Here is a 184303-nt window from a genome sequence, read left to right on the forward strand (position 1 = left end):
ATACTCGCGCGCGTTTTCGCTGCCCATATAACGTGCAAGCGTTTTCTCAGGCACATCGCGTAAATCCACCATAATCAATCCATCCAGTGCGTTGTTAAACGCCGGATCGACGTTAAAACACACCAACTTACCATTCAAACTCAAATACTGGCGCAGTAATACCGGAACGCCTTTGCCTTCGTCAATTCGAGCGATCACGCGAGATAGCAACTGTAAATCTCCCAATGCGGTTAGCATGCTGGTATTCCAGTTTAAGTTGGTTTCTGGCAGTGGGTTTGACGGAGTGACGTATTCGGCGCAGTCGTTGTCGTAGTGGTGTAGGGTCATCGATTGTGCCAATAATTGACGCGCGGTATGGCTGTAATCGTTGCTGATGCTCACTGGGCCAAATAAGTGCGTGTATTCAGGATGTTGATGAACAAAAGTCGCTATGCCTTTCCAGAGTAAGAGTAGGGCACTCATGCTTTTTTGATATTGCTCGGCAATCACAGAACGACCCATTTCAATCGACTTGCCCATTTGATCGAGAAAGCGTTGGTCATAGTTGAACAAGGTGCGCGAATACAATCCTTCTACGCCATATTTCGCCAATAATTGATCAACTAATCCAAGACGGTAAGCACCTACCATGCATTGGTTCTCACGATCCCACACAAACAAGTGCAGGTAATCATGATCGAAATGATCGATGTCTATCGCTTGTCCGGTCCCTTCGCCAACTTGACGGAAATTATGTTCTCGCAAGCGGCCAATTTCATGCAGGAGAGATGGGATCTGCTGTGCGCTGGCGCAGTACACGTCGAACTCGCCATTTTGAAGCAATTGGGTTTCTGCCGGTAAGCTGTGCAGCTCTTCAAGCAATTGGCCTATGGGTAACCCTGCCGCAATAGGTAAGAGATCATTGTCTGAGACCGTTTGCTGAGTGGCACTTACATCGCGGTTAAGCAGGTAGGTGTTGAGCCTCAGATAATTGACGATCTGATCATCGTTGAGGTTATTGAGTTCTTTAAATTTGATTGCTTGCCCAAAGGACAACTCAATAGTTTTTGCGCTCTTGTTGAGCAGCTCTCTTCCTAACATCAAGGTGCGTAAAAGAGGGTGGATTTTACCTGCCATGTAGAAGCGTTTTGAGTTCTGCCCACAAATGAAGACAGGAACAGTGGCGGCTTTGTTCTTACGAATTAACGCGCTGACACTGCGGCTCCATTCTTTGTCTTCTAAACGCTGTTGTTTGGCATCCACCAACTGCGACACTTCACCCGCAGGGAAAACCAATAACAAGCCGTCATTCGCAAGGTGTTTATTGGCTGCTCTAAGTGCCTTCATGTTCGACTTGACCGCATCTTTGCCCTCGAATACGTCGACACCAATAAAAAGTTGGTCGAGCTCTGGCACGGTTTTCAGGTACTGATTCGCTAAAATTTGGATATCGTCTCGTACCATCAACAGTAGTTCGGCGAGAATCACGCCTTCAACACAGCCGAGAGGGTGATTCGCCACAATGACGGTTGCGCCTTGCTTTGGCACTGAGCCGAGCGAACCATGGGCAATGCGATAGTCGATACCCAAGATATCCAGTGTGAATCGCAAGAAAGTTTTGGTATCCGCATTCGCTGGGCGTTGGGCGTAGAATTTATCGAGCTGACTTAAACCCGTAGCCCATTCTGCAACGTTTTCACCAATGCCAAACGGCGTTTTACGAGGGAGACGAAAAGGGGTCGAACTATCCATATTTACCTCAGCGTACAAGTGGCTGATCGGATAGTAGAAATTACAGATGACAGTTCAGAGGCAAATCCATGAGCCTTTGGTGACAAACTGGTGAAGCTTTGTTGACCAAAGACGAAGGTGATAGGACAGCTTTAGCGTTACGTTTTATCGCCAGCAAACATCAGGATACTCAGAGAGTTGAGCGTTTCACCGAGACTTTCTAGTGAGCTCAAGATCTGTTTGGTCGGCTCATTATCTAGCAGAATTCGACCATCAAAGCTTTTCCCTTCGTATTGCTGTTCATTACGGGGTTCTTGTGTTGAGTTGTCATCCATAGCTAAGTCGTCAGCACTCAAACAGGCCGTTGAGACAAATAATCCGCCTAGAACCACCAACCATTTTGTTTTCAACATAATCTTAAAATTCACAATAAAACACTGTTCAATTTTAATTAATTCTATTCACCATTTCGAACGATATGACAAAAATTTAGCTTTAGGTCGCCATTTTCTGGCCATAGTTGAGCTATGTTATCGATACTACGAATTGTTACTTTTGGCGAAATTAGGAGGATGAATGGAGAAGATTTCCAATAAAGCGTCAATATGGCTCGGGCTGTGTCTGATAATTGGTTTAGGAGTATTGGGCTTTTTTATTCAGCAAACAGCAGTCAAATACAAAGCCTATGAGCGAGTGGTAACGGTGAAGGGATTGTCTGAGCGAGAATACCCGGCAGATACCGTCATTTGGCCAATCCAATTTACGGTAGCCAGCAATGATATGGGCGCGATGTTTGATGACATAGACCAACAAACGCGTTTGATTCTCGATTTTTTAACCGCAAAAGGCTTAACTGACAAAAACATCTCGCTGTCTTCGCCTTCAGTGATAGACCGTAAAGCGCAGCAATATGGTGGTGAGCAAGACATTGAGTATCGTTATTTAGCATCCCGAACGGTCACGGTTTACAGCCAAAATATCAATGTGGTTCGTGCGGCGATTAATGAGATTGGTGAACTTGGGAAACAAGGCGTGATTCTTAATCAAGATCCTTATGCAAACCGAATCGAATACAGTTTCACGAAACTTAATGACATCAAACCAGACATGATCGAAGAGGCGACCAAAAACGCCCGCGAGGTGGCACAAAAGTTTGCGAAAGACTCACAAAGCTCATTAGGAAAGATCAAGCGAGCGACGCAAGGTCAGTTCTCCATTTATGACCGCGATAGCAATACGCCTTACATTAAAAAAGTCCGAGTGGTATCGACGGTTCAATATTACCTTTCTGACTAAGTAAAAAGCCGCTCAGTACGAGCGGCTTTTTTAATATGGTGGCTTAAAGAATGGGATTAATGTCCTGAGTTGTCAGCTCTGTCTCGACAACTTCAACTGGCGTGTAGTGCTGGTAAATCAAGAAACCGTCTTCTGACGTTTCATGAGCGTCTGGCGTATCAATATACGCAGTACATGTGTAGCCAATGCTGTAAGTACCCGGGCCAATGTAACCAAACTCGTAGCTGTAGGTTGTATTGCCTTCTTCGTCTTGCGATTCATTCACATTAGCTACCGCAACTGGCGCGTAGAGTGGAGCTGTCGCGCCCATATCGCCCATGGTTGAGCGATCCATGGAACCCGCATACAGGTAAACAGAGTGAACGGCAGGCACATCATGAATCGCGTTCCATGCCGCACTGTCTGCTTCGCAAGCTTGGTATTGCACGTTACTTACCGTGCCAGCGATATGGCCTGAATCAGATGCGTTCACCAAACTTACGGCATTCGAATTCATGTTCATATGATCTTGGCCGACTGGATCCGCCAGACCTTTACGCAAATCAAACTCTACAACGTAGCTATTGTGCCCAGTATGAACTTTTACATACTGATCTTTTTGGGAAAACTTCAAGCGACCCTGATCGCTGGTATCGGGCTTAAAGCCAAAGCAGCTACCACGACTTGGAACAACAAGACCTTTTACTGAGCCATCAGTTTTTTCGACATACGATAGAGACGTATCATTCAACTGTCGGCCATCTTTCGCGTAAACGCACATGGCGTAATCACCCGGAGCAATTTGTTGTTCGCTAATGATGGTTTTAGCATTTTTCCCTTGGTATTCCATCAAATCAACTTGATGTAGCGCGCCGCTCTCGCTTGCGTCTAGCAGAATGTGATCGCCAGTTTGCTCGCCCGTTTCTGGGTCAAAGGGAATTAAAACCACGTCTTTAAATGCTAAGACCACTTTGTTGGCGTCATCCACAGGTGCATCTGAGACACCAAGAGAAAACGTAGCGGATTCTGTATTTGATGAAGAGTCGTCACCACCGCAGCCAGTTAGTAGTAGACCGCCTGAGATAGCAAGTAGAGGATAAGTGTATTTTTTCATATTGACCTCTTGTGTTTACACTGCCGATAAACATCGAAGATTAGTCTCAGAGTCGAGACCAAATGTCATTGCTTAGTAATGACGGGGTCAATGTAAAAAAGGGAAATTCATAATGTGATATGGATTCCTAAAAAGCTATTTTTAAATCTATTGCTCAAGTGTAGCAGCGAAGCAGTAACGCCATTAACTTCGGCTCTACTTAGCTAAACAAAGTGGTTGCTTGGTAACCACCTTTCCCATTTACACAAGCGCTTTTTTATAAAACTAAGTTCTTATTCGTAGTGAAATGAAGTTGATAATAATCAAAATAGATAGGTGATGAGGGGCGTAACGTAAGGTCGATTATTGCTAGAAGGAATTAGTATGATGGCATACAAATTTTTTATTCGAGAGCTACTAGGATTAGCGATCGTGGTTTCAGTTGTTTTTGGTGTGCTCGGCGTGATGCTCGATCTTTTCGCGCTTACGGCGTTGTGGGAACATCAAGATGCAATTGCTCAGATCTTTTTTCATGAGTCGTTTTACTTCATTGCATTCTTAATCCCGCCATTTTTCCTATGGAAGATCATCAATCGTTCTGATTTAGTTACCGCCGCACAAAACTATATCGCGCTAAAGTTAGAAGCAGAAAGTCGATAATCTAACTCCAAGTACGATTGATACCATTTGATACGATAGAGGCTCATGCTTTGTTTCATGAGCCTCTGTCGTATTGTCTCTCTAAGCAAGCAAGATAGCTTGCTCAAGGATTAATTCTTACTTAAAAGGCTGGTTCAATCGTTCCTTTGAAAGTGCTATCAAGGAAGTCGCGAATTTCTTGGGATTGGTAAATAGAGACGAACTTTTTGTAAGCCTCGTTGTTTTTGTCGGCTTCACGAGTCGCAATAACCATAACAGCGAGAGGTGCGTCTTTGGACTCTAGGAAAATACTTTGCTTCTTAGGGTCTAAGCCTGAAGACATCACGTAATTCATCGTAATAGCTGCGGCATCAACGTCATCCAGCGTTCTTGGCAGCTGCGCTGCATCTACCTCAACGAACTCCAGTTCTTTTTGATTACTCTTAATATCGGTTAACGCGGCTTTATGGCCAACACCTGGTTTAAGCTCAATCAAGCCCGCATCAGCGAGTAGTAACAGCCCTCGGCCTCCATTAGTTGGGTCGTTTGGAATGGCAATTCTGGCACGGTTTGGTAACTCTTCTAACGAACGGTATTTATTGGAATAAATCCCCATGCGCATCAAGATAGATTGGCCAATTGAAACGAGCTGAGAGTTATGACTGCTGTTGAAGTTATCCAAAAAAGGTTGGTGTTGGTAGCTGTTAATATCGATGCTACCGTCACTCAGCGCGGCGTTAGGTGTCACGTAATCAGAGAACTCGATGACTTCAACATTTAGCCCTTGCTTTGCCGCTTCTTTCGCTACCGCTTCAACTACTTGTGCATGTGGCCCAACCGTAGCTCCGACTTTGATTACTGAATTATCTCTTTCTCCGCAGGCACTTAAGCTGAGCGCAGCAGCGAGAACCCAAGATAACTTTTTGATGTGACCTTAACTTGTCATCGTAACTCCATTTCGCATTTAGACGTCCATACGGCTATCCTGTCAGGAATATATAAACGGTCAACGACTAAAACATTGAGGGATCATTTGAAGGTCACAAGGGTTGTATAGCACAAATGTTATTGAGCAGATGGTTAAGAAAGTTGATGGGGTTTAAGCAAGGGAATTTACAAGGGGGACAAGAAGATGAGCTCAGGTGCCAACGGTGTACCCACAGCAACACTTAAAACCATCAGATACAAAAAAGGCGTAGTAGGTAATAACCTGCTACGCCTTTCGAAATTTGGTGGCCCCTCCCAGACTTGAACTGGGGACCAATCGATTATGAGTCGACTGCTCTAACCACTGAGCTAAGGGGCCTTAATAGGTCAACGATTATAGGGGAAGCGTTGCAAGGTGTCTAGATAGCAACTAGGGCAATTGCGCTTAGTTTTTATCCACTTAGAACCAGTGATAATAAAAAAGGTGACCTAAGGTCACCTTTTTTGTCCAACGCTTTATTATTCGTCGAGGAAGCTGCGCAGAGTTTCTGAACGGCTAGGGTGACGAAGTTTACGTAGAGCTTTTGCTTCGATCTGACGAATACGTTCACGAGTAACGTCGAACTGTTTACCAACTTCTTCTAGAGTGTGGTCAGTGTTCATGTCGATACCAAAGCGCATACGAAGTACTTTCGCTTCACGTGGCGTTAGGCCTGCAAGTACATCTTTTGTAGCCATTTTCAGGCTTGTTGCTGTTGCAGAGTCTAGCGGTAGTTCTAGCGTTGTATCTTCGATGAAATCACCTAGATGCGAATCTTCGTCGTCACCGATTGGTGTCTCCATTGAGATTGGCTCTTTAGCGATCTTCAGTACTTTACGGATCTTGTCTTCTGGCATTTGCATACGCTCTGCCAGTTCTTCCGGTAGCGGCTCACGACCCATCTCTTGTAGCATTTGACGAGAGATACGGTTTAGCTTGTTGATCGTTTCGATCATATGTACCGGGATACGAATCGTACGTGCTTGGTCCGCGATTGAACGAGTGATTGCCTGACGGATCCACCACGTTGCGTAAGTCGAGAACTTGTAACCACGACGGTATTCAAACTTATCTACCGCTTTCATCAGACCGATGTTACCTTCTTGGATTAGATCCAAGAATTGTAGGCCACGGTTGGTGTATTTCTTCGCGATAGAAATTACAAGACGTAAGTTCGCTTCAACCATCTCTTTCTTCGCACGGCGTGCTTTCGCTTCACCGATAGACATGCGACGGCTGATGTCTTTAATGTTTTGTACGTTTAGAGATGTCTCTTCTTCAATCATTTTTAACTTAGCGATTGAACGACGGATCTCTTCTTCGTTACGTTTGATTTTCTCAGCGTATGGCTTGTCAGATGCTAGGATCTCGTCTAGCCATGCATCACTTGATTCGTTACCAGTGAATAGGGCAATAAACGATTTCTTCGGCATTTTGCCGTATTCAACCACAGACTTCATGATCAAACGTTCTTGAGTACGAACGCGATCCATTGCTGTGCGAAGTTCGTTCACTAGGTGGTCGAACTGTTTTGGTGTTAGACGGAATTCTTTGAATACGTCTAGCATCATTTCGTTAGCAACGGTTGCTTTCGGGCTGTCGTAGCCGTACTCATTGATCGCTAGCTGAAGATTTTGGTATGTGCTGCGTAGCTGGTTGAATTTCTCAAGCGCTAGCTCTGGATCAATACCTACATCTTCTTCTGAATCATCTGAATCGTCATCGCTTTCTTCATCATCTTCTAGGTCTTCTTCGTCTTCCTCTTCTAATTGAGTTTCAGACAGTTCAGAACCGATGTGAGTCGCGGTTGGCGCTGCTGTATCGTCAGCGTCAGGATCTACAAAGCCAGAGATTAAATCAGTCAGACGAAGTTCTTCTGCCTGAACCTTATCAAATTGCTCTAGGATGTAAGGAATAGTGCCAGGGTATTCAGCAACAGACGATTGAACTTGGTTAATACCTTCTTCAATGCGTTTTGCGATGTCGATTTCGCCTTCGCGAGTCAGCAGCTCTACAGTACCCATTTCACGCATGTACATGCGAACTGGGTCTGTTGTACGACCAATTTCACTTTCTACGCTAGAAAGTGCTGCTGCTGCAGCTTCAGCTGCATCTTCATCGGTAATGTTTGTGTCATCGTTCAGTGCTAGATCATCAGCATCAGGAGCAGTTTCTACTACCTTGATACCCATGTCGTTGATCATCTGAATGATGTCTTCTACCTGTTCTGAATCTACGATTTCAGCAGGTAGGTGGTCATTTACTTCGGCGTAGGTCAGATAGCCTTGCTCCTTGCCTTTAATAACAAGTAACTTTAGCTGTGACTGCGGATTTTGATCCATAGACGGTATCCAACTTCGTAATCTGGTGAAGGAATCAGTATGCGAAATGCAAACCACTTACTATAACAAATTAAATTGTTGCTGACTAATTAAACAGGGTTACGCTTTTAAATCTAGCATAAGTGCTAGCAGCTCCCTTTTCTCTTCGGCTGATAAACCGACACTTCTTGCTTTGGCCTGCAGGTTTTCAATTTGCTTTTCTACGCACTGGGCAATAATTTTATCCAGTGAGTCTAAAAATATTTCTTCTTGGTTGTCTTCGTCGAGCGGAATATCCCAGCTCGCAAGACGAGACAGAAGTGCCTCATTCTGGCTGTTGCGCCAGTGCTCTAATAATTGGCCTGTGTTGATATGGGGATGCGCCTGGCATTTATCAAGTACATCTGCAAATAAACTTAGGCCTGGTATGGATAAGTCTCTCACTGAGGAAAGGTCCGGTACCATTTGAGCATAGCTCGGATTTTGAATAAGTAGAGCTATAACCTCACGCATAGGAGTCCGTTTGATCTCTTTGTGCGGTTGAGGTCGAGTTTCACTTATCTTTTTACGAGGCTGACGTAGGCGGTTATCAAACCCCGTGCGCTCATCCAATAGTTTTTCGAGCAACTCCTGAAAGTATGGGTCAGGAATCTTGTCAATCAAGGCGCTAGCGTATGCTCTCAACGCAGACTTACCTTCGTTGTTACCCAAATTGATTTGGTGTAACTCAATCAAGTTGTCAAAAAGGTAGCTCGATAGTGGTGTCGCTTGTTCTATTTGTTGCTCGAACGCTGCTTTGCCGTATTTACGAACGTAGCTGTCTGGGTCTTCCCCATCAGGTAAGAATAAGAACTTCAATGTGTTCCCGGTTTTGAGGAACTGAAGTGCGTTTTCTAACGCTCGCCATGCCGCTTCTTTACCTGCTCGGTCGCCATCGTAACAACACACCACGGTATTGGTTTGGCGGAACAACATTTGAATATGATCGCCCGTTGTCGAGGTACCTAGCGACGCGACGGAATAATCTACGCCGTATTGAGCCAGAGCGACAACGTCCATATAGCCTTCAACCACCAAAATTTGTGCTGGTTCACGATGCGCTTGTAACACTTCGTACAGGCCATAAAGCTCTTTGCCTTTATGGAATATTGGCGTTTCCGGTGAGTTGAGATATTTTGGCGTGCCTTCACCAAGTACTCGACCACCAAAGCCAATTACGCGACCACGACGGTCACGAATTGGAAACATAATACGACCACGAAAGCGGTCATAACGGTTGCCTTTGTCGTTTTCAATCAGCATGCCACCAGTGACAAGCATGTCTTGATTGTCTTTATTCTGGCCGAAGTTTTTACGGACTAAATCCCATTCGTCAGCCACGTAACCAATGCCAAATTTCTGAACGATTTCACCAGATAGACCACGGTCTTTTAGGTATTCAATCGCGACCTTGCTCGAAGGTTGTTTGAGTTGGTTACGGTAAAACTGGGCAATGCTACCCATTAAATCGTATAGGCTGCGTTTTTCACTGCTACTTGCTTGCGGTCCAGATTTGAACTGACCACTGCCACCACTACGTTGTTCACGAGGAACGTCCAAACCTAGATAAGAGGCAAGTTCTTCAATCGCTTCAACGAACTCTAGGCGTTCAAACTCCATCATAAAGTCGATGGCGTTGCCATGTGCACCACAGCCAAAACAGTGATAGAACTGCTTCTCTTGGCTCACACTGAATGACGGTGTTTTCTCGTTGTGGAATGGGCAACAAGCGCCGTAGTTTTTGCCTTTTTTCTTAAGTTTCACGCGTGCGTCGATAATATCGACAATATCAAGCCGAGCTAGAAGGTCATCAATAAAACTGCGAGGGATGTGTCCAGCCATAAAACCTAACAAAAAAGAAAAATCATGATTGGTGCGAATGGGTTATAGAGAAAAGCATGTGCGAGACTTTGTTTTATTCCATTCTGCCAGATACAAACAAGCCGTGCGTTCCAAAGGATAGCACGGCTTGCTGCAATTGGGTGGGGTATTAAACCAATTTAGCGCGAACTAAACCGCTTACTTTACCCATATCTGCACGCCCTTGAATTTGTGGTTTCAGAACGCCCATTACTTTGCCCATGTCTTGCATGCCAGCTGCACCAGATTCTGCAATTGCTTTCTCGATAAGAGCAGCAACTTCTTCTTCTGTCAGTGGTTGAGGCATAAATTCCTCAAGAACTGTAATTTCTGCTTGTTCCACATCAGCAAGATCTTGACGACCAGCTGCTTCGTACTGCGTAACAGAGTCGCGACGCTGCTTAACCATTTTAGTCAACACAGCAAGAATGTCGTCATCGTTCAGAGTGATCTGCTCGTCAACTTCACGTTGCTTGATTGCTGCTAAGGCTAAACGAATAGTACCAAGGCGCAATTTGTCCTTGGCTTTCATCGCTAATTTTTGCTCTTCTTTGAGTTGATCAATGAGAGCCATAACTAAATTCCTTTTGGGAGCTCAGTTATTAGTACAGGCGAACGCGACGAGCGTTTTCGCGAGCTAGCTTCTTAGCGTGACGCTTTTGAGCTGCTGCTTTAGCGCGTTTGCGAACTGTAGTTGGTTTTTCGTAGTGCTCACGACGACGCACTTCAGAAAGGATACCTGCTTTTTCGCAAGAGCGCTTGAAACGACGTAGAGCAACGTCGAACGGTTCGTTTTCACGTACTTTAACTACTGGCATATGCCTTTCACCTCAGGGGTTATTCGTTAACGCTGGCATTCAACAGACCAAATCATAATTGTTTGGTCACTTACCAGCTTGATCAAAAATGGTGCGGAATTTTAATCCGATCACAACAGCTTTGTAAAGCCTTTTGTCGTTTATTGTCTGTACAAAATTTGTTTGAAGCACCAAGGCGAGGTAATATGACGCCCAAATTTCCTCTATACAGAAAGCATACTGAGAAAACCATGCGCATTATTGGTATCGAAACCTCTTGTGACGAGACAGGAATCGCGATTTACGACGATGAAAAAGGCCTGTTGGCGCACAAGCTTTACAGCCAAGTAAAACTTCACGCGGATTACGGCGGCGTGGTGCCAGAGTTGGCTTCACGTGACCATGTAAAGAAAACCATTCCTCTTATTAAAGAGGCACTAAAAGAAGCAAACTTAACATCCCAAGACATCGACGGCGTGGCTTACACGGCCGGTCCTGGTTTGGTTGGTGCTTTGCTAGTGGGTGCAACCATTGGTCGTAGTATTGCTTACGCATGGGGTGTGCCTGCTGTTCCTGTTCATCACATGGAAGGTCATTTACTTGCGCCAATGCTAGAAGACAACCCACCACCATTCCCATTTGTGGCGGTGCTGGTTTCTGGCGGTCACTCGATGATGGTGGAAGTAAAAGGCATTGGTGAATACAAGATTCTAGGCGAATCCATTGATGATGCAGCCGGTGAAGCATTTGATAAGACGGCTAAGCTGATGGGGCTAGATTACCCAGGCGGTCCTCTGTTATCTAAGCTAGCAGAGAAAGGTACTCCGGGTCGCTTTAAGTTCCCACGACCAATGACCAATGTGCCGGGTTTGGATATGAGTTTCTCGGGTTTGAAAACCTTCACGGCAAACACGATTGCAGCGAATGGCGATGACGAGCAGACTCGTGCTGATATTGCATACGCTTTTGAAGAAGCCGTTTGTGCAACGTTGGCAATCAAATGTAAGCGTGCATTAGAGCAAACCGGTATGAAGCGCATCGTTATTGCTGGTGGTGTAAGTGCGAATCGTCGCTTGCGTGCAGAGCTTGAGAAGCTTGCGAAGAAAATCGGTGGTGAAGTGTATTACCCACGTACCGAGTTCTGTACTGACAACGGTGCAATGATTGCGTATGCAGGTATGCAACGTTTGAAGAACGGTGAAGTTGCAGATATGTCGGTAGAAGCGCGTCCGCGCTGGCCAATTGACCAGCTAACGCCAATCGCGTAATCAAACCTTGTATATTGACTGGCCTCTATTTATAGAGGCCTTTGTTTTTGTGGTTTATTTTCCCAAGAAAAAGGCGCGAGATTTCCAGACTGATGTGAGCAGTTTTCTTTGTGTTCAGTGATAGGATGACGCGGAAGAATAATAAATGGATATAACAATGAAGAAGTTTGAAATTGAAGGTCAGCAACTTGCTTACCTAGACAAAGGCGAAGGGCCTGTGCTGCTGTTTGGACATAGCTATTTGTGGGATTGCCAAATGTGGGCGCCTCAAATTGAAGTTTTGAGTCAGTCCTATCGTTGTATTGTGCCTGACTTATGGGCGCATGGTGAATCGGACGCCGCTCCTGCTTCGACCACGTCTTTAGTTGATTATGCCCAACACATGCTGGCGCTAATGGATCATTTGGAAATCGACAAATTTTCCATTGTTGGCTTATCTGTTGGCGGTATGTGGGGTGCGGAACTGACCGCTCAAGCCCCACAACGAGTGAAGTCATTGGTGTTGATGGATACCTTTATTGGTTGGGAACCAGAAGTGACGCATAAAAAATACTTTGCGATGCTAGATACCATCAGCCAAGTTCAAGGTGTTCCTGGGCCTATTATCGAAGCCGTTGCACCACTGTTCTTTGCGAATAACGCGGATCAAGTTCACCCAGAATTGGTCGCTTCATTTAAACAAAGCCTTGAATCGCTAACAGGTGAGCGAGCTGTAGAAGTTGCTCGTATCGGTCGCATGGTGTTTGGGCGACGTGATGTGATTGAAGATGCAGAAAAAATTGCACTGCCAACATTGATCGCAGTTGGTCGAGAAGATAAGCCGCGTCCGGTATTTGAATCTTACCTAATGAATGACTGCATTACGGGCAGTGAATTGGTGGAGATTCCTGAAGCGGGTCATATCAGTTCGCTTGAACAGCCCGAGTTTGTGAATCAGATGCTGTTGAGCTTCCTAAACAAAGTTCACGCTTAAAATGCATTTAAAAACTCGGCGTTATGCCGAGTTTTTTTCTGTCAGTTTCTTTTCACCAATTTTAGGCTCTTCACCCGAAAGTAAACGACGAATGTTTTGATGATGTTTAAACACGATTAGACAACACAACATGGCAACGGGCAGGGTGTATTGCGGTTTGAACATCCAAGTATAAAACGGTGTGACTAACACAGTGACGAGTGCGGCAAGGGAAGAGTAGCGAAACAGGACTGCAACCGAGAGCCAAGTCAGCATTACTAGGCCTGTAAGGTCTAAGCCAATTGGAGCAATGGCACCAAGCGCGGTAGCGACGCCTTTACCCCCTTTAAAGTGGAAGAAAATTGGGTACATGTGACCAAGGCACGCCGCGATAGCAATAACGCCAAGAATGATAGGATCGATACCAAGAAAGTACCCCCCCCAAACTGGAATCGTCCCTTTGAGCATATCGCACAACAACACCGATACGGCCGCGCCTTTTCCGCCAATGCGCAATACATTGGTCGCGCCTGGATTGTTTGAGCCAACGTTACGAGGGTCTGGCAGTTTTAACAGGCGACAAATCAACACCGCACTGGAAACAGAACCCAGTAAGTAGGCGGCCATTGTCATTATTAGTGCCAGTGCGTCCATAGAAGTCCTTGATGGATTGGAAATTAATGCTCAGTTCCCGCGTAGTTGGTATCATAGCCTGATTCAGCGGTGAGCTGAAATACTCTCTGCGATAGAGCTTGCATTATGTGAGTTCTTGTATATAAAGATGCAGCGCAGTTTATACCTAAGTAACATTTCGATGACCTAGCCAAAGGTTACTTAGGTATAGAATATTACGATCAAATTACCCCTGACGGGTATCCGACCTCTGTAAAGAAGGACATAAGATGGCTCTGGATAAAGTATTTATTGAACAGTTAGAAGTAATCACCACGATTGGCGTGTATGACTGGGAACAACAAATTAAACAAAAGTTGGTTCTGGATATTGAAATGGCGCACGACAACAAGCCTGCGGGTAAAAGTGATGATGTTCAAGATGCCTTAGATTACTCACAGGTGAGTGAAGCAGTATTAAATCATATTGAAAATGGTCGCTTCTTGTTGGTAGAGCGCGTGGCGGAAGAAGTTGCAGAACTTATCATGCAACGCTTCAGCGTTCCTTGGGTGAAGATTCGTTTAGCGAAACCGGGCGCCGTTCCTCAGGCACGATCTGTTGGGGTTGTGATTGAACGAGGCCAAGCATGATCACCACTTATATCGGTGTGGGGACAAACATAGACAGAGAGCAACACGCTAAGGTTGCCTATCTCGAGTTGCAGAGGCTCGGCGAAGATCTCCTCGTCTCACCGATATACGAATGTGAACCTATCGGCTTTAGTAGCCAAAACTTCTACAACTTTGTGATTGCGATGCGCACAAAGTTGTCACTCGAAGAGTTGAGTCACCACTTACGTGAGATTGAATATAAGTGGGGGCGTGAGGAAAATGCGCAAAAGTATCAGGATCGAACACTGGATCTCGATATAGTACTCTTCGGTGAGTGCATCTCGACACAAAAACCGGAGCTACCTCGCAGTGATATCTACAAATATCCTTTTGTCACAAAGCCCTTGTATGATCTCGAACCTCACTTAGTGATCCCCGGCGATGGACGCACTGTAGCCGACATTTGGCATGCTATGCAGCCCGTTGATTCACTCAAACCAGTTTCTTTTTCACTTTAAATTTGAGTTGTTTACATGAGTTATTTTGAAGCCTTTATTTTGGCTCTGATTCAGGGTCTGACAGAGTTTTTGCCCATTTCCAGCTCTGCGCACTTGATCCTACCCTCTGCTATTTTCGGCTGGGCCGACCAAGGTCTAGCGTTTGATGTGGCAGTACACGTCGGCACATTGATGGCGGTTGTAATTTATTTCCGCCACGAAGTGATCACTTTATTCCAAGCATTGTTTGCTTCGATCTTCAAAGGTGATCGCAGTAAAGAAGCAAAACTGGCATGGATGATCGTGATCGCGACGATTCCGGCGTGTGTGTTCGGTTTGCTGATGAAAGACGTTATCGAAGTCTACCTGCGCAGTGCCTATGTGATTGCGACAACCACCATCGTGTTCGGTTTGTTGCTTTGGTGGGTGGATAAGAATGCCAAGCTTGTTGCCGATGAGTACCAAACTGGCTGGAAGAAAGCGGTGTTTATTGGTATTGCTCAAGCACTTGCGATGATCCCTGGAACTTCACGTTCTGGCGCAACGATCACAGCCGCTCTATATTTGGGCTTCACTCGTGAAGCGGCAGCGCGTTTTTCATTTTTGATGTCGATTCCTATCATCACATTAGCTGGTAGCTACTTGGGTATGAAGCTGGTTACCAGCGGTGAGCCTGTGCACGTTGGCTTTTTGCTGACTGGTATTCTGACTTCATTTATTAGCGCTTACATCTGTATTCACTTCTTCTTGAAAATGATTTCACGCATGGGCATGACGCCATTCGTGATTTACCGTCTGATTCTAGGTGTAGGCCTATTTGCATTCTTGCTTAGTGCTTAATCCTTGAAAATAAAAACGCCCGCTCAATTGAGCGGGCGTTTTTGTTTTGGCGTTACTTATTTAAAGCGACTTTGACCGCTTCAATACGTCGTTTTTCTTGTTCATCACGAATAGCTGGACCTTTGAAGCCATCCTGAATGATGGCTTGCACATCTACTGATGCCGCAGCTTGATAGGCCAGCATGAAAATATCCGCTTGTGGATACGGTAGATTTTCTAAACCTTCGCGGCCTGCGTGATCCGCTTGGCAGCAAATTAGAATGTCTTTTAGGCGCTCCGACTTGCGCCATACATCAAACTTGTTCAGGATTTTGATGATGGTTTGCGGCTTTAACTCTGCGGCGCGATGAATGTTGGAGTGTTGCTCGCAGACCATGAGCGCTAAATCTTTAAATTCATTCGGTACACGTACACGTTCGCACAGTTTTTTAATTAGCTTCAAACCGGTATGACAATGCATTTTATGGCTTGGCCATTCGCTCTCTGGTGTCACACCTTTCCCTAAGTCATGCACCTGTGCGGCAAATCTAACAGGGAGGGACGTGCTCAGCTTTGCGGCTTGCTCTGCTACCATCAACGTATGGATACCCGTATCGATCTCTGGATGCCATTTTTCAGGTTGAGGCACCCCAAACAACGCATCGATTTCTGGTAGCACGACGGCTAACGCGCCGCAATCTCGCAATACTGATAAAAACACATCGGGACGAGGCGTTGAAAGCGATTTATGCCACTCTTGCCACACGCGTTCTGGGGTTAGCGTATTGAGTTCACCAGAGTCTGCGATGTCGCGCATGAGTTGCATGGTTTCTTTTGCTACCGTAAATCCCAGCGAGGCAAGTTTTGCAGCAAAACGTGCGACCCGAAGTACTCTAAGGGGATCTTCCACAAAAGCATCCGATACATGACGCAATATGCGATTATTCAAATCGGCTTGGCCGCCATAAGGATCGTACAGCTGGCCGCTATCATCCATCGCCATGGCATTAATGGTTAAATCACGGCGAATCAAATCCTCTTCTAGCGTGACGCTTGGATCGAAGAAACAGTCAAAGCCCGTGTAACCTGAGCCTGATTTTCTTTCGGTTCGTGCAAGTGCGTGTTCTTCTTTATTTTTAGGATGAAGAAAAACAGGAAAGTCTTTTCCGACGGCAGTGTATCCTTGAGCAAGCATCATTTCTGGTGTGGCACCGACTACCACCCAATCGTTGTCATAACTGTCAATGCCGAGCAATTGATCTCGAACTGCGCCACCTACTAAATAAACTTGCACGAATTACCTCTGAATTTATGGATATGACGTTGGACATTGTAGCAAGCAATGGTACTTTTCTTTACTCCCAAGAACAGATGCAACTATGTTTACATCATATTTGATTCTTTTGGGATGGGTTTTTAGCTGGAGATCCTAATGTATAAGGACTTTTTTGGGTTTGTTGAACAGCCGTTTTCGATTGTTCCAAACTCACGTTATTTGTATTTAAGCCAACGTCATAAAGAAGCGATCACGCACCTCAATGCGGGATTGGGCGACGGCGGTGGTTTTGCCATGCTGACCGGTGAGGTAGGAACAGGCAAAACGACAGTGGCCAAAGCTATGCTCGCGAATTTAGATGAAAACACCAAAGCGGGGCTGATTCTCAATCCGACTTTTTCGAGCCGAGATCTGCTAGAAGCGATTTGCGATGAATTTAAGATCTCTTATCCGCAGGATGCGACGTTAAAACAGCTAAACCAAGTCATACATCATTATTTGCTGCGTAACCACAAGGTGGGTTGGCAGACGTTGCTCGTCATTGATGAGGCTCAACATCTTGCTGCCGATGTACTTGAGCAACTGCGCTTGTTAACGAACTTAGAAACCGATACCAGAAAGCTGCTTAAAGTGCTGTTGGTAGGGCAGCCAGAATTGCAACGCTTGTTACAGACTACGCAGTTGCGTCAGCTCGCACAGCGTATCACTGGCCGTTATCATCTGTTACCTCTTGATGAGAAAGAGACTGCGGATTACATCGCGTTTCGTTTGCACACGGCTGGTGGCGATCAGCAACTGTTTCATCGCAGTTCCAGTAAGTTGATTGCGAAGTATAGCCATGGCATTCCGCGTCTCATCAACCTGATTTGTGATAAAGCATTGAATATGAGTTATCACCAGGGCAGTGTCGTTGTCGATAAACAGACGGTGCAACAAGCCTGCGAAGAAGTCATGCAGTTTCAGGCGGACATTTACCAGCAAGATAAACCTCGTCAATCATTTACATGGCCAGCGTGGGGATCGGCTGCTATTGGTGTTATGGCTGCGGTTGGCGTCGGCTGGGCTGCAATAAATTACATGCCAGTGAAGCCTAAGACTCCGATGTCGGAAGTCCCCGTTGCTGCGTCTTCGTCTACTCCTGCTCCTCTTATGGCAAGTGAGCAGCTAACTGATGTACAGCGCGATATGCTGTTGGCGCAGAAACAATCCAATCTTGCCGTGAATGATCTTTACCGCCTTTGGGGATATCGAGCATCAGTGCGCGATAATCTTTGCTTGTCTGAGCCTCAATCCACCATGCGTTGTGAAAGAAAAATGGCAACCTGGCCCTTGCTGATGCAGCAAAATCGACCGGTTATTTTAGAGCTGAATTATCAAGGCGATGTTGGTTACGTGATTTTGTATGCGGTTGGCAACGACCAAGTAGAAGTGCTCAATGGCAAACAGCGTCTGCGTTTGCCTGTTTCGTGGCTGAAACCAATGTGGCAGGGCAACATCATTGAATTGTGGCAAGCGCCGCTTAAAGAGACGTTGCGTTTAGATATGGAAGGGCCGGCGATCGAAGTGCTTGACCAATTGCTTGCCAAAGCGGTCAGTGAATCACCATTGGAAACGTCCATTTTTGACGGTGCGTTAAAAGAGCGAGTGGAACTGTTCCAACGTTGGCAGGGCATCGGTGTGGATGGCATTGCGGGTCATCGCACGTTAGAGCGCTTACAACAAAGTGTGCAACCTAATGCGCCAACACTAGCAAGCATTAACAAGGAGGAGGCGTAATGTCAGTCATCAAACATGTTGGACTCTTTCTTGTGCCTATTAGCGTGTCAGCGATTGCGGTTGCGTGGCATTTAGATTTGCTTACGCCAGAGACTCAAGCGGTTACGCCAGAGGTAGTGGTGGCGGAAGCCGTACAACCATTTGAAGTTTTAGATTATCCAGAATCAACAGATCTTGCTCAACTGCCACGAGAATGGCCGAGTGCCGAGTTATCTCGCGACATTGGGACATTCTTGCAACCCTCCGAGTATGCCAACGAGGGTGAGGCTCTAGATCCGACAACGGCTACACCCGTAACGAGCACTGCATCTACGCATCGTCGTGACGACTTAGGTTTGTCATTGGATGATCTAGACTTGTCTTCCTTGTCTCCAGATCTCGCCAAAAAAGTGGAAAATGCGCTGTCTCAAAACGATGCGCCGACTTCTGCACCGTCACAGGTGAATGACTTGGAGCGCAATGCGCAGCAGTGGCAAGGACGTCTTCCAGCCCTTAATTTGCAAACGCACATGTATGCCAGTGATGCCAATCGTCGTTGGGTGAAAATCAATAACGTGGAGTATCACCAAGGGGATGTGGTGGATGGACAAGTCACGCTGAAAGAGATTCAGCCGCAGGCTGTCATTGTCGAATTCCAAGGTGAGCAAATCCGAATCCCTGCGCTTTACGAATGGGATGGTTAGTACTCTCGCGTGAAACCATTAGATAAGCAAAAGGCCACATGAATGTGGCCTTTTTCGTATCCGCTATGTGCAAACCGGTAGTTTGCGGGGCAGTTATGCCCAACCTGCAGGTGATTTCTTTCTGCGTGGAATGATATGAGGAAGAATCAAACCAAATAAAAGACCAAGGCCGGCTACACCGCCACCGTAAGTGAAGTACTTAAGCAGCATGTCATCTTTTTGTGTATCCAGCTTGGCGCGAAGTTCACGGTTTTCTGTTTCAACAGAAGTGAGCTGGTCGCTGATCTCAGAGTATTTTTTCTCTAGATCTGTAATTTGTTGGTTACGAGTTTCTAGTGATGTTACTAGACCCGCTTTCTCGGTATCAGAAGTTTGACGAGCATTTGCTAGCTGTTCTTTCACTTCTGACAGCTCTTTCTCAATACGAGGAAGGCGAATTGCCATGCTTTCTTGATTTGTCACAAACTTGCTTTGTACCCAACCAGTGCGGCCGCGGTCATCACGAACTTGCGTGTAGCCTGTATCTTTGTTGGCTTGTAAAAGCTGAACTTTAGAGCCAGCGTTAATGCTGCCAATGATACGGTAAGTGTTGTTTGGACCTGAGTGCATGAAAGTGAATAGGTCATCAGAAATATAACGGTTTGCTGCTAGTGCCGCTGGTGCTGCTAGCAAAGCAAACAAAACCGTGATGATTAGTTTTTTCACAGTAAATCCCTTAACGATTTTCTTGGATACAGCGTTGGCACCGAATGATTGGAGCCGGAAATAGACGAATAGTATGCAGTTTCAAAGTTCGGTGCAACAAAGAAGGGAGGCAAAGCCTCCCTTTCTGTGCGTTTGAGTCAATAATGACAAAGCGCTTACATTCTATTGACGGATGTATTAAGAGAACATCGCTTGAATGCCGTAGAAGAATACGACAGCCAATAGTGCACCTGCTGGTAGCGTAACAATCCATGAAGCCACGATGTTACGTACTACACCTAGGTTTAGCGCCGCGATACCACGTGCAAAACCTACACCTAGAACCGCACCAACCAGTGTTTGAGTGGTAGAGATTGGCAGACCAGTACCTGATGCCAATACAACCGTACATGCAGTTGCAAGCTGAGCAGCAAAACCACGGCTTGGTGTTAGTTCAGTGATGCCTGTACCAACGGTTGCCATTACTTTGTGGCCCATTGTTGCAAGACCGACAACAATACCGATACCGCCCAATGGAAGAATCCACCATGCGATAGTGCTTTTCGCTGTAACCTCACCCATATGTTCAACAGTCGATACTACTGCAGAAAGAGGACCAATCGCGTTTGCTACGTCGTTTGAGCCGTGAGCAAATGCCATCGCACAAGCTGTGATTACCATTAGAACGCTGAAGATACCTTCTACGCCAGCAAAGCTGCGGTCTTCTTCACGGTTAGCGAATTTTTTCTGGATGTAGAAGTAGCCGCCAGCCATAACAAGTGCAGATACCGCTACTGCCCACATCCACGCTTCGCCGTTAGTCAGGTGAAGACCAACGTGCTTCAGACCTTTTTTGATGGTTACAAGTGCAATCACCATTGTCGTGATGAACATGTAAACAGGAACGAAACGTTTTGCGTTGAATAGTGGATTCTCAGTATCAAAAATCAGACGCTGTGCGCTGACGAAAATGACGTAAGCAAAGAAGCCTGAGATAACCGGAGTAATGATCCAGCTACCGACAATCCCTTGAACGCTGCTCCAGTCAACCGCTTCAGTACCTACAGACACACACGCAAAACCGATGATTGCACCGATGATAGAGTGAGTCGTTGATACAGGCCAGCCCATGTAAGAAGCAAGCAGTAGCCATGTACCAGCAGCAAGAAGTGCTGACATCATACCGAAGACAAGAATGTCTGGTTGGCTAGCAAAGAGAGATGTTTCGATAACACCTTTACGGATAGTGTCGGTTACTTCACCGCCTGCAAGGTATGCACCCGCAAATTCGAAGATCATCGCAATGATGATAGCTTGTTTTACGGTTAGCGCTTTTGAACCTACTGATGTACCCATCGCATTAGCAACGTCGTTCGCGCCAATACCAATCGCCATCATGAAACCAAAAATCGCTGCAACAATAATCAGGACAGTGCCGTAGTTCGCAAGGATATCCATCGTAATACCTAGTTGTTTTATAACAAGCGGAGCAAAATTTTACGCGCGCCAAACCATAAGACGGTGAAAATAGTCATCGTCCATCTGACACGTGTTCATTATGCTCTTCGTTATGTCGTTAACTTATGTTTTAAGATCGAGATAGCATCACTTCCAAACGAGCACCTACGCGCTGCGCTTGGTCGGCAATACCACCTACCCATTCAAGAATCTTGTACAAGAACATGACATCGATAGGGTTCATTTCAGATTCAATCGCCATCAGTTGTTGGCGCAGTTCAATCTGCATGGCATCGGTATCATCTTCAATAACGTCCAACTGATGAATCATTTCAGCGACGAGCGTCACTTCGCGGCCTTTGAAGCCGGTTTCTAGCAGTTCATCAAGTTCATTGATTACTTTTTGCGCTTGGTTAGCAGCATCAAGACAACGTTGAACGTAAGCGAGGAAGTTTGGTTGGAGAGCCTCAGGAATGACAAGTTGTCGACCATATACACGGCCAGCAATGTCTTTTGCCAGGTTAGCAAGTTTGTCCTGTTGAGTCAGAAGCTCAAGCATGTCAGTACGATCGACTGGCATAAACAAACCGCGAGGCAGTTTTAGACGGATTTCACGTTTTAGCACGTCCGCTTCTTTCTCTAGATGAGAAATTTGTGCACGGATCTCAGATGCTTTTTCCCAGTCACCCTTTGAAGAAACTTCAAAGAACTTCACCAGGTGTGAACAACATTCGTTGACACACACAACGTGGCGTTGCAAAGGCTTAATTGGGGACTTTGCAAATAACCCCATAATTGTATTTACTGGCATGGTCATTCAACCTAATAACTATAACCTTAAAAAAACATACACCATTTCTTAGTTCTTGGCGAAATGTTGAACGATGGCTATAAAGGCGCGCATGTTAACGCATTAAATGGCTCATTAAAACTGTTTTAGATCATCATTCGGGTGATATTTCTTTCTTGCCGTGCGAGAAATTAGGCAATATCCTGTTTCTATCTGCTTTGAAAGGTATAGCTATGGAAACCGAGATAGAACTGAAGTTTTTTGTTTCTCCTGAATTTTCAGAAACTTTACGAGCAAAAATTTCTGAAACAAAAGTACTTCAGCATAGTTGTCGTGACTTGGGTAACACCTATTTTGATACAGCCGACAATTGGCTAAGACAGCACGACATTGGTTTAAGAATTCGCCGTTTTGATGACGTTTTCGTCCAAACCGTAAAAACCGCAGGACGCGTTGTCGCAGGCTTACATCAAAGACCAGAATACAATGCTGAGCACACAAATAATGAACCGGATCTTTCGCTTCATCCTTCCGATATCTGGCCGTCAGGTAAAGATGTCGAGACTCTACAATCCGAGTTAGTTCCGCTTTTTTCGACCAACTTCACGCGTGAGCAGTGGCTGATTGGTATGCCAGATGGCAGCCAAGTAGAGGTCGCGTTTGACCAAGGCATGGTTGTCGCGCAAGGGGAAGACGGAGAAGAGAGACAAGAACCAATTTGTGAAGTCGAACTTGAACTCAAATCTGGCCAGACCGATGCACTATTTACCTTGGCGCGCAGTTTCTGCGAACAAGGTGGGATGCGTCTGGGTAACTTGAGCAAAGCCGCAAAAGGCTATCGCTTAGCGACTGGTTACACTGGCGACGAAGTGAAGCCGCTTTCTCTAGTGGACAGTAACAAAACAGACACCGTTGAATACTGCTTAATCAATTCACTTGAACATGCTTTGTCGCATTGGCATTACCACGAACAAATTTACTCAGAGCGCGACAGTGTGGAAGCCTTGCGTGAAATCAGTAACGCCATTCGTTTTATTCGCCAAACATTGACCATTTTTGGTGGCGTAGTGCCTCGTCGTGCGAGCGCTATCTTGCGTCAAGAATTGAAGTGGTTAGAAGAAGAGCTCGTTTGGCTTGATGAACATGCTCACCTTGAAGAGTTGCTTGATGATAAAGGTAACGTATTGCGCAAACTTGACGCGCGTAAGTTCCTTGTCTCTGAGTTGACTCAACAGTTGGAAGAGTTGCCAAGTCGTGAAGAGATGCTGACATTGTTGAGTTCGGCGCGTTACACAGGATTACTGCTGGATCTTAGCCGCTGGATCTTAGCGCGTGGCTGGCAGCCATTCTTGGATGAGAAAGCGCGCGAGAAGATGGCAAGCAACATCATGCCGTTTTCTGTGACGCAATTGGATCGTACTTGGGCTGAGCTGATGGAAGCTTTCCCTGCAGAGCGTGATTTGTCTGCGCAAGAGTATGTGGATCAGCGTTACCGTCTGCTGCGTAACCTTTACACTGGAATTGGTTTTGCGAGCTTGTACAACTTCGACGAGCGTAATAGCTTCCGCCTTCCTTGGGCTGACTTAGTGCATGGCATTGATGATCTGTTGATGCTGAACCATCTGTTGCCTTTGGTCGATATGCTGGAAAATGAAGAGAAAGAACAGCTAGAGCGTTGGCTGCACCGCCAAGAGCGTTCGATTCTTCATGCAATGGATCAAACAAGAGCAATCAGCGTAGAGACTCAGCCGTACTGGCGTGAAAAATAAGATAAGCGAGTGTAAAGCTGCGTTATCTTCATTAATTTAAAGAGAAATAGGACCGATAGGTCCTATTTTTTTGTCTGAATTTTGCGTTGCTGCATTTCCTCTTCGATAAGAGTTAGTCGATCAAGGATTTGTTCTTGCTGTTCTAATAGCTGTTCTAACATCCGCTCTTTGTTCTTAGAACGGTGATCTTGCTGTTTAGTCGGAGCGGTTAAAATCGACGTAATTACACCAGAGATCATACCGAAGATTCCCACTCCACAGACGATGATGATGACGGCTAAAAACTTTCCTCCAGAGGTCACAGGATAATGATCGCCATAACCCACAGTGGAGATGGTCACAAAGACCCACCACAAAGCATCAGCTCCAGTACGGATGTTCGCAGCTGGGTTTTTGGCTTCGATAAACAGCATGGCGGTGGAGCCGAGCGTTATGAGGATCACCATCAACAGTAATATGGACGCGACAGTGGTTTCTCGGCGGTTTTCTTTGAGCTGATGCAGAATGAACTTTGAAGAGCGCAGCACCAACACCACGCGCAAAATATGAAAGATGCGAGCAAAGCGTAATGGCTCGATCATTGGGATGCTGGCCACAAAATCTATCCAATGCAGCTTAATAAATGAACGTCGATCTGTGGAGCGGATCAAATCAATAGTGAGCTGCAATAGAAAAATACTACAGATTATAAAATCCAGACCGATAAGAACTTGACGGGTTTCGTTATCGATTGGAAAAAACAACAGGCCAGAGATCACAAATAACGCCATAAAGGACAAGATTAGTGACAACAGGCCCATCGGTCGAGTGCTGTCTTTGATATCATTATTTTTCATACGAAGCTCGAAATAAATCGCGTGATAGAACCCAAGCGCAAACATAACTATAAGAGATGTAAAAACTATATAAGACTCAGTGGAGAACTGACAATGGAAAAGCTGGCATTCAAGCCATGGGAAAGGGTCATATCCGACATTCGACTTGTACCGAAAATGGTCATGTTGATGGTATTCAGTACCGTTCTGATCGTGGCAAAACAACTTTGGGACGCAAACACATTTTACGATTCACTTTTAGCAGCCACTCAAAATGCGCAAGTTGCTCAACAACATTATGAAGCGTATTTGACTCAAGTAGTGTGGCAGACCGCGCTACTTATCGTCGTTTTTGTGGCTTTACTATTAGCAGCCGCACGCGTAATGCTGCGCCAAACTCAGTATCTCAATGAAGCCATCAAATTAATGGCGAGCAAAAACTTGTCGGTACCGTTTGGTATGGACTGTAAAGATGAATACGGAGATGTGGCACGAGAGCTAGAGAAAACGCGTCGCCAACTGCATGATGTGATTCAAATGCAAATCAACGCATCCGACGAGCTAGCGACACTGACGGAAGTGATGACACTGAGCATGTCAGAAACTAAAGAGTCGGCGCAGGAAGAGTTCAACGAGATTGACCAACTGGCGACGGCCATGAGCGAGATGTCATCGACCGTACAAACGGTGGCCGATCATGCTCAAACGGCTTCTTCTTTGACGGAACAGGCGTCCACGCAAGCCGTAACGGGTCAACAGTTCTTGCAAAGCACAGTGGCGAAAATGAGCGAGCTATCTTCAGATATTGCGTCTTCTGCACAAGCCGTAAACCAAGTCGAAGAGCGTGTTGAGTCGATTGGTAGCGTAGTTGGTACGATTCAAGGCATCTCTGAGCAAACCAACTTGCTTGCTTTGAATGCGGCGATTGAAGCGGCGCGTGCTGGTGAAGCAGGGCGTGGTTTTGCTGTGGTGGCGGACGAAGTTCGTAACCTTGCGCAGCGCACGCAACAAGCGACGGTGGAAATTCAAGAAATGATCACTCAGCTACAGGCCAGCGCGACTTCTGCGGTTGATTTGATGGAGAAAAGTGTTGTCGAAGCGGCTGAAGGCGTGGAACTGGTTTCTAACGCAGGTAGTGAACTTGATGGCATTGTTGCTCAAGTAACACAAATCAACGACATGAACTTCCAAATTGCCACCGCTTCAGGACAACAAAGCAGTGTAGCGGAAGAAATGAGCCAGAACTTAACGAACGTTCGTGAGCTGGTTGAAGCATCGGTCGTGGTGGTCACAGAGTTACTGGAAACCTCTGAAATGATGCAAAGTAACGCCGAAGAGCTAGATAAGAAGATTAAGTCATTTAGCGTATAAAGCGAATTGGATTTGATAAAACGCCCACAAACCTTTTGTGGGCGTTTTTATTTGCTTTAAGTCTGGTATAAAGAATGAATCACCGTGCTTTTCACACAAGGAAGAAACATGCAGCTGCCTTCGTCACTGGTCTCTGTCGCCGAATCTGCCGTTCAAAATGCCCAAGAAGCGGGTTACCTTCAATCATGGCCAAATGAGGTCGTAGAGCAGTTTCATTACGTCTCGGCGTTGAGCCAATTTATTACGGAAACCATTCACCGTGACGAGGCTCTCGCGCAGCAGTTACCAACGATGTTAAGTGAGCTTAGCCGACACCAAGCTTATCGCACCAGTCTGGCCGCTTTATTGGCAGAATGCCCAGATGAAATGTCTGGTCATCGCGTTCTGCGTCAGTTCCGAAATCGAGAAATGGTCTACATCGCGTGGAAAGACTTCTTACATGCTTGGACACTTGAAGAGTCATTACGTCATTTGTCCCAATTGGCAGAGGCGATGATCTTTGAGACATACCAATGGCAATACAAAATTTGCTGCGCAGAGTGGGGAACGCCGACTAACGCCGAGGGCGAAGCGCAGCCGATGCTGATCATTGGGATGGGTAAGCTAGGCGGCGGCGAACTGAATTTCTCTTCCGATATCGACCTGATTTTTACTTACCCTGAAAACGGCGAAACCCAAGGTGCCCGCCGCAGTATCGCCAATGCGCAGTTCTTTACTCGTCTTGGTCAGCGGATCATCAAAGCACTCGATCAACAGACGTTTGATGGTTTTTGTTATCGCGTCGATATGCGGTTGCGTCCATTTGGAGAAAGCGGCCCGTTGGTAATGAGCTATGCTGCGTTGGAAGATTACTACCAAGAGCAAGGACGAGACTGGGAACGTTACGCGATGATCAAAGCGCGCGTGATGGGATGCGAAATGTATCCGCAATATCAAGAGCTACGCAAAATGTTGCGTCCGTTTGTGTTCCGTCGTTACATCGACTTTAGTGCGATTCAGTCGTTGCGCCGCATGAAATCAATGATCAGCAGTGAAGTGCGACGTCGCGGTTTAACCAACAACATCAAGCTGGGTGCTGGTGGTATTCGAGAAATTGAGTTTATCGCGCAAGTTTTCCAACTGATTCGTGGCGGGCGAGAGCCATCTTTGCGCAATCGTGGCTTGCTCGAAACCCTAAGTGGTATTGAAGAGCTTGCACTGTTAACCCCGCAAGAAGTCAGCAATCTGGAAGCGGCATATAAATATTTACGCCAGCTAGAAAATCTACTGCAAGCAATGGCAGACAAGCAGACTCAAACGCTGCCCGATTGCGACATTGAGCGTTTAAAACTGGCAACTGCGATGCAGCTAGAGTCGTGGGATCTGCTCATCGAACAAACTCAGCAGCACATGAATAAAGTGCATCAAGTATTTGAAACCTTGATTGGTGACGACGAAGAAGATGAGGGCAGCACGATTGCTCGTCATTTCCATGAATTATGGGATATGGCCAATAAACAAGATGTGCTAGAGCTGATTTTAGAGCAGGACATTCAAGTTGAAGAGCCCGCCATATTCTCTAAAGCTATCATCAACTTTAAAGCCGACTTGGCCAAGAAAACGCTCGGCCCCCGTGGGCGAGAGGTCTTAAACCGCTTGATGCCAAAAGTGTTTGATGCGGTGTTTGCCCACCCAGACGCTCAATTTGGTTTACCGCGAGTGTTGCATTTACTGCACAATATTTGCACGCGCACGACTTACTTAGAATTGTTGGATGAACACCCTGCCGCATTGGTGCAGTTAGTGCGCTTGTGTACCGCAAGTCCAATGATTTCCGAACAGTTGTCTCGTTATCCAATCCTTCTGGATGAGTTGATAGATCCTCAACAGCTGTACAACCCAATTCCACTCGATAGCTATCGCACTGAATTGCGCGATTTCCTTGCTCGTATTCCCGAAGATGATATGGAGCAGCAAATGGAAGCGCTGCGTCAGTTTAAGCAAATTTGTATTCTACGTATTGCCGCAGCGGATATCGCTGGCGTGCTTCCAGTCATGAAAGTAAGTGATCACTTAACTTATCTAGCAGAAGCCATTGTTGAAGCGGTGGTCAGCCAAGCGTGGCTTCAAGTGTCTGAAAAATACGGCGAGCCAACACACGTGAAAGACCGTGAAGGCAAAGGCTTTGCCGTGATCGGTTATGGTAAAGTCGGTGGATGGGAGTTGGGCTACAACTCAGACCTAGATATCGTCTTTATGCACGACTGCCCAGTTAATGTATACACCGATGGTAAGAAGGAAATTGACGGTCGTCAGTTCTACCTTCGCTTAGCACAGCGCATCATCCATATTTTCTCAACCCGCACCGCATCAGGCATTCTATACGAAGTGGACACTCGCTTACGTCCTTCTGGGGCGTCCGGCCTGTTGGTGAGTCCAACCGATGCGTTTGATGATTATCAACATCAAGATGCGTGGACTTGGGAGCATCAAGCTTTAGTACGCGCTCGCATGATTTATGGTGATGAACCATTGGCGATTGCTTTCCATAACACTCGTCATGATGTGTTGTGTAAACCGCGTGATGAGCAAACGTTGAAAAAAGAAGTCGTCGAGATGCGTGAAAAAATGCGCGATCATTTAGGCGGTAAGAAATCTGGTCGCTTCATGATCAAGCAAGACGTCGGTGGTATTACCGATATCGAATTTCTGGCTCAATATTTGGTGCTTAACTATAGTCACGAGAAACCTAAGCTTACGCGTTGGTGTGACAATGTCCGAATATATGAAACGCTAATTGCTCAAGGTGTCATGGAGGAAGACCAAGCGATGCAACTGATACGCGCGTATACGACGATGCGTAACGAAATACATCACAGAAACCTACTTAATTTGGATGCAGATGTGGTTGAAGATAAGTTTGTTGCAGAAAGAGAATGGGTGAAGCAAGCATGGAACCAGTGGTTCGCCTAAGTAGAAGTAGTGCTCAAGGTTCAGCCTAGAAAAAGGCTGTGCTAAACTCACCACGATTTAATTTTTGGAGACCAATAATGAAACCAATTCTACCTGATTACAACAGCGCTGGTGTGCTCATCATCGGTGATGTCATGCTAGACCGTTACTGGTATGGCCCAACTGGACGTATCTCGCCAGAAGCACCAGTACCTGTTGTAAAAGTAGAAAACAATGAAGAGCGTCCGGGTGGTGCTGCGAACGTTGCGATGAACATCGCGTCACTAGGTGGTCATGCTCACATTGTTGGTCTGACTGGTGAAGATGAGCCAGCAAAAGTGCTAACGGAAACACTCAGCGCATTGAACGTGAAGTGTGATTTTGTTGCGTTGCCTGATTATCCAACTATTACTAAATTACGCGTTATGAGCCGTGGCCAGCAACTTATCCGTCTTGACTTCGAAGATAAGTTTGAGAATACCGACGCTACCACGGTTCTGTCTCGTATGGATGCAGCGCTACCAAACGTGAAAGCGGTGATCATGTCTGACTACGCAAAAGGCTCTCTAGAGCACGTTCAAGCGTACATTCAGAAAGCGCGTGCAGCGAATATTCCTGTTTTCATTGATCCTAAAGGTGCGGACTTTGAACGTTACCGCGGTGCAACTCTACTGACACCAAACATGAAAGAGTTTGAAGATGTGGTCGGTAAAGTGAAATCGGATCAAGAGCTGGTAGAGAAAGCTCTGGCACTTGTTGAAGAGTTTGATTTTGAAGCGCTATTGGTAACACGTAGTGAGCACGGTATGACGTTGATTCGTCGTGGCCAAGAGCCATTCCATCTACCAACGCAAGCGAAAGAAGTCTACGACGTAACAGGTGCTGGTGACACGGTGATTTCTGTACTTGCAGCATCGGTTGCGGCAGGTAAATCCTTTGAAGAAGCGTGTGCACTTGCTAATGCAGCTGCTGGCGTTGTCGTGGGTAAACTGGGTACGTCGACGCTGTCTGAAATTGAATTGGCAGAAGCGGTTCATGGCAGTCAAGACACCGACTTTGGTGTCATCTCAGAAAAAGCACTGATTGAAGCGGTGAAAAAAGCACGTGCTCGTGGCGAGAAAGTCGTCATGACCAATGGCTGTTTTGATATTCTTCACGCTGGTCATGTGTCTTACCTTAACCATGCTGCTGAGCTAGGTGATCGCCTAATTGTCGCAGTAAATACCGATGAGTCTGTAAAGCGTTTGAAAGGCCCTGGTCGTCCAGTAAACCCAACCGATCGCCGTATGGCAGTATTGGCAGGTTTAGGTGCAGTTGACTGGGTTGTTCCGTTTAGTGAAGATACGCCACAGCGTCTGATCTCTGAAGTGCTGCCAAGCATGTTAGTTAAAGGCGGTGACTACAAACCAGAAGAGATTGCCGGTGGTAAAGAAGTGATTGCAGCAGGTGGTGAAGTTCGTGTTTTGAACTTTGAAGATGGTTGCTCAACCAGTGAAATCATCAATGCAATTAAAGGCGGCAAAGGCTAAGCCTTACTGCTTTGAACAATACTATCTGGAAGGTCGCTGCAAAGCGGCCTTTTTGTTTTTCTATGCTTGCTGTCCTACGTTCTGGTATAGCAATGCATTTGCGAGATAATCGCTAGGCGTACAATGTTAGGTACTTTGCATCGAATGATAGACAACAAAAAACGCCAGTTGAATCAACTGGCGTTTTAATTTCGTTGTATAACTGAACGTTATTTCGCTGGTTTCAAACCTGCATCCACATCCAAGATGTCTTGTTCGCTTAGTGTACCAACCGCTTGGCGAAGCTGAAGAACACTCAGGATGTAGTTGTAACGAGCGTCTGAAAGGTTTTTGTTCGCATCGTATAGGCGACGAGTTGCGTCTAGAACATCAACGATAGTACGAGTACCTACATCAAAACCTGCTTCCGTCGCTTCTAGCGCAGATCTCGCTGAAACTACCGATTGCTCATACGCTTTTAACGCACCAATAGAAGCGTTGATGTTGTTGTTTTGTGCACGAACATCTTTCACTACGCTACGGTATTGAGCTTCAAGATCTTCGCTTGCTGCAACGTACGCAAACTCAGCTTGTTTGGTTTGTGATGTCACGTTGCCGCCAGTGTAAAGTGGCACTGCTAGGTTAACGCCAATATTGAAGCCGTCGCTTGTACGGTCACTATTTGCATTACGGCCAAGACCACTGTTGTAGTTACTTTCTGTGCCTGAATAATCACCGTAGTTGTAACCACCATCTAGAGATAAAGTTGGTAGGTGACCAGAGCTAGCTAGTGAGATGTTGTCGCGCGCGATGTCTTGAGAAATACGAGCTGACAATAGGCTAAGGTTCTTCGTTTTCGCTTCTTCGATCAATGTTTCAGCAGGGCTGCTAGTACGAGTCGCAGAGAAACGGTTAGTATCAAGAACGTTTAAGTTTTTGTGTTCTTGACCTGTGATTTCACGTAGCGATTCGTAGCTGTTGATCAGATCATTTTCTGCCAACACTTCATCCGCTAGTACTGCATCGTACTGAGCTTGTGCGTCGTGAACGTCAGTAATTGCCGACAAACCAACTTCAAAGCGTTGTTTTGTTTGTTCTAGTTGGCGACCAACGGCTGCTTTTTCTGCACGAACGAAGACTAGGTTGTCTTGAGCGCGCAATACTTCGAAGTACGCTTGAGAGACACGAAGGATCAAACCTTGTTGGGTTGCTGCGTAAGTAGCGTCTGCTTGACGAGCGCTTTTCTCTGCTGTGTCTAGAGAAATCCAAGATGCACGGTTATAAAGTGTTTGAGAAAAGCTAACACCAGCGGTTAAGGCGTCTTGATCGTTTGATGATTTGCCTAAAGCGCTATCGTCGTAGTCGGTGTCGCCACGAGTTAGGTTGTAACCCGCAGTTAGGTTGATTTGTGGTAATAGAGCACTACGGCTAGAGGTGATTGCTTCAAAAGCTCGGTCACGCTGTGCTGCTACACTGAGCAATTGTGGATCATTTTGCTTTGCTAAGTCGTAGATTTCAGCTAAAGAATCTGCCCATGCAGAAGAACTTATGCCACCTAGCGCTGCACTGATAAATAGTGGAAGCAATTTTTTCATTTTCTATTCCCGCGGTCAATAGATTGGTTAATTCTCAGTAGTTTAACTCAATTTGAACGATATTTACTCTAAAGTTTGCACTTTTTTACACGTAACTATCCATTTGTGCAATAAATTTTTGGCTCAGACTTAAAATAAATTATAACTATTGTACAAAAAGTTGAGCCAAGTCCTTTGAGCAAGTGATTAACAATGAGTAAACTACAAGATTCACTCAGAGAGGTGTTGAATGCAACAGTGTGACAAACGACAAGATGAGTTTACTTCACGAGACGTAGAAATCATCTCGAAAGAATCTGTGTTTGAAGGCTTCTTTAAAATGGTGAAGTACCGTTTTAAGCATAAGCTATTCGCTGGCGGTTGGAGCGACGTGGTTGAACGAGAAATGTTCGAGCGTGGCCATGCCGCGGCAATGCTGCCCTACGATCCTAAAACGGATCAAGTGGTTATCATTGAGCAGATCCGCATTGGCGCATTGGAACATGAACACCCTTGGCAGCTAGAAATTGTCGCCGGTATGATCGATCGCGATGAATCCGCAGAAGAGGTGATTCGCCGTGAAGCCGAAGAAGAAGCCGGCATTACCGTAGGGCGAGTGGCATCAGTCACGTCTTATTATCCTTCTTCCGGTGGATGCTCTGAAAAACTGGATGTGTTTGTTGGTGAAGTTGATGCTTCTAAAGCGCACGGCATTCATGGTTTAGACTATGAAGATGAAGACATTCGAGTTCATGTGCTAAGTCGTGAGCAAGCGTACCAATGGGTGAAAGACGGAATATTTGAGAATGGTGCTTCTATTATTGCGTTGCAATGGTTGCAACTAAACCATCAAGAGTTGAGGTCACAATGGGGATATCCCCAAATAGTGGAGAGTAAGTAATGGCGCAGGTGGCTGAAAAACAGCGATATCATGTTGATTTAGCAGGTCTGATGAGAACCTATGAGACCAATTACGCTAAGTTAAATGCCTTACTGCCTGTCTCTGCTGAGGTTGGGGATGTACGTTGCTATCAAGCGGCGAACATGGTTTACCAACTGACCGTGAATGAAATCACAAAATACACCACAGTTGTTGAGATATGTCAGAGTGATGAAACGCCAGTGTTTCCTTTGCCGACGATGTCTGTCAGGCTTTATCACGATGCGAGAGTGGCTGAAGTATGCTCAAGCGGAGAGTTCTCACGCATTAAAGCTAAATATGATTATCCCAATGACCAGTTGATGCAGAGAGATGAAAAGCATCAACTTAATACGTTCCTTGGTGAATGGCTGACGTTTTGTTTACGAAGTGGCATTAGTAGAACGCCGCTTGCCTTCAATTGATCGTCACGTCATTCAAGGAAAATAACAAGAAACTATAGAGTGAACGAATCAGGTTTTCATTTTGCAATCATCGAATGACAGCATCAAACTTTTACAAATCACGGATACTCATCTGTTCGCTGCAGACGAGGGAAGTTTGCTGAGCGTAAAAACAGCCGACAGCTTTTCAGCTGTGGTTAACGAAGTTTTGCGCCGCAAAGTGGGGTTTGATTACATTTTAGCGACTGGCGATATTTCACAGGATCATAGCGCTGAGTCTTATCAACGATTTGCTGATGGCATTGCGCCGCTGCGAAAGGATTGTTATTGGCTGCCGGGAAATCACGATTACAAACCCAATATGGGAAGTGTGTTACCTTCACCACAAATTCAAGCGGCAGAACATGTGTTGCTGGGTGAAAAGTGGCAATTGATTTTGCTTGATTCTCAAGTAGTAGGCGTGCCTCATGGGCGCTTAAGCGATCAGCAGTTGACTCTTTTGGAAGAGAAATTAACGGAATTTCCTGAGCGCCATACACTGGTTTTATTGCATCACCATCCTTTGCTGGTGGGGAGTGCTTGGCTTGACCAGCATACGTTGAAAGACGCAGAAGCGTTTTGGCAAGTTGTGGATCGATTCGACAATGTAAAAGGCATTTTGTGTGGGCATGTTCATCAAGACATGAACGTAATACACAAAGGTATTCGAGTGATGGCAACACCATCAACGTGTGTCCAGTTTAAGCCGAATTCCGATGATTTCGCACTTGATACCACATCCCCAGGTTGGCGTGAGCTAGAACTGCACACCAACGGCGACATCACAACCCATGTCGACCGTTTACCAGAAGGCCAATTCCAGCCAGATTTCTCTTCCAACGGATATTAATGATGCCCGAGCTCTAAGTTCGGGCTCGCTTTTTCATGCGAGACTTCTATGAGTAAACCTTCACTTCTATTGTACATCCACGGTTTCAACAGCTCACCGCTCTCAATGAAAGCCAATTTAATGAGAGAATATTGCGCGCAGCATCGTCCGGACATCAAAGTCATCGTCCCACAATTGCCTTGCTTTCCTAAACAAGCCGCTCAATTGTTGTTGGATATTGCTGAGCAATACAAAGATGACTACAACATTGGCTTAGTGGGTAGCTCGCTTGGTGGTTACATGTCGACGTGGTTAAATGCGAAGTACGGTTTTAAAGCGGTTGTCGTGAACCCTGCAGTTAAACCTTATGAGTTGCTTGTTGATTATTTGGGAGAGCAAACCAACCCATACACGCATGAAACCTATACACTTGAAGCTTGTCATATTGACGAGTTAAAAGCTCTTGATGTACAAAGCATCGCGTCGCCACACTCTTTCTGGTTGTTGCAGCAAACCGAAGACGAGATTTTAGACTATCGCCAAGCGGTAGATAAGTTTGCAAAAGCTAAGCAAACAGTAGAACAAGGCGGTGATCACAGTTTTGTAGGCTTTGAGCGTTATCCTGCTAAGATTATCGAATTCCTTGAACTGTAATACTAATGAGACGATTGGAATAGGCTCATAGTTTTTATTGATATATCCAACTGTTTCTTGACATAGGCGGTATGCTTTCCGACTATGTTTTGCCTAAAGATCTTAAGGGTCATCGACCCTGGCTACGTTGTTATGCATCAGATTTATAAACACTTAACGATGCTGACAGGGTAGCTTTTTCGTTTCCTGAGTATGTGCTTACCGATAGGTAAGACTTGGGTAACAAGTAAACTTTGAGAACAATTCCGTATTATGACTGAACAATATAATGCTGGTGCCATTGAAGTACTGAATGGCCTTGAGCCAGTACGTCGCCGACCAGGGATGTATACGGATACAGCGCGCCCAAACCACTTGGGCCAAGAAGTTATCGATAACAGTGTCGATGAAGCGCTAGCCGGACATGCCTCAAAAGTACAAGTCATCCTACATGCTGACCAATCACTAGAAGTGATCGATGATGGTCGAGGCATGCCTGTTGATATCCACCCTGAAGAGAAAGTATCTGGTGTTGAGCTGATCTTATGTAAGCTCCATGCGGGTGGTAAATTCTCCAACAAAAACTACCAGTTTTCAGGTGGTTTGCACGGTGTAGGTATCTCAGTAGTAAACGCGCTGTCTAAGCGAGTTGAAGTGACGGTACGTCGTGATGGTCAAGTGTACGAAATTGCTTTTGAGCACGGTGACAAAGTATCAGACCTTACTGTAACGGGCACATGTGGTCGCCGCAATCGCGGTACTAGCGTGCACTTTTGGCCGGATGCGAAGTATTTCGATTCAGCTAACTTCTCTGTAACTCGTTTGGTGAACAACCTACGAGCGAAAGCGGTACTTTGCCCAGGTCTAGAAATTACGTTTACCGATAAAGTAAACAACAAAGACTACCAGTGGTACTACGAAGATGGTTTGAAAGACTATCTAGCCGAAGGCGTAAAAGGTTACCCAGTACTACCAGAAGAACCGTTTACTGGGGAGTTTTCTGCAGACACAGAAGCAGCAAACTGGGCAGTAATCTGGCAGCCAGAAGGCGGCGAGATGATCACCGAAAGTTACGTGAACCTTATCCCAACAGCTCAGGGTGGTACACACGTAAATGGCCTTCGCCAAGGTTTGTTGGATGCGATGCGTGAGTTCTGTGAATTCCGCAACTTGCTACCACGTGGTGTGAAGCTAACGGGCGATGATGTTTTCGACCGTTGTTCGTACGTGTTGTCGGTTAAGATCCAAGATCCACAGTTTGCTGGCCAGACTAAAGAGCGTCTTTCTTCTCGTCAAACTGCAGCGTTTGTTTCTGGTGTGGTAAAAGATGCATTCAGTCTGTGGCTAAACGAAAAGCCTCAACTTGCAGAGCAACTAGCGGAAGTGTGCATTGCTAACGCCCACCGTCGTATGCGCGCAAGCAAGAAAGTCGTACGTAAGAAAGTCGCATCGGGTCCTGCCTTGCCAGGTAAGCTAACAGACTGTTCCGTACAAGACTTAAATCGCACCGAAATCTTCTTCGTGGAGGGTGACTCGGCGGGTGGCAGCGCGAAGCAAGCCCGAGATCGCGAATTCCAAGCGGTGATGCCACTGCGTGGTAAGATCCTAAACACATGGGAAGTCTCTGCCGATCAAGTTCTGGCATCTCAAGAAGTGCATGACATCTCGGTTGCGTTGGGTATCGACCCAGACAGCGACAACCTTGACAGCCTACGCTATGGTAAAATTTGTATCCTTGCCGATGCGGACTCGGACGGTCTTCACATCGCAACGCTATTGTGTGCTTTGTTTACTCGTCACTTCCGCGCGCTCGTTGAAGCGGGTCATATCTATGTAGCAATGCCGCCTCTGTATCGAATCGACTGTGGTAAAGAAGTCTTCTACGCCCTCGATGACGATGAAAAAGATGGCATTCTAGAACGTTTGTCGAAGAAGAAAGCCAAAATCAACGTACAACGATTCAAAGGTCTGGGTGAGATGAACCCAATTCAGCTACGCGAGACCACAATGGATCCGAACACGCGTCGTTTGGTTCAGCTTACGATCGACGACTCTGAAGCCACTATGGAAATGATGGACATGCTGCTAGGTAAAAAACGCGCAGATGACCGTCGTTCTTGGCTACAAAACAACGGCGATTTGGCAGAGGTTTAACGGATGTCTACAGAAATTACCTACGATGGCGTTGAACAGTTGCCAATGCGCAAGTTCACTGAAGACGCTTATCTGAACTACTCGATGTACGTAATCATGGACCGTGCATTGCCATACATTGGCGATGGTTTAAAACCGGTTCAACGACGCATCATTTACGCGATGTCGGAGCTTGGTCTTTCGGCATCAGCAAAATACAAAAAGTCTGCACGTACCGTTGGTGACGTGTTAGGTAAATACCACCCGCACGGTGACTCTGCATGTTACGAAGCGATGGTATTAATGGCGCAACCATTCTCTTACCGTTACCCACTGGTTGATGGTCAGGGAAACTGGGGTGCTCCGGATGACCCGAAATCTTTCGCGGCAATGCGTTATACCGAAGCGAAACTGTCGAAGTTTGCAGAAGTATTGCTTGGTGAGTTAGGTCAGGGCACTGTGGAATGGCAACCAAACTTTGATGGCACGATGAAAGAGCCTCAAATGTTGCCAGCACGTCTACCTCATATCTTGTTGAATGGCGTAACGGGTATCGCGGTTGGTATGGCGACAGATATCCCACCTCACAACGTTCGTGAAGTGGCTGACGCAACTATCCATCTGATCGACAATCCGAAAGCAGAATTGCCTGAAGTTATGCAGTTTGTGAAAGGTCCAGATTACCCGACAGAAGCGGAGATCATTTCGCCTCAAGCGGAAATTGAAAAGATCTATCGCAACGGCCGTGGCAGCATCAAGATGCGTGCGGTATGGCATAAAGAAGGGTCAGACATCGTCATCACGTCGATTCCGCATCAAGTGTCTGGCTCGAAGCTGCTTGAGCAGATCGCAAACCAAATGCGTGCGAAGAAGCTACCAATGGTAGAAGATCTTCGTGACGAATCGGATCATGAGAACCCAACTCGCATCGTAATCGTGCCACGTTCGAATCGCGTTGATTGCGATTTGCTGATGAACCACTTGTTTGCATCTACTGATCTAGAGCGTAGCTACCGTGTTAACTTGAACATGATTGGCTTGGATAACCGTCCTCAAGTGAAAGGTCTCGTACAGATCCTATCTGAGTGGATTGAGTTCCGCCGCAGTACCGTGCGTCGTCGTTTACAATACCGTTTAGACAAGGTGATGGCTCGTCTACACATCTTAGAAGGTTTGTTAGTTGCTTACCTCAACCTAGATGAAGTGATTGAGATCATTCGTACCGAAGACGATCCAAAAGCGGTGTTGATGGAACGCTTTGGTATTACCGATATTCAAGCCGATGCGATTTTGGATACCAAACTTCGTCATCTAGCGAAGCTAGAAGAGATGAAGATCCGTGGTGAACAAGACGAACTCGAGAAAGAGCGTGAGAAGCTAGAGCAGCTGCTTGGTTCTGAGCGTCGTCTGAACACACTGCTTAAGAAAGAAATTAAAGCCGACGCAGAGAAATACGGCGATGACCGTCGTTCTCCTTTAGTTGAACGTGCTGAAGCAAAAGCACTGACTGAGCGTGACCTAGTTCCAAGTGAACCAATTACCGTTGTTCTGTCTGAAAAAGGTTGGGTTCGTCATGCGAAAGGACACGATGTTGATGCGGAAAGTTTGAACTACAAGTCTGGCGATAAATACTTGGCGCATGCGCGCGGTAAGAGCAGTCAGCCGGCGGTCTTCCTTGGCAGTGATGGTCGAAGTTACTCGCTTGAGTCGCACTCGTTGCCATCAGCACGTAGTCAAGGTGAGCCGATTACTGGTCGCTTGAATATCACGGCGGGTAGCAGTATTCGTCAGGTGATCATGAGCGAAGAAGATCAGCTATGGCTGGTGGGCTCCGATGCTGGTTACGGCTTTGTGTGTAAAGGCGCTGATTTGCTATCGAAGAACCGTAGCGGTAAAGCGTTGGTTACGTTGCCTGCAAATTCTGAAGTGATGACGCCAAAAGAAGTCGGCGATCTGGATTCGGATGAGATTCTAGCGATTACCAACCAAGGGCGTATGTTGTTGTTCCCAATTAAAGACTTGCCGCAATTAGCGAAAGGTAAAGGTAACAAAATCATCAATATCCCAGCAGCTAAAGCGAAAGAGCGTGAAGAAGTGTTGTCCCACTTAATCGCGTTGCCGCAAGGTGCTTCTTTAACCTTGTACGCTGGTAAGCGCAAGCTAGGTTTGAAACCTGCTGATCTTGAGAACTTCCGTGGTGAGCGTGGTCGCCGAGGTAGTCTGCTGCCAAGAGGCTTACAGAGAGTGACGCGAATCGACGTTGAGCTTGGTGAGTCGAGCAGTTCTGAAGAATCGAGCGAAAGCGAATAAAACGAATAGAAACAAAAATCCCAGCCATTGGCTGGGATTTTTTTATGCTTCTTGTTTGTCTTCGGCGATGGTGACTTTTAGAGTCATTTCCTTGCCTTTACGAATGATACCAACGTCGACAGAAGTGCCTGGGCGTAAATCCGTGACGATATCCATCACGCTTTGACGGCCCTGAACTTTATTGCCATCGATACTGATAATGATGTCTTGCTTTTCAAAGCCTGCGGCACTTGCTGGACCATTTGGGTCGATACCTAAAACAACGATACCGCCAATGTGCTCGTTTCCTAGTAAACGGGCCGTCACTGCATTGATGTCTTGCCCATCAATACCGATGTAGCCGCGAATCACACGACCATCAGCGATGATTTTCTGCATAATTTTGCTGGCGAGTGGGGCAGGGATTGCGAATGAGATACCGTAGGTTTCAAGATCGGTTGCCTGCTGAAAAGACGCGGTGTTGATGCCCACCAATTCACCTTGAGTATTCACCAATGCGCCGCCCGAGTTACCTTCATTGATTGCAGCATCAGTTTGGATGAAGGCTTGACGACCATCGCTAATAGAAGAGCGACCTGTCGCGGAAATAATGCCGAAGGTCGTGGTTTGCCCTAAGTTGTATGGGTTACCAATCGCTAAAACGACATCACCAACCTGAGGTTTGTATTCGGAATTCAATGGGATGACAGGTAGGTTAGAACCTTCAACTCGTAAAACGGCAATGTCCGTGCGTTTGTCGGTGCCAACAAGTTGAGCAGCAGCAGCTCGACCATCTTGCAATGCAACAACGACTTGGTCTGCTTGAGCTACCACGTGATAGTTGGTAATGATATAACCTTTTTCGCTGACGATAACCCCAGAACCCAGCCCTTGTGTCGAGAGTTTACTGCGATCGTTTTCAACGTATTTTCGGCTGTAGATGTTCACAACCGCTGGCGCAGCTCTTCTTACGGCTTGGTTAAACGACAACTCAAGAGATGCGATATTTTTCGGTTGTTGGTCGAGCGCGACAGGAATAACGTTATTGCGCAATGATGGAACTGCGAGCAGTACAACGGCAGCGGTTGCTAAGCCTAAAAAGACAGAACGTAATAAAAAGCTAAGCATATCCTCTCCATGCATGAGCGCCAAAATGGCATAGAAAGGTGAAGAATAGCATTACATTGAAAAATAACAAAAGGGCAGTGCGTGATCGCACTGCCCTTTTAATAATCAGATTGATAGTAAGATTAACTCTTCGAGCTTCATCACCAAGAGTGATGGTTCAATCGTCTGGGTTTGCCCTGATTTTAGATGCTAGAGACTATCGAATCACCAAGTAGATAGTGCGTTCCCCTCGTTGAATATTTAGTGCAAGCACACCTTTGTGTTTATCAACAATAGAGCGAAGCTCCGCAAGGTTTTTCACTCGTTGACGATTGACGCCAATAATGATGTCACCTTGTTTTAGCTGGTATTGCGCGGCAGGTGAATTCTCTGCAACACTGGAGACTTTTACCCCTTGGATTACATCACTCGGTGTAGTGTTACTTAACTCTGCTCCTTTTAGGCCTTCATGCAACGTTTCCGCTTTGGCTTTCATGTTGGTGGACTCGCCAAGAGTCACGTCAAACGATTTGCTCTTACCATCACGAATAACGCCTAGCGTGATCTTCTTACCTGCTCCTAATGTGGCGACTTTGGCGCGCAACTCAGAGAAAGTGTCGATTGACTTACCGTTCACTGATACAACCACATCACCGGCTTTTAGACCCGCTTTGTCCGCTGCGCTATCAGGCACGACTTGGCTGATGAATGCCCCTTTACTTGACTCGTAACCCAGTGCTTCTGCCAGCTCAGAGGTCACTTCACCACCTTGAACGCCCAACATGCCACGTTTTACTTCACCAAATTCTAAAATCTGCTCAGTGAGGTTTCTCATCATGTTCGATGGGATCGCAAAACCAATCCCGACGTTGCCGCCATTTGGTCCCAAAATGGCGGTGTTAATACCGATCAGCTCACCGTTAAGGTTCACCAATGCACCGCCAGAGTTACCACTATTGATTGCAGCATCGGTTTGGATGAAGTTTTCGAAGTTCTCCACGTTTAAACCACTACGACCCAGTGCAGAAACGATACCCGAGGTGACGGTTTGGCCGAGGCCAAATGGGTTGCCGATAGCAACAGTAAAGTCGCCGACGCGTAACTTGTCAGAGTCGGCAATCTTAATCTGAGTTAGATTTTTCGCTTTTTCTAATTTCAGCAATGCGACGTCTGCCATCTCATCACCACCAACGAGTTCTGCATCGTACTCGCGGCCGTCATAGAGGCGCACTCGAATTTCATCCGCACCTTTGATCACATGATAGTTAGTGACGATGTGCCCTTTTTGGGCATCAATAATGACGCCAGAGCCCAATCCGCGGAATGGACGCTCTCGAGTTTGCTCCATCGGGAAGTCAGGGCCGAAGAAGAACTGAAATTGTTCCGGAATACGACTGGTTTGAACTTGTTTACCCTCAACCGCAATACTCACGACTGCTGGGGTCACTTTTTCTAGCATCGGGGCTAGGCTTGGTAATTGCTGGCCATCGACACTTAGAGGCAGTGCTGCCGTGGCCGTTATCGGCGTGATAATGGAACTCAAACTTAAAGATAGAACGGTTAGCGCAAGCAATGGCTTTTTCATCCAGTAACTCCTCTTGAAACATGTCTGCCAAAAAGAAATATCCGCACTTTACACCAATAAGAATAAGCGTTTGGTCATCCATGACAGGGTACGTTTAGCCCAACCGAGAGCGCATGCCATTATTCAAAGGCCGCAATCGACTGAAACGAATTGCCTGCATAGGTTTATGAACATCAACTTATCTTGATTGATATTTTTAATATAAGGTCTAGTTTGGATATTCAAAGGGTGACGGCAGTTCACATGCAAGTTAGAGAGGGATTGCTGCAGAAAAGTTCAAAAAGGGTCGATACAAATTACGATTTATATCGACCCAAAAGAAAGGAAAAGAGCAGGTTAAGAGGCTTTAGCCGTCACCACGTCGGGAGCGTTGATGATCTCTTTTTCTTGATCTTTCAAAAGACCAGTCGCGCCGTTGGCGTAGTCTTTTGGTTGTTCGTTGACCTCTGGCTGGTCTTCTTTGATTTGCTCTGAAGACATCGCCGTTTTCTTATCAAACGGGTTATCTTGTTCTGGCAAGTTAGGCAGAAGTTCTGAAGAGGTCTTCGCCATATGTTGGTAGAGTTTAGTGTAATCCTTACCCAGGGTATCCAACATTTCTGCGGTTTGTGCAAAATGATCTACGAGCTCTTGACGTTGTTGCTCTAGTTCAAACTTAGCCGCTTCAAGTTCTTTTTGCACAGACTTTTGTTTCTTGTATTCAGGGGTGGTTAGTCTACTAATGACTACGCCTACGATTGTACCGACCAGCAAACCCACAATGGCATAAATCCAAGGCATAACTGCTCCTTATAGTTGTTTTAACAAGTCTTTTACTACTTAGTTACACGCGGTGCTTGTCCATGTTACTATGGCTTTCACAGCCGATAAAGAAAAATAGCAGTATGTCTTCGGGGACTGATAACTACTTCTCTCTATTCTCAAAGTTGACCCCGAGGTGACCATTTTCTCTGTACCTCTAATACGACTTAATCTGATGACACCACTAAAACGATATCAAAAAGATATAGCAGAACATGGATTCCAGCGCGATGAAGCCCAGCATCAAGCCGTTGTCGCTTTAGACAAACTCTACCATGATATTGTTGAGTTTCAGTCTGCGCCGATCCCTCAACTTTCTAAATGGCAAAAGCTCATGGGTAAGAAGGTCGAGATGCCTCAACCCCCAAAAGGTTTGTACTTTTGGGGTGGGGTAGGCCGAGGTAAAACCTATTTAATGGATGCCTTTTTTGATGCCTTACCTACTGACAGAAAAATGCGCGTGCACTTTCACCGCTTTATGTATCGGGTACATGACGAGTTAAAGCGCTTGGGGGAGGTAGAAAATCCTCTCTCCAAAGTTGCCGACTTATTTAAACAAGAAGCGGATATTGTTTGTTTTGACGAGTTCTTTGTCTCTGACATAACTGATGCCATGATTCTTGCCACATTGTTGCAAGAAATGTTTAAGCGTCAGATGGTGCTGGTGGCGACGTCAAACATCGAACCACAAAATTTGTATCGTAATGGCTTACAGCGAGCACGTTTTCTTCCTGCTATTGATATGATTTTGGCGCGTTGCCATGTACTAAATGTGGATAGTGGTGTCGATTATCGTCTGAGGACTTTGGAACAAGCCGAAATCTACCATTATCCATTGGATGAGCAGGCTTCTATTAATTTAAATACCTATTATCAGCAGCTTACGGCTGAGCGTAAAAGCGTTGCCCACAAAATCGACATTAATCATCGACAGATTAACGTGATTGAAGCCAGTGATGGGGTGTTACACGCTTCTTTTGAGCAGTTGTGCCAAACCGCTCGAAGTCAAAACGATTACATTGAACTCTCACGTATTTATCACACGGTTTTACTGGCCGATGTTCGTCAGATGAATCGTAAAATTGATGATGCTGCGAGGCGTTTTATTGCTTTAGTCGACGAGTTTTATGAGCGTAACGTAAAACTGATTATTTCAGCGGAAGTCGAGATGGATGCCTTATATAGCGAAGGACAACTGGAATTTGAGTTCAAGCGTTGTGTATCGCGTTTAACCGAGATGCAGAGTCATGAGTACCTTGCTCGCGAGCATTTGGCGTAAATTTGATTGCCTCTTTAAAAAGTGAAGAAAAAATTAGTGATTTGGCGCAAAAAAAGGTGATTTTTTCTTCGCTCTTCTCTATAATCCTGCGACCCACCGTTACTGCAGACCGGATTATCGAAGTTATTTCGAAATAGATGGTCGAGAGTACCAACGACTCGAAGGGGTGATGACTGGGCTCTTAGACAGTGTGGGAGCACCAAACGGGTGTTCCTTTAAAGTTTAAATTTTAATTAACGGGTTATTATTAGCATGAAAACTTTCGTTGCTAAACCAGAAACTGTAAAACGCGACTGGTACGTTGTAGACGCTGAAGGTAAAACTCTTGGCCGTCTAGCAAGTGAAATTGCATCTCGCCTACGTGGCAAACATAAAGCTGAATACACTCCTCACGTTGACGCTGGTGACTACATCATCGTTATCAACGCTGAGAAAGTTGCTGTAACTGGTAACAAAGCTAAAGACAAAGTGTACTACCGTCACTCTGAGTTCCCAGGTGGTCTAAAATCTATCACTTTTGAAAAGCTGATCGATCGTAAACCTGAGATGGTTCTTGAGCTAGCAGTTAAAGGCATGCTTCCACGTGGTCCTCTAGGCCGTGCTATGTACCGTAAGCTTAAAGTTTACGCAGGCGCTGAGCACAACCATGTTGCTCAACAACCACAAGTACTAGACATCTAATTGGGGATTTCGAAAATGGCAGAGAATCAATACTACGGCACTGGCCGTCGCAAAAGCTCAGCTGCACGTGTTTTTATTAAACCAGGCAGCGGCAACATTGTAGTAAACAAGCGTAGCCTTGATGAATACTTCGGTCGTCCAACTTCTCGCATGGTTGTTAAACAACCTCTAGAGCTAGTTGAACTAACTGAGAAGCTAGACCTTTACGTTACAGTTAAAGGCGGCGGTATTTCTGGTCAAGCTGGTGCTATCCGTCACGGTATCACTCGCGCGCTTATGGAATACGATGAGTCTCTACGTCCTGCTCTACGTGCAGCTGGTTACGTTACTCGTGACGCTCGTTGCGTTGAACGTAAGAAAGTTGGTCTACGTAAAGCACGTCGTCGTCCACAGTTCTCTAAGCGTTAATTTCCTTTTACCGGAGATTATGCTTTCCAGAATTATTCTGGGACTGTGCACCAAAAGCTCGGCTATATGCCGAGCTTTTTGTTTTTTATTGTCAGATAAAACATCCGTTCTCTCTGGTTACCTCAGAACACTCCCCCTTAATATCCACGCAACATTTTACGAAGGTTTTATCGCGATATTTATGCTTTCCTTGTGCTACAAAAGTTTAAATTTACGTGTTAGTGATTTTTGTCACTTATTGAAAGCTCATTCGGTGTAATTCTCTGAAAACAACCAAAATAAAAGGCATTTGAGGCTTAATTTTGTTGTTCTTCATTTCGCTTTCTTGTTACAAATCACATCAATTTTTTATAATTCTGCCGCTTTTGTGACGACGCGAGCGATTTGCCTCACAAATGTTACAAAAAGGTAGCTTTATCTTGTCAAAAAGTAGGGTTTTCTTTATCATTTCTCCCCAATAATTAGAACTAAATTCATTATTTGTTAGCCATGCTCTTATAAGCGGAATAATAACGATCCAAAGGGAGCAAATGGGAGAATGTTTGGATGAGCAACGCGCCTTTAAATAACGGTCGCAGGCGTTTTCTAACCGCTACAACGGCAGTTGTTGGTGGGTTAGGGGCAGTCGCCGTCGCCGTGCCTTTTATTAAATCATGGAATCCGAGTGCTAAAGCCAAAGCGGCGGGTGCACCGGTGGAAGTGGATATAAGTAAAATTGAACCAGGTCAGCTGGTACGTGTTGAGTGGCAGGGGAAACCTGTATGGATTGTTCGCCGTACTCAAAGCGTTCTGGATAACCTAAAAACGATCAGTGATAAGCTTCGTGATCCACAATCTGAAATGGAACAGCAGCCAGAGTACGCTCAGAATGAGTTTCGCTCGATTAAAGAAGAGTACTTTGTTGCCGTTGGTTTCTGTACTCACCTTGGTTGTTCACCTACCTACCTACCAGACTCTTTCTCAGAGCAGGTGCAGGGCGTAAGGTCTGGCTTCTTCTGCCCTTGTCATGGTTCTAAGTTCGATATGGCAGGCCGAGTATTCCAAGGGGTACCTGCTCCATTGAACCTTGTCGTTCCTAAACACATGTATTTGAGCGACACCAAGCTCATTGTGGGTGTTGATGAGGGGGATGCATAATGCAAGCACTATTAGATTGGGTAGAAAAGCGTATTCCAGCAATGAATGCTTATAAAAAGCATTTATCTGAATACCCAATGCCGAAGAACTTCAACTTTTGGTATCTTTTTGGTTCTCTGGCGATGCTGGTTCTTGTTAACCAAATCCTAACGGGTATTTGGCTAACGATGAACTACGTTCCTTCTGGTGAAGGTGCGTTTGCATCTATCGAATACATCATGCGTGACGTTGAGTACGGTTGGCTTCTGCGTTACATGCACTCAACTGGCGCATCAGCGTTTTTCGTTGTTGTATACCTGCACATGTTCCGTGGTCTGATCTACGGTTCGTACCAAAAGCCTCGTGAACTACTGTGGATCTTCGGTATGTTGATCTTCCTAGTTCTAATGGCTGAAGCATTCATGGGTTACCTACTACCATGGGGTCAGATGTCATACTGGGGCGCTCAGGTAATCATTTCTCTGTTTGGTGCAATCCCTGTTATCGGTGATGACTTAACGCTTTGGATTCGTGGTGACTACATCATCTCAGGTGCAACGTTGAACCGTTTCTTCGCACTACACGTAATTGCGCTGCCTATCGTACTACTTCTACTTATCGTGCTTCACGTATTGGCACTGCACGAAGTGGGCTCTAACAACCCTGACGGTATCGAAACTAAGTTACCAAAAGGTTCAATGGGCGATGATTACAAAACGCAGTTCAAGTTCCACGATTACTACACGAAGAAATACGATATTATTGACTCTATTCCTTTCCATCCATATGGCACGGTTAAGGATTTGGTTGGTGTCGCTGGCTTCTTGTTCTTCTTCTGTTATGTGTTGTTCTTTAACCCAGAAATGGGTGGATACTTCCTTGAGCCGCCTAACTTTGAAGCTGCAAACCCATTGAAGACGCCTGAACACATCGCTCCGGTATGGTACTTCACTCCGTTTTACGCAATCTTGCGTGCGGTTCCAGACAAGCTATTGGGTGTAATCCTAATGGGTGCGTCTATCGCTGTACTGTTTGTTCTACCTTGGTTGGATCGCTGTAAAGTACGTTCGTACCGTTACCGTAGCAAAATCCACCTATTGAATATTGTTCAGTTCACTATCGCCTTTATCGCTCTGGGCATCTTAGGTGCGTTGCCTGCAACACCGACGTACACACTACTATCTCAGATCTTTAGCTTGTGTTACTTCATGTTCTTTGTACTGCTGTTCTTCTACAGCAAAAATGAAGCAACCAAACCATTACCAGAGAGGGTGACATTCAAATGAAGAAGTGGATTGTAATTCTATTTGCTATGTTGCCATCTCTTGCGATGGCAGCAGGGGCCAACGTTCCGCTTGATAAAGCAAACGTGGACCTAACGGATAAAGCTTCGCTACAAAATGGCGCGAAGTTGTTCATGAACTACTGTTTTGCTTGTCACTCTACGCAATACCAGCGTTATGAGCGTGTAGCAACAGACTTAGATATTCCAGCTGACCTAATGAAGGAAAATCTGATTTTCAACCCTGAAGCGAAAATCGGTGACCTCATGGTTAATGCTATGCCACCGAAGCAGGCGGCAAACTGGTTTGGTGCTCCACCACCGGATCTAACTTTGGTAGCCCGAGTGCGTGGTGCGGATTGGTTGTACACATACTTACGCTCTTTCTATGTTGATCCATCTCGTCCATTTGGCGTGAACAACATCGTATTCCCAAGTGTTGGTATGCCGCACGTTCTTGAAGAACTGCAAGGTATTCCAACGCCAGTGTACGGCACTAAGATGGTTGATGGTGAAGAAGTCAAAGTGGTTGTTGGTACTGAGACAAACGGTACTGGCGAATTAAGCGAAGGCGAATATGACAAAGCGGTTGGTGACTTGGTGAACTTCTTGGTTTACGCCGGCGACCCAGTTCAACTTGAGCGTCATGCTTTGGGTTGGTGGGTAATGGGCTTCCTAGTTCTACTAACGATTGTTGTCGTGATGCTTAAGAAAGAGTATTGGCGTGATGTGCATTAATTGTGCTATCATACCGTGCTAATTCCCAATTTTAATTGATGGATAATGGAGGCTTAGCCTCCATTATTTTTATTTGTAAGTGTACTGGAGGGCTCCATGGCTGTAGCTGCCAATAAACGTTCTGTGATGACTCTTTTCTCAAGTGCATCAGATTTGTATAGCCATCAGGTTCGCATCGTACTAGCTGAAAAAGGCGTAAGTGTTGAAGTTGAGCTTGTTGATGAAGCTAATCTTCCTGCTGAGCTTGTTGAGCTAAACCCATATAAATCAGTGCCAACTCTTGTTGACCGTGAGCTAGCTCTTTACGATTCAAAAATCATCATGGAGTACTTGGACGAGCGTTTTCCTCATCCACCTCTAATGCCGGTTTACCCAGTTGCTCGTGGTAACAGCCGTTTGATGATGTACCGTATTGAACGTAACTGGTACTCACTAGCTGAAAAAATTGTTAAAGGTAATGCAGAAGAGTCAGAAAAAGCGCGTACGAAACTTCGTAACGATCTACTGACTCTAGCGCCAATTTTTGCTGAATACGAATACTTCATGAGTGAAGAATTCAGCCTAATCGATTGTTACCTAGCTCCACTATTGTGGCGCCTACCTCAACTTGGTATTGACCTAGTTGGCCCAGGCTCAAAAGAAATCAAGGTATACATGAACCGCGTATTTGAGCGTGATTCATTCCTTGCTTCTTTAACTGAAGCTGAACGTGAAATGCGTCTAGTTCGCTAAGCGATTTAGAGACGTTATGGATATTGCAAAAATGACTGCTCGCCGTCCGTATATGCTTCGCGCATTTTACGATTGGCTAGTAGACAATGACTTAACTCCCCACTTGGTTGTTGATGCAACTATGCCGGGTGTGCGTGTGCCTGTTGAGTTTGTTCAAGATGGTCAGATTATCTTGAATATTGCTCCTCGTGCCGTTGGTAACTTAGAGTTGGGTAATGATGCGATTACCTTCCATGCTCGTTTTAGTGGCCGACCACACTCAGTGATCGTGCCAGTGTATGCAGTTCAAGCGATTTATGCTCGTGAAAACGGTGCTGGAACAATGTTTGAACCAGAAGAAGCGTACACGCACATCGAAGAAGAAACGATTGAAGAAGAAGATTTGTCACCATCTTTTAAGGCGGTGACGGAAGAAACTTCTGAGGAGATTGGTGCAGAACCCCAAGAGGAAGAAGCTCCTCGTCCTAAAGGTCGACCAAGCTTAAGAGTGATTAAGTAAATAAAAAGCAGCGTTAACGCTGCTTTTTTTATACTTCGGTTTCAAGTTTTTCAATATCGTTTAGTCACTGATGGTAAACGTCTCGACATCTGGATCAGTATCATCTTGTGTCTGTGTCTGTGTCTGTGTCTGTGTTGTCACACCGTCGCTAGGTAAATCGACTTTAACTGGTTCTGCGTCTCCGTATTGGAACCCTTTGATCACCTGTTTTACGCCAGAGATATTCCGCGAAATCTCCGTCGCGCGTTCACCTTGCTGAGCGGTTACATAGCCAAACAAAAATACGTCACCATCCTCTGTAATGACTTTGACTTTAACGCCATTGAGGTCTGAGTCGGTTAATAGAGCCGATTTTACCTTGGTTGTGATCCAGCTGTCGTTGCTGATTTGCGTCACGCTCAATGGCTCTTTAGCCTTAATTTGATTATGAATGGTTTTGACGCCATCAATAGCTCTAGCTCGTTGCTCAATTTGATTAATCAAATCTTGAGTTGGAGCTTGGCCCATTAAAACAACCGTACCATTGTACGAGCTCGCAACAACTCGAACATGCCCTTTAAACGGTTCTTTATTACCGATCGCTGCGACTTCAAATTCAATATTGTTGTCTTGCCAGATCTGCTTCGTGGTGCGAGTATCTGTCACAATATTTGCCGTGGTGGCAGCTCCAGCAATGAACAGTCCCGCACATCCGCTCAAGCTTAAGATGGTACATAAAATGATAAGGCTACGTATCATAATGCTGATTCTCAAATCTGTTATTCTTCGTGAGCAGGGAAAAGTACTTGGTCAATCAAATCGCATAAGCAGTGAAGAGTGACCATATGCACTTCGTGAATGCGAGCCGTGCGATGGGATGGAATGCGAATTTCTACATCGTTTTCGCCCAATAATCCTGCCATCTCACCACCATCTTTACCTGTTAGGGCGATAATGGTCATGTCGCGAGTTACGGCCGCCTCCATCGCTTTGATGATGTTTTTGCTGTTGCCACTGGTAGAAAGCGCCAGAAGAATATCGCCTGGTTGGCCAAATGCACGAACTTGCTTAGAGAAAATCTCTTGGTAGTGGTAGTCGTTTGCAACTGCCGTTAGTGTGGTGTTGTCCGCAGTCAGCGCCATAGCGGGAAGGCTAGGGCGCTCGGTCTCAAAGCGATTTAAAAGACAAGAAACAAACTGTTGTGCATTTGAGGCGCTGCCACCGTTGCCGCAGCAAAGAATTTTGTTGCCATTCAGCAAGCTCGAAACCATGGCTTGAGCGGCGTGCGTGATCGCATCAGGCAGAGCTTCTGCGGCTGCGATTTGAATTTGAATACTTTCTGTAAAGCTATCTTTAATGCTGTCTAGCATCGCTTATCCTTCAGATATTGCATTTTGTATCCAGTTGATGTCGCGACCACTGTCATGAATGGCGATGACATCGAACCGATAATCTATGGTGTTCATTGTGCGTTGTTGGCTGAGCCAAACTTGTGCTGTTTTGATCAGTTTGCGCATTTTTGCGTTTGTGACCATTTCTGCCGCTGAGCCAAAATGATCGTTCTTACGATATTTGACTTCAACAAAGACGATAGTTTCATCTTGTTGGAAGATTAAATCAATCTCGCCGAACTTTGTCAGATAATTTTGATCTAAAAAACGCAAACCCTGACGCTGCAGATACTGCTTCGCCAGGGTCTCGTACTGATTACCTATTTGACGCTTACTAAAGAGCCCCACGCTCAGCCCAGCTCAATTCGCGTTGTACAACACAGTTGTTGTCAATGCTTAACGTACCAGTTTGGCCGCTTACTGAGTAACCTGGTACCACTTTCATTTGTGGCAATTCACCGATCAGTTTGTAGGCATCCATCCCTAGAGCTTTTAAGCGTTTTTCCATGTTGGATTGATCTGCCCATAGCTCATTCATTTCAGCGGTCACGATTGGGTCTGGGTTTACTAACAGCGGAATGTCACTGTAGATAATGCCTGTTAAGTCTTCGTACGTCGCACCACCGCTGTTGCTACGAGAGTTCGAGAACAATTTTGGTGGCTTCGCATCTGGGTTAATTGCGACCTCAATGAATGGTTTGATAAGTGTTAGTTCAGAGCTACGAGCGACAATGTAAACTGCGTCCACATCACGACGACTGCGTGGCTGTGTTTCCAACTTAATGCGCATGAGCGATTGCATCTGTGCGATACGCTGTTTGCTCTCTTGTAATCCAAAGACGTCGTTAATGTCTTTTTGTAGCTGGCGCTTATCACCAAAGTAGCTTGTTGCGACTTTGTTTGAGCTGTACTTGCTCCATTCTTCATTGAAAGCTTGCACAACACGCTCACCGTAGCTGCCTTTTGGCGCTAGGATCAGCGGGAAGCTATAGCCTTCACTAAACAAGTATTTTGCAGCTTGAGCCACTTCTTGCTCAGGTGACAACGCTAGGTAGCAAATGTCGGTACCTGGCTGAACATCTTCAGGAATATTCAACGCCAGTGCGGGAATGGCTGGACTGTTTGCTGAACCATCCATTGTGGTTTGCAATAGTTCGACGTTTTCTTTTTGCAGCGGGCCGACAACAAAATCGATGTTTTCGTTGATAAGACGTTGTTTCACTTCATCAGCGCTGTACGCATTCGTATCAATGACGGTAAGCGTTGCGCTTGGATCGCGGTTTCTATCATTCATCATCGCGAATACAAAACCATCGCGGATCAATTGTGCCTGAGGCGCAAACTTACCTGTTAATGGTAACAACAATGCTGTGTTATTTGGTTTTACGATATCAAGTGACAGAATGTTTTGAATTTCTTCTGGCGTATAGATTGCCGCTGGGTGTGACGGGTTCTCGTTCAACCAACGCTCAAGGGTATTTTTTAACTGAGACAGATTGCCGGAGAGCGTTTTTGCGTAAACTGCTAATTGCAACCATCCGTCTAACACGTCTTCGCTGGGTTCAGTTTGTAGCGAAGTCAGTTCATATTCAGAGTAACTGCCAAAGTTCATCCAAATTCGACTTGAGATTTCGCGTTGCTCTGCTGATGACGCGTATTGACTAAACGCTACCAGTTGGCGGTTGGCTTCAAACGGCTGATTTAGGCTTTGGTAAGCATCGGCACGTAGAGAGTAGTAATCTTTCCACTGCTCATTTGGTAGCTTCCACCAAGGCTTAAAGTTGAGAAGTTGCAACAACTGAGAGTAATCGCCTTGCTTTTGCTGTATGGTCGCACGCGCCAGTTGCCACTCCGCCTGTTGAACTTCCGTCAATTGTTGGCGAGCCAAACGTTTTATCAGAAGGTCTGCTTGATCCAATTGGTTCGCTTGGATTGCGGCTTTGGTTGCCATGATCAACCAGTCGTTTTGTAAGCTGCCTTCCGTGCTATCAGCTTGAATCATGTAGTTCTGTACCGACTGGGTAGGCTCAAGTGTGACATCTACGCCATCAGGCTGTCTCGGGCCTGAAGAACAGGCGGCGAGCGTAATTGCTAGTGCAACAGGAGTGAGTATGCGTGGTACACTGAGTCTCTTATGGTTAATCATTGCCGTGAGTTCTCTATAATTTTGTACAAAATTGTCTCTATATTAATCGTTGAAGTGATGGTAAACAAATGACAGATAAAAATAAGTTGCCGAATGAGGGGCCAACTCTCTACATCGTACCGACTCCAATCGGAAATTTAGCGGATATCACACAACGTGCTATCGAAGTTCTGTCGAACGTGGACATCATCGCAGCAGAGGATACCCGACATACGGGTAAATTACTGTCTCACTTCAATATCCAAACCAAAACTTTTGCGTTGCATGATCACAATGAGCAACAAAAAGCACAGGTTTTGGTCGAAAAGCTATTGTCAGGTCAGTCTATCGCCTTAGTGTCTGACGCTGGTACACCACTAATCAGCGATCCAGGATACCATCTGGTGACAAAATGTCGTCAAGCGGGCGTAAGAGTTGTGCCTCTTCCTGGTGCGTGTGCAGTTATCACTGCGTTAAGCGCGTCGGGATTGCCGTCAGATCGCTTTAGTTTTGAAGGCTTTCTACCGCCCAAAAGTAAAGGTCGTAAAGATAAATTCTTAGAGATCGCATCGGTAGAGCGCACATGCATTTTTTACGAGTCACCACACCGAATTTTAGACTCGTTACAAGATATGTTAGACGTTCTTGGCCCTGAGCGAGAAGTCGTTCTAGCAAGAGAACTCACTAAAACATTTGAAACCATCCAAGGCATGCCTTTGGGTGAACTCATTGAGTGGGTGAAAAGTGACGATAACCAGCAACGTGGTGAAATGGTGCTTTTGATCCATGGTCATCGTGAAACATCGGATGAGGCATTGCCCGATGAGGCTTTGCGTACTTTGGGTATTCTGACGAAAGAACTGCCTTTGAAGAAAGCGGCAGCGTTGGTGGCAGAAATCCACAACCTGAAGAAGAACGCTCTATACAAATGGGGTTTAGAAAACTTAGATTAAGGGCTGTTTAGATTGAATATTGCAAAGGGTTGATGTGAAAGCATCGACCCTTTTTTATTGTTTACCTTTTGCGTTTTGACTAAAAACTCATCACTCGGTGCATTCATTTCATCATATCTGTGATCTAACTAGACTCTGAAGTGAGAACTCTATACAATCCGCCCTCGGAGCTGACTGGGTAGTCGCTGCTTTGTTGATGTCCTTCGGGAGACTGACGTTGAGGTCCTTCGGGAAACTGACGTTGACGTCCTTCGGGAGACTGACAAAGGGGAGGAAAGTCCGGGCTTCATAGAGCAAGGTGCCAGGTAACGCCTGGGGGGCGCAAGCCTACGACAAGTGCAGCAGAGAGAAGACCGCCGATGGCCCGCAAGGGAACAGGTAAGGGTGAAAGGGTGCGGTAAGAGCGCACCGGACGACTAGTAATAGTTCGTAGCAGGGTAAACTCCACCTGAAGCAAGACCAAATAGGCCTCCACATTGCGTTGCTCGCGTAAGGAGGCGGGTAGGTTGCTCGAGCCAGTGAGTGATTGCTGGCCTAGACGAATGGCTACCGCCGCGCAAGCGGAACAGAACCCGGCTTATGTGTCGGCTCCACCTATTCGAGACCCATCTCTACTTCGGTAGCGATGGGTTTTTTGCATTTAATTGACGCAAACTATGTCATTACCAATAAACTTGGCGTAAATCACGTCTAACTCTAGACTTGTGGTGGCGATGATGTAGGAAATCAGTACACTAAAGAATCGCTTCAAGATCATTCAACGAGAAAGCTATGACCGAAACCTTCCAACATATTTCCGTGTTATTAAATGAATCCATTGATGGCTTGGCTATCAAACCAGATGGTATCTACATTGATGGAACATTTGGCCGAGGCGGTCACAGCCGTACAATTTTATCCAAACTTGGCCCAAATGGCCGACTGTACAGCATTGACCGTGACCCTCAAGCGATTGCGGAAGCAGGCAAAATTGACGACCCTCGTTTTACCATTATTCATGGCCCGTTTTCTGGCATGGCTCAATACGCAGAAGAGTATGACCTAGTTGGTAAAGTAGACGGTGTGTTATTGGATCTTGGTGTGTCTTCGCCTCAGCTGGATGACGCAGAGCGTGGTTTCAGCTTTATGAAAGATGGCCCGCTAGATATGCGCATGGACCCAACTTCAGGCATCCCGGTTTCTCAATGGTTGATGGAAGCGGATCTGGATGATATCACTTGGGTGATTCGTGAATTCGGTGAAGACAAACACGCTCGTCGTATTGCTCGTGCGATTGTGGAATACCGTGAAAACGAAGAGAACGAGCCAATGGTTCGTACTGGTCAGTTGGCAAAACTGATCTCTGAAGCAGCACCAAAAAGTTTTAAAGAGAAAAAGCACCCAGCGACGCGTGCTTTCCAAGCGTTCCGTATTTACATCAACAGTGAGCTAGAAGAAATTGATACTGCACTGAAAGGCGCGGCTCGTATTTTAGCTCCTGAAGGTCGTTTATCTGTCATCAGTTTCCATTCGTTGGAAGACCGCATGGTAAAACGCTTTATCCGCAAAGAAAGTAAAGGTCCTGAGGTACCACATGGCATTCCTTTGACGGAAGCGCAAATCAAAGAGCTTGGCAGCGCAAACATGAAAACTGTTGGCAAAGCGATAAAGCCGAGCAAACAAGAAATTGACATGAACCCTCGTTCGCGCAGTTCTGTGCTAAGAATTGCTGAAAAGCTTTAATTATTATGACGAAACCCACTCCCAACCTTGCTAAGTTGATCGCCACGGATTTAATTACCGTTGGTCGCTGGTCATTACTATTGTTGCTATTGATCATGGCATCAGCAATGGGAGTGGTATTTGCTACCCACCATGCGCGTCAAGCGATCACTGAAAAAGATCACACTCTGGTTGAGCGCGAGCGATTAGATAGCGAATGGCGCAACCTGATGTTGGAAGAAACCGCCTTAGCAGAACACAGTCGAGTGCAAGATCTTGCGAAAAAGGATCTTGAAATGAAACGACCTGACGGCGATAAAGAAGTGGTTATCACGCTAAAATGATAAGAAAGAAAACCAACGCTAAACAAGGAAATAAGCGTAAGTCTTCTGCGAAACCCAAAGCCGCAGTAAACGACACCAAAACCGCACCGAAAGCAGCGAAAGTAGAAGTAGAGCCATCATTTTTGATTCGCTGGCGCTTCCATTTATTGCTGTTTTTTGTTTTCTGCGCCTTTGCGCTTCTTGTCGCTCGTGTGGCCTATATTCAAATCATCGAGCCGGATAATCTCATTAAGCAGGGCGATCTACGTTCGATTCGTGTTAAGTCTATCCCGTCTGCACGAGGCATTATTTCTGATCGCAATGGTGAACCTTTAGCGGTGAGTGTGCCTGTTGAAGCGGTTTGGGCCGATCCAGCCACCATTTTTAAAGAAAATGCGCTAAGTCAGAAACAAAACTGGTATGCCTTAGCAGATGTGTTAGGTGTGGATCGCCAAGGCTTGATTGACAAAATCAAGCGCAACGAAAAGCGTCGCTTTATTTACCTGCAGCGCCAGGTGAGCCCAGCGATGGCAAACTACATTCGTGAACTGAAGCTACCAGGTATTGGTCTTAAGTCGGAGTCTCGTCGTTATTACCCGGCTGGTGAAGTCAGTGCGCACCTTGTCGGTGTGACAGGCATTGACGGTCATGGCCTAGAGGGGGTTGAGCGCAGTTACGATGAATGGCTAACCGGTGAAGAAGGTAAAAAGACCATTCGTAAAGACCGCTACGGCCGTGTCGTTGAAAACATCGCTTGGCAAGACAAACAAGAAGGCAAGTCGTTGCAGCTGACCATTGACCAGCGTTTGCAGGCTATCGCTTACCGAGCCATCAAACAGGCGGTTGCCGATCACCGTGCAACCTCTGGCTCCGTGGTGATGCTGGATGTAAAAACGGGTGCCGTTTTGGCGATGGTTAATGCTCCGTCATACAACCCAAATAACCGCACGGATTGGCAAAGTTATAAGATGCGTAACCGTGTGATTACGGACTCAATGGAGCCCGGCTCGACCATTAAGCCTTTCGTTATTTTAGCCGCCTTAGAAAATGGAGTGGCGGATAAAGATACTATCGTTGATACCGGTAATGGCGTGCTTCGATTGGGCGGTAGCCGAGTCAGGGACGTTTCGTGGGTAGGCAAAGCTAGTCTGTCTATGATTCTGAAAAAATCGAGTAACATCGGTGTGACCAAACTTGCGATGCAAATGCCTGTTGAGGCGCTGCTTGGCTTGTACAGTTCGGTGGGTTTTGGGGAACTTTCTGGTTTGAACTTAGTTGGCGAAGTGACTGGTATCTTCCCAACTCGAACGCGTTGGTCTCCCATTGAACGTGCAACCATTGCGTTTGGTTATGGTCTGTCTATCACGCCGATTCAGCTTGCACATGCGTATGCAACGTTAGGGAACCTTGGCAAGTACGAGCCGATTCATATTATCGAGAGTAATGACCGTGATATGTCACGTCAGGTAGTAAGCAAGGAAAATGCTCGTCTTGTGCTTGATATGCTTGAGACCGTAACTCAAAAAGGCGGTTCGGCTCGTCGTGCAGCCGTTCCGGGGTATCGAGTTGGTGCTAAAACGGGTACGTCTCGAAAAGCATCGGCGGGTGGCTATAGTGATGAATACATCACTTATACCGCAGGTCTAGCACCTGTGAGCGACCCACGAATTGCGTTGGTGGTAATTGTGAATGAGCCGCAAGGTGATGATTACTACGGTGGTTCGGTCGCGTCCCCTGTCTTTTCTGAAATTATGAAAGGTGCACTGCAAATCCTGAACGTCGCACCTGATGAAAACAAATTCCAGCAGTAGGCGATGTAGCCTGCTGCAAAGCACTTTAAGAAAACCTGAGCCAAAGCTCGGAGAACAATTATGACTAAAGCCATCAGTATGGACGCGCTGCTTTCCCCTTGGGTGGATTGCCCTAGTTTGGCGTCCGTTCTCGTTTCAGAACTAGAACTTGATAGTCGCAAAGTTCAACCAGGCACAACTTTTGTCGCTCTTGTCGGCCATGTGGTAGATGGACGTCAGTTCATTGCCTCTGCGATTGAAAAAGGTGCCAATGCGGTGATTGCCCAGGCTTGTGATGTGAAAGCGCATGGCACAATCGACATCATCGATGATATTCCGGTGGTTTATCTCGATGCGCTTGATAAATGTTTATCTGAAATTGCCGGCCAGTTGTACACCTATCCTGATATGAAGTTGATTGGTGTGACAGGTACAAACGGTAAAACTACCATCACCCAGCTTATCGCGCAGTGGATTGGATTAGTTGGCTCAAAAGCAGCAGTGATGGGCACCACAGGTAATGGTTTCTTAGATGATTTAAAAGAAGCGGCGAACACCACAGGAAACGCAGTGGAAATCCAGCATACGCTGGCTTCTTTGGCCGAACAACAAGCGCAATATACGGCGTTAGAAGTGTCTTCTCATGGCTTGATCCAAGGCCGCGTTAAATCCCTTTCCTTTGCTGCTGGCGTATTTACCAACTTGAGCCGAGACCATCTTGATTATCACGGTACGATGGAAGAGTACGCCAACGCCAAACTAACGCTGTTTACCCAGCATCAATGTGATCAAGCAATCATTAATGTTGATGACGAAGTTGGCGCTGCGTGGGCGAAACAACTGACCAATGCGATTGCCGTTTCTCTTGCTCCTACAACTGAGTTTGAACACGCGCTATGGGCGAGCCAAGTGGCTTATGCTGAATCCGGTATTACGATTCGTTTTGATGGTCAGTTTGGCGAAGGTACGCTGCATGCGCCGTTGATTGGTGAATTCAACGCAGCCAACTTAATGCTGGCATTTGCGACCTTATTGAGCCTTGGTTTTGATAAGAGCGATTTGCTAGCGACGGCTGCTCAATTGCAGCCGGTGTTAGGCCGAATGGAGCTATTCCAAGCTGAGAATCGCGCCAAAGTTGTGGTCGATTACGCTCACACGCCTGATGCGCTTGAAAAAGCATTACAAGCACTGCGCGTGCATTGTGACGGACAGCTTTGGGCTATTTTCGGTTGTGGTGGCGATCGCGATGCAGGTAAGCGTCCGATGATGGCAGAAATCGCTGAGCGTTTGGGTGACAAAGTCGTCTTGACCGATGATAACCCGCGCAGTGAAGACCCTGTATTAATCGTCAAAGATATGCTTGCTGGCCTATCCAAACCAGCAGAAGCGATTGTCCAGCATGATCGCTTTAAAGCGCTTTCTTACGCGTTAGAAAACGCTGCGCCTCAAGACATTATCTTGCTGGCAGGTAAGGGCCACGAAGACTACCAAATTCGTAATGGCGAAACGATTCATTATTCCGACCGCGAATCCGCAATGCAGCTTTTAGGATTATCTTCATGATCAAGGTTACTTTATCTCAAATTGCAGAAATCACTGGCGGAGCGTTATTTGGTAACGATCTGACTATCGACGCAGTGTCCACTGACACGCGAACGATTGACAATGGTGCGCTGTTTGTTGCGCTTGTCGGTGAACGATTCGATGCGCATAATTTTTGTCAACAAGCATTTGAAGCGGGGGCTGGTGCCTTATTGGTTGAAAAGCGTCTTGATGTGAATGTGCCACAAGTCGTGGTATCGGATACCAAAATCGCACTGGGCGAGTTAGCTTCTTGGGTGCACCATTCTTGCCAAACGCCTACCGTTGCGATAACTGGCAGTTGTGGAAAGACCACAGTGAAAGAGATGGTTGCCAGCATTCTTCAGCAAAAAGGCAACGTGTTGTTCACGGCAGGGAACTTCAATAATGATATTGGTGTTCCGCTGACCTTGCTGCGTTCTCAGCAAGATGACGATTACGCGGTGATTGAGCTAGGCGCAAACCATATTGGTGAAATTGCTTACACTACCCAGCTTGTGAAACCGGATATCGCGCTGGTAAACAATGTTGCGGCGGCGCATTTGGAAGGCTTTGGTTCTATTGAGGGTGTAAAGCAAGCCAAAGGTGAAATCTATCAAGGGATACAGGCTGGTGGCATTGCCATCGTCAATCTCGATAGTAACGGTGACGCGCTGTGGCAATCGGTTCTTGCAGATAAAAAAGTGATCACTTTCTCGCATAATAATTCGCAAGCGGACTTTTACGCATCGAACGTGACAATGAATGAGGAAGGTAAAGCGAGCTTTACTTTGCATATTTCATCAGATTCGCGAGAAATTGAACTGTCACTTGGTATTATTGGTCAACATAACGTTGCAAATGCCATTGCGGCCTCAATCATTGCGCTAAACATGGGAGCTACCGTTGAAGAGATTCAGTTTGGTCTTTTAAACCTTAACAAAGTAAAAGGCCGAGTGGATGTAGAGCAACTCAGCTCGACGATCAAGTTGATCGATGACAGCTACAATGCAAGCGTACCTGCGATGAAAGCGGCGGTTGATTTACTTGGGGCGTTTCGCGGTCAGCGCTGGTTGATTTTAGGCAATATGGCGGAATTGGGTGAGGAAAGTCTTGCACTTCACCGTCAAGTCGGGGAACATGCTGCCCCACAAAAATTTGAACATGTTCTCACATATGGTGCAGACGCAAAGATCATTAGCGAGCTTTGCCATGGCATTCACTTTGAGACACATCAAGAGATGATTGACTACATCAAGCAGCATCTAGACCAAACCGTTTCTGACCAACACACTATTTTGGTTAAAGGCGCGAACGGTGCACGTATGTTTGAAGTCGCTGCTGCTTTGAAGGAGTATTTTTAATGATTATTTGGCTTGCCGAGCTGCTACAGCCATACCTGTCTTTTTTCCGATTGTTTGAATACCTGTCTTTTCGAGCAATTCTCAGTGTACTTACTGCCCTAGGTCTTTCTCTTTGGATGGGACCTATCATGATCAAGCGTTTGCAAATGCTTCAAATTGGTCAGGTCGTGCGTAACGAAGGCCCTGAGTCTCACTTTAGCAAGCGTGGTACTCCTACTATGGGCGGTATCATGATTTTGGCGGCTATTTCGATCACGATTCTATTGTGGACTGATTTATCCAACCCTTATGTTTGGGCGGTACTGACGGTATTGCTAGGTTATGGCGCCGTTGGCTTTGTCGATGATTATCGTAAAGTGGTGCGTAAAAACACCGATGGTTTGATCGCGCGTTGGAAGTATTTCTGGCAGTCTTTGATCGCATTTGTTGTGGCATTTGCTCTATACGTTTATGGTAAAGACACAGCAGCGACGCAGCTTGTCGTACCATTCTTTAAAGACGTGATGCCACAGCTTGGTCTGATGTACATCATTCTGACTTACTTCGTGATTGTTGGCACCAGCAATGCGGTAAACCTCACTGATGGTTTAGATGGTTTGGCTATCATGCCGACGGTACTGGTTGCTGCAGGCTTTGCCGTTATCGCTTGGGCGACAGGTAACGTTAACTTTTCTGAATATCTGCACATCCCATATCTACCGCACGCCTCTGAGCTTGTTGTGGTATGTACGGCGATTGTGGGCGCGGGGCTTGGATTCTTATGGTTCAACACCTATCCAGCACAAGTATTTATGGGTGACGTAGGCTCTCTTGCGCTAGGTGGTGCACTAGGCACTATCGCTGTTTTGGTTCGTCAAGAATTGGTGCTGGTTATCATGGGCGGTGTGTTTGTTATGGAAACACTGTCTGTAATCCTCCAAGTCGGTTCATACAAGCTGCGCGGTCAACGCATTTTCCGCATGGCACCAATTCATCATCACTACGAATTAAAAGGTTGGCCAGAACCTCGTGTAATCGTGCGTTTCTGGATAATTTCTATGGTTCTTGTTCTGATTGGTCTTGCGACATTGAAAGTGCGTTAAACGCACTTTCCAAGAACAAGCAATACAGTGTGATCACATATGGAACGTTGGCAAAACATACATAACGTTGTCGTCGTAGGGCTCGGTATTACCGGGCTCTCTGTCGTTAAACACCTCCGAAAAACTCAGCCGCAATTGACGGTTAAAGTTATTGATACGCGTGACAATCCGCCAGGCGCCGAGCGTCTGCCTGAACAGGTTGAACTACACCGTGGTGGTTGGAATACCCAGTGGCTTGCAGAGGCGGACTTGGTGGTGACCAACCCTGGTATTGCGTTAGCGACACCAGATATACAAACGGTGCTAGCGAAAGGCACTCCTGTCGTGGGGGACATCGAGTTGTTTGCTTGGGCTGTGAATAAGCCAGTGGTGGCCATCACGGGTTCAAACGGCAAGAGCACGGTGACAGATTTAACTGGTGTGATGGCAAAAGCGGCAGGATTGACGGTGGGTGTCGGTGGTAACATTGGCGTGCCTGCACTGGAGCTGCTTGAGCAAGATGCGGATTTGTATGTACTGGAACTTTCAAGTTTTCAGTTGGAAACAACGTCGAGTTTGAAACTCAAAGCGGCGGCATTTCTTAACCTTTCCGAAGATCATATGGATCGCTACGAAGGTATGGCAGATTATCGCGCTGCTAAGCTGCGTATTTTTGATCATGCAGAGTTAGCTGTAGTTAACCGTGATGATCAAGAGACGTACCCAGAGGTTGAGATGCCCGTGGTTACGTTTGGCTGTGATGAGCAAGCTTACGGCCTTGAAGTCGATGGTTCTCGCACATGGTTACTTGATCATGGTCAGCGCGTCATCGCCAGCGATGAATTGAAACTTGTCGGCAAACATAACTTAGCAAACGCTCTCGTCGTGTTGGCTCTGCTCAAAGCTGCAGGTGTTGATTACCACAACGCTTTGAATGCACTTAAAAATTACACTGGACTGACACACCGATGCCAGGTGGTTGCGGATAATCGTGGCGTAAAATGGGTGAATGACTCTAAAGCAACTAATATCGCAAGCACTATGGCTGCGCTATCAGGTTTAGAGTCGACCGGTAAACTTTATCTGCTCGTCGGTGGTGTCGGTAAAGGCGCGGACTTCACGCCATTAAAACCGATCTTTGCAGCGCTTAACCTACAACTGTGCTGTTTTGGCCTAGATGGCGATGATTTTATGCCACTACATGAGTCAGCAATCCGTTTCAACACCATGGAAGATGTGATTCAACAAATATCTTCGCAGTTAAAATCTGGTGATATGGTGATGCTGTCTCCCGCATGTGCTAGCTTTGATCAATTCGACAATTTTATGGCAAGAGGCGATGCATTTGCTGTTCTTGCTCAGAAATATGCATAACTAAAGGTTACTCGTTTCGTGGGTTTAAGTAACGTTAAACACAACATTGGTAATTGGCTTAAGCATCCGGCGCCAGAAGCGTTGTTTGATCGCCAGTTGGTGTGGATTGCGTTGGGTTTGATGTTGACTGGTTTGATTATGGTGACCTCTGCGTCTTTCCCAATCAGCTCACGATTGACCGATCAGCCGTTCCACTTCATGTTCCGTCATGCCACCTTCTTAGTGTTGGCGATCGGGACCTCTGCGGTGATACTTCAAGTACCTTTAGAGCAATGGTTTAAGAAAAGTCATTACTTGCTTTGGGTCTCATTCGGCTTGCTGATTGTTGTACTTCTTGCAGGTAAGTCAGTAAATGGCGCTTCTCGTTGGATTCCGCTTGGTCTGTTCAACTTACAGCCTGCCGAAGTTGCGAAGTTATCGCTGTTCATCTTCATGTCTGGTTATTTAGTCCGTAAGCAAGATGAAGTGCGCCAGACCTTCTTTGGCGGCTTTATGAAGCCAATCATGGTGTTTGCTTTCTTCGCCGTCTTGTTACTTGGTCAGCCGGACTTGGGTACCGTCGTTGTAATGCTGGTTACTCTGTTTGGCATGTTATTTATCGCGGGCGCGAAGCTAACCCAGTTTCTGGCCCTGATGATTGCAGGCATTGGCGCTGTCGTCGGTTTGATCTTGGTAGAACCGTATCGTATGCGCCGTGTTACTTCGTTTCTTGACCCATGGGAAGACCCGTTCGGTAGCGGCTATCAGTTGACTCAATCTTTGATGGCGTTTGGTCGCGGAGAATGGTTTGGTCAAGGGTTAGGGAACTCAATTCAAAAACTGGAATACCTACCAGAAGCGCACACCGACTTTGTATTTGCGGTATTGGCTGAAGAGCTTGGTTTCGTCGGTGTCGTTTTGGTGCTGATGTTGATTTTTAGCTTGGTACTTAAAGCTGTGTATATCGGCAAACGCGCTTTTGAAGAAGGCGAGATGTTTGGTGGTTACTTAGCGTTTGGTATTGGTATTTGGTTTGCGTTTCAAACCATGGTCAATGTGGGCGCAGCCGCTGGTATTGTTCCAACCAAAGGTTTGACGCTTCCACTAATCAGTTATGGTGGTTCCAGTCTGATTATTATGTCCGTTGCAGTGTCCATATTGCTGCGTATCGATCACGAATGCCGCTTGAAACGCGCGCAACAACAATCAGAACAACAGACGAATGAAACAGAATAAACGTTTGATGGTGATGGCTGGTGGTACCGGCGGTCACGTATTCCCAGGTTTGGCGGTGGCAAAGCAGCTTCAAGAACAGGGTTGGGAGATCCGTTGGTTAGGCACAGCGGATCGAATGGAAGCCGATTTGGTGCCAAAGCATGGTATTGAGATCGACTTTATCAAAGTAAAAGGTCTGCGAGGCCAAGGCGTTAAACGTCTTTTAGCTGCCCCTTTTCAAATTATTAATGCCATCATGCAAGCGCGAGCGCACATGAAGCGCTGGCAGCCGGATGCCGTTTTAGGTATGGGCGGCTATGTGAGTGGTCCGGGTGGTATCGCGGCTTGGTTAAGCGGTATCCCGGTTGTTCTACACGAACAAAACGCGGTTGCAGGTTTAACAAATCAATGGCTATCAAAGATCGCGAAGAAAGTCTTTCAAGCGTTTCCCGGCGCATTTCCTTCTGCGGCGGTTGTCGGTAACCCAGTACGTGAAGACGTAACGCAGTTGGATGAGCCCGCTCAACGTATGCAAGAGAGAGAAGGACCAATTCGTATTCTTGTTATGGGCGGCAGCCAAGGGGCGCGTATTCTTAATCAAACATTGCCAGCGGTGATGGCAAACTTGGGCCAAGACTACTGTATTCGTCATCAAGCAGGTAAAGGCGCAGCGCAAGAAGTGCAAGCTGCTTATCAAGCGAACAATGTTGCTAATGCAGAAGTGACCGAGTTTATTGACGATGTTGCACAAGCGTATGCGTGGGCAGATCTGCTAGTGTGCCGTTCTGGTGCATTGACGGTATCTGAGGTCTCAGCAGCAGGTGTAGGCGCGATTTTTATCCCGTTCATGCATAAAGACCGTCAACAGGCACTGAATGCCGACCACTTAGTGGAATGCGGTGCTGCGAAGATGATTGAACAACCTGATTTAACCGTGGAGTCTTTGACTCAACAGATCCAACAATTGGATCGCCAAGCTTTACTTTCAATGGCTCAAAAGGCACGCAGTGCCGCAAAATTAGATGCTGACAAAGTTGTCGCACAAGCCATTGTCGCTTTGACCGAAAAGCGTTAACGAATTATTGAGAATCGAATTAATGACTATCCAACATACACAAGACCTAGCTCAGATTCGCGCGATGGTACCAGAAATGCGTCGCGTGAAATGCATCCACTTCATCGGTATCGGTGGTGCGGGCATGAGCGGCATTGCTGAAGTTCTTCTAAACGAAGGTTATGAAATTACGGGTTCAGACTTGTCTGAAAACCCAGTAACCGAGCGCTTAGTGTCGAAAGGGGCAACCGTATTTATTGGTCACCAAGCAAGTAATGTCGAAAAGGCTAGTGTGGTAGTCGTTTCCACCGCGATTAACGAAGAAAACCCTGAAGTCATGGCGGCTCGTGAATTGCGTATTCCTATTGTTCGCCGAGCAGAAATGTTGGCTGAACTGATGCGATTCCGTCATGGTATCGCTGTTGCGGGTACACATGGTAAAACCACCACCACAGCACTAGTCACACAAATCTATTCCGAAGCAGGCCTTGATCCAACGTTTGTAAACGGCGGTCTAGTAAAGAGCGCGGGCACAAATGCGCGCTTGGGCTCTAGCCGTATTCTGATTGCAGAAGCGGATGAGAGCGACGCCTCTTTCTTGCACCTGCAACCTATGGTGAGCATCGTTACCAACATCGAAGCTGACCACATGGATACCTACGGTGGTGACTTCGAAACGTTGAAACAAACCTTCATTGATTTTCTTCACAACCTGCCGTTTTATGGCCAAGCCATTGTCTGTATCGATGATCCAGTGATTCGTGAGTTGATTCCGCGTATTAGCCGTCAAGTGATCACCTACGGCTTTTCTGACGATGCGGACGTACGTATCGAAAATTATCATCAAGAAGGTCAGCAAGGTAAATTTACAGTAGTACGTAAAGGTCGAGCTAACCTCGATATCACGCTAAACATTCCAGGCCGTCACAATGCGTTGAACGCATCAGCAGCAATAGCGGTCGCAACGGAAGACGACATTGAAGATGACGCGATTCTAAAAGCGATGGCGGGCACTCAAGGTACTGGCCGTCGTTTTGATCACCTTGGTGAGTTTGATACAGGTAACGGTCATGCGATGTTAGTCGATGATTACGGTCATCACCCAACGGAAGTTGATGTAACCATTAATGCTGCACGCAGCGGTTGGCAAGATAAGCGATTGGTTATGATTTTCCAACCCCATCGTTACAGTCGCACTCGTGACCTTTACGATGATTTTGCAAACGTGCTTGAGCAGGTTGATGTATTGATCATGCTTGACGTGTATGCCGCGGGTGAAAAACCGATTGCCGGCGCGGATGGACGCTCTTTGTGCCGTACGATTCGCAGCCGAGGTAAAGTAGATCCGATTTTTGTTCCAGAAATCGAGCAATTACCATCAGTTTTGGCTAACGTTATACAAGACGGCGACCTAATTTTAACGCAAGGTGCTGGTGATGTTGGTAAAGTTGCCAAACAGCTGGCTAATCTTGAGTTAAATATAAACAAGATGCTTGGATAAGTCAGAGTGATGACGCAAAGGACAGATAAGACTCAGATCTCGATTTTGCGTCAAGATCGTTGTGATTTATTGTTATCAGTGTTTGATAGTTTACAAGAGCTCAGTATAATCCCAAGGTTAAAGTCAATACTTTTGCCGATACGATATTATGCGGTAAAAAGTACACGACAAAAGTCAGGAAACGAAGACGTTGTTGAATATTGCACTTAATGAAGAGCGACTAAACACGGACAATAACCGTGGTCGCCAAGATAAAATCTTGGGTGCGCTATTTTTCGTTGTGGTTGTGACCTTAATTAGTTCTGTTTTGTACTCGGCGATCAGTTGGATGTGGGATGACCAAAGGTTACCTCTCTCCAAAATAGTGCTTCAAGGTAAATTGGAGTACGTCAAAGCTGACGATGTTCAGGCTGCATTTAGTCGAATAGATCACATCGGTACATTCATGTCTCAGGATATTGATGTATTACAGCAAAGTGTTGAAGCATTGCCGTGGGTTGCTCATGCAGCGATTCGCAAGCAGTGGCCCGATACAGTAAAAGTTTTCTTAACAGAGCATCAACCCGAAGCCATTTGGAATGGCAACGAACTGTTAGATAAAAACGGTTTGGTTTTCGATGGTGATGTTGCTTTGTTAAAGGACGAGAAAGTTAAGTTGTATGGACCCAAAGACACTGGCCCGGAAGTGTTACAAACTTACCGCGAACTGAGTCCTAAGTTTCAACAATTGGGTTTAGCGATATCGTCTCTGGTGTTAAACGAGCGACGAGCTTGGCAAATCATCCTAGATAACGGTATTCGATTAGAGCTTGGTAAAGAGTCTCTTCTTGAGCGTATAGAGCGCTTTTTTTCGCTCTATAACAAGCTTGGCAGTGACACGCAACGAATCAGTTATATCGATCTCAGGTACGATACAGGAGCCGCAGTCGGTTGGTTTCCTGAAGAAGAGTTAGAAGAGAGTACAGATGACTAAGGCCGCAGATGACAACATTATTGTTGGTCTTGATATAGGCACTGCAACCGTATCAGCTCTAGTGGGTGAGATTCTACCTGATGGCCAAATTAATATTATTGGTGCGGGTAGTAGCCCTTCGCGTGGCATGGATAAAGGTGGCGTGAATGACTTGGAGTCGGTTGTAAAATCAGTACAACGTGCAATTGATCAAGCTGAGCTAATGGCCGAGTGCCAAATCAGCCGAGTCTTCATTTCGTTGTCTGGTAAGCATATCGCAAGCCGAATTGAAAAAGGCATGGGCACCATATCAGACGAGGAAGTTTCTCAAGAAGATATGGACAGAGCGATCCATACCGCGAAATCAATTAAAATCGGTGATGAACAGCGAATCCTTCACGTGATTCCTCAAGAGTTCACCATCGACTATCAAGAAGGGATCAAAAACCCTCTTGGTTTATCAGGGGTAAGAATGGAAGTCAGTGTCCATCTTATCTCGTGTCATAATGACATGGCACGCAATATTATTAAGGCAGTAGAGCGCTGCGGCCTTAAAGTAGAGCAACTTGTGTTTTCAGGGCTTGCTGCAAGTAATGCGGTAATCACCGAGGATGAAAGAGAGCTCGGAGTTTGTGTGGTAGATATTGGCGCCGGCACGATGGATGTGGCTATCTGGACTGGTGGTGCGTTACGTCACACAGAAGTATTTTCGTACGCAGGAAATGCTGTAACGAGCGATATTGCTTTTGCTTTTGGTACGCCAGTGAGCGATGCTGAAGAAATAAAAGTCAAATATGGCTGTGCTTTGAGTGAACTGGTCAGTAAGGATGACACGGTTAATGTCCCAAGCGTAGGAGGACGTCCTTCACGTAGTCTGCAGCGTCAGACTCTATCTGAAGTGATTGAGCCACGATACTCTGAGCTTATGGGATTAGTTAACCAAACTATCGACTCTGTACAAGCGAAACTGCGCGAAGAGGGCATTAAGCACCATCTTGCTGCGGGTGTAGTTCTAACCGGCGGTGCTGCGCAAATTGACGGAGTAGTAGAATGTGCGGAGCGCGTATTCCGCAATCAAGTAAGGGTCGGCAAACCGCTCGAAGTCAGCGGACTAACTGACTATGTAAAAGAGCCGTACCATTCTACGGCAGTTGGATTACTTCATTACGCAAGAGACATGCAGTCTAGCGACGATAGCGATTACAATGAACCTAAACGCTCATCTGTTACTGGCTTTTTCGATAAATTGCGTAATTGGATACAAAAAGAGTTTTAACCTGAGTTGCAGGATAAACGGAGACAACACATGTTTGAACCGATGATGGAAATGTCTGACGATGCAGTAATCAAGGTCGTTGGAGTTGGTGGCGGCGGTGGTAACGCCGTTGAACACATGGTGCGTGAATCCATCGAAGGTGTGGAATTCATCAGCGTCAACACTGATGCGCAAGCACTTCGTAAGACAAGCGTTGGCAATGTCATTCAGATTGGTGGTGATATCACTAAAGGTCTGGGTGCAGGTGCGAATCCACAAGTTGGCCGTGAGGCAGCTCTCGAAGACAGAGACAGAATTAAAGATTCCCTAACTGGTGCCGATATGGTGTTTATCGCAGCTGGTATGGGCGGTGGTACAGGTACTGGTGCAGCACCTGTTATTGCTGAAGTGGCGAAAGAGCTAGGTATTCTGACTGTAGCGGTTGTAACAAAACCGTTCAGCTTTGAAGGCAAAAAGCGTTTAGCGTTTGCTGAGCAAGGCATCGATGAGTTATCTAAGCACGTTGACTCGTTAATTACGATTCCAAACGAGAAGCTACTTAAAGTTCTTGGTCGTGGCGTAACGTTGCTTGAAGCATTTGCGAGTGCGAATGACGTTCTTAAGAATGCAGTTCAAGGTATCGCCGAGCTAATCACTCGCCCTGGTATGATCAACGTCGACTTTGCAGACGTACGTACAGTGATGTCTGAAATGGGTCACGCGATGATGGGTAGTGGTATTGCGAAAGGTGAAGACCGAGCTGAAGAAGCGGCTGAGATGGCAATTTCTAGCCCACTTCTAGAAGATATCGATCTTGCTGGTGCTCGCGGTGTTCTTGTTAACATCACTGCTGGTCTGGACATGCGTCTTGATGAGTTTGAGACAGTTGGTAACACAGTGAAGGCATTTGCATCTGACAATGCAACCGTGGTTATCGGTACTTCTCTAGACCCAGATATGACAGATGAAATCCGTGTGACTGTAGTTGCGACAGGTATTGGCAATGAAAGAAAGCCAGATATCACGCTAGTCGCTGGTGGTAAAGCAAAAGTAGCTTCGGCTCCTCAAGCTCAGCCACAACAAGTTGCGGCAACGCAAGCTGAAGAAAAGCCGGCACAAACTTTGCAAAATCAAGTGCAAGATAAGCCACAGGTAACTCCTCAGCCGACAAACACAGTTTCTTCTTCTCCTGCCGCGGGTCAAAGCTCAGCAGCACCAAAGCAAGAGAAAGAAAGCGGTTACTTAGATATCCCGGCATTTTTACGTCGTCAGGCTGATTAATCTTTAACCCATAAATTTGACATGGCTCAAAATTATGGTAGCATTCACGGTCGACGTTACAGACGACCGTGTTTTGTAGCATATTTTAGAGAGGCAAGCAGATGATCAGACAACGTACTCTGAAAGAAATAGTGAAAACTACTGGTGTGGGTCTCCACTCTGGTCGTAAAGTCACGCTTACTCTGCGCCCGGCTGCTGCAAACACAGGTATTATTTACCGTCGTACAGATGTAAATCCACCTGTGGATTTTCCAGCTGATCCAGCTTCTGTTCGTGACACTATGCTTTGTACTGCATTAGTGAACGACGAAGGTGTGCGTATTTCAACGGTTGAACACTTGAACGCTGCACTTGCAGGTATAGGCATCGACAACATTATTGTTGAAGTTGACGCACCTGAAATCCCAATTATGGATGGTAGCGCAAGCCCGTTCGTTTACCTGCTTCAGCAAGCTGGTATCGAAATGCAAAACGTTCCTAAGCGTTTTATCCGCATTAAAAAGCCAGTTCGTTTTGAAGATGGCGATAAGTGGGCAGAATTTGTCCCATTTAACGGCTTCCGTATGGACTTCGAAATTGACTTTAACCACCCTGCGATTGAATCAGACGAGCAGCGCCTGCTGTTTGATTTCTCATCTCAAGGTTTCGTTCGCGAAATTTCTCGTGCACGTACGTTTGGCTTTATGCGTGATATCGAGTACCTACAATCTCAAAACCTAGTTTTGGGTGGTAGTTTCGACAATGCTATCGTATTGGACGATTACCGAATTCTGAACGAAGAAGGTCTGCGCTTTGAGAATGAGTTTGTTACTCACAAGGTGTTAGATGCAATTGGCGACCTTTACATGTGTGGTCATCCAATTATTGGTGAATTCCGTGCTTATAAATCAGGTCACGGTTTAAACAACCAACTTCTACGCGCAGTCTTGGCGGATCAAGAAGCATGGGAATGGACAACTTTCGAAGAAGAAGTCGGTTCTCCAGTCGCTTTTGCAGAGCCAAACATGGTGCTAGCATAAGTTAGTCAAAGAATATTAAAAACCAGGTTTCGACCTGGTTTTTTTCTATCTAAATTTTACCGCACTTGATGATGGTCAATGGTTATTGGCTAGATTTTTCTGCCATATCTGCGAGCCTTTTTAGTCGCTCTTGGATTTTTGGTGGGGCCATATCAGCGATGGTCATCAGTGATTGAGCTGCTGACTCAGTGAGTGGCGGGCGTTTTGGCCTATCGTCTTTCTCGTATCGATTACGATAAAGTGAAGGGTTGATCCGAACGTCGACACTTATCAATTTTGCATAACCTTGTGTGCGCAGTTTGTTTAAGATCATTAGACGATCGTAGTCGATCTTCATTTTGATGGCCGCGCTAGATACGTCTATCAGAAGATGGCCATTGCGAATATTTGCAACTCGGCAATGATCTGCCGTCCCTTTTGGTAAAATTGTTTGTAGAGCTTGGTTAAGCTGCAAGATTTCTCCGGCATGTTCTTGAATTTGCTTAAATTGAGACTCAGCAATTACATCCTCTGTCGAGGTTGGTCGATGATCACGCATAGGTAAAATCTAATTTTGTTGAGATATGACTATTCTAGAGCAGCTTTCTCACTAGGTATAGTTTACATTAACGTCTTTAGCCTCAGTTTTACAATGGAGATGGATTGAACGTGGTAAAGTCCTGTTTTTGCCAAGTTTCGTCGTGTAGCTGCTAATAATATTGGCTAATCCATCACCACTTTAACTAAAAATTTCAGAGTGCTTCAAACAAATACGTCTATTTATGGTTGTATCGATGAAAAATCCTTACACTAAGCCGCATTGTTTCGAAACTTAGCCTTGAAATATGAATGTTTGAACTCAATATCTTTGATAAATGATTTATCTCAGTATTCTTAGTTCCAAACTGGCAGAGACTGAAGGCATTACGAGTAGATCGGGAACGGTCTGATTAAAGAGAGATTCACGAAAAATGATAACTAAGCTACTGACAAAAGTAATTGGCAGTCGCAACGACCGAACACTGCGCCGCCTTAGAAAAATTGTAAAAGAGATCAATAACTACGAACCAACATTTGAAGCACTTTCAGATGAAGAGCTTAAAGCGAAAACTGTTGAGTTCCGTGAGCGCCTAGAGCAAGGCGAAACTCTTGATAAGCTACTTCCAGAAGCTTTTGCTACTGTTCGTGAAGCGTCTAAACGTGTATACGGTATGCGTCACTTCGACGTGCAGCTCATCGGCGGTATGGTTCTAAATGCAGGCCAAATCGCAGAGATGCGCACGGGTGAAGGTAAAACTCTAACGGCAACTCTTCCTGCTTACCTAAATGCACTTCCTGGTAAAGGCGTACACGTTGTTACGGTCAACGACTACCTCGCTAAACGTGATGCGGAGACAAACCGTCCGCTATTTGAATTCTTAGGTATGACGGTGGGTGTTAACGTGCCGAACATGCCTCCTCAAGCGAAAAAAGAAGCGTACCAAGCTGATATTCTATACGGAACAAACAACGAGTTTGGTTTCGATTACTTGCGCGACAACATGGCTTTCCGCAATGAAGACCGTGTTCAGCGCGAACGTTTCTTTGCTGTGGTCGATGAGGTGGACTCAATCCTTATCGATGAAGCTCGTACTCCTTTGATCATCTCTGGTCCGGCAGAAGACAGTTCAGAACTTTACACTCGAATCAACCTGCTTATCCCACACCTACAGAAGCAAGATAAAGAAGATTCTGAAGAGTATCGTGGCGATGGTCACTACACTGTTGATGAAAAATCAAAACAAGTTCACTTGACTGAAACGGGTCAAGAATACGTAGAAGAGCTATTGGTTAAAAATGGTTTGATGGAAGAAGGTGATACATTGTACTCACCTGCGAACATCAGCTTGCTTCACCACGTAAATGCTGCTCTACGAGCACATGTGCTGTTTGAGCGTAATGTGGATTACATCGTTAACGATGACGGCGAAGTTGTGATCGTTGATGAACACACTGGTCGTACAATGCCAGGTCGTCGTTGGTCAGAAGGTCTTCACCAAGCTGTCGAAGCGAAAGAAGGCGTTAAGATCCAAAACGAAAACCAAACGCTAGCCTCTATCACATTCCAGAATTATTTCCGTCTATACGAGAAACTGTCTGGTATGACTGGTACAGCGGATACTGAAGCGTTTGAGTTCCAATCTATTTATGGCTTAGAAACTGTTGTTATTCCAACCAACAAACCAATGATTCGTAACGATATGCCGGATGTGGTGTACCGTACTGAAGCTGAGAAGTTTGCTGCAATCATTGAAGATATCAAAGAGCGCGTTGCGAAAGGTCAGCCAACATTGGTTGGTACAGTATCGATTGAAAAATCAGAACTACTCTCCAACGCCTTGAAGAAAGCGAAGATCAAACACAACGTTTTGAACGCTAAGTTCCATGAGAAAGAAGCGGAAATCGTTGCTGAAGCGGGTATGCCTGGTGCGGTAACTATCGCAACAAACATGGCGGGTCGTGGTACAGATATCGTGCTAGGTGGTAGCTGGCAAGCAAAAGTTGAATCACTACAAGATCCAACGAAAGAGCAAATCGACGCAATCAAAGCTGAGTGGAAAAAAGTTCACGATCAAGTTTTAGATGCTGGTGGTCTGCACATCATCGGTACTGAGCGTCATGAATCTCGTCGTATCGATAACCAGTTACGTGGCCGTTCTGGTCGTCAAGGTGATGCGGGTTCATCTCGTTTCTACCTATCGATGGAAGATTCACTACTGCGTATCTTCACTTCAGATCGTATGGCAAGCTTGATTCAAAGCGGTATGGAAGAAGGCGAAGCAATCGAATCTAAAATGTTGTCTCGTTCTATTGAAAAAGCACAACGCAAAGTGGAAGGTCGCAACTTCGACATCCGTAAACAGCTTCTTGAATACGATGACGTGGCGAACGATCAACGTAAAGTGGTTTACGAACTGCGTGATGAGCTCATGAACGTTGACGATATCAGCGACATGATTGAACAAAACCGTGAAGATGTGCTCACAGCGATCATCGACGAATACATTCCACCACAATCTCTAGAAGACATGTGGGATGTGGAAGGTCTTCAAGAACGTTTGAAAGCAGATTTCGATCTAGACGCGCCAATCAAGCAATGGCTTGAGGAAGACGACAAACTGTACGAAGAAGCGCTGCGCGAGAAGATTATCAGCCTAGCCGTTGAAGTATACAAAGCGAAAGAAGAAGTTGTGGGTGCACAAGTGCTTCGTAACTTCGAAAAATCAGTGATGCTTCAAACACTCGATACGCTTTGGAAAGAGCATCTGGCGGCGATGGATCATCTGCGTCAAGGTATCCACCTACGTGGCTACGCACAAAAGAACCCGAAACAAGAGTACAAACGTGAATCGTTTGAATTGTTTGAAGGTTTACTTGAAGCGCTAAAGACTGACGTTATTACTGTTCTGTCTCGTGTCCGCGTTCAACAGCAAGAAGAAGTTGAGCGTATGGAAGAGCAACGTCGTGCACAAGCAGAAGAAGCTGCTCGTCGTGCGCAGGCTCAGCATGCAGCTGCGGAAAATCAGTTGGCTGATGGTGAAGAGTCTGAGGGCTCAAATCAACCTGTTGTTCGTGATGAGCGTAAAGTAGGTCGAAACGAACCTTGTCCATGTGGTAGTGGCAAGAAATACAAGCAGTGTCACGGTCAGATCAATTAATCTAACTTGATAACTTAATAAGAAAGAGTCGCTTAGGCGGCTCTTTTTGTATCGATAGATCCTAGGTAAATATCCATGAAAAGAATTCACATTGTTGCAGCGATCATTTTCAATCAAGATAAGTCGCAAATCTTTATTACTAAACGTCCTGATGATAAACATAAAGGTGGTTTTTGGGAGTTTCCGGGCGGTAAAGTCGAGCTAGGAGAAACAGTTGAACAAGCGATGGTTCGTGAGCTTGAAGAGGAAGTGGGGATTCGAGTGATTGAACAAGCACCGTTTGAACACCTTGAATACGATTACCCAGATAAGTCACTAAAATTTGATTTTATTACCGTCTCTCAGTTCGAGAACGAACCTTATGGTCGAGAAGGTCAAGAAGGGCGCTGGGTCGCAGTTGGTGAATTAGGGGATTACACCTTCCCTGAAGCGAACGTGCCTATCTTACAACGTGTCGTAAAAGAGTTTGCTTAAGCCCAATGAACGTGCTTGTGGTTAACACAGTATGTTGTTAGTTTAAAAAGATTCAGCGAAACGAAAGAGAACGAGAAGCCTCGTTATCCAGAGAAGGAGAGAAAGCGCAATGGTTCGTATTGCAATCGCAGGAGCTGCTGGCCGTATGGGTCGCAACCTAGTCAAAGCCTCGCACATAAACCCAGATGCATCTGTAACGGCAGGTTCAGAACGTCCAGAATCTTCGCTCGTCGGTGTTGATATCGGTGAACTTTGTGGTGAAGGAAAGTTCGATGTTTTCCTGACCGATGACCTAGAGAAAGAGGTCGACAATTTTGATGTTGTTATCGACTTTACCGCTCCAGTAAGTACGTTAGCGAACTTAGAGTTATGTAAACAGCATGGGAAGTCTATCGTAATTGGTACCACTGGCTTTAGTGAAGAAGAGCGAGCACTGATTGATGCAGTTGCGAAGCACGTACCTGTTGTGATGGCGCCTAACTACTCTGTTGGTGTGAACCTAGTATTTAAGTTGCTTGAGAAAGCTGCAAAAGTAATGGGTGATTACTGCGATGTCGAGATTGTCGAAGCTCATCACCGCCATAAAGTTGATGCTCCGTCAGGTACTGCGATTGGTATGGGTGAGGCGATTGCTGGCGCTATGGGCAACAAGTTAAGTGATGTTGCGGTGTATGCGCGTGAAGGCATTACTGGTGAGCGTACTAAAGATGAAATCGGTTTTGCAACCATTCGTGCAGGTGACATTGTCGGCGAGCACACAGCAATGTTTGCTGATATTGGTGAGCGAGTCGAAATAACGCACAAAGCGACAGACCGCATGACTTTTGCTAATGGTGCCGTGAAGGCTGCTGTGTGGCTACATTCCAAGCCGGCGGGCTTTTATACCATGACCGATGTGCTTGGTTTGAATGAGCTTTAAATACATAATTATTCGCCGGCGTAAGCCGGCTTTTTTGTATTTGAAGAAAGTTATGTAAATAAAATGAGTATTGTAGAGCGTCAGTTTTGAACTTGTTTGTGTGTATTTTTGCTGGCTTGGTTGCTTTATTTGTCTTAACTGCTTAAAAGTTGATGTTGTTTTATTGTGATTAACGTTTGCGTGAAAATCTCATAAAAATTTGTGATCTATAAAAAGTTCAAATTTGTAAAATCTAAAAAAAGAACCATCTTCAAAGTTTGCAGGTGGTGGAAACTTGTGTTTTTGGGGCTTATTGCTAGTAAATGCTATTACTCTTTAGAAAAAGATAATTTATTTTTCATTGTGTGTTGACAGGTTTGCAGTCCATCTTTAGAATACCGCCAATTTGTCTGAAATACCTATTTATGTAAATTTTATAGGTAAAGGAAGGCATGATTGCAGTTTGATTTATTTTTTTTGCATTTTTATTCTGGAGGTTGTCTTGAGTAAATTAGCACTGTTAGTCCTAGAAGATGGGACAGTGTTCCGCGGAGTGTCCATTGGGGCAGATGGCGTTTCCGTCGGTGAAGTCGTTTTCAATACCTCGATGACGGGGTATCAAGAAATCCTCACTGATCCTTCCTATTCTCAGCAAATCGTTACTCTTACTTACCCTCACATTGGCAATACCGGAACCAATTCCGAAGACGAAGAATCCTCTTCCATTCATGCACAAGGCCTTGTGATTCGCGATCTCCCTCTTATCGCTTCTAACTTCCGTAATGAACAATCCCTTTCTGATTATCTTAAGTCGCAAAACATCGTCGGCATCGCAGACATCGACACGCGTAAGTTAACTCGTATCCTGCGTGAAAAAGGTGCTCAAAACGGTTGTATCGTAGCTGGTAACAATCTAGACGAAGCTTTGGCGCTAGCGAAAGCAAAAGAATTTCCTGGTTTGAAAGGTATGGATCTTGCGAAAGAGGTTACAACAAAAGAAGCGTATCAATGGAAACAAGGTTCGTGGACGCTTGAGAGTGGACTTCCAGAAGCGAAAGACGACAGCGAGTTGCCATACCACGTTGTTGCTTACGACTTCGGCGCAAAACGCAACATCTTACGAATGTTGGTTGACCGCGGCTGCCGCCTAACGGTTGTTCCTGCAGAAACTTCTGCTGAAGAAGTTTTGGCTCTGAATCCAGATGGCGTGTTCCTATCGAACGGGCCTGGTGATCCAGAACCATGTACCTACGCGATTGAAGCGACCAAAGTGTTCCTAGAAAAAGGCCTACCAATTTTTGGTATCTGTCTAGGTCACCAGATTCTGGCGCTAGCGTCGGGTGCGCAAACGGTGAAAATGAAGTTTGGTCACCACGGTGCGAACCACCCAGTAAAAGATTTAGAGCGTAACGTTGTGATGATCACTTCGCAAAACCACGGCTTTGCGGCAGATGAAGCAACATTACCGGAAAACTTACGTGCGACTCACGTATCACTATTTGACGGTTCTCTACAAGGTATTCACCGCACAGACAAGCCAGCATTTAGTTTCCAAGGTCACCCAGAAGCGAGCCCAGGTCCACACGACGCGGCACCGCTATTTGACCACTTTATCGAACTCATCAAAAAACACAGCGCTTAATTCGGAGTAGTAGATAATGCCAAAACGTACTGACATTCAAAGTATTCTAATTCTTGGTGCTGGTCCGATTGTTATCGGTCAGGCATGTGAGTTTGACTACTCTGGCGCACAAGCGTGTAAAGCTCTTCGTGAAGAAGGCTACCGAGTTATTCTAGTTAACTCTAACCCAGCAACCATCATGACAGACCCTGAAATGGCAGATGCAACATACATCGAGCCGATTCAATGGGAAGTTGTTCGCAAGATCATTGAGAAAGAACGCCCAGATGCAGTATTGCCAACAATGGGTGGTCAGACGGCGCTTAACTGTGCGCTAGATCTAGAGAAGCACGGCGTTCTTGCTGAATTCGGCGTAGAGATGATTGGCGCTACCGCTGATGCGATTGATAAAGCAGAAGACCGTTCTCGCTTCGATAAAGCAATGAAGTCTATCGGCCTTGAGTGTCCTCGTGCTGATACTGCGAAGACGATGGAAGAAGCTTACAAAGTTTTAGACATGGTTGGCTTCCCTTGTATCATCCGTCCATCGTTCACCATGGGTGGTACGGGTGGCGGTATCGCGTACAACAAAGAAGAGTTTGAAGAAATCTGTCGTCGTGGTCTGGATCTTTCTCCGACTAACGAACTTCTTATCGATGAATCGCTAATCGGCTGGAAAGAGTACGAAATGGAAGTGGTTCGCGACAAAGCGGACAACTGTATCATCGTATGTTCAATCGAAAACTTCGACCCAATGGGCATCCACACCGGTGACTCAATCACGGTTGCTCCAGCGCAAACTCTGACTGACAAAGAATACCAGCTAATGCGTAATGCATCGCTAGCGGTTCTGCGTGAAATCGGTGTTGAGACAGGTGGTTCAAACGTACAGTTTGGTATCAACCCGAAAGATGGCCGTATGGTTATCATCGAGATGAACCCACGTGTATCCCGTTCTTCTGCTCTGGCATCAAAAGCAACAGGTTTCCCAATCGCTAAGATTGCGGCGAAACTGGCTGTTGGCTTTACTCTAGACGAGCTGCAAAACGACATTACAGGTGGTGCAACTCCGGCATCATTCGAACCTACTATCGACTACGTAGTGACCAAGATTCCTCGTTTTAACTTCGAGAAATTTGCTGGCGCTAACGATCGACTGACGACTCAGATGAAGTCAGTTGGTGAGGTAATGGCGATTGGTCGTAACCAACAAGAATCTCTTCACAAAGCATTACGTGGCCTAGAAGTTGGCGCGACTGGTTTTGATGAGATGGTTGACCTAGATGCACCTGACGCATTGACTAAGATTCGTCACGAACTAAAAGAAGCTGGTGCAGAGCGTATCTGGTATATCGCAGATGCATTCCGTGCGGGCATGTCAGTGGATGGCGTGTTTAACCTGACGAACATTGATCGCTGGTTCCTAGTTCAAATTGAAGAGCTAGTTAAACTAGAAGAGCAAGTGAAAGCCGGTGGCTTTGCTGGTCTAACAGAAGAAGTTCTACGCCAGATGAAACGTAAAGGTTTCTCTGATGCGCGCCTATCTAAACTGTTAGGTGTGGCTGAAAGCGAAATCCGTCGTCTACGTGACCAGTTTGACATCCACCCTGTCTACAAGCGAGTGGATACGTGTGCGGCTGAGTTCTCTTCTGATACGGCTTACATGTACTCATCTTACGATGAAGAGTGTGAAGCAAACCCAACAGATAAAGACAAGATCATGGTACTGGGCGGTGGTCCAAACCGTATCGGTCAAGGTATCGAATTCGACTACTGTTGTGTACATGCATCACTAGCGCTTCGTGAAGATGGCTACGAAACCATTATGGTGAACTGTAACCCAGAAACAGTATCGACAGACTACGATACATCTGACCGTCTTTACTTCGAACCAGTAACTCTTGAAGATGTGTTGTCTATCGCCCGCGTTGAAAAGCCAAAAGGTGTGATTGTTCAATACGGTGGTCAAACGCCACTTAAACTGGCTCGCGCACTAGAAGCTGCAGGCGTGCCAATCATCGGTACTAGCCCAGATGCGATTGACCGCGCAGAAGACCGTGAGCGTTTCCAGGCTGCAGTTGAGCGTTTAGGTCTTCTACAACCACAAAACGCAACAGTAACGGCGATGGAGCAAGCGGTTGAGAAATCTCGTGAAATCGGCTTCCCACTCGTTGTTCGTCCATCTTACGTTTTGGGTGGTCGTGCGATGGAAATCGTCTACGATGAACAAGACTTGCGTCGTTACTTCAACGAAGCAGTAAGCGTATCGAATGAATCTCCAGTTCTACTAGACCGATTCCTAGATGATGCAACAGAAGTGGATATCGACGCTATCTGTGACGGTGAGCGCGTGGTTATCGGCGGCATCATGGAGCACATTGAGCAAGCGGGCGTTCACTCTGGTGACTCTGCATGTTCGCTTCCTGCTTACACACTAAGCCAAGAAATCCAAGACAAGATGCGTGAGCAAGTTGAGAAGCTGGCGTTCGAACTTGGTGTACGTGGCCTGATGAACACGCAGTTCGCAGTAAAAGACAACGAAGTTTACCTAATTGAAGTAAACCCTCGTGCTGCGCGTACGGTACCATTCGTATCGAAAGCGACAGGTGCACCACTAGCGAAAATCGCTGCACGTGTAATGGCGGGTCAATCTCTGGAATCACAAGGTTTCACTAAAGAGATTATTCCTCCTTACTACTCAGTCAAAGAAGTCGTTCTACCTTTCAATAAGTTCCCTGGCGTTGACCCTCTATTAGGTCCTGAAATGCGCTCAACAGGTGAAGTGATGGGTGTTGGTGCAACGTTTGCAGAAGCTTACGCAAAAGCAGAGCTTGGCTGTGGCAGTGTGTACCCTGAAGGTGGTCGTGCGCTACTTTCTGTTCGTGAAGGTGATAAGCAGCGTGTTGTTGACCTTGCGTCTAAGCTAGTAAAATTGGGTTACCAATTGGATGCGACTCACGGTACTGCTGTAATCCTTGGTGAAGCGGGTATTAACCCTCGCCTGGTAAACAAAGTACATGAAGGTCGTCCACACATTCTTGACCGCATCAAGAACAACGAATACACCTACATTGTGAACACGGCTGCAGGTCGTCAAGCTATTGAAGATTCGAAAGTTCTACGCCGCGGTGCTCTAGCAGAGAAAGTGAACTACACAACAACGCTAAACGCTGCGTTTGCAACGTGTATGTCTCACACTGCTGATGCAAAAGCGTCAGTAACTTCTGTTCAGGAGCTACACGCTAAAGTAAAAGCGAGTCTGGAAGCGTAATAGATAAAAATCAATAAGCCCGGTAAATAGGGCCTATATGACAACCTCATTGCCCGCTCATTTGAGCGGGCTTTTTTATTTTAGGCCTACCTAATTGAAGCGTGCTAAGAGCTTTTGATATCTAAGGCTTTGTACAGCGCTAAACTTGTTATGGAGAACCACTATTTTTTAATAAAATTGATACAACAAGTGAGAGGGGATTGATTTGGTGGTAATCCAGTGTATTTTCTCTGAAATGCGCCCCTCTTTTTTAAAGAATATTCGGAGGGGAAATGATAACTATGATTACGAATCATAATAGAAAGATATGCAATGAATTCTATTCATTGAATGAAATGGGCTTATTTATTTTAAATTATTATTTTATTTTCAGGTATGGTCTCAGTGTTAAATGTAAAAATATACTCTTGATATGTTAATTATTTTAATGGATTTTCTGCGTTATTTTAAATTTTCTTATGTGTGACTAAGTTTTATACCTTCCAAAAAGAAAAGTACTTTTTAATGTACCAAATGCTCTGGTTTGAAATATTGATACCAGTTACTTTTTAAAAATATAAACTCTATCTTGTAACCAAGACTTGTCTTCGTCAATCGAAAAAGAATAACCTTGTTTTATTAAGTGTTCTTTAGTAAGAAACATAAGTGCAGTTGGCGCTACAATTGTTATGATTGAAAAGGAAATTATAACCCTTACGAAAAGTGCTTCTTTTTTGTGTGATAACTTTCTTTTATTTAAAAATACAGTTATTAAAAAAATAAAACAAGATATAAATATCCAGCTTCCAAATAGTCCATAAAGTGCGCCCTGAGAAATGACTATAACTTCATCTTTGTTATATATATATTTTATATAGTTAATTACATCGTTGTAAAAGAAGTAAATGCACGATAAGCCTAATAAAAGAAATAACAATGATATCAAAAGTGTTGATGTTAAATCCAAGTCATCTTCTTGTTTCATAAAAATACCCCATTCTTTATGTAACTTCTACCTATCACATCGTTGATTCTCATTTCTTCTTGTTTTAGTGATTCATTCAATGTTTTCTCTAGTGCTAGTTTGAATTTTTGGGTTATCTCATATTTATTATCAATGTGGTTTAAAATGTTCCCGACAACCAAGCTTACACCTATAGCTAAAAATAATGGGCCAGAAGTTAGAGCAAAAATAGTAGTCGCTCCAGAAATTCCTTTTACAGCAATTGCTGCTATTGCGGATGAAATTCCCAGTTTTATGATGTCACCAGTTATTGTTCCAAACAGACTTAATAGTGTGGCTTTATTGTTTTCTGAAAAGAAATATTCTAGTGCTCTGAAAGAACTAACTAACACTACCGTAATAATTGTGCCACTTTTTATCGATTGAATTGCCTGTTTTGAACCAACAGCAAAGTTTGCGATTATTGGCGTTGGGGCACGAGAACCTAACACTCTTAGTTTTATTTTTAGTGCAGGAGTTCCTGTAAATACAAAATGTGCTTGGCCTGAATAATAATTGATATGGACGGGGTTTACAGCACCGGTTAGGTTATTAGCTAATCTCGATAAAAATACAAGGTCATCTGCTGTTGCATAGTAATTGGCAGTATTATCAAATTTATCTTTTAGAATTGTCCATTTTGATACTATATCTTTCCTCTTGATGTTAATGCTAATTAAAGAGTCGAGTGTATTAACTGATAATATATGTATTTCTTTGGCGTTGCTCGTTTTGTCTTGTTGTATTGCAGGATACATGTTTTTCTCCATGAATTCGTAATGATATTAGACCTGACTAGCATTTCATAGGCAATGAAAATACTATTTTTATGTATAATCTTGAGGCAAGCCTCCTTTTTTTATGAAAATATAAATGAAATTTTCGCAAAGGTGAAAATATGGAATAGGTTCATATCTCGACTTTCCTTTTTAGTTTGAGGTGTTAAGTGCTACCGTTTAGCTCTTTTCGTATTTTTGAACAAGGAAGTGTAAGTGGAGCTTACTTTAGAAGTATTAACCGCGTTGTTTTTGGTTGCATCTGTGGCTGGTTTTATCGATGCAATGGCTGGTGGTGGAGGGCTCCTCACGCTTCCTGCGCTTTTGGCTGCGGGGTTGAGTCCGACTCAAGCTCTAGCAACCAACAAGTTACAAAGTTCGTTTGGCAGCTTCTCGGCTAGCTGGTATTTCGTGCGTAACGGTATTGTCAGCCTAAAGGAAATGCGTTTCGCGATACTCTGTACTTTTATTGGCGCTGCAATCGGTGCCGAGGCTGTTCAGTTTATTGATGCTAGCGTACTCACCAGTTTGATTCCTGTTCTTCTAATTGCGATTTCTCTTTATTTTTTACTCGCACCAAGCACTCGAAAGATCGATGGAGAACCAAAACTTGCCGAAGCGATGTTTGCATTATGTATTGGTGGTGGAGTTGGTTTCTACGATGGTTTCTTTGGCCCCGGTACGGGCTCGATTTTTACTGTGTGCTTTGTTGCTCTTGGCCACTTTTCCCTCGTGGATGCAACAGCACGAACTAAGATTTTGAATTTCACTTCGAACATCGCTGCATTGTCGTTTTTCGTTCTAGCAGGGTTACCTGTATGGGAAATTGGTTTGACGATGGCGATCGGTGGCTTTATTGGCGCTCAACTTGGCGCAAAAGTGGTGGTTACCAAAGGTCAAAAGTGGATTCGACCTCTAGTGATTACCATGTCTATGCTGATGGCAACAAAACTTCTTTGGCAACAACATCAGCAATGGCTTCTAACACTGTTTTAATTCGCTGATTGCGGTATGTGTTGTGGCGAAGACAGATGTGTATTGGGCGAATTAGAGGCTCTAGTTCTTCGAATTCAAAACAAAAATTTGATGCGATGTTGAGTGTTTTGATGATGGATTTAGGTATTAGTGCTGGTGCCATACCTTTTAAAGCTAATTGCGCTGCCGCAGTGTAGGAGTCCATCTCCATCAAAGGTTGGATTTCGTACTTGGACAAAATGGCTTGCTGATATGTATTGGCTGGGTTATTCAAATCGTTAGTTAAAATCGCTTTTGGTAATTGAGTTAGCGTGTGCTTACTTATTATAGAGAAAGGCTCATCGGCGAGATGAACGCTCATCAAACCGTGATGAGAAGGTAAGTAACCAGCGCAGAATCCCAGGGTCGCTCGCCCTGATTTTACGTTTTCAACGATTCTCGGAGTGTGATTGGTAGAGATTCTGAGATAAGGATCGCGTGCCAGTTGCTCTTCCATAATCATACTCAGATAACCTGCGACGAGAGTTTCTGAGCAATCCATTTTTATTAATGACGTATCTTCGAGCTCTTGCTGATCGTAAATCTGTCCTCGTAACTCATTGAATGTGGGCTCTATCGTATTGATAAGGGCCAGAGCATCCGAGGTTAGTTTAATGTGTCTGCCGTTTGGCTCGATCAGTTTCTTTCCTAACTTTTTTTCTAAATTGGCGATACGTTTACTCACCGCAGATTGGCTGATGTACAGCTGACTACCAGTGCGGCTCATGGTTTTTTCTTTACTTAGTACAAGTAACGTTTCAATGCCTTCTAATAACATAGCAATTAATGAAAATTAGGAATGAGACGGATAATTTAACGAATTGCTGAGGGATAAGCGAATCGTGTTAATTAAAATGCGAAGAGCCGAGATAAAGTCGGCTCTTTAGATTGAAAGCTGTACTTGAATTGCTTAGCGGTTGATGGCGAAAGTAGGTAAAGATAAGTGCCAACGAATCGCACCAAGGCGAATCACCAGTGTTGAGATAACACCTGCGAGCAGGGCTGTGGAATGATCGTAACCCATACTTACAGCCATCGTGTGGAAGATGCCACCAATAATACAGGCTGTGGCGTAGACTTCGCTTCTTAGCACCATAGGTACCTCTCGGGCTAAGACATCTCGGATTATGCCGCCACCGCAACCGGTGATTACACCCATGATCACGGCAACCATGCCTGAGGCGTTGTAGGCGAGCGCTTTTTCTACCCCAATTCCCACAAATACGGCCAGACCGATGGCGTCACACACGGGTAAAACCCACCAAGCTAACCGTTTTGGTCTGCGAACCAAGATCATAGTTAACAAACAGGTGATGAAGATAACCCAAAGATAAGTGGTATCGGTAATCCAAAAGACGGGGGTCGCACCAAGTGCCATATCACGAATAGTGCCACCGCCAATGGCAGTCACGCTGCCTAGGACGATAACACCGAAGGGATCCATTTTTAATCGGCCAGCGAGTAAAACACCAGACACAGCGAAGATTGCTGTACCGAATAAATCGATCATATAAAGCAGCATGGAATCCATGTTACTTGGTACCTATAAAAAGTGTGAGAACAAAAATGGGCGGAAATTGTACGGTATTTCCAACGAAAACGTTAGCGTTTTCGTCTAACGCTTTCAAAGTGTTCACACACTTCAATGATCGCATTGAGTGTGCGTGGTGTTGGGCGATTTATCCAATCAGAATTGAGTGACCAAACATGATTGTTGCGCAGAGCTGGCAGTTCATTTTTCCATTGAGCCCACATTCCATCATCACTCATAGCATGACGAGAGGTGAAGAGTACTTCAGGTTGACGTGTTATCACTTGCTCGATACTGACTTGAGGATAGGGTGCTGCTGTATTGGCAAATACATTTTCACCACCACAGAAGTTAAATACTTCGCTCGGCCAGTTTTTACCTGCCACAGTAATGATCGGCTTTTCGCTGAGTTGATAAAAATAGCGGACTTTCTCTGTGGTGTTGTATTTCGCTTTGAGAGCAGTTAGCCCCTCTCTAAAGTCCCGCGCTGCTTTTTGACCCTTTGATGGATCATCACTGTATTGACTCAGCTGCTCAATATTATTTGCGATGTCTTCTAAAGTACCCGTGGTTGAGTAGTAGATAGGTACGCCAAATTGTTTTAACTTTTCTAGCTCTTTGGCGGGGTTACCCGCAGGCCAAGCAATGACGAGATCGGGCTGAAGGGCAATGATGCGTTCCAACTTCATGCCTTGGTAATTGGATACTTTCTCCAGTTCGCCAGCTTCCTTTGGATAATCACTCATCTCACTCACAGCGATCAGTTTGTCACCTAAGCCAGCAGCATAAGCTATCTCTGTGGCGTGAGGCGCTAAACTGATCACTCGTTCAACGGGTTCGTTCGCCATCGTAAGAGAGGAGAAGAAAAGGGGGAGGGATAGGAAAATTTTGTTCATCATAATCCTTGATAAATCAGTCCTAGAATAAAGCTTTGAATCACAATCCAAGCAAAGATGCGCCAAACCAGCAAAATTTGGATTTGTGCAAGATGAATAGCAGAAGGCACAATGCGTCCACCAATCTTGGTGCGTTCTGCTCTGACGCCTTGGTATAGAGCTGGGCCTCCTAACGAAAGCTGGAACTTATTACCGATAGTACACAGCAACCAAGCTGGTCCTGGCAATGGCCAAGATTTCGCTTGTTGTTTGAGTCCATTAAGCACTGCGGACATATTGTGACCAGTAAGCAACAGTAGGGCAAATAATCTCAATGGAATGAGCTCTAAAACGGCAACGATTTGAATGGCTGGTTTCCCAAATGGCGCATACTGACGACGGCTAGGAGACCAAGCTCGTGCTAGCTCCATGGTTAAGCGGTACATGAGCGCACCAATCCCACCTGCGATGGCATACCAAAACAGTACACACACTACATTGCGACCAAAGCCCATAATGATGGTTTCAGATCCGGCTTTACCTATACCGACAAGCGACAACGTTTCGGTATCACGATTCACAAAAGGCTTGAGTAGCTCGCGACAGCGCGTTTTATCCTCACGCGACAAGGCGAGGGCAAGTTGTTTGGTGAGGGTTTCGCAACTCCTCCAATCTAACGCTAATAGTAACAAGGCAAGTTCGTACAGAGGCTCTTGCCAAACTAAGGGCTTTAGAGCAATTAAGAGCACCAAACACGGCAATGTCATCAAAATAAGAGCGAGGCTTCCTGAGAGAATGCTTTGTGAATAGCTATGGTGGTTATTTACTTTCTCTGCTAATTGTTCGGCTACCTTGCGCCATAAAGTCGCAGGGTGAGCGGAATGAGGAATAGGGAGGATCAGGTGAAACAGTAATGCGCCCCACATTACGAGGAGCGCACCGTTAGCATAGAATTGCTGAAAAATTTCTTCCATGAATGACTTGGATTACTTAACCAGTTCCAGCATCTTGAATACCATTTCTGAAGAGCTTTTTGCTGCTAGAGGCAGGAATTCTTCAAAGCTCATTGGTGATTCTTTATCAGCAACGTCAGAGATAGCACGTACAACAACAAATGGTGTGTTGAACTGGTGGCAAGTCTGAGCAATAGCTGATGCTTCCATTTCAACCGCAATAACGGATGGGAAGTTTTCACGAATGAACGCTTGGCGTTCAGCCGTGCAAACAAACGCATCGCCCGTACAGATCAAACCGCGAACGGCATGTGTATTCGCCATTTGCTCGAGTGCTTTTTCCGCTAGGTCCATCAGTTTTTCATCCGCTTTGAATGCTGCTGGTTGACCAGCCATTTGACCTATTTCATAGCCAAAAGCGGTCACGTCTGCGTCGTGGTGGCGCACTTCTGTAGAAATGACTACGTCACCTAGATTTAGGCTTGAATCGAAACCACCAGCAGAACCTGTGTTGATAACCACATCTGGTTGGTATTCATCAAGAAGAATTGTTGTACCAACTGCCGCAGCAACTTTACCGATACCAGATTGTAGTAGCACTACATCTACATCGTTAATTTGACCAGAGAAAAACGTACAACCTGCTTTGTTTACGGTTTGGCAGTTTGTCATAGCTTCTTTCAGGATGGTCACTTCTTGTTCCATCGCCCCGATGATACCAACTTTCATAGCACTCTCTTTAGGTAAAATATTTAATCGGCGAGAGTATAGCACTCCCTGTCAGCAGTTTTCTATTTGATGAGTTCTGCTTTAGAAAGTTCGGTTCGTAATTGCTCGGCCCGTTTTCGATTGACGCCAAAGTCGGAATACCCTACGCGTGATTCTGAACGCACGATCAGAGTATTCCCGTCGATCTTTAATTCGAGATCATCCACGAAGCGCATGATTTTAGATGTGCATTCAATGCGCAGATAATTGCCATCTTTCTCTGCTGTTTTAGCCCCCGATAGTTGCAGTGCTGCGTGCTCAATTGCATCCAATGTGGCGGATTCGGTGAGAGTAAAAGGTTCGAGGTGGTGTTCTTCTCGTTGGTCTTGTGTTGAAACGCAGTTAGGTTTGTTTCCACATGGGGTTTGAGTTCTATCTGGCATCGAAGTGACTCCTTGGCTGCATGCGGTTAAGCCGAGAAAAGTGATGAGCATCAGAGCGGCTTTTTTCATGAGTTCTATTCCTTAACAGAGGAATTTAATTATATGTAATAAAAGAAAAAAGGATCCAATCTTTGGATCCTTTTTGAGTGTTGGTACGACGCTATACGTTTAAGTAATCAAGAATGCCTTCTGCTGCTTTTCGTCCTTCATCAATGGCGGTTACCACTAAATCAGAACCGCGAACTGCGTCTCCCCCAGCAAAGATCTTTTCATTGCTGGTTTGATATTGAAACTCTTGGTTGTTGGGTGCTTTGATTCGTCCCCATTGATCAAGTTCAACATTGAACGGAGTAAGCCAGTTCATTTGATGAGGTTGGAAACCAAATGCCATGATGACAGCATCGGCAGGCAGTACGTGTTCACTTCCTTCTACAGGTTCTGGGCGACGGCGACCTGCGTCATCAGGCTCGCCTAAAGCAGTTTTGACCACTTTCACGCCTGAAACTTTGCCATACGCATCAACCTCAATACCTAAAGGCTGAAGGTTAAACATGAACTTCACGCCCTCTTCTTTGGCATTTTTCACTTCTCGACGGGAGCCTGGCATGTTTTCTTCATCACGACGGTAGGCACAAATCACGTTAGATGCGCCTTGACGGATCGAAGTTCGCACGCAGTCCATCGCGGTATCACCACCACCAAGCACTACGACTTTTTTGCCAGCCATATCGATAAACGGTTGGTTATGTTCTAGCTCCATAACCTTATAGGTATTGGAAATCAAAAATGGTAGGGCGTCATAAACGCCCGGCGCGTCTTCATTTTCCAAACCGGCGCGCATGTATTTGTATGTGCCCACACCTAAGAAAACCGCATCGTATTCATCAAGCAGTTCTTGCATCTGCACATCTTGGCCGACTTCCACATTCATGCGGAACTCAACGCCCATTTCGGTAAATACCCGACGACGATTTTCCATGACCCCTTTTTCCAATTTGAAAGAAGGAATACCAAAGGTAAGTAGGCCACCAATCTCTGGGTAACGGTCAAACACCACAGGTTTTACACCGTTGCGAACTAAAATGTCTGCTGCTGCCAAACCAGCAGGGCCAGCACCGATGATTGCCACCTTTTTATCCGTCCACTCCACTTTGGACATGTCAGGTTTCCAGCCCATTTCAAAGGCTTTGTCGGTGATGTACTTTTCAATGTTTCCGATCGTGACTGCACCAAAATCATCATTTAGTGTGCACGAACCCTCACACAAACGGTCTTGCGGACACACACGGCCACACACTTCAGGCAAGCTGTTGGTTTGGTGTGAAAGTTCCACGGCTTCTAAAATTCGGCCTTCATTCGCCAGTTTTAGCCACTGGGGAATGTAGTTATGGACGGGGCACTTCCATTCACAATATGGGTTACCGCAATCCAAACAGCGATCGGCCTGCGCTGTTGCTTGTTGTTTCGTGAACGGCTCGTAAATTTCAACAAACTCAATCTTACGAATCTTAATTGGTTTTTTCGCCGGATCTACGCGTTGAACATCGATAAATTGGTAAACGTTCTGACTCATGATTCAAACATCCTCCATGATTTATTGGGCTTGAACGCGCAGTTCAGCAGCGCTGCGGCTTTGGTGACCAAGTAGCGTGTTTAAGTCAGCCGCTTGAGGTTTCACCAAGTAGAACTTCGGAATCCATTCGTCAAAGTTCGCCAAAATATGTTCTGCATGGCTAGAGCCAGTCTCTTCGAGATGCTCCGCAATTAGGCCGCGCAAGTGCTCTTGGTGGATGTATAGATCCGACAGTGAAATGGCTTCCACCGATTCGTTGTTTACACGACCTTGGAAGTCTTGATTTTCATCCAACACGTAAGCAAACCCGCCCGTCATACCAGCGCCGAAGTTCACTCCTGTGGCGCCAAGAATAGCCACAATGCCGCCAGTCATGTATTCACAAGCGTTATCACCCGCGCCTTCGATTACTGCGATGGTGCCAGAGTTACGAACACCAAAACGTTCTCCTGCTTTACCGGCTGCAAACAGTTTGCCGCCTGTTGCACCATACAAACATGTGTTACCGATAATGGTGGCTTCGTTACATTTAAATGCAGTGCCTAGGTGAGGTTTAATCGCGATCTTACCGCCTGCCATGCCTTTGCCTACGTAGTCGTTCGCATCACCAGTGAGGTAAAGCTCTACGCCGCCCGCATTCCAAACGCCAAACGACTGGCCAGCCGTACCATCTAGATAGATTTTGATTGGCGAAGCTGCCAAACCTTGGTTGCCATAGCGTTTTGCTATCTCACCAGATAAACGCGCGCCAACAGAACGGTCGGTGTTGATGACGTTGTAGAAGAAACTTGCTGATTGGCTGTTTTCGACAGCATTCAAGGCATCATCAACGATTTTTTGGTTGAGTTCGGCTTTATCAAACGGTTTGTTTGGCTCCGTCCAAAATAGTGGATGACCTTCGGCTGAAATAGGAGCTTCTAAGATGTTTGATAGATCCAACTTGGTTTGCTTCGCTGTGAATCCCTCGACGGCTTCAAGTAAATCAGTACGACCAATTAAGTCTGTCAGTTTCTCTACGCCAAGTTCTGCGAGTAACTCACGTACTTCATCGGCAAGGCCAGTAAAATAGTTCATTACCATTTCTGGTAAGCCTTTAAAGTACTCTTTACGAAGGGTTTCATCTTGAGTTGCCACTCCCGTTGCACAGTTGTTCAAGTGGCAAATACGTAAGAATTTACAACCCATAGCAACCATTGGTGCAGTACCAAATCCGAAGCTTTCCGCACCAAGAATCGCGGCCTTAACAACATCTAGCCCTGTTTTTAACCCGCCATCTACTTGAAGACGAATCTTATGACGAAGGCCATTTGCAACCAGTGCTTGTTGGGTTTCTGCGAGGCCAAGTTCCCAAGGACTACCTGCGTATTTCACCGAAGTCAGTGGACTTGCGGCCGTACCGCCATCGTAACCTGAGATAGTGATGAGGTCGGCGTAAGCTTTTGCGACCCCTGTGGCTATGGTGCCGACACCAGGCTCGGAGACGAGTTTCACCGAAACTAGGGCATTCGGGTTGACTTGTTTTAGGTCGAAGATCAGCTGAGCTAAATCCTCAATCGAATAAATATCGTGATGTGGAGGAGGGGAGATTAACGTCACCCCTTGCACCGAGTAACGCAGCTTGGCGATTTCTGCCGTGACTTTGTGCCCTGGTAGCTGACCACCTTCACCAGGTTTAGCTCCTTGTGCAACCTTGATTTGCAGTACGTCTGCATTGGTTAGGTAATGAGGCGTAACCCCAAAACGGCCTGATGCGATCTGCTTGATTCGCGAGTTCCGCTCGGTGCCAAAACGACGAGGATCTTCACCACCTTCGCCAGAGTTAGAGTAACCACCAAGACGGTTCATCGCCGTTGCAAGTGCTTCGTGTGCCTCTGGGCTCAACGCTCCGATAGACATGGCCGCAGAGTCAAAACGTTTGAACAATTCTGTTTTAGGTTCGATTCGTTCGAGTGGCAATGGCGAGTCAATTTTTTTCAGTGCCATTAGGTCACGCAACATCGCGACAGGGCGCTCGTTTACTTGTTTGGCAAAACTTTGATAATCGTTACTTTCACCAGATTTCACCGCTTTTTGCAGTGTACCAACCACATCAGGGTTGTAGGCATGGTACTCACCGCCATGTACGTATTTGAGTAATCCGCCATGTTCAATCGATTTACGTTTTGCCCACGCCTTGCGGGATAAGTTGGTTAAATCTTGTTGGAAATCATCAAAGTTTGCGCCTTCGATGCGAGTGGTTACGCCTTTAAAGCACAAGTCGACCACTTCCCGACTCAACCCAACGGCTTCGAACAGTTGTGAGCAACGGTAAGAGGCGATGGTCGAAATACCCATCTTCGACATGATTTTGTACAAGCCTTTGTTGATGCCATACTGATAGTTCTGCATAACATCGCGATAGTCTTTATCTAAGGCACCATCGTCAATCAACTTGCCTAACGCTTCATAAGCTAGATACGGATAAACTGCCGTAGCGCCAAAGCCGAGCAATACGGCAAATTGATGAGGGTCACGTGCGGTTGCGGTTTCCGCGACGATGTTGGCATCACAACGAAGGTTGGCTGTAACTAAGCGAGTTTGCACGGCGCCGACAGCCATGGCGGCTGGAATTGGCAATTTGCCTTTGACTAATGCGCGGTCGGAAAGAACCACTAAAACGGTACCTTCTCGCACCACTTGTTCAGCTTGATCACATAAGTCATCGATCGCTTGTTTGAGATCTTTCTCTTGTGGATCGTAGTTTATGTCGAGAATGGTATTGCGGTAGTGATCGTCACCCAGCTCAAGCAACTGTTGCATGTCAGAGTAAAGTAGCACTGGAGAATCAAATGTCACTCGATGCGCGTGGCCGTCGGTTTCACAGAAGACGTTCATCTCCTGACCTATACTGGTGGCTAACGACATAACATGCTTTTCACGTAGTGGATCGATAGGCGGGTTGGTGACCTGAGCAAACTTCTGGCGGAAGTAATCGGTAACCAAACGCTCTTTCGAAGACAGTACTGCCATTGGCGTGTCATCGCCCATAGAGCCTACGGCTTCTTGACCCATATCGCCAAGTACGCGCAGAACCTGATCCACTTCTTCATTGGTCATGGCGAACTGCTTTTGATAGGTCTTAAGCAAATCTTCATCGAAGCTTCGCTCACCCACTTGATCTTCAGGTAACTGAGAGAATGGCGTTAGTTTGCGAACGTTGTTTTCCATCCATTCGCGGTATGGGTGACGAGATTTGAGATCGTTATCGATCTCGCTTGATTGCCACAATTTACCTTTACGAGTATCGACAACTAACAACTCACCAGGGCCAACACGACCTTTTTTCGCAACTTCGTCTGGTGCGTAATCCCAAATACCGATTTCAGAAGCCAGCGTGATCAACTTGTCTTTTGTGATCACGTAGCGAGCTGGGCGCAGACCGTTTCGGTCGAGGTTACATGCTGCGTAGCGGCCATCGGAAAGTACGATCCCTGCAGGGCCATCCCAAGGCTCCATGTGCTTGGAGTTGAAATCGTAGAAGGCTCGTAGATCGGGATCCATATCTGGGTGATTTTGCCATGCTGGTGGAACAAGCATTCGCATGGCTCGGAAGATATCCATGCCGCCGGCCAAGAACAGATCCAACATGTTATCCAGACTTGAAGAATCCGAACCAGTCTCATTTACAAACGGAGCTGCGGTTTGTAAATCGGGCAGCAATGGGGAAGAGAACTTATAAGCACGCGCTCGGGCCCATTGGCGGTTGCCTTCAATGGTATTGATCTCACCGTTGTGAGCAAGATAACGGAACGGCTGCGCCAGTGGCCAGCGAGGTTGAGTGTTGGTTGAAAAACGCTGGTGGAACAGACAGATAGCGGATTCCATGCGTAGATCAGCAAGATCAAGGTAGAAGCGAGGCAAATCCGCAGGCATGCACAAACCTTTGTACACCAGTACTTGCGTCGATAAGCTACAGATGTAGAAATCAGGATCTTCGGTGATCTGTTTTTCAATACGGCGACGGGCAATATAGAGACGGCGTTCAATGTCGCGCTCACGCCAGCCCGCTGGAGCTGAGATAAAGACTTGCTGAATATTGGGCAGTGAGTTGGCCGCAATCGGGCCGAGTACTGCAGAATTTGTTGGAACTTCGCGCCAACCCGCAACCGTTAAGGTCTCCTGAGCGAGTTCTTTATTGACGATGTCTTTAGATAATTGAGCTTTAACCGGATCTTGGCTGAAGAAAAGCATCCCTACGGCATATTGTTTGCCTAGGTTGAAACCATTCTCTTCGGCGATAAGGCGTAAATAGGAATCGGGCTTTTGTAAAAGAAGACCACAACCATCACCTGTTTTACCATCGGCGGCAATACCACCACGGTGGGTCATTCGGTCAAGTGCAGAAATTGCTGTACGAACCAGCTTATGGCTTTGCTCGCCTTCCATATGTGCGATCAAGCCAAATCCACAGTTGTCTTTCTCAAGACTTGGATCATAAAGAGCCATTGCAATTCTCCCTTTGCTTATCTGTCATCCCGACAGATACATCAACACTGCTTACGTTGATAGTGATGACTAACTATGCGTCACTTTTATATTTTTGTGTGTATTTATTCAGTTAATTCAGAAAAATATTTAACAAAATTTATGTGTTTTATTTTCATCAACTTCACAAGCTATAGCTTATTGTAAAAAAGGTCAAGTTATTAGTGGATAATCACGTGAATATGCGATTTACCGTTTAATTGCCTAAAATAGTTCAATTATTTCAATGAGATAGAAAATTGATTGTTACAAAAAAGTAACATTTGATGCTAGGGGGAATAAAAAAGACCAGCATAAAATGCTGGTCAAAAGATAAAGATTGGAAGGAATTGTTTTCTTTCTTGGTCTTTAGCCATCGATATCGCTGATGGCTAAGTGATGACTTTGAAAGAAGGAAGCGTGAATGCCCCCTTTATGCTGAAAGCATTAGCGAATTTGCTTTTGCTTCAAGGTTAGTGCCGCCCATCAGGTATTCATCAATAGCACGAGCACATTCGCGACCTTCGTTGATACAACGAACCACCAAAGATTGGCCTGTACGCATATCACCTGCGGCGAATACGCCTTCTTGATTCGTCGCGAAACCTTGCGTTGCAACGTTGCCGCGATCATCGAGTGCGATATCCAGTTGAGCAAGCACGCCAGTTGGTTCTGGGTGCAGGAAGCCCATCGCAAGGAAAGCCATGTCACATGGGATCACGCGCTCGCTGCCTTCTACTTCTTTAAAGCTTGGTCGCTCGCCTGGTTTCGCATCTTCCCAAACGATATCGGCAAGACGAAGACCTGTAACTTCACCTTTGTCGTTACCGATGAACTCTTTGGTCAAGATGTTCCAGTGACGATCGACACCTTCTTCATGAGAAGTCGAAGTGCGTAGGATCATTGGGTATTGAGGCCAAGGCATATTGGCTGGGCGCTTCTCTGGTGGAATCGGCATGATTTCAACTTGAGTTATGCTTGCTGCGCCGTGACGGTTTGATGTACCCACACAGTCTGAACCGGTATCACCACCACCGATTACGACAACATGTTTTCCTACTGCGTGAATTTCTTCACCTTTTAGATCCATGTTGTTTGCTCGGCGATTGTTTTGTCCGAGGAACTGCATTGCAAAGTACACGCCTTTTAGATCGCGTCCCGGAACAGGAAGATCGCGAGGAACGGTTGAGCCACCAGTCAGCAGTACCACATCGTACTCTTGACGCAGTTGTTGCGCGTTTACATCGACACCAACGTGTTGATTTACTCTAAACTTAACGCCAGCTTCTGCCATTAGATTGATCTTACGATCAATGACTTCCATGCTCAGTTTGAAATCTGGAATACCGAAACGCAGTAGACCACCCACTTTCTCGTCACGCTCGAATACGGTCACGGTATGGCCTGCGCTGTTTAGCTGCTCGGCAGCCGCAAGACCCGCAGGGCCAGAACCAATGATAGCGACTGTTTTACCAGTGCGAGAACGCGGAGTTTTTGGTTTGGCGTATCCTTCACGATACGCTGTTTCCACGATGGTTTTCTCAATATTACAGATAGTGATTGGGTCTTGGTTAATGCCAAGCACACATGCACTTTCACAAGGAGCGGGACAAACTCGACCAGTAAACTCCGGGAAGTTGTTGGTTGAACTTAGAATGTTCCATGCTTCTTCCCAGCTATCACGATAAACCGCATCGTTAAATTCTGGGATGATGTTGCCGATAGGGCAGCCGTTATGACAAAACGGCACACCACAATCCATACAACGAGAAGCCTGAGTATTGATTTTGCTACCAAACTCCTCGTTCAGAACGAACTCTTTGTTGTTCTTGATACGTTCAGCTGGGTCGATCTTCTGTGGTAGTTCACGACCATGCTCTAAAAATCCAGTAGGCTTACCCATTACACTGCCTCCGCTTGAGTTTCATTTCCTTGAGACTGAGCCTCCTTAGCTTTACGCTTTTGAAGTACCGCTTTGTAATCGCGCGGCATCACCTTAACCATAGAGGCTAGGCTTGCTTCAAAATTGTCTAGGAAAGACTGAGCGACTTCACTTCCTGTGAATTGAACATGCTTGGTTAGCATGTCGAGTAATAGATCTTTGTCTTCTTGCTCGATTGGGTCTAGGTCAACCAGCTCTGGGTTTAGTTTCGATTCAAAGTCGCCTGATTTATCCCATACGTAGGCCACGCCGCCACTCATACCTGCAGCAAAGTTACGACCTGTTGAACCCAGGATGATGGCTGCACCGCCCGTCATGTATTCACAACCGTGGTCACCGACACCTTCTACAACCACTTTCGCGCCTGAGTTACGAACACAGAAACGTTCACCTGCCATACCGCGAATGAAAGACTCACCCGAAGTTGCACCGTAGAAACATACGTTACCAACTACGATGTTGTCTTCTGCGACAATGCTCGATTTCGCGTCTGGGTAGAGCACCAAAGTACCGCCAGATAAGCCTTTACCCCAGTAGTCGTTTGCATCACCTTCCACTTCGAACTTCACGCCCTTAGCGAGGAACGCGCCGAAAGATTGACCTGCAGAACCTTTGAATTTGACATTCATTGGTTGAGGTAGACCTTGGTCTTTGTACACTTTCGAAATTTCATTAGACAGCATGGTTCCGACAGAGCGGTCTGTGTTAACGATAGGGAAGTCAGCACTTACTGCTTCACCTTTTTCTAGAGCTGGAATTGCGGCTTGAATCAGCTTACGGTCTAGTACTGCTTCAAGGTTGTGGTTCTGCTGCGCTTGGTTAAATACGCCATCAGCTTCGCGAGGCTGTTCAACATGAAGTACAGGAGATAGATCTAGGTTCTTGTATTTCCAATGAGAAACGTCTTGGCGAACTTTCAGTTTTTGACCTTGCCCTACCATCTCATCGATAGTGCGGAAGCCAAGTTCAGCCATGATTTCTCGTAGACCTTGGGCCATGTATTGGAAGAAGGTTACGACGTCTTCTACGCGACCATCAAAGCGCTCGCGAAGTGTTTTGTTCTGAGTCGCGATACCAACAGGACAGGTGTTCTTATGACACTTACGCATCATGATACAGCCTTCAACCACCAATGCTGCGGTTGCTACGCCCCATTCTTCTGCACCTAGTAGTGTTGCGACTGCAAGGTCACGAGGTGTCTTCATCTGACCATCTGCTTGAACAACGATACGGTTACGTAGGCCGTTCTTCAGTAGCGTTTGGTGGGTTTCTGCCAAGCCCAGTTCCCAAGGAAGACCAGTATGACGGATTGAAGACATTGGTGACGCACCCGTACCGCCATCGAAACCTGCGATAAGCACAACGTCCGCTTTCGCTTTCGCTACACCAGAAGCGATCGTACCTACGCCAGCTTCCGATACCAGCTTCACGTTTACACGGCCCGCGCGGTTCGCGTTCTTCAAGTCGTAGATAAGCTGAGCCAAATCTTCGATTGAATAGATATCGTGGTGTGGTGGTGGCGAGATAAGGCCAACGCCCGGAGTCGAGTGACGTGTTGCACCGATCCAGTCATCTACTTTATCGCCTGGTAGCTGACCACCTTCACCTGGCTTCGCACCTTGAGCCATTTTGATTTGCAGTTCTTCAGCGTTAGTTAGGTAGTAAGAGGTTACGCCGAAACGACCAGAAGCCACCTGCTTGATTGCAGAGCGTTCCCAATCGCCGTTCTCTTTGCGCTCGAAACGCATAGGGTCTTCACCACCTTCACCAGAGTTCGATTTCGCGCCAAGACGGTTCATCGCAACTGCCAGTGTTGAGTGCGCTTCATAAGAGATCGAACCAAACGACATTGCGCCTGTTGCAAAGCGTTTTACGATGCTTTCGATTGGTTCTACTTCGTCGATAGAGATAGAGCCCGCTGGGTTCTTGATGAACTCCAGTTGGCTACGTAGCGTTACCGCGTTGTCGCCTTGTTTATCGACGGCACTCGCATACTGCTTGAACTGCTCGTAATCTTTGTTGCGAGTTGATTGCTGGAGTAGAGAGATAGTTTCTGGGTTGAATAGGTGTTTCTCACCACGTTGTTTCCACTGGTAAACACCGCCCACATCCAGCATTTGAATTGGGATTTCGCGTTGTGGGTAACCGATGCGGTGGCGAATCAGCACTTCTTTCGCGATGTCATCCAGAGTCAAACCTTGGATACGAGAAACGGTACCTGTGAAGTACTTATCTACCACTGACTTGTGGATGCCTAACGCTTCGAAGATTTGCGCACCATGGTACGACTGCAGGGTTGAGATACCCATCTTCGAGAAGATCTTCAGAAGACCGCCATTGATCGCTTTACGGTAGTTGTTGAACAGATCGCGAGGGTTCGCTTCTGGATCCAACTTCTTAGTACGTTGAAGTTCAATGATGGTTTCAATCACTAGGTACGGGTTAACCGCATTCGCACCGTAACCAAGTAGCGTTGCAAAGTGGTGCGTTTCACGCGCGTCACCGGTTTCAACCACGATGTCACACTTCGCACGTAGACCTTTACGGATCAAATGGTGATGTACTGCACCAACTGCCAGCATTGCTGGGATCGCTGCGTGGTTTGAGTTCACTGCACGGTCAGTTAGAAGGATGATTGAGTAACCATCGATAACCGCATCTTCGGCGTATTGGCAGATACGTTTTAGTGCGCGCTCAAGCTTGCCTTGGTCTTCGCTGGCTTGGAATACGATATCCAGCGTTTTGGCTTGCAGGTGCTCATTGTCGATTGCACGCAGCTTCTCAAGCTCAGAGTTAGCCAGAACTGGCGATTCCAATTCCACTTTCTGACAGTGAAGTGGCGTTTCAGTCAGAAGGTTTTGGTCTTTACCCAAGTAAGTATTCAGCGACATAACCATACGCTCACGGATCGGGTCGATCGGTGGGTTGGTTACCTGCGCAAACAACTGCTTGAAGTAGTTTGAAAGATGTTGCGACTGGTGTGACAGCACGGCCAGCGGCCAGTCAGCACCCATTGCAGATAGCGGTTCTTTACCTTCATTTGCCATTGGAACGATGATTTCGTTCACTTCTTCAGTACTTACGCCAAACGCTTGTTGACGGTGTAGAAGATGTTCTGGCTTAGGTTGGCTGAACTGGTTGCTCGCATCAGGCAGCTTCTTCAAGCTCAGTAGGTTTTCTTCTACCCACTTCTCGTAAGGTTGTGCCGTTGCGATGGTGTCTTTCACTTCTTCATCAGAAATGATGCGACCTTGCTCTAGATCCGCAACGAAGATACGACCTGGTTGCAGACGACCACGGAACTCTACGTTCTCTGGTGCAATATCCACTACGCCAGATTCTGATGCCATGACTAGGAAGTTATCTTTGGTCACTGTGTAGCGAGAAGGACGTAGACCGTTGCGGTCGAGCGTAGCACCTACTTGAACACCATCGGTAAAACAGACAGATGCCGGGCCATCCCACGGCTCCATAATGTTCGCGTGGTACTGGTAAAACGCGCGACGCTTAGGATCCATGTTTTTATTTTCTTGCCATGCTTCAGGGATCATCATCATTAAGGCATGTGGCAGGCTACGACCAGAAAGAACTAGGAGCTCAAGTGCCATATCAAAGTTTGATGAATCCGAGCTGCCTTCCTGACAGATAGGAAGAAGCATGTCGATTTCAGCCTGAGTAAACAGGTCTGATTCTAGGATCGCTTCACGGGCTTTCATCCAGTTCAAGTTACCGCGAACTGTGTTGATTTCACCGTTGTGAGCGATGTAACGAAAAGGCTGTGCAAGACGCCATTTCGGGAAGGTATTGGTAGAGAAACGAGAGTGTACCAGTGCCAGAGCGGTCACCATGGTCGGGTTTTGCAGATCAAGGAAGTACTGAGGCACTTGCTCTGTCGTTAACTGACCTTTGTACACCAATGTCTTGTAAGACATTGAGTTAATGTAGAAGTCGTCACCAATGTTCGACACGCTTTCCAGGCAAACGCGTACGGTGTAATTACGAAGTACGTAAAGTTTGCGTTCTAGCTCTTCAGGTGTGATGCCAGGACCGCCGGAGATAAACACGTGCTCAAATTGAGGCTCTGTGCTTAGAGGGTCGGCACCAATCATGGAGTTGTCGGTTGGTAATACGCGGTAGCCGATGACTTCGAGATCTAAGCGTTTGGCATTACGCTCTAAAATGTCACGGCATTGTTCGCGTTTGTATTCGTCTTTTGGGAAAAGAACGACACCAACGCCATACTTTTCAAACGAAGGCAGTTTAATGCCTAGTTTAACGGCCTCTTCTAATAGGAATTCATGAGGTTTTTGCAACAAAATACCCGCACCGTCACCGCTGCATGGGTCACAACCTTGACCGCCACGGTGTTCCATGCGAGCCAGCATATCCAATGCTTGAGTCACAACTTCATGAGATTTACGGTTTTTAAGGTGAGCAACAAAACCGATACCACAAGCGTCATGCTCCAATTCCGGAGTGTATAGACCCTGTGAATTTTGCTCTCTATCTACCATAGATACATCCTTCCAGTTCAATGCGACGCAAAGGTACGAGGCAGACCGAAGTTGCCTTGTGACACATGATGCGTCTTGTCCTTTATATTTATTATCGCCACCAGTCGAGGTTGACTGGTCTTGATTCCTTTCCGTATCTCGCAGGAAAAGTATTGCGAGAAAAACAATCCTTGGTGATATCCCTTTATTTATTCTCACTATTTAGTGATTTATATAGGTGGGAGTGGGATAACACCGACAATTCCCGCTGTGCGTGCTGTAATAAAAGTCACAAAAAATGCGGGGTTGTGTAAGTATCCTACAATTTTGTTACTTCGGATTGCAATGAAAAGTCGCCTCTGTGACCCAATTTTTTCGTTTAAATATGCATTTTTAGTTTAACATTCACGCAACATGACGCTTTTTTGTCTGTATTTATGCAAGTTTATTGATTTCACACCGATTGGGCGTTGTTTGAATTGAGTAATATTGTTTGTTTTTTCTTGCAGGGATGTAATTTAGTTACATAAATCGTAGTGAGATTTATTACGGTTTACTATTGGTGAGAATCTATGCAGTTACATGAGTTGGTCAATACACTAGGCCAAGATCTTCAGCGTCGTTACGGCGAAAAAGTCCATAAGCTGACTTTACATGGTGGCTTTAGTTGCCCAAACCGCGATGGCACGATTGGCCGAGGTGGTTGTACATTTTGTAATGTGGCTTCGTTTGCTGACGAAGAAGTACAAATCAAAAGTATTCATGAACAGTTGAAAGATCGTGCTGGAGAGATCCATCGAGCGAAGAAATATCTGGCGTATTTTCAGGCTTACACCAGTACTTATGCAGAAGTACAAGTACTGAAAAATATGTATGAAGAAGCGCTCAAAGCTGCTGATATTGTGGGTTTGTGTGTGGGAACTCGCCCAGACTGTGTACCTGACTCGGTATTGGATTTGCTGTCAGATTATGTAAACCAAGGTTATGAAATTTGGCTCGAGCTAGGTCTTCAAACTGCAAATAACGATACGCTCAAACGCATCAACCGCGGACATGATTTTGAATGTTATGCGGAGATCACTCAGCGAGCTCGAGCCTTAGGGATCAAAGTTTGTACTCATTTGATTGTTGGATTACCGAAAGAAACCCGCGACGATAATATTGAAACGCTGCAAAAAGTGTTGGCCGTGGGCACTGATGGCATCAAGTTACATGGCCTGCATATTGTGGAAGGCAGTACGATGGCGAAAGCTTGGAGAGCTGGCAGATTAGAAGCTCCTGAATTGGAAGAATATGTTGCGATTGCCAGTGAAATGATTCGTATGACGCCCGCTGATGTTGTGTTTCATCGTGTCTCTTCCGCAGCTCGTCGTCCAACGTTGTTGTCCCCGCTTTGGTGTGAAAACCGTTGGTTAGCCATGACTGAAATTGGTCGCGCATTAAATAAAGATGGCGCTCAAGGCAGCTTAATAGGAAAGCCTTTTATCTACACGAAGCCGGAATTAAAAGCAGATTGCTCAATAAATAACTGATATATTTTTAGCAGTTTGCTTTATAGGTGGAAAAATGGATCAGTTACTTAATTGGCTTTGGAATGGGCAGGAGAGTTATGGATATATTGTCCTGCTATCGATAGTCAGTGCGATTGCGATAGCACTTATCTACTTTCGTTTCCAAAACGCACTTAAGCAGCTTATTACTGATTCGCCTTATCCAGTGCTGGTGCTAGATGCCAGCCATGGACAAATCCTACTTTCGAATCAAGCAGCGATGCAGTTGCTTGGCATTCGCTCACTGGGTACAGGCTTTTTGTACCCAGCTTTGTTTGAGCTTCACAAACTTTCTTCGTTGCTAGATAGTTTTTCCAGTCGCTATTTCCGTCACCAAGTCTTTGATTGGCGTTTATCTGAAAACGAATCTATTAAGGTTGAATTGTCCGGCCGAAAGAGTTTGCTACGTGGTCATCGTGTTTGGATCATGTACGCGCAACCTTATCAAGTCACTTTACAAGAGCAGCAGCAAGAGTTGGCGCAGTTAGAGATGGCTCGCTCAGCGCTAGATTCGCTGTCCGAGTTGATCTGCTTGCAAGATTGCCAAGGTAACTTATTGACGACGAATCGTGCCTTTGACCAGTTTTGGGAGGGGCGACGAGAAGAAGCCATCACTGCAACGGCGAGCCGAGTCGCTACCCGTAAAAGTGAACGAAAATGGACGACGGACACGCAAGGTCGCAGCTGCTTGCTTGAAGTGAATTTAAGCTCATTAGTTTCGCCAAGTGGTGAGCTACTCGGAACGTTGTCTATTAGTCACGATGTGACGGAATGGCATAAGATTCAACAGAACTTACGTGATGAAATGGAACGTCGTAAAGACACTGAAGTAGCCTTGGCTCAACGTGACACCATTCTTCAAACAATCTTAGATGCAAGCCCTGACTCTATCGGTATTTTTAATGAGAATATGGTGTACCAAGCGTGCAATAAGCCATTTGTAAACGCTTTAGGTATATCTGAAGTTTCTGATTTGATTGGAAAGCGTCTTCAAGATGTCATTCCCGTTGAAATGTACACGCGGTTGGAAACGAGCGACCTACATGCTCTACGACAAGCGGAACCGGTAAGGTACATCGATAAGGTCGTGAGTAGTGATGGCCATATTACGTGGTTTGATGTGGTGAAATCGCCGTTTAAAGACAAGGCATCGGGTACGAATGGCGTTCTTATCATGGCGCGTGATATTTCAGAGCGTTATCTCGCCGAGCAAAAACTTGAACAAGCGAACCTTGAACTTGAGAAATTGAGCTTTATGGACAGCTTGACGCAAGTGGCGAATAGACGCCGATTTGATGAACGTCTTCATGTACTTTGGTATCACCATATTCGTGAAAAATTGCCTTTGACTATCATGTTGTGCGACATCGACTTCTTTAAAGATTACAACGACTGTTACGGGCACCAACAAGGCGATGAGGCGTTGATTCGTGTCGCGGCGGTCTTCAAGCAAGTGGTCAACCGTTCTTCAGACTGCGTGGCTCGATACGGTGGTGAAGAATTTGGTTTTATCTTGCCAAACACGACAACAGAAGGCGCAGAGCAAGTCGCTCAACGCATTCATCAACAGATTAGACAGCTTGATATGGAGCACGGTAGTTCGGAAGCTTCAGAGCACCTCAGTGTGAGTATCGGCTTTGTTTCTTACGTTCCTCAGCATGGTGATGAACCTGAAATGGGCATCGCTATGGCCGACAGTGCGCTATACCAGGCCAAAGCCGATGGCCGTAATCGCACCTGTATCCACCCTAGTTCCTTCTAGCGCTTTGTGACCGCTTGCTCTAAGTTGATAGCAAGCGGTTTAAATCACCGTATTAAACACGTTAAACTGCTTATACCTTGTGTTCTCGCCAGTTCATCAAGGTGAATGCCTCAAAATCAAACAGACCTAAATTGCGTTAGGCCTTGTACATCTGCCCGTTTTCAATATGTCGGGTTGATAGCTTGCTTGTGCCATGGAGTAGTGAATGAAGCCCATGAAAAATCTCGCCCAGTACTATGTAGACTTACTGGTGAAACTAGGGATTGTCCGTTTTTCAATTTTGTTAGCCCTAGCGCTGGTGGCACTTGCTGTCGTCGTACAAGTTGGTATCACTTTGGCTCTCAAAGGGCGCGTCGATGATATCGACATTGTACGTTCCGTTTTCTTTGGTTTGCTAATCACGCCCTGGGCCGTTTACTTCCTATCTGTGGTGGTTGATCAGTTAGAAGAGTCTCGTCAACGATTGACGAAGCTGGTTTCTAAATTGAAAGATATGCGTTCACGCGACCAAGAACTGAACTTCCAACTACAGCAGAACATCGAAAAGCTCAATCTAGAGATTGAAGAGCGGATTAAAGCGGAAGAAGCGCGTGAAGAGGCGATGCAGGATCTAGAAAATGAGGTTTTCCAGCGTGAGCGAACGCAATTAGAGTTAGCAGAGCGTACCGCTTTGTTACGTTCATTCATCGATGCGTCACCTGATTTGATTTATTACCGTAATGCCGATGGCGTCTTCTCTGGTTGTAACCGAGCGATGGAAGAGTTAACGGGCAAGAAAGAGCATCAACTTGTCGGTTTGAGCCCGTGGGATGTCTACAGTAAAGAAATTGCACAGCCAATCGTAGATACCGACCAAAAAGTCTTTAGCGACAACCAAGCGATCACTTACGAGCAATGGTTGGAATACCCTGATGGGCGGAAACACTATTTTGAATTGCGCAAAGTACCATTTTATAGCAAAGACGGTCGCCACTTGGGGTTGGTTGGTTTTGGGCGAGACATCACTGAGCGTAAGCGTCACGAAGAATCTCTAGAAAAAGCCAGCCGAGATAAAACGACGTTTATCTCCACAATTAGCCATGAACTTCGCACACCGTTAAACGGCATTGTTGGCTTGAGTCGAATGTTGCTTGATAGCCCGCTGACGGAAGAGCAGCGTAAGCACATGCAGACGATCAACGTGAGTGCGATTACGTTGGGGAATATCTTCAATGACATCATCGATATGGACAAATTCGATCGTCGTAAGCTTGAACTGTTACCTGCGCCATTGAACTTTGAAGACTTTGTCGCCGAGATAGAGAGTATTTCGGCGCTCATGGCGGAACAAAAAGGACTGCGTTTCGACTTAGAACGTTTGAGTGACTTACCAAAAGCGATCGAGGTGGATGCGACCCGTTTACGCCAGGTGATTTGGAATCTAGTGAGCAACGCGATGAAGTTCACCAAAGAAGGTGGCGTTGTGATGACAGTCAGCGCTGATGTCGAAGAAGACTTCGCGACCATTATTATGGAAGTCGAAGACACCGGCATCGGTATTCCTGAAGCTGAACTGGATAAGATTTTTGCTATGTATTATCAAGTTAAGTCGGGCAAAGACAACTTGCATGCGGTAGGTACAGGCATTGGGTTAGCGGTTTCGAAACAGCTGATCAATATGATGGATGGGGACATTACGGTCACAAGTGAAGAAGGCTTTGGTAGTACCTTTACTGTGTCGATTCACGTTCCTATTGTTGAACTCGAAGAGCCGGTAATCGATGCGAAGCGCGACAATGTGCATCTCAACATCTTTATGGTTGAAGACATTGAACTTAACGTGACGGTGGCTAAGTCGCTGCTAGAAAGTTTGGGGCATTCCGTGACGGTCGCGATGACTGGGGAAGAGGCGTTAGTCAACTTTGTGCCGGATCAATACGACCTTGCGCTGTTGGACATTCAACTGCCAGACATGACAGGGTTTGATGTGGCGAAGTACTACCGTGAGCATTATGACCACTTGCCTCCGTTGGTGGCGTTAACGGCGAACGTGATGAAAGATCGTCGAGAGTACTTAGAAAATGGAATGGATGACGCAATCAGTAAACCATTAGCTGTGCATGCTATTCAGTCAGTGATAGATAAGTTCTTTGTTGATCGAGTCGATAAACCCGCGGTGATTGTTAAGCCTGAAGTCAAGGAAGAAGCGGCACCTTCTCCTGTGATTGAGACACATCTACTGGATCTGGATATGCTAGAGTCTTATGTGGATATTGTCGGCGTTAAACCCGTGTACGACAGCATCAAGATGTTTGAAGACATGATGCCAGATTACATTGAGGTATTAGACTCAAACATGACCGCAAAAGATCAGGATGGCATTGTTTCTGAAGCGCATAAAATCAAAGGTGCGGCAGGATCTATTGGTCTTAAACGCATCCAAAGCGTCGCTCAAAAAGCGCAATCCCCGGATATGCCGGCATGGTGGGAAAATATTTCTGACTGGGTCGAAGAGATAAAGAATGAATACCGAAACGATATTCAGGTACTCAAAAGTTGGTTAGATCAAAGGAAATAACATGAAGAAACTTGCACCCGTAGCCTTACTTATTGCATCGCTCGTAGGTTGTAGTTCTGTTCCTCAAGTGAACTGGCAACAAGGCAGCCAAATTACGATGAATCAGGTGAATGTTGAACTAAAGAGCAATCTTTGGGTGAACTTAATGCCTGCGATTGAGGAAGAACCTGTGCAAGACGTTCAAGAGTTGAGTATTCAAGGTGCTTTGTATCTGGAAGGCGACAAACAGCTGCCTGCGAATTTGACTGCTGAGGCTCTGATTATAAAGCAGGGTACTACCGAGTGGATGATTGATGGTGGGGACTTGGAAACTCGCACTCACAGCGAAAATCAGTGGGAAGTGACGTTTATTTGGCAAGTTGAAGCCGATACAGATAAATCCGTCGATTTGGCGTTGCTGCTTGATGATGCGGGTAAACAACGTTGGCTTGTTGAAAAGCACGTGAAGATAAACAAGGTTTATTAGTTTCTTTGCCGCATAGAAAAAGGGCTTGCTCCAATGAGCAAGCCCTTCGTATTTCTAGCAGACTGCATTAGTCTTCTAAGTCACCACAGAAGCGGTAGCCTTCACCGTGGATAGTCGCGATGATTTCTGGCGTACCAGATACTGATTCGAAGTGTTTACGAATACGGCGAATCGTTACGTCGACAGTACGGTCATGTGGTTTAAGCTCACGGCCAGTCATCTTCTTAAGAAGATCAGCACGTGTTTGGATCTTACCTGGGTTCTCACAGAAGTGCAGAAGTGCACGGAATTCAGAACGAGGCAGCTTGTAGCTATCGCCAGCAGGGCTCACTAGTGAGCGGCTGTTAATATCTAGCACCCAACCGTTGAATTCGTATTTTTCTACTGATCGCTTTTCTTCTTGAACTGCGTTAGTGCTCATTGAGCGGCTTAGCAGGTTGCGCGCACGAATAGTCAATTCACGTGGGTTGAATGGTTTTGTGATGTAGTCATCAGCACCAATTTCAAGACCTAGGATCTTGTCTACTTCATTGTCGCGGCCTGTTAGGAACATCAGAGCGATGTTCGCTTGCTCACGTAGTTCACGTGCTAACAGTAAACCATTCTTGCCTGGAAGATTAATGTCCATAATGACCAAGTTGATAGAGTTGTCAGACAACACTTGGTGCATCTCTTCACCGTCACTGGCTTCAAAAACAGCGTATCCCTCTGCTTCAAAAATACTCTTAAGAGTGTTACGAGTTACTTGCTCATCTTCTACGATAAGAATCTGCGGGGTTTGCATTGGCGGTACCTAAATTTGTGACAAAATTGTGCTAATAGAATAAATTCTAGGCAAAAATATAACATACAGGTAATGTGATTTTGATAATAAATCAAGTTGATCAAAAAAACACTTCTTTCAGCTATCCGCCTTCCTTGGAATTTTGCCAACTCACCAGTATCCAATGGCGACGTTTATTCTATAGGGCTTGTTTACCTTTCAGTTCCTTGCTTTGCAGGGCATGAAACGTAAACACCCTAAGATATGGAGCGGATTTTATATTGTTAACAGCATGCTAACAATGCTCAAATGTTAATTCCATTCAGTTTGTTGATTTACATCAATTGATGAAATGTAACTGTTATTAATCGTTTAAGAGTTATGATAGAAAAAAGTAATACGAACATAGATGTATCGTTATGGAATGCTTATTCAGAATCTTTTTTTCATTTTGAGGCTGAATGGCATACGTCAAGTTATGCGGTGATAACTGCTTGGAACCCCTACAGTAATTTGCGGTCAAAGAAAGAGAACTGCATAAGTAATCAAGAGTTAGAAAAACAACTTAAACACGCGAATTACGTGCTCGTTAACGTAGGTGATCGCAGCTTTGAATGGTGTGAAGAGAGTTTTGCGGCGGATATATCATTAGAAGAGGCTGTGCGATTGGCAAAAGCGTTTCAACAAAATGCCATTTACTATGTGATAGATAGTGATCTTTACTTAGTTGCGTGCGCGGCACCGAGCAAAAAACACTGGCTAGGAAAAATTAACGACAGGCTCGTATAACAGGATATCTCTCGTTGGGGTTATGCCCGAGCGAGCAAATTCACGGAGGAAATATGAGAGACATAACACCAGATATTTGTGATCAATTTGAAGACCAAGTGACGTTGCTAAATTTACCGCTACAGAACTTTGGTCAACGTACCGCCTTTCATGGCGAAATTGTCACAGTGCGTTGCTATCACGATAATTCTAAAGTACGTGAAGTTCTAGAACAGGATGGCACTGGCAAAGTCTTGATTGTTGATGGACACGGTTCCTGCCAAAAAGCGCTGCTTGGTGATCAGCTGGCGATACTCGGTATCGAAAATGGTTGGGAAGGTATCATCGTGTACGGAGCAGTGCGTGATGTGGCACAAATGTCGCAAATGGACATAGGAGTGCAAGCGCTGGGTACATGCCCGTTTAAAACGGAAAAGCGTGGTGTGGGTGAAGTCAACGTGACGTTAACGATGCTGAACCAAATTGTTCAACCAAAACATCATGTTTATGCCGATTGGAATGGGGTGTTGATTTCAAAAGAAGCACTCGATTTTTAGAATCGGAAACCTAAACCTACCTCAAAGCCTTGTTGCCAATCTTGGTAATCCAACGTCGCGTGAATGTCTAACTTATCGGTAATTTTCACGCGGCTAGAAAGTTCAGCAGCGAGGCTACTGTCTTCGGTTTGAATGCCGTTGCTATTCTCAGATTTGTAAGATCTTACGGTGCTTTTTACGGTGACACGATCATTGAAGTGGTAGCTGATCCCGCTGAGAAAGCCGCTTTGGTTTTGAGTCGGAGAGTTATTGACTCGCGCACCTACATAAAGGTCAACAGAATCAAAAAGTTCATAGGCGTAGCCACCATCAATATTCCACACATCAAAGCTGTCGGTTTGGTAACTTTCACTCGAGATAAACAGTTTGTGAGGAGACGTGCTTGTTTTCCCTGGAAGGGGAGGGAGATCGTTAGCAAAAGAAACGCCAGACACTAAAAACAGTAACAGAAAAAGCCATTTTTTCATGTCCACCACTCCTTGTGTCTAACTTTTTTATTAGTATCTGCTAAAAGCTTCTCACTATTAAAGCATAGAATATGAAAGCCAACACATCTATTTTCTAAATAATTCGATCCTAGGAACATTGATCACAGTTAAGTTGTTGTTAACTAGAAACAACACCGTCCAAATGTTTGATCTTGCGCTTTATGAGAAAGATCCGCTTACCTATAGCTCCTAATCACCGTTCGTGTAATGGCATTAACTCCTGAAATTAGAAAACAAGGATGTTTTTCTTAAAATCAAACGTAAGTAATTACACTTATATATCAATGATATTACGCAGAATAAACCTCTGGAAGACTGGAAAATAAACAATTTTTTGTTGACTCTGAATAGGAAACTCGGTAAACGTAGATATAAGAAAACACGATTAACGTTGAATATTTATTTATGCCATCTAACAGCCTAGTAGTAATGACGACGACCATTATTATTACCGACACGACAAATGTTGGGGCAGGCTGCTGAGCGAAAGAAATTCACAAAAAAGGCCTGTATCCAACAAGATACAGGCCTTTTTTTATGCGTTTTTAGACAGAATTTAGACAAAAATTAAGAAAATACATCGGAGGAAGGGATGCGAGTATTGAAGTTTGGCGGTTCATCACTAGCGGATGCAGATCGCTTTTTAAGAGCGGCAGATATCATTGCCAATAACGCTCAACAAGAAGAAGTGGCCGTTGTACTTTCGGCGCCGGGTAAAACGACGAACAAGTTAGTAGCAGTCATTGAAGGTGCACTTCGCAATGGTGAAGCTGAGCTGCAAATCAATGAGTTGGAAGAGTCGTTTAAAACGCTTTTTGCTGATATCCAAGCGGTATTGCCTAACCTAGAAGGTGCGGCGTTCGATAACCAAGTTAAAACCTCTCTTTCTCAACTGCGTCAGTTTGTGCACGGCATTAACTTACTTGGTATGTGTCCAAACAACGTCAATGCTCGCATCATCAGTAAAGGTGAGCGAGTTTCGATTCAATTGATGAAGGCGGTACTGGAAGCCAAAGGGCAAAAAGCGAACCTCATTGATCCTGTTGAATATCTGTATGCGAAAGGCGATCACCTAGAAGCCATGGTGGATGTTGATGTATCGACACAGAACTTCCGTCAAAATCCTCTTCCTAAAGATCATGTGAACATCATGCCGGGCTTTACTGCGGGTAATGAAAAAGGCGAATTGGTGACGCTGGGTCGTAACGGTTCTGACTATTCAGCGGCAGTATTAGCGGCTTGTTTACGTGCTGATTGTTGTGAAATCTGGACGGACGTGGATGGTGTTTACAACTGTGATCCTCGATTGGTTGAAGATGCACGACTGCTTAAGTCACTGAGCTATCAAGAAGCAATGGAGCTTTCTTACTTCGGTGCATCCGTTCTGCATCCGAAGACCATTGCTCCTATCGCGCAATTCCACATTCCATGTCTGATCAAAAACAGCTTTAACCCTCAAGGTGCGGGTACGCTTATCGGCCAAGATACTGGTGAAGATAATCTTGCGATCAAAGGTATTACAACGCTTAACGACCTAACCATGGTTAACGTATCAGGCCCAGGTATGAAGGGGATGGTAGGCATGGCGAGCCGAGTATTTGGTGCGATGTCTTCTGCTGGCGTATCTATTGTTTTGATTACTCAATCATCGTCTGAGTACAGCATCAGCTTCTGTATCGAGGCCGATGATAAGCTGAAAGCTCAACAAGTTCTGGCGGATGCGTTTGAGCTTGAACTAAAAGACGGTCTATTGGAACCGGTTGATTTTATCGATGATGTTTCTATCGTTACCTTGGTTGGTGACGGCATGCGTACATCTCGTGGTGTTGCTTCACGTTTCTTCTCTTCTCTTGCGGAAGTGAACGTCAATATCGTCGCGATTGCGCAGGGTTCTTCAGAGCGTGCTATCTCTGCGGTAATTCCGGAAGACAAAATTTCTGAGGCGATCAAAGCGTGTCACGAAAACCTATTTAACTCGAAATACTTCCTCGATGTGTTTGTTGTTGGTGTTGGTGGTGTTGGCGGTGAGCTGGTGGATCAGATCCAACGTCAACAATCCAAACTGGCAGAAAAAGGTATCGTGATTCGAGTGTGTGGTTTAGCAAATAGCAAAGGCTTGCTACTCGATAGTGAAGGCTTACCACTAGAACACTGGCGCGACCGCATGTCAGCGGCAACAGAAGAATTCAGTCTAGCTCGTTTAATCGCGTTAGTTCAGCGCAATCACATCATCAACCCTGTACTTGTGGATTGTACGTCTAGTGAAGACATTGCAAATCAATATGCAGACTTTCTAGCAGCAGGTTTCCACGTGGTCACACCAAACAAAAAAGCAAACACAGCAAGCATGGCGTACTACCATCAGCTTCGAGATGTCGCTCGTAGCTCGCGTCGCAAGTTGATGTACGAAACAACCGTAGGGGCAGGCCTACCGGTTATCGAAAACTTACAAAACCTGATTGCAGCAGGCGATGAACTTGAACGATTTAGTGGCATTTTGTCAGGTTCACTGTCTTACATCTTCGGTAAACTTGACGAGGGTATGAGCCTGAGCGAAGCGACGAATATTGCGAAAGAAAATGGCTTCACTGAGCCAGATCCTCGTGATGACCTTTCTGGTATGGACGTTGCGCGTAAGCTGCTCATCCTAGCTCGCGAAGCAGGTATGTCATTAGAGCTTGAAGATGTGGTCGTTGACCAAGCGCTACCACCAGGCTTTGACGATTCAGGCAGTGTTGATGAATTTATGGCTCGTTTGCCAGAAGCGGACGCGTACTTCAAAGAGTTATCAGCGAAAGCGGCAGAAGAAGGCAAAGTGCTACGTTATGTTGGTGAAATTAATGATGGCAAGTGCACTGTGAGCATGGCCGCTGTCGATGAAAATGATCCAATGTTCAAAATTAAAGACGGTGAAAACGCGTTGGCGTTTTATAGTCGCTACTACCAGCCAATTCCTTTAGTGCTGCGTGGTTACGGTGCCGGTACAGAAGTGACGGCAGCAGGCGTATTCTCGGATGTAATGCGTACTTTAGGTTGGAAACTAGGGGTATAACAAGAATGAGTGCAAGTGATATGGGCGTGGTGGTTTATGCCCCAGCTTCAATTGGTAATGTTAGCGTAGGTTTTGACGTGCTGGGGGCGGCAGTGTCTCCAGTTGACGGCACTTTGTTGGGTGACCGAGTTCAAGTAAAAGCAGGGACTGAGCCGTTCACTTTAAACACTGCTGGGCACTTTGTTTCGAAGTTACCAACCGATCCAAAAGAGAACATCGTTTACGATTGTTGGGTGGTGTTTGCTCGTGAACTGGACAAAAAAGGCATTGAGCTAAAACCACTTGAAATGACGCTAGAGAAAAACATGCCTATTGGTTCTGGTTTGGGCTCAAGTGCTTGTTCTATTGTGGCAGCGTTGGACGCGCTAAACCGATTCCACGACCAGCCTTTGAATGAAACGGAATTGCTGGCTTTAATGGGTGAAATGGAAGGCAAAATTTCGGGTGGTGTTCACTACGACAATGTTGCTCCATGTTACCTTGGTGGTGTTCAGTTGATGCTTGAAGAGCTAGGCATCATCAGCCAAGAAGTCCCTTGCTTTGACGAGTGGTATTGGGTGATGGCGTATCCGGGCATTAAAGTGTCGACGGCTGAAGCGCGTGAAATCCTACCATCTCAATATCGTCGACAAGATATCATTGCCCATGGCCGTCACCTTGCGGGCTTTATTCATGCATGTCACTCTGGTCAGCCTGAGCTCGCTGCAAAAATGATCAAAGACGTGATCGCAGAACCGTATCGTGAGAAACTGCTTCCGGGCTTTGCGAATGCGCGTCAGTACGCAGCATCAGCAGGCGCGTTAGCAACTGGTATTTCTGGCAGTGGTCCGACACTGTTCAGTATTTGCAAACAGAAAGATGTCGCTGAGCGAGTTGCTCGCTGGCTAGAACAAAATTACGTACAAAACGAAGAAGGATTCGTCCATGTTTGTCGTTTAGATAAGCAGGGTTCGAAAGTAACAGGAAGTGAGCTATGAAGCTTTACAATATAAAAGAAAATGATGAACAAGTTTCCTTTGGCCAAGCCGTTCGTCAAGGATTAGGTCGTAATCAAGGCCTATTTTTCCCATCGGAATTACCAAAACTTGAAGACGTTGATGCGTTGCTAGCAGAAGATTTTGTTTCTCGTAGCACCAAGATTCTATCAGCACTGATTGGTGATGAACTGGCGGAAGAGCAAGTTAACGCAATGGTTGATGCTGCATTCCAATTCCCAGCACCAATCAACCAAGTAAAAGAAGGCGTTTACGCGCTAGAACTTTTCCATGGCCCGACGTTAGCATTTAAAGATTTCGGTGGCCGCTTCATGGCGCAATCCCTTGCGGCAGTTTCTAATGGCGGCAAGATCACCATTTTGACCGCAACGTCAGGCGATACTGGCGCAGCTGTTGCGCATGCTTTCTACGGAATGGAAGACATTAATGTTGTGATTCTTTACCCGAAAGGCAAGATCAGCCCGCTCCAAGAGAAGCTGTTTTGTACACTAGGTAAAAACATCCACACTGTAGCAATCAATGGTGATTTCGATGCATGTCAAGCATTGGTGAAACAAGCGTTTGATGATGCGGAGCTGCGTGAAGAGATCGGTCTGAACTCTGCAAACTCAATCAACATCAGCCGTTTGATGGCACAAATCTGTTACTACTTTGAAGCTGTGGCGCAAATGAGTAAGCAAGAGCGTGAAAACCTCGTGGTTTCTGTACCAAGCGGTAACTTTGGTAACCTAACAGCAGGTCTATTAGCAAAAGCGCTAGGTTTACCTATCAAACGTTTTATTGCTGCTACCAACGCGAATGACACGGTGCCTCGTTACCTACAAACGGGTAAGTGGGAGCCAAAACCAACGGTTGCAACCACTTCAAATGCGATGGACGTAAGCCAACCGAACAACTGGCCGCGTATCGAAGAGCTATGCCGTGTGAAAGAGTGGGGCCTTGAGACACTAGGTAAAGGCGCAGTTTCTGATGAACAAAGCGCAAAATCAGTAAAAGACTTGTACGCATTAGGCTACCTATGTGAGCCACACGGTGCGATTGCTTACCGTGTATTGGAAGAGCAACTGCAAGAAGGTGAAACGGGTCTGTTCTTGTGTACTGCACATCCAGCGAAGTTCAAAGAGGTTGTAGATGATATTCTTCAGACGGATATCGAACTGCCTGCGCCACTAGCTAAACATGCTGCGATGGAGTTGTTGTCTGAAGATCTTGACGCGGATTTTGATGCACTAAAAACAGTATTACGCCGCGTTCAGTAACCAAAACTGAATGTGCGATAAAAGGTGGAGCATTGTCTCCGCCTTTTTGTTTTCAGCCCTAAACCACCTACTTCAGTAGGTGGTTATCATTCGTTGCGGCTTTGCCTAATTCCCAAATTTCTTACTTTTGTATCGTACTCACCAGAAGTAAGTCAAAGCACTTCAGTACACATCTTCAACGAACTCAATAGTTTTGTTTAGTTGCACTCTATAAGTGATGCCATAAATTTAGTGTTGGAGAGTGAAGAGAGACTGCGGTGCCACATCGAGGTTCTGGTCTAGGCCCCCTTTTAGGGGGCTCACACAAAGCCACCTTCTTTAGAAGGTGGTAATTTACTTTTATAGGCTTGGTCTCGGGCAGAAATCGAATATAAAAAAACGGCGCTCATTGAGCGCCGTTTTTTAAAACTTACCTGAGCGTACTCTATTATAGAGTCTCAGTAAATGTACGAGCGATAACATCACGTTGTTGTTCTGGCGTTAGCGAGTTGAAGCGTACTGCGTAACCAGAAACACGGATTGTTAGCTGTGGGTATTTTTCTGGGTGAGCAACTGCATCTTCTAGCGTTTCACGTTTAAGAACGTTCACGTTTAGGTGTTGACCACCTTCGATGCGAGGTGCAGTTTCGATAGCTACTTCGCGGCTTTCGTATTCACCTAGGTCGCTGATTGCGATAACTTGGTCTGCTTCGTAACCAGTTGCTGCAGCAACACAACGTGCTTCATTCTTCTCGCTATCTAGTAGCCAGATTGAGTTTAGTAGTTCGTCGTTTGCTGCTTTAGTAATTTGGATACCTTGGATCATCACTATCTCCTAGACCACTTACGTGGTGATTATTGGTGTTAATTTTCGAATTTTTGTTGAGCTGAGTATTATATAGCTAATATCCACTATTTTAATATTGATTTAAGTCAAAAAACAACCAAAAACATTATTTTTATTAAGGTAATTTTGTTGAGTTAAATCAATAAAACCTTTGAAAACATACTAATTACAATTTATTTGATAATATAAAAAATATTTAATAACTCACTTTGTTGTAAATTTACTACAAAGTGAGCTTAGAATTTAAACTGATTAACGCAACTATCTGTATTTGGGTAGCGATACTGAAAGTCTAAAGTGATTAAATGACAAACATGAAAAACAAGTTTGGTAATAAACTCATAGGTGCACATGTCTCTGCTGCTGGTGGGGTCGATCAAGCGCCGTTGAGAGCTCGCGAAATTGGCGCGAATGCGTTCGCACTATTTACAAAAAACCAACGCCAGTGGGTGGCGAAGCCTTTAGAAGCAAAAACCATCAGTGCATTTAAAGCGAACTGTAAAATGCTGGGTTTCGGCGCAGAACATATTCTCCCGCACGACTCATACCTGATTAACTTAGGTGCTCCAGAAGCGGACAAGTTGGATAAGTCACGCGCTGCATTCATCGATGAAATGCAGCGTTGTAATCAGTTGGGACTGACTTTGCTTAACTTCCACCCGGGTAGTCACCTAAAGAAAGTCTCTGAACAGGAATGCTTGGCAACGATTGCTGAGTCGATCAACTTAGCACACAAAACTGTACCGGATGTGGTAGCGGTGATTGAGAATACTGCGGGGCAGGGCACAAACCTTGGCTGGAAGTTTGAGCACTTAGCTGAAATCATCGAGCAAGTGGAAGATAAAGATCGTGTCGGTGTTTGTATTGATACCTGCCACACCTTTACGGCTGGTTATGACTTGCGTACAAAAGAAGATTGCGAACGCACTTTTGCTGAATTTGACCGTATTGTGGGTATGCACTATTTGCGAGCAATGCATCTAAATGATTCAAAAGTAGAGTTTGCTAGCAAAGTGGATCGTCACCATTCTTTAGGTAAAGGAGAGATCGGGTGGGATTGTTTCGAGTACATTGCGAAAGACTCTCGTTTTGATGGTATCCCTCTGATTTTAGAAACAATTGATCCGGACATCTGGCAGCAAGAGATCAACGCACTGCGTCAGTTTCATTTAGCCGCTATTAACAACCAATAATGTAATCGCAAAGTTGGCACCTTTCTTTCTTAGTCGTTTAAGTCAATTTGAATTAAGAAAGAAGGATGCCACTATGTCTCGACCACTCTCTTTTGCTCCCTATGCTTACAGTCGCCGCGTACTGCGTCTGCCGATGCCTAATCGCCACATTACTGGGCAAGGTCATTTTAGAACGCCGCAAAAGCATTAGTCTTTTATTATTGTCCTCAAGTATTGCTGTTCTCAAGTTCGTGGTAAGTTTTTGTTTGTTTGGGTTTCGCTCGTTAGAATAGAAGCAAAACTCAGGACAGGAACTTTCCATGAATCAGTCACCCACTTGGCACGATGTGATCGGCGAAGAGAAAAAGCAGAGCTACTTTGTAGACACGTTGAATTTTGTTGAAGCAGAACGAGCAGCAGGCAAAGCGATTTACCCGCCAGCAAAAGATGTTTTTAACGCATTTCGTTTCACGGAGTTTAACGATGTGAAAGTGGTGATCTTAGGACAAGACCCATACCATGGTCCAAATCAGGCGCATGGTTTGTGCTTCTCTGTGCTTCCTGGAATCAAAACGCCACCGTCGCTCGTGAACATGTATAAAGAATTGGCTCAAGATATCGAAGGATTCCAGATCCCTCAGCACGGATTCTTGCAAAGCTGGGCAGAGCAAGGCGTATTGTTGCTCAATACGGTTTTGACGGTTGAGCAAGGCAAAGCGCACTCACACTCTAAAACAGGGTGGGAAACATTCACAGACCGAGTGATTGAAGCGATAAACCAGCATCAGCATGGGGTCGTGTTCCTTTTGTGGGGGTCTCACGCTCAGAAGAAAGGGCGTTTCATCGATCGCTCGAAGCACCATGTATTAGCCGCGCCGCATCCATCGCCATTGTCTGCTCATCGAGGGTTCTTGGGCTGTAAGCATTTCTCCCAAGCAAACCAATTACTTGCTTCGCAAGGAAAAGAGCCAATCAACTGGCATTTACCGTTAACGGTATAAAAGAAGAGACAGCGATCATGGTGCAATGATCGCTGTTTTTTTGAGCATGCTCGAAGCTGGTGGCGAATTTCTCATGTACACTTATTGAAAGTAGGTGTTAAGGAGAGACGCTATGATGATCGAAAGAATTCGACGCGAACACGGCTACATGGTTCGCCTGTTGGCTATATTGCGCCATAAACTCAACGAAATTAAAGAAGAAAACGCCATTAATTACTCGCTAGTAAGCGAGATTGTTGATTACCTCTCAAACCATTCGGAAAAAATTCATCATCCGAAAGAAGACATTCTCTACCATCATTTCCTCAAGCATTACGGTAAGCAACAAACCATGGAAAACTTGGAGAAAGAGCACCAAGAGCTCGCCGAGAAGACCAAAGAGTTTTCGATGCTCATTGAGATGATTTTGCAAGATGCGGTTGTTCCTCAAGACATCTTTATTGCTCAGCTAGAAGATTTCATTGAGTCGCAAAAGCGTCACCTTGAGCTCGAAGAGAGAAAAATCCTGCCATTAATTGAAGAGCTTTTTACTACTGAAGACTGGCAACACGTTGAAAGTCTGTGGACAGAGAGCGAAGACGACCCTGTATTTGGTGACACGATTGCGGATCGCTACAAACAGCTTGCCGAGCGCGTTCGTCAAAGCGATATGGAGTTTGTTTAACTCACTCAAAGTCCGAGTATCTATAAATCTTGCTCGGGTTTATTTGTGGTAATTCTTATTTTTTGAGAATTGAATGGAAATTCAACATAACCAATTCTCGATAAAAAGAACGGCTAATTCTCATTGAGTAAGAATTCCGTCCACGTAAACATTTAGACGTAGAGAATCAGAATATGTAACCCTGCTCTATACAAAAACAAAAGGCACCGTTAGGGTGCCTTTTGTTCAAATTAGAGTTTGATGTCGTCTAAGCTGTAGTCGTTGCAAACATCAAGTTCACGTAGTTCTTTAAGTAAGTTACGTCTGTCGTTCATCTCTTCTATTTCACGCCACTTTCTTTTTACTGGTTTAGCGCGAGATCTTGTTGTTGAGGTAGTATCCAGATTGAAAATCTCATCTAGTTGAAAGCCTTCCATAAGCCACCTTTACCCTTCTTTATCTAAACTGTTGTAACCAGTCCTTGTGGAGTTTTTTAAGTACCACAATAGGTGTGAGAATAACCATGATATATTTCGCATTTGTGTCGGTAACATGACAGTTTCGTGCAAAAGTTCTCTCAAAATCACATTTTGCTTCGTGAACTATTGAATAAAAAATGTACAAACGAGAAAGGGAAAACGATTAAATGAAGAGATTTTCAATGTTAATTTGATGCGTTCAATTAGAGTACTAAGCAAAGGTTGAAGTTGCATAAAATGTGTTTGATGAAATAGTGTTCGATTACCTCTCTGGCGGCGAAGATAATTTTATGTAACACCTTGTGAATACTAGCCTGGTTCGTTTTTTATGGAGTGCTGTTCTATTAATGTCGGTGTAATTATTTATGTTAGATGTTGGTAATTGAAATGTTGCGAGTTTGGGGTGTTAAGTCCTCTTTTTATGTTATTTTTTGGTGACTTTATAGTGAAAAATAACAATGATATTTTAATGGTTGCATATTGATTTTTGCGTTCCTAGGTTGCATTATCCGCCCGTCAAAAAATACGCTGGTACGTAAAATGGATGCATGAAGCGACGTTTACGATTCTAGATTGCGCATAAACATTATTCAAAAAGCTAAGCACACTTTGACACTTAGCAGGCAATCTGGTGGATGGCTCGGACGCACAGACTGGCGCAACTCACTTTGAGGTACACATGACAGACTTAATCAATTTGATGAACGACCTCCTTTGGGGTTCGATTCTGGTTTATCTTCTTGTAGGTGTAGGAATCTACTTCACCGTTCGATTGGGATTCATCCAATTCCGCCACTTCGGCCACATGTTCTCTGTTCTTAAGAACAGCCGTAAAGCAGACAAAGCTGGTATTTCTTCTTTCCAAGCGCTTTGTACTAGTCTTGCTGCACGTGTAGGTACTGGTAACATGGCGGGTGTTGCAGTTGCATTGACTGCTGGTGGCCCTGGCGCGATCTTCTGGATGTGGCTGATCGCAATGCTTGGTATGGCAACGTCGTTTGCAGAGAGTACTCTGGCGCAGCTATACAAAACCAAAGATGATGATGGCAACTACCGTGGTGGTCCTGCTTACTACATGGAAAAAGGCTTGGGCATGCGTTGGATGGGCGTGTTGTTCTCTGTTTTCCTAATCATCGCTTTTGGTTTGGTATTCAACGCCGTACAAGCGAACTCAATTGCAAACGCAATGAGCAACGCATTTGGTTGGAATGACCTATACGTTGGTATTGCTGTTGTTGCACTTTCAGCTGTAGTTATCTTCGGTGGTATCAAGCGTATCGCGAAAGTAGCTGAGCTGATCGTTCCTATCATGGCACTGCTATACCTAGTACTTGCATTGTTCGTTGTATTCTCAAACCTAGAGAAACTACCAGATGTATTGATGCTGATCTTCAAGAGCGCATTCGGTCTGCAAGAAGCTGCAGCGGGTGGTCTTGGTTATGCGATTGCACAAGCAATGATCAACGGTATCAAACGTGGTCTATTCTCGAACGAAGCGGGTATGGGTTCTGCGCCTAACGCGGCAGCGTCGGCAACGCCTTACCCACCGCACCCAGCATCTCAAGGTTACGTTCAGATGCTAGGCGTGTTCATGGATACGATTGTTATCTGTTCTGCAACAGTAGCGATTATCCTGATGTCGGGCGAGTATGTAGGTCAAGCAACGGAAGTTACTGGTATTGAGCTAACTCAGCGTGCGTTGAGCTCGCAAGTTGGTGATTGGGGCGGCATCTTTGTTGCAGTTGCAATCTTCTTCTTCGCGTTTACTTCAATCATCGCGAACTACTCTTACGCAGAAACGAACCTGATCTTCTTGGAGCACAACCATAAAGCTGGTCTAAGCATCTTCCGCGTTGTGGTTCTGGGCATGGTAATGTTTGGTGCGCTAGCGTCTCTTCCTGTGGTTTGGTCGTTGGCTGACGTTTCGATGGGGCTGATGGCGATTGTTAACTTGGTAGCGATTCTGTTGCTATCGGGCATCGTGATCAAACTGGCGAAAGACTACAACCGCCAGCTAGGCGAAGGTAAAGTACCAACGTTCGATGCGAACGATTTCCCTGAGCTTAAGTCTCAGCTAGAAGACGGTATTTGGGACAACACTAAGAAAGACTAAGTGTTCTCCTATCGTTAAAAGCTATTAAGACGATTCGTAAAGCCATGCAGACAATGCATGGCTTTTTTTGTACCCTAATAAAAAACAAAATTAGGGAAGTGAAAGTCATGCTTATCGTAGTTTCTCCAGCGAAGACCCTCGATTACGAGTCTCCGTTAGCGACAGAAAAATTTACTCAACCAGAGTTAATTGAATATTCAAAAGAATTGATCGACGTTTGCCGCAAACTGACGCCTGCTGATGTTGCCTCTTTAATGAAAGTGAGTGACAAAATAGCCGATCTGAACGTCGGGCGATTCCAAGAGTGGAGCGAAACGTTCACAACGGAAAACTCGCGTCAGGCCATTTTGGCGTTTAAAGGTGATGTGTACACGGGCTTGGAAGCTGAAACACTATCAGATGCGGACTTCGAATACGCGCAAAAACACTTACGCATGCTATCTGGTCTGTACGGTCTGCTCAAACCGCTCGACTTAATGCAACCATACCGTCTGGAGATGGGGACAAAACTGGCGAACGATAAAGGTAGCAACCTGTACCAGTTCTGGGGCAATGTGATTACCGACAAGCTCAATGAAGCGATTGCTGAGCAAGGCGACAATGTTTTGATCAATCTTGCGTCGAATGAGTATTTTAAAGCGGTGAAGCCAAAGAACTTGGATGCACAAGTGATTACGCCAATTTTCAAAGACTGTAAGAATGGCCAATACAAGGTGATCAGTTTTTATGCGAAGAAAGCGCGTGGCATGATGGCGCGTTACATCATCGAAAATCGCATTGAGAGCGTGGCGGATTTAACGAAGTTTGATACCGCTGGCTACTACTTCGTTGAGGAAGAGTCGACACCAACAGACTTGGTATTTAAACGTGAAGAGCAAAACTGATTGAAGCGCAATACGCGTTATTAATTGAAAGCTACACAAACGAAAAAGGGTTGGCACTGCCAACCCTTTGTTATTTCTATTTGGGCTTTGTAAGCCTCAACAAGATTACTTCTTCTTAGCGGTTTTCTTTTTCGCTGTTTTCTTCTTGTCTTCTTTTTTCTTTTTCTTCTTAAACACAGGTTTCTTGTGCTTAGGGCGCATCTCTTTAATGAAACGCTCTTTGATGTCTTCTTTCACGTAACGTGCTACGCGATCCATCATTGGCTGGTCGTGCGCTTCTACGATTGAGATTGCGTTACCTTTCTTACCTGCACGAGCTGTACGGCCGATACGGTGAAGGTATACGTCAGCCGTGCGCGGCATGTCGTAGTTGATAACGTGAGAAACATCAGGAAGGTCGATACCACGCGCCGCAACGTCAGTTGCTAGTAGCACGTTCACAGTGCCGTCACGGAAACGTGCAATGGCATTATTACGACGATCTTGAGGCATTTCACCTTGAATCCACGAACACGGGATTTGTGCGCTCTCAAGTTGTGCACGTAGCTCTGCCAAGCGTTCACGAGTTTTTAAGAACACGATAGTGCGCTCAGCTTGCTCTGTGATGATATGTTTCAGCAGAGCCAGTTTGTGTTCTGCGCTATCAGCACGGTGATACCATTGAGCAATCTTCTTACGCTCACGCAGTGGCGATTTTGCGTCGATCTCTGCTGGCTCGTTCAATAGGTCAGCCGTGAAGCCTTCTACGCCTTTACCTTCTAGTGTTGCTGAGAACAGAAGGGTTTGCTTACGCCAGCGACATTCATTCGACAGACGGTCAACCGTTGGAGCAAAGCCCATGTCCAGCATGCGGTCTGCTTCATCGAGAACCAGCCATTCGATAGCACGACAATCAAAACGTTCTGCATCAATGTACTCACGTAGACGGCCTGGTGTTGCAACTACGATGTCTTGCGTAGTTGCTAGGATGTCTGCGTGTTCTTGGTATTGAACGCCGCCTGTGATCGTGAAGATGTTCAGCTTAGTGTTCTTTGCCAAAGCACGAGCTTGGTCGGCAACCTGCATCGCCAGTTCGCGAGTTGGCGTAAGGATCAAAATACGCGCAGGCCCAGGTTTACGACGAGGGAAATCTTGCAAGTATTGCAATGCTGGCAGAACGAAGGCTGCCGTTTTACCAGTACCCGTTGGCGCTGACGCTAGAATGTCACGACCATCCAACGCTTGTGGAATCGCTTCTGCCTGAATTTTAGTTGGGCGTTCGTAGCCCATCTCTTCAATGGCTTCAAGTAGGTTTTGGTCTAGATCAAGTTCAGCAAAGGTTCTGATCACAATGAGTTCTCCACAAGCAAAGCTTGGTTAATGGTTCGCCAAAGCAGCATAGAATATAAAAAGGTCGCACATTATAAAGTGATTGGTGATAAGGATCACATGTTATTTCACATCTTAAGATAAAACTCGTGGGTTAAGCGGACAAAATCATCGCTGTAACCGTCTGATGAGTGAATAATCAAATGTGACTCTTGAGTATCGCAAGGTTGCTTTGCCAGTTCAAACAGCAAACGGTGTACGGGTTTCTTTTCCGATGGTTGCACGCGGCACAGTCGAGATAGAGCCCAACCCTGGGTTAATGCTAGTTCAATAAATAGCTCCCCTTCGGTGATTGGCAGCACAAAGCTGGCTTTTCCTTCTGTATCTAGCAACTGATAACAACACTTAAGCAACGCATCATGGCGCAGGGAGTCGGTATGCCTAGCGGTTGCTCGCTGGCTTTGTTTAGCTTGCTCACCAGTGTTGAAATAGGGTGGGTTGCAAACAATGCGTTGAAAGCGTTGCGGCGGCGAAAAAATCAAAACATCGGTATGCTGAACTGAGAGTCGGTCGTGCCACGGCGAGTGCGAAAAATTGTGGCTTGCGGCTTCAACCGCTGTGGTTTCGATATCAACGGCGGTAATTTTTGCGTCAGGAAAGCGTTGAGCACACATCAAAGCGAGCAACCCTGTTCCTGTCCCGATATCCAAAATATGGGCTGGGCTCGGACTTTCCATCCACGCGCCTAGCATCACGCCGTCGGTACTCACCGGCATGCCACTTTCGCCTCCTTCGATACAAAACTGCTTAAACTTGAAGCCTTTAGTTTGAAATTTTTCGCTCTTCATGATTGTTTTTTATCTGCTCAATATTTAAGTGAAATTCTCTATTGTTTCTTATTTGTATAGATTGTTGTTTTGTTGGTTATTAAATTGTATGGTTAATTGATCGAGATAAAGAACTGTACGGTTCTTTTGATCTAGTTAGATACACTGCTTTTAAGTTTAAAAACTAAATTAATATGGTGTTTTTTTCTTAAAGGTTGCCAAATGATGAGTCTTTCGTCATTATGCGGCGAAAATTTTATAGATTGAACCACAGATACTCATTCACTTTTGGGTATACAAAAAAGTGGTCGATGCATACACAACATTCATTAAATAAAGAAAAGGGTTATCTGTGAAGCAGACGTTAAAACTAACAGATATTGTCGCAGTAGGCTTTATGCTATTTGCGTTCTTTTTAGGTGCAGGCAACATCATCTTTCCACCTCTAGCGGGTCAGCTCGCGGGTGAAAACCTATTGCCAGCGATGTTCGGTTTCTTGCTAACAGCGGTAGGTCTACCTCTTATTACTATCGTTGCTATTGCTGTAGCAGGTGGATCATGGGATCACTTGACTCAAGATCTTCCGAAAAAAGCAGCAGTATTGATGGCAGCACTTATCTTCATCATTATTGGTCCTGCGTTTGCAGCGCCTCGTACAGGTCTAGTCGCTTACGAGATGGCCGTGAAGCCATTCTTTGTTGAAGCTTCTCAAGCGCACCTTACCGCGTTCTCTGTGATCTTTTTTTCGGTTGCAATGCTGTTCTCTTGGTTCCAAGGCCGTCTTATCGACTTGATCGGTAAAGTGCTGACTCCAGCGCTATTTGTCGGTTTGATCATTCTTGCTGTTGCAGTATTCCTAGATCCTCAAGGTGATATGATCGGTGCACGCGGTGAGTACCTAACTCAGCCACTAACCAAAGGCTTCCTTGAAGGCTACAACACCATGGATACTTTCGCATCGCTGATGTTTGGTATGTTGATGGTGGATGCACTGCGCGGCAAAGGTATTACGGAGCGTTCTGCGACGACTAAGTACCTGATTTTTGCAGGTTGTATCGCTGCGGCTGGTCTAGCATTTGTTTACATTTCGCTATTCTACCTAGGCGCTACTAGTGCAACAGTTGCTGCGGGCGCAGATAACGGTGGTCTGATTCTAAGCCAGTACGTTCAAGCATTGTTTGGCCCTTACGGTCAAATCGTTCTTTCTGTGATTGTATTGTTAGCGTGTCTGACAACGGCTATCGGTCTGATTTCAGCATGTTCTGATTTCTTCAGCTCGAAGACATCACTGTCATACAAGCAGTGGGTTCTAATCAACGGTGCCGTATGTGCGCTAGTTGCTAACGTTGGTCTAGCGCAATTGATTTCGCTCTCTGTACCTGTACTGTTTGCCCTTTACCCAGTGGCGATTGCTTTGGTTGCTCTTACCTTTGTTCGTAGCAAGCTGCCAAATCCTCGCTTTGCATACCGTGCGGTACTGCTAGTATCACTATTATTCGCACTTGTTGATGCAGCGAAAGTTGCTGGTTTGGATGTATCTGCGTTCAACGTACTACCGCTGTTTGAAGTGGGCATGGGTTGGGTTCTTCCTACTCTGGCAGCTATCATCTGCATGTTCTTCATCTCTAAATCTGTTCAACCAGAACTACGAGAAGAAGCGGCGTAAAGACGCTAGAAATTGAATAATGAAAAAGCCCGATGAAGTGATTCATCGGGCTTTTTTGTATCTGGTTCGCATCAACGTAAGCGTCGGTGCTTAAAGCGTATCGTGGAACTCCACAAGTACTTGTTCACACCACTTTTCGATTCGCTCGTCACTCAAGTCGTATTGAGAGTCTTCATCTAGTGCTAGGCCAACAAATTGACTGCCATCTTCCGTTAGCGCTTTCGAGGCTTCAAACTCATAGCCTTCGTTTGGCCAATAACCGATAAACTGGGCGCCGGTTGCTTTTAACTCGTCGTGCAGTAGGCCCATGGCATCAAGGTACCATTCACCGTAGCCTTCTTGGTCGCCAAGACCAAATAGTGCCACAACTTTGCCTTTCAACGGCGTAGACGCGATGTCTTGCCAAATGGCGCTCCAATCTTCTTGGATCTCACCAAAGTCCCAAGTCGAGATGCCTAGAAGCAATAAATCATACTCAGCCATCAGCGATAGCGGCGTCTCTTTCACATTGTGAATATCGACAAGGTCTGCACCAATAATGTTGCGAATTTTCTCTGCTGCCATCTCGGTGTAGCAGGTTGTTGAGCCGTAAAAGAGTCCGATTTTCATTATATTCGTCGTTTTTTGTGTTGCTGTTGCAGAGGATTTTAACCTTAAACTGCCTAGGAATGCAGCGAATATCGTGAGATTCCCCACCTGAGCCAATTTTTTATAGCATTCACACTGGCGCTGTCTTACTCTCACTGGGTATAGATGAACAATAAAAGGAAGCGTGAATGACGGCACAACAGCCTGTCAATCAACAAGATTTTGCGCTTGTTGAGCAATTCTTAGATGCAATGTGGATGGAGCGCGGTCTGTCAGAGAATACGCTGGTTTCGTACCGAAATGATTTAATGAAGCTTCTCACTTGGATGGAGCATCATCGTTACCGCCTCGATTTCATCAGTTTGTCTGGACTTCAAGAATACCAAACGTATCTGGTGGATTTGGATTACAAGCAGACGTCACGTGCTCGTATGCTGTCAGCCATTCGCCGTTTGTTTCAGTATCTTCACCGTGAAAAAGTGCGTGCCGATGACCCAAGTGCCTTGTTGGTCAGCCCGAAATTGCCACAACGCTTACCGAAAGACATCAGCGAAGAGCAAGTGGACGCACTTTTGGACGCGCCAGATCCGAATGATCCGGTAGAACTGCGCGATAAAGCCATGCTTGAGTTGTTGTACGCGACTGGGTTGCGTGTGACAGAACTCGTCAGCCTGACGATGGAAAACATCAGTTTGCGTCAGGGCGTCGTGCGTGTGACGGGTAAAGGTGGCAAGGAACGTTTGGTGCCGATGGGGGAGAATGCGATCGATTGGATTGAAACATTCATCCAGCAAGGTCGCCCTGCATTATTGGGAGAAACGTCTTCCGATGTGGTATTCCCAAGTAAACGAGCACGCCAAATGACTCGTCAGACGTTTTGGCATCGTATCAAATACTATGCTGTCATTGCTGGCATCGATACCGATCAGTTGTCGCCGCACGTTTTACGCCACGCGTTTGCAACGCATTTATTGAACTATGGCGCAGATCTCAGGGTCGTACAGATGCTGCTAGGGCATAGTGACTTATCGACCACGCAAATTTATACTCACGTGGCGACTGAACGATTGAAGCAGATCCACAGTCAACACCACCCAAGAGCATAATGATGGCTTGCTTCATCCTTTTTGATTGGATGAAAAGAATTTATTTAAAGGTGACTTTAATGAGCGTATTACGCCGACTAACTCTGCTGACTTTACCATTCTTTATTACCGCGTGTGGTGCGGAAGAAAGTCAGGCAAAAACCGAAACTCCTGCACAACAGGCTGCGCCAACTGCGCAACAACACTTTGATGAAGCGGCGCTAAAAGCGAAGTTCTCGAAACTAGGTCTGTCTATTATTGATATTCAACCTTCAGATGTGGCGGGCCTGCTAGAAATTCAAACCAACGGCGGCATACTGTTTGCGTCAAACAATGGCGATCACTTTATTGCAGGTACACTATACGCGATTGATGACAACGGCGGTTACAAAGACGTACTTGCAGAACGCCAAGCGCCTTTGAATGCTGAGAAAATTGCCAAGTTTGCAGACAGCATGATCGAATACAAAGCGGACAACGAAAAGTACGTGGTGACGGTGTTTACTGACATCACTTGTGGCTACTGTGTTCGTCTACATAACCAAATGCAGGGCTACAATGATCTAGGTATTACTGTGCGTTACATGGCATACCCTCGCCAAGGTGCGACAGGGCCTGTTGCTGAGCAAATGGCAACGATTTGGTGTGCAGAAAATCCAAAAGCGGCGATGCATAACGCGAAAGTGAGCCGCACTTTCGATAATCCAGCGAAAGATCTTGAGCAATGTAAAGAGACCATTCAAGCGCACTACAACGTTGGTCGTCAGTTAGGTATTTCAGGTACGCCTGCAATCTTCCTTCCAAACGGTGAGATGGTTGGTGGGTACTTACCGCCAGCTGAACTACTGAAACGTTTAGAGCAACTGTAATCCTTTAAGGAGCAGAGCCGACGCAATAGTCGGCTCTTTTCAAGCATGATAGAAATTCAACGACGTCCCGAACCGGATCTTTCCCTTCTCCCAGATTCCATTCCTCCGATCTTAAAACGCATTTACATCAATCGCGGTATTACTGACATCGCGCAGCTAGAAACCTCTGCTCGTGGATTGCATTCGTACCAAAAGCTTGGCGGCATTGAGCAGGCGGTTGAGTTGTTGTTCCAAGCGATTCAAGAGCAAAAACGCATCATCGTGGTGGGTGACTTTGACGCAGATGGCGCAACGAGTTCTGCTCTTTCTGTATTGGCATTGCGTATGCTTGGCAGCAATAACGTCGATTACTTGGTGCCGAACCGCTTTGAAGATGGCTACGGTTTGAGCCCAGAGGTGGTCGATCAAGCATTGGAACTTGGCGCAGAAATGATCATGACGGTCGACAATGGCGTATCGTCGATTGAAGGTGTGCGCTACGCCAAAGAAAATGGCATTACCGTATTGGTGACAGACCACCATTTGCCAGGACAAGTTCTGCCAGAAGTGGATGCGATGGTGAACCCAAACCTCGACAGTTGTGCGTTTCCTTCTAAAGCGTTGGCTGGCGTTGGTGTGGCGTTCTATCTGATGATGGCGTTGTGCGTCCACATGCGAAAACACAATTGGTTTGCTCAGCAAGGCATGCAAGAGCCGAAACTGATGGAGCTGATCGACCTTGTCGCACTGGGCACTGTTGCTGATGTTGTGCCGCTTGATGAGAACAACCGAATTCTGGTGCATCAAGGTTTGCAGCGCATTCGTGCGGGGAAAGCGCGCCCAGGTATTCAAGCACTGATTGAAGTGGCGAAACGCGATGCGCGACGTTTGGTGGCATCGGACTTCGGCTTTGCATTGGGGCCGCGTATTAATGCCGCTGGCCGTTTAGACGACATGTCTTTTGGTGTTGAGCTGCTGATGTGTAACAACATCCACGCCGCACGTCGCATGGCCAGTGAGCTTGATGGGCTCAATCAGACTCGTAAAGAGATTGAAGAAGGCATGAAGCAAGAAGCGATGGCGTTTTGTGAACGTTTGCAGTTTGGCGAAAACAGCGAGCTGCCATACGGCTTATCGCTGTTCCAACGCGATTGGCACCAAGGTGTGATTGGTATTCTCGCTTCGCGTATCAAAGAGAAATTCCATCGCCCAGTCATTGCCTTTGCTGACGGTGGTGAAGGGACGATCAAGGGTTCTTGTCGTTCGATTCCTGGATTACACATGCGTGATGCGTTGGACTTCATCGATACGCAAAATCCAGGTTTGATCATCAAGTTTGGCGGTCACGCGATGGCGGCAGGATTAACCATCAAAGAGCAAGATTTTGAGCGTTTCAGTCGTTTATTCGATGAAGTGGTGAAAAAAGAGCTCGACGAAGCGGCTCTAAAAGGCGTGATTCTTACTGATGGCGAGTTAAAACCGGAAGAGTTTTCTATGCACATTGCGGAGCAGTTGCGCGCTGGTGGGCCATTCGGCCAAGCTTTTCCTGAGCCAATCTTTGATGGTGAGTTTAAGGTGTTGCACCAAAAATTGGTGGGAGAAAAACATCTTAAACTGATGTTGGAGCCTTTATACAAAGGGCATCCGACCAATGTGATGATTGATGGAATTGCATTTAACGTCGATTTACGCCGTTGGCCTGACGCATCGGTCAAAACTGTACGTTTGGCCTACAAGCTGGATGTGAATGAATTTCGTGGTAACCAATCATTGCAACTGATGATTGACCACATTGAAGCCAAGTAATACCTAAGCTTTTCGGAAATATAGAGTACGGTTGCCCTTAAGCGGGTGTAAAATTTTATGACCGTGCTCTCTCTAATCGTAATCTGATTTCTCAGCCGAAATTTTCCTGTATCTCCGTCACATTTTTCAGTAGAATTTCTCGGTTAAATTCTATTCTAAAATGTTGAGCAAACATGTTTGAAATCAATCCCATTAAAAACCGTCTTCAGGACGTGTCTGAGCGCACGAATGTCCTGAGGGGGTATCTTTGACTATGACGCGAAGAAAGAGCGTCTAGAAGAAGTCAACGCAGAACTTGAACAGCCAGATGTATGGAACGAGCCTGAACGTGCACAAGCATTAGGTAAAGAACGTGCATCACTTGAAGCCGTAGTTGAAACTATTGATCAACTAGAGCAAGGTGTAGAAGATGTTGATGGTCTTCTTGAACTGGCTGTTGAAGAACAAGACCAAGAAACGTTTGATGAAATCGAACCAGAACTTGCAGAGTTGGAAGAGAAGCTTGCGCAGCTAGAATTCCGCCGTATGTTCTCTGGTGACCACGATAGCTCTGATTGCTACATTGACTTGCAAGCAGGTTCAGGTGGTACTGAGGCGCAAGACTGGACCAACATGATGCTACGCATGTACTTACGCTGGGCTGAAGCGAAAGGCTTCAAGGCGGAAGTGATCGAAGTATCTGAAGGTGAGGTTGCGGGTCTTAAATCTGCAACGGTTCGTATCTCTGGTGATTACGCTTACGGTTGGCTACGTACGGAAACTGGTGTTCACCGTTTAGTGCGCAAATCGCCATTCGATTCAGGCGGCCGTCGTCATACGTCTTTTGCGTCTGCGTTCATCTACCCAGAGATTGATGAAAACATTGCTATCGACATTAACCCTGCTGATCTGCGTATCGACGTTTACCGTGCGTCAGGTGCGGGTGGTCAGCACGTCAACACCACTGAATCTGCGGTACGTATTACGCACGTACCAACGAATACTGTGGTGCAGTGTCAAAACGACCGTTCTCAACATAAGAACAAAGATCAGGCAATGAAACAGCTTCGAGCGAAGCTGTTTGAGCTTGAATTGCAAAAGCAAAACGCGGAAAAACAAGCTAATGAAGACGCTAAGTCTGACATTGGCTGGGGTAGCCAGATCCGTTCTTACGTATTGGATGATTCACGCATTAAAGACCTCCGTACGGGCGTTGAAAACCGTAATACTCAAGCGGTTCTTGATGGCGATCTGGACAAATTTATTGAAGCTAGCCTGAAATCAGGCCTATAAAGCTTTTCACCGACAAAAACAGGATACATCGAAAATGACTGATGCTGTTCAAAACGAAACTGTACAAGAAGAAAACAAGCTGATTGCTGAGCGCCGCGCTAAACTGGACGAAATCCGAAAGAGCTGCAAAGCAAACGGCCACCCAAACGACTTCCGTCGTGACGCACTAGCGGGCGACCTTCAAAAAGAGTTCGGTGAAAAGACTAAGGAAGAGCTAGAAGAGCTTAACCACGTAGTAGCGATCGCTGGTCGTATTATGGCAAAACGTGGTCCATTCCTAGTAATTCAAGAAACATCTGGCCGTATCCAAGCTTACGCTGACAAAGAAGTTCAAAAAGAACTGAAAGAGAAATACCAAGGTCTTGATATCGGCGACATCATCGGTGTTAAAGGTGCGCTACACAAATCTGGTAAAGGCGACCTATACGTGAACATGGAAGAGTACGAGTTGCTAACAAAAGCACTTCGTCCACTTCCTGAGAAGTTCCACGGTCTAACTGACCAAGAAATGCGTTACCGTCAGCGTTACGTAGACCTAATCGTTAACGAAGATTCTCGTAATGCATTCGTTGTACGTTCTAAAGTTATGTCTGCAATTCGTAACTTCATGATCTCTAAACAGTTCATGGAAGTTGAAACGCCAATGATGCACGTGATCCCTGGTGGTGCAAGTGCTCGCCCATTCATTACGCATCACAACGCGCTAGACATGCCAATGTACCTGCGTATTGCGCCTGAGCTATACCTGAAGCGTCTAGTTGTTGGTGGCTTTGATCGCGTATTCGAAATCAACCGTAACTTCCGTAACGAAGGTCTTTCTCCACGTCACAACCCAGAATTCACAATGATGGAATTCTACATGGCGTACGCGGATTACAAAGATCTAATGGACTTCACTGAAGAACTACTAAGCTCTGTAGCACTAGAAGTTCTAGGTTCAACATCAATGCCTTACGGTGAAGATACTGTTGAGTTTGGCGGTAAGTACGCTCGCATGAGCATGTTTGAAGCAATCAAACACTACAACCCAGACCACGCTCAAATCCAAGCGCTAACGGAAGAAGATCTACAAAACCGCGAACTAATGGTTTCTATCGCGAAATCTGTTCACGTTGAAGTAGAACCTTTCTGGACTTGTGGTCAGCTTCTTGAAGAGATCTTCGGTGAAACTGCAGAACCTAAACTAATGCAGCCTACGTTCATCACTGGCTACCCAGCGGATATTTCTCCACTGGCACGTCGTAGCGATGACAACCCATTCTTCACAGACCGCTTTGAGTTCTTCATCGGTGGCCGTGAAGTAGCAAACGGCTTCTCAGAGCTTAACGATGCAGAAGACCAAGACGCGCGCTTTAAAGCACAGGTTGAAGCAAAAGAATCTGGTGATGACGAAGCGATGTTCTACGATGCAGACTACATCACTGCACTAGAACACGGTCTACCACCAACAGCAGGTCAAGGTATCGGTATCGACCGCCTAGTTATGCTGCTAACTAACACGCACACCATCCGTGACGTGATCTTGTTCCCTGCAATGCGCCCACAAGCGTAATTCTTTGCTGAACAATGACAAAAAAACCACCTTCGGGTGGTTTTTTTGTATCTTTAATTTCCTAAAATTCAATAGGTTGCATTTTGATTTTGATGGCATATGCAAATAAGTATTCGCCAAATCTCAATCTATTGCATAGTCTTAATATTGAGACAGACTTCGAGCGTCGTAGTCTCGATAATGTTACCCGTTCGCAAAGATGGGTTTGTGGCGCGAAATTTCTATCAACAAAAGAATAAGGGTTAGAGAATGGCTGGGCAGTTTAAGATGGATTCCATCCCGGGATCGCTTGTGGTAGTTGGCGGTACTTATGAGCCTTGGTTATCAGTACTGGAACAAGTTGGCTGGAAGTGTCACCAAGTAGGCGACTTACGCAAAGCTAACACGTTATTGGAAGATATTGGGCCTTGTATCGGTATCGTTGACCTGAGCCATGACGAGTTTAGCTTGAATGGTCTGGCAAACTTAGTGAGTTCTCATAAGCACGTGCGTTGGTTGGCGTTTATTCGTGAGTCTCAGCTCGGCACAGACACCATCTGCCAATTCATCGTTAACTTCTGTATCGACTTTTTTACTGCCCCAATCCCAGATGCCCAACTGTTGAGCACCATCGGCCACCAACTTGGTATGCTCAAGCTAGAGAAAAAAGTTTGGCCAAGCTTTGGCAATAGCCTCGATATGGGGCTGATTGGCGAATCTATCCCGATGAAGCGCTTACGCGATCAAGTTAAGCGAATTGGTCCTACGGATGTGAGTATTCTGATCTCTGGCGAGAGCGGTACTGGTAAAGAAGCGGTTGCTCGTGCAATTCACAAAGTATCTTCCCGTTCTCATAAGCCCTTTATGTCGATTAACTGCCGCGCTTTGAATGAGCAACGTTTCCAAGCGGAAGTCTTTGGTATTGCTGCGGATGCTGAGATGGGCCCAAGTCTGTTGGAACAAGCAGATGGCGGTACTGTGTTGTTTAATGACATTCTGACCATTTCGAAAGACCAGCAAATGAACCTGTTAAGGTTTTTGCAAGAGGGCACGATTGAAACGCGCGAAGGTGTGAAGAATGTGAATGTGCGTATTCTTGCTGCTAACTCGTCAGACGTAGAAAAAGCTTTGATTGATGGCGACTTCAACGAAGAGTTGTACCATTACATCAATGTACTTCGTATCAACGTACCAAGCTTGAAAGAGCGCGCGAGTGACATTGCACTATTAGCTCGCTTCTATCTGCAAGAGTTCTCTAAAGAGTACAACTCTCAAGCAAAAAGTTTCTCTGAGGACGCTTTGAAAGCTCTGACTCGTTACTTCTGGCCTGGTAATGTTCGCGAGTTGATGAACCAAGTTAAGCGTGCGGTGTTGATGTCTGACAGCGTGATGATTGAAGAACATCATCTCGATTTGCCGCAACGTAATGATTCAAAACGCAGTTTGAAATCAATTCGTGAAAAGAGTGAGCGTGATGCGTTATTGGTTGTGTTGGAGTCGCACTCTGGTCAAGTTTCCAATGCGGCGAAAGAACTTGGTGTGTCGCGTGCAACCATGTATCGACTACTTAACAAGCACAACTTGATTTCCGATCAAGCGATGTAATTTAATGAGTGAATCGAATTGAGAGAGCGACCTTGCTGGTCGCTCTTTTTCGTTGTATGCGTTCTGATTTATAAAACTCGAATTTTCATATATTCCCTAGATGAATATGTTATATGAAAAAAGATATGCAACTTATCTTCAGGGTATTGATTTGTTTTTTATCGAAAGCATAGAAATTGTTTGATATATATTCACCAATGCTTACAATTTAACCATAACTCGTTGAGTTATATCACTTCACACACGGATTATTTTTTTAGCTAGGAGGCGCAAGATGAAACATTACGTTGTTAACACCACTGCTTGCGCTGATCGTATGTCTAAATCTCCGATAGCTTTTAAATCGGATATTAACGATACCACTGGCTCACAAGATAAAAATTAATCCGTAACCTAATTTATGTTTACTAGGCTGCGGAAAAGTAGCGGCTTAGTCTCAACAGATCTCTCTGTGTCTCTGCGTACTATTTTTCCCAGTCGATCATTTATCGTTTAATTGGAGAAAAATTATGCGTCACTCAATTTACTTAACATTGGCGACTTTGCTTATTAAAGCGGATTTAAAACGTGAAGAGAGAGAATGGCAACGTACCGTGCGCCGCAGTTCTCATGATGTTCCATGGACCAATGTTCATTTATTAAGGGATATTGGTTTAGATCGTGAAGGGCGAGTTACTCAAACCAGCGTGCCTGAAGCGGTTAAAGTTGAACGTCGAGTTCGTCATCTTCGTCGAGTGCTAACTGCGCGAATACCGACGTAATCTATAGCGTGTTGAGCTTCCAACATTACGCTTTAGTTAACCCTAAAAGCTCAACACGCTGTAAACGCATATCGAAATAGATTTGTTCTAAGTGCTATTAACAGGCTGACCTATATGGTCAGCCTGTTTGCTTTTATGGACATGGGTTAGAGTAGGTAGTACCGATCGCTTGAATGTCTGTTAACAGCTCATCACTAATCTTGATATCGATGCTGTCAATGTTAGCTTTAAGTTGATCAAGGTTGGTCGCACCGATGATATTGGAAGCGACAAATGGACGTTGATTGACGAACGCCAATGCCATTTGCGCAGGATCTAGGCCATGCTCACGTGCCAAGTTCACGTATGCTTCTGTCGCTTTGACGCCTTGATGTGTGAAGTAACGAGCGAAACGCTCCCACTTAGTACAGCGTGCACCTTCTGGTTTTGCGCCATTTAAGTATTTACCACTCAAACAACCAAACGCCAGAGGTGAATACGCTAACAGTTGGACACCTTCATAATGGCTGATTTCAGACAAACCCACTTCGAAGCTGCGGTTGAGTAGATTGTATGGGTTTTGAATTGAAACGATACGCGGTAAATCATGCTTCTCAGCTAAACGAAGCAAAGACATCACCCCCCAAGGTGTTTCGTTAGATACGCCGATGTAACGCACTTTACCCATCTTAACCAGTTCAGTTAATGCTTCTAGGGTTTCAATTAACGTCACTTCTTCTTGCTTGTCTGGGTAAGGGTAGTTGAGTTGGCCAAAGCAGTTAGTTTGACGCTGTGGCCAGTGAAGTTGGTACAAATCTACGTAATCGGTTTGGAGTCGTTGAAGGCTAGAGTCGATGGCATCATGGATATTGCGACGATTTAAACTCATGTTTTCACGGATGTGAGGCACATTGCGCGGCCCTGCCACTTTTGTCGCTAGAACGACTTTTTCTCGCCTGCCGGATTTTGTCAGCCAGTTGCCGATGTATTGTTCTGTTAGGCCTTGTGTTTCTGCTTTTGGCGGAACAGGGTACATCTCTGCGGTATCAATGAAGTTCACCCCATGATCGACAGCAAAGTCGAGCTGCTCAAAAGCTTCCTGTTCGGTATTCTGCTCACCAAAAGTCATAGTGCCGAGGCAGATTTTACTGATCTCGAGTGATGAGTGCGGTAGTTTGGTGTATTGCATTTCACTTCCTTGAAAAATAGCCAACTGAATAGGTTATCCATCAATATATGGGATTTTTGGTCGCTATCGCAAATCATTTACGTATAAGCGCAAGTGTGGCTCGAAAGGTATTCATCCCCCAACTACACTAAAAAGATCTTGTGAAGGAGGTGCACTATGCAGAAGCATCAACTGGACATGTGGTTACATGGTCAACATAAAGACACCTATACGTTACCCAAAGTATTTGTCATTGGGTGTTCCGATGTCTCTGACTATTTGTTAGCTGTGGAATATAAGCACCAGCTCGAGCCGATTAAAGATGGAGAGGAACCGCTTCATTTTGGTTCCTTAGATTTGGTGAAAGAAGAGTTGCTCAGGTTAGGTATCGACAAAGCTTATTTGCGGTTACACAACGCTTACGATGAGTGCGGTAGTGAGGGTACTGCCTCTTACTGCGATATCGAATTATCGTTGGTTACCCATTAGAGTGAACAGATGAGTTACTCAGATTGCACATTGATATAGTGCTTCAGTAAGATCTGTTCGGTGAATTGTGTTCGTAGGTAAAAGCCTCGTGGTAGCGTCTTCATTGGTTTCCCGTTGGAGCTATAGGCTTCAGTTAGTGCTTTGGCATTAGCGGCCTTTGGGCGTAGGTGAAGCGCTTCGCCATGTCTGGCTGAAATTTGATCAAATTTGCCAAAGACGATCATTTCCATCAGTTCTTCCCAGTCATTTCGTAAGATCTGCTCTTCTTCTTTATCTGGCGACCAAATAAGAGGTGTCCCTACACGACGCTCGGCAAGGGGGATTTCTCGTTCACCTTCTACAGGAACCCACAATACGCGCGAGAGCTTATTGCGCACATGGCTGGTTTCCCATGTCAGTCCTTGAACACCAGTTAAGGGTGCAACGCATACAAATGTAGTTTCTAACGGTCGTCCGTTGTAGCCAATTGGAATGCTCTTTAACTCGATACCAAGTTTGGAAAAGTCTTGTTGAGGTTTGCTACCCGCAGGAGCGCCCAAATGCCATTCCAGCAATTGTCCCACCCAGCCTTTATCGCGTTTGAGGTTTTCTGGAACGATCATCTCTGCTTCGTCCGCTAATTCCGCAAAACTGAGTCCGGCAATATCGTGAGCGCGTTCCATTAACTCCGCTTCTGATTGTGGTTCTGGTTTCATAATAACTGCATGACAATGGAAAAATCCTAGTCTAACAAATTTCAACAAAATCTACTGTCCAAGATTTCATCGAGATGGATTAAGAATGATCAATTCATAACTTATCCACAGATATAGGTGCATATAAGTGGATCTACTGATGGGCTGGATGAATAAACAGGGGTTTTGAAACGTTTTTAGGCTTGATTTTATGTAGATGTCATGAAGTTAGAGAATGAATGTGTGGATAAATAACCGATCGGTTGATCTTTGACCGATCTGAGTTTGGTGAAAAGATCATCAGAATTGACAAGATCGTTTTATCACCAGGTTTGTTTTTAAGTTTATATTTATCATTGAGTTATGATTGGTCGTTATTTTTATTGATGAGTAAGAGAATAATGTTTTTGATTGAAAATCGGAGTTGATATGGAATTCTTCACAAAGTTATTCACAGAAAAGGTGAATAAATGTGGGCAATGTCTCACTCTTGTGTTGATAAACTTTAATTTGATTAAAAGATATCCAATAACGGTGAAAAGGTAATAAATCTTGCTCATATCACATCAGTAAGTTTGCTAGTAATGGGGATATGTGGAAAAATCACGGTAATAAAAAATTATTCATAGAGGTTAGCCAGTGATAGATGGCGATGGTTACCGACTGAATGTTGGTATTGTGATATGTAATAACCATGGTCAGGTCTTCTGGGCTAAACGATACGGGCAACACTCATGGCAATTTCCACAAGGTGGGATTGACGAAGGTGAAACACCTGAACAGGCGATGTTCAGGGAGTTGTATGAAGAAGTCGGATTAACGAAAAAAGACGTTAAGATCATTGCAACAAGTCGTCATTGGTTAAGATATAAACTACCAAAGCGATTGGTGCGTTGGGACTCCAAGCCTGTTTGTATCGGCCAAAAACAGAAATGGTTTCTGCTGCGATTGGAATGCGATGAATCGCGCATCAATATGCAGCGCGGGAAATCCCCTGAATTTGATGGTTGGCGCTGGGTGAGCTATTGGTATCCAGTTAGGCAAGTTGTTTCTTTCAAGCGTGATGTTTATCGTCGAGCGATGAAAGAGTTTGCATCTTTAGCCATGCCTTTTCGAGAGAGAAAAGCGAAAGGGAAAAGAAAAAAGCAACAACGTAGAGGATAGTCATGCTCAGCCAGCTAAGGGAAATAGTTGAGAAAGTCTCCAGAGTCGATGATGTACATCTGGCACTCGATATATTGGTAAAAGAGACTTGTGCCGCCCTTCGCACTGAGTGCTGTACTATCTATCTCGCCAACGAAGAAATGCAGCGCCTTGAGTTGATGGCAACTCAAGGCCTTATTTTTGAAGGCGATAGCATCCACATTAATTTCAATGAAGGTTTAGTTGGTCTCGTTAAACGCAGCGCAGAGCCTCTTAACCTCGCAGAAGCCTCAAAACACCCTGAATTTAAATTCTTCCCGCAGCTTGGTGAACAGGTTTATCACTCTTTCCTCGCCACTCCAATCATCCATCGCAAACAAGTATTAGGTGTATTAGTCATTCAGCAAAAGACGCCACGATTGTTTAGTGAGATGGAAGAATCTTTCTTAGTGACCTTATCTGCGCAGTTAGCCGTGATCATCGCTCACGCGCAAAGTTTAGGTCATTGGCAATTAGCCTCAAAACCGACGGTTCTTAAAGGCTTGCCTGCATCAACAGGTGTCGCCATCGGAGAGTTTTGGTTTGACAACACGCAGCCGAGTTTGTCGGACGTATTCCCGTCTTCCACGCTGGATAAAGAGCGAGAGCAAGAGCTGCTGCTAGTGGCGATTGAGCGTGCGCTGAATGACTTCCGCCGGATGCGGAAAAAGTTCGACAGCGAAATCAATAAAGATGCGTTAGCGATATTCGATTTGTTTACCCACTTGCTCAATGATCCAATGTTGCGAGGCGATCTTAAGAAACAGATTGAAAAAGGCGATCGAGCGGATTGGGCGCTGCGTCAGGTAGTCGAAACTTATTCAAACCGCTTTGCTCGTATGTCAGATGTCTATTTGCGTGAACGAGCACAAGATATCCGAGAGTTGGGGCAAAGGTTGCTGTATTTTCTGCACAACAGTGAGCAAGAGAATGCGGCCATCGATCGTCCTATCATCTTAGTGGCCAATGAGCTTACTGCGACTTTGTTAGCATCGGTGCCGAAAGAACATTTATTAGCGGTCGTTTCGCTTGAAGGGGGCGCAAACTCACACGCTGCAATTCTTTCGCGCGCATTGGGTGTGCCGGCCGTTATGGGCGCTAACATCAATACGGATGTGGTTAACGGTAAATTAGGCATCGTTGATGGCTATACGGGCGAGATTTTTCTTGAGCCCAACCGCCAGCTGTTGCGTGAGTATCGCAGTTTAGTTAGTGAAGAGTCAGAGCTCTTCGCGATGGTCAATAAAGATCTCGCGTTACCTGCCGTAACGTTAGATAACCAGCATATTGAAGTGATGCTGAATGCGGGTCTCAGTGCCGATAGCAACATTGCCATTAATACGGGCGTCGATGGTGTCGGTTTATATCGAACTGAAATTGCATTTTTACTTCAACATCACTTTCCATCGGAAGATGAGCAGTATCATCAATATCGAGCAATATTAAACAGCTACTCGAACCAACGCGTGGTGATGCGTACTCTGGACATCGGTGGTGATAAACCATTGCCATACCTGCCAATCGAAGAGGACAATCCGTTTTTAGGTTGGCGCGGGATTCGCTTTACGTTAGATCATCCTGATATCTTTTTGATTCAATTGCGTGCGATGCTAAGAGCCAGTGCTGAAAGTGGTAATTTAAGTATCTTGTTACCCATGGTATCTGGTATTAAAGAGCTGGATGATGCGATGACGCTGATCAACCAAGCCTACAGCGAAGTTGTCTTGCTTGATGAGCGTATCCAGGCTCCAAAGGTCGGGGTGATGATCGAAGTACCATCGATGGTATATCTGCTTCCTGCCATCGCGCATCGAGTGGATTTTGTCTCTGTTGGTACTAACGACTTAACTCAGTATTTACTGGCGGTGGATCGGAACAATTCCCGCGTCGCTGATGTCTATGAATCCATGCATCCGGCAGTGCTGTTAGCACTCAAACAGATTCATGACGTGTGCGATAAATATCATGTGCCAGTGTGCATCTGCGGTGAATTAGCCGGTGATCCATTTGGTGCGCTCTTATTACTTGGGTTGGGATACACCAGCTTAAGTATGAACACATCTAACGTGGCTAAGGTGAAGTATTTGATTCGTCATAGCCAACAACAGGAACTAGAAAAACTAGCGGAACAGGCGATGACAAAATCGTACGGAGAGGAGATTCATCAAATGATGCATGATTTCTTTATCCAACAAGGTTTTGCAGGCTTCGTTCGTGCAGGGAAAAAGTAGGTAATCGTGACCGTCTCTTTATTTTTGTTATTGCTGGCGCTGGGCGCTTTTGTTGGTGTGATGGCGGGGCTACTCGGCATTGGGGGCGGATTAATCGTCGTACCTGCGTTGTTATTTTTGCTGCCTTGGGCGGGCATTTCTCCAGAAATGAGCATGCACATGGCGCTTGCGACATCTCTGGCAAGCATCATCGTCACATCAGGTTCTTCTGCTCTCAACCATCTTAAACTTGGCAACGTAGATATGTTTGTTGTGAAGTGGCTCATGCCCGGAGTGGTGATTGGCGGCTTTGTTGGTGCCAACATTGCCGAATGGATCCCAACTCATTACTTGCCGAAAGTATTTGGTGTCATTGTACTGTGTCTAGCTGTGCAGATGTTCCGATCCATTAAAGTAAAAAGTGAGAAGCCAATGCCGAGTAGTCCGGTCACTATGATGTACGGAACGGGAATTGGTGTGGTTTCGAGCTTAGCTGGTATCGGTGGCGGTTCTTTATCGGTGCCTTTTCTCAACAAGCACGGCGTAGAAATGCGTAAAGCGGTCGGCTCATCGTCAGTTTGTGGCTGCATCATCGCCATCTCTGGCATGATCGGCTTTATTTTGCACGGCTATAAGGTTGAAGGCTTACCTGCGTACAGTATTGGTTATGTTTACCTTCCTGCGTTACTTGCGATTGCAATGACTTCGATGTTGACTACGAAAGTGGGGGCGAAGCTCGCGACCAATCTTCCTACTGCGGTATTAAAGAAAATATTCGCAATATTCTTAATGTTTGTTGCAGCAACAATGCTGCTGTAAGTTTATTCCCAAGTTATTCACGCTGAACCGAGCATTTGAGGTGACTTGGGTATATTGGTTTTATTTGTAAATAAGAAGAGAATGATTTATGTCTCAGGGATACCTTCAATTTCCCAATATTGATCCGGTTTTAGTCTCTATTGGTCCTGTTTCAATTCGTTGGTACGGTTTGATGTACCTCGTCGGTTTCATGTTTGCATTGTGGTTGGCGAACCGTCGTGCTGACAAATCAGGCAGCGGCTGGACTCGAGAGCAAGTCTCTGATCTACTTTTCGCGGGCTTCTTAGGGGTCGTCATCGGTGGTCGCGTCGGTTACGTTATCTTCTATAACTTTGAACTGTTTTTAGATGATCCTTTGTATCTCTTCAAAGTTTGGACTGGCGGTATGTCGTTCCACGGTGGTTTGTTGGGTGTGATTACGGCGATGTTCTGGTATGCACACAAGAACGGTCGAACTTTCTTTGGTGTAGCGGACTTTGTCGCGCCGTTAGTGCCATTTGGCTTGGGTATGGGCCGTATGGGTAACTTCATGAACAGCGAGCTTTGGGGGCGTGTAACAGACGTTCCTTGGGCTATCGTTTTCCCAAATGGCGGGCCTTTACCACGTCACCCCTCACAACTGTATGAAATGCTGTTAGAAGGCGTAGTGCTGTTTTTCATCTTGAACTGGTTCATCAAAAAGCCTCGCCCATTGGGTTCGGTATCAGGGCTATTTTTAGCTGGATATGGTACATTCCGCTTCTTAGTCGAGTTCGTTCGCGAACCGGATGCTCAGCTTGGTCTATTTGGTGGTTATATTTCGATGGGACAAATTCTATCAACGCCAATGATCGTGTTGGGTATTCTGATGATGGTTTGGGCTTACAAACGTGGTCTTTACCAAGACAAAGCTCAAGTTAAAACGAAGTAAGGTATTGGTGTGAAACAGTATTTAGATTTGTGTCAACGCATCGTTGATCAAGGTGTTTGGGTTGAAAATGAACGTACAGGTAAGCGTTGCCTGACGGTAATCAACGCGGATTTAACCTACGATGTTGCGAACAATCAATTCCCATTGGTAACGACGCGTAAAAGTTTTTGGAAAGCAGCAGTGGCTGAGCTACTTGGCTACATTCGTGGTTATGATAATGCTGAAGATTTCCGTAAATTAGGCACCAAAACGTGGGATGCGAACGCCAACCTAAACGACGCTTGGTTGAATAACCCATACCGTAAGGGTGAAGACGACATGGGCCGTGTGTACGGCGTTCAAGGTCGTGCATGGGCAAAGCCTGATGGTGGTCATATCGACCAGCTACGCAAGATTGTGGATGATTTGACTCGCGGTGTTGATGACCGTGGTGAAATCTTGAACTTCTACAACCCTGGCGAGTTCCATATGGGGTGCTTGCGACCTTGTATGTACAGTCATCACTTCTCGCTACTGGATGACACTTTGTATCTCAACAGTACACAGCGTTCGTGCGATGTGCCGCTTGGATTGAACTTCAACATGGTTCAAGTTTATGTGTTCTTAGCAATCATGGCGCAAATTACGGGTAAGAAGCCAGGTCAGGCCTTCCATAAAATCGTTAACGCGCACATTTATGAAGATCAGCTTGAGTTGATGCGTGATGTTCAGTTGAAGCGTGAACCGTTACAAGCACCAACATTCCATATCAATCCGGAGATTAAATCTCTAGAAGATTTGGAAACTTGGGTGACACTGGATGACTTTTGGGTAGAAGGGTACGAACACCACGATCCAATTCGTTATCCATTCTCAGTGTAATCACGCTGATTCTTGATACTACAAAAAGCTCCGAATGGAGCTTTTTTGCTTTTGCGATGCGTTTGAGTTTCGTTACTTCAATGCGCTAACGATATAGCGATGAATCGGGTTAGTTTGCTTCGGAGTCGATAACGCAGGGCTAATGAACTTCGGTTGTGTGAAAATCCCTTTATTAACGAGAGAACGGATCAGATCGAAATACTTTAATTCCGTTTTACCACATAGCAGCAGTGAAAAATCATCCCCTAGCTTATCGTACGCGTTGAGCACTTCTCTAAATCCTCTCAGGTACAAATAATCTTTAGTTAAGCCACCACCGCGGTATACGCGCGAAGTAATGGTAAAGGCTTGAACGTCAGACGCTTTGTTCTGCTCCTTCAGCAACATAAAGGTGTGGCGGAAATCGCGCTCTTTAATCATAGATTCTACAGCTAGCACGCGAAGAGCTAAGGTTCTTAAACGTTTGATACTGAAGTGTCCAGAGAGGTACTCACACAAAATTGCCAACCCTTCCTGCGTATTGGTATTGGCAGGGCAACCTAAACTAAGCACTTTAAGTGGCTGTTGACGGCCATTAAGCGTAGTTAGCAAATGCACGCCCATCTCGTGGTGTGCGAGTGCTTCAAGCTCGTCAGTTGTGATGTGCGCAGCGCTGTTAATCTTCACTCGAGAGCCTGACACCAAAGCGTTTGCTAGCATGCCATCTAAGATTTGAATTTCACATTCATAACCATTTTTATCGGCGAAGCTTTGCATGAAATGAGCTATGGAGCGGCTATCATGCTCTGGTTTGCTCTCTTCTTCTGTCGGCAGATGCAAAATGAAATGTGCGTTAGCAATGTCTTTCGCACTTGGCTCACCGTAATAGCGCAGAGAGTTGTATAGGAACTCTTGCGTACCTATGGTGTTGACTTGATCAAGTTTGTCGGCGTAAGACTGAATGACATCCTCATAAAGCTTTTGCAGCTGAGTATCTTCGATGTGTTCCAAAGGCAATTCGTACAAACGGCGTTTTGACTGATGAGTGTCAAGAGGCGCTTTCTGGTACTGAAAGTTAGGTTCTTGCGAGTATTTATTACTGATGAACCTTTCTCGCTCTTGGGCGTAATTAAGCGGGTTTACGCTGCTAAGAATATCAATATCAGTGACTAACTGAGTGAGGTTTTCATCTATTGCTAATAGCTGGCTAGAAATTGGTTCATTAAACTGAGCCATGTCGTTCAACTCCATGTGAAGGTAAGACCTTTTTCAACAACGCGCAGAGTACCTGTCAGTCATCGAAGATAACTATGGGAGGCAAGAGCCGTTATCCACTGTGTATATGACCGTCTCTGTACTTTTGGCTAACGGTGATTGTATTGAAAGAGGTGGAGCCAAATTATCATTGAGTGTTTGGTTTGAACAACAAATATTTCTCAGTCTCAATCGGAGTTACATCAGCTCTCATTTTTGCATCATGGTTACAGATACAAAAAAGGCCCCACAACGTGGAGCCTTAAACAATAAGCGATGGTTGGTATTATCAGGTTGTCAGAGCAAGGATTGCGCCTGGCAGAATGATGAATACAGACATCAGGTAGCCACCCACAACGGCTTTGTTCTTGATAGCAAGCTCTGAAATCATTTCAGCGCCTTTTACTGGGATTTCACGTAAGAACGGAATACCAAAGATAAACAGTGTCGCCAAAATATTAAAGGTTAAGTGTACTAGCGCAATCTGAAGAGCAAACACAGCAAACTCACCAGATACTGCGGTAGCTGCAAGTAGCGCAGTGATACATGTACCGATGTTCGCACCTAGAGTGAATGGGTAAATGTCACGAACTTTAAGAACACCAGTACCTACAAGTGGAACCATCAAGCTTGTTGTTGTTGATGAAGATTGTACCAACACCGTCACGATCGAGCCTGATACGATACCGTGGATAGGACCACGACCAATTGCATTCTTCAGAATATCGCGAGCACGGCCAACCATTAGGCTCTTCATTAGCTTACCCATTACTGTGATAGCAACGAAGATTGTAGCGATACCTAAAGCAATTAGAGCCACGCCACCCATGGTGTCACCAAATGTTGATAGCGGTTCTTTGATAGCAGAAACAACAGGCTTAGTGATTGGCTTGATGAAGTCAAAACCCTTCATGCTCATGTCGCCAGTGTTCAATAGTGGCGAAACCAACCAGTGAGAAATTTTCTCTAGAATGCCGAACATCATTTCCAAAGGAAGGAAGATCAGAACAGCAAGAAGGTTAAAGAAGTCGTGGATCGTCGCACTAGCAAATGCGCGCTTGAATTCTTCCTTACAACGTACGTGACCTAGTGAAACCAAAGTATTGGTCACCGTGGTACCAATATTGGCACCCATTACCATTGGAATCGCTGTCTCTACAGGTAGACCACCTGCAACTAAGCCCACAATAATAGAAGTTACAGTACTTGAGGATTGGATTAGGGCTGTTGCTACTAGGCCGATCATAAGACCAGCGATAGGGTGAGATGCAAACTCAAACAATACTTTTGCTTGGTCGCCAGTTGCCCATTTGAAACCGCTACCAACCATAGATACTGCTAGAAGAAGCAGATACAGCATGAATGCCAAGTTAGCCCAGCGTAACCAACGAGTCGTGCTCGAGATTGGCGCTGCTGTTGAAGTAGCTTGGTTCATCATAATTTTCTCCGTTGACCTTTAAGTTCGTTTTTCGGTCTTAAGTTGAAACTTCGGGCGATGTTAGAGAACAAATATTTCAGTAATATTACAGATTGATTTCTGTGGGCACTTTTTATTGTGCTTTTTAATAATTCAAAAAAAATAGCGGATTATCCTGTTTTAATTTATTGAAAAATATAGGCTTTATTGGTTTTATAAACTGAGATTTTTTTGATGATAATTCGATAAAAAGTGCGTTTTACTTCAAGTTTTATGACAGTAGTGAGATTGTATTTTCGGTAAAACTTAATTTTAGTTGGTTAAAGTGATGGTTTTGCCGAATATCTTGTCTGTCTCTGTCACATTTGGTATAAAAAGCATCACCTTCTTTTCTGGAATTGGCCGATGTCACATCTAAATTACAACCATCTTTATTACTTCTGGATGGTGTGCAAGCAAGGCTCTGTTACCAAGGCCGCGGATGCGCTTTTTCTCACTCCTCAAACGGTGACCGGGCAAATTAAAGCGCTTGAAGAGCGGATGAAAGGTAAGCTAACCAAGCGAAACGGCCGTACTGTCGAACCAACAGAACTCGGACAATTGGTCTTCAAATATGCGGATCGTATGTTTGGTTTAAGCTATGAGATGCTTGATATTGTGAACTACAGTCAGCACTCCAATATTTTGTTTGAAGTTGGTGTCGCCGATGCGCTGTCAAAACGGCTAGTTAGTAAAGTGCTGATGACAACCGTGCCTGAAGACAACAGTATCCACTTACGTTGTTACGAGTCGACGCACGAACTGTTATTAGAACGGCTATCGCAGCACAAGTTGGATATGATTCTTTCTGATTGCCCGGTGGACTCGACGCAAAGCCCAGGCCTTTATAGTAAGAAGCTTGGCGAGAGTAGCATGAGTTTCTTTGCATCTTCTGACATTCCAGACGTGAAGTTCCCTGAAATTTTGGAAAAGAAAAAGCTGTTGATCCCAGCAAGTCGAACGGCGATGGGGCGAAAAGTCATTCAATGGTTTGATCGCCAAGGATTACAACCTGATGTCTTGGGAGAGTTTGATGACGTCGCGTTGATGAAAGCCTTTGCGAGATACCGTGATGATGTGATCTTTTTGGCGCCGACGGTTTACATGTCAGAAATCGAAGATGACCGCAGCCTACAGTTGATCGGTCATGTTGAGGATTTGAAAGAAGAGTATTACGTTATTTTCGCCGAGCGAATGATTCAGCATCCTGCGGTAAAAAACGTATGTGATGCTGATTTCAGTCAAATGTTTGAGTAAACCCGTATCGTTGCTCAAATAAATAGATTACTATCGATAAAAATATAAATCTAAATGATACCTAAGTAATTCAAGATACTTGGTTTAGTGAGCAAAATTATTTCTCGTCGATAAAGCCCCAGTAAACACTGCTGGTGGGTTAAATTGATATATCGCTTTAAAGCCAAATTTAGAGGTTCTAATAAAGAAGACTCTGGAGAAGAATCTTGATGTCCTTAGAGATATTAAATCAGTGCAACACAACAAGCTGGCCAGGGTTGGAATAAGTAAGTTGTAGCTAGAGGTCCAACACATGAATCTACAAGAAATGGAGAAAAACTCCGCAAAAGCCGTCGTGTTGCTCAAAGCGATGGCAAACGAAAGACGCCTACAAATTCTTTGTATGCTGCATAACCAAGAGTTGTCCGTTGGGGAGCTGTGTACCAAACTGGAATTAAGCCAGTCGGCGTTATCGCAACATTTAGCTTGGCTTCGTCGTGACGAATTGGTCGCGACGAGAAAAGAAGCGCAAACGGTGTATTACACGTTAAAAAGTGATGAGGTGAAGACATTGATTCAAACCCTTCACGGTCTTTATTGCGCAAACTGATCGCACAGACTGAAATGCGTTAGGGTTATCTGTGTTGTTTAGGCAACGGTAGGTAACTGGCAGATTTGAGTCGTTCTAAATAACAAAAGCTGGCAGTGCCAGCTTTTTTCTTATCTTGGATTCGTGATTTGACGAATTTTATATATAAAAAAACCGACATAAAGCCGGTTTTTTCTTCACTGTAAAATCAAGTGTCTATTAAAGAGCTTTGATTTGTGCAGCGAAACGAGACTTATGGCGAGCTGCTTTATTCTTGTGAATAAGGCCTTTAGTTGCCATGCGGTCTAGGATAGGTGTAACTACAGCGAATGCAGCAGTTGCAGCTTCTTTGTCGCCTGCTTCGATAGCAGCAACAGTTTTCTTCATGTAAGTACGCATCATTGAGCGACGGCTAGCATTGTGCTGACGACGTTTCTCAGCTTGGATAGCGCGCTTCTTAGCAGATTTACTATTTGCCAAGGGTCTAACTCCCAAAAACTTAGTTCTGTGACAATTTAAGGGCGAGGAATATCCCTCATTTGCGCCTAAATGTCAAATGATTTGTGCAAAAACCCATCTAAACCAAAACAAATTTTGGTATGAAAGGTTATCGCGGTTAAGATGGCGGGGATTCTAACAGCATTTTTATACCAATGCTAATAATTATCCGCTTAGAACTAACAATAAACGGATATATTTTTGACGTCTATTTAGAGCCTCCACGAGCTTAACAGTATAGGGTTGGCTGTCTTATAGTGATATTCCGAGGTTACAGTGAGTAAACGACTACTCAAGTCAGGCATGATCGTCAGTGCTATGACATTAATTTCCCGTGTTCTGGGTTTAGTTCGCGATGTTGTAGTGGCAAATTTAATGGGGGCAGGAGCAAGCGCTGACGTCTTTTTCTTCGCCAACAAAATTCCGAATTTCTTACGACGTTTGTTTGCTGAAGGGGCTTTTTCTCAAGCGTTTGTCCCTGTTTTAACGGAGAATCACGCTCAAGGTGATATGGACAAAACACGCGAGTTGATTGCTCGTGCTGCCGGTACGTTAGGGGTTATTGTCTCTATTGTTACCGTGCTGGGCGTGCTGGGCTCTGGTGTGGTAACCGCGCTGTTTGGTTTTGGCTGGTTTTTAGATTGGATGCATGGTGGGCCTGCCGCAGAGAAATTTGAGCTAGCCAGTCTGATGCTCAAAATTACCTTCCCTTATTTATGGTTCATCACCTTTGTTGCGCTTTCCGGAGCCATTCTTAACACACTCGGCAAGTTTGCCGTCTCCTCATTCACTCCGGTCTTTTTGAATGTCATGATCATTCTGGCGGCTTGGTTTATCTCGCCACAGATGTCTCAACTGGAAATCGGTCTGGCTATCGGTGTGTTTTTAGGTGGTTTGGTTCAGTTCTTATTCCAAATTCCTTTCCTTATTAAAGCGGGCGTGATGGTTAAGCCTAAGTGGGGGTGGCGCGATCCTGGGGTGGTAAAAATCCGCACGTTGATGATTCCCGCTTTGTTTGGCGTCTCTGTCAGTCAAATCAACCTGCTATTTGATACTTTTATTGCCAGCTTTCTACAAACTGGCTCAATCAGTTGGTTGTATTATTCCGATCGTTTGTTGGAGTTCCCGCTGGGGCTGTTTGGTATTGCGATTGCGACGGTGATTTTGCCTGCGCTGTCTCGTAAACATGTGGACTCGCAGAGCGAAGGTTTTGCACATACCATGGATTGGGGCGTTCGCATGGTAACGCTGCTCGGGATTCCGGCGATGTTGGGTTTGATGGCGTTGGCGAAGCCGATGTTGATGGTGCTATTTATGCGCGGTGAGTTCTCTCCACAAGATGTGCACCAAGCGTCTCTGTCGTTGCTCGCTTACGCATCTGGCCTATTGAATTTCATGTTAATTAAAGTGTTGGCGCCAGGCTATTACTCACGTCAAGACACAAAAACGCCAGTGAAATACGGCATCATCGCGATGGTGACTAACATGGTGTTCAACGCAATTTTTGCCTATTTCTACGGTTACGTCGGCTTGGCTATTGCTACGGCATTGTCAGCGTTCGTCAACATGGCGCTGTTGTACCGAGGTCTGCACATTGCAGGTGTCTATCAAATCACTAAGCGTACCGTCTTCTTTATTATACGTTTGGTTATTGCTGGTGCTGCGATGGTTGCTGCGATCTTATGGCAATTGGAAGACATGTCGGTTTGGCTAGAGTGGAGCTTTGCTCACCGTAGCGGCATGTTAGGAATGTTAATTGGTCTAGGCGCCGCAGTTTACCTGGCGGTTCTATTTTTGACAGGCGTACGTTTAAAAGACCTAAAAGCTGGGACAGATTGAGGTTGATTAGTATATAATCCGTCAGTTTCACACAGTGCAAAGTAAAAACAGAGGCAGAACGCAGTATCCAATGGAACTGATTAGAGGCATTCATAATATCGCACCACACCATTATGGTTGTGTGTTGACGATCGGCAATTTCGATGGCGTACACAAAGGCCATCAACAAGTATTGCAGCAAGTGTCTGAGCAAGCGGAGAAACTTTCGTTACCGTCGGTTGTGATGACCTTTGAACCTCAGCCAATGGAGCTGTTTGCCAAAGACAAAGCGCCCGCAAGGTTGACGCGACTGCGCGACAAGTTCGTTCAATTAAGCAAGCTCGACATCGATCGTTTGCTTTGCGTCAACTTTAATCGCCATTTTGCCAGCCTGACAGCGGAAGAGTTTATCCGCGACTTGTTGGTCGAGCGTTTGGGTGTTAAGTTTCTTGTCGTTGGTGATGATTTCTGCTTTGGCAAAGGCCGTTTAGGTAACTTTGCTATGTTGCAGGAAGCTGGGGAAAAATACGGCTTTGAAGTCGTCAGTACCCAAAGCTTTTGTTTACAACAGTTACGAGTGAGTAGCACCGCGATTCGGGAAGCACTAGCTCGTGACGATTTGCATGCCGCACAAGAGATGCTGGGAAGAGATTACAGCATCAGCGGTCGCGTTTCACACGGAAGAAAGTTAGGAAGAACCATTGGATTCCCGACGGCCAATATTCCACTGAAACGTTGTGTTTCTCCGGTTTCCGGAGTCTATGTTGTTCAAGCGCTAGGCTTGGGTGATAAGCCAGTCGGTGGCGTGGCTAATATTGGCCAACGACCTACAGTAAATGGCGTTCGCCAACAGTTAGAAGTACACTTATTTGACTTTCATGCCAATTTATATGGCAAGCAACTAGAAGTGGAACTTTTGCACAAACTTCGAGATGAGCAAAAGTTTGAGTCGTTTGAAGCACTTAAACAACAAATCGAATTGGATGCTGAAGCAGCAAGGGTGTGGCTGCGTCAGCTTAAGAGTTGAACGGTTTATTCCACCGTTCGACATAATGTCTAATTTTCGCCCAATATAACGGAATTAAGAATCGATGAGTGAGTATAAAGATACCCTGAACTTACCTGAAACAGGGTTTCCAATGCGCGGCAACCTGGCTAATCGTGAGCCAGAAATGCTTGAGCGTTGGTACAAAGAAGATCTTTACGGTGAAATCCGTAAAGCTAAAAAAGGCAAAAAGTCATTCGTATTGCACGATGGCCCTCCTTACGCAAATGGTGACATTCACATTGGTCACGCACTAAACAAGATTCTTAAAGACATTATTATTAAATCCAAAACACTTTCAGGTTTTGACGCACCTTACATCCCAGGCTGGGACTGCCACGGTCTGCCAATCGAATTGATGGTAGAAAAGAAAGTAGGCAAACCAGGCCAAAAAGTAACGGCAGCGGAATTCCGCGAAAAATGTCGCGAATACGCAGCAGGTCAGGTTGAAGGTCAGAAAGAAAGCTTCAAGCGTCTTGGCATCATGGGTGAGTGGGATAAGCCATACCGCACTATGGATTTCGCAACTGAAGCGAACATCATTCGTGCGCTTGGTAAAATCGCAAGTAATGGTCACCTATTAAAAGGTTTCAAACCTGTTCACTGGTGTACGGATTGTGGTTCTGCACTTGCAGAAGCAGAAGTAGAATACAAAGATAAAGTATCGCCATCTATCGACGTACGTTTTAAAACAGCGGACGAAGCTGCGCTGCTATCTAAATTTGAATTGACTGAAGGTCACGAAGGTAAGGGTGACGTTTCAATCGTTATCTGGACAACCACTCCTTGGACTCTGCCGGCAAACCGCGCAGTATGTCTACGTGATGATCTTGAGTACGTGCTAATCCAAGTTGAGGGTGACAACCCTGAGCGTATTATCGTTGCTGCTGAATTGGCAAAAGATGTGATGGATCGCGCGGGTATCGAGCACTTCCATAACCTTGGTTTTGCGAAAGGTGCGGATTTAGAGCTTTCTCAGTTCCAACACCCATTCTACGATTTCACAGTTCCGGCGATCCTTGGTGATCACGTGACGACTGACTCAGGTACTGGTGTTGTTCACACGGCACCTGGCCATGGTCAGGAAGACTTTGCGGTTGGTCAAAAGTACAACCTAGAAGTGGCAAACCCAGTGGGCTCAAACGGTGTTTACCTACCAGACACTGAGCTTTTTGCTGGCCAGCACGTATTCAAAGCGAATGACGCTGTAGTAGAAACGCTAAAAGAAAAAGGTGCGCTACTACATCATCACGCTTACGAGCATAGCTACCCGCACTGTTGGCGTCATAAGACTCCAATCATCTTCCGCGCAACACCGCAATGGTTCGTATCAATGGACCAAGCTGGCCTACGTGCAAAAGCACTAGAGTCAATCAAAGGTGTTCAGTGGATGCCTGAGTGGGGTCAAAGCCGTATCGAAGGTATGATCGAAGGTCGTCCTGAGTGGTGTATCTCTCGTCAACGTACTTGGGGTGTTCCAATCGCTCTGTTTGTTCATAAAGAAACAGCAGAACTTCATCCAAACACGTTAGAGCTAATTGAAAAAGTAGCGAAGCTTGTTGAAGAAAAAGGCATCCAAGCATGGTGGGATGTAGACGCAGCTGAACTACTAGGCGACGAAGCAGAGCAGTACGAAAAAGTACTCGATACGCTAGACGTATGGTTCGATTCAGGTGTTACGCACTTCTCAGTTGTTGATGCTCGTGAAGAGTACAACGGTAACAGTGCCGACCTATACCTTGAAGGTTCTGACCAACACCGTGGTTGGTTCCAGTCTTCTCTAATTTCATCAATTGCGATGAAAGGTGTAGCGCCATACAAACAAGTTCTGACGCACGGCTTCGTGGTTGATGGTCACGGCCGTAAGATGTCTAAATCTATCGGTAACGTGGTTGCGCCAAAAGACGTAACGAACAAACTCGGTGCAGACATTTTGCGTCTATGGGTTGCTTCTACAGACTACACTGGTGAAGTTGCGGTTTCTGATGAAATCCTAAAACGCTCTGCAGATGCGTATCGTCGTATCCGTAACACAGCGCGTTTCTTCCTAGCGAACCTAAATGGCTTCAACCCAGCAACAGACATCGTTCCTGCTGAAGAAATGGTGGCGCTAGACCGTTGGGCTGTTGGTCGTGCACTTGCTGCGCAAGAAGAGATCATCAAAGCGTACGATGAATACAACATCCACGCCGTAACTCAGCGTCTAATGCAGTTCTGTTCTATCGAGATGGGCTCATTCTACCTAGACGTAATCAAAGACCGTCAGTACACAGCGAAGCAGGGCGGCCACGCTCAACGTAGCTGTCAGACTGCACTTTACTACATCGTAGAAGCACTAGTTCGTTGGATGGCGCCAATCATGTCATTCACCGCAGATGAGATCTGGAACGAGATGCCTGGCGAGCGCGAAAAATTCGTGTTCACAGGTGAGTGGTTCGATGGTCTATTTGGTCTAGCGGAAGGTGAAGAGCTGAACAACGAATTCTGGACTGAAATTCAGAAAGTTCGTGGTGCGGTGAACAAACTTCTTGAAGCGGCGCGTGCAGAGAAAACCATCGGTGGTGCACTACAAGCTGAGCTAACTCTATTTGCTGATGACGCACTAGCGGCGAAAATCAACAAGCTAGAAGACGAGTTACGCTTCGTGCTACTGACGTCTGCAGCAGCAGTTAAGCCTTTAAGCGAGAAATCTGACGCGGCACAAGCAACAGACATCGAAGGTCTGTTTGTTGAAGTGAAAGCGACAGAAGCTGAGAAGTGTGATCGTTGTTGGCACCACACGCCAGACGTAGGCACAATTGCGGGTCACGAGAAGATTTGTGGTCGCTGTGTATCTAACGTTGATGGCGAAGGTGAAGTACGTAAATTCGCGTAATTGCCTAGAACGACTGAACTTTTTTTAAAATTAACAGCCCCAGTATTTACTGGGGCTGTTTGTAGGTAAAGTAATGAGTGAAAAAGCACTGACGTTAAAGCAATCAGGTGTACGTTGGCTGTGGCTAGCGATTGTGATTTTTTTTGCCGATATAGGTATTAAATACGTTGTCATGAACAACATGGGATATGGTTGGGCAAACCGAATTGAAATTTTGCCTTTCTTCAACCTTCTCTATGTTCATAACTATGGCGCAGCTTTCAGCTTTTTGAGCGATCAAGCGGGTTGGCAACGTTGGTTGTTTACCGGTATCGCATTTATAGTCACAGGTCTTTTGACCTATTGGATGAGTAAGCTTCCTGCAAAAGAAAAGTGGAACAACATTGCTTACGCCATGATTATTGGCGGTGCAGTTGGCAACGTATTTGACCGCGTGATCCATGGTTTTGTGGTCGATTACTTAGACTTCTACTGGGGCAATTATCACTGGCCGGCATTTAACCTTGCTGATATGGCGATTTGTCTTGGTGCGGCGATGATTATCCTAGACGGCTTTCGCAAGAAAGACACAGCAAAAGCCTAAATCGTGGCCATGTATATTGGAAAAGTCGAATAACCCTAAGCGTCGTCCGTTGATTCGTACGACGCTTTTTATTATGTTGGAGCGCAAATCCGCACATCAGTGTATAAAAAGACAAAGCGGATAGACGTAATGACCCAAGAACAAGGAAGCAGTAACGTGACAACAATAACGAATGATTCGGTAGTAACCCTGCACTTTACGATCAAAATGAAAGATGGTTCGGTGGCAGACAGCACTCATAATATGGGCAAACCAGCGAAATTTGTGATGGGTGACGGCAGCCTGAGTGAGAACTTCGAGCAGTGCTTGGTGGGGCTCCAATCTGGTGAGAACAAAGCGATTGAACTCAAAGCGCAAGATGCTTTTGGTATGCCTAATCCAGACCATATTCATCATATGGATCGCACCAAATTTGTTGGTGAAGCGGAAGTTGAAGTCGGTACTATCATGGCTTTCAGTGGCCCTGATGGTATGGAAATTCCGGGCATCATTACTGAGATTGCTGGCGATTCGGTAACGGTAGACTTTAATCACCCTCTAGCGGGACAAGACGTGACTTTCGAAGTCGAAATTTTGTCAGTAGAATAGCCAACCCAATAAAAGATAATTTCCATGAGCAATGAAATGAAAATCCTATTAGCTAACCCACGCGGTTTTTGTGCTGGTGTTGACCGTGCGATTAGCATCGTAGAGCGTGCGCTAGAGCTGTATCAGCCACCGATTTATGTTCGCCATGAAGTGGTACATAACCGTTTTGTGGTTGAGGGGCTAAAGCAACGAGGCGCTATCTTCGTTGAAGAGCTACATGAAGTGCCTGACAACAACATCGTGATTTTCTCTGCTCATGGTGTATCGCAAGCGGTTCGCCAAGAAGCAAAACAGCGTGATCTGACGGTATTTGATGCAACCTGCCCATTGGTAACGAAAGTTCATATGGAAGTTGCGCGTGCAAGCCGCCGCAATATGGAAGTGGTTCTGATTGGTCATGCTGGTCACCCAGAAGTCGAAGGTACCATGGGTCAGTACTCAAGCGAAACTGGCGGCATGTACTTAGTGGAAACTCCTGCGGACGTTGAGAAACTAAAAGCGATCGTGAAAGATCCATCGGATCTGCACTATGTAAGCCAAACCACATTGTCTGTCGATGAAACCGCTGATGTGATTGAAGAGCTACGCCGCGTATTTCCTGACATCCAAGGTCCACGTAAAGACGATATTTGTTACGCAACACAAAACCGCCAAGATGCCGTGCGAGAGCTGGCTGGTGATGTGGATGTAATGGTGGTTGTGGGTTCTAAGAATTCTTCAAACTCTACTCGTCTTAAAGAGTTGGCTGAGAAACTTGGCACGCCTGGTTACTTGACTGATTGTCCTGAAGATATCAAGCCAGAGTGGTTTGAAGGCAAGACAAAAGTAGGTGTGACAGCGGGTGCTTCTGCGCCAGAAGAGTTGGTGAATCAGATTCTTGAGCGTATCAAAGAGCTAGTGGGTGCACGTTCAGTCGATGAAGTCTTAGGTCGAGAAGAAAACATGTTCTTCGAAGTACCAAAAGAGCTGCAAATCAAGCAAGTGGACTGATATCCATTTATCGAATATTCAAAAGGCGACCTCAAGGTCGCCTTTTTTGATCGCATGTTTCGCTCATATTCGGCACTTAATGGCTGATACCTAGCATCTCTTTGAGTACTTTGAGGTAACGACGGCTTACTGGAATCTCAAAGCCTGTTTTAGTGATGATTTCGGCTAGACCATTTTCCAGCAGCTTGATTTCACTGATGGCCTTAATGCTCACTAAATATTGGCGATGACAACGCACTAAGGGCGTTTTTTCTTCCAGTGTTTTTAACGTGAGCTGAGTGCTTGCTGTTTGGCTGGTGGAACGTACATGCACACCGCTAATATCGCTATAAGCACATTCCACCGTCTCGGTTGCCATGATCACAATCCGATTGTGTCCAATACAAGGAATTTGATCCAAAGTATCGGGTGTAATCGCAGACAGTTGTTGAGTTAACGCTGATTGACTGATCACCTTGTTTAGGCGCTTAACGGTTTTGTTCAAGCGGCATGGGTCGACAGGTTTGAGGAGATAGTCAAACGCGTTGTCTTCAAAAGCTTGGATTGCGTATTGGTCATAAGCGGTAACAAAAACCACATACGGCATGGTTTCAGGGTCGAGCATGCCAAGCAGCTCGATCCCAGTTACTTGAGGCATTTGGATATCTAAGAACACCACATCAGGTTTGAGCTCGTTGATTTTTTTGAGGCCCAAGATGGCATTGGACGCATCACCGACCACCTCCACTTGACCTGTTTCATCCAAGAGCTCTGCCAGCTCTTCTCGAGCAAACTGTTCATCATCAATGACGAGTGCGGTTAACATCCAACATTACCTTTATTGCTGCTGATTGGGTTTATGATTTCGGGGGAATGATAAAGCTCATTTTAGTAAATTGATGCGTCACACACGCAATTTTTAGCGCTGAGTCACGCCCAAATTGATTAGTGAGACGTTTGTCTACAATTTCCAAGCCTAAACCTGAGTGGTTGTCTTTTGGTGGCTGGAAACTGCCTGCGTTGTCCTCGACCGTAATCAGGTGTCCTTGAGGGTGCGCTTCGCTGTAAATTTTAACTTTTCCACCTTCAAGCATATTGGAGATGCCGTGTTTGATGGCATTTTCCACCAAGGGTTGAAGTGTAAAACTTGGCAGCTTGATATCGAGCAACTCTGGGTCGATATCTATTTCTACTTCCAAGCGATCCGTGAAGCGTGCTTTTTCGATACTGAGGTAAGAATTGACGTGTGCAAGCTCTTCTTTCAGCGTCACCGTATTGATGTTCTGTTTTAAGTTACTGCGGAAGAAATGCGACAAGTTTTGGATAAGCTCACGGGCTTTATCTGGGTCGCGGCGTGTAATTGCACTGATGGTATTGAGCGCGTTAAACAAAAAGTGAGGGTTTACCTGCGCGTGCAGCAGTTTGATTTCTGCCTGCGCTAACAGCGCTTGTTGTTGTTGATAATCGCCATACAAAATTTGGCTGGAGAGCAACTGAGCTATCCCTTCTGCCATTGACATGTTGGCGGTTGAGAACAGCTTACGCTTAGGTTCATAGAGTTTGATTGTTCCGATGACCGCCTTACCCGCTCGCAATGGAATGATCAACGCCGAACCGAGTTTGCAATCTTTCGCCAAAGAACACTGGTACGGACGCTCTGTACCATCAAGGTAGATGATGTCATTTTTTTCCATCGAATCTAATGTGCTTTGCGATGAAATAGGTGTATTCGGTCTATGGTGGTCATCGCCAATACCGACAAACGCCAAAATCTTCTCTTGGTCAGTAATTGCAACTGCGCCAACCTTGGTTTCTTCGTAAATGATACGAGCGATTTTTTCTGCATTCTCGGTGTTAAAACCGTTGCTCAAAATGCCTACGGAGCGATCGGCGATGGTAAGCGCGCGGCGTGAAAAGGTAGCGGAGTACTTTTCAAAAATGGTTTTTCTATCTTGTAGGATGCTCATGAAAAGTGCGGCACCGAACGAGTTGGCAATGATCATCGGAGCGGCAATCGCTGACACCAGTTCGTAGGCTTGGTCGAAGGGTTTGGCTACCGCCAACAACAAAATCATCTGCACAACTTCGGCAACAAATGTCACGCTGAACACCACGCTTGGGTTGAACAGCAATGCGCCCTTGTTGCGTTTGATAAGGTAGACATGTAACAAGCCACCAATCACGCCTTCAGCAGTGGTTGAAATAGCACAGGCTAGGTCGGTAAAGCCACCAAGTGAATAACGATGAATCCCGCCGGTTAAGCCGACAGCAAAACCGACTACTGGCCCGCCGAACAACCCGCCCATGACAGCGCCAATGGCACGCGTGTTGGCGATCGCATCATTGATGTGCAGGCCAAAGTACGTCCCGAGGATACAAAAGCCAGAAAAGAGCACGTAGCAAATCAAACGATGGCTAAGGCGAGACGAAATACTCAGTAGCGGTAAGATGATGGGTGTTTTACTCAGCATGTAAGCCAAGACTAAGTAAACACACATTTGCTGCAAGAGAGAGATAACCAGTTCCATAGCGAACCTAACCTGAAATTAATGTTGTTATTGTATACCTAAACAACCTCAAGGTTTTATCGGCCTTTAAAGTCATTTAGGTATAAAACAAAAAGAGCCTGCAAACGGCAGGCTCCTTGTCTTAACCAGTCAATATGAGGTTGGCTTACGCAGTTTCTGTTACTGCTTGTGGTTTTTCTTCATCCGCCAGTTCAGATTCGCCTTTACCTTTAGAGGTTTTGATAACGTAACCTGTAACGACTAGGGAGAAGATGACACCCGCGATAGTCGACACTTGCATTGGTAGGCCGAAACCTAGTGAGCTGTTGTTTAGGATGAAAGTCACACATACTGTGGTCATGAACATTGCAGGGATAGTTGTAATCCAGTGCAGTTTGTTGTGACGCAGTAGGTAAGCTGACGCAGTCCACAACATCATTACTGCTGTTGTTTGGTTTGCGAAGCCGAAGTAACGCCAGATGATGCCAAAGTCTACTTGAGTCAACACACCACCGATAACGAATAGCGGCACAGCCATTAGTAGACGGTTACGTAGTGTTTTCTGTTCCATGTTGAAGTATTCAGCAAGGATTAGACGGCTTGAACGGAATGCTGTGTCACCTGATGTGATTGGTAGGATAACCACACCTAGGAAAGCAATGATACCGCCGAATACACCTAGTAGGCCAAATGACGCGCTGTATACCACGTTACCAGGACCACCGTTTTTCACTGCTTCAGAAAGCGCTTCTAGAGAGCCGAAGAATGATAGTGCGATAGCACACCAGATTAGAGCGATAACACCTTCACCAATCATTGCACCGTAGAATACGAAGCGACCGTTTTTCTCGTTTTCCATACAACGCGCCATTAGTGGAGACTGAGTTGCGTGGAAGCCAGAGATTGCACCACAAGCGATAGTGATGAACAGCGCAGGCCATAAAGGCATGTCATTTGGATTTAGGTTAGAGAACATGTCTGTTACTTGGAAATCACCCATCACTGTGTGCTCGCTAGATAGAGCAACCGCAGTCATTAGACCAACCGACATGAAGATAAGTAGTGCGCCAAATAGGGGGTAGAAACGACCGATGATCTTATCTACTGGAACGATTGTCGCAATGATGTAGTAAGCAAAAATAACCACAACCATTGTTGTCATGCTTACGTTTAGGCTGGTTTGATCATTGATTAGGTTTGTGATCATGCCCGCTGGCGCTGATACGAATACCACACCAACAAGAAGCAACAGGACAATGGCAAAGATATTCATAAAGTGTTTTGCGCCATTACCTAGGTAGCGACCAGTAATCGTTGGCACTGATGCACCGCCGTTACGCACTGAAAGCATACCTGAGAAGTAATCGTGTACGGCACCTGCAAAGATACAACCTACAACAATCCAAAGCATTGCGGCTGGGCCGTAAAGTGCACCCATGATTGGGCCAAAGATAGGACCTACGCCAGCGATGTTAAGTAGCTGAACTAGGTAAACCTTCTTTGTTGACATTGGAACAAAGTCAACACCATCCGTTTTGGTGTGTGCAGGGGTTTGGCGTTTCTCATTGATGCCGAAAATTTTCTCAACGAAAGCACCGTAGATGAAGTATCCGCCGATGAGGGCAGCGACACAAGTTAGAAACCACATCATAGCAATTGTCCTTGGTTGGGTAGGGTAATTTTTTAATCTCAGGGTGCATGTTATGCGCTACTTTTGTTAAATGCATTCGCTTAGTAGATGAGTGGTCGAATAGAGTAGCGAGTGGTCGATATACCGATTGAGTGGTTTGTGATACTCGTGAGTGGCGCGTTTCATCATTAAGTGGTTTAACGGCTGCGTGAGTGGCGAAATCTGGGTGTTGAGCGGCAGATTCTGAGAATTAGTGATAAGCTTGTTTTGAAAACAATCAGTTAAGGAAGAGTTATGAAAAAAGCGACGTTGGGGTTGGCGCTGGTATTATTGGCTGGGTGTGCTGCAACCACGGAAGATCTCGCCAAATCGGGTGATTGGTATCAGATTGGTTATCAAGATGGCATCGCAGGACACACTTCTCGTAGTGTAAAAGAGCTGAAAACGTTGGGCACTGCCAACCCTGGTGATTATGATCGTGGCTATTTGGAAGGTGTCGCTGAATATTGCAATCCAGATTTTGCTTATCAAATGGGTCTATCTGGCCAATATTATGAGGGGGTCTGTGAGGGCACTGAGCAAGCGCAAAAATTCCGTATGGAATGGCAACGAGGCTGGAACGAATACAGTAATTAATAAATACAGCAATTAACGCCAAGACTCACTGTGTTTCATAATCAAGACGATAGTTTGGCTTGTTGAACTTCTGACAATTCTATCGGATCGCTTTGGTCTACTTGGCTCATTGAGATTGAGTAATAAGTGATATTGAAATATGAAAAAGTACTTTTTAGTTGCGTTAGTATTACTGCCGCTAACCGCAAGTGCCGGCAATGTGCTGAAAGATACGATCAAAGCGAAACGCAAATACGACCATAACAAGCATCAGATTACGAATACGCTCAATAATACCAAGCGGGATATTGAAGATCTCACCAACGGGACTTACGTGCAAAACAAAATGAAACGGGAAGTAAACGAGGCGACAAGCCAGTACACGAATAAAGTGGAACGCGTTAAAAATGCCACTGATCCAGACCAGATCAAGCGTAAGGTGAATAACGAGTTAAATCGCGAATTTGATGAGTGGTTGTATGACGAGGATTGATGCTTGATGTATCAGCTCCGGCAAAAAGATAAGGTGGCCCATGAGCCACCTTTTTACTGTCCAACCTTCTTACATTAGGTCAGCTTGCTTTGTGGCTTTCTACCGCTTTACGCAAGAAGCCGTCTTGATGATGAAGGTGCTGACGCGCGGACTCGATATCAAGATCGGTCAAGATCATTAAGATCGCCAGTTTCACCTCATAATTGGTCTGCTTAAGTACCTCGGTTGCCTCTTCTTTAGTGCACTCCGTCGCCTGCATAACAATGCGAGCAGCACGCGCGACCAATTTGTTGTTGGTCGCTTTCACGTCCACCATCAAGTTTTGGTAGCTCTTACCTAAACGGATCATACTTGCTGTAGTGAGCATGTTGAGCACCAACTTTTGCGCGGTGCCTGATTTTAAGCGAGTGGACCCCGTCAAGGCTTCTGGGCCAACAACGGGACTTATTGCGATATCAGCAATATCTGCGATAGGAGAATCCGGATTGCACGACAACGCAACGGTAGTTGATCCAATCGTATTCGCGTATTCCAAACCGCCAATCACATAAGGTGTACGACCACTGGCTGCTATTCCTACCAGTACATCATTGCTGCTGAAGTCGATATCCTTTAAATCTTGCTCACCAAGTTGAGGTGAGTCCTCTGCACCTTCTTTGGCTTTTAGTATCGCTTCTGGGCCACCAGCGATAAGGCCGATCACCATTTTGTCCGATACGCCAAACGTTGGTGGGCATTCCGAGGCATCCAGTACACCTAAACGGCCGCTCGTGCCTGCACCCATATAAATTAAGCGTCCACCCACTTTAAAGGCGTCGGTGATCTTATCGACCGCTTGAGCAATCTCAGGCAGCACTTTTTCAACGGCAAGCGGAACGAGTTTGTCCTGTTGGTTGATGCGTTGAACAATATCGAGAGAAGGCAGCAAGTCGATGTCCATGGTATCTGGATTTCGCCCTTCAGATACCAGATGGGATAAAGCTGCGATAAGTGCATCGTTCGTCATAATGAATTAAGCCTTTTTGTTTAGGGTCTATTGCCCTTAATTTTTTGAATAGAGCACACCAAGTGAAGCGAGGCGACTTGCCCCTGTGACTTCCGGTAAATTGCTAGGGAGGCCATGAATATGGCGCTGCGCAAGCCAAGCAAACGCCATTGCTTCCATGTAGTCGCCATCAACGCCTTTATCGGTAGTGGTTGACACATGCCATTGGGGGAGAAGTTCCGTTAAACGTTGCATCAACAGTGGGTTGCGTGCACCGCCGCCGCAAACCAACAGCTGAGGTGTCTCGCCATACGTGAACTTTGTTACGTCATGCGCAATAGTGATCGCGGTGTATTCGCACAAGGTGCGTTGGACGTCTTCGACGGATACATTGTAATTGGCTAACTGGTGATGTAGCCAATCCATGTTGAACAGTTCACGTCCAGTACTCTTCGGGGCTGACATTGCGAGATAAGGCTCTTTAAGTAAATGAGCCAGCAATGCTTCGTTGACGCTGCCTCGCTGGGCAAGTTGCGCGTCTTTGTCGAAACCGTGACCAGTATGTCGCTCACACCATGCGTCCATCAACATATTGCCCGGCCCTGTATCGTAGCCGTGCACGGGTTGCTGCGGATGCAAAACCGAAATGTTGGCAATGCCGCCGATGTTTAGCACGACCGTTGTGGAATCTTGCATGGCAAAGATGCTTTTGTGAAAAGCGGGAACCAGTGGGGCACCTTGTCCACCTAGCGCCATGTCTTTACGACGAAAATCCGCTACCGTATCAATGCCTGTTTTGACCGCGATAATGTTGGCATCGCCCAATTGAGTGGTAAAGGGTAACTCTCCAGTAGGTTGGTGGAATACCGTTTGACCGTGATTACCAATCGCACGAATTTGTTCTGCGACGTAACCAGACTTATTGAGTAGCTGCAACACGGCATCTGCAAATAGGTGGCCGAGCTGGTGGTCAAGTTCACCGATGGCTTTTAAGTTTGTCGCTTGACCGGTACAAACCGATAACAGCATTTCTTTCATCGCCGCAGGCATTGGATAGTCGTCGTGCGCAATTAAGCGAACGTGATTATCTGTAATCTCAACCAGAGCGGTATCAACGCCGTCCATACTGGTTCCAGACATCACACCAATGTACAGTTCGTTAAATTTCATAGCCGATCTCGTCAATTCTTCATTCACTTATTGTAAAGCAAATCTGAAGCGAATAACCTCATCGAATACGAGATATTCAGCCGATTTTGAGGAGAAAAAATGGGACCGTTATGGGTTGACGTTGCGGGTTATGAACTGACCGCAGAAGACAAAGAAATTCTGGAACATCCTACGGTTGGTGGCTTGATCCTATTTACTCGTAACTATCATGATAGTGAACAGCTTCAAGCACTTACTCAATCTATTCGCAAAGCGGTGAAACGCCCATTCCTGATTGGTGTGGATCAAGAGGGCGGGCGAGTACAACGCTTTCGTGAAGGTTTCTCGTTAATCCCTGCCGCCGACGAATACGCCAAACATCACAATGGCGAAGAGCTAGCACGTATGGGCGGTTGGCTAATGGCAGCCGAGTTGATTGCTCACGACATCGATTTAAGCTTTGCACCCGTGCTCGACAAAGGTCATCAATGTAAAGCGATCGGTAACCGTGCATTTGGTGAAGATGCCGATACCATCCTTCGTTATAGCACCGCTTATATGCAGGGTATGAAGAGCGTAGGAATGGCGACGACCGGAAAACACTTCCCGGGTCATGGTGGTGTGATTGCTGACTCACATTTAGAAACGCCATACGACGAACGCAGCGACATTTTTGAACAAGACATGGCTATCTTCAAAGCGCAAATTGATGCCGGTATTTTAGATGCCATGATGCCTGCTCACGTGATTTTCCCAAACTACGATTCTCAGCCCGCAAGTGGTTCTGAATACTGGTTGAAACACGTTTTACGTCAACAGCTTGGTTTTAAAGGCTTAATTTTCTCCGATGATTTGACGATGGAAGGCGCAGCGATCATGGGCAGCCCCGCCGAGCGTGGGGCTCAAGCCATGAAAGCCGGTTGCGATATGCTATTGATGTGTAATAAGCGTGAAGCACAAGTTGAAGTGTTGGATAACTTGCCTGTTTCAACCGTGCCACTGGCGGATGCGCTACTCAAAAAACAGTCGTTTTCTTTAAGCGATCTCAAATTGTCTCATGAGTGGAAAGCGGCGAGTGAAGCGATGAAACGCTTGACCAGCTAAACCTCTCGTAAACTGTTAAAAACACCAATTAGAAGCCAAAGCTCATTAGACTTTGGCTTTTTTGTGTGTAAATTTATTTTTACAGTAAATGTTTTTTATTGTGTACGCTTGTTTTTCTTTTTTAGCCTGTTATCTTGTCGTTAAAGCTTAGTTGTCTCGCCAAGGATTTGGTTGGGTGTAAAAATAAATATACAGGTTTGAATTATGCAAAAAAGTGAGTTGAGCAATATTAACATCAGCGATGAACAGGTTCTTATTACGCCAGATGAGCTAAAAGTGAAGCTTCCTCTTAGTGAAAAGGCGCGCCGTTTCATTCAAGAGTCTCGCCAAACCATCGCCAACATCATTCACAAAAAAGACCATCGCCTACTTGTCGTATGTGGACCATGCTCTATCCATGACATTGAAGCAGCAAAGGATTACGCGAAGCGTCTAAAAGCTCTTTCTGAACAACTAAGTGACCAACTGTATATTGTAATGCGTGTTTACTTTGAGAAACCGCGCACCACGGTCGGCTGGAAAGGCCTGATCAATGACCCACACCTAGACGGCAGCTTCGACATTGAACACGGTCTGCATGTAGGACGTGAACTGCTGGTGGAACTGGCGGAAATGGAAATCCCACTTGCAACCGAAGCACTTGACCCAATTAGCCCACAATACTTAGCCGATACTTTTAGTTGGGCAGCGATCGGCGCACGCACAACAGAATCACAAACACACCGTGAAATGGCTAGTGGTCTTTCGATGCCGATTGGCTTTAAGAATGGCACAGATGGTAGTTTGGCAACCGCAATCAATGCGATGCAGGCAGCCTCTTCTAGCCACCGCTTTATGGGTATCAACCGTGAAGGTCAAGTTGCGTTGCTCACAACCCAAGGTAACCCGAATGGCCACGTGATCCTACGTGGTGGTAAACAGACGAACTACGACTCAGTATCCGTTACGGAATGTGAACAGGAGATGGCGAAATCAGGTCTTGAAGCGTCATTGATGGTGGATTGCAGCCATGCAAACTCACGCAAAGATTACCGTCGTCAGCCATTGGTCGCAGAAGATGTGATTCACCAAATCCGTGAAGGGAACAAGTCGATCATCGGTTTGATGATCGAGAGCCACATCAATGAAGGTAATCAATCTTCTGATCTGGCGTTGGATGAGATGAAATACGGCGTATCTATCACTGACGCTTGTATTAATTGGGAGTCAACTGAGGCACTATTACGTCATGCACACGAAGAGCTGGTGCCTTTCTTAGAAAACCGCCTTAAAGGCTAAAACGGAACTTATTTAAGGAACATCAATGGCAGTTGAACTTAACGCATTACGCGATCAGATTGATGCAGTCGACAAACAAATGCTTGAGCTTTTGGCTCAGCGTTTAGCGCTGGTAGAAAAAGTTGGGGAAGTAAAAAGCGAACACGGTTTGCCTATTTATGCCCCTGATCGTGAAGCGGCGATGCTGGCGTCTCGCCGAGCAGAAGCTGAGAAAATGGGTGTCCCCCCTCAGCTTATCGAAGACATTCTTCGTCGTACCATGCGTGAGTCTTATGCCAGTGAGAAAGATTCCGGTTTTAAGTGTTTGAACCCAGAATTACGCTCAGTGGTCATTATTGGTGGTAATGGCCAGTTAGGCAGTCTGTTTGGCCGCATGTTCAAGCTATCAGGTTACCAAGTGAAAGTTTTGGGTAGCAAAGATTGGGATTGTGCGGATGAGATTCTCAAAGACGCAGGCTTAGTGGTTGTCACCGTACCGATTCACCTGACGGAAGGGGTGATTGAAAAACTGGGCAACTTGCCACAAGACTGCATTCTGTGTGACCTGACGTCTATCAAGTCAAAGCCGCTGCAAGCGATGTTGAATGTGCACGCTGGACCTGTGGTTGGTTTACATCCAATGTTCGGCCCTGATGTTCCTAGTCTTGCCAAGCAGGTGATTGTGTACTGTGATGGGCGTGGTAACGAGCAATACCAATGGTTGTTGCAACAGTTTGGTATTTGGGGCGCGAGCTTGTGTCAGATTGATGCGCAAGAGCACGATCATGGTATGACGTTAATTCAAGCGCTGCGCCACTTCACGTCATTTGCTTACGGAATGCACCTTAGCAAAGAGAACCCGAATATTGAGCAACTGTTGAAACTGAGCTCGCCAATTTACCGTCTTGAATTAGCAATGGTGGGGCGTCTGTTTGGTCAGGATCCAAATCTCTACGGTGACATCATTCTCGCATCGCAAGAGAACATCGATATGATCAAGCGTTTCCATCAACGCTTTGGGGAAGCGCTTGCGATTTTAGACAGCAAAGACAAAGCCAAATTTGTAGAAAGTTTTGAGCAGGTGAGTGATTGGTTTGGCCAATACTCTCAGCAATTTATGAACGAGAGCCAAAACTTACTGAAACAGGCGAATGACAATATCCATCGTGGATAATGTTATCCTCTTAAAAGAAAAGAGCAGCTCTAGGCTGCTCTTTCTATTTCAAGCGAATGACATCAGTTAATAATCGTTTCGTTGTTGTCTTCACTGGAAACAGTATTAATCGTTGTGTCGCGGTAGGGTGAGTTAGTTAAGTTGATTTGTAGACGCACTACATTATCAATCAACTGAACTAATGGACCCCATTTCACCATCTTCTCTTTCTCAAACACGTAGTTGAAGTTTTCTGGCGTCCACTCCATTAGTGATTGAGGGTTAAGTGTGCGACCTAGAAATCTCACTTCATAGTGCAAATGTGGGCCGGTTGAATTTCCTGAGTTACCACATTGCGCAATGACATCACCTTTACTAACAAACTGGCCGCTTTTGACATTGAACTTGTTCAAGTGAGCGAAAGAGCTAGAGAAACCAAAAGAGTGACGAAGGGTGAGGTAGTTACCATAACCTTTGTTTCCTGGACGTACGGTTTCAACCACACCGTCTGCAGGAGCGAGGATTTCTTCACCGCGCTTACAGGTCAAATCGATACCGGTATGCACGTGTCTTCTACCTGAGATAGGATTGATCCGACTGCCGTAAGAAGAAGAGATTCGTTGATACGTTACTGGGCTATCATTCGGAATTAAACGGAACATGGTCGCACGAACCGCAGAATCTATAGCTGCTGCATCAATTCGCTCTTCTAAGGCGAGGTTGTTCTCATCGATAGACAGCTCTTCATCAGCAAGGCCGAGTACCGATTCCACATCAAATACGCGCTTTCCGAGCAGCTGAATCTGGTTGTTCTTGTCCGTCAAAGCTTGAGAGAGTGAGTGGTTGGTATCCAATTGCTCTTCATAGAGCGCTGTGATTTCCGCTTTCTCGCTTTCTAGTTTGGTAATGGTTTGCGCCAGCGTTGTCTGATTATGAATCTGTTGCTGGTTCAAATACCAAGCCCCACCGACAACGGCAGGTAAGGCGATGATCGAAGTCAATATGGTTAGGACCGAACCGCGGCCCAAATAAAATTGCTGATCACCGTTTTTAGTGGGGATCTGCATGATGATTTTTTTAGACATAATTATTGTTACTTAAATAGGCGTTGATTTATTTTTCCCCTAAATCGGAAAGATGGTCTAACTCTCGATTCAGAAGTTCGTTATTGCCTACATTCAATTCGATAAATCGTTTTAATTGGCTAATGCTTTCAATGCCGATGTTGGTGATCTTGAGCCGTATTTGGTCTTGAGTGACGTCTACGATTTGTGCCGTTAACGTAATCTCTTGTTCAGACTGGTGGAACGAGAAACCGACATCAACCAAAAGTGCAGGATTCAATGTATCTAAGCCTTCGGCTTGTAAGAGCAAGCCATGCAAGGAAAGATCTTGAATCGTAGCGTTAAGTCTCAAATCACGTTGTTCTAACTGAGCTGGAGCTTGGTAGATGATGCGTGAAAAGCGTCTTTTCTCCGTCATATTGCGCTCTCTAAGGCATTTAAACAGATTGAATAGTATATCAAGAAGAACAAAAAGTGTTCGAATGTTGTTTAAAAACTGTCGGGAACGCTACAGAGTTACGTAAGTACACGGTCATATTTTTCACTGACCCAATGACTCTCAAATCATCAAATACCGTAATAACGCCAATCAATATGGCCCGGAAAGGCGCTTTTAACTGGCTGGGGTATACGACAAAGGCCGCTATGATAGCGGCCTTTGTATAAATTACCAACAGACTTTCCAGAAAGCGTAAGTTTCGGTGTCAGTCTGTCGTAATCATTATTTCGCAATACGTTTGTATTTGATGCGGTGCGGCTCTGCAGCTTCAGGGCCCAACGTTTTCTTCAACCAATCCATGTACTCAGTGTAGTTACCTTCGTAGAAGTTAACTTGGCCTTCGTCACGGTAGTCGATGATGTGCGTTGCAATACGGTCTAGGAACCAACGGTCGTGCGAGATAACCATTGCACAGCCCGGGAACTCTAGTAGTGCTTCTTCTAAAGCACGTAGCGTTTCAACGTCAAGGTCGTTGGTTGGTTCGTCGAGTAGTAGTACGTTACCGCCCGCTTTAAGCAGTTTTGCTAGGTGTACACGGTTACGCTCACCACCAGATAGCTCGCCAATCACTTTCTGTTGGTCTGAGCCTTTGAAGTTGAAACGTGAACAGTACGCACGCGCAGGGATTTCAAAGTTGTTGATCTTGATGATGTCAGCGCCTTCAGAAATCTCTTGGAATACCGTGTTCTTATCGTTCATTGAATCACGGAACTGCTCAACAGATGCGAGTTTCACTGTGTCACCCATCTCAATGGTACCTGAGTCAGGTTGTTCAGTGCCGCTTAGCATCTTGAATAGCGTTGATTTACCCGCGCCGTTGGCACCGATGATACCCACGATCGCACCTTTAGGCATGTTGAACGATAGGTCATCAATCAGAACGCGACCGTCAAACGACTTAGTCAGGTTCTTCACTTCAATCACTTTGTCACCTAGACGCTCACCTGGTGGGATGAACAGCTCGTTGGTTTCGTTACGTTTTTGGTGCTCAGTGTTTTGTAGCTCTTCAAAGCGCGCCATACGTGCTTTAGATTTTGCTTGGCGACCTTTAGGGTTTTTACGTACCCATTCAAGTTCTTTCTCGATGGTCTTTTGGCGAGCGCTTTCTTGTGATGCTTCTTGTTGTAGACGTGCATCTTTCTGCTCTAGCCAAGAGGTGTAGTTACCTTCCCATGGAATACCTTCACCACGGTCAAGTTCAAGGATCCAACCCGCAGCGTTGTCTAGGAAGTAACGGTCGTGGGTGATCGCCACAACAGTACCAGAGTAATCCACTAGGAAGCGTTCTAGCCATGCAACCGACTCTGCATCCAAGTGGTTGGTTGGTTCGTCGAGTAGTAGCATGTCTGGTTTCGATAAAAGCAGACGACAAATTGCTACACGGCGACGTTCACCACCAGATAGGTGAGCGATTTTTTGGTCCCACTCAGGTAGACGAAGTGCATCTGCCGCACGCTCTAGCGTGTTTTCTAGATTGTGACCGTCTTTTGCTTGGATCAAAGCTTCTAGTTCACCTTGCTCTTTCGCTAGGGCATCAAAGTCTGCATCTGGTTCTGCGTATGCAGCGTACACAGCATCAAGACGTTTCAGTGCGTCAGCAACGTCAGCAACTGCTTCTTCAACGACTTCACGAACGGTTTTCGATTCATCGAGTACTGGTTCTTGCGGTAGGTAGCCAACATTTAGGCCCGGTTGTGGACGTGCTTCACCGTCGATATCCGTGTCGATACCAGCCATGATACGTAGCAGGGTAGATTTACCTGCACCGTTCAGACCTAAAACACCGATTTTCGCACCAGGGAAGAAGCTCAGAGAGATGTCTTTAAGAATTTGACGCTTAGGTGGCACAATTTTGCTCACCCGCGACATGGTATATACGTATTCAGCCATTGCCGATCGTTCCTAAATTAACTGTCATTCAAACCCACTATTTTATACCAACTCCCTTTATTTTGTTACCGGATTGCAAGAATTTCCCTATGGATGAGATTTCTTATTTTCAGCTGACCGGAAACTTACACGGTTAGGGTATACACTTTTGTTATTCGCTTTGATTTTAGGAGCGTCTGCATTGCTTATTGGGAACATCATGCCTCTATTGTCTTAAAAGTTTCACGAGTACAAATTTTAATACACCAAGTTGTTTTACAGTGATAGCCGCATTCCAAACGAATGAATGCATGGATTCAAAGCGCCTTCAAAACACTGAACTCTAAGAAAACTAGGCTTTGGGGCAGTAAATGTCTGGGGAAAATGACACAAATGAGATTCAACGTATCTGAATTGGCTAAAAACGTGTGTTATGCCGCTGCGTTATGTGCAGTGAGCATGACGGCAAACGCGTCGCTCAGCTTAGAAAAGCAGCGCGAAGCATATGAACAAGCTCAAGATTTATTAGATAAGAATGACATTGACGGATACTTATCTATTCGTCCAAAAATTGCTGATTATCCACTGACTCCTTATGTGGATTACCGAACGTTCATCAGACAGCTATCCATGAAATCACCACAACAAGTGGATGCTTTCATTAATGAGCATGAGGCGTTCCCTTTCTCACGTCGCATTCGTGCGCCTTATCTCGATAACTTGTACAAACAGAAAGATTGGAAAACCATCACTGAGTTTCAAAAAGTCATTCCAAGTGGTGAGCGTTATCAGTGTATTTTTTACGTTGCTCAGTTAAAGCAAGGCAAACAAGTTGCAGCCTTTAAAGGCGCAGAAGACATGTGGCTAAGCGGTTCTAGCATCGCGAGTGAGTGTGACCCGTTATTTAATGCTTGGGATAAAGCGGGTGGACGTACAGATGATTTGATTCTGCAACGCATGTTGTTGGCGTTTGATGCTCGTAACGGTAGTTTGATGGCTTATTTGCAAAAGCTGCCAAGCTCTGCAAAAGCGAAACAACAAGCGCAAGAAATGAAAGCGCTGTTTGATAAACCTGCGACGGTGGCTGAGTTTGCTAAGAAAAAGCCAGCCAACGACTTTTATCGTGCTCAGAGTGAATATGCGTTAGAAAAGCTAGCTCGCATGGATGTCAATCAAGCTCAAAAAGCGTATGCGCAAGTCGTGAAAGGACAAAAGTTCTCAGCAGAAAAAGCCCAAGCACTTGCGGACTACATTGCGATTCGTCTGATTCGTACTGAATCTGATTCACTAGCCAAATGGCGAGATGATAAGACGAAAACCAGTAAAAATGTCGCTTTGATCGAAAATCGTATCCGTCTAGCAATTCAAAATGCAGATTGGAAAGGTGTTCAACAATGGATTGCCGTACTCAACAAAGATGAGCAAGCCTCGCTTCGCTGGCAATATTGGTTAGGTCGAAGTGAGATTGCGCTGGGTGATGATATTGCAGGCAAACAGCGATTGGCGACCTTAGTTGGTCAGCGCAATTTCTACAGCGTGGCTGCGGCGAATGCGATTGGTCAGTCAATCAAATATCCATCTCATCGTATTAAGCTCGATACTAAGGTTATTCACCCGTATCAGAGCTCTCTCACTCGTATTGAAGAGTTGATTACGACAGATAAAATTGCGGCAGCGAAAAGTGAGTGGGCGCATTTGCTGAGTAGAGTAGGTAAAGATGAAAAGGCGATGTTGGCGGCGTATGCCTCATCCAAGAATTGGCATCACCTAACGGTCACAGCCAGTATCCAAGCGCAAATGTGGGACAACATTGAACTGCGATTCCCCATTGCGCACCGCTGGTGGTTCAACTTTTATGCGAAGAAGCATGACATCGACCCGATTACGATGATGTCGTTAGCCAGACAAGAAAGTGCATTGGATTCAGAGGCGCGTTCTCCGGTAGGGGCTCGGGGTATCATGCAGATCATGCCAGCGACTGCGAAGTACACGGCACGTAAATACAAGCTGACTTATCAAGGTAGCGATGATTTATACAACGTCGGCAAAAACATCGAGATCGGTAGCCATTATCTGCAAGGTTTGCTAGAGGATTACGATAATAATCGTATTTTTGCGCTCGCCGCTTATAATGCTGGCCCTAACCGAGTAAAAACGTGGCGAGAGCGAACCCAAGGCAAAGTGGACGCATACGCCTTTATTGAGGCGATTCCATTTAACGAAACTCGTGGGTATGTGCAAAACATTCTAATGTTTGAAACCTACTATCGTGATCTTTTGGGTATCGACGGCGCGTTCTTGAATCAACACGAGATCAATACCAAGTATTGAGTGAGGTAACTTGATGTCACACGAACCCGAGTACAGAGACTGGCAACAGATTGTCGAGCTAATCCGATCCAGCGTGGATAGTCAGCAACATGAGATGCTGTTAACCATGCTGATGACACCTGATGAGAGGGAATCATTAACTGCACGCGTTAACATTCTTAATGAGCTTCTCAAAGGGGAATTATCTCAACGTCAGATCAGTCAGATGCTTGGTGTTGGCATTGCCACGATCACTCGTGGTTCAAATGAGTTGAAGTCGAAATCCGAGGCGGAAAAAGACAAGCTGAAACTCTTACTAGAGCAAGTAGCTCAAGTCGCGAAGTAACAGAAAAGGGCGGAAATATCCGCCCTTTTTCGTATCTGGTAATTCGAATTAAAGATTGGCAGGGAAGTGGTCTGGATTCGTAAATGGAATCAGCGCCAGAATTAACGCTTGATGATACACCGAGCTACGAGTTAATTGGTTTTGGGTCAGCAAGCTGATTGCGCCGCCCTTTTGTTTGATGTTTTCAGTGCCAAACACTTTGTCCATCACATCACCAAGTTCATTAGCATCTGCAAGTTGAGCTAATACTTCTGGCGGCAACATCAAACTGGCTGAGCGAGATTCTCCACGATGGGTATCTGATTCAATCACCATCCACGCAAACGTCACATTGCCTTCAATTCCAGCTTCTAAGCCAACATAAAAGTCTGCGGTTGGCATTTCCACTTTGGTATTTTTAACTCGATTGAGTGCGCCGCGATGGGTCTCTTCGTTAGTCATCGGCTGATCGGCGACTTCACTCGGAACGCTGATGCCGACAAACTCAAAAGCTTGTTGAGGGAATGCGCTTTGAAATGCACTCTTTACCGCATTGATTTTTGCAGGGTTTAGAGAGGCGATAACGACTTTTTGGGTTGCCATGATCTTTTTACTCATCGATGTCTATTAGCTCAATTTTACTTGCGTTGGTTTGATGTTTTCGCTTGGATAACAACCCAGTACTTTCAAGTGTTTAGTGATTTTTGTTAGCTCTTGCAATGCTTGCTGCATTTCGGTTGAGCCTAGGTGCGCTTCTAGATCAACGTAGAACATTTCTTCCCACGGGTTACCCATGATTGGACGCGATTCTAACTTAGTCATATTGATGCCGTAGCGTTGCAGTACCAGTAGAGTTTCAACCAATGAGCCCGCCTCTTGGGAGGTCGACATAATCAACGTCGTTTTGGCTGGAATTTGTGTTGAGACTTCAACTGGTTTACGCGCGACGACAATAAAGCGTGTGTGGTTTTCGGTTTGGTTTGCGATGTTGCCTTGGATCGCTTGCAGGCCGTACAACTTACCACTTGAAGCATTACCAATTGCGGCCACATCATCACGATTCATCTCTTGGACTTTTTGCATCGCGTCTGCTGTGCTTGCGCAAGACTCAAGTTTCACGCCTTTCATACGGCTTAAGAATTCGCTGCACTGTTGGTGCGGTTGCGGATGCGAGTACAGTGTTTTGATGTCTTCGAGGCGAATGTCTTTCGTTGCAACTAAGCAGTGCTCGATAGGTTGAGTCAGCTCACCAACAATATACAGCGTGGTGTGTTGTAGTAGGTCATATACTTCATTGATCGAGCCCGAGCTGGTGTTTTCGATGGGCAGCACACCGTAATCAGCATGGCCTGATTCCACCGTTCGAGTCACTTCTTTGAAATGCTCACAATTTAGCTCGATAAGCTCGGTATTTTTACGACTGAAATATTCGCGGCTTGCCAAGTGCGAGTAAGAACCTTTGGCTCCCAAGAAAGCGACGCGTGCAAGTGGCTTGCGGCTTTGTTGTGGGTTCACAAGGTTTTGCAGATAACCTTGTTGAAGTAAGACCGAATCTTCAATGATGGTGTGGAAAAGTTTGGTGATGTACTGAGCGTCGAGTTCGTATTTGTCTCGGCCGTTGGAAATCAGCTTAACCAACAGTTGTTGCTCTCGAACGGCATCACGAACTGGTTTTGAGGTTTGTACTTTGCTTTTGGCTACTTCAATGCTGAGTTTACGGCGTTCAGACAGCAAGCTAAGGAGCTGGTCATCAAGCTCATTCAAGCGTAAACGAATTTCTTCAAGGGAAATAGGTTGGTCAGTCATCAATTCTTTCCTTATAAAAAAAGCCTCCCGAGTGGGGAGGCTTTCTGTTTGTTTTTGACTTTTCTTTCACAAACGAGTTAGCCCCTCCAACTATGGAAGGAAAAAGAAGTCAAAAATAAACAGTGAGGTTAAGTGCATAAATAGTGCTTAATTTATGAGTGTTTAAACACAATAAGCAAGCAGGCGGGGAGCGTCAAGCAAAAAAATAGCGCCTTTCGGCGCTACTTCCTCAATCTGGTCGGTTTACTCTTCTTCTTCCACTAGCTCAGGCTTATTGGCACGACGAGCTTCAGGTTTGTGGGTCAGCTTATTCAGTTGTCGTTCTAGTTTTTGCTCCACTTCATTGATAGCTGCGTAAAGATCTTCGTGAGTTGCTGAGGCGACAAGTTGGCCTTTAGGAACTTTAATTACCGCTTCGAATTTCTTCTGTTTATTCGGTTCCTCACTGAAAGTTGCTTGGCATCCAATAATGTCGACTTGCCATTTCTCCAGTTTTTTAAACTTGCTCTCAATATGAGCACGGATTGCAGAGGTGATTTCGATGTTTTTGCCAGTGATATTCATTGTCATAAGTGTTTTTCCTCTGTTGCATCCCTCATGGGTTGAGTTCAGATTACCGCTTTAAGGATAAAAGAATGTGATTTAGATCACCTTTTAAGTTGTGTTTTTGATGATGAAAAATGAATGTGATCTCACTCAAGATCTGTTGAGATTTATCGCAAAATTGCTTGTTATCGGTTAGCAAATCATTAGATTGGATAGAGTACTCAGCTGAAAACGCCTTCGTTTTTAGGGACGTTGTTCAGCCTGTTTTTTAGAGTGGTTAAATTTTAACTAGAATGAAAATGTGACATTAATCACTCTGCAATTTCAAAGTACACTGAATAATAAAAATGCCGCTTAATTAACAAGCGGCATTTTTGTATCTGGCGTTTGAGTGATTTTCCTTATTGGTGTCATAAAGACTGGGTCATCAGGAATCAGCAGCACATTTTCTAGTGTTTTGGCTAGGTCTAAACTCTCTAGTTGCTTATATATGACGTAGTAACGGTTCACGCTGGTCACATAACTGACCGTTGAGCTGAAGCTTTTTCGCATGACCACTTCGACATTATTAAACCAAACGTTGGGGTCGTAGCCTTGCTGTGCGGCTCGCTTGCGCATTTTCTCGACATTACCTGGGCCTGCATTGTAAGCCGCCAAGGTAAAGTAAATTTTGTTCTCAGCCGTAATGGCCTTATCGCCAAAGTACTGCCGACGTAAAAACGCTAAGTATTTCGCTCCTGCGTGGATGTTGTTTTCGAGTTGTCGAACATTTTTGATGTTGATGTTTGGATCGCGCGCGGTGCTCGGTAAGACTTGCATTATGCCCACTGCGCCTCTTGTGCCGACTAAGTTGTTATTAAATCCGGACTCTTTATACGCAACCGCCGCAATCAGCAAATAATCCAAGTTATATTTCTCCCCGTAGCGTGAAAAAAGCGCCGACAGTTTTTCTAGCTGGGCAATTTTCTTAGGGTTAAGTGCCTTATTGAGCCAATTGGTATTGTCGATGTATTTGCTATATATGACGTTTCCAAGGAGAGTGCCTGAGCGAGATTTTTGGATGAATTTGTTCACCACTGCTTTGAGTTGAGGACTGTTTTGTCGCATTACCCAAGCGATGTTGCCGTTTTTGCGAAGAGGGACTTTCTTATGCGCTTTGATGTCATCCATCGCATTGAGCCAAAGTTTGGCTTTGTGGCTATCTAAAACAATGGCTTTGATATAGCCATTGTTGAGCATGCCGACGAGTTCGTAGTCTTGCAGAGTCTCTTCGATGAAGTGCACGATAATTGGCGGTAAGCCTTTCTTGTTCAGTGTTTTATTGACGGATTGAATGCTTTCAAAGTAGCTGGAACTGGCACGTACCCAAATCTCCTTACCGCTCAACTGCTCAAGTTTAGTGATGGTTGGAGTATTTTTGTTGGTGATCACCCACTCTTCGATGCCGGATAAGATTGGGGTACTGAAGTCGACTTTTTGTTTGCGGGCCTCAGTGATCGTCAAGTTTGCCACCACTAAATCACCAGAGCCGTTTTCGAGAGAAGGGAGCAATTGGTCTCGTGCTAGAGGGATGATTTGTACGTTCAGTTTGGGTTTGATTTTGCGTAAATCTTTTTCAAAGTGAGCCAGCAGCTCTGCGCCAATCCCTTTTGGTGTTCCTCCTTCGATATAGTAGAAGCCTAAATCGGCAGAGACTAAAACGCGCAATACGTTTTTCTCCTTGATGACATCTAAGTCACCCGTGTACGGAGGCTGTTTTAATGGTGAGATTTCCAAAGCGTAAACGGACGCCGACAACAGAAAGAACAGCATTGCCCAAAACTTAGATATGGTCACGTTCACGTCCAGTTTAATGGTGGAGTAGAACTCTAAGCATAAGTTGTGCTCAAAAAATCATCAAGATTGTTCAAAGAGAAGGAATTGGTGGTAGAAAACAAAACCGCCACAGTTTGAGCTGTGGCGGTAGGCGTTTATTTGACAGGATTTAGCTTAATGAGCGCTTCTGTTCTTGCAACGGCATCTTCTAGTTGCAGCTGCTTGTAGGCTTCCAGCTGAATTTCTAACGATTTACGAGCTGCTTCTGTATCAGGGAATGATTTTTGAAGCTCTTGGCTACGGTTAATGGCAGCAATCCATGCTTCACGGCGAAGGTAAAAATCAGCGGTAGCTAAATCGTAATTCGCCAAGCGGTTTTTCAAGGCCACCATGCGTTTTTGTGCATCTTCCGCATATGGGCTGTTTGGATAACGTTGAAGCAGCTTCTTAAAGTCATCAAATGCTTTTTTCACGGGCTCTGGGTCGCGGTCGCTACGATCGATGCTAAACAGGTCGTGCATAAAGTTACGATCTTGAGCCATGTGGCTCAGGCCACGCATGTAAAGCACCCAGTCCATTTTTTCATGGGTAGGGTTTAGGCGCATAAAGCGAGAGATGGTTGCTAAGCCTAACGCTAGGTCGTCGTTTTTGTAGTATGCGTAAATAAGGTCAAGTTGCACCTGTTCAGAGTAGGCACCAAATGGGTAACGTGAGTCTAACGCTTCCAGTTTCTCAATCGCAGAAAGCCAGTTGCCACTTTGAAGTGAGACTTGTGCGTCTGCATACAGTTCCGAAGGTGGCACATCAGGAACGATTTCTTCTTTGCTTGCACATCCAAACAGAAGAGATACCGCTAAAAGGCCTGTTAAAGTCTGACGTTTCATATCAGGAGTCTGTTCCTTGAATCTAAATATTTCTTAAGCTGCCGTTACTTTCTTTCCAGTAACAGATACAATGACGTAATAGTCTATTTTTCCACAGTCGTGAGCATTAGTCTCACAGTTTTTAAAAAAGTTCGATATGGCTCAGCAGATTGTATTAACAAATACCGTAAAAGATAGCCAGTTAGGTCAACGTTTAGACCAAGCTATCGCCGAATTGTTCGCTGACTTCTCTCGTTCGCGCCTGAAAGAATGGTTGCTGGACGGGAAAGTTCAAGTGAATGGTGAAGTTGTCACTAAACCTCGCACCAAAGTTATGGGTGGTGAGGAAATTACTTTGCAAGCCGAGCTGGAAGATGAAGAACGCTGGGAAGCGCAAGATATCCCACTAGATATCGTCTACGAAGATGATGACATCATCGTAATCAATAAGCCTCGTGACTTCGTCGTTCACCCTGGTGCTGGTACACCAGATGGTACCGTGCTGAATGCATTGCTACATCATTACCCAGATATCGCAGAAGTACCGCGAGCGGGCATCGTACATCGTCTTGATAAAGACACCACAGGTCTGATGGTTGTGGCGAAAACCGTTCCAGCGCAAACTCGTTTGGTTCGTGCCCTGCAAAAACGCAACATCACGCGTGAGTACGAAGCGATTGCAATCGGTCGTATGACAGCGGGTGGTAAAGTGGATCAACCAATTGGTCGCCACTCGACTAAACGCACACTCATGGCTGTAGCTCCTTTGGGTAAACCTGCGGTAACGCACTACCGTGTAGCAGAACACTTCCGTGAGCACACGCGTATCCGTCTGCGTTTGGAAACGGGTCGTACTCACCAAATCCGTGTTCATATGTCTTACCTACAGCATCCTCTGTTAGGTGATACTGCCTACGGTGGTCGTGCTCGTATTCCTACTGGTGCATCGCAGGAACTTACGGACATGATTCGTGGTTTCGATCGTCAGGCGCTACACGCCGTAATGCTTCGTTTTGAACACCCTATCACTGGTGAAGAACTGGAATTCCATGCTCCAGTGCCAGACGATATGGTGGCAATGACTGAAGCGTTGCGTAAAGACACTGAAGAATACGGTCTACCGGACGAGTTTTAAGATGAAGGCAATCATTCCTAACTGGTCTGCACCTAAAAATGTCAAAGCCTTTGCTTCTACGCGAGTTGGTGGCTTTTCGACAGGCTCTTATCAAGGGTTAAATCTTGGTGCACACGTTGGGGATGATGCTTCTATCGTAGCGAAGAATCGTCATTGGTTGGCGCAGCAAGCGAATATGCCAAGTGCGCCAATTTGGTTAAACCAAACTCATTCTACTGTCGTTGCCCATGCAAATGCTCCTACGTCAATAGTGCTTGATGCTGATGGCGTCTTCACATCGGCGAGTAATGTTGTGTGTTCTGCCATGACCGCTGATTGTTTGCCTATATTGCTGACGAATACTCAAGGTACTCAAGTAGCAGCAGTTCATGCTGGTTGGCGTGGTTTGGCAAATGGTATCGTTGAAAATGCTCTCGCATTATTTTCGGGTGATGTGATGGCATGGTTAGGGCCTGCTATTGGTCCACAGGCGTTTGAAGTGGGCGAAGATGTTCTACAAGCGTTTGTCGATTTTGACTCAAAAGCTCAGCGCGCATTTACCGCTCGTAATATAGAAGGTAAATGGTTTGCCAATATGTCGCAATTAGCGACGCAGCGTCTCAATAGGGCTGGCGTCTCGCAAGTTTTCGATTCCGGTTTGTGTACTTACCAAGATAAAGAGTCCTTTTATTCTTACCGCCGAGATGGTGTGACAGGAAGACAAGCTACGTTTATCTGGATTGAAGAGTAAGCCCCATAAAGCTCAAAAGAGCTGAGATGCATAGTTCTATTTTTGCAAAGCTATCTTTATTTATTCACTCCCTTGAAATTCCCCCACTGAGTATCCATCTTTCTACTGTCAAAAGAATTCTCTTTAATCGAGGTTAGGAAGGTCGATATGCGTCTTGATAGATTTACCAGTAAGTTTCAAATCGCTATCTCTGATGCTCAATCACTAGCGTTAGGGCGCGATCATCAGTACATCGAGCCAGTTCACTTAATGGTGGCTTTGCTTGATCAAAATGGCAGTCCAATTCGTCCATTGCTGACAATGCTGGACGTGGATGTAACTCATCTCCGCTCAAAGCTAGGCGAAATGCTTGATCGATTACCAAAGGTGAGTGGCATCGGTGGTGATGTGCAGCTTTCTAGCTCGATGGGGACTTTGTTCAATCTGTGTGACAAAGTGGCTCAAAAGCGTCAAGACTCCTACATCTCGTCCGAAGTCTTCTTGCTTGCGGCATTAGAAGATCGTGGTCCTTTAGGGCAACTACTCAAAGAAGTTGGGCTGACCGAGCAAAAAGTGAGTCAAGCGATTGAAAAGATCAGAGGTGGTCAAAAGGTCAATGATCCAAATGCTGAAGAGCTACGTCAGGCTCTTGAAAAATTCACCATCGATTTAACTGAGCGAGCTGAGCAGGGCAAATTGGATCCTGTTATTGGTCGAGATGATGAAATTCGTCGCACGATTCAAGTATTGCAACGTCGCACCAAAAACAACCCAGTGATCATCGGTGAGCCTGGCGTGGGTAAAACCGCAATTGTGGAAGGCTTGGCGCAGCGAATCGTTAATAACGAAGTGCCAGAAGGTCTACGCGGTCGCCGTGTTCTATCACTGGATATGGGTGCACTTGTTGCTGGCGCGAAATACCGTGGTGAATTTGAAGAGCGTTTAAAATCAGTATTGAATGAACTTGCTAAAGAAGAAGGCAACGTCATCCTCTTCATTGATGAACTACACACTATGGTCGGCGCTGGTAAAGGTGAAGGCTCAATGGATGCGGGCAACATGCTCAAACCAGCATTGGCTCGCGGCGAACTTCACTGTGTTGGTGCAACAACATTGGATGAGTACCGTCAATACATCGAAAAGGATGCTGCATTAGAACGTCGTTTCCAAAAAGTGCTGGTGGATGAGCCGACAGTAGAAGATACGGTGGCTATTCTTCGTGGTCTGAAAGAGCGTTATGAGCTTCATCACCATGTAGAAATTACTGACCCAGCGATTGTTGCAGCGGCAAGTTTGTCGCACCGTTATATTTCGGACCGTCAGTTGCCAGATAAAGCCATTGACTTGATCGATGAAGCGGCTTCAAGCATTCGTCTACAAATCGATTCAAAACCAGAATCATTGGATAAGCTTGAGCGTAAAATCATCCAACTAAAAATTGAGCAACAAGCACTAAGTAACGAGCACGATGAAGCGAGTGAAAAGCGTCTGCAAGCATTGAATGATGAGTTGAATGAGAAAGAACGCGAATACGCAGAGTTAGAAGAGGTTTGGAATACAGAAAAAGCCGCACTTTCTGGTACTCAGCATATTAAATCTGAACTAGAGCAAGCTCGCATGGACATGGAGTTTGCGCGTCGTGCTGGTGATCTAAACCGAATGTCTGAGCTTCAATACGGTCGTATTCCGGAATTAGAGAAGCAACTAGATTTGGCGACTCAGGCTGAAATGCAAGAAATGACGCTGCTTCGTAACAAAGTAACAGATAACGAAATCGCAGAAGTGCTTTCTAAACAAACCGGCATTCCAGTATCTAAGATGTTAGAAGCGGAGAAAGAGAAACTACTTCGCATGGAAGATGTACTTCACAATCGTGTTGTAGGGCAAAGCGAAGCAGTTACAGTGGTATCGAATGCGATTCGTCGTAGCCGAGCTGGGCTTTCTGATCCAAACCGACCAATTGGTTCCTTCTTATTCTTAGGCCCAACTGGTGTCGGTAAAACGGAATTATGTAAGACACTCGCGAGCTTCATGTTCGACAGTGAAGATGCAATGGTACGTATCGACATGTCGGAGTTCATGGAGAAACATTCAGTGGCAAGATTAGTGGGTGCGCCTCCAGGTTACGTTGGTTACGAAGAGGGTGGTTATCTAACTGAAGCGGTTCGTCGTAAACCATACTCAGTGATCTTGTTGGATGAAGTAGAAAAAGCACATCCAGATGTGTTCAATATTCTTCTGCAGGTGCTTGATGATGGCCGACTCACAGATGGACAAGGTCGTACGGTTGATTTTCGTAACACTGTCGTGATCATGACATCAAACTTGGGTTCCTCTCGAATCCAAGAGAACTTCGCCACATTGGACTATCAAGGTATCAAGAGTGAAGTGATGGATGTGGTTAGCAAACACTTCCGCCCAGAGTTCTTGAACCGTGTTGACGAAATAGTGGTATTCCACCCACTTGGTCAAGAGCATATTAAGTCCATTGCTTCTATTCAATTAGAACGCTTGGCAAAACGACTAGAAGAAAAAGGGTATCAATTAGAGGTTTCTGATAAAGCACTCGACTTGATCGCCCAAGTCGGTTTCGACCCTGTATACGGTGCACGTCCTTTAAAACGTGCAATTCAACAGAATGTCGAGAACCCATTAGCTAAATCCATTCTTGCTGGTGAAATAGTTCCTGACAAGAAAGTGCAGCTAATCGTTACTAATGACCAAATTCTCGCTCATCAGTAATTGCACTGACACAAAAAGTGAGATTAAAATCACATTTAAGGGGCTTTCGGGCCCCTTTTCTATGCGCTTTTAGTTCGTTTTGAATGTTTTCTATACGAATGAACTAAAAAGGAGAGTTTTTTTGAAAAATAGGCTTGTGTTCCTCAATGAACTCCCTATAATGCGCCTCCGTTGCCAAGGGAAAGCAAGTTAAGCGAAGCCTGGTCAACAAGGTCAGTGAGTTAAGAATTAACTCGCAGATAAATAACTTAAAAAAGTGTTTGACACGATAAGTTATCTAGCTAAAATGGCCGTCCACTTTGAAGAGAACTTCAAAGTGTGCTCTTTAAAAATAAGAACCTATCAATCTGTGTGGGTACTCGTTGATGATAATCCAATTAGATACTTCGGTATCAAATTAGGTTTCAATGAAACGAAGTGACCATTGAATCTTCGGATTCAGCACAGTCAATTCAAACATTACTTTATGTAATGTTCAGTATTCATTGAGCCGAACAAAACTTTAAATTGAAGAGTTTGATCATGGCTCAGATTGAACGCTGGCGGCAGGCCTAACACATGCAAGTCGAGCGGAAACGAGTTATCAGAACCTTCGGGGAACGATAGCGGCGTCGAGCGGCGGACGGGTGAGTAATGCCTAGGAAATTGCCCTGATGTGGGGGATAACCATTGGAAACGATGGCTAATACCGCATGATGCCTACGGGCCAAAGAGGGGGACCTTCGGGCCTCTC

154 protein-coding genes, 1 tRNA gene, 1 rRNA gene, 1 other RNA gene and 2 other annotated features (1 of these 159 cut by a window edge) are annotated in these 184303 nt (G+C 45.5%); of the genes, 96 read left to right on the forward strand and 61 right to left on the reverse strand.

From position 1 onward, the window contains the following. Positions 1–1731: the 5' portion of a lysophospholipid acyltransferase family protein gene (locus UF05_RS21275; protein WP_045544850.1), read on the reverse strand. Its footprint begins 18 nt before the window's first position; 1731 of the gene's 1749 nt are visible here — the first part of the coding sequence; its start codon is at positions 1729–1731; its stop codon lies beyond the left edge, outside the window. A 137-nt stretch (positions 1732–1868) separates the two neighbouring features. Next, entirely contained in the window at positions 1869–2123 is a 255-nt protein-coding gene (locus tag UF05_RS26390) for a hypothetical protein (protein ID WP_025533250.1), read from the reverse strand. A 163-nt stretch (positions 2124–2286) separates the two neighbouring features. On the opposite strand from UF05_RS26390, the gene UF05_RS21285 reads away from it, so the two are divergent. Further along, positions 2287–3006, forward strand: coding sequence for an SIMPL domain-containing protein (locus UF05_RS21285; RefSeq protein WP_005453781.1), 720 nt, complete (start codon positions 2287–2289; stop codon positions 3004–3006). Between the two features lie 43 nt (positions 3007–3049). Here the strand turns inward: UF05_RS21285 and UF05_RS21290 are convergent, their stop codons facing one another. Next, complete coding sequence (locus tag UF05_RS21290) at positions 3050–4099, reverse strand: DUF4382 domain-containing protein (protein WP_045544851.1); 1050 nt, start codon at positions 4097–4099, stop codon at positions 3050–3052. 366 nt (positions 4100–4465) lie between these two features. Here UF05_RS21290 and UF05_RS21295 point away from each other — a divergent pair, with 366 nt between their 5' ends. Continuing rightward, complete coding sequence (locus UF05_RS21295) at positions 4466–4738, forward strand: hypothetical protein (protein WP_021487203.1); 273 nt, start codon at positions 4466–4468, stop codon at positions 4736–4738. A gap of 121 nt (positions 4739–4859) precedes the next feature. Here the strand turns inward: UF05_RS21295 and UF05_RS21300 are convergent, their stop codons facing one another. The 6 genes from UF05_RS21300 to rpsU all read right to left on the reverse strand — a co-directional run bounded on the left by UF05_RS21300 (position 4860) and on the right by rpsU (position 10722). Continuing rightward, on the reverse strand, positions 4860–5645 hold the full coding sequence (locus tag UF05_RS21300) for a MetQ/NlpA family ABC transporter substrate-binding protein (RefSeq protein WP_045544852.1): 786 nt from the start codon (positions 5643–5645) through the stop codon (positions 4860–4862). A 302-nt stretch (positions 5646–5947) separates the two neighbouring features. Then, positions 5948–6023, reverse strand: a tRNA-Ile gene (locus tag UF05_RS21305). Between the two features lie 140 nt (positions 6024–6163). Then, on the reverse strand, positions 6164–8026 hold the full coding sequence (gene rpoD / locus UF05_RS21310; protein ID WP_005453778.1) for an RNA polymerase sigma factor RpoD: 1863 nt from the start codon (positions 8024–8026) through the stop codon (positions 6164–6166). Between the two features lie 99 nt (positions 8027–8125). After that, positions 8126–9886: a DNA primase gene (dnaG, locus tag UF05_RS21315; protein ID WP_005453774.1), complete on the reverse strand. Its 1761-nt coding sequence runs from the start codon at positions 9884–9886 to the stop codon at positions 8126–8128. A 148-nt stretch (positions 9887–10034) separates the two neighbouring features. Next, positions 10035–10478 (reverse strand): GatB/YqeY domain-containing protein, encoded by a 444-nt coding sequence (locus tag UF05_RS21320; protein WP_045544853.1) that lies wholly within the window; start codon positions 10476–10478, stop codon positions 10035–10037. Positions 10479–10506: 28 nt separating this feature from the next. Continuing rightward, positions 10507–10722: a 30S ribosomal protein S21 gene (gene rpsU, locus UF05_RS21325; protein ID WP_001145625.1), complete on the reverse strand. Its 216-nt coding sequence runs from the start codon at positions 10720–10722 to the stop codon at positions 10507–10509. Between the two features lie 230 nt (positions 10723–10952). On the opposite strand from rpsU, the gene tsaD reads away from it, so the two are divergent. Continuing rightward, on the forward strand, positions 10953–11969 hold the full coding sequence (gene tsaD, locus UF05_RS21330; RefSeq protein WP_011105657.1) for a tRNA (adenosine(37)-N6)-threonylcarbamoyltransferase complex transferase subunit TsaD: 1017 nt from the start codon (positions 10953–10955) through the stop codon (positions 11967–11969). 157 nt (positions 11970–12126) lie between these two features. Next, positions 12127–12942, forward strand: coding sequence for an alpha/beta fold hydrolase (locus tag UF05_RS21335; protein ID WP_045544854.1), 816 nt, complete (start codon positions 12127–12129; stop codon positions 12940–12942). A 21-nt stretch (positions 12943–12963) separates the two neighbouring features. Here UF05_RS21335 and plsY read toward each other — a convergent pair whose 3' ends face one another. Continuing rightward, positions 12964–13575: a glycerol-3-phosphate 1-O-acyltransferase PlsY gene (plsY, locus tag UF05_RS21340; protein WP_005479185.1), complete on the reverse strand. Its 612-nt coding sequence runs from the start codon at positions 13573–13575 to the stop codon at positions 12964–12966. 248 nt (positions 13576–13823) lie between these two features. Between plsY and folB the strand changes: the two genes are divergently transcribed. From folB to UF05_RS21355, 3 genes are read left to right on the forward strand one after another with little or no spacing between them, the layout of a single operon-like run. Next, on the forward strand, positions 13824–14183 hold the full coding sequence (gene folB / locus UF05_RS21345) for a bifunctional dihydroneopterin aldolase/7,8-dihydroneopterin epimerase (RefSeq protein WP_005465889.1): 360 nt from the start codon (positions 13824–13826) through the stop codon (positions 14181–14183). After that, a complete protein-coding gene (folK, locus tag UF05_RS21350; RefSeq protein ID WP_021454013.1) occupies positions 14180–14662 on the forward strand; it encodes a 2-amino-4-hydroxy-6-hydroxymethyldihydropteridine diphosphokinase in 483 nt (160 codons plus the stop codon). The genes folB and folK overlap by 4 nt, the downstream gene beginning before the upstream one ends. 15 nt (positions 14663–14677) lie before the next feature. Continuing rightward, positions 14678–15481 carry an undecaprenyl-diphosphate phosphatase gene (locus UF05_RS21355; protein ID WP_005497040.1) on the forward strand — a complete coding sequence of 268 codons (804 nt, stop codon included), beginning with the start codon at positions 14678–14680 and terminating at the stop codon, positions 15479–15481. Positions 15482–15533: 52 nt separating this feature from the next. Here the strand turns inward: UF05_RS21355 and UF05_RS21360 are convergent, their stop codons facing one another. Next, a complete protein-coding gene (locus UF05_RS21360) occupies positions 15534–16754 on the reverse strand; it encodes a multifunctional CCA addition/repair protein (protein WP_025632252.1) in 1221 nt (406 codons plus the stop codon). Between the two features lie 138 nt (positions 16755–16892). On the opposite strand from UF05_RS21360, the gene UF05_RS21365 reads away from it, so the two are divergent. Both UF05_RS21365 and UF05_RS21370 read left to right on the forward strand, forming a co-directional pair. Then, positions 16893–18512 carry an ExeA family protein gene (locus tag UF05_RS21365; RefSeq protein WP_045544855.1) on the forward strand — a complete coding sequence of 540 codons (1620 nt, stop codon included), beginning with the start codon at positions 16893–16895 and terminating at the stop codon, positions 18510–18512. After that, positions 18512–19195, forward strand: coding sequence for a general secretion pathway protein GspB (locus UF05_RS21370; protein WP_025632255.1), 684 nt, complete (start codon positions 18512–18514; stop codon positions 19193–19195). The genes UF05_RS21365 and UF05_RS21370 overlap by 1 nt, the downstream gene beginning before the upstream one ends. 93 nt (positions 19196–19288) lie before the next feature. Here UF05_RS21370 and UF05_RS21375 read toward each other — a convergent pair whose 3' ends face one another. The 3 genes from UF05_RS21375 to UF05_RS21385 form a co-directional block, all read right to left on the reverse strand. Next, complete coding sequence (locus UF05_RS21375; protein WP_045544856.1) at positions 19289–19900, reverse strand: TIGR04211 family SH3 domain-containing protein; 612 nt, start codon at positions 19898–19900, stop codon at positions 19289–19291. Positions 19901–20077: 177 nt separating this feature from the next. Next, positions 20078–21337 carry an inorganic phosphate transporter gene (locus UF05_RS21380; RefSeq protein ID WP_005479165.1) on the reverse strand — a complete coding sequence of 420 codons (1260 nt, stop codon included), beginning with the start codon at positions 21335–21337 and terminating at the stop codon, positions 20078–20080. 130 nt (positions 21338–21467) lie between these two features. Then, positions 21468–22148 carry a TIGR00153 family protein gene (locus UF05_RS21385; protein ID WP_005479163.1) on the reverse strand — a complete coding sequence of 227 codons (681 nt, stop codon included), beginning with the start codon at positions 22146–22148 and terminating at the stop codon, positions 21468–21470. Between the two features lie 212 nt (positions 22149–22360). Between UF05_RS21385 and UF05_RS21390 the strand changes: the two genes are divergently transcribed. Continuing rightward, on the forward strand, positions 22361–23896 hold the full coding sequence (locus UF05_RS21390) for a CYTH and CHAD domain-containing protein (protein ID WP_021453945.1): 1536 nt from the start codon (positions 22361–22363) through the stop codon (positions 23894–23896). A 62-nt stretch (positions 23897–23958) separates the two neighbouring features. On the opposite strand, the gene UF05_RS21395 is transcribed toward UF05_RS21390, so the two are convergent. Further along, positions 23959–24777: a potassium channel family protein gene (locus UF05_RS21395; protein ID WP_005497048.1), complete on the reverse strand. Its 819-nt coding sequence runs from the start codon at positions 24775–24777 to the stop codon at positions 23959–23961. A gap of 48 nt (positions 24778–24825) precedes the next feature. Here UF05_RS21395 and UF05_RS21400 point away from each other — a divergent pair, with 48 nt between their 5' ends. From UF05_RS21400 to hldE, 3 genes are all read left to right on the forward strand, one after another. Next, on the forward strand, positions 24826–26082 hold the full coding sequence (locus UF05_RS21400) for a methyl-accepting chemotaxis protein (RefSeq protein WP_005455439.1): 1257 nt from the start codon (positions 24826–24828) through the stop codon (positions 26080–26082). 108 nt (positions 26083–26190) lie between these two features. After that, the gene (gene glnE / locus UF05_RS21405; protein ID WP_045544857.1) at positions 26191–29034 is read left to right on the forward strand and encodes a bifunctional [glutamate--ammonia ligase]-adenylyl-L-tyrosine phosphorylase/[glutamate--ammonia-ligase] adenylyltransferase; all 2844 of its coding nucleotides are present in this window, start codon (positions 26191–26193) and stop codon (positions 29032–29034) included. 77 nt (positions 29035–29111) lie between these two features. After that, positions 29112–30542, forward strand: a complete 1431-nt coding sequence (hldE, locus tag UF05_RS21410; RefSeq protein WP_045544858.1) for a bifunctional D-glycero-beta-D-manno-heptose-7-phosphate kinase/D-glycero-beta-D-manno-heptose 1-phosphate adenylyltransferase HldE — start codon at positions 29112–29114, stop codon at positions 30540–30542. 209 nt (positions 30543–30751) lie between these two features. Here the strand turns inward: hldE and tolC are convergent, their stop codons facing one another. Then, positions 30752–32116: an outer membrane channel protein TolC gene (gene tolC, locus UF05_RS21415; protein WP_005497054.1), complete on the reverse strand. Its 1365-nt coding sequence runs from the start codon at positions 32114–32116 to the stop codon at positions 30752–30754. A gap of 229 nt (positions 32117–32345) precedes the next feature. On the opposite strand from tolC, the gene nudF reads away from it, so the two are divergent. The 6 genes from nudF (at position 32346) to parC (ending at position 39362) form a co-directional block, all read left to right on the forward strand. After that, positions 32346–32996, forward strand: coding sequence for an ADP-ribose diphosphatase (gene nudF, locus UF05_RS21420; protein ID WP_005497056.1), 651 nt, complete (start codon positions 32346–32348; stop codon positions 32994–32996). Beyond that, entirely contained in the window at positions 32996–33439 is a 444-nt protein-coding gene (locus UF05_RS21425) for a DUF1249 family protein (RefSeq protein WP_005482022.1), read from the forward strand. The genes nudF and UF05_RS21425 overlap by 1 nt, the downstream gene beginning before the upstream one ends. 61 nt (positions 33440–33500) lie before the next feature. Continuing rightward, the gene (cpdA, locus tag UF05_RS21430; protein WP_025501319.1) at positions 33501–34307 is read left to right on the forward strand and encodes a 3',5'-cyclic-AMP phosphodiesterase; all 807 of its coding nucleotides are present in this window, start codon (positions 33501–33503) and stop codon (positions 34305–34307) included. A 48-nt stretch (positions 34308–34355) separates the two neighbouring features. Beyond that, positions 34356–34940 carry an esterase YqiA gene (gene yqiA, locus UF05_RS21435; RefSeq protein WP_025632920.1) on the forward strand — a complete coding sequence of 195 codons (585 nt, stop codon included), beginning with the start codon at positions 34356–34358 and terminating at the stop codon, positions 34938–34940. Between the two features lie 252 nt (positions 34941–35192). Continuing rightward, on the forward strand, positions 35193–37073 hold the full coding sequence (gene parE, locus UF05_RS21440) for a DNA topoisomerase IV subunit B (RefSeq protein ID WP_005457157.1): 1881 nt from the start codon (positions 35193–35195) through the stop codon (positions 37071–37073). Positions 37074–37076: 3 nt separating this feature from the next. Further along, complete coding sequence (gene parC, locus UF05_RS21445; protein ID WP_045544859.1) at positions 37077–39362, forward strand: DNA topoisomerase IV subunit A; 2286 nt, start codon at positions 37077–37079, stop codon at positions 39360–39362. A gap of 42 nt (positions 39363–39404) precedes the next feature. On the opposite strand, the gene degS is transcribed toward parC, so the two are convergent. The 3 genes from degS to zapG form a co-directional block, all read right to left on the reverse strand. Next, positions 39405–40469: an outer membrane-stress sensor serine endopeptidase DegS gene (gene degS, locus UF05_RS21450; RefSeq protein WP_005490480.1), complete on the reverse strand. Its 1065-nt coding sequence runs from the start codon at positions 40467–40469 to the stop codon at positions 39405–39407. Positions 40470–40665: 196 nt separating this feature from the next. Beyond that, the gene (locus UF05_RS21455) at positions 40666–42033 is read right to left on the reverse strand and encodes a Do family serine endopeptidase (protein WP_025541290.1); all 1368 of its coding nucleotides are present in this window, start codon (positions 42031–42033) and stop codon (positions 40666–40668) included. Positions 42034–42369: 336 nt separating this feature from the next. Beyond that, on the reverse strand, positions 42370–42813 hold the full coding sequence (gene zapG, locus UF05_RS21460) for a Z-ring associated protein ZapG (RefSeq protein ID WP_005457173.1): 444 nt from the start codon (positions 42811–42813) through the stop codon (positions 42370–42372). 196 nt (positions 42814–43009) lie between these two features. Between zapG and zapE the strand changes: the two genes are divergently transcribed. The 8 genes from zapE (at position 43010) to sspB (ending at position 49569) form a co-directional block, all read left to right on the forward strand. Then, positions 43010–44113 (forward strand): cell division protein ZapE, encoded by a 1104-nt coding sequence (gene zapE, locus UF05_RS21465; RefSeq protein WP_020840080.1) that lies wholly within the window; start codon positions 43010–43012, stop codon positions 44111–44113. A 252-nt stretch (positions 44114–44365) separates the two neighbouring features. Beyond that, complete coding sequence (gene rplM / locus UF05_RS21470) at positions 44366–44794, forward strand: 50S ribosomal protein L13 (RefSeq protein ID WP_005396465.1); 429 nt, start codon at positions 44366–44368, stop codon at positions 44792–44794. Positions 44795–44809: 15 nt separating this feature from the next. Then, positions 44810–45202 carry a 30S ribosomal protein S9 gene (gene rpsI / locus UF05_RS21475; RefSeq protein ID WP_005458217.1) on the forward strand — a complete coding sequence of 131 codons (393 nt, stop codon included), beginning with the start codon at positions 44810–44812 and terminating at the stop codon, positions 45200–45202. 546 nt (positions 45203–45748) lie between these two features. Next, the gene (gene petA / locus UF05_RS21480; protein WP_005479718.1) at positions 45749–46339 is read left to right on the forward strand and encodes a ubiquinol-cytochrome c reductase iron-sulfur subunit; all 591 of its coding nucleotides are present in this window, start codon (positions 45749–45751) and stop codon (positions 46337–46339) included. Then, positions 46339–47604 (forward strand): cytochrome b, encoded by a 1266-nt coding sequence (locus UF05_RS21485; RefSeq protein ID WP_005479717.1) that lies wholly within the window; start codon positions 46339–46341, stop codon positions 47602–47604. Before petA ends, UF05_RS21485 begins: the two co-directional genes overlap by 1 nt. After that, positions 47601–48338: a cytochrome c1 gene (locus UF05_RS21490; RefSeq protein WP_005479715.1), complete on the forward strand. Its 738-nt coding sequence runs from the start codon at positions 47601–47603 to the stop codon at positions 48336–48338. Before UF05_RS21485 ends, UF05_RS21490 begins: the two co-directional genes overlap by 4 nt. 96 nt (positions 48339–48434) lie before the next feature. Then, entirely contained in the window at positions 48435–49070 is a 636-nt protein-coding gene (gene sspA / locus UF05_RS21495) for a stringent starvation protein SspA (RefSeq protein ID WP_005458199.1), read from the forward strand. Positions 49071–49086: 16 nt separating this feature from the next. Then, a complete protein-coding gene (sspB, locus tag UF05_RS21500) occupies positions 49087–49569 on the forward strand; it encodes a ClpXP protease specificity-enhancing factor (protein WP_045544860.1) in 483 nt (160 codons plus the stop codon). A 60-nt stretch (positions 49570–49629) separates the two neighbouring features. Here sspB and UF05_RS21505 read toward each other — a convergent pair whose 3' ends face one another. The 4 genes from UF05_RS21505 to UF05_RS21520 are packed head-to-tail and all read right to left on the reverse strand — an operon-like array spanning position 49630 to position 53085. Then, the gene (locus tag UF05_RS21505) at positions 49630–50307 is read right to left on the reverse strand and encodes a BON domain-containing protein (protein WP_045544861.1); all 678 of its coding nucleotides are present in this window, start codon (positions 50305–50307) and stop codon (positions 49630–49632) included. A 20-nt stretch (positions 50308–50327) separates the two neighbouring features. Continuing rightward, a complete protein-coding gene (locus UF05_RS21510; protein ID WP_005458175.1) occupies positions 50328–50918 on the reverse strand; it encodes a phosphoheptose isomerase in 591 nt (196 codons plus the stop codon). A gap of 3 nt (positions 50919–50921) precedes the next feature. Further along, positions 50922–51287: a YraN family protein gene (locus UF05_RS21515; protein ID WP_005479720.1), complete on the reverse strand. Its 366-nt coding sequence runs from the start codon at positions 51285–51287 to the stop codon at positions 50922–50924. Continuing rightward, positions 51274–53085, reverse strand: a complete 1812-nt coding sequence (locus UF05_RS21520; protein WP_005458195.1) for a penicillin-binding protein activator — start codon at positions 53083–53085, stop codon at positions 51274–51276. The genes UF05_RS21515 and UF05_RS21520 overlap by 14 nt, the downstream gene beginning before the upstream one ends. Positions 53086–53153: 68 nt before the next feature. On the opposite strand from UF05_RS21520, the gene rsmI reads away from it, so the two are divergent. From rsmI to lpxC, 16 genes are all read left to right on the forward strand, one after another. After that, entirely contained in the window at positions 53154–54017 is an 864-nt protein-coding gene (gene rsmI / locus UF05_RS21525) for a 16S rRNA (cytidine(1402)-2'-O)-methyltransferase (RefSeq protein WP_005497083.1), read from the forward strand. A gap of 166 nt (positions 54018–54183) precedes the next feature. Further along, positions 54184–54613: RNase P RNA component class A (gene rnpB / locus UF05_RS23730), an RNA gene on the forward strand. 175 nt (positions 54614–54788) lie between these two features. Continuing rightward, a complete protein-coding gene (rsmH, locus tag UF05_RS21530; protein ID WP_005458168.1) occupies positions 54789–55739 on the forward strand; it encodes a 16S rRNA (cytosine(1402)-N(4))-methyltransferase RsmH in 951 nt (316 codons plus the stop codon). Positions 55740–55744: 5 nt separating this feature from the next. Next, the gene (gene ftsL, locus UF05_RS21535) at positions 55745–56062 is read left to right on the forward strand and encodes a cell division protein FtsL (protein ID WP_005458197.1); all 318 of its coding nucleotides are present in this window, start codon (positions 55745–55747) and stop codon (positions 56060–56062) included. Continuing rightward, the gene (locus tag UF05_RS21540; RefSeq protein ID WP_020840082.1) at positions 56059–57852 is read left to right on the forward strand and encodes a penicillin-binding transpeptidase domain-containing protein; all 1794 of its coding nucleotides are present in this window, start codon (positions 56059–56061) and stop codon (positions 57850–57852) included. The genes ftsL and UF05_RS21540 overlap by 4 nt, the downstream gene beginning before the upstream one ends. 60 nt (positions 57853–57912) lie before the next feature. Further along, a complete protein-coding gene (murE, locus tag UF05_RS21545; protein WP_045544862.1) occupies positions 57913–59394 on the forward strand; it encodes a UDP-N-acetylmuramoyl-L-alanyl-D-glutamate--2,6-diaminopimelate ligase in 1482 nt (493 codons plus the stop codon). Then, positions 59391–60755, forward strand: coding sequence for a UDP-N-acetylmuramoyl-tripeptide--D-alanyl-D-alanine ligase (locus tag UF05_RS21550; protein WP_045544863.1), 1365 nt, complete (start codon positions 59391–59393; stop codon positions 60753–60755). Before murE ends, UF05_RS21550 begins: the two co-directional genes overlap by 4 nt. After that, a complete protein-coding gene (mraY, locus tag UF05_RS21555; RefSeq protein WP_025556493.1) occupies positions 60755–61837 on the forward strand; it encodes a phospho-N-acetylmuramoyl-pentapeptide-transferase in 1083 nt (360 codons plus the stop codon). Before UF05_RS21550 ends, mraY begins: the two co-directional genes overlap by 1 nt. Before the next feature lie 39 nt (positions 61838–61876). After that, complete coding sequence (gene murD / locus UF05_RS21560; protein WP_045544864.1) at positions 61877–63190, forward strand: UDP-N-acetylmuramoyl-L-alanine--D-glutamate ligase; 1314 nt, start codon at positions 61877–61879, stop codon at positions 63188–63190. 18 nt (positions 63191–63208) lie between these two features. Beyond that, positions 63209–64405 carry a cell division protein FtsW gene (ftsW, locus tag UF05_RS21565; RefSeq protein ID WP_005458190.1) on the forward strand — a complete coding sequence of 399 codons (1197 nt, stop codon included), beginning with the start codon at positions 63209–63211 and terminating at the stop codon, positions 64403–64405. Further along, positions 64392–65459 (forward strand): undecaprenyldiphospho-muramoylpentapeptide beta-N-acetylglucosaminyltransferase, encoded by a 1068-nt coding sequence (gene murG / locus UF05_RS21570; RefSeq protein WP_005458193.1) that lies wholly within the window; start codon positions 64392–64394, stop codon positions 65457–65459. Before ftsW ends, murG begins: the two co-directional genes overlap by 14 nt. Positions 65460–65481: 22 nt before the next feature. Continuing rightward, a complete protein-coding gene (murC, locus tag UF05_RS21575; protein ID WP_005497094.1) occupies positions 65482–66939 on the forward strand; it encodes a UDP-N-acetylmuramate--L-alanine ligase in 1458 nt (485 codons plus the stop codon). A 190-nt stretch (positions 66940–67129) separates the two neighbouring features. Next, positions 67130–67912 carry a cell division protein FtsQ/DivIB gene (locus UF05_RS21580; RefSeq protein ID WP_005489880.1) on the forward strand — a complete coding sequence of 261 codons (783 nt, stop codon included), beginning with the start codon at positions 67130–67132 and terminating at the stop codon, positions 67910–67912. Further along, the gene (ftsA, locus tag UF05_RS21585; protein WP_005458184.1) at positions 67905–69167 is read left to right on the forward strand and encodes a cell division protein FtsA; all 1263 of its coding nucleotides are present in this window, start codon (positions 67905–67907) and stop codon (positions 69165–69167) included. Before UF05_RS21580 ends, ftsA begins: the two co-directional genes overlap by 8 nt. Positions 69168–69197: 30 nt before the next feature. Next, positions 69198–70427: a cell division protein FtsZ gene (ftsZ, locus tag UF05_RS21590; protein WP_021823249.1), complete on the forward strand. Its 1230-nt coding sequence runs from the start codon at positions 69198–69200 to the stop codon at positions 70425–70427. A 101-nt stretch (positions 70428–70528) separates the two neighbouring features. Further along, positions 70529–71446, forward strand: coding sequence for a UDP-3-O-acyl-N-acetylglucosamine deacetylase (gene lpxC, locus UF05_RS21595; protein ID WP_029837445.1), 918 nt, complete (start codon positions 70529–70531; stop codon positions 71444–71446). An 82-nt stretch (positions 71447–71528) separates the two neighbouring features. On the opposite strand, the gene UF05_RS21600 is transcribed toward lpxC, so the two are convergent. Further along, the gene (locus tag UF05_RS21600) at positions 71529–71984 is read right to left on the reverse strand and encodes a DUF721 domain-containing protein (protein WP_005461181.1); all 456 of its coding nucleotides are present in this window, start codon (positions 71982–71984) and stop codon (positions 71529–71531) included. A 412-nt stretch (positions 71985–72396) separates the two neighbouring features. Between UF05_RS21600 and secA the strand changes: the two genes are divergently transcribed. From secA to carB, 5 genes are all read left to right on the forward strand, one after another. Further along, positions 72397–75123 (forward strand): preprotein translocase subunit SecA, encoded by a 2727-nt coding sequence (gene secA, locus UF05_RS21605; RefSeq protein ID WP_005461206.1) that lies wholly within the window; start codon positions 72397–72399, stop codon positions 75121–75123. Positions 75124–75198: 75 nt separating this feature from the next. Then, positions 75199–75597: an 8-oxo-dGTP diphosphatase MutT gene (gene mutT, locus UF05_RS21610; protein WP_005461225.1), complete on the forward strand. Its 399-nt coding sequence runs from the start codon at positions 75199–75201 to the stop codon at positions 75595–75597. 109 nt (positions 75598–75706) lie between these two features. Continuing rightward, entirely contained in the window at positions 75707–76516 is an 810-nt protein-coding gene (gene dapB, locus UF05_RS21615; RefSeq protein ID WP_015296233.1) for a 4-hydroxy-tetrahydrodipicolinate reductase, read from the forward strand. Positions 76517–76997: 481 nt separating this feature from the next. Next, positions 76998–78137 (forward strand): glutamine-hydrolyzing carbamoyl-phosphate synthase small subunit, encoded by a 1140-nt coding sequence (gene carA / locus UF05_RS21620; protein ID WP_011105665.1) that lies wholly within the window; start codon positions 76998–77000, stop codon positions 78135–78137. Positions 78138–78153: 16 nt separating this feature from the next. Next, entirely contained in the window at positions 78154–81387 is a 3234-nt protein-coding gene (gene carB / locus UF05_RS21625) for a carbamoyl-phosphate synthase large subunit (protein WP_005461228.1), read from the forward strand. Between the two features lie 541 nt (positions 81388–81928). Here the strand turns inward: carB and UF05_RS21630 are convergent. Continuing rightward, positions 81929–82351, reverse strand: coding sequence for a hypothetical protein (locus UF05_RS21630; RefSeq protein WP_045544865.1), 423 nt, complete (start codon positions 82349–82351; stop codon positions 81929–81931). Beyond that, positions 82348–83127: a hypothetical protein gene (locus UF05_RS21635; protein ID WP_045544866.1), complete on the reverse strand. Its 780-nt coding sequence runs from the start codon at positions 83125–83127 to the stop codon at positions 82348–82350. Before UF05_RS21635 ends, UF05_RS21630 begins: the two co-directional genes overlap by 4 nt. A gap of 234 nt (positions 83128–83361) precedes the next feature. Between UF05_RS21635 and UF05_RS21640 the strand changes: the two genes are divergently transcribed. Then, positions 83362–84141 carry a TSUP family transporter gene (locus UF05_RS21640; protein WP_031850002.1) on the forward strand — a complete coding sequence of 260 codons (780 nt, stop codon included), beginning with the start codon at positions 83362–83364 and terminating at the stop codon, positions 84139–84141. On the opposite strand, the gene UF05_RS21645 is transcribed toward UF05_RS21640, so the two are convergent. The 10 genes from UF05_RS21645 to gltB (UF05_RS21690) form a co-directional block, all read right to left on the reverse strand. Beyond that, positions 84077–84937, reverse strand: coding sequence for a LysR family transcriptional regulator (locus UF05_RS21645; protein WP_045544867.1), 861 nt, complete (start codon positions 84935–84937; stop codon positions 84077–84079). The genes UF05_RS21640 and UF05_RS21645 overlap by 65 nt on opposite strands. Before the next feature lie 132 nt (positions 84938–85069). Beyond that, the gene (locus tag UF05_RS21650; RefSeq protein ID WP_005461192.1) at positions 85070–85690 is read right to left on the reverse strand and encodes a TRIC cation channel family protein; all 621 of its coding nucleotides are present in this window, start codon (positions 85688–85690) and stop codon (positions 85070–85072) included. Positions 85691–85761: 71 nt separating this feature from the next. Then, complete coding sequence (btuF, locus tag UF05_RS21655) at positions 85762–86586, reverse strand: vitamin B12 ABC transporter substrate-binding protein BtuF (RefSeq protein ID WP_045544868.1); 825 nt, start codon at positions 86584–86586, stop codon at positions 85762–85764. After that, positions 86586–87539, reverse strand: a complete 954-nt coding sequence (locus tag UF05_RS21660; protein WP_045544869.1) for a cobalamin biosynthesis family protein — start codon at positions 87537–87539, stop codon at positions 86586–86588. Before UF05_RS21660 ends, btuF begins: the two co-directional genes overlap by 1 nt. 12 nt (positions 87540–87551) lie before the next feature. Next, complete coding sequence (gene mtnN / locus UF05_RS21665) at positions 87552–88247, reverse strand: 5'-methylthioadenosine/S-adenosylhomocysteine nucleosidase (protein ID WP_005461186.1); 696 nt, start codon at positions 88245–88247, stop codon at positions 87552–87554. Between the two features lie 62 nt (positions 88248–88309). Further along, a complete protein-coding gene (locus tag UF05_RS21670; protein ID WP_005497122.1) occupies positions 88310–88738 on the reverse strand; it encodes a DUF1499 domain-containing protein in 429 nt (142 codons plus the stop codon). Between the two features lie 91 nt (positions 88739–88829). Further along, a complete protein-coding gene (locus UF05_RS21675; RefSeq protein WP_023584951.1) occupies positions 88830–90242 on the reverse strand; it encodes an FAD-dependent oxidoreductase in 1413 nt (470 codons plus the stop codon). A gap of 21 nt (positions 90243–90263) precedes the next feature. Further along, a complete protein-coding gene (gene gltB, locus UF05_RS21680; RefSeq protein ID WP_025631867.1) occupies positions 90264–94727 on the reverse strand; it encodes a glutamate synthase large subunit in 4464 nt (1487 codons plus the stop codon). A gap of 451 nt (positions 94728–95178) precedes the next feature. Next, positions 95179–96648 carry a glutamate synthase subunit beta gene (locus tag UF05_RS21685; protein WP_045544870.1) on the reverse strand — a complete coding sequence of 490 codons (1470 nt, stop codon included), beginning with the start codon at positions 96646–96648 and terminating at the stop codon, positions 95179–95181. After that, positions 96648–101201, reverse strand: coding sequence for a glutamate synthase large subunit (gltB, locus tag UF05_RS21690; RefSeq protein ID WP_045544871.1), 4554 nt, complete (start codon positions 101199–101201; stop codon positions 96648–96650). Before gltB (UF05_RS21690) ends, UF05_RS21685 begins: the two co-directional genes overlap by 1 nt. Positions 101202–101752: 551 nt before the next feature. On the opposite strand from gltB (UF05_RS21690), the gene UF05_RS21695 reads away from it, so the two are divergent. The 4 genes from UF05_RS21695 to UF05_RS21710 all read left to right on the forward strand — a co-directional run bounded on the left by UF05_RS21695 (position 101753) and on the right by UF05_RS21710 (position 107515). Further along, positions 101753–102712 carry a TIGR01212 family radical SAM protein gene (locus UF05_RS21695; RefSeq protein WP_021450207.1) on the forward strand — a complete coding sequence of 320 codons (960 nt, stop codon included), beginning with the start codon at positions 101753–101755 and terminating at the stop codon, positions 102710–102712. 34 nt (positions 102713–102746) lie between these two features. Beyond that, positions 102747–104492, forward strand: a complete 1746-nt coding sequence (locus UF05_RS21700; RefSeq protein WP_005455892.1) for a sensor domain-containing diguanylate cyclase — start codon at positions 102747–102749, stop codon at positions 104490–104492. Positions 104493–104697: 205 nt separating this feature from the next. Further along, positions 104698–107049 carry an aerobic respiration two-component sensor histidine kinase ArcB gene (gene arcB, locus UF05_RS21705; RefSeq protein WP_029837992.1) on the forward strand — a complete coding sequence of 784 codons (2352 nt, stop codon included), beginning with the start codon at positions 104698–104700 and terminating at the stop codon, positions 107047–107049. 1 nt (position 107050) lies between these two features. Next, a complete protein-coding gene (locus tag UF05_RS21710) occupies positions 107051–107515 on the forward strand; it encodes a hypothetical protein (RefSeq protein ID WP_025795748.1) in 465 nt (154 codons plus the stop codon). 67 nt (positions 107516–107582) lie between these two features. On the opposite strand, the gene arcA is transcribed toward UF05_RS21710, so the two are convergent. Further along, positions 107583–108299, reverse strand: a complete 717-nt coding sequence (gene arcA / locus UF05_RS21715; RefSeq protein WP_005479585.1) for a two-component system response regulator ArcA — start codon at positions 108297–108299, stop codon at positions 107583–107585. Between the two features lie 360 nt (positions 108300–108659). Here arcA and UF05_RS21720 point away from each other — a divergent pair, with 360 nt between their 5' ends. Together UF05_RS21720 and UF05_RS21725 are read left to right on the forward strand one after the other, a co-directional pair. Continuing rightward, positions 108660–109067, forward strand: a complete 408-nt coding sequence (locus UF05_RS21720) for a DUF3293 domain-containing protein (protein ID WP_005497140.1) — start codon at positions 108660–108662, stop codon at positions 109065–109067. 53 nt (positions 109068–109120) lie between these two features. Beyond that, positions 109121–109603, forward strand: a complete 483-nt coding sequence (locus UF05_RS21725; RefSeq protein ID WP_005460676.1) for a putative 4-hydroxy-4-methyl-2-oxoglutarate aldolase — start codon at positions 109121–109123, stop codon at positions 109601–109603. Here the strand turns inward: UF05_RS21725 and UF05_RS21730 are convergent. Then, positions 109600–110070 carry a hypothetical protein gene (locus UF05_RS21730; RefSeq protein ID WP_005460677.1) on the reverse strand — a complete coding sequence of 157 codons (471 nt, stop codon included), beginning with the start codon at positions 110068–110070 and terminating at the stop codon, positions 109600–109602. The genes UF05_RS21725 and UF05_RS21730 overlap by 4 nt on opposite strands. A 439-nt stretch (positions 110071–110509) precedes the next feature. Next, positions 110510–110629: a sequence feature (Thr leader region), on the forward strand. Between the two features lie 54 nt (positions 110630–110683). Between UF05_RS21730 and thrA the strand changes: the two genes are divergently transcribed. From thrA to thrC, 3 genes are read left to right on the forward strand one after another with little or no spacing between them, the layout of a single operon-like run. Then, positions 110684–113143 carry a bifunctional aspartate kinase/homoserine dehydrogenase I gene (gene thrA, locus UF05_RS21735; protein ID WP_005479590.1) on the forward strand — a complete coding sequence of 820 codons (2460 nt, stop codon included), beginning with the start codon at positions 110684–110686 and terminating at the stop codon, positions 113141–113143. A gap of 20 nt (positions 113144–113163) precedes the next feature. Further along, positions 113164–114120, forward strand: coding sequence for a homoserine kinase (thrB, locus tag UF05_RS21740; RefSeq protein ID WP_031831207.1), 957 nt, complete (start codon positions 113164–113166; stop codon positions 114118–114120). After that, positions 114117–115397: a threonine synthase gene (gene thrC / locus UF05_RS21745; protein WP_025637138.1), complete on the forward strand. Its 1281-nt coding sequence runs from the start codon at positions 114117–114119 to the stop codon at positions 115395–115397. The genes thrB and thrC overlap by 4 nt, the downstream gene beginning before the upstream one ends. Before the next feature lie 427 nt (positions 115398–115824). Here thrC and grcA read toward each other — a convergent pair whose 3' ends face one another. Further along, a complete protein-coding gene (gene grcA / locus UF05_RS21750; RefSeq protein ID WP_005459053.1) occupies positions 115825–116202 on the reverse strand; it encodes an autonomous glycyl radical cofactor GrcA in 378 nt (125 codons plus the stop codon). 326 nt (positions 116203–116528) lie between these two features. On the opposite strand from grcA, the gene nfo reads away from it, so the two are divergent. From nfo to UF05_RS21765, 3 genes are all read left to right on the forward strand, one after another. Then, the gene (gene nfo, locus UF05_RS21755; protein WP_045544872.1) at positions 116529–117416 is read left to right on the forward strand and encodes a deoxyribonuclease IV; all 888 of its coding nucleotides are present in this window, start codon (positions 116529–116531) and stop codon (positions 117414–117416) included. 299 nt (positions 117417–117715) lie between these two features. Beyond that, on the forward strand, positions 117716–118396 hold the full coding sequence (ung, locus tag UF05_RS21760; RefSeq protein WP_005465920.1) for a uracil-DNA glycosylase: 681 nt from the start codon (positions 117716–117718) through the stop codon (positions 118394–118396). A gap of 112 nt (positions 118397–118508) precedes the next feature. Next, positions 118509–119060 carry a hemerythrin domain-containing protein gene (locus tag UF05_RS21765; RefSeq protein ID WP_005459058.1) on the forward strand — a complete coding sequence of 184 codons (552 nt, stop codon included), beginning with the start codon at positions 118509–118511 and terminating at the stop codon, positions 119058–119060. 230 nt (positions 119061–119290) lie between these two features. On the opposite strand, the gene UF05_RS21770 is transcribed toward UF05_RS21765, so the two are convergent. Next, on the reverse strand, positions 119291–119476 hold the full coding sequence (locus tag UF05_RS21770) for a DUF3545 family protein (protein WP_005459060.1): 186 nt from the start codon (positions 119474–119476) through the stop codon (positions 119291–119293). Positions 119477–120197: 721 nt separating this feature from the next. Between UF05_RS21770 and UF05_RS21775 the strand changes: the two genes are divergently transcribed. Beyond that, positions 120198–121631, forward strand: a complete 1434-nt coding sequence (locus tag UF05_RS21775) for an alanine/glycine:cation symporter family protein (RefSeq protein ID WP_005459389.1) — start codon at positions 120198–120200, stop codon at positions 121629–121631. A 107-nt stretch (positions 121632–121738) separates the two neighbouring features. Beyond that, a complete protein-coding gene (gene yaaA, locus UF05_RS21780; RefSeq protein ID WP_005487639.1) occupies positions 121739–122515 on the forward strand; it encodes a peroxide stress protein YaaA in 777 nt (258 codons plus the stop codon). Between the two features lie 105 nt (positions 122516–122620). On the opposite strand, the gene srmB is transcribed toward yaaA, so the two are convergent. Both srmB and UF05_RS21790 read right to left on the reverse strand, forming a co-directional pair. Beyond that, positions 122621–123844, reverse strand: a complete 1224-nt coding sequence (gene srmB, locus UF05_RS21785) for an ATP-dependent RNA helicase SrmB (protein ID WP_005479730.1) — start codon at positions 123842–123844, stop codon at positions 122621–122623. 107 nt (positions 123845–123951) lie between these two features. Further along, positions 123952–124671, reverse strand: coding sequence for a tRNA1(Val) (adenine(37)-N6)-methyltransferase (locus UF05_RS21790; RefSeq protein WP_025632838.1), 720 nt, complete (start codon positions 124669–124671; stop codon positions 123952–123954). 331 nt (positions 124672–125002) lie between these two features. Between UF05_RS21790 and brnQ the strand changes: the two genes are divergently transcribed. Continuing rightward, positions 125003–126316 carry a branched-chain amino acid transport system II carrier protein gene (gene brnQ, locus UF05_RS21795; RefSeq protein ID WP_020840099.1) on the forward strand — a complete coding sequence of 438 codons (1314 nt, stop codon included), beginning with the start codon at positions 125003–125005 and terminating at the stop codon, positions 126314–126316. A gap of 90 nt (positions 126317–126406) precedes the next feature. Here brnQ and fldB read toward each other — a convergent pair whose 3' ends face one another. Then, on the reverse strand, positions 126407–126925 hold the full coding sequence (fldB, locus tag UF05_RS21800; RefSeq protein WP_005479739.1) for a flavodoxin FldB: 519 nt from the start codon (positions 126923–126925) through the stop codon (positions 126407–126409). 167 nt (positions 126926–127092) lie between these two features. Between fldB and xerD the strand changes: the two genes are divergently transcribed. The 7 genes from xerD to UF05_RS21835 all read left to right on the forward strand — a co-directional run bounded on the left by xerD (position 127093) and on the right by UF05_RS21835 (position 135812). Beyond that, positions 127093–128010, forward strand: coding sequence for a site-specific tyrosine recombinase XerD (xerD, locus tag UF05_RS21805; RefSeq protein ID WP_020840100.1), 918 nt, complete (start codon positions 127093–127095; stop codon positions 128008–128010). A gap of 59 nt (positions 128011–128069) precedes the next feature. After that, entirely contained in the window at positions 128070–128858 is a 789-nt protein-coding gene (dsbC, locus tag UF05_RS21810) for a bifunctional protein-disulfide isomerase/oxidoreductase DsbC (protein WP_020840101.1), read from the forward strand. A gap of 45 nt (positions 128859–128903) precedes the next feature. Beyond that, positions 128904–130643 (forward strand): single-stranded-DNA-specific exonuclease RecJ, encoded by a 1740-nt coding sequence (gene recJ, locus UF05_RS21815; protein WP_005459404.1) that lies wholly within the window; start codon positions 128904–128906, stop codon positions 130641–130643. Positions 130644–130816: 173 nt separating this feature from the next. After that, a protein-coding gene (gene prfB, locus UF05_RS21820; RefSeq protein ID WP_097371395.1) for a peptide chain release factor 2 occupies positions 130817–131915 on the forward strand; the annotation gives its coding sequence in 2 pieces (ribosomal slippage) (positions 130817–130891 and positions 130893–131915; 1098 coding nt in all). 34 nt (positions 131916–131949) lie between these two features. Beyond that, the gene (gene lysS, locus UF05_RS21825) at positions 131950–133467 is read left to right on the forward strand and encodes a lysine--tRNA ligase (RefSeq protein ID WP_005459407.1); all 1518 of its coding nucleotides are present in this window, start codon (positions 131950–131952) and stop codon (positions 133465–133467) included. Between the two features lie 249 nt (positions 133468–133716). Continuing rightward, the gene (vpsR, locus tag UF05_RS21830; RefSeq protein ID WP_005459408.1) at positions 133717–135051 is read left to right on the forward strand and encodes a cyclic-di-GMP-binding transcriptional regulator VpsR; all 1335 of its coding nucleotides are present in this window, start codon (positions 133717–133719) and stop codon (positions 135049–135051) included. Positions 135052–135560: 509 nt separating this feature from the next. Further along, positions 135561–135812, forward strand: a complete 252-nt coding sequence (locus UF05_RS21835) for a hypothetical protein (RefSeq protein ID WP_005459410.1) — start codon at positions 135561–135563, stop codon at positions 135810–135812. Between the two features lie 133 nt (positions 135813–135945). On the opposite strand, the gene UF05_RS21840 is transcribed toward UF05_RS21835, so the two are convergent. Next, positions 135946–136980: an NADP(H)-dependent aldo-keto reductase gene (locus UF05_RS21840; protein WP_045544873.1), complete on the reverse strand. Its 1035-nt coding sequence runs from the start codon at positions 136978–136980 to the stop codon at positions 135946–135948. A 156-nt stretch (positions 136981–137136) separates the two neighbouring features. On the opposite strand from UF05_RS21840, the gene UF05_RS21845 reads away from it, so the two are divergent. Then, positions 137137–137448 carry a DUF6482 family protein gene (locus UF05_RS21845; protein ID WP_005481791.1) on the forward strand — a complete coding sequence of 104 codons (312 nt, stop codon included), beginning with the start codon at positions 137137–137139 and terminating at the stop codon, positions 137446–137448. A gap of 14 nt (positions 137449–137462) precedes the next feature. On the opposite strand, the gene mutH is transcribed toward UF05_RS21845, so the two are convergent. After that, positions 137463–138143 carry a DNA mismatch repair endonuclease MutH gene (mutH, locus tag UF05_RS21850; RefSeq protein WP_021450221.1) on the reverse strand — a complete coding sequence of 227 codons (681 nt, stop codon included), beginning with the start codon at positions 138141–138143 and terminating at the stop codon, positions 137463–137465. Positions 138144–138761: 618 nt separating this feature from the next. Between mutH and rppH the strand changes: the two genes are divergently transcribed. The 5 genes from rppH (at position 138762) to UF05_RS21875 (ending at position 144104) form a co-directional block, all read left to right on the forward strand. Then, a complete protein-coding gene (gene rppH / locus UF05_RS21855) occupies positions 138762–139286 on the forward strand; it encodes an RNA pyrophosphohydrolase (protein WP_005457789.1) in 525 nt (174 codons plus the stop codon). A 2-nt stretch (positions 139287–139288) separates the two neighbouring features. Next, positions 139289–141535: a phosphoenolpyruvate--protein phosphotransferase gene (gene ptsP / locus UF05_RS21860; protein WP_025441313.1), complete on the forward strand. Its 2247-nt coding sequence runs from the start codon at positions 139289–139291 to the stop codon at positions 141533–141535. A gap of 6 nt (positions 141536–141541) precedes the next feature. Beyond that, positions 141542–142333 (forward strand): sulfite exporter TauE/SafE family protein, encoded by a 792-nt coding sequence (locus tag UF05_RS21865; RefSeq protein WP_005481395.1) that lies wholly within the window; start codon positions 141542–141544, stop codon positions 142331–142333. Between the two features lie 88 nt (positions 142334–142421). Then, on the forward strand, positions 142422–143243 hold the full coding sequence (gene lgt, locus UF05_RS21870) for a prolipoprotein diacylglyceryl transferase (RefSeq protein WP_045544874.1): 822 nt from the start codon (positions 142422–142424) through the stop codon (positions 143241–143243). Between the two features lie 9 nt (positions 143244–143252). Next, a complete protein-coding gene (locus UF05_RS21875) occupies positions 143253–144104 on the forward strand; it encodes a thymidylate synthase (protein ID WP_005481388.1) in 852 nt (283 codons plus the stop codon). A 72-nt stretch (positions 144105–144176) separates the two neighbouring features. On the opposite strand, the gene UF05_RS21880 is transcribed toward UF05_RS21875, so the two are convergent. Continuing rightward, on the reverse strand, positions 144177–145319 hold the full coding sequence (locus UF05_RS21880) for a flavohemoglobin expression-modulating QEGLA motif protein (protein ID WP_045544875.1): 1143 nt from the start codon (positions 145317–145319) through the stop codon (positions 144177–144179). Between the two features lie 307 nt (positions 145320–145626). Continuing rightward, complete coding sequence (locus tag UF05_RS21885; protein WP_005497177.1) at positions 145627–146775, reverse strand: Na/Pi symporter; 1149 nt, start codon at positions 146773–146775, stop codon at positions 145627–145629. 384 nt (positions 146776–147159) lie between these two features. Between UF05_RS21885 and nhaR the strand changes: the two genes are divergently transcribed. Next, on the forward strand, positions 147160–148050 hold the full coding sequence (nhaR, locus tag UF05_RS21890; RefSeq protein ID WP_005457134.1) for a transcriptional activator NhaR: 891 nt from the start codon (positions 147160–147162) through the stop codon (positions 148048–148050). 292 nt (positions 148051–148342) lie between these two features. Next, entirely contained in the window at positions 148343–148639 is a 297-nt protein-coding gene (locus UF05_RS21895) for an ArsR/SmtB family transcription factor (protein ID WP_005461077.1), read from the forward strand. Between the two features lie 198 nt (positions 148640–148837). Here the strand turns inward: UF05_RS21895 and rpsT are convergent, their stop codons facing one another. Continuing rightward, on the reverse strand, positions 148838–149098 hold the full coding sequence (gene rpsT, locus UF05_RS21900; protein ID WP_005381938.1) for a 30S ribosomal protein S20: 261 nt from the start codon (positions 149096–149098) through the stop codon (positions 148838–148840). A gap of 294 nt (positions 149099–149392) precedes the next feature. Between rpsT and murJ the strand changes: the two genes are divergently transcribed. The 6 genes from murJ (at position 149393) to ispH (ending at position 157015) form a co-directional block, all read left to right on the forward strand. Beyond that, on the forward strand, positions 149393–150955 hold the full coding sequence (gene murJ / locus UF05_RS21905) for a murein biosynthesis integral membrane protein MurJ (RefSeq protein ID WP_045544876.1): 1563 nt from the start codon (positions 149393–149395) through the stop codon (positions 150953–150955). Positions 150956–151025: 70 nt separating this feature from the next. Continuing rightward, positions 151026–151961: a bifunctional riboflavin kinase/FAD synthetase gene (gene ribF, locus UF05_RS21910; RefSeq protein WP_005477935.1), complete on the forward strand. Its 936-nt coding sequence runs from the start codon at positions 151026–151028 to the stop codon at positions 151959–151961. 64 nt (positions 151962–152025) lie between these two features. Further along, complete coding sequence (gene ileS / locus UF05_RS21915; RefSeq protein WP_005488293.1) at positions 152026–154854, forward strand: isoleucine--tRNA ligase; 2829 nt, start codon at positions 152026–152028, stop codon at positions 154852–154854. A gap of 73 nt (positions 154855–154927) precedes the next feature. Next, positions 154928–155437: a signal peptidase II gene (gene lspA / locus UF05_RS21920; protein ID WP_045544877.1), complete on the forward strand. Its 510-nt coding sequence runs from the start codon at positions 154928–154930 to the stop codon at positions 155435–155437. Between the two features lie 156 nt (positions 155438–155593). Then, complete coding sequence (fkpB, locus tag UF05_RS21925; RefSeq protein WP_011105680.1) at positions 155594–156025, forward strand: FKBP-type peptidyl-prolyl cis-trans isomerase; 432 nt, start codon at positions 155594–155596, stop codon at positions 156023–156025. Between the two features lie 24 nt (positions 156026–156049). Continuing rightward, the gene (gene ispH / locus UF05_RS21930) at positions 156050–157015 is read left to right on the forward strand and encodes a 4-hydroxy-3-methylbut-2-enyl diphosphate reductase (protein WP_005460282.1); all 966 of its coding nucleotides are present in this window, start codon (positions 156050–156052) and stop codon (positions 157013–157015) included. A 76-nt stretch (positions 157016–157091) separates the two neighbouring features. On the opposite strand, the gene btsR is transcribed toward ispH, so the two are convergent. The 3 genes from btsR to UF05_RS21945 form a co-directional block, all read right to left on the reverse strand. Then, entirely contained in the window at positions 157092–157820 is a 729-nt protein-coding gene (btsR, locus tag UF05_RS21935) for a two-component system response regulator BtsR (RefSeq protein ID WP_005460295.1), read from the reverse strand. A 31-nt stretch (positions 157821–157851) separates the two neighbouring features. Continuing rightward, positions 157852–159522, reverse strand: coding sequence for a sensor histidine kinase (locus UF05_RS21940; RefSeq protein WP_005488281.1), 1671 nt, complete (start codon positions 159520–159522; stop codon positions 157852–157854). Between the two features lie 145 nt (positions 159523–159667). Further along, a complete protein-coding gene (locus UF05_RS21945) occupies positions 159668–161152 on the reverse strand; it encodes a carbon starvation CstA family protein (protein WP_005477897.1) in 1485 nt (494 codons plus the stop codon). A gap of 273 nt (positions 161153–161425) precedes the next feature. Between UF05_RS21945 and UF05_RS21950 the strand changes: the two genes are divergently transcribed. Next, positions 161426–161767 carry a DUF2799 domain-containing protein gene (locus UF05_RS21950; protein WP_005460271.1) on the forward strand — a complete coding sequence of 114 codons (342 nt, stop codon included), beginning with the start codon at positions 161426–161428 and terminating at the stop codon, positions 161765–161767. 139 nt (positions 161768–161906) lie between these two features. After that, positions 161907–162239, forward strand: a complete 333-nt coding sequence (locus UF05_RS21955; RefSeq protein ID WP_020904203.1) for a hypothetical protein — start codon at positions 161907–161909, stop codon at positions 162237–162239. 79 nt (positions 162240–162318) lie between these two features. Here UF05_RS21955 and murQ read toward each other — a convergent pair whose 3' ends face one another. Beyond that, positions 162319–163245 (reverse strand): N-acetylmuramic acid 6-phosphate etherase, encoded by a 927-nt coding sequence (gene murQ / locus UF05_RS21960; protein WP_045544878.1) that lies wholly within the window; start codon positions 163243–163245, stop codon positions 162319–162321. A gap of 36 nt (positions 163246–163281) precedes the next feature. Then, positions 163282–164394 carry an anhydro-N-acetylmuramic acid kinase gene (locus UF05_RS21965; RefSeq protein WP_025623550.1) on the reverse strand — a complete coding sequence of 371 codons (1113 nt, stop codon included), beginning with the start codon at positions 164392–164394 and terminating at the stop codon, positions 163282–163284. Between the two features lie 99 nt (positions 164395–164493). On the opposite strand from UF05_RS21965, the gene nagZ reads away from it, so the two are divergent. From nagZ to tyrA, 3 genes are all read left to right on the forward strand, one after another. After that, a complete protein-coding gene (nagZ, locus tag UF05_RS21970; protein ID WP_025505049.1) occupies positions 164494–165477 on the forward strand; it encodes a beta-N-acetylhexosaminidase in 984 nt (327 codons plus the stop codon). Between the two features lie 204 nt (positions 165478–165681). Then, positions 165682–166755 carry a 3-deoxy-7-phosphoheptulonate synthase gene (locus UF05_RS21975; protein WP_005488320.1) on the forward strand — a complete coding sequence of 358 codons (1074 nt, stop codon included), beginning with the start codon at positions 165682–165684 and terminating at the stop codon, positions 166753–166755. A 25-nt stretch (positions 166756–166780) separates the two neighbouring features. Then, on the forward strand, positions 166781–167908 hold the full coding sequence (gene tyrA / locus UF05_RS21980; protein WP_021450230.1) for a bifunctional chorismate mutase/prephenate dehydrogenase: 1128 nt from the start codon (positions 166781–166783) through the stop codon (positions 167906–167908). A 62-nt stretch (positions 167909–167970) separates the two neighbouring features. Here the strand turns inward: tyrA and UF05_RS21985 are convergent, their stop codons facing one another. The 3 genes from UF05_RS21985 to ettA form a co-directional block, all read right to left on the reverse strand. After that, complete coding sequence (locus UF05_RS21985) at positions 167971–168972, reverse strand: M23 family metallopeptidase (RefSeq protein WP_005477915.1); 1002 nt, start codon at positions 168970–168972, stop codon at positions 167971–167973. Positions 168973–169000: 28 nt separating this feature from the next. Further along, positions 169001–169369, reverse strand: coding sequence for a PilZ domain-containing protein (locus UF05_RS21990; RefSeq protein WP_005460291.1), 369 nt, complete (start codon positions 169367–169369; stop codon positions 169001–169003). A gap of 303 nt (positions 169370–169672) precedes the next feature. After that, the gene (gene ettA, locus UF05_RS21995; RefSeq protein WP_005460278.1) at positions 169673–171340 is read right to left on the reverse strand and encodes an energy-dependent translational throttle protein EttA; all 1668 of its coding nucleotides are present in this window, start codon (positions 171338–171340) and stop codon (positions 169673–169675) included. Positions 171341–171703: 363 nt separating this feature from the next. On the opposite strand from ettA, the gene sltY reads away from it, so the two are divergent. Together sltY and trpR are read left to right on the forward strand one after the other, a co-directional pair. Next, positions 171704–173650: a murein transglycosylase gene (gene sltY / locus UF05_RS22000; RefSeq protein WP_045544879.1), complete on the forward strand. Its 1947-nt coding sequence runs from the start codon at positions 171704–171706 to the stop codon at positions 173648–173650. Between the two features lie 13 nt (positions 173651–173663). Then, positions 173664–173975 (forward strand): trp operon repressor, encoded by a 312-nt coding sequence (trpR, locus tag UF05_RS22005; RefSeq protein WP_005497218.1) that lies wholly within the window; start codon positions 173664–173666, stop codon positions 173973–173975. A 48-nt stretch (positions 173976–174023) separates the two neighbouring features. Here the strand turns inward: trpR and yjjX are convergent, their stop codons facing one another. The 5 genes from yjjX to UF05_RS22030 all read right to left on the reverse strand — a co-directional run bounded on the left by yjjX (position 174024) and on the right by UF05_RS22030 (position 179005). Then, complete coding sequence (gene yjjX / locus UF05_RS22010) at positions 174024–174557, reverse strand: inosine/xanthosine triphosphatase (protein WP_031830053.1); 534 nt, start codon at positions 174555–174557, stop codon at positions 174024–174026. A gap of 24 nt (positions 174558–174581) precedes the next feature. After that, positions 174582–175760, reverse strand: a complete 1179-nt coding sequence (gene pheA, locus UF05_RS22015; protein ID WP_005468591.1) for a prephenate dehydratase — start codon at positions 175758–175760, stop codon at positions 174582–174584. A gap of 13 nt (positions 175761–175773) precedes the next feature. Next, positions 175774–175895 (reverse strand) — a sequence feature (Phe leader region). Between the two features lie 108 nt (positions 175896–176003). Then, positions 176004–176330 carry a ribosome hibernation-promoting factor, HPF/YfiA family gene (gene hpf / locus UF05_RS22020; RefSeq protein ID WP_005468590.1) on the reverse strand — a complete coding sequence of 109 codons (327 nt, stop codon included), beginning with the start codon at positions 176328–176330 and terminating at the stop codon, positions 176004–176006. Between the two features lie 330 nt (positions 176331–176660). Then, positions 176661–178142, reverse strand: coding sequence for a lytic transglycosylase F (locus UF05_RS22025; RefSeq protein WP_045544880.1), 1482 nt, complete (start codon positions 178140–178142; stop codon positions 176661–176663). A gap of 134 nt (positions 178143–178276) precedes the next feature. After that, positions 178277–179005 carry an outer membrane protein assembly factor BamD gene (locus tag UF05_RS22030; protein WP_005460312.1) on the reverse strand — a complete coding sequence of 243 codons (729 nt, stop codon included), beginning with the start codon at positions 179003–179005 and terminating at the stop codon, positions 178277–178279. A 136-nt stretch (positions 179006–179141) separates the two neighbouring features. On the opposite strand from UF05_RS22030, the gene rluD reads away from it, so the two are divergent. The 4 genes from rluD to UF05_RS22050 all read left to right on the forward strand — a co-directional run. Further along, positions 179142–180119: a 23S rRNA pseudouridine(1911/1915/1917) synthase RluD gene (gene rluD / locus UF05_RS22035; RefSeq protein WP_005460300.1), complete on the forward strand. Its 978-nt coding sequence runs from the start codon at positions 179142–179144 to the stop codon at positions 180117–180119. Position 180120: 1 nt separating this feature from the next. Next, positions 180121–180849, forward strand: a complete 729-nt coding sequence (pgeF, locus tag UF05_RS22040; protein ID WP_045544881.1) for a peptidoglycan editing factor PgeF — start codon at positions 180121–180123, stop codon at positions 180847–180849. Between the two features lie 147 nt (positions 180850–180996). Further along, positions 180997–183570, forward strand: a complete 2574-nt coding sequence (gene clpB / locus UF05_RS22045) for an ATP-dependent chaperone ClpB (RefSeq protein ID WP_045544882.1) — start codon at positions 180997–180999, stop codon at positions 183568–183570. A gap of 504 nt (positions 183571–184074) precedes the next feature. Next, positions 184075–184303 (forward strand): 16S ribosomal RNA (locus tag UF05_RS22050); the annotation flags it as partial.

The sequence above is a fragment of the Vibrio sp. S457-15 genome, assembly GCF_000960545.1.
GTDB lineage: Bacteria > Pseudomonadota > Gammaproteobacteria > Enterobacterales > Vibrionaceae > Vibrio > Vibrio parahaemolyticus.

Excerpts from the sequence above, each read along its gene's own strand:
- tsaD (WP_011105657.1), top strand. The coding sequence starts at position 10,953 with ATGCGCATTATTGGTATCGAAACCTCTTGTGACGAGACAGGAATCGCG.
- UF05_RS21720 (WP_005497140.1), top strand. The coding sequence starts at position 108,660 with ATGATAGAAAAAAGTAATACGAACATAGATGTATCGTTATGGAATGCT.
- UF05_RS21335 (WP_045544854.1), top strand. The coding sequence starts at position 12,127 with ATGAAGAAGTTTGAAATTGAAGGTCAGCAACTTGCTTACCTAGACAAA.
- rsmH (WP_005458168.1), top strand. The coding sequence starts at position 54,789 with ATGACCGAAACCTTCCAACATATTTCCGTGTTATTAAATGAATCCATT.
- zapE (WP_020840080.1), top strand. The coding sequence starts at position 43,010 with ATGACACCACTAAAACGATATCAAAAAGATATAGCAGAACATGGATTC.
- murQ (WP_045544878.1), bottom strand. The coding sequence starts at position 163,245 with ATGACGAACGATGCACTTATCGCAGCTTTATCCCATCTGGTATCTGAA.
- petA (WP_005479718.1), top strand. The coding sequence starts at position 45,749 with ATGAGCAACGCGCCTTTAAATAACGGTCGCAGGCGTTTTCTAACCGCT.
- UF05_RS21320 (WP_045544853.1), bottom strand. The coding sequence starts at position 10,478 with ATGGCTCTCATTGATCAACTCAAAGAAGAGCAAAAATTAGCGATGAAA.
- UF05_RS21775 (WP_005459389.1), top strand. The coding sequence starts at position 120,198 with ATGACAGACTTAATCAATTTGATGAACGACCTCCTTTGGGGTTCGATT.
- dnaG (WP_005453774.1), bottom strand. The coding sequence starts at position 9,886 with ATGGCTGGACACATCCCTCGCAGTTTTATTGATGACCTTCTAGCTCGG.
- folK (WP_021454013.1), top strand. The coding sequence starts at position 14,180 with ATGATCACCACTTATATCGGTGTGGGGACAAACATAGACAGAGAGCAA.
- thrC (WP_025637138.1), top strand. The coding sequence starts at position 114,117 with ATGAAGCTTTACAATATAAAAGAAAATGATGAACAAGTTTCCTTTGGC.
- rluD (WP_005460300.1), top strand. The coding sequence starts at position 179,142 with ATGGCTCAGCAGATTGTATTAACAAATACCGTAAAAGATAGCCAGTTA.
- vpsR (WP_005459408.1), top strand. The coding sequence starts at position 133,717 with ATGGCTGGGCAGTTTAAGATGGATTCCATCCCGGGATCGCTTGTGGTA.
- rplM (WP_005396465.1), top strand. The coding sequence starts at position 44,366 with ATGAAAACTTTCGTTGCTAAACCAGAAACTGTAAAACGCGACTGGTAC.
- ftsL (WP_005458197.1), top strand. The coding sequence starts at position 55,745 with ATGACGAAACCCACTCCCAACCTTGCTAAGTTGATCGCCACGGATTTA.
- ispH (WP_005460282.1), top strand. The coding sequence starts at position 156,050 with ATGAGCAATGAAATGAAAATCCTATTAGCTAACCCACGCGGTTTTTGT.
- murD (WP_045544864.1), top strand. The coding sequence starts at position 61,877 with ATGGAACGTTGGCAAAACATACATAACGTTGTCGTCGTAGGGCTCGGT.
- mutT (WP_005461225.1), top strand. The coding sequence starts at position 75,199 with ATGAAAAGAATTCACATTGTTGCAGCGATCATTTTCAATCAAGATAAG.
- fldB (WP_005479739.1), bottom strand. The coding sequence starts at position 126,925 with ATGAAAATCGGACTCTTTTACGGCTCAACAACCTGCTACACCGAGATG.
- mraY (WP_025556493.1), top strand. The coding sequence starts at position 60,755 with ATGATTATTTGGCTTGCCGAGCTGCTACAGCCATACCTGTCTTTTTTC.
- UF05_RS21675 (WP_023584951.1), bottom strand. The coding sequence starts at position 90,242 with ATGAGTCAGAACGTTTACCAATTTATCGATGTTCAACGCGTAGATCCG.
- UF05_RS21950 (WP_005460271.1), top strand. The coding sequence starts at position 161,426 with ATGAAAAAAGCGACGTTGGGGTTGGCGCTGGTATTATTGGCTGGGTGT.
- yjjX (WP_031830053.1), bottom strand. The coding sequence starts at position 174,557 with ATGGCAACCCAAAAAGTCGTTATCGCCTCTCTAAACCCTGCAAAAATC.
- UF05_RS21370 (WP_025632255.1), top strand. The coding sequence starts at position 18,512 with ATGTCAGTCATCAAACATGTTGGACTCTTTCTTGTGCCTATTAGCGTG.
- UF05_RS26390 (WP_025533250.1), bottom strand. The coding sequence starts at position 2,123 with ATGTTGAAAACAAAATGGTTGGTGGTTCTAGGCGGATTATTTGTCTCA.
- parE (WP_005457157.1), top strand. The coding sequence starts at position 35,193 with ATGACTGAACAATATAATGCTGGTGCCATTGAAGTACTGAATGGCCTT.
- arcB (WP_029837992.1), top strand. The coding sequence starts at position 104,698 with ATGAAGCCCATGAAAAATCTCGCCCAGTACTATGTAGACTTACTGGTG.
- UF05_RS21400 (WP_005455439.1), top strand. The coding sequence starts at position 24,826 with ATGGAAAAGCTGGCATTCAAGCCATGGGAAAGGGTCATATCCGACATT.
- UF05_RS21790 (WP_025632838.1), bottom strand. The coding sequence starts at position 124,671 with ATGAAGAGCGAAAAATTTCAAACTAAAGGCTTCAAGTTTAAGCAGTTT.
- UF05_RS21550 (WP_045544863.1), top strand. The coding sequence starts at position 59,391 with ATGATCAAGGTTACTTTATCTCAAATTGCAGAAATCACTGGCGGAGCG.
- UF05_RS21700 (WP_005455892.1), top strand. The coding sequence starts at position 102,747 with ATGGATCAGTTACTTAATTGGCTTTGGAATGGGCAGGAGAGTTATGGA.
- dsbC (WP_020840101.1), top strand. The coding sequence starts at position 128,070 with ATGAGCGTATTACGCCGACTAACTCTGCTGACTTTACCATTCTTTATT.
- UF05_RS21730 (WP_005460677.1), bottom strand. The coding sequence starts at position 110,070 with ATGAAAAAATGGCTTTTTCTGTTACTGTTTTTAGTGTCTGGCGTTTCT.
- yaaA (WP_005487639.1), top strand. The coding sequence starts at position 121,739 with ATGCTTATCGTAGTTTCTCCAGCGAAGACCCTCGATTACGAGTCTCCG.
- UF05_RS21765 (WP_005459058.1), top strand. The coding sequence starts at position 118,509 with ATGATGATCGAAAGAATTCGACGCGAACACGGCTACATGGTTCGCCTG.
- UF05_RS21630 (WP_045544865.1), bottom strand. The coding sequence starts at position 82,351 with ATGAAACAAGAAGATGACTTGGATTTAACATCAACACTTTTGATATCA.
- sltY (WP_045544879.1), top strand. The coding sequence starts at position 171,704 with ATGACACAAATGAGATTCAACGTATCTGAATTGGCTAAAAACGTGTGT.
- rpsI (WP_005458217.1), top strand. The coding sequence starts at position 44,810 with ATGGCAGAGAATCAATACTACGGCACTGGCCGTCGCAAAAGCTCAGCT.
- glnE (WP_045544857.1), top strand. The coding sequence starts at position 26,191 with ATGCAGCTGCCTTCGTCACTGGTCTCTGTCGCCGAATCTGCCGTTCAA.
- ribF (WP_005477935.1), top strand. The coding sequence starts at position 151,026 with ATGGAACTGATTAGAGGCATTCATAATATCGCACCACACCATTATGGT.
- UF05_RS21940 (WP_005488281.1), bottom strand. The coding sequence starts at position 159,522 with ATGGAACTGGTTATCTCTCTCTTGCAGCAAATGTGTGTTTACTTAGTC.
- UF05_RS21685 (WP_045544870.1), bottom strand. The coding sequence starts at position 96,648 with ATGGGTAAGCCTACTGGATTTTTAGAGCATGGTCGTGAACTACCACAG.
- folB (WP_005465889.1), top strand. The coding sequence starts at position 13,824 with ATGGCTCTGGATAAAGTATTTATTGAACAGTTAGAAGTAATCACCACG.
- mutH (WP_021450221.1), bottom strand. The coding sequence starts at position 138,143 with ATGAAACCAGAACCACAATCAGAAGCGGAGTTAATGGAACGCGCTCAC.
- btsR (WP_005460295.1), bottom strand. The coding sequence starts at position 157,820 with ATGTTAACCGCACTCGTCATTGATGATGAACAGTTTGCTCGAGAAGAG.
- UF05_RS21355 (WP_005497040.1), top strand. The coding sequence starts at position 14,678 with ATGAGTTATTTTGAAGCCTTTATTTTGGCTCTGATTCAGGGTCTGACA.
- trpR (WP_005497218.1), top strand. The coding sequence starts at position 173,664 with ATGTCACACGAACCCGAGTACAGAGACTGGCAACAGATTGTCGAGCTA.
- yqiA (WP_025632920.1), top strand. The coding sequence starts at position 34,356 with ATGAGTAAACCTTCACTTCTATTGTACATCCACGGTTTCAACAGCTCA.
- UF05_RS21395 (WP_005497048.1), bottom strand. The coding sequence starts at position 24,777 with ATGTTTGCGCTTGGGTTCTATCACGCGATTTATTTCGAGCTTCGTATG.
- UF05_RS21365 (WP_045544855.1), top strand. The coding sequence starts at position 16,893 with ATGTATAAGGACTTTTTTGGGTTTGTTGAACAGCCGTTTTCGATTGTT.
- UF05_RS21895 (WP_005461077.1), top strand. The coding sequence starts at position 148,343 with ATGAATCTACAAGAAATGGAGAAAAACTCCGCAAAAGCCGTCGTGTTG.
- pheA (WP_005468591.1), bottom strand. The coding sequence starts at position 175,760 with ATGACTGACCAACCTATTTCCCTTGAAGAAATTCGTTTACGCTTGAAT.
- UF05_RS21695 (WP_021450207.1), top strand. The coding sequence starts at position 101,753 with ATGCAGTTACATGAGTTGGTCAATACACTAGGCCAAGATCTTCAGCGT.
- recJ (WP_005459404.1), top strand. The coding sequence starts at position 128,904 with ATGATAGAAATTCAACGACGTCCCGAACCGGATCTTTCCCTTCTCCCA.
- UF05_RS21840 (WP_045544873.1), bottom strand. The coding sequence starts at position 136,980 with ATGCAATACACCAAACTACCGCACTCATCACTCGAGATCAGTAAAATC.
- UF05_RS21425 (WP_005482022.1), top strand. The coding sequence starts at position 32,996 with ATGGCGCAGGTGGCTGAAAAACAGCGATATCATGTTGATTTAGCAGGT.
- UF05_RS21385 (WP_005479163.1), bottom strand. The coding sequence starts at position 22,148 with ATGCCAGTAAATACAATTATGGGGTTATTTGCAAAGTCCCCAATTAAG.
- UF05_RS21520 (WP_005458195.1), bottom strand. The coding sequence starts at position 53,085 with ATGATTAACCATAAGAGACTCAGTGTACCACGCATACTCACTCCTGTT.
- hpf (WP_005468590.1), bottom strand. The coding sequence starts at position 176,330 with ATGACAATGAATATCACTGGCAAAAACATCGAAATCACCTCTGCAATC.
- dapB (WP_015296233.1), top strand. The coding sequence starts at position 75,707 with ATGGTTCGTATTGCAATCGCAGGAGCTGCTGGCCGTATGGGTCGCAAC.
- gltB (WP_025631867.1), bottom strand. The coding sequence starts at position 94,727 with ATGGCTCTTTATGATCCAAGTCTTGAGAAAGACAACTGTGGATTTGGC.
- zapG (WP_005457173.1), bottom strand. The coding sequence starts at position 42,813 with ATGCCTTGGATTTATGCCATTGTGGGTTTGCTGGTCGGTACAATCGTA.
- UF05_RS21505 (WP_045544861.1), bottom strand. The coding sequence starts at position 50,307 with ATGATACGTAGCCTTATCATTTTATGTACCATCTTAAGCTTGAGCGGA.
- UF05_RS21985 (WP_005477915.1), bottom strand. The coding sequence starts at position 168,972 with ATGTCTAAAAAAATCATCATGCAGATCCCCACTAAAAACGGTGATCAG.
- ftsZ (WP_021823249.1), top strand. The coding sequence starts at position 69,198 with ATGTTTGAACCGATGATGGAAATGTCTGACGATGCAGTAATCAAGGTC.
- UF05_RS21650 (WP_005461192.1), bottom strand. The coding sequence starts at position 85,690 with ATGGATTCCATGCTGCTTTATATGATCGATTTATTCGGTACAGCAATC.
- UF05_RS21660 (WP_045544869.1), bottom strand. The coding sequence starts at position 87,539 with ATGGAAGAAATTTTTCAGCAATTCTATGCTAACGGTGCGCTCCTCGTA.
- murG (WP_005458193.1), top strand. The coding sequence starts at position 64,392 with ATGAAACAGAATAAACGTTTGATGGTGATGGCTGGTGGTACCGGCGGT.
- rpsU (WP_001145625.1), bottom strand. The coding sequence starts at position 10,722 with ATGCCAGTAGTTAAAGTACGTGAAAACGAACCGTTCGACGTTGCTCTA.
- rpoD (WP_005453778.1), bottom strand. The coding sequence starts at position 8,026 with ATGGATCAAAATCCGCAGTCACAGCTAAAGTTACTTGTTATTAAAGGC.
- btuF (WP_045544868.1), bottom strand. The coding sequence starts at position 86,586 with ATGAACAAAATTTTCCTATCCCTCCCCCTTTTCTTCTCCTCTCTTACG.
- UF05_RS21725 (WP_005460676.1), top strand. The coding sequence starts at position 109,121 with ATGAGAGACATAACACCAGATATTTGTGATCAATTTGAAGACCAAGTG.
- clpB (WP_045544882.1), top strand. The coding sequence starts at position 180,997 with ATGCGTCTTGATAGATTTACCAGTAAGTTTCAAATCGCTATCTCTGAT.
- UF05_RS21965 (WP_025623550.1), bottom strand. The coding sequence starts at position 164,394 with ATGAAATTTAACGAACTGTACATTGGTGTGATGTCTGGAACCAGTATG.
- UF05_RS21975 (WP_005488320.1), top strand. The coding sequence starts at position 165,682 with ATGCAAAAAAGTGAGTTGAGCAATATTAACATCAGCGATGAACAGGTT.
- parC (WP_045544859.1), top strand. The coding sequence starts at position 37,077 with ATGTCTACAGAAATTACCTACGATGGCGTTGAACAGTTGCCAATGCGC.
- UF05_RS21670 (WP_005497122.1), bottom strand. The coding sequence starts at position 88,738 with ATGAAAAAAGCCGCTCTGATGCTCATCACTTTTCTCGGCTTAACCGCA.
- UF05_RS21540 (WP_020840082.1), top strand. The coding sequence starts at position 56,059 with ATGATAAGAAAGAAAACCAACGCTAAACAAGGAAATAAGCGTAAGTCT.
- grcA (WP_005459053.1), bottom strand. The coding sequence starts at position 116,202 with ATGATCCAAGGTATCCAAATTACTAAAGCAGCAAACGACGAACTACTA.
- UF05_RS21880 (WP_045544875.1), bottom strand. The coding sequence starts at position 145,319 with ATGGCTCAGTTTAATGAACCAATTTCTAGCCAGCTATTAGCAATAGAT.
- UF05_RS21490 (WP_005479715.1), top strand. The coding sequence starts at position 47,601 with ATGAAGAAGTGGATTGTAATTCTATTTGCTATGTTGCCATCTCTTGCG.
- lgt (WP_045544874.1), top strand. The coding sequence starts at position 142,422 with ATGTCTCAGGGATACCTTCAATTTCCCAATATTGATCCGGTTTTAGTC.
- UF05_RS21285 (WP_005453781.1), top strand. The coding sequence starts at position 2,287 with ATGGAGAAGATTTCCAATAAAGCGTCAATATGGCTCGGGCTGTGTCTG.
- lysS (WP_005459407.1), top strand. The coding sequence starts at position 131,950 with ATGACTGATGCTGTTCAAAACGAAACTGTACAAGAAGAAAACAAGCTG.
- thrA (WP_005479590.1), top strand. The coding sequence starts at position 110,684 with ATGCGAGTATTGAAGTTTGGCGGTTCATCACTAGCGGATGCAGATCGC.
- murC (WP_005497094.1), top strand. The coding sequence starts at position 65,482 with ATGACTATCCAACATACACAAGACCTAGCTCAGATTCGCGCGATGGTA.
- tolC (WP_005497054.1), bottom strand. The coding sequence starts at position 32,116 with ATGAAAAAATTGCTTCCACTATTTATCAGTGCAGCGCTAGGTGGCATA.
- UF05_RS21380 (WP_005479165.1), bottom strand. The coding sequence starts at position 21,337 with ATGGATATCCTTGCGAACTACGGCACTGTCCTGATTATTGTTGCAGCG.
- ung (WP_005465920.1), top strand. The coding sequence starts at position 117,716 with ATGAATCAGTCACCCACTTGGCACGATGTGATCGGCGAAGAGAAAAAG.
- nudF (WP_005497056.1), top strand. The coding sequence starts at position 32,346 with ATGCAACAGTGTGACAAACGACAAGATGAGTTTACTTCACGAGACGTA.
- tyrA (WP_021450230.1), top strand. The coding sequence starts at position 166,781 with ATGGCAGTTGAACTTAACGCATTACGCGATCAGATTGATGCAGTCGAC.
- thrB (WP_031831207.1), top strand. The coding sequence starts at position 113,164 with ATGGGCGTGGTGGTTTATGCCCCAGCTTCAATTGGTAATGTTAGCGTA.
- gltB (WP_045544871.1), bottom strand. The coding sequence starts at position 101,201 with ATGGTAGATAGAGAGCAAAATTCACAGGGTCTATACACTCCGGAATTG.
- UF05_RS21955 (WP_020904203.1), top strand. The coding sequence starts at position 161,907 with ATGAAAAAGTACTTTTTAGTTGCGTTAGTATTACTGCCGCTAACCGCA.
- mtnN (WP_005461186.1), bottom strand. The coding sequence starts at position 88,247 with ATGAAAGTTGGTATCATCGGGGCGATGGAACAAGAAGTGACCATCCTG.
- pgeF (WP_045544881.1), top strand. The coding sequence starts at position 180,121 with ATGAAGGCAATCATTCCTAACTGGTCTGCACCTAAAAATGTCAAAGCC.
- xerD (WP_020840100.1), top strand. The coding sequence starts at position 127,093 with ATGACGGCACAACAGCCTGTCAATCAACAAGATTTTGCGCTTGTTGAG.
- ettA (WP_005460278.1), bottom strand. The coding sequence starts at position 171,340 with ATGGCTGAATACGTATATACCATGTCGCGGGTGAGCAAAATTGTGCCA.
- sspA (WP_005458199.1), top strand. The coding sequence starts at position 48,435 with ATGGCTGTAGCTGCCAATAAACGTTCTGTGATGACTCTTTTCTCAAGT.
- ileS (WP_005488293.1), top strand. The coding sequence starts at position 152,026 with ATGAGTGAGTATAAAGATACCCTGAACTTACCTGAAACAGGGTTTCCA.
- plsY (WP_005479185.1), bottom strand. The coding sequence starts at position 13,575 with ATGGACGCACTGGCACTAATAATGACAATGGCCGCCTACTTACTGGGT.
- nagZ (WP_025505049.1), top strand. The coding sequence starts at position 164,494 with ATGGGACCGTTATGGGTTGACGTTGCGGGTTATGAACTGACCGCAGAA.
- murE (WP_045544862.1), top strand. The coding sequence starts at position 57,913 with ATGACTAAAGCCATCAGTATGGACGCGCTGCTTTCCCCTTGGGTGGAT.
- UF05_RS21990 (WP_005460291.1), bottom strand. The coding sequence starts at position 169,369 with ATGACGGAGAAAAGACGCTTTTCACGCATCATCTACCAAGCTCCAGCT.
- UF05_RS21510 (WP_005458175.1), bottom strand. The coding sequence starts at position 50,918 with ATGCTAGACAGCATTAAAGATAGCTTTACAGAAAGTATTCAAATTCAA.
- UF05_RS21835 (WP_005459410.1), top strand. The coding sequence starts at position 135,561 with ATGCGTCACTCAATTTACTTAACATTGGCGACTTTGCTTATTAAAGCG.
- UF05_RS21290 (WP_045544851.1), bottom strand. The coding sequence starts at position 4,099 with ATGAAAAAATACACTTATCCTCTACTTGCTATCTCAGGCGGTCTACTA.
- secA (WP_005461206.1), top strand. The coding sequence starts at position 72,397 with ATGATAACTAAGCTACTGACAAAAGTAATTGGCAGTCGCAACGACCGA.
- UF05_RS21845 (WP_005481791.1), top strand. The coding sequence starts at position 137,137 with ATGCAGAAGCATCAACTGGACATGTGGTTACATGGTCAACATAAAGAC.
- lspA (WP_045544877.1), top strand. The coding sequence starts at position 154,928 with ATGAGTGAAAAAGCACTGACGTTAAAGCAATCAGGTGTACGTTGGCTG.
- UF05_RS21770 (WP_005459060.1), bottom strand. The coding sequence starts at position 119,476 with ATGGAAGGCTTTCAACTAGATGAGATTTTCAATCTGGATACTACCTCA.
- lpxC (WP_029837445.1), top strand. The coding sequence starts at position 70,529 with ATGATCAGACAACGTACTCTGAAAGAAATAGTGAAAACTACTGGTGTG.
- UF05_RS21455 (WP_025541290.1), bottom strand. The coding sequence starts at position 42,033 with ATGAAAAAGCCATTGCTTGCGCTAACCGTTCTATCTTTAAGTTTGAGT.
- UF05_RS21945 (WP_005477897.1), bottom strand. The coding sequence starts at position 161,152 with ATGATGTGGTTTCTAACTTGTGTCGCTGCCCTCATCGGCGGATACTTC.
- degS (WP_005490480.1), bottom strand. The coding sequence starts at position 40,469 with ATGCTTAGCTTTTTATTACGTTCTGTCTTTTTAGGCTTAGCAACCGCT.
- ptsP (WP_025441313.1), top strand. The coding sequence starts at position 139,289 with ATGCTCAGCCAGCTAAGGGAAATAGTTGAGAAAGTCTCCAGAGTCGAT.
- nfo (WP_045544872.1), top strand. The coding sequence starts at position 116,529 with ATGACAAACATGAAAAACAAGTTTGGTAATAAACTCATAGGTGCACAT.
- UF05_RS21885 (WP_005497177.1), bottom strand. The coding sequence starts at position 146,775 with ATGATGAACCAAGCTACTTCAACAGCAGCGCCAATCTCGAGCACGACT.
- UF05_RS21485 (WP_005479717.1), top strand. The coding sequence starts at position 46,339 with ATGCAAGCACTATTAGATTGGGTAGAAAAGCGTATTCCAGCAATGAAT.
- UF05_RS21645 (WP_045544867.1), bottom strand. The coding sequence starts at position 84,937 with ATGTTATTAGAAGGCATTGAAACGTTACTTGTACTAAGTAAAGAAAAA.
- sspB (WP_045544860.1), top strand. The coding sequence starts at position 49,087 with ATGGATATTGCAAAAATGACTGCTCGCCGTCCGTATATGCTTCGCGCA.
- UF05_RS21635 (WP_045544866.1), bottom strand. The coding sequence starts at position 83,127 with ATGTATCCTGCAATACAACAAGACAAAACGAGCAACGCCAAAGAAATA.
- UF05_RS22030 (WP_005460312.1), bottom strand. The coding sequence starts at position 179,005 with ATGAAACGTCAGACTTTAACAGGCCTTTTAGCGGTATCTCTTCTGTTT.
- UF05_RS21295 (WP_021487203.1), top strand. The coding sequence starts at position 4,466 with ATGGCATACAAATTTTTTATTCGAGAGCTACTAGGATTAGCGATCGTG.
- UF05_RS21390 (WP_021453945.1), top strand. The coding sequence starts at position 22,361 with ATGGAAACCGAGATAGAACTGAAGTTTTTTGTTTCTCCTGAATTTTCA.
- nhaR (WP_005457134.1), top strand. The coding sequence starts at position 147,160 with ATGTCACATCTAAATTACAACCATCTTTATTACTTCTGGATGGTGTGC.
- UF05_RS21600 (WP_005461181.1), bottom strand. The coding sequence starts at position 71,984 with ATGCGTGATCATCGACCAACCTCGACAGAGGATGTAATTGCTGAGTCT.
- hldE (WP_045544858.1), top strand. The coding sequence starts at position 29,112 with ATGAAACCAATTCTACCTGATTACAACAGCGCTGGTGTGCTCATCATC.
- UF05_RS21710 (WP_025795748.1), top strand. The coding sequence starts at position 107,051 with ATGAAGAAACTTGCACCCGTAGCCTTACTTATTGCATCGCTCGTAGGT.
- ftsA (WP_005458184.1), top strand. The coding sequence starts at position 67,905 with ATGACTAAGGCCGCAGATGACAACATTATTGTTGGTCTTGATATAGGC.
- carB (WP_005461228.1), top strand. The coding sequence starts at position 78,154 with ATGCCAAAACGTACTGACATTCAAAGTATTCTAATTCTTGGTGCTGGT.
- arcA (WP_005479585.1), bottom strand. The coding sequence starts at position 108,299 with ATGCAAACCCCGCAGATTCTTATCGTAGAAGATGAGCAAGTAACTCGT.
- rsmI (WP_005497083.1), top strand. The coding sequence starts at position 53,154 with ATGACAGATAAAAATAAGTTGCCGAATGAGGGGCCAACTCTCTACATC.